Raw genomic sequence first — 230,686 nt, forward strand, 5'->3', positions numbered from 1 at the left:
AGAAGCACTAGAGCTGAAGGAAATCCCTAAGCATCTCATTATCATCGGCGGCGGCGTTATCGGTCTTGAACTTGGTTCTGTTTACAAAAGATTAGGATCAGAAGTTACGGTCGTTGAATATGCTGACCGCATTATCCCGGGAATGGATGGCACGCTGTCCAAGGAACTCCAAAAAGTCCTGAAGAAACAGGGGATGAAATTTAACCTTCAGACAGCGGTTTCTTCCGTGGAGAGAAGCGGCGAAACCGTAAAGGTAACAGCGAAGGATAAAAAAGGTGAGGAGCTTAGCTTCGAGGGCGATTATGTACTTGTTGCCGTGGGCAGGAAGCCTTACACGGAAGGGCTTGGGCTGGAAAATGCCGGGGTGGAGCTGGATGAGCGCGGCAGGGTAAAGGTAAATGACCATCTGCAGACCAATGTTCAGAATATCTATGCAATTGGCGATGTGGTGCGCGGAGCAATGCTGGCCCACAAAGCATCTGAGGAAGGCGTCCTCGTCGCGGAATACCTCGCAGGACAGAAGCCGCACATAGATTACAACCTGATCCCCGGAGTAGTATATACCTGGCCGGAAGTGGCAGGAGTAGGGAAAACTGAAGAGCAGCTGAAGGAGGAAGGCATAGCTTACAAAGTGGGCTCTTTCCCAATGCGCGCACTCGGCAGGAGCCGTGCTTCGGGCGATACGGACGGACTCGTAAAAATTCTCGCAGATGAAAAAACCGACGAAATTCTCGGCTTCCATATGATTGGCGCACGCGCTGCGGATATGGTGGCAGAGGCGGTGGTAGCTATGGAGTTCCGCGCCAGCGCAGAGGATCTGGCAAGAATTTCCCACGCACACCCAACCTACGCCGAGGCGGTGATGGAGGCGGCGCTAGACGCTACCGGCAAGCGCGCTCTGAATATGTAAAAAATGTCAAATAAATAAGCAACAGGCCTGATGAGCTTCGGCTCGTTAGGTCTTTTTTAATTTTAAAAAATGGAACCGGGAAAAACACAAACTCTTAAAGTTATAGAAAAAAATAATGGCGGTTTCCTCCTTCAGGACGCTGCCGGGCAGGCGGTTTTCCTCCCAAAATTTTTTGCCGAGGTTACTCTGGAAGCCGGTGACGAAACCGAGGTATTCATTTACCAGGATGATGGTGTGCTGAAGGCAACCAACGAGAAACCCTTTGCCGAGGTAGGTGAGTTTGCGGTGATGACCTGCGTGCAGACATTACCGAGCGGGGCATTCCTCGATTGGGGGATCATAAAAGACCTCTTCGTGCCGTACACCCAGCAAAAAATGAAAATGGTAGAGGGGAGAAAGTATCTCGTGTATGTTTACCTCGACGAAGATACCGGCCTGGTAACGGGCACCGCGAAATTCAAACGAAATGCCACATACAAAAACCCAAATCTAAGACGCGGGGAAAAAGTGGAGCTCATCATAATTGGACAGGGGGATCTGGGCTGGAATGTGGTCATCAACCAGAAATATCTGGGGCTGATCTATTTCTCTGATGTCTATAAAGATCTCAGGCCGTTGTCGGAGGAGGCAGGCTTCATAAAAGAGATCCGTGAGGACGGCAAGATTGATGTAACTCTGCAGCCGGCGGGTTTCGAAAATGTAGATGAATTTAAAACCAAAATCCTTAAAAAACTGGAAGAAAACTACGGCTTGCTATATCTTTCGGATAGATCCTCTCCCGAAGAAATAAAGGATGAATTACAGATGAGCAAAAAAAATTTTAAAAAAGCTGTTGGCAGTCTTTACAAAGAGAAGAAAATTGAACTATTGGAAGATAAAATCCGCCTTTTGTAAAATAAATCTTTAATGTTGTGTGATTGAAACTTTTATTTAAATTTGTATAAGAACATTTTAACGAAACTTTTAATTATTCAACAAAAATGAAGAGAAATTACAGAATTGCTGTGGCAGCCCTCTTCCTGAGTGCTACGCTTCAAGCTCAGGATTATTCAGAAATTATTCAGAATTATCTGGATAAAAATGAGGACTTTAGGTCTTCAAACCTTGAAAACAGGCAGTTTCAAATCGGTAACCAGGACAAATCTGAGAGCCTTGGCGGGACGGTGCTGTATGTGCAGCAGACATTTGGCGGAATTCCTGTGTATGGCGCCGGTGCCTCTGCCGTGGTAAAAGATGGGGAAGTGGCGCATTTTAGCGGGAATTTCAGCAAGGGCACGCCTACGGAGGCGCAGCGAAACAGGAAAATTTCCAAGGAGGCTGCCTACTCCTCCGTTTTGAATAAAATGCAGCTGCAGGAAGGAGATATTCTAAAAATTCATAATGGGAATCTTGCAGAAGAAGTGTATTTCCCCGTAAAAAACAGTCTTGTCCTTGCCTACAATTTTGAATTTGAGGAAAAAAGTGGGCAGGTGTGGAATGTTGTTGCCGATGCCTCTTCGGGGAAAATCCTCCTGAAAGACAGCCTTACTTATTCCTGCAGTTTTGCCGATGAAGATGCTCACCAGGAATTTCACAATTCTCAAAATCGCATCCTCCCGGAAAATAAGCCCTCCGGGAAATCTAATCTTTTCGCTGCTGAAAGTGCTTCCTATCGGGTATTTGCGCTACCTTTAGAGGCGCCCACCTTCGGCGGAAGAACGCTGGTGACTAATCCTTGGGATTTGGAAGCATCCCCTAAGGGCTGGCACGAGGACGGTGGGAGAAAATATACCACGGCACGCGGGAACAATGTTTTCGCTTATCTCGACCTGGATTCTGTAAATCCTACTTTGGGGCAGACTACCGCAGATGGCGGCGCAGAGCGCGTTTTTGATTTCCCTCTGGATCTTAATCAGCACCACAGCACCTATGCGGATGCAGCCATCACCAATGTGTTTTATATGACGAATATGATGCACGACATCACCTACCGCTTCGGCTTTACAGAAAGCGCGCGGAACTTCCAGTACACCAACTTCACAGGGGAAGGGAAGGGGCTGGATCATGTACTGGCGGAAGCCCGTGATGGAAACGGCGCATCTGACAAGTTAAACAATGCAAACTTTTCCTCGCCACGGGATGGCTTCAGTGGCAGAATGCAGATGTACCTCTGGTCGCCAACCAAGATAGACAGAGTGTTCTATAACAGCCCGGAGAATTTTAAAACAAGAAAGCCGGTAACCCAAACGGCAAGCTTCGGGCCTGCGCTTACTGCGGAGGGCGTTACCGCCGGCATCCTCCCTGCAGAACCGAAAAATGGTTGTGGAGAAATTACCAATGATCTATCAGGCAGCATTGCCCTAATAGAAAGGGGCTCGTGCAACTTTACGGAAAAAGTAAAAAACGCCCAAAATAAAGGAGCCGTGGCAGTGATGATCTATAACACAGCTACAGGATCCTGGGGTGGTATGGGCGGTTCTGATGATACCATAACCATCCCCGCGGTGATGGTGCAGGCCGGCGAGGGAGCGGCAATCCTGGAGCAGCTGAAAAAATCTCCGGTGAATGTAACCATTAAGGATGATAAAAGCACCTACATCTACCGCGACAGCGATTTTGACAATGGCATCATCGCCCACGAATATGCGCACGGCGTCTCCAACCGGCTTACCGGCAGCGGGGTGGGAGCGCTAAGCACCGCCTATGCCAATGAGCAGATGGGCGAGGGCTGGTCTGATTTCTTCACGCTGATGCTCACCAACCGCCCGGGCGCTACTGCTTCCGTAGCCCGCTCGGTTGGTACTTATGTCAACGGAGAAGGCGTGAACGGTGGCGGAATACGCCCCGCGAAATATTCCCCGGATTTTAGTGTTAATAATTTCACCTATGGCAAGACAAACGGTATGTATTACAAAAACGCGGCTGGAAAAACAGTGCCTGATGTGCACGCCATCGGTTTTGTATGGGGTACTATGCTTTGGGATTTACATTGGAAATATGCCGAAAAATACGGGTATCAGTCCAATGTTCTTGCCGATAAAAACTCCGGAAGCGCGCGCGTGTTTCAGCTGGTGATGGACGGTATGAAGATTCAGGGCAATTATCCGAACTTCGTATCCGGCAGGGATGCGCTTATTGCTGCGGATGAAATTGCCACAAAAGGTGAAAATAAATGTTTGATATGGGAGGTTTTTGCCAAAAGGGGCCTTGGAGTAAAAGCAGACCCGGGTGTTACCCAACCCAATTCTGATACCGCGGAGGATGTAATGGCAGCGCTGAACGATCAAAAGGAAGATTTCACGCTTCCTGAAAGCTGCATATTATCTGCTGCAGATACCGCCGCTACGGCATCGTTTTCAGTTTATCCGAACCCTGCGAAGGACAAGATTTCTATTCGCTTTACAGCGGGGTATGCAGGAAAAACAGATATAAAGATCTTCGACGCATCTGGAAAACTGGTACTTCAAGACCAAACAGATCACCTGAAAGATGGGATAGATGTGGCAAGACTACAGCCAGGTGTGTATATACTGAAAGCTGAGAATCTCGCCGGGAAATACACAAAAAAAATTGTAATCACCCAATAGGGATATGCTAAAAATAAAGAACCGCCTCAGTTTTGCGGCGGTTTTTTATTTTTTGGTAGCCCCGCCAAGAATCGAACTTGGATCTAAAGTTTAGGAAACTTCTATTCTATCCGTTGAACTACAGGGCCGGGAGAAGTTTTGCAAAATTAAGAAATTCTTTGCAAACTCAGTCATTATGATATGGTTTGCCCTGTAAAATCTGATCTGCACGATAGAGTTGCTCAATCAGGAAGAGGCGCACCATCTGGTGAGTAAATGTCATTTTAGAGAGTGAGATTTTTTCCTGCGCAAGTCTGTACATCTCTTCTGAGAAACCGTAAGCCCCGCCGATCAGAAAATTAATTTTTTTTATTGAAGCATTTTGCAGGTGCATCATTTTCTCCGAAAACTGCCGGCTGGTGTACTCTCTGCCATTCTCGTCCAGCAGAATGTTATAATCTCCGCTGTCTATTTGCTGCTGCAGGAGTTTTGCTTCCTGTTTTTTTGTCAAATCAGCGGACTGCTTTGCTTTGATATCCGGGATTTCTACGAGAACAAAATTCCAGTGGCGCGGCAGGCGGGCTGTGTAGTATGTTATCAATTCCCGGAGGCGTGGGTCATCAGTTTTGCCCACGCACAGAAGTTTGATGCGCATTTTAGTATCTTTGGCCGCAAAATTATACTTCAGGATTGAAAACTCCTCAATTTATTTCTAAAATAAAAGAATTCTTGGAAAGTACACCTGTGCCCGCCTTCGGTATTTCATTCGCAGAGTTTTTCAGAATTTATAGCGGCGGGATTTCAGATATTAAAATTGGCAAGATGGCAGCCGGGATTTCCTGGGCGTTTTTTATGAGCCTTTTTCCGCTGATTTTATTTCTTCTCTCTCTTTTGCCCTATCTTCCTCATTATGAGGAGCTTCAGGAATATATCCTCACGGTTTTGCTCAGCAATATTCTCCCAGAAAATGTGTATGGACAGGTGCGCAGCTACATTGTGGAAACTTTCATCCCGAATATAGAAAACCTAAGCCCGCTTACCGTTTTGTTCTCCCTTATCTTCGCGACGAACGGGACGCACCAGCTGGTTGACGGCTTTAATCATAACCAAGTAAGGCGTTCCTTCATAAAGGACTACTCTGTGTCCCTGCTCATTACCAGCTTATTCATTGCTGCATTAATTCTTTCGATTCTCGGGATTTATTATGCGGAGGTGGTTACAAAACTGCTAAATTCGGAAAAAAATCTTTCGTGGATTGCAGAAAACCTAACAGCGATCATAAGCTTTGTATCCTTCCCCCTGTTTTACTTCCTTCTGCTATCAGGTTTTTACTGGCTTGGGACGGAGAGGATCCATCGCTGGGTGCACGCACTGCCAGGGGCGCTTCTCACCACGGTTCTCTTTATGCTTGTAACTTATCTTTTCGCAATTTTTCTCAAAAATTTCGCACGCTATAATGTACTCTACGGCTCCATCGGGACTATGATAGCGCTGATGGTCTGGGTAAATTTAAACATCATTATCATTCTCCTCGGAAACGAGCTAAACCTTTCCGTACGGAAGATGAAGAACACTAAGGTAAAAATCGAGCATTCCGATCCTGCTACTCCCGAGCCCTAGCTCCCGTCCCGGAGCGCAGGATGAGGAAACCGATAATACCGGAAAGGATTGATGCCAGCAAAACGGTAAACTTCGCCTCTTCCTGATAAAGGGGCTCGCTGAAGGAGAGTAGAGCGATGAAGATCGACATCGTAAAGCCAATCCCGGCGAGCATCCCCGCGCCAATCATATCCTTCCAAGAACTATCCGCAGGCATATCGCTGATTTTCAGTTTAATAGCAAGCCAAGAGAATAGATTTATCCCTAAAACCTTACCCACGCACAGGCCGAGAAGTATCCCGAGACCAAAACGGGTGAAGAGCGCTTCCACCATCTCCGGCTGAAGAGTAATATTGGTATTAGCAAGGGCAAAAACCGGCATTATGAAGAAATTAACAGGTTTCCCCAGTGCGTGCTCCAGTTTTTCCAGAGGGGAGGTTACCGTATCAGATTCATTTGTTGGGATGGTAAATGCGAGCAGCACACCCGCAATGGTGGCGTGGATGCCGGAGTGGTGCATAAAATACCAAAGAAAGGCACCCGGTATAAGATACAGCGCCAGGTTTTTCACTTTAAAATAGTTCAGAACCGCAAGGAGAAGCACGATTCCGAAGGCTATAAGAAGATATGTCCATTCTAGGCTGTCGGAGTAGAAGAGCGCGATCACAAGTATAGCGCCCAAATCATCCACAATGGCGAGTGCGGCAAGGAAAATCTTCACCGCCGGCGGCACACGGCTGCCGAGCATGGAAATCACCGCAAGGGAGAAGGCTATGTCCGTAGCCATCGGTATTGCCCAGCCCGAGGCATATTCAGTGCCGTGGTTTAGTGCGAAATATATTAATCCCGGGACTATTATCCCGCCCACCGCAGCAAAAACTGGGAGCGAGGCACTTTTGAACGAGGAAAGCTCGCCTTCCAAAAATTCGCGCTTTATTTCCAGACCTACCAGCAGGAAGAATATCGCCATCAGCCCGTCATTGATCCAGACTGACAGAGGGTATCTCAAATGCAGCGCCTCGGACCCAATTTCTCTATCTATCAGGTTTTGGAACGGTTCAGCAAATTGTGAGTTTGCAATGAGCATCGAGACGGCCACGCAGATCATCAATAATATGCCGCCTGCCTGGGAGCTTTTAAGGAAATTAGTAAAATATCTGGTTAAATTCATGCTTCAAATTTAAGTTAAATCCTTCTAACTTTAGAAATACCCTTGATTTTTTTCAGCTGCTGCAGCGTGTTTTCCAGCTGATCTTTACTTTTTGCCTCAAGTATGATGGTGCCGAGAAAAATGCTGTCGTCCGAATTGATGGTCATCCCTTTCATATCCATATTCATACTTCTCGAAATGATTTCGGAAATATCACTAATGATGCCGATTCTGTCAATACCCTCCACCTCTATTTTCACGCGGTTTTTAAAGCTCTCCGCATTCACCCACCTGGCGGGAATCACGCGGTAATCGTACTGCGCGCGGAGATTAATCGCGTTCGGGCAGTTGTCATTATGCACCTTAATCCCTTCGGAAATGGTGATAAATCCAAAAATCTTATCACCGGGGAGCACATTGCAGCACTTCGCGAAGCTGTAATTCAGTTTTTCCTCATCCTTCCCGAACACTATGGTATCCAATGTGGTTTTTGGCGCCAGATGTTCCTCGTCGGTTTTTATTTCCTTTTTTCGGAATCTTGAAAGGAAACGGTTCAGCCCGCTCTTACTGTCGGCATAGCGTTTCAGATCACCACTGTCGAATGTATTATTTTCAAATTTTAAAAACAATTCCTGAGAATTTTTCAATCCTAAAAACCTCTGGAGCCCGTTGATTTCTTCTTCGTTAAAATTCAGCTTAGCAGAGCGCATCTTTCTCTGCAGAATATCCTTACCCTCCCTGGAAAGCCTGTTTTTTTCGTGATTCAGGTAGGCTTTTATCTTGGCTTTGGCTTTGGATGTGCCCACCACCTCCAGCCAGTCCTGCTTGGGTCTCTGATTGGCGGAGGAGATGATTTCCACCTGCTCACCGTTTTTCAGAACATAGGAAATGGGCATCAGCTTCCCGTTGATTTTCGCGCCTACACACTTCATTCCCAGGTCGGTATGAACGGAGAAGGCGAAATCTAGCGCGGTGGATCCTTTCGGTAAAATTTTGATTTCTCCCTTTGGGGTAAAAACGAAAACCTCCTTGGAGTAAAGGTTCATCTTAATGTTGTCCAGAAGCTCTGAAGTGGATGTAATAGATTGATTTTCAAGAACATCCCTTATTTCTGACAGCCATTTCTCAAAGTTTTTATCATCTATATCCTGGTTGGGATTTTTGTTGTAGCCCTCCTTATATTTGTAATGCGCCGCTACGCCTTTCTCCGCAATATCATCCATCCTTTCAGAGCGGATCTGCACCTCGATCCATTTTTTATCGGGCCCCAGCACCGTAAGGTGGAGGCTTTCGTATCCCGTAGAACGCGGCTGAGAGATCCAGTCTCGCATCCGCGCAGGATTGCTGTGGTAGATGTCTGTAATAATGGAGTAGATTTTCCAGGCTAAGAATTTTTCATTTTTTTGGTCGGATTTATAAATAATCCTTATCGCATAATTATCAAAAACTTCCTCGAAACTTACGCCCTGTTTCAGCATTTTTCGGTAGATTGAGGAGATAGCTTTTGCCCTTCCCTTTATCTTAAAATTCAGTCCTTCCTCCTCAAGCCTGTGGGATACTTCTGTCGTAAATTCCTGCACATACCGCTCCCGCTGCTCCTGCTCCAGTTCCAGCTTCTGGCAGATGTCATTGTAAACTTCGGGATTGTTGTACTTCAGTGAGAGATCCTCCAGTTCGGATTTTATATTGTAAAGACCAAAGCGGTGCGCCAGCGGAGCGTAGATGTACACCGTTTCCGAGGCGATTTTCTTCTGCTTGTCCGGGCGCATACTTTCCAGCGTCCGCATATTGTGTAGCCGGTCTGCGATTTTGATAAGGATTACCCTGAAATCTTCCGAAAGTGTAAAAAGTAATTTCCTATAGTTTTCTGATTGCGCGGAGACATTCTGCTGGTTAATCACGGAAATTTTGGTAAGCCCTTGCACTATATCCGCGATTTTTTTCCCAAAAATATTCTCGATGTCTTCGTAGGTGTACTCAGAATCTTCTATTACATCGTGCAGCAGGGCAGAGGCTATGGATGTAGCCCCGAGCCCGATCTCGTCCGCCACGATTTTCGCCACCGCGATAGGGTGGTAGATGTAGGGCTCCCCGCTCTTTCGCCGCTGTTCCTTGTGGGCGTCCAGCGCCACATCAAATGCCTTGCGGATCAGGCGGTTATGTTCCTCATTCAGCTCGCGGTAGGTATTGGTAATCAGGTCTTTATATCTGGCGGCTATCTCCTTGTTTTCCTTTTCTATGTCGATTTCTGTCATCTCTGATATTTTCCTTCGGGCTAAAATGAGTAGATGGCTCTGGCGAGTATTCTCAAGCTTCCTACGGACTTCCCGTTGCCGCCAGCCGCGCCGTTGCTGTCGGTATCTGCCCACTTTGCAGCAGTATATTCTACCTCCGGCGCTAAATTAAATTTATTTTGTTTAAATTCCACTCTGCCGGATGCCCGCCATACATTGTCCAGAACTCGCCTTGCATTCCCACCCCGCATATAAAGATTGCTGATGTCGCCGCCGGCGCCGTGGTTTTTCGTATATCCAAAAAATATTCCGGGAGTGATCTTGGCGTTGCCGGCTGAAAAATCTGTCCACAGGGAGGTCGTTCGTACCGGCTTGTAAGCTTCCGTACCGTCATCGGAAAGGTATCCTCCAAAGCCGCTGTTCATCACATAATGGTGAAGATTTCCGCCGTGCATTCCGTAAAATTTCCCTATAAATTTACTGTCGGAATACCGGAAGTAAGCATATCCCGCGCCCGCATTTACCTTGTTGCTGCTTTTCAGATTGTTGGATTCTGTTACGGGTTTTAGCGACTGATATTCACCGCCGATTCCTGTGATGATGTGCTCATTTTTGAATTGTATCTGAGCGTTAAAAATCGGAATGGAAGAATTTAAACTCGCTGAATTGGTATACGCGCCCCCAGCCGTAGCCGTGGGGAATTCCCGGTCCTTGTAGGCGGTGATGCTCGCGGTGAGGTTTGTGTTAAACTGATGATTTACGCGGATCTGCGTGCCCCATCCGAAGGGCGTAAACATCACGCCGGCATTAAAATCGGCGACGCTTGGCATCACTTCGGGAATCACCGCCGGGTACCACGACTGCCCAACATTCAGCGAAGTTTTTTGCCAGGCAAGCGTAAAATGTGCCTGGCGCAGCCGCAGCATCCCGATGGTGCCGGAGCCGCCCGAGGCGCGGTTGATCTCCGTATTCCCCACAAAATCCGCCTCCGCCAATGCATATGATTTCGCACCCCAGATTTCCGGACCGCTCACCCTTGCGCCGAGCCGGGTACCGATCGCGAGGAAATTGCTCCCGCCGCTGGCATTTATATCATCACCATTGGCATCCGGTTTTTCGTCCAGAGGGTAGAGGTTCATCAAGTATTCCCGCGTGTAGGCTACCTGCCGGCTGTCGTAGGAAAAATCCGTGCGGATGAAACCGTAAAAATCAACCACGGAAGTCTTCTTCGGATTCTGCTTGTTTTCAAGTTCCTCAATGCGTTTCAGCAATTCTTCGTTTACGAATTGGCGATTTTCAATGCTGTCTTTCTGCGCATAAATGACTGAACTACTGAGCGTTAGAAATCCAAGCAAAGTCTTGGTTTTATGGAGCCACATCATTACTTTAAATTTTATGTGAATTTAGACAAAAGCTCAGATAGGAGGCAATTTTAAATTAATGATTTTTATTATCTTTGCATCCCAATGGAAACACGCAAAAAATCATTGGATTTTTTTTGGTTAAACGGCAAGGCTGATGTTTTCGGTGATGAATTGTTTCCTTGTTACGAAGTTTCAGACTTCGTTTTTTTTTGCCTAAAAACTTAGAAAATGCTCACGATACAGGATTTTAGCAAAGAAGGGCTACTGCAGATTTTGGATGAAGCCATCGCGTTTTCCGAAGGAAAAACGGCGAAGGTTCAGGGTGAAGTTTTCGTGGCCAATCTGTTTTTTGAAAATTCAACGAGAACGAAGATCAGCTTTGAAGTTGCCGAAAGAAAATTGGGAATGCAGGTGGTGCCCTTTGATGTGGAGCATTCTTCAGTGAAAAAGGGCGAAACGCTGTACGATACCGTGAAAACTTTGGAAAGCATCGGGATTGATTTGGTGGTGATTCGGCACAGCGAGAATGAGTATTGGAAAAACCTGCAAGGCATTGATATTCCGATAATTAACGGTGGTGATGGCACGGGAAATCATCCGTCTCAAACGATGCTGGATCTGCTGACGATTTATCAGGAATTCGGCAAATTTGAAGGTCTGAAGGTCGGAATCTCTGGCGATGTAAAACATTCCAGAGTTGCCAATTCTGCGGCGGAAGCCTTGGGAAAATTGGGTGCGGAAGTTTACTTTTCCGGTCCGGAAGAATGGTTTGCCGGCGATTTGAAAAATTTCCGGACAATAGATGAGCTGCTACCTGAAGTGGATGTGCTGATGCTGCTGAGAATACAGCACGAAAGGCATTCCGAAGCATCGGGGTTTTCCGCGGAAGATTATCTGGAAAAATATGGCCTGACGAAAGCGCGCGAAAAAAGGATGAAACCAAATGCAATCATAATGCATCCTGCGCCAATAAACCGTGGCGTGGAAATCGACAGCGATTTGGTGGAATGCGAACGCTCGAGAATTTTTAAACAAATGAAAAATGGTGTGTTTGCAAGAATGGCGATTTTAAAAAAAGCGCTCGAGCAGAAAGGATATCATTTTGATTAACAACACTTTACATTGCATAGTACAATGAAGAAAAAATTAATTTTAGAATCCGGCGAAATCTTCCACGGTGAAGGTTTCGGTGCAGAAAATAATACGCTTGGCGAAGTGGTTTTCAATACGGGAATGACTGGTTATCAGGAAGTTGTGTCCGATCCTTCGTACTTCGGGCAAATCATTTGTATGACTTATCCGCTGATTGGAAATTACGGCGTCAACCGTGATGATTACGAATCCATCGAGCCTGCCATCAAAGGCTTGGTGGTGAAGGAGCTCTGCGATTTTCCGTCCAATTTCCGTAGCCAACTGAGCGTACAGGAATTTTTTGAAAAAAAAGGCCTGAGCGGAATTTCCGGGGTGGATACGAGAAGGCTGACGAAAGTTTTGCGGAAAAGCGGTACCGTGAAAGGGAAAATCGTGAATGCCGATGCCGATGAGCAGCAGGTTTTAGCGGAACTGAAATCTGCAGTTTTGCCAAATAATCAGGTGGCTACGGTTTCCACAAAAGGCACCTATGCAAGTCCTGGCCGCGGTTTCAAAGTGGTGTTGGTAGATTTCGGCTCGAAGAACGGCATCCTGCGCGAACTAAACCGCCGGGATTGCGATGTAACGGTAGTAGGCCACGAAGTTTCGGCGGAAGACATCCTGCTTTTGGCGCCGGATGGCGTGATGCTGACGAACGGTCCGGGAAATCCGGAAGATGTGGGAACGGCGCAGGAAATGATCCGCGGAATTTTGGGCAAGGTGCCAATTTTCGGCATTTGCCTTGGTCATCAGCTGATTTCATTGGCTTGCGGTGCGAAAACTTACAAGCTAAAGTTTGGTCATCGTGGCGGCAATCATCCTGTGCTGGATTTGAAGACGAACAAGGTGATCATCACATCACAAAACCACGGCTATGCGGTGGATCAGAATAGCCTGAAAACTACCGACTTGGAAGAAACGCACATCGCGCTGAATGACAGAACGAACGAAGGCGTGCGTCACAAGATTCACCCGTGCTTTTCCGTGCAATACCACCCTGAAGCAAGCCCAGGCCCTGAAGATGGGAATTATTTGTTTGATGAGTTTATTGAGATGATGGCGGAGTTTAGGAACCGAGAACCGAGATTCGAGAACCAAGATTATAGATATGCATAATTTCGAGAGGTTACTTTTTTGGCAGAAATCAATCAATTTGGCAAAAGAAATTTACCTGAACTGTGACAATATTTCTGCTGAAGAAAAGTATGGGCTAATTTCTCAGATGAAGAGAAACTCGGTTTCAATACCTTCAAACATTGCAGAAGGGAGCGGCAGAAACAACAACAAGGAATTCAATCACTTTCTTGGTATTGCGATGGGCTCTGCTTTTGAACTTCAAACACATTTAATTTTAGCAAAGGAATTACAATTATTGAACGAAGATTGCGTGGATAAATTGCTTTCAGATTTAATTGAAATTCAGAAAATGATTTACAAATTTAAAAACAACCTGCTGTAAAATCTTGGTTCTCAAATCTCAAATCTAAAAAAATGAAACGCACAGACATAAAAACCATTCTTGTAATAGGTTCCGGGCCGATAATCATCGGGCAGGCTGCCGAATTCGATTATGCGGGCACGCAGGCCTGCCTTTCCCTGAAGGAAGAAGGTTACCGCGTGATACTCATTAACAGCAATCCAGCAACGATAATGACTGATGTGGAAATCGCCGACAAAGTTTACATCGAGCCGATTTCGTTGCCGTTCGTAAGCCAGATTATCCGCAAAGAAAGGCCGGATGCCTTGCTGCCAACACTTGGCGGACAAACCGGACTGAATATGGCGGTGGAACTGCAGAATTCCGGCATCCTGGATGAATACGGCGTGGAAGTTCTCGGCACGAAACTATCGGCGATTAATCAGGCGGAAGACCGCGATTTGTTCCGTGCGCTGATGAACGAACTCGGCGAACCTGTGCCCGATTCTGACATCGTGAACACCGTGGAAGGTGCGCTGGAATTTGCCCAGAACATCGGCTATCCGGTGATTGTGCGCCCTGCGTTTACGATGGGGGGGACTGGCGGTGGCATAGCCTCGAACGAAGCGGAACTGCGCGAAATTGCAGAGCTTGGCCTGAAACATTCACCAGTGACACAGTGCCTTATCGAAAAATCCATCGCAGGCTACAAGGAAATAGAGTACGAAGTAATGCGGGATGCGAACGATAATGGCATCGTGGTTTGCAATATGGAAAACATCGATCCAGTGGGCATTCACACGGGAGATTCCATCGTGGTGGCGCCATCACAAACGCTTTCGGACAGGGAATATCAGATGCTGCGCAATGCTTCGCTGAAAATCATCCGCGCACTTGGAATTCAGGGCGGCTGCAATGTTCAGCTGGCTCTGGATCCGTACTCTTTCAAATATTATGTCATCGAAGTGAACCCAAGAGTTTCACGATCATCAGCTTTGGCGAGCAAGGCCACCGGCTACCCGATTGCGAAAATCGCGGCGAAAATCGCTGTGGGATTAACGCTCGACGAAATCCTGAATCCTGTAACCGGAAAAACCTACGCCTGCTTTGAACCGGCGCTCGATTATGTGGTGACGAAGTTCCCGCGCTTTCCTTTCGACAAATTTGAAACGGCAGACCGCAGGCTTTCCACACAAATGAAAGCAACGGGTGAGGTAATGGCGATTGGGAGAAATTTCGAGGAATCCCTACAGAAAGCTATTCGGTCGCTAGAAACTGGGCTAAGGCATTTAGGCTTGAAATCTAAACAGGCGGAAGCCCTTTTCCAAAATCCGGAAGAAGTGGAAAGGCGCATCAAAACAGCAGATGACGAAAGGCTGTTCATCATTGGTGATGCCTTGCGCCGCGGTTTCGATTGGCAGCAAATCGTCGAATGGAGCAAGATTAACAAGTTTTTCATCTGGAAAATCAAAAAGCTGGTAGATTTTGAGCGGAAGCTTTCCGAACTTAAAAATCTTGGCCAAATTGATCAGATTGAATTAATTCGCGAAGCCAAAAAATTGGGCTTTGCCGATTTGAATATTGCGCATTTCTGGGAAGTTTCGCAAAAAGAAGTTTTCGAGTTCAGGAAGCGGCACGGCATAATGCCGGTTTACAAAATGGTGGATACCTGCGCTGCGGAATTTGAGAGCGAAACGCCTTATTTCTATGGCACATACGAAGAGGAAAACGAGAGCATCGTTACCGATAAAGAGAAAATCATCGTGCTTGGTTCCGGGCCGATAAGAATTGGGCAGGGTGTGGAGTTTGATTATGCCACGGTGCATTGCGTTTGGGCTATCAAAGAGCTGGGCTACGAGGCAATTATCATCAATAATAATCCGGAAACTGTGTCCACCGATTTTTCGATTTCAGACAAACTTTACTTTGAACCTTTGACGGAGGAAGATGTGATGAACATCGTGGAGCTGGAGAAACCAAAGGGCGTCATCGTACAATTCGGCGGGCAGACTGCCATAAACCTTGCCGATAAACTGGCGGCACACGGTGTGCAAATCTTGGGCACATCGCTCGAAGATTTGGACAGGGCGGAAAACCGCGATAAATTCGAGAAATCCCTACAGGAACTGGGAATTCCGCAGCCAAAGGGCAAGACTTCCTTCTCGAAAGAAGAGGCGATAAAAATTGCAAACGAAATCGGCTATCCTGTGCTGGTTCGGCCGTCTTATGTTTTGGGAGGAAGGGCGATGGAGATTGTTTACAACGAGGACGAACTGGCGTACTATATGGAGCACGCCGTGGAAGTGGACCCGGAAAAACCGGTGCTGGTGGACAAATATATGGTGGGCAAGGAAGTGGAAGTGGATGCGATATGCGACGGAGAAACGGTGGTAATTCCTGGAATAATGGAGCACATCGAAAGAGCGGGTGTGCATTCCGGAGATTCCATCGCGGTTTATCCGCCGCAGAATATCAATGAAAAATGCCTGGCACAGCTTGTGGAATACACGGAAAAATTGGCACGCGGCCTGAATGTCATCGGGCTGATGAACATACAGTATGTGCTGCTTGAGAACCAGGTTTATGTAATTGAGGTGAATCCGCGAAGTTCCAGAACGGTGCCGTTTTTATCAAAAATCACGGATGTTCCGATGGCTAATTTGGCAACGAAGGCCATCCTTGGAAAAAAGCTGAATGAGCTTGGCTGGGAAAACGGACTGGTGCCGCAGAAAAGCGGCGTATTCGTGAAAGTGCCGGTGTTCTCGTTCTCGAAATTAACGAAGGTGGATACTTCGCTCGGTCCGGAAATGAAATCTACTGGTGAAGTGATGGGTAAAGATCAAACGCTGGAAAAAGCTTTGTACAAAGGCTTCATTGCTGCCGGAAGAAAGCTGCCGCTATTTGGCTCGATACTTTTCACCGTGGCTGATAAGCACAAGGAAGAAGCAGCGGAATTTGCGCAGAGGTTCCACGATGTAGGGTTTAAAATCTGGGCTACGGAAGGCACGGCGAAATTTTTCAGCGAGAAGGGCATTCCGGTGAAAATCGGCTATAAAATCACGGAAAATCCGGAGGAGAATTTGCTGAACCTCATTCAGAAGGGGAAGGTTCAATATGTGGTGAACACCACTACGAAAGGCAAACAGGCTGAAAGGGACGGCTTCCAGATTCGGCGGATGTCCGTGGAAAACGGCGTGCCGTGCCTTACATCGATGGATACGGTGGAAGCGATTCTGAAAGTGGTGGAAAGCATGAGCTTTGAAATGCGGGCGATGTAAATCAGTGTTTAAAGTTCAAAGTTTGAAATTGAAAGCGCACTTTTTGGTGCGTTTTTTTTTAAAATTAAATTCCGATCAATACTGTCCTAAATAAAAAAACAGATATATTTTATGCACATATAGATAGGCTTTAAGCGGAATTTTCTATAGATTTTCAAAAAGAACCCCTTGATAATATGTTTTTTGAGATTCAGGTGGTTGGTCAAAAGGTTTGTCGAGCCAATACTGGAGATTAATTTTCACAAAAATATTCAGTCGGATAAATGCTACTAGATTTGATAATTGCCAAGGATATTTTGCGATTGATTTTAGGTATTTTAGGATAAGAATGGTAATTAGAGCCGTCCAAATTTGTATTTTAACTGCATTTTCAGATGTTCCGATAAATGTTTTGATATGAAGCAATTGCTTGATGTCTCTGAAAAAAATCTCAATCTGCCACCTTTGTTTGTACAGTTCTGCAATGGTGGAAGCTGCCCAAGTGAAATTATTGGTGATAATTTCGATAGTTTGCTTGTTTTCATCGTCCCAAACCGCCACTCTTCTTAATTTTTTAGGGTATTTTTCTTTTGAAATAGGGTTTGAAAGGATTATGTCTTCGTCTTTCAAAATGTTTTGCGCTCCTTTTGGTGGAAGTTCTCGTTCCTGTAAAGTTTCAAATTTCAGATTTTCTTTATGTCTTATTACGAAGAAAACACCTTTGCTGTCCCAAATAGAGAGCATTGGAAAATCGTTATAGAATCGGTCTGCAACAATGACTGCTCCCTTTTCCAAAGGAATGTTTTCCGCTCCCTTGTTATCAGCAACACTTCCTTTGGTAATATTCACATAAACAGGAAGTTTCCCGTCATATTCAAGTAAGGTATGCATTTTCACGGCTCCTTTTTTAGTTCGATATGTTGCCCAATCGAACAAAGACAGGCATAGAGAAATAAGCGTAGAATCTAATAAATAGACAGGAACTTTTATTTTGAGTTTTATCCGTCTTTCTTTCGTGTGCTGTCCTAATTGTTCTAATAGTTTGAAATACACGTCTTTAAACAAATCTGCATCTCGTTTTCCATTCTGGAAGCTAATAGAAGATTTGGAAGGTGCTGTTTTTATCCCTAAATGATTGAGGTTGCCCGTTGCGCTACGAAGTCCATTGGAAATATCCCGTACCGAAGTGCTTTTGGCAAAATGACAGAAAAGCATAGAAACTAAATGGGTCCAACTATCGAATCCTTTATTTCGGTAATCGGTCTTTTTTTCTTTGACTATTTTTTTGAAAATTACTCGGTCTATTTTTGAAATGATTTGGGAAAATAATGTTAATTTTGAATCCATAAGAAGGTTTTTTTGTTGTGCAACCTCAAAGGTACTTTGAGTTACTCTAATTCCTTCTTATTTTTTTTATTTAGGACGCTATTGAATTCCGATTTTTTTATTGGTGGAATTAACAATTCGTTAACATTGAATAAAAAAAGGCTTCTTATATTTGGGCACTAAAATCTCGGCATGAAAGTAAGGAAGGTTTGGCTACTTTTTTCAGCTTCGGTAATGCTGTCCTGCGGGTACGGCGAGAAGCCTGTAAAGATAAAGGGCTCCGACACAGAAGTAAACCTCACTGTAGAGCTTGCCGAAAAATTCCGGGAGAAGAATCAGGATTATAGTCTTGCGGTTTCCGGCGGCGGTTCCGGGATGGGAATAGCTTCCCTAATCAACGGTCAGACTGATATTGCAAACTCTTCCCGGCCCCTATCCGATGATGAGGAACGGATGTTTAAGGAAAAGGGTATAGAAATCGTAACCAATGTATTCGCGGAAGATGCCACCGCATTTGTAGTGAACAGCAATATCCCGCTTGAAGACATCGATGTACACACGCTCGCGAAGATTTTTTCTGGTGAAATTACCAATTGGCAATCCATCACCGGCAGGGATATTCCGATTAATATCTATGGGCGTCAAAGCAGTTCGGGAACGCACTCTTTCGTACAGAAAAAACTAAAAATTAAGTTTACGCCGAAGGCAAAGGAAATGAACGGTAATGCGCAGATAATGGAAGGAATAAAAGTAGATCCTTCCGGGATCGGCTATGTAGGCGCGGGCTATCTGCTGAACCAGGGGGAGGCCTCGGATGCCGTGAGGCCTCTGAAAATAAAAGAGACTTCTGACGCGATGCCCGTATCGCCGTTGGATAAAGAAGCGATTTTAAAGAAAGAATATTTTTTTCAGAGACCGCTTTACCAGTTCATCCAGAAAAAATCCTGGGAAAAAGTAAAACCTTTTATAGATTTTGAAAAAACAGATGAGGGCAAAGAAATCATCAGTAAATCAGGCTATTACACTATAGAGGATTAGATATGAGTACGACCAAAACCCAAAGCCGCGAGCGGCAGAATACCGCATTCCGATGGTTGTTTAAAATTACAGGCTTCCTTGTAATTTCCATATTGGCGGGGATTTTTTTCATGCTGATATACAATACTTTCGCATTTTTCGCCCACACTTCCCCGCTGGATTTTGTAACAGGTATGCAGTGGAATCCTTCTTCGGATCTTTACGGCATCCTTCCGCTGCTGGTTTCCACACTCATAGTTACCCTGGGCTCTATGCTTATTGCCATCCCTTTGGGAATCGGGACTGCTACATTTCTCTCAGAATATTGCCCTCCAAAACTTAAAGCCTTTCTAAAGCCGGCTATCGAGATGCTCGCTGCAGTACCGTCTGTAGCCATAGGATTTCTAGGGATAGTACTGGCTGGGCCGGAGATTGCCGAACTGACAAACCAGCCCAACGGACTTAATGCAATTAACGGCTCTCTTTTGCTGGCCATAATGGCGCTGCCTACAATCATTACTGTAAGTGAAGATGCGATAAATGCCGTGCCAAAAACCTACCGGGAGGCTAGCCTCGGCATTGGCGCTGATAAATGGCAGACCGTACGCAAGATCGTAATACCTGCGGCTGCACCAGGGATCATAGCTGCAGTAATGCTTGGTGTGGGTAGGGCAATTGGCGAGACTATGACGGTACTGATGGCTACCGGGAATGCGGGCGCGTTTCCAACCAGCTTCCTGGATTCTGTGCGCACCATTACCGCTACCATCGCAATAGAAATGGGGGAGGTGCCATACAATACCACCCACTATTTTGCACTATTCGCTATTGCTGCAGTACTTTTTATTATGACTCTCGTAGTGAATGTGTTAGGAGAAAGATTTGTTCAAAAATTCAGAAAATATCAGGCAGTATAGATGAAGGCATTAAGTAAATTTTTTGAGTGGTTTCTGCTTCTTTTCTGCACCGGAACCGTACTTTTTTTCCTCGGTATTATAGTTTGGGATTTGGTAACCAAAGGTGCTCCTGCACTGTCTTGGGAATTTATAACTGATACTCCCAAACAGGCTATGACTGCCGGCGGAATATGGCCGGCAATAATGGGCACAGTATTCCTCACCTTACTTACAGCGGTTTTCTGTATTCCCTTCGGAATTTGCTGCGCCATTTACCTTAATGAATATGCAAACGATGGCTGGCTCACCAGAATCATCCGCGCATCGATAAGGAATCTGTCCGGCGTGCCATCCATCATCTACGGACTTTTTGGTCTGGCACTTTTCGTTCAAGGGCTAAGGTTCGGCACCTCTATGCTTTCCGCAGGGCTTACGCTGGGGCTGCTGTCGTTGCCATACATCATTACTACCACGGAAGAAGCCCTGAGAAGAATCCCCAACTCAATGCGAGAAGCAGCGCTCGGCATCGGCTCCACGCAGTTTGAAAGCATCCGCGATGTTGTACTTCCCTCAGCACTGCCGGGGATTTTAACCGGTGTGGTGCTTACTCTCTCCCGCGCAGCAGGGGAAACTGCGCCGATACTTTTTACAGGTGTTGCCTTCTACATCACAGGGCATTCAGGAAATATTAACCAGGAATTTATGGCTTTGCCATATCACCTTTATATGCTTTCTACCCAGCATCAGGCAATTGAGCAGGTGCGGCCACTGGCATACGGCACCGCGCTGGTTCTTATCATCGTAGTATTCCTGCTGAGCCTTACTGCCTTTTACATCCGTCACAAATACACGAAAAATGAGCGATAAAATAAAACTTTTTGGTCATAATGTCAATCTTTGGTTTGGCGAAAAACAAGTGCTGAAAAATGCAAGCGTAGATTTCAGAGAGAATGAAGTAACGGCGCTTATCGGCCCTTCAGGTTGCGGCAAATCTACACTTTTGCGCTGCTTCAACCGTATGCACGATCTTAATACAGAAGCCAGAGTGGAGGGAGATTTTAGACTTGACGGTACGAACATCTACGATCCGAAAGTTCCAGTTACAGAATTTCGCCGCAGAATCGGGATGGTTTTCCAAAAGGCAAACCCTTTCCCGAAAAGCATTTACGAAAACATCAATTACGGCCTGAAAATCAACGGCGTACCGGAAAAAGACCGCCCTGCAATCATCGAGCAATCTCTGAAGGAAAGCTACATTTGGGACGAGGTGAAGGACGACCTGAAAAAGCCGGCTACAAGAATGTCTGGCGGGCAGCAGCAAAGGCTCTGCATCGCAAGAACCGTGGCACTTCGCCCAGAAGTTATCCTTATGGATGAGCCGTGCTCCGCATTGGACCCGATTTCCACGATAAAGGTGGAAGACCTGATTAACGAGCTGAAAAAGGATTTCACCATCGTAATCGTAACGCACAATATGCAGCAGGCTCAGCGTGTGGCGGACAAAACGGCGTTTATGTATCTTGGCGAAGTCATCGAGTTTGGCGATACCAAACAGATTTTCGAAAATCCGCAACACGAGCTCACCAAAAATTATATCCGTGGAGCTTTTGGGTAGAGTCTAGATGCAAGAACCAGGAGCTATTTCAAGACGACGCGATTCACAATACTTGGCGTAATAAATACGCCCAAAACAACCTTTAAATAGTATTAAGTTTTCTTAAAGTTGGTTAAACAGTTCGGTTTCTACCGGACTTTTTTTATTTTGCATACTTGAAATTTTTCTGTTAATGAAAATTCAGATGAAGAAAAATCTTGCCGCGCTTTTAATTGCCGCAATTTCTTTAATTTCTTGCAAAAAAGAGCAACCAAGGATGGATGCGCCAAAACTGGTTTCCACGGTGGAAGTTCAGGTGCGCAATGTTACTGGGTACCAATCTTTCCCAGCGAGCATCCAAGGCAGAATAAATAATGATGTGCGCGCGAAAATTCAAGGCTACATCACGCAGGTTCTGGTGGATGAAGGTCAGTATGTGGTGAAAGGCCAGCCGCTTTTCCGCCTGGAAACTAATACTTTAAATGAAAATGCTGCTGCTGCACAGGCAGGCATAGGCTCAGCACAATCGATGGTTTCTGCGGCGGAAGCCAATGTAAGCGCCGCCAAATCTGCGGTGAATGCTGCCCAGGTAGAGGTGGATAAACTTCGGCCTTTGGTTGAGAAAAACATTATTTCCAATGTTCAGCTGCAAACTGCCCAGGCGAATTTATCCCGGGCAAAAGCACAGCTACAGCAGGCAGAAGCTGCACGGAAACAGGCTGTAGCAGGCGTTTCTCAGGCGAGAGCCAATTTGAAAGGTGTGCAGGCGAACATTGATTATTCCGTGATTCGTGCGCCGATTTCCGGAATCGTAGGGAAGTTGCCTTTGCGTGTCGGAAGTTTGGTAGGCCCTGCCGATCCTACGCCGCTTACCACGGTTTCGGACACGAATGGAATTTATGCCTACTTTTCGATGAATGAAAAGGAATATCTGGACTTTCTGAAAAATTCCTACGGTGCCACTTTGCCGGAAAAACTTCGGAACCTACCCAATGCAGAACTGGTTTTAGCAAACGGCGAAACCTACCCTGAAAAGGGTAGGATAGAAGCGGTAACAGGGCAGATTGATTCGCGCTCAGGAACGATTCAATTCCGTGTGTCCTTCATTAATCCGAACAAACTTTTGAGCAACGGAAACAGCGGCACGATCCGTATCCCGAAAACTTATGAAAGAGTAATGGTGGTGCCGGAAACTGCAACCTACGAACAGCAGGGCATCACCTATGTTTACACCGTGGATAAGGATACGGCGCGAAACATTTCCGTGCAGCTTACAGACCGGGTGAATAATATGGCGGTGCTGAGCGGCGGCGTAAAACCTGGGCAGAAAGTAATTGCCGAAGGCTTAGGGACGCTCCGTCCTGGAACGGCGGTGAAGGCTCAACCAAAAAATTTCGACTCAATAATTTCGGCGATAAAGCCCGTGTTTTAATCCCGAAAATTTCCATCTATGGTAAGAAAATTCATTAATCGGCCGGTGCTTTCCACGGTGGTTTCCATCATCATCGTTGTTCTCGGTTTGCTCGGCCTTCGCAGTTTGCCCGTTACGCAGTATCCCGATATTGCGCCGCCAACTGTAAGTATATCAGCCAATTACACCGGTGCCAATGCCAAAACGGTGATGAATTCCGTGGTGATCCCGATTGAAGAGCAGGTAAACGGCGTGGAAAATATGGACTACATTACATCTAGTGCCGGTAACGATGGCTCTGCGAGAATTCAGGTTTTCTTCAAGCAGGGAACCGACCCCGATATTGCGGCGGTGAATGTGCAGAACAAAGTTCAGCGGGCGATGCCGCTACTTCCTGCCGATGTTACAAGAGCAGGCGTGGTTGTTCAGAAGCAGCAGACCAGTGCGCTGATGTTCCTTTCGTTCTACTCCGAAGATCCGAATCTGAACGAGGTCTGGCTGCAGAACTATATGAATATCAACATTGTTCCGGCGATGCAAAGGGTAAATGGTGTGGGCGAAGCCCTGGTTTTCGGAGGGAAATCTTACTCGATGAGAATCTGGCTGGATCCTGTGAAAATGGCAGCCTACGGCCTTCAGCCTTCCGATGTGAATGCCGCAATCAACGAGCAATCCCGTGAAGCTGCTGCCGGACAGCTCGGCCAAAACAGCGGCTCATCCTTCCAGTACATCATCAATTATAAAGGTAAGCTGCACGAGGAGGAGGATTTTGAAAACATCATCCTGAAAGCTCTTGGCAACGGGCAATTCCTTCGCCTGAAAGATGTGGCAAAAGTGGAACTGGCTGCGCTGAGCTACAACGGTGTAGGCGAAAATAACGGAAGGCGTGCAATCAGTATGGGGGTGTTTCAAACGCCGGGCTCCAACGCTCAGGTTATCATTAATGACATCAAGCAGCTGCTGAAAGATACCGAGAAAACGCTGCCGAAAGGTGTGGGCTACACCATTAATTTCGATACCAATGATTTCTTGGAAGCGTCCATTAACAAAGTAACGAGCACACTTCTGGAAGCCTTTATCCTAGTTTTCGTGGTGGTGTACATTTTCCTGCAGGATTTCCGTTCCACCCTCATTCCAGCCATAGCTGTTCCGGTTTCCATCATCGGTTCATTTTTCTTCCTGAATTTAATGGGCTACTCGCTTAATCTGCTTACACTGTTTGCATTAGTGCTTGCTATTGGCATTGTGGTGGATGATGCCATAGTTGTGGTGGAAGCCGTTCACGCAAAAATGGAAAATGGCATTACGGATGCGAAAAAAGCCACGGTGGAAGCGATGGACGAAATTACCGGTGCCATCATCTCGATTACTTTGGTAATGGCAGCCGTTTTCATTCCGGTGACATTTCTCAGCGGGCCTGCCGGAATTTTCTATCAGCAGTTTGGCATTACCCTGATTTTTGCGATATTAATTTCCGCGGTTAATGCATTGACGCTCAGCCCAGTACTCTGCGCACTTTTACTGAAACCGAACGCTGCGCATCATAAAGAATACGCCGAAATGAACTGGCGGGAAAGGTTTTTCTTTAAATTCAATACGGCGTTCAACAAGGCTACGCAGCGCTATGGCAGGGCGTTCACCTATCTTCTTCGGCATAAGTGGATTACGCTGGTCATCTTCATCTTGGGCGCCATCACATTCTGGTGGGCAAGCGGCACTATGAAGACTGGCTTTGTTCCGAAGGAAGACCGCGGCATAATTTTTACCGATGTTCAGCTTCCGCCCGGAGCTTCGATGGAGCGTACCTATGCCGTGCTGAAAGGCCTTCAGGAAGAGGCGCGGAAAATTCCCGGTGTGCAGAATGTGACCTTCACGGCAAGCCGCGGTTTTATGTCTGGTAACGGACCGAATGTTGGGCAGGCGTTTGTTAGGCTAAGGCCTTTCAAAGAGCGTGGCAAGGCGGAATCTGTGGATGAAATCACGAAAAAACTTTTTGCGCTTTCGGCCAAATTTCCAGATGCAAAGCTCGTGTTTTTCGCGCCGCCAAGCATCCCTGGTTTTGGTGCGAGTGATGGTTTCTCCGCCGTACTTCTGGACAGGTCTGGTGGTGAGCTTTCCAATCTCAACACAGTTTCTCAGCAGTTCATCGGTGCGCTGATGCAGCGGCCGGAAATTCAGTTTGCAAGCACATCGTTCAACACGAATTATCCACAGTATCTGCTCAGCATCAATGTGCCTTTGGCAAAGGAAAGCGGTGTTTCTGTGAACGATATTCTTTCCGCGATGCAGGGCTACATCGGCGGAATTTACTCATCCGATTTTACGAAGTATGGCAAGCAATTCCGCGTGATGATCCAGGCTCTGCCGGAAAGCCGTGCAAATACGGAAAGCCTGAATTCTATTTTTGTGCGGACAAATTCCGGACAGATGGCGCCGGTTTCCCAGTTTGTGACGATGGAAAGAACCTACGGGCCGCAGTCTATCGAGCGTTACAACCTCTTTACTTCGGTGAGTATTTCCGGTGCGAACAATCCCGGTTTTTCCACAGGTGATGCGCTTCGTGCCATTCAGGAAACGGCGGAAACTTCCCTGCCAGCCGATTACACCGTGGAATTTACGGGTCTTTCCAAAGAAGAACAAAAGGCCGGATCGCAAACTTTCGTGGTATTTCTGCTAAGCTTCCTGTTCGTATATTTCATCCTGGCAGCGCAGTACGAAAGCTACATCATTCCGTTTGCCGTCATCCTATCATTGCCATTAGGTGTCATCGGTGCATTTTTCGGGCAGAGAGTTTTCGGTCTGGAAAACAACATCTACTTCCAAATCGCGATGATAATGCTCATCGGGCTACTTGCGAAAAACGCCATCCTCATCGTGGAATTTGCGGTGCAGAGAAGAAGGCATGGCGAAACCCTGGCAATGTCTGCCATCAATGCTGCGAAGGCAAGGCTTCGCCCGATTTTGATGACTTCGTTTGCCTTTATTTTCGGAATGCTTCCGCTCATTTTTGCAACGGGTACAGGTTCTGTAGGAAACCGCTCGATTGGTACCGGTGCAGCAGCCGGACTTTTAATCGGAACTTTTTTCGGCTTGGTGGTAATTCCCGTGCTGTATGTGATTTTCCAATGGATTCAGGAAAAAATTTCTCCGCCGAAAAAGCAGGAAATAAACCTGACCGAATGATTTTTAAATTAAAGAAAAGCAATGCTCAATAATCAATATTTCAGAATATTCGCCGCCGTTTTTTTGGCTTTGGTAATGAATTCCTGCGCCATTCGGGAAAATTACGAAAGGCCGTCAAACAGCGCGGAAGCCAACCTGTACCGAACAGATCAGCTGCCGAAAGACAGCCTTGGTGCGGCGCAGCTTTCCTGGCGGGAATTTTTCACCGATGATATTTTGCGCAATCACATAGCCCAAGCTTTGCAGAACAATCAGGATATCCGAATTGCAGAGCAGAACATCGTTCAGGCGGAAGCCTATCTCAACCAAAGCAAAGCTGCCTACGCACCCACGATTTCTGCAGGCGCAGATTATACGCTGAGCACGGCATCGCTAAACTCACAGCTTTCGCGGCAAATGGGCCTTGGCAGGAAGTACAACGATATATTCGGACTTGCAGCCAATTTAGGATGGGAAGCGGATATTTTCGGCAGAATTCGTTCGATGGAAAAAGCTCAGCAGGCGCAGTATTTTGCCGTGGTTTCGGCGCACAGCAGGGTGAAGAGTACTTTAGTTGCAAGCCTGGCTTCTGCCTATTACCATCTTTTGTCCTTAGATGAGCAAAAACGCGTCATCAACGAAACCATCGCCATCCGCAGAAAAAATCTGGCAACAACCAGGGCGCTGAAAGAAGCAGGGATTTTAACGGAAGTAGCCGTGCAGCAGAGCGAAGCGCTGGTTTTCAGTGCAGAATCACTTTTGATAAATGTGGATTTGCAGATTTTTCAGCTGGAAAATACTTTCAATCTGCTGAAAGGTGAGCCCGGAAAAAGGGTAGACCGCGGAACGCTGGATGCGCAGAACCCACCGGTGCAGATTTCGGCGGGCTATCCTGCAGCTATGCTTAGCCACAGGCCTGATGTGATGCAGGCCGAATTTAACCTGATAAATGCCTACGAACTTCGGAATGCTGCAAAGACGGCGTTTTACCCTACGCTTCGCCTTACAGGCTCTGGCGGAATTCAAAGCTCGCAGTTTGATGATTTCTTCAGCGTAAATTCTCTTTTCGGAAACTTAACTGCAGGATTAACCGCACCGATATTTCAACGAAGACAAATAAGAACGCAGTACGAAGTAGCTGTGGCTGAGCGTGAAAAAGCAATGCTGAATTTCCGGAAAACAGTGCTGCAAGCCGGCAAGGAAGTTTCGGATGCGATTAAAACCTATGAGATGCAAGACCCGATAATTGCGCTGAAGCAGAAGGAAGCGGAGAACTACCGCCGTTCTGTGGAATATTCCCAGGAACTCGTTAATTACGGTATGGCGAATTATTTGGAAGTGCTGAACGCCACGGTAAATTCTCTAAATGCCGAGCTGAGCATTGCTAATGCGAAATTCAGCAAGCTGAACGCAAGCGTTGAACTTTACCGTGCTTTAGGCGGTGGCTGGAAGTGATTTGCGATTTGCAAAAATTTTTTAATTTAGCGGTCTGCAAATAGGGGGAATTGGCGCAGCTGGCTAGCGCGTTTGACTGGCAGTCAAAAGGTCACGGGTTCGAATCCCGTATTCTCCACGAGACACCCTATAAAATGGAGTAAAGAAGTTGGCGGGACTAAATCAGGGACTAATTTGATTGTTCCTGATTTTTTTAATTAAAAATTTAGTTTTTTCATTTTTCTAGTTTTAAATAAAAAAGTAAGAGTCTGCAATCCAAAAAGGCGCGAATTATGACTAAAGGTAAAATGCTCTACGAAGGAAAGGCGAAGCAGGTTTTTGAAACTGAGAATCCTGAAGAAGTGATTGTCCGTTTTAAGGATGACGCCACTGCCTTCAATGCGCAGAAAAAGGGGCAGTTCGACAGGAAGGGCGAGCTGAACAACGCTATTTCAACACTGATTTTCAACTACTTATCAGCCAATGGCATCCCCACACATTTTATAAAAAAACTGGACGAGAGGGAACAGCTGGTGAAAAGGGTGGAAATAATCCCGCTGGAGATGGTAGTAAGAAACTATGCCGCAGGCAGTATGGCGCAGCGCCTTGGGGTGGAGGAAGGCATAAAAGCTCCGGTGACCATTTTCGACCTTTGCTATAAAAAAGATGAGCTTGGCGACCCGCTTATCAACGATCATCACGCTGTATTTCTCGGCGCGGCAACCTACGATGAGCTGAAAGAAATGTATACGATGACTGCTAGAATCAATGACCTGCTGACGGGACTTTTTGATAAAATGAACATCATCCTTGTGGATTTTAAAATTGAATTGGGAAAAACTTCTGATGGTAAAATTGTGCTAGCCGATGAAATCTCCCCAGATACCTGCAGGCTTTGGGACAAGGATACAATGAAAAAACTCGACAAAGACCGCTTCCGCAGGGACCTGGGAGAGGTGACCGAAGCCTATGAGGAAATTTACAGCCGCCTGCAAACCGCACTGAATGCTTAAAACGAAATGAAGAATTCAGAAGATTTAAAGAAAACCTATAAATCCGTTTTTGCCGGGAGGCCATATGGAAGAAATTTATTTCGCACAAAAAGCGAGGAATTTCTCGACGCGCCTAGGGAAGAATGCGGCATTTTCGGACTCTATTCACCTGATAACATTGATACATTTTCTCTTTCGCAGTTCGGGCTGTTTGCGCTTCAGCACAGGGGGCAGGAGGCGTGCGGGATTTCCGCACTAAGGGAAGGGAAAATTTCCAACATAAAAGAAGAGGGCCTGGTGCTGGATGTCTACCGCACGATAGAAAACCCGGAGCGCTTTATGGGCAACGCTGTAATTGGCCACACGCGTTACACCACTGCAGGTGACAAGAAAAAGTATAACTTCCAGCCGTTTTTTGCTAAAAATGAGTATGATCAGATAATCCTTTCCATTGCCCACAACGGTAATCTTACCAACGCGGCTCCGCTGAGGAAGGAGATGGAGGCAGAGGGGGTAGAATTTCAGGCGACTTCGGATTCAGAAGTAATCTTAAGGCTGATTCAGAAAAATCTGGATCTTGGGCTTAGGGGAGCCATAAAGGCTACGATGGAAAAGATAACTGGGGCCTATTCTGTGGTTGGGATTACCAGAAATAAATTCTTTGCATTCCGAGACCCACACGGTATTAGGCCGCTGGTTTTGGGAAAAATAGGTGAGCAGACTTTCGTAGCCGCATCCGAAACCGCCGCGCTTGACGCAGTGGGGGCAAAGTACATCCGCGATATAAAGCCCGGAGAAATTGTTTTCACCTCTGAGAATGATGAGGGCCTGCAATCGTATCTCGTAAAAGCGGATTGCCAATTGCACATTTGCGCCTTTGAATACATCTATTTTGCAAGACCGGACAGCGATCTGGAGGGCATCAATGTACACGAAATCCGCGAAAAATCCGGTGAGAAGATCTGGGAGCAGGCACCCGTGGATGCGGATATCGTCATCGGCGTGCCAGACTCCGGTGTACCAGCTGCGGTGGGGTTTTCCAGAGCTTCCGGTATTCCGTTCCGTCCGGTACTTATTAAAAACCGCTACATCGGAAGAAGTTTTATCATCCCCACTCAGGAAATGAGGGAGCGGATAGTAAACCTCAAACTTAACCCTATTATTTCGGAAATTAGGGGCAAAAGGGTGGTAATCATCGATGATTCCATCGTGCGCGGCACCACCTCCAAACGGCTGGTGAAAATCCTGAAAGATGCAGGCGTGAAAGAAATTCATTTCCGAAGCGTTTCGCCACCCATTATCGCGCCCTGCTATCTCGGCATAGATACGCCCACCAAGGATGATTTGATCTCAGCGAATATGTCTCAGGATGAGCTTCGAAAATACCTTGATGTTGACAGCCTCGAGTTTTTAAGCGTAGAAAATTTGATAGAAATTTTAGGAAGCACCAACCATTGTTTCGGCTGTTTTACAGAAAAATATCCGGTCCCAAAAGGTCCGGATATAAAGTACACTGATGAGTAATTTTGGCAATAAGTGATTTCAACAAATTAATAGTTGAAAATTATTCCCCCACCAAAACCGCTATGGTTATCGTAGCCAGCGGAAAGTGAGATATATTTGCTGAGGATGTACGAAATTCCGGCGCTAAATTCTCTGTCAGTATTGACCATAAAATTCCCGCGGAATCTTGGCGAGAGCGGAATGTCTTCTCTGCTTAGCGACAGCAAGAATTTCCCGTTCATATCCACGCTTGCATCGCCCATAATCAGGAAGGGCAGCACATATTCCAGACCGATAGCTGCGGTGTTCCTGTACTTGCCGACTTTTTGCTGGCCAAACATCGTTTTCTTCTCAACCGCCATTTCGTAGCTCATCGGGTTTTGGTAGCGGTAGCTAATGTACGGCATCGCCCATTGAAACTTGCCGAGATAGCGCCCGGCCTTTACTTCCGCTTCCAAATCTTTGTGATGGTAGCCGTAGTGCACATCGGCAAAGGCCGCATATCTTGCGCCCAGCATTGCCATCGCATCGGCGTGCAGCATATTGGTTTGTACGCCCAGCATACCCATCGTGCTGAACATTCTGTTGTCATTTTTAAATTTTCGCCACGCTTCTTTTTGGTTCGGAAGCTGCGGATTTGCCGCCGAGTTTTCGTAGCTGAAAACACGCCCCATACCTCCCATCATATGGTACAGAATGTGGCAGTGGAAGAACCAGTCGCCATCTTGATTTGCCGGGAATTCAATCGTGTTGGTTTCCATTGGCATTATATCCACCACATTTTTCAGCGGTGCATAATCGCCTTTGGCATTTAGTAGCCTGAAATCGTGACCGTGTAAGTGCATCGGGTGCCTCATCATCGAATTGTTGTACATTTCGATGCGCAGAACTTCACCTTTTTTAATGAGAATTTTGTCTGATTCCAGCACGGTTTTATTGTCGAGCGACCAGAGGTAATGCAGCATATTGCCTTCCAGCGTGAATTTCAAAGTGCGCACATTCTCCGTCGGCAAAATATTTTTCTCAGGTGCTGCCAGCATATCGTAATTCAGCGTTACGATGCTGCTTTCGTGATTGCTGTGTTCACTGTGGTTTGCGGAATGTGAATGGCTGCTGTGCCCGTTTTCGTGCGAATGATTTTTCCCGGCATTTTTCATCGGCACTAAATCCATCTTGCATTTCGGACATTTTCCCTTTTCGTTAGAAATAATTTCTGGATGCATCGGGCAGGTGAATTTCCCAGCATCAGAATGTTCGCAGTTGTGCCCGTTTTCGTGAGAATGATTTTTATCCGAGCAGCAACTTTTCCCTTCGTGATTTTTCCCGGCATTTTTCATTGGCACTAAATCCATCTTGCATTTCGGGCATTTTCCCTTTTCGTTAGAAATAATTTCCGGATGCATCGGGCAGGTGAATTTCTCAGCATCAGAATGTTCGCAGTTGTGCCCGTTTTCGTGAGAATGATTTTTATCCGAGCAGCAACTTTTCCCTTCGTGATTTTCTGAGTGTTGAGAATGATGATGCATCGAATGATTCGAATGATTTTCGTGCGAAGAATGATGGTGAGAATGTCCATCCACATTGCTCATATCCATCATCTCATCCATATGCTTCATCATCATTTCGCGCTCATGTTTCGGCAGTTCAGGGTACATCACCGAATTCATATCCATCGTCTGATTGCTCATCGTCATATTCATCGGCTTCATATCGCCGCTCATCTTCATCATCGAGTTCATCATCTTCATCCCTTCGAAAAGCTCCAGCCTTGGCAGGGTAGGCGCTTCCACTTTTTCGCCGCTGCCCAGCCACAGCGATGCGTAGCCCGATCGGTCTTCCGCCGTTGCACGGAATTCGTAGGATTTATTTTGCGGAATTTCTATCTCGATGTCGTAAGTTTCGGAATTGCCCACAATCAGCCTGTCCACTTCCACAGGCTCTACATCGTTACCATCATTGGCGATGACCTTAAATTTTCCGCCACCGAAATTCAGCCAAAAATAGCTCGATGAACCGCCGTTTACCACGCGCAGTCTCACTTTATCGCCCGCCGAAAGATTGCGGTATTCATCGGCAACTTTTCCGTTGATGAGAAATTTTTCGTAATAGACATCCGATATGTCCATCGCTTCCATCCGCAGCCATTCGTTCTTGAGCTTGGTGAAGAAATGCCCTTTCTGTATCGCTTCGGAATAGCTCTGCACCGCCTTCTTTTTTATGGCGTACCATTCGGTATTGTTCATATGCAGCCGGCGCATTATTTCTTCCGGCTTCTCGTCTGACCATTCGCCGAGAAGCACCGGTATATCAGCCTTGTAGTAATTTTTCTTCGGGTCGTTTCTTTTGTGGAAAACCAGCACGCCATTCATCCCGATTTGTTCTTGAAGTCTGCTGTGCGAATGATACCAGTAAGTTCCGTTCTGCGAAACTTTGAAGGTGTAAAGGTGCGAATCGCCGGGCTTGATGAGCTTGGTGGTAAGGAAGGGAACGCCGTCCTGAGGATTGGGCAGAATCACGCCGTGCCAATGGAAGCTCGCGCTTTCCTTCAGCTGATTGTGCAGGTAAATTTCCGCCGTATCGCCTTCGGTGAAGTGAAGCGTTGGCGCTGCAAGGCTGCCGTTCACAGCGATGGCTCTGCGCTTTTTCCCGGTAAAATTCACGATGGTATCCCTGGCGTAAAGGTCGTAGCGCACCTTTTTTCCGCCGAAGGAAACTTTTTCATCATTGGCTTTTGCATCATCCGATTTGTGATGGTTGTGCGATTTTCCGCTGACTAAATTCATTCCGCATTTCGGGCATTTTCCCGGCGCTTCCGCTACAATTTCCGGATGCATAGGGCAGGAGAACGACGCCTTGTCCTGCGCAAAAACCGCTACGGAAAATATCACTGAAAATAAAAGTGTGATAAGTTTTTTCATTTTTGAATAAAAGATTATTTCGTCCAAACCTTTCGATTTCGATAGGCTTAGATAAAATTATTTCACAGCCACAAAAATTTCAACTTCGGCATTTTCTTTCTGGAAAGATTTTTCGGTATAGCGTTCGTAATCGTAGGTGTAGGCCCGGTTCAGAGCGCTGTCGTTGTTCCAGATTTTTTGCCAGGTTTCCATTACAGCATTGGGCATTTCGCCTTTTGCTACAAATTTCTTAAACTTCTGTTCAGGAAATTCTCTTCCCAACAAACTATCAGGAATATTTTCAAAATCCGAAACTTCCGGACCGATGAGCACGGTATAATCTTCGGTATAATCACTTTTGTAATCGGTATAAACGCAGTAAATATCGCTGCTCGTTTTGTTCTCGATTTTATCGACGATATTTTCTGCTGTGAATTTCTGCCAAAGTTTTTCCAAATCTGCTGCAGCCTGCCCATCCTTATTTGTAGTGCGTGCTGAGATGCCTATGATTTTCATTGCTAAATTATCGTAATTACTATGATTACTTCCCAATCGTTTTGGAAACTTCGCCGCAGTTCAGCATTTGGCTGCCGTAATACGGGTTTTCAATCACTTCACTTTTGCTCAGCCACGATGCTTTTGCCATCGGACAATGCTGCACGAAGATTTTGCTTTGCGATACCGCAAATTTCTCAGCAATCGTCTGCATATTTTCCGAAAGATGTTTGAAGGATTTGCGCTGTTTGTCGATGCTTTTGCTCTCAGAAATTTCCGAAGCCTGCTTTTTCAGGATGTTGATATTGCCTTCGGAAAGCAGCTTGTAGTCCACTGCTGAAACGCTTTTAATGAAGCCGTCCGCTTTTTTCGCGGCAAGCTCAGCATTGTCCTTCACCAAGACATTTTTCAGCTCGATGTATGCATCATAAACTTTCGAAAGCGCCGGCTCAGCTTTCTGCGCAGAAACATTTACAAACGAAGCCATCAGGATGATTGCGGTGAAAAGTAGGTTTTTCATAGGAATATTTTTTATAAAAAATGAATTGAGTTGTGGTAAAAGGAAATGAATATTTTGGCCGCTAAAGATAGCAGTTTTTATTTAGATTTACTTGTTTTAAAAGTTGAAAATAAAAAAAACCGGATGATTGCTCACCCGGTCCACAGTTTATTCGCTAAAAATTAGAATCTGTAGTTCAGACCAACTTGGAAGGTTCCGTTCTTAGATTTCGCATCAGAGCCCCATTTGTCATTATCCTGGTCAAGCGGGTTGTTTAGGCCAGCCACATATCGTGCGCTGATGCCAAGCTCAGGGATGAAGTAGTATCCAAGACCGATGCCAATACCGAAGTTGAACTTGTTAAAGTCATCAGTTTTCAATTCCACTCTTTCGCCGTTTGGAATGTTGTCGTTGCTATTTTTTACTTTGGAATTAGCATTCACCATGAAGCCGAATTCAGGGCCAGCCTCGATGAAGAATTCATCCACGAAATTGTACTGGAACATTACTGGAACAGCGATGTAGCCTAGGTTCAGGTTGTATTCAGTAGTGTTGTTCAGCAGATTGCTGGTGAATTTCGATCTCGTACCGTACTGAGTGTAAATCAATTCCGGCTGAACGGAGAAGCCTTCAGCAATTGGGGCTTTGTAGAACACACCAGCATAAAAACCAGGCTTCGCTTTTTTATCAGTCCACGTATCACCAGACATTGAAGATACGTTAAGACCAGCCTTCACACCGAAACCTGTGTCCGCTCTTGCACCGTCTTTAATCGGTTGGTTTCCGTAAGTCTGTGCGAAAGCAATTGAGCTTGCAGCAACTGCTGCACCTAAAAATAACTTTTTCATTGCGTTTGTTTTAAACAGTTGTTTACTTATTTTCATTAATCAAATTCTTTGCCAAAATTTTCTTTTGCAAAATTCAGCGAAAGTTACTCGCTATCTGCAAAAGCTTTGCCAAAGCATTCAAATACATTTTTAAAACATTAAATGAACGCTTCTTACCATTAAATATTGCGGAGATGCCTTAAATTCAATACATTTATCCTTTAAAATTGGTGAAAATGACATTTCAGGAAGAAATCAAGCAGGGGATTCCACAAGAATTGCCTGCACAAAAAAAATACGACGAAGCCATAAACCACGCACCAAAGCGCAAGGAAATCCTGAACGATGAGGAGAAAAAGCTGGCACTGAAAAATGCGCTGCGATATTTCGAGCCGAAATTTCACGCGGAACTTCTGCCGGAATTTCGCCAGGAACTGGAAGAGTACGGCAGGATTTATATGTACAGATTCCGCCCGGATTATGAGATGAAAGCCCGCCCAATCGATGAATATCCCGGGAAATCTCTTCAGGCAAAAGCCATCATGCTGATGATTCAGAACAACCTGAGCTATGCCGTAGCGCAACATCCGCACGAACTCATCACTTACGGTGGAAACGGCGCGGTGTTTCAAAACTGGGCGCAATACCTGCTCACGATGCGGTATCTTTCGGAAATGACGGATGAGCAAACTTTGGTAATGTATTCTGGCCATCCGCTCGGGCTTTTCCCAAGCCACAGGGATGCACCGAGAGTTGTGGTGACGAACGGTATGGTAATCCCAAATTATTCCAAGCCGGATGATTGGGAAAAATTCAATGCGCTGGGCGTTTCGCAATACGGGCAAATGACGGCGGGCAGCTATATGTACATCGGGCCGCAGGGCATCGTGCACGGCACCACGATTACGGTTTTGAATGCATTCAGAAAAATCAGCAGAAATCCGAAAGGTGGGCTTTTCGTAACGAGTGGCCTTGGCGGAATGTCGGGCGCTCAGCCAAAAGCAGGGAACATTGCTGGCTGCATCACGGTTTGTGCGGAGGTCAATCCGAAAATTACCAAAATCCGCCACGAACAGAAATGGGTGGATGAAATTCACGAAAACCTCGATGAATTGGTGAACCGTGTGAAAACCGCGCAGCAAAATTCTGAAACGGTATCGCTGGCTTACCTTGGAAATGTGGTGGATGTCTGGGAAAAATTCTACGAAGCCGGACTGAAAATCGACATCGGTTCCGATCAGACTTCGCTGCACAATCCTTGGGCTGGCGGATATTATCCTGCCGGACAAAGCTTCGAGGAATCCAACAGAATGATGGCCGAAGAGCCGGAGCTTTTCAAAGAAAAAGTTCAGCAAAGCCTGAGAAGGCACGCTGCAGCCATCAATAAGCATACGGAAAACGGCACTTATTTTTTCGATTACGGTAATGCATTTCTGCTGGAAGCAGGCAGGGCAGGTGCTGATGTTTTTGCCGAAAATCCGCAGCTTGGCAGGGAGTTCAGGTACCCGTCGTATGTTCAGGACATTATGGGGCCAATGTGTTTCGATTATGGCTTCGGGCCGTTCAGATGGGTCTGCACAAGCGGAAAACCGGAAGATTTGGCCAAAACAGATGAGCTTGCCTTGAAAGTTTTGGAGGAAATGATGCAGAATTCTCCGGCGGAAATTCAGAAACAAATGGCAGACAATATCCAGTGGATCAAGGGTGCGCAGGAAAATAATCTAGTGGTGGGAAGCCAGGCAAGGATTCTCTATGCCGATGCTGAAGGCAGGATGAAAATTGCACAGGCGTTCAACGAAGCTATTGAGAACGGCGAAATCGGGCCGGTAGTTTTGGGCAGGGATCACCACGATGTTTCCGGTACGGATTCGCCATATCGCGAAACTTCCAATATTTACGACGGCTCAAGGTTCACGGCAGATATGGCGATTCAGAATGTCATTGGCGATAGCTTCCGCGGTGCCACATGGGTAAGCATTCACAATGGCGGTGGCGTTGGTTGGGGCGAAGTGATTAATGGTGGCTTCGGTATGCTGCTGGACGGCTCTAAAGATTCTGAGCGCCGCCTGAAATCAATGCTGTTCTGGGATGTAAACAACGGTATTTCGCGCAGAAGCTGGGCGCGGAATGAAGGCGCAATTTTCGCGATAAAGCGGGCGATGGAAACCGAGCCCAACCTGAAAGTTACGCTGCCAAATTTTGTGGATGATGATTTATTTTAAACTTTAGAATTATAAAAAAGGCTGTCACAATCGGACAGCCTTTTTGTTTTGAAGAAATCTTACAGTCTCGCAATGATTGAGTTCAGCGTTTCGCTCGGTCTCATCGCAGCATCAGTTTTGGAAAAGTCAGGGTGGTAATACCCGCCTATTTCCTGCGCCTTGCCTTGCGCACCAATCAGCTCATCATTAATCTTTTGCTCGTTCTGCTGCATCGCTTCGGCAATCGGTTGAAATTGCTCTGCAATAGCTGCATCTTCCGTTTGCTTTGCCAAAGCTTCCGCCCAAAACATCGCCAGGTAAAAATGCGAACCGCGGTTATCAATGCCACCTACTTTTCTTGCCGGAGATTTATCTTCCGCCAAAAATTTTGCATTCGCTTCGTCAAGCGCTTTTGCTAAAATCATCGCTTTGCCGTTGTCTTGCGTTTGCGCCAAATGTTCCAGCGAAGCCTGCAGTGCCAGGAATTCGCCTAAAGAATCCCAGCGCAGATAGCCTTCCTGCAAAAACTGCTCTATGTGTTTCGGCGCAGAACCGCCGGCACCTGTTTCGAACAAACCGCCGCCATTCATTAATGGTACGATGGAAAGCATTTTCGCAGAAGTGCCGAGTTCCAGAATTGGGAACAGGTCGGTAAGATAATCACGCAGCACATTGCCGGAAACAGAAATCGTATCCTTGCCTTCTCTGCCGCGTTTCAGCGTTTCGCGCATTGCATCTTTCACATCCATTATGCGGATGTCAAGTCCGGAAGTATCGTGCTCCTTCAGGTATTCGTTTACTTTTTTGATGATTTGTGCATCGTGCGCTCTGTCGTGATCCAGCCAGAAAATCGCCGGTGTATCGGAAAGCCTTGCACGGTTCACCGCCAGTTTCACCCAATCACGAATTGGCTCATCCTTGGTTTGCGACATACGGAAAATATCGCCCTCGTGCACTTCCTGCTGCAGCAGCACATCGCCGTTTTCATTTTCAACCTTAATCGTTCCCTCTGCCGATGCCTGAAAAGTTTTGTCGTGAGAGCCGTATTCTTCCGCTTTCTGAGCCATCAAGCCAACATTCGGTACGGAGCCAAAAGTTTTAGGATCGATGGCACCGTGCTGCTTCATATCTTCCACCACGGCATCGTAAAATCCGGCATAAGTTCTGTCCGGAATAATCGCCACGGTATCTTCTTCCTTGCCGTCCTTGTTCCACATTTTTCCGCCGCCACGGATCATCGCTGCCATCGATGCATCCACAATCACATCGCTCGATACATGGAAATTCGTGATGCCGTTGTCGGAATTTACCATCGCAATTCTCGGCCCGTTTTCAATGGCTTTTGCAATGTCCGCCTTTATTTCTTCGGCTTTTTCGCTGCCGCTGATTTTCTCGAAAAGCGTTGCAAGCCCGAAGTTTGGGTTAATGTCCAGCGCTTTGAAATCATCCTTATATTTTTCAAAAACATCTTTGAAATAAGTTTCCACGATGGCGCCGAAAATTATCGGGTCAGATACCTTCATCATCGTAGCTTTCAGGTGTGCGGAAAGCAGCACATCTTTTTCTTTGGCTAAATCTATCGCCTGCTGCACGAATTTTTTCAGCTCTGCCAAGTTCATTACCGATGAATCAATGACTTCGCCTTTTTTCAGCGGTGCAAAATCTTTCAGCACTTTTTCCTCGCCATTTTTTCCGTAAAAAACGATGCGGAATTTCCCGTCGTTTTCTACTGTGGTGGAAGTTTCCGTGCCGTAGAAATCGCCCTGATTCATATGCACCACCTGCGTTTTGGAATCCTGCTTCCATTCACCCATTCTGTGCGGATTGGCTTTGGCATAATCCTTCACCGATTTCGGTGCACGGCGATCGCTGTTGCCTTCGCGAAGCACCGGATTCACGGCACTTCCCAAGACTTTCGCATATTTTTTATTGATTTCCTTTTCTTCGTCGGTTTTCGGTTCAGCGGGGTAGTTCGGCACATTGTAGCCTTGCTTCTGCAGCTCTGCAATGGCATCTTCCAGCTGAGGAACGGAAGCGGAAATGTTCGGCAGTTTGATGATGTTGGCTTCCGGTTTTGTAGCCAGTTCGCCAAGTTCTGCCAGATAATCCGGGATTCTTTGTTCTTCGGTTAATGCTTCGGGAAAATTAGCGAGAATTCTTCCGGCAAGGGAAATATCCGGCACTGCGATTTCGATATCGGCAGCCTTTGTAAAAGCCTTGATAATCGGCAGAAAAGAGTGCGTGGCCAGCATTGGCGCTTCGTCCGTCAGCGTGTAATAAATCTTTGATACAGCCATAAAATAAATTTTGCTCAAATTTACAAAAATAATGCAGCACATCACATTTTTGCCGACCGCAAGCAGGATTTTAAACATTTTTTCTATATTTGATTTAATTTTAAAACTCCACGATATGTCCACAAACAGTAAACCTTCAAAGGGCGTCATTATCGCAATTGCAGTAATCGCATTAATGATCATTGCCTACCTCATTTGGGCTTTTGCGCTGGGCGACTTAATGAACGGGCTGAATACCGGAGAAACCGAAGCCGTTCCGATGAAATAATCTGATTTAATCTGTATTCAAAATCTGCTAGTAGAGCAGATTTTTTATTCAATGACGCTGCTGAAATTTACAAGCAAAGGAATTTACTGCCCGCAGGGAAAATTTTACATCGATCCTTGGCGGCCTGTGGATTTAGCGGTCATCACGCACGGTCACGGTGATCACGCAAGATGGGGGATGAGGAAATACCTGTGCCACCATTTCACGAAACCTATCCTGAAATCGAGGATTGGCGATGATATTGAAGTGCAAGGCCTGGATTATGCGGAGTCTGTCAATATTAATGGTGTGAAAGTTTCGCTGCATCCTGCTGGGCACATCATCGGTTCGGCGCAAATCAGGATGGAGTACAAGGGCTTTGTGAGCGTGGTTTCCGGTGATTACAAAATTCAGGATGACGGCATTTCCACGCCATTTGAAGTGGTGGGTTGTCACGAATTCGTTACCGAAAGCACATTCGGTCTGCCGATTTATAATTGGCTTCCGAAAGAAAAAATGGACAATCTCATGCAAAACTGGATTTCCGCCAATCAGAATGCAGGGAAAACTTCCGTGCTCATCGGCTATTCTCTGGGCAAAGCGCAGCGCATTATGAAGGCTGCAGAAGGTTTGGGCCAAATTTTTGTGCATCATTCCATCGGGAAACTGAACGAAGCTTTCGAAAGCGTCGGCATCGAACTTCCGGAATATCAAACGGCGAATTTTCTCGAGGATAAAAAACCGATGAAAGGCGAAATCGTAATCGTACCGCCTGCTTTGTTGGACAGCAATATCATCCGAAAAATTCCGGATGCTGCCACCGCCATTTGCTCAGGCTGGATGCAGGTTCGTGGTTCAAGGCGGTGGAGAAGTGCGGATGCCGGTTTTGCAGTGAGCGACCACGCTGATTGGAACGAGCTTCTGCAAGCCGTGAAGGCAACAGGTGCTGAAAAAGTTTTCGTAACGCACGGGCAAACCGCCGTGTTTTCCAAATATTTAAACGAAATCGGAATTGCGGCTGATATCGTAAGCACGCAGTTTGGCGACGATGCGGAGCTTGCAGACAAAGAAATCGAAGAGAAATGAAACTTTTCGCCGAACTTATTAGCGCGCTGGAAAGCACGAACAAAACCAACGCAAAGCTGGAAGCGTTGGTCAATTATTTCGCGAAAGCGCCAGAAAAAGATAAGCTGTGGGTTATTGCGCTGTTCACGGGCAAAAGGCCGAAACGCAGCGTGAACACCAATTTCCTGAAAGAATGGGCGCTGGAAATCACCGGGTTGCCGTACTGGCTTTTCGTGGAAAGCTATAGTGCGGTAGGTGATTTGGGCGAAACCATTTCGCTGATTTTACCGCCGTCAGAAACGAACATCGAGCTCACGCTTTCGGAATGGATGGCGGAAATCATCAGCCTGAAAGAAAAAACCGAGCAGGAGAAAAAAAACTTCGTCATCAATGCCTGGAAAAACCTGGACTACACCGAGCGTTTCATTTTCAATAAATTAATCGGCGGCAGTTTCCGCATCGGTGTTTCGGCGAAAATGCTGGTGAATGCCCTGGCCAAATTTTCTGAAAAAGAACCGAGCGCGCTCACGCACAGCATTATGGGTAGCTGGCATCCGGAAACCATTTCCTTCGAAGAATTAATCAGCGGAAATCCCGATGTGCAGGACAATTCCAAGCCGTATCCGTTTTGCCTGGCCCACGCTTTGGATAAAAATCTGGAAGAGCTGGGCGAAGCGCAAGACTGGCTCGTGGAATATAAATGGGATGGAATTCGAGGACAATTCATCCGCAGAAATGGCGAGGTTTTCATTTGGTCCAGAGGTGAAGAATTGGTGACGGCACAATTTCCGGAAATCGAAAATGCGCTGAAAAACTTGAAGGGAAATTTCGTAATTGACGGAGAAATTTTAGTGATGAAAAACGGTGAAGTATTGAATTTTAATGAATTACAAAAAAGACTGAACCGAAAGAACATCACCAAGAAAATGCTTGAAGAATTGCCGGTGCATATTTTCTGCTATGATTTGCTGGAACTGGAAGGCGAAGATTTGCGCACAAGACCGATGGCAGAACGGCGCGAACTTTTAGAAAAATTAATTTCTGAAAATAATCCGCAGAATTTTACGATTTCTGAAAAAATTGATTTTGAGAATTGGGAAGATTTACCAAAAATCAGGGAAAATGCCCGCGATATCAACAGCGAAGGCCTGATGCTGAAACAGAAAAATTCCGTATACCACAGCGGAAGAAAGCGTGGTGACTGGTGGAAATGGAAGGTGGAGCCACTGACAATAGATGCCGTGCTGATTTATGCGCAGAAAGGCAGCGGCAGAAGGAGCTCGTACTACACGGATTATACTTTTGCCGTGAAAGACGGCGAAAACCTGGTGACGATTGCTAAGGCTTATTCCGGTCTCACCGACAAGGAAATAATGGAGGTGAGCCGCTTCGTTACTAAAAATTCTCTCGAAAAATTCGGGCCGGTTCGCACCGTGAAACCGGAACTGGTTTTTGAAATAGCCTTCGAAGGCATAGGCTTCAGCAAGCGGCATAAAAGCGGCGTGGCACTGCGCTTCCCGAGAATTTTGCGCTGGCGCAAAGATAAAACTGTGGCAGAAATTGATGAGCTGGAGCAAGTGAAGAGGATGATAAAATGATTTGGAAATTCGGAAATTCGGAAATTCGTTTATCATTAAATCTAAATTAAATACTTAACATTTTGGCAAAATTCCGCGATAGCGAAGGTTATAAGATCATCCAAAACTGGATGGCGGAGAATGGCCGCACGCCTTTTTCGTTTCAGGCGGAAACCTGGGAGAAATTCGGCAAAGGCTTCAGCGGAATGGTGGTAGCACCCACAGGCTTCGGCAAAACTTTTTCCGTTTTCCTTGCCGTGATTACGGATTTTATGAACCATCCCGAAAATTACGGTAGCGGCCTAAAACTCATCTGGATAACGCCGCTTCGCTCGCTGGCAAAAGACATCGCCAAGGCTATGCAGGAAGCCATCGCAAGCATCGGGCTGGATTGGGAAGTTGGCGTGCGAAACGGAGATACCGACCCGAAAATCAGGCAGCAACAAACGCGCTCAATGCCGGAAATCCTGCTTGTAACGCCGGAAAGTTTGCACCTGCTTTTAGCGCAGAAAAAAAATCGGCGGTTTTTCAAAAACCTGAAATGCATAGCGGCCGACGAATGGCACGAGATGCTGGGCAGCAAAAGGGGAGTGATGGTGGAGCTTGCCATAGCGAAAATCCGCAGCTATGTTCCGACGCTGAGAATCTGGGGAATCACCGCAACCATCGGTAATCTGGACGAAGCGCTGGAAGTTCTCATACCGTACGAAATTCCAAAAACGAAGATCATTTCCAAAGAAAAAAAGAAGGTGGACATTATCCCGGTTTTTCCGGATGAGGTGGAAGTTTTGCCTTGGGCAGGGCATCTCGGCGCAAAACTGGCCGACAAAGTAGTGCCGATAATCCTCAACTCAAAATCCACCATCGTTTTCACGAACACGCGAAGCCAAAGCGAAATGTGGTACCAGCTGCTGCTGGATGCGCACCCTGATTTTGCAGGGCAAATCGCCATCCACCACAGCTCGATAGATGCACACCTGAGAATTTGGATTGAAGAAAATCTCAGCAGTGGCAATCTGAAAGTCGTGGTTTCAACATCGTCGCTGGATTTGGGCGTAGATTTCAAACCTGTGGATACGGTGATTCAGGTGGGCTCGGTAAAAGGCGTGGCGCGCTTTATGCAAAGGGCTGGCAGAAGCGGACACTCGCCTTTTGAAACATCCAAAATCTACTGCGTGCCCACGCATTCGCTGGAGCTCATCGAAGTTGCCGCGCTAAAGGAAGCCGTGAAGCAGAAGGTCATTGAGCCGAGAGAACCGATGGTTTTGAGCTTCGATGTGCTGGTGCAGTTCCTGATGACTTTGGCCGTTGGTGACGGATTTTTTCCAGAAGAAACCTTCAGCATCGTTCGTAACACGCACGCTTTCAGCGAGATGACGGAAGATGAATGGCGGTGGATGATGCAGTTTCTCACAATAGGCGGCGCACTGAAAAATTACGAGGAATTCCACAAAATGGTAATTGACGATGAGGGGAAATACCGCGTGACTTCCCGCAAAATCGCGATGCTGCACCGAATGAACATCGGCGTAATTGTGAGCGACGCAATGCTGAAGGTGAAATTCATTTCTGGAGGATACATCGGGATGATTGAAGAATATTTCATCTCAAGATTGAAGAAAGATGACAAATTTATCCTTGCTGGCAGAGTTCTGGAAGTGGTGAAAATCAAGGAAATGACGGTTTTCGTGCGCGCTGCAAAAGGCAAAGCCTTGGCACCGAGTTATTTAGGCGGAAGGCTGCCGCTGAGTTCCAACCTTGGGCACTTCCTTCGGCAAAAACTTTCCGAGGCGCTGAAACCTGGTTCTGGCGAGAAGGAGCTGCGTTTCCTGCACCCGCTGCTTTCTGGGCAGGAAGCCGTGTCGCACATTCCGAGCGAAGATGAATTTTTGGTGGAAATCATCCAGAACCGCGAAGGCTGGCACCTTTTTATGTACCCGTTCGAAGGCAGGCTGGTACACGAAGTAATGGCAGCGCTCATCGCTTTTCGCATTTCGAAAATCTCACCGATTTCTTTTTCGATGGCGATGAATGACTACGGTTTCGAACTTTTCAGCGACCGTGAAATTCCAGTGACGGAAGAGAATTTGTCACAAATTCTTTCTGCCGAACACCTGATGAACGATGTGATTTCGAGCATAAATGCTGCCGAAATGGCGCGGCGAAAATTCCGCGATATTGCCGTAATTTCCGGAATGGTGGTGCAGACTTTTCCTGGGCAGCAGCGCAGCAATAAATCTCTTCAGACTTCTGCCGCACTGATTTTCAATGTGTTAGAAGAATATGAGCCGGGCAACCTGCTGATTCGCCAAGCGTACACCGAAGTTTTCAATCAGCAGCTGGAAGAAGCGAGATTGACGGCTGCTTTTCAGCGCATCGCCAAATCCAAAATTATCCTCAAATTTGCCAATTCTTTCACGCCGCTGAGTTTTCCTATTAAGGTAGATTCTTTGCGCGCCACGCTTTCAAGCGAGGATTTGGACGCACGGATTGAAAGAATGACGAAAGATTTTGAGAAGAAAGCCGGCAAATGACGATTGCTACCCGAGAAATTTTTATTGAAAATTCACCGTTAATCCTTACAAATCAGCGGGTTGCGTTTTTGCCATCGGAAAAAGCACTGCTGCTTTCAGATTTGCATATCGGGAAAACGGCGCATTTTCGGAAGCACGGCATAGCATTGCCGAAGGATATTTTTCGGAGTGATTTGCAGCGGCTGGAAACGGTGTTGAAATATTTTCAGGCGGAGAAAATTTTTATCGTGGGAGATTTGCTTCACGCGGGAAATAATTCGGATGTGGAAGATTTTTGCCGATGGAAATCGAGCTTTCAATCCGTTGAGTTTCATTTAGTTATAGGAAATCACGACAAAGTTTCAGCGGATTTGGAAGAGCAATTATGTTTGACTTCCCACAAGAAAATTATCGAATTAGAAAATTTTCAATTAATTCACGAATTTTCTGAGGATTCCAAAAAATTCCAAATCACTGGGCACATTCATCCTGGCATATTGATTCGGAATCGTGTAAAACGGCTTCGCTTGCCCTGTTTCGTAAAAACTGACCGCCAACTTTTGCTGCCTGCTTTCAGCGAATTCACTGGGCTTGATACAAAAAATACCCCGAAAAACGGAGTATTTTATGCCTTCACGAAGGACAAGTTCTTCGAATTCTGATTACTGCCTGTTTCCGCCGCCTAACCCTCTGATAACGAATAAGATAGCAGCAATTACAACCACTGCAACGATGATGCCCCACCATTTTCCGGCTTCAAAAATCGTGTTAATCGCTTCGCAGCTTGTCAGCAAAGTCAGCGCAAAAATAGAGAGCGCCAAAAGTGAAAATTTTTTCATAACTACAAATTTTGTAGGTGCAATTTAAGGAAAAATTTCATTGCAGATTTTCAATAGCCATAAGCATATCGATGCCTTTGCCTAAAGTCGGCAAAAAATTATCACCCTTCGTTTTCAGGCGTTCCAGCGCATTATCAATGTTGAAATCCGTCGGCTTCAAACCAAATTTCAGTTCATCCCAATCCAGCGGCATTGAAACCGGCGCACCTTCTTTCGGCCGAACGCTGTAGGCGCTGGCAAGCGTTTGTCCGCGGCGATTTTGAAGATAATCCAGGTAAATTTTCTTCTTGTCGCGCTTTTGCAAACTGCGTTCCAGCGTTGTAATTTCTGGCAAAGATTTCTGAACGAATTGCATCAGTAAATGCCCGAAATTTTTCACTTGTTCAAAAGTGTAAACCTGTTGCATTGGCAGATAAATATGGATACCACTTTTTCCCGAAGTCTTTGGAAATCCTTTAATTTTCCCCCTATCCAGCACGCTTTTTACGGCTTGTGCCGTTTCGATAACCTCGTCAAATGAATTGTTTTCCGATGGATCCAAATCAAGCACTAAATAATTTGGGCGATCTAAATTAAAAATCTGGCTCGTCCAAACATTCATTTCGATGCAGCCTAAATTTGCGAGATAAAGGAGCGTTTCCTCATCATCACAAATGATATAGTTGATGTCCTTCTGATTGCTATCAGAAAATATTTTTTCCGTTTGTACCCAGGTTGGTACATCCTGCGCATCCTTTTGATAGAAGCTCATCCCGTTGATTCCATTCGGAAAACGGTTCATAGATTGAGGCCTTCCTTTCAAATGTGGTAAGATAAATTTGGAAATTTTTTGGTAATAATCAATCAAATCACCCTTACTGATTTCGCTTTCAGGAAAATATATTTTTTCGAGGTTAGTGAGTTTTACTTTTTTATTTTCTGATTGAAGATTTTCTCCTGATTTCTCCTTTTTATCGATAATATTTTGTTTGGTAGTGCTAACTTTATGGTTTTCTTTTGGATTGATTTGCTTATCAAAATTTTCCCGTAATCTCAAAAAAACCGGGTGGCGATAGATGCTGTCTCTTGTGATTTCCGTAAACTTAATTTCGGCAACAAGTTCCGGCTGAATCCAGGTTGCAGGGCTGTTCGTTGCAGGAATTTCTTCAAATGCCGAATGCTGAATTTTCAGCGGTTGCATTCTCTCGAAAAGTTCTTTTAAAGTTTTATCAGAAAATCCTGTTCCGGCGTGACCGCAATAAGCAAGTTTTCCCTGTTCATCATACTTTCCGAGAATCAACGAACCGAAATATTTTCGTGAACCCTGCGGTTCAGTATATCCACAAATTAAAACATCATCCGTTTCTAACGTCTTGATTTTCAGCCAGAAATCAGTCCTTGCGCCTTCAGTGTAGGTGCTGTCGGTTTTCTTAGCAATGATGCCTTCCAAACTTGCTTTTTGTGCGGCTTCAAAGAATGCTTTGCCGTTGTGCAAAATATGGTCGTGATACTTGATGACTTCCGTTTCTTTCAGCGCATCTTTCAGCAATTCTTTACGCTGCAAATATTCCAAATCCCTTGTGGAATGCCCATTTAGCCAAAGCAAATCAAACACCTGATATTGCAATCTTACATTCGGATTCTCACCAATTTGTTGTAGTAATTGAAAGTTAGGTTTGCCTAAATCATTTAAAGCGATTATTTCGCCATCCAAAATCATCGAATGTTCTTGTAGTTTCAGCTGGTTAAAAACCTTTTTAAATTTTTGTGAAAAATCCAGCCCATTTCTTGAATATAATTGAAAATCATTTCGCAAATCTGCAATCGCTCTGTAGCCATCCCATTTGATTTCAAATGCCCAGTTTTCGTCATCGAAAGTTTCTTTTGCAGCCTTGCAAAGCATCGGTTTGATGAATTTCTGCAACTTTTTTTCTCCGGAAAGATTTGGCGTATAATTTTTAAACCGCCCGCTTTTCTTTGCTGGCTTTTTTGAATTAAGGTAAGCCGTCACTTTTGAATTTTCGTCTGTAAAGTCTTCAGCATCAAAGTGTTGCGAGGTCGAAAACTCATCCTTGTGCTTGATGAGCAGCCAGGAATTTTCATCTTTGGAATTTTTAATTTTCACTAATGCAAATTCGCCGCGAAGTTTTTTTCCGTGCATCACAAACTTCATCGACTGTTTGTGAAGTTCCGCCCGCATTATCACATCATCGCTTTTCCCAGCGGCTTTTTCCAGCGGCTCATAAAAGCCTTCGTCCCAAATTTCCACTTCGCCAGCACCATAATTTCCCTTCGGTATCGTGCCTTCAAAAGTTCGGTAAGATAGCGGATGATCTTCCACCATCATTGCCAGGCGTTTGTCATCTGGGTTCAAAGATGGCCCTTTTGGAATTGCCCAACTTTTCAAAACGCCATCCATTTCCAAACGGAAATCATAGTGCAGGTGCGATGCGGCGTGTCTTTGCACCACGAATCTTAATCGTTCCGAAGTCTCTTCCGGAAAGCCTTCAGGTTCAGCCGTTTTATTAAAATTCCGCTTTTCGTTATAAAGTTTCAGGGAGTCTTCCGCCATCGAAATTTTTTCTAAAGTTAAGATTTTAGCAGAAAAGTTCACTTTTACGATATGGCAATGAAATACGGATTTTTTTGAGTGAATTAAATTTGTATTTTTACGCTTTAAACCGAAAATTATGAAACCGTCATTAGCGAAAGGCACAAGAGATTTTGGTGCGGAAGAAGTTGCAAAGCGGCGATATATCATAAATATTCTGCAGAAAAATTTCGAGCTTTTCGGCTTTCAGCCTTTGGAAACGCCGAGTTTTGAAAATCTTTCAACACTTACCGGAAAGTACGGTGAAGAGGGCGATAGGCTCATTTTTAAAATCTTAAATTCCGGGAATTTTCTTGAAAAAATTTCGGATGAAGAATTGGGTTTGAAAAATATCTCGTCGCTGACGCCACAAATTTCCGATAAGGCTTTGCGCTATGATTTGACGGTGCCTTTTGCCCGATTTGTCGCGATGAACAGCGGACAGCTGGTGATGCCTTTTAAGCGCTACCAAATTCAGCCAGTTTGGCGAGCCGATCGTCCGCAGAAAGGGAGGTTCCGTGAGTTTTATCAGTGCGATGCCGATGCTGTGGGCAGCACAAGTCTTTGGCAGGAAATTGACTTCATTCAGCTTTATTTGAAATCTTTTCAGGATTTGCAGATTCCGGTGAAAATCCACATCAACAACCGAAAAATCCTTAGCGGCTTGGCTGAATTTGCAGGAATTTCAGAACAGCTCATCGAGTTTACCGTGGCGCTTGACAAGCTTGATAAAATTGGGAAAGATGGCGTGAAAAAGGAAATGGCTGACAAGGGAATTTCCGCTGATGCCTTGCAAAAAGTGGATTTCCTTTTCGATGAAAAGTTGACGCAAAATGAAGTTTTAGAAATTCTCAAGCAAAAATTTGAACATACTGAAATTGGAAAACAGGGCGTAGAAGAATTGACTTTCGTTCTTGAACAATGCGAAAAATTAGGAATTGCGGAAGACCTGATTTTTGACATCACGCTTGCACGCGGTCTCGATTATTACACTGGTGCAATTTTCGAGGTGAAGGCTCAGAATGTGGAAATCGGTTCGATTGGTGGTGGTGGCAGATACGACAATTTGACGGAGGTTTTCGGCGTGAAAAACATGCCGGGAATTGGGATTTCTTTTGGTTTAGACCGTATTTATCTCGTTTTAGAAGAATTGCAAAAATTCCCTGAAAACTCTGAGAATTCAGTAAAATATCTTTTTGCAAATTATGGCGATGTAGAAGCCGTAGAAGCGCTAAAAATTATCGCAGAACTTCGTTCAAAAGATATTTCCGCAGAGCTTTATCCAGAGCCTTCCAAACTGAAAAAGCAGTTTACCTATGCTGAGAAAAAGGGTATCTCGGAAATAGTTTTTCTTGGAAATGACGAAATCCAAAACGAAACAGTGACCATTAAAAACCTGCAGAGCGGTGAGCAGCGAAATTTATCGCAGAAGGAATTTCTAGCCGGCAAGTTTTAAAATGGATATCCGAAGGCAAAATTAAGCATCGGCTTCAGCGGCTGCCACTTGCTGATGACCCACCGCTCGCCCTGCGGCCGGTTGGGATCGTGCACTTTGTACGCCGCGTCCAGCCGGAGAGTTACGAATGCCACATTCAGGCGTAGCCCGAAGCCTGCACCCACGCCCATCTGACCTATAAATTTTCCAAATTTAAACTGGTCGCTGAATCCAGAATCTTTAGTAGACCAAATGTTTCCGGCATCTGCAAACGCTGCACCTTCAAATAGCGATGAAAATGGTACCCGGTATTCTATACTGGTGGTAAGCTTCACATTATCAAAAACATAGGAGCGTACCCGCTCGTCTAGCTGGGAATCTGCAGGACCAAGACCCCCGAACACCCTCCAGGCTCGGATGTCATTAGACCCGCCATTGAAATATGAACGGATAATGGGCATCTGCGAGGAATTTCCGTACGGTACGCCCACCCCTATGAACTGCCGAAGAGCTAGTGTTTGCCTGCCTTCTGCGAACTGGAAATATTTCCTCACATCTACATCAAACTTTACAAACTGGGAGTATGGCGTATCAAAAATTAGTTTTTTAGAACCGGTAGTAATGGCTGAATTCTCATTTTCATTTTTCGCAAAAATTCCCAGCAAATTTCCAGAAGTTTCAAATTTTGCGCTTAGATAAAATGGGTTGCTGATATTCTTTCTGCCAATTTCATTGTACAGAAAATTGTAGATAAAAGATGAGATTAGTACATCCTGCGTCTGTCGGTCTTTGTTTGCAAGCGACTGACGGAAGTTATTAAAAAGATCGGTTTGCCCTGCGTCCAGTTGAGACTGCCAAGCCTTGTCATCCCAAATTATTTTCGAACCTTCGTCGGAAGTGATGATACCCTCAGAGAACTTTCTGTACAAATCCTGAGAGTATAGCTGGAAAATCTGGTCACGGATCTCTCCGTCTCTTGGAAAATAATCATAATAGCGGTCTTTATTTCTGGTAATATTGTACTGCCAGTTGAACAGTGTGAGCTTGTGCGTGGTGATGTCGTTCACATTGGCAAAATAATTCAGCCCGAAGTTAAAAATCGTGCGGCCAAGCCCGATATTATTTTGCTGAGAGGCTCCAATGTTAATGGTGGAGGTGGGGGAGTACCGTTTCGGAAGTACCCGCCAGTACTTGAAAGGTAGCAGCAGCCTCGGAATGGCAAGATTCACCTGCGCGGAAGCCTCATAGGCCAGCGAGCGCTTGTCATTCTTAGGATTTTTTACACTCCCGACAATTCCGGAAACGCTCGTCACAAGGTTCTCAGCTCCGCCGAAAAGATTGCGGCTGGTGAGATCTACCGAAGGCGACACACCGAAATTCAGAATCTCTGAATAGTTGACATCCCCCGCCACGCGGAGCTCATACTTTGGCAGTGGCGCCAAATAGTAGCGGACATCCAGGATGCTATCGTTCTCTGCGCGCAGCTCTTCTTCATAATTTATTATGCTGAAGTTATTCATCGCAGCGATATTCCGCTTTGTAAGATCAAGATTCCTCTGGCTGTAAAGTTCGCCTGGCTTCAGGATTATTGGTCGCCAAAGCGGCGGCGTACGGTACTGATTATCAAGTTTGTAAAAATTAATTCCGCGCAGAGAATCCTTTGCTGTTTCTGGAACATCCTGCATTTTTTCAAGGAGATAAACGCTCACATTCCCGATTGTGGTTTTGCGGTAGGGCGTATCCAGCGAATCTTTGTGAATATCCATCGTCAGCGGCACCTCCTTGCGGCTCCTGAGCGTGTCGGCCGTGAAATAAATTTCCGTGCCAGAAGCATTAAACCTGTAGTATCCCTCCTTACGCATCAGCTCGTTGATGCGTTTTATTTCCTTCTCCAGATCAGTCTGATCCAGCCGCCCCCCCGGTTTAACAAGACTTTTGCTGAATTGCCCTTCATAATAATTGCGAATTTCTGGATCGGGTATGTTGTAATAAAAGTCCTTGATTTTTGTAGGATCATTTTGAGTAATGATATAATTGGCCTGCGCTTTCTTCGCCACGGAATCCCGCTGAATCTTGTACTCCGTTTCGGCATCCCAAAAGCCGCGATACACCATCCTCTTACGGATATTCTCTGCCCCTGCCTCAGTTTTGCTCTCCTCAAGGATCACCGGCCCCTGCCCAAGATTACGGAAAACCCTGTCCCAGAAAAGACTTTTGCCCTGATCTTCCGGCCTGCCATATTTTACGAAAAGAGAATCCCGAAGCTTCTGGTTACGGATGTCGGCAGGATAGGTAAAATATTCGGTGAGCAGCGTGTCATTCCTAGAATCCGACATATTATAAAACCAAAGCCCAAATGGGAAAACCCACAGCGCGCGCCGGTTAGGCTTCTGCAGCACATAGTCCGGCAGCTCATTGCGGAGGCTATTTTTATCCTCGTACTGAAACCGGTTTTTCGTGAGCAGGTACTCTCCGTCAGGCACTTTTCGCGTCGTGCTGCACGACCAAATCAGCAGCAGCAAAATTGCAGATGAGAGAAAATATTGATACTTTTGAAGATATTTCGGCAAATGCTTACTGCGCATAAAATCAAGGTTTTACAATCGCTCGACAAAAAGAAGTTCCGGCAAAAATACAATTTGTTTTTGGTTGAAGGTTTCAAAACTATTCGTGAGCTCATCGGTTCCAGATTTAAAATCGTGGAAATTTTTACTGCAACAGAGCCTGACGATTTTTTTTTAGGCATTGATGTTGAGCGAATTTCTGAGCGGGAATTGAAGAAAATCAGCTTTCTGCAAAATCCGAAAGACGCAGTGGCAGTTTGCGAACTTTCTGAAAATCAGCTGATTACCGATGCAAATTTCAATTTGGTTTTGGATGGTATTCAAGATCCAGGAAATTTGGGCACCATCATTCGCCTTGCCGATTGGTTCGGCATTCCGCAAATTATCTGCAGCGATGATACCGCGGATTTTTACAATCCTAAAGTCATTCAGGCAAGTATGGGTTCGTTTTCCCGTGTTAATATTTTTTACACAGGTTTGCCTGATTTTTTGCGAAATTCGCAAAACGAAAATGTAGGCACCGATATGCTTGGCGAAAATATCTACACCGCTGATTTTCCGAAAAATATCAACCTAATTTTAGGCAACGAAGGCAACGGCATCCGAAAAATTACCGAAGAATTTTTGGACAGAAAAATTTCGATTCCGCGTTTTGGCAATCCTACAGAAAGCCTGAATGTTTCCATTGCTGCAGGAATTATCCTTGGCGAAATTTTTTCCAGAAAGTTTTGAAAATCAATAAGATAGGGAAGTTATTTCACAACCTCCATCCAGATTTCGTCGCCGATTTTCTCCACTTTCACCAGATTGTTTTTGGTAAGGTTTTTCGTAGCCTTGTCCCATTTTTTTCCAGAAAGCTGAGATTTCTCTTTTACCGAATTTAAAAGCTGCCGCTCTTCATTTTTCAGAATGTCCAGGATTCCCTGTTCATCGGCATTCAGCTCAATTTTCGGTGTAGATTTTTCTGGCCTCATTTGCGGAAAAAACAGCACTTCCTGAATGCTCTGGCTGTTCGTCAAAAACATAATCAGCCTGTCCATCCCCACACCAAGCCCAGCAGTTGGCGGCATTCCGTATTCCAGCGCCCGAAGGAAATCCTGGTCGATGAACATGGCTTCGTCATCGCCTTTTTCTGAGAGCCTCAGCTGCTCTTCAAACCTTTCCCGTTGGTCAATCGGGTCGTTCAGCTCGGAATATGCGTTGGCAATTTCCTTTCCGCAAACCATCAGCTCGAAGCGCTCTGTCAGGCCTTCCTTGCTGCGGTGTTTTTTCGTAAGCGGCGACATTTCTATCGGATAATCCGTGATGAAAGTTGGCTGAATGAAATTTGGCTCGCACTTTTCACCAAAAATTTCATCGATGATTTTTCCTTTGCCCATCGATGCATCTACTTCAATACCAATGCTTTGCGCGAAATTCCTTAGCTCGTCTTCCGATTTTCCGGTAATATCAAATCCGGTGAATTTCAAGATGGCGTCCGTCATCGAAATCCTTTCGTACGGCGCTTTCCAATTGATGGTGTGCCCGCCAAACTGAGATTCCGGCTTGCCATTTACTTCCGTGGCCACAAATTCCAGCAGCCTTTCCGTGAAATCCATCATCCAATGGTAATCTTTGTACGCCACATAAATTTCCATCGCCGTAAATTCCGGGTTGTGCGTTCGGTCCATCCCTTCGTTTCGGAAATTTTTGGAAAATTCATAAACGCCGTCAAAACCTCCTACGATCAGCCTTTTCAGGTAAAGTTCGTTTGCAATCCTAAGGTACAGCGGAATATCGAGCGCGTTGTGATGCGTGATGAAAGGCCGTGCCGCAGCGCCACCAGGAATGGCCTGCAGGATTGGTGTTTCCACTTCAAAATAACCGGCATCGTTGAAAAATTGTCGCATCGCATTGAACATTTTGGTGCGCTTCACGAAGATTTCCTTCACCTGAGGATTCACCGTCAAATCCACATAGCGCTGCCTGTACCGCAGTTCCGGGTCGTTGAAGGCATCGTGTACCACGCCGTTTTCATCGGTTTTTGCCTGTGGTAATGGGCGCAAAGTTTTGGTGAGAAGCGTAAAATTTTTCACCATCACGGTTTGCTCACCAACCTGGGTTTTGAAGAGTTCGCCTTCAACCCCAATGATATCGCCAATGTCAAGCAAATGCTTGTAAACATCGTTGTACAGGGACTTATCGTCAGTCGGGCAAATTTCATCCCGATTAAAATAAACCTGAATTCTGCCTTCTGAATCCTGCAGTTCCGCAAAGCTTGCCTTTCCCTGAATCCTTCTGCTCATCAGCCTTCCGGCGATTTTTACCTGCTTTCCTTCGGCAAAATTTTCGCGGATGCTTTTCGTGGTATCGCTCACCGAAAATTCTGCGGCAGGGAAGGGCTCAATGCCCAGCTCAATCAGTTTTTCTAATTTTTCGCGGCGGATAAGTTCTTGTTCGGATAGCGACATTTCTTCAGATTTTTAGCCTGCAAAATTAATTTTTTTGAATGGAATTTTCATTGGGAATGTATTTTTTCCACCATTTTTCGTGAAGATTCCCATCATTTTCCCATTCTATTTTTTTCCCTATTTCGGGAAAAAGGATATTCAGGCGGCCATTATTTACTGAATCCATTTTTTCCAGCGGCTCGTACCACGGGTGCCTCGCCAGCGCAAATTTTGAGTTGTGCACCGGGATCATCCGCGCGGCATTCAGGTCTATCATTGCCTGTAGCTGCTGGCCCGGGAGCATATGGATGTACCGCCAGTCCTCGTTGTACTGCCCGTTCTCCAGGATGGCGAGATCAATACTTCCAAATCTTTCACCGGTTTTTTTGAAATGCCTTCCGTAGCCAGAATCTCCACCGATGTAGATTTTCTTTTTATCGATTTCCAGCACGAAGCTCGCCCAAACGGCGCCGTTTCTCTTCATTCCTCTACCAGAAAAGTGCCTCGCCGGCTGGGCAGTGATTATGAAGTCGGGAGAAATTTCCCTGCTCTCCTGCCAGTTTAGCTCGATAAGATTCTCTGCGGGATAGCCCCAGTACTCCAGGTGTTCGCCGGTACCGAGTCCGGTGGCGATCTTTTTAGTTTTCGGGAAAAGTTTCAGCACGGTTTTGTAATCCAGATGGTCCCAATGGTCGTGAGTAATGATGAGCAAATCCAGCTCGGGGATGTCTTCCGCCGTGTACAGATCGCTGCCGCTAAAGGATTTTATCATAAAAGGAAAGGGTGATGCGTAGCCTGAGAATACGGGATCCACGAGGATTTTTTTGCCTCCCACTTGCAGGAAGTAAGAGGAATGCCCCATCCAGACGAAGATATTTTCTTCTGGCTGTAGTGTTTTTAATTCCGTTTTGGTAAAATGGAAGTCAGAGGTTGGCGTGCGCTCCGGGATTTTCTCGAGTAGCATTTTGGAGAAAATTTCGAGGGACGAGGATTTTTTCGCTAGCTGGGGCGTATTTTCTTCGTTCTGGAACTGCCCGCCGCGGTAGTTTGGGCTACTGAGGATGCGGTTCAGCCGCTCTCCGGAGGGGGATTTTCCGAATTTTTTTTGGTTTAAAATGATGGCTGCGGTAAGGGTGACGCCCGCGGCTGCCGCAAGAATGCCTACGCCTGTTTTCTGCCAGATGTTCATAGGGTTGAATTTTTCGGGGCGAAATTTACGAAAATGGCGCGATCCAAAAGGAGGCAAGGCGATGCCGACTGTCGTGGCGCGCGCAAAATAAAATCAGCGGAATTTTGTTTAAATTTGGCATTGATTTTTAGCTATGAAAAAAACTTTGGTAATGGCGATCGCAGCCTCAATTTTTGCGACTTCCTGCAGCAAGGACAAAGAAATCCTGAATACTCTGGCGGACTATAATTTGGAGATGGAATCGGAAGGTTATCATTTTGGAGATAAGATAAAATTGCCAGAATCTGTGCTGAAAAATGTTGAAAATGTGTCGCTTAGCTTTGGGAATCACGATACTGCCGACCTGAGGATAGACCCGAAGAAGTTTACCCTCGGGGATAATGCTGTGACTTTTGTGATAAGAACGAAGGACGGGAAGGAGCTGGTGCAGGATGCCACGATTAATGTTTTTGCGAGGAATCCTGAAAAACAGCTCAGCTATACGCTGGTAAGGGAGTACCCGCACGATGTAAATAATTTTGTGCAGGGTTTTCAGCTGGAGGGCAATATGATTTATGAGTCGGACGGGCAAAATGGCAGCTCTCAAATTCTGAAATATGCGCTGGGCAGCACTACCGCCACAGCTATGGCGAAGCAGCCGGCGGAGGTTTTTTCTGAAGGCTGTACGATTGTGGGGGATAAAGTTTATCAGCTTACCTGGCAGAATAAGAAGGGTTTTATCTATAATAAATATGACCTGAAGCTTATCGGCGAATTTCCTTACCCAAATGTAATGGGAGAGGGCTGGGGGCTAACCTACGACGGGGAGCACCTGATAGCTTCGGACGGTACGAAAAATCTGTATTTCCTGAGCCCGGAAGACCCGTCGAAGCTGGTGCGCTACATTTCGGTGGCGGGGAACTCCCAGGCTTACAACCGGCTGAACGAGCTGGAGTACCACGATGGGCACATCTATGCGAATGTGTGGCAGCAGGCTATCGTGCTGAAAATCAACCCGGAAAATGGGGAAGTGCTTGCCATTATTGATTTTTCTCAGCTTGCTAAGGAGAATACCAAGGGGCAGGATGATGTGCTTAACGGAATTACCTTTAAAGGTGAAAATATGCTGGTGACCGGGAAAAACTGGTCGAAAATTTACGAAGTTTCAATTCAGTAAGTGCGAGTTTTCTGGCTCATAGCGTTTTTATTTTTCTGCAAAATTTCGGGGCAGGTTTCCGGAATTTCAGATTTCCTGGCTGATGATTATGGCAATTTTTATTTTACCGATAGGGAACAGTTTAAAATTATAAAAACAGATGCATCCGGTACAGAAATAGCGAGAACGGCAGTCCGCGCTCCATTCCGAATATTAAGTGTGCGCAATCCTCTAAGTATCGCGCTGTTTTCTGAAAATACGCAGAGCATCATTATATTAGATCAAAACCTAACCGAGATAGAGAGGATTCGTTTGAATGACCTTGGCTGGGTGAAAGCCGTCTATGCGCCTGATACACAGGAGGTTTGGCTGCTGAATTCGGACAGACGGATGCTTTCCCGGTACCACCTCCGTGAACGGAGGGAGATTTCTGCAATACCGTTGGCTATTAATTTTATGGAAATCAAGGATATTATCATTTTCAAGGATAAAATATATATTTTATCAGAAAATTCTCTGAATGTTTTCAATCTTAGCGGTGAAATGATAAAAACTTTTGATGTTTCAGGTGGTAAGAGGTTGCAAATTAATAACTCAGAATTATTTATAACCAGCCCCGGCAGAGTGGAGAGTATTACGGATGATAAACTTGTGGCTGTCTATCAGCTGGCGCCTGATGAGGAGATTACTCTCAATTCTGAGAATGCTTACATTTTGAAGAATTGTAAGATTATTGCACAAAATTTTAAGAAAAACACAAAATAAAAAATGCACATTGCTGTCACCGGAAATATCGGGGCTGGGAAAACCACGCTGACTACAATGCTCGCGAAGCATTATGGGTGGAAACCGCATTTCGAGGATGTGGAGCACAATCCGTATCTGGAGGATTTTTACGCAGATATGTCTAAGTGGAGTTTCGCGCTGCAGATTTATTTTTTAGGCAGCAGGTTCCGGCAGGTGAAGGAGATACGCGAGAGCGGGGAGAGCGTAGTGCAGGATAGGACAATCTATGAGGACGCGTATATTTTTGCTGAAAATCTGTATGATATGCAGCTTCTTTCTCAGCGGGATTTTAATAATTACCTCTCGCTTTTCGAGTTGATGAAAAGCTTTATCCTCGCTCCGGATTTGCTGATTTACCTAAAATCTGATGTACCGAATCTTGTAAAAAAAATTTACAAAAGAGGGCGGGATTATGAAGCGTCCATTAGTATCGATTATTTAACAAAACTCAACCAAAAATACGAAAAATGGATTTCGGAATATAAAGAGGGCAAGTTGCTAATAATTGAAGTGGACGATTTGGATTTTGTAGAAAAGCCGGAAGATTTCGGGTTTATACTGGAAAAAATAGAGGGCGAGCTGCACGGTTTGTTTTAAATTTGCAAAATGATCAAAATCCTTCACAATAACTCCTGTTCGAAATCTAGGGCAGCGTTGGAATATCTGGATGAAAACGGTATTCAGTTTGAGATAATTGACATCATTAAGAATCCACTTAGTGAGCTGGAAATCAGGACATTACTGCGTAAACTGAATTTAGAGGTTACAGAAATAATTCGCAAAAACGATCCGCTCTATCCTCAGTATAGCCGGGAAGCGAAAACAGAAGAAGATTGGGTGAAAATTCTCAGCAAAAACCCTGAACTCCTGCAAAGACCGATATTAATCAAAGGTCCGGTAGCAATGATCGGCAGGCCGCTTGAAAATATCCGGTTCTTTATTGAAGGATAATCCTCAGCTTAAAGCATCATTATTCCCGAGATTTCCCCGGCGGATTTATACCTACGGATGACATCATCAGCATCCAGTACAAAGGCGTCCAGCGTAATGGATATGTATTTGGCGTTCTTGCTTTCGCGGCTAGACATCGTATATTTCAACCCGTCGAACACACGCAGCAGCTCGATGAGTTTCAGCTGATCATTCGGCAGGACAAATTTGAAAATATAATTTTCCGGAAAGTTATGATTTTCTTCCAGGCGCAATTTTAAATTTGCATAAAATTCATCCGGATTAGGATTTGAGGAATTCTGAAATATTTCCATTTTTTTTGACAAAAAAATAATTTAAGGGTGGCGATTTTATTACCAAATTCTGCGCCAAATTACTTATAATTTCCTATTTTTGATGTTTTAATCCACTACAGATTTATGGATACTTACAAGAACCCACTCAAGGAGCGATATGCCAGCGGGGAAATGCTTTTTAATTTCTCCAACGATAAAAAATTTAGAACCTGGCGGCAGCTGTGGATTGCGCTGGCAGAGATCCAGAAAGAGCTGGGGTTGGAGATATCCGATACGCAAATTGCTGATCTAAAGGCAACTGCAGAAAATATTGATTATGAAAAAGCCAGAGCATACGAGCAGGAATTTCGGCACGATGTGATGGCGCATGTACACACATACGGCGATGCCGCACCATCTGCGAGGGCAATTATCCACCTTGGGGCGACATCGGCTTTCGTTGGCGATAATACGGATCTGATACAAATCCGTGACGGACTGCTGATTCTCAGAAAAAAACTTGTCAGTATTATCAACTCCCTTGCAGAGTTTGCATTGAAATACAAGGACTTACCAACGCTCGGTTTCACGCATTTTCAGCCGGCACAGCTCACAACGGTTGGGAAAAGGGCGACGCTCTGGCTGCAATCCTTGATCCTGGATTTTGAAGAGCTGGAATTTTTCCTGGAAACGCTGAGATTTCGCGGCGTGAAGGGCACTACAGGAACTGCCGCAAGCTTTCTGGAGCTTTTCGCCGGAGATTATTCCAAGGTGAAATATCTGGACAGGGAACTTTCCAAAAGATTCGGTTTTGAGAATGTTTTCGGAGTTTCCGGGCAAACTTATGACAGGAAAATTGATGCGAAAGTGTTGTCGCTTTTGTCGAACATTGCACAATCTGCCCATAAGTTCAGCAATGATTTAAGGCTTTTGCAAAATCTTAAAGAAATAGAGGAACCTTTTGAGAAAAATCAAATCGGCTCTTCAGCGATGGCATACAAAAGAAATCCGATGCGCTCGGAAAGAATAGGAGCTTTGGCAAAATTTGTAATTTCTCTGCAAAACTCTTCTGCAATGGTGGCTGCAACGCAGTGGTTTGAAAGAACGCTGGATGATTCTGCCAACAAAAGGCTGACAATTCCGCAGGCTTTTCTGGCGGTAGATGCTATTTTGCTGATTTGGAATAATATAATGAATGGCCTAATTGTTTACGAAAACCGCATTCGGAAACATATCGATGAAGAGCTGCCATTTATGGCGACGGAATACATTATTATGGAGGAGGTGAAGGCTGGTGGAGACAGGCAGGAAATTCACGAAACCATCCGTAAACATTCGATGGAAGCGAGCAGAATGGTGAAAATGGAGGGCAAGGAAAACGACCTGATTGAACGCCTGATGAATGATGATTCGCTGAAAATGGATAAGTCGAAAATTTCCGAAGTGCTTGAGCCTAAGAACTTTATAGGTTTCGCACCAGTGCAAACGGAGGAATTTATCCGGACTGAGGTGCTGCCAATTCTCGAAAAATATAGGAATGAAATCACGGAAGCCGCGGAGCTGAAGGTATAATTTTAAGCAAACGCTTTTAAATGAACACAAGAATTTTTGTAGAGCGCAGAGCCGATTTTGATGTGGAGAGCGCCAAACTTTATAAAGATCTGAAGACGGCTGCGCCTGCGCTCCAGTCCGCAAAGGTTTACCAAATTTATGACATTTTCGGAATTTCCTCAGAGGAACTGGAGGCAGTAAAATTTACCACCTTTGCGGACCCCGTTACGGACATCCTTCACACAGAAAATCCGCTGAAAAATCCATTCATTGCGATGGAATTTTTGCCCGGGCAATACGATCAGCGCGCGGATGCCGCGGAGCAGTGTATCGCCCTGCTTACCGGTAATACCGGCGCCACGGTACGAAGCGGCAAGGCAGTAGAACTGCAGGGAGCTACTGAAGCAGAATTGAAGGAAATCAGGCATTATCTCATCAATGCGGTGGAGCGGCAGGAAAAGAATCTTGCAGAACTGCAAATACCTCAGGAGGGAGAGCCTGCGCCCGTAAAAGCCCACGAGGGTTTTATTAATTTCAATGAGGAACAACTGCAAAATTTCTACAAAAAAAACGGCTTTTCCTTTGGTTTGGACGATATGCAGCATATTCAGCAGTATTTCATCAGCGAACAAAGAAACCCGACAGAAACAGAGCTAAAAGTTCTGGACACCTACTGGAGCGACCACTGCCGACACACCACTTTTGAAACTGCACTTACTGATATAAAATTTACAGGGCAATATAAAGAAACATTAGAGCGCATTTTCGCTGATTATCAGGAGAAGAGAAGGTTTCTCGGCAGAGAGAACCGCGCAGTTTCCCTGATGGATTTGGGGACCATCGCGGCAAAGTATTTCCACAAAAAAGGACAGCTGGATGACCTGGTAATTTCTGATGAAATCAATGCCTGCACCATCGAAGTTGAAGCGAAATACGATGGCAAAACCGAGCCCTGGTACCTTCTGTTTAAAAACGAAACCCACAACCACCCTACGGAAATTGAGCCTTACGGCGGTGCTTCCACCTGCCTTGGCGGTGCCATCCGCGATCCGCTCTCCGGTCGGGCGTATGTGTACCAGGCGATGAGAGTTTCCGGCGCTGCCAATGTCCTAGAGCCCGTTTCTGAGACCATCCCAGGAAAGCTTCCGCAAAAGGTGATCACAAAAGGGGCTGCGGATGGGTTTTCATCCTACGGAAACCAAATAGGCGTTGCAAGTACCATCATCAGCGAGTTTTACCACGAAGGTTATAAAGCCAAGCGTCTGGAAACGGGCTTCGTGGTGGGTGCCGTGCCAAAGGATTGGGTAAAACGCGAAAAGCCTTTGGCAGGCGACATTGTAATGGTTTTTGGCGGATATACCGGCCGGGATGGCGTGGGAGGCGCTACCGGAAGTTCCAAGGAGCAGAATGAAGATTCCATACTTACGCTATCTACCGAGGTACAGAAGGGGAACCCCGTTACGGAGCGGAAGATGCAGCGCCTAATGCGCAACCCGGAATTTACGAAACTGATAAAAAAATCCAACGATTTCGGGGCGGGCGGCGTATCAGTAGCCATCGGAGAAATTGCAGAGAGCATTGATATTAATCTTGACAGTATGCCCTTGAAATACGGCGGACTGAACGGCACAGAGCTCGCTATTTCCGAATCTCAGGAGCGTATGGCAGCGGTGATTTCTGCGAAAGATAAGGAGAAATTTCTTCACCTTTGTGAATCAGAAAACCTTCACGCCTTCGAAATCGGGAAAGTCACCGATAGTGGCAGGATGCGGATGCACTGGCAGGGCAGGACTATAGTAGACATCAGCAGGGAATTTCTGAGCACAAATGGCTGCGCCAAAGTGCAGACTGCTGAAGTCTCACACCTTGAAGAAATCACTGAAAACCATATTGAGTTTAACGAAAAAAACTTCATCGCTGAACTATCCGCTATGAATAACGCTTCTCAGAAAGGTCTGGTAGAAATGTTCGACTCCAGCGTAGGCGGTACCACCGTAGCAATGCCTTTTGGCGGACGGTACCAGGAGACGATGATGGAGGGAAGTGTGCATTCACTGCCGGTGCTGAATGCTGAGGATGTGGAAACAGTATCGATGGCAGCCTGGGGATTCGATCCTGACCTTTCCGCGAGAAATTCCCTCATCGGAGCTGCAAATGCAGTAGTGGAAAGCGTTGCGAAAATAGTGGCCATGGGCGGAGATTATCAAAAAATCCGGCTCAGCTTTCAGGAGTATTTTGAAAAGCTAGGAACAGAGCCTGCGAAGTGGGGCAAGCCCTTGGCATCCCTGCTTGGCGCTTATGACGCTCAGATGAATTTGGAACTAGCAGCAATCGGAGGTAAGGACAGTATGTCTGGTACATTTCAGGATTTAAATGTTCCGCCAACTTTGATTTCGTTCGCCTGCGCACCAGGAGAAAAATCAAGCATAATTTCGCCGGAATTTAAAGAACCCGGGAATAAAATTTATTTATTTGAGCATACTCCGCAGCCCAACGGACTCCCTGATTATGACGCACTGAAACAGGTTTTCAGGCTGATAAACGGAAATATTAAAAGTGGGAAAATCGTTTCAGCCAAAACTGTGAAGGGAGGCGGAGTAGCGGTGGCACTCGCAAAAATGAGTTTCGGAAACAAAAACGGAGCGAGCATACAATATGACGATTCAAAACTCCTTAAAAAAAATATAGGGTCCATCATCTTTGAATCGAGAGAAAATATTGATTCCAACCTGATTGAACCAATAGGTGAAGTCATTAACGGTAACTACCTAAAAATAAATGACTTAGATTTTGATATCTCTAAATTGCTTCAAGCTTACAAATCCACTTTTGCAGATCTTTTCCCTTTTAAAGAAACCGATCCAAAAATTGTGGAAGTGGAAAGCTCCTTTGCCTTAAAAAATGAAATTCCACAAAGAAAATCTATTAAAATTTCAAAACCATCCGTTTTTTTGCCAATTTTCCCCGGGACTAATTGTGAATATGAAACTATTAATGCATTCAGAAAAGAAGGCGCTTTAGTTTCCAATTCTGTATTTAAATCACTGAATAACAGCCAAATAAAAGAAAGTATTGATGAATGGGCACGACAGATTTCAAAATCTCAGATAATTGTTTTTTCTGGTGGTTTTTCTAATGGCGATGAACCGGACGGTTCCGCTAAATTTATGGTAAATGTGCTGAAAAACGAACGCATAAAAAATGCGGTGCACGAACTGCTGGAAAGAGACGGCCTGATCCTGGGAATCTGCAACGGTTTCCAGGCGCTGATAAAATCCGGGCTGGTGACTTTCGGCGAAATTAGTGATTTGGATGAAAACGCACCGACTTTGACGAACAATAAAATCGGCAGGCATATTTCACAAATGGTGAATGTGAAAGTTGTGAGCGAGCAATCACCGTGGCTGAATGGGATGAAAGACCAGATTTTCACCATCCCGATTTCGCACGGTGAAGGCCGTTTTGTAGCGAGCGAACCTGTGATTGAGCAGCTGTACCGAAAAGGCCAAATCGCTACGCAATATGTTGATTTTGAAGGGAATATAGCGCACGGAATGCCGCACAATCCGAACGCTTCGCTTTTCGGAATCGAGGGAATTACATCAGAATGTGGAAAAATTTACGGCAGAATGGGGCACGGTGAAAGATTTTCCGAAGGCCTGATGAAAAACATTCCTGATGCCAATTACCATAATATTTTCCGCAACGGTGTGGAATATTTCCGTAGCTAACTGAAGAGAACGGAAAGGTATTTAGGGTAAATCAGAATTGCGGCGGCAATTGCTGCGAAAGCCAGCAGCAGAACGGCACCTGCAGAAATATCCTTGATGAATTTTATTCGGACATCTTGGCTGGGCTGGATGAAATCGCAGATTTTTTCAACTGCTGTGTTGAAAATTTCCGCGGAAAGAACGGCAGCGCAAATCAGCAAAATCATTGCAGAATCCTGCGGGCTAAGTTCCAGCAGGAAAATCAGCGCAAGATTAATCAGCAATGCCGCGAATTCAATCTGGAAATTCCGCTCACGAAACATAGAGCGAAGACCGCTGAAAGCGAAGCGGAAACTTTGGAAAATGCTGTGGCGTTTCATCCCCGCAAAATTAAAAAATCGCAATTTTGGGCGGTGAAATTTTTGCCATAGAAATTTCCAGGCGGCGTTTATATTTTTATATTTGTAAAAAATTTCGGATTTATGAAATTTATGGTTTCAAGCGGCGAGCTGCAAAAGGCGCTGCAAACGGTAAGCGGCGTGATTTCAAGCTCGCAGAGCAGACCGATACTGGAAAATTATCTTTTCGAACTGAACGGCGAAACGCTGAAAATTACGGCTTCGGACGGCGAAACCACGCTGATTACAGAGCTGGAAGTGCGTTCCGATGATTCGGGCAAAATCGCTGTGCCTGCAAAAACTTTTCAGGATTTCGTGAAAACTTATGGCGAGCAGCCTTTGACGCTTTCTGTGCGTGAAAATGCGGAAGGCACCGGCCAGCAACTGGAAATCTTGGACGAAAAGGATAATTTTTCCGTGGCCTTGGACAACGCTAATGACTATCCGGAAATTCCGGAATTTGATGCGTCGCAAAGTGTGAAGCTTCCTGCCGGCGTTCTGGCCGAAGCTTTGTCCAACACGCTTTTTGCAACTTCTAATGATTCGCTGAGACCTGTGATGACGGGCGTTCTGTTCCAGTTCAAGGAAGATGAGGCCAACTTCGTTTCCACGGATTCTCATCGTTTGGTGGTGTACAAGCGCACCGATTTGAAAGGTGAGCCTATGGAATTCATTATGCCGAAAAAACCGCTGAACATTTTCAAAAATGTGCTGGCGAATTCCAACGATGATGTGACGATTGAGTTCAACGAAAATATGGCGAAATTCAGCTTTGGTAACAATACCTGGATTTGCCGTTTGATTGATGGAAAGTATCCGAATTATTCTGCAGTTATCCCGAAAGAAAATCCTAACTTGCTGACAATCAATCGTTCGCTGCTTCTGAACGCCATCAGAAGGGCATCTATTATGTCGAACAAATCGACGAACCAAGTGAGGTTTAAACTGTCCGGAAACCTCCTGCACCTTCACGCTGAAGACACCGAATTTGCAAACAAGGCAGATATGCAGATTCCGTGCGATTACAGCGGCGAAGATATCAACATCGGCTTCAGCTCGAAATTTTTGACGGAAATGCTTTCGGTGCTTGGCTCGGAAGACATCACGATGAAAATGTCTCAGCCCAACCGCCCTGGAATTGTAGAGCCGGTGGATGGTTTGGAAGACGAGGAGCATATCCTGATGCTTTCAATGCCGGTGATTGGGATGTAATTTTAGTATAAGTTTTAGGCTAAGGCTTAGAGGCGCAGAAATTTTTCTGTGTCTCTTTTTTTTGTATAAAACGGACAAAAATAATCGAAGGCTATCCGCTCAAAAATTTCGGAAAATTAGCTTTAAATCACGATATTTGCCGGGTTACTTTTAGCAAAATGAAAATCTCGCATAATTGGCTGTCGGAATTTATTTCCACGGATTTAAAAGTTGAAAAAATCGCGGAATATCTTACCGATATTGGTCTGGAAGTAGAAGGCATCGAATCTTACGAAAATTTTCGCGGCGGTTTGGAAGGAATAGTTGTCGGAAAAGTTTTGACCTGCGAAAAGCATCCAAATGCCGATAAACTCAGCAAAACTACTGTGGATGTAGGCGGCGAAATTCTGGAAATAGTTTGCGGCGCACCCAATGTTGCTGCCGGGCAAATTGTTCCTGTGGCAACCATCGGCACGAAGATTTACGATAAATCCGGGAATTTTTTTGAGATAAAGGAGGCGAAAATCCGTGGCGAAAAATCGCAGGGTATGATATGCGCAGAAGATGAGCTCGGCATTTCTGAAAACCACGATGGCATAATGGTTTTGGACGAAAATCAGTATGAAATCGGCAGGAAATTTTCGGATTATTTCGATGTGGTGAAGGACAGCGTTTTTGAAATAGGCCTTACGCCAAACCGTGCCGATGCGATGTCTCATTACGGCGTTGCACGGGATTTAAACGCCTACCTTAGCGCGAACAATTTGCCGTCAGAATTTGAGAAAATTTCTTCGCAAAAAATTGATAGTGAGGGAATTAGCGGATTTGAACTGGAGGTGGAAGACGCGAAATTTTCGCCAAGATACATCGGTGCGGTGATTGAAAATGTGGAAATCACGGATTCGCCGGAATGGCTTCAGCAAAGGCTAAAAGCCATCGGGCTTTCGCCGATAAACAATGTGGTGGACATCACGAATTACATTCTGCACGGTGTCGGTCAGCCGATGCACGCTTTCGATGCGGATAAAATTCAGGGCAAAAAGGTTCGTGTGGGAACGGTGCCAGCCGGAACGAAATTTACGACTTTGGACGGCACAGAGCGCACGCTGAACGGTGCGGAAATTATGATAAAGGACGGCGAAAATCAACCGATGTGCATTGCCGGTGTTTTTGGAGGGCAGCATTCCGGCGTGAATTCTGAGACGAAAAATATTTTCCTGGAAAGTGCGTATTTCGATCCGGTAAGTGTGCGCAAAGCCGCTAAGCATCACGCTTTGAACACGGATGCTTCCTTCCGTTTTGAGCGGGGAACCGATCCGAATATTGTGAAAACAGCGATGACCCTGGCCATCAATCTTATCGAAGAAATTGCCGGCGGAAAGCTGAAAGGCGAGCTGCTGGAATTTTATCCCGAAAAAATAAAGGAGCATTATGTGGTGCTGCGCTATTCTGCGCTGGACGAAATTCTTGGCGTGAAAATTCATCGGGAAAAGGTGAAGGAAATTCTGCGCCTGCTGGAAATTCAGATTCTGAACGAAATTCCGAACGGACTGGAACTGGCTGTGCCACCGTTTAAAACCGATGTGACAAGGGAAATAGATGTGATTGAGGAAGTACTTCGGATTTACGGTTACAATAAAATTGATGCGCCGCAAAAAATCTCGTTCACGCCGGTTTCGCTGAATTTGCAGGATCAGGATGAGCTGGAAAATTCCTGGGCGAGAACTCTGCAGAGCAGCGGTTTTAACGAGGTGATGAACAATTCGCTAACTGCGCTGAAAGAAGAAACCGATGCCGTGAAACTGCTAAATCCTTTAAGTGGCGACTTAGAATTTATGCGGCAATCTCTTCTGGAAGGCCTGCTGGAAAACGCGGCGTTCAACATCAACCGGAAAAATCCGGACATTAAATTTTTCGAGTTCGGGAAAATTTATTTCAAAAAAGAAAATTACGAAGAGCGGAAGCAACTTGGGATTTTGCTTTCGGGGAGGCAGTTTGCGGAAAATTGGCTTGTGCCGAAATCTGCCACTGATTTCTATTATCTCAAGTCTTATGTGAATTTGCTGCTCTCAAAACTTGGCGTGGAAATTCACGAGAAAGCCTTGCAGGACGGGCGTTTCAGCGATGCGCTGGAATTTTATTCCGGAGAGAAAACCTTGGCAAGATTAGGGAAAGTTTCGCCAAAACTTTTGAAGGAAGCCGATGTAGAACAGGAAGCATTTTATGCGGAAATTGAACTGGAAACGGCGCACAGTCTTCGCAAAACGGAAAATTTCAAACTGAAGGAAATTCCGAAATTTAACAAAATCAGAAGGGATTTGGCGCTGCTTGTAGATGCAAGTGTTTCATACTCAGAGCTTTATAAATCTGCCATAAGTAGGAATATTGAGATTTTGCAGTCGGTGAATTTGTTTGATGTTTATGAGGGCAAGAATTTACCGGAAGGCAAAAAATCTTACGCCCTGAGCTTTGAGCTGCTGAACCCAGAAAAAACTTTGGAAGAAAAGGAAATTGCCGAGACGATGAACAGCCTGATTAAAACTTTTGAGAAAGATTTCGGCGCGGAACTTCGTGCTTAGGAATTTTGTAAATTTGGCAAAAATTAGCTTATGAAAAAACTGGCAATAGTAGCGGTATCGTTTTTTCTCGTTTCCTGCGGTACAGCTACTACGGCAAGCAGCAGTAAAACTTCGGCACAACCTTCGCTGGCAAACTCTAGCTGGTATCTTGCTGAAAAGGTGAAGGGTAAAACACCTACGATTGCTTTTCAGGATGGGAAGATTTCCGGAAACGCCCAGTGCAACAATTATTTTGCGGATGTGAATCTGGATGATTCTACGGGTGCATTCAAATCCGGCGTGATTGGTGCTACGAAAATGTCGTGCGACCAAATTGCGGCGGAAAATACTTTCTTGAGTATGCTTCAGGAAGCCGACAGATACGCTGTTCACGGCAATACGCTGGAACTTTACAAAGGCAACCTTCTGCTGCTGAAATTTACCAAGCAGTAATTTTTTTGGAAAAAATAAAGGGAACCAAAGTGGTTCCCTTTTTCGTTATTCATCATCTAAATCGTCATCTTCATCGTCGTACTTTGCAAGTTCGGCATCGCAGAATTCGAAGGCCTGCTCTACAACTTTCGTGAAATCATCGGCAGCCGCTTCATCTTCACCTTCCAAATCATCAAGCCATTCCACTTCTTCCTCTTCCACATTTAGGATGAAGCGCGGATATTCCGTGTGCACCACGAACAGATCTTCAGGCATTTCAGTGTTGTCCGCCAGTAAAAACTTTGGTAGTTTCATAATATAAAGTTTTGGTTTGGTAAATATAGAAATTTCGTCGCAAATTATTTCCTAAACATCGCCGAAACTTTCTCAGCCTTCTTGCTTTCTGCGTAATCGTAGAATCCTTCACCCGATTTCACGCCAAGTTTGCCGGCACGCACCATATTTACAAGCAACGGATTTGGCGCGTATTTCGGATTCTTGAAGCCGTCGTACATCACATTGAGAATTGCCAGGCAAACATCTAGCCCAATGAAATCTGCCAGCTGAAGAGGCCCCATAGGATGCGCCATTCCGAGCTTCATCACAGTATCAATCTCTTCCACACCAGCTACATTATTGTACAGCGTTTCAATGGCTTCGTTGATCATCGGCATCAGGATTCTGTTCGCCACAAATCCTGGATAATCGTTCACTTCCACCGGCGTTTTCCCAAGTTTTTGGCTCATTTCAAAAACCGCGTCAAAAGTTTCCTGCGAAGTGGAGTAGCCCTTGATGATTTCCACGAGCTTCATAATCGGCACTGGATTCATAAAGTGCATCCCGATTACTTTTTCCGGGCGTTTTGTGGCAGCCGCAATTTGCGTGATGGAAATCGACGAGGTATTGGTGGCAAGGATGCAATTTTCCGGCGCATTTTCATCAATTTGTGAAAAGATGTTCAGCTTCAGGTCAAGGTTTTCCGTAGCTGCTTCCACTACCAAGTCAGCATTTTTCACAGCTTCCGCAGTATCGGTAAAGGTTGTGATTTTGCCAAGGGTTTCCGCTTTTTGCTCTTCGGTCAGGTTGCCTTTTGCGATGATTCTGTCCAGATTTGTGGTGATGGTTTTCAGGCCTCTGTCCAGCGCTTCCTGCGAAACATCTGCCAAATTCACAGGGAAGCCTGCCTGCGCAAAAGTGTGCGCAATTCCGTTGCCCATAGTTCCTGCACCGATAACTGTAATATTCATTAGTTTAGAGTTTTAAGGTTTAAAGTTTAAAGTTGATGATTGTTACACTGTTACATTGCTTCACTGTTACATTGCTTCACTGTTACATTGCTTCACTGTTACATTGTTTCACTGTTACATTAGCAAATTATTACACTGCTGCTCGATTTCCAGCGCCACTTTCAGTGCATCCATACCGTCTTCCAGCGAAACTTCGATATTGTGCTTCCCCTCGATTGCTTCCGCAAAAGAATTCAATTCGTCCAAGATGGCATTATTTGGCGTGATTTCGGGATATTCAAACAGAATTTGATTTTTCTCGCCGTCTGCATTTTCGATTATCATATCGAAATCACTCGGGTTTTCGGGCGCTCTTTGCATTCGGATAACCTCCGCTTTTTTCTCAAGAAAATCCACTGAAATGTAGGCATCCCGCTGGAAAAACCGCGATTTCCGCATTTGCTTCATTGCAATTCGGGAAGTCGTCAGGTTGGCAACGCAGCCGTTTTCAAACTCGATCCGTGCATTCGTAATGTCCGCCGTTTTGGAAACCACCGCCACTCCTGCAGCGTGAATCGTTTTAATTTCCGATTTCACCAGCGAAAGCAGGATGTCGATATCGTGTATCATCAGATCTAGCACCACGGAAACATCCGTGCCTCTCGGATTAAATTCTGCCAGCCTGTGTATCTCGATGAACATCGGGTTTTTGATGAAATCCTTCGTGGCAATGAACGCTGGGTTGTATCTTTCCACATGGCCTACCTGCGCTTTTACGCCACTTTCCTTGCATTTTGCCAGTAGAATTTCCGCCTGATCCAGCGTTTGCGTTACCGGTTTTTCGATGAAGAAATGCTTGCCGTTTTGCGCCGCCTTCATCGCATAATCGAAATGGAAGAGGGTAGGCGTCACGATATCCAGCATCTCGATTTGCGAAAGTAGCTCCTCGAAATTCTCGAAAAATTTATAACCGAATTCTGCCTCCAGTTTTCGGCCGTTTTCCGCATCGGCATCGTGGAAGCCCACCAGCTCATATTTCTCTGACTGCTGCAGCAGCTTCAGATGAATTTTACCCAAATGTCCCGCACCAACTAGCCCGGCTTTTAGCATAATTACTTTTGCTCAAATTTAAGGTTTTCCTGTCAACAAATTTTTCACCGCACGAAAACAAAATTATTTTCCGTGGATTTTTCGTCGGCGAAGAGGTAGCCCTCCAGGTTGAAGGCCTTTATTTCTTCTAGATTTTCAACCTGATTTTCGGCGCAGAAACGCACCATCAAGCCGCGCGCATTTTTCGTGTAAACCACGATCGTTTTTGGCTTGCCGCTTTTCATTTCGTAAAAATCAAAATTGATAATTCTGCCCTTAAGTTGCTGCTTATCAATGGATTTGAAATATTCATTGCTCGCCAGATTGAGAATCGGCTCATCTTTTTTCAGTTCGGAATTCAGCTGAGCGGTAATTTTTCCGCGCCAAAATTCATACAGATTTTTATAACTGGTAAACTCAAAATTCCTGCCCATTTCTAAACGGTATGGCATTATTTTGTCCGATGGTTTCAGCACTCCGTACAGCCCGGAAAGCATCCTGTAATTTTTCTGCAAATACTTCACGGCATCTTCCGAAAGCGTTTCTGCATCGAGGCCTCGGTAAACTTCGCCAGTGAAGGCCATAAGTGCAGGCGCACTTTCCAAAGGCTTCGGCTTAGCGTTCCAGTTCTGGTTGCGCTGCCAGTTTTCATCGGCAAGTTTTGGTGAAATCTCCATCAATTCCTGCAAAAACTTCGGCGATTTGGTTTTCAAATGAGACTGGATGAATGCCGCTTCTTCTATAAATTTCGGCGTGGTAGTTTTCAGGAATTCGCTACTTCGCGAAATATCCATCAGCTTTGCCGGTGAAGTAATGAGTTTCATAAAGTATTGATAATCAATTATCCAGCCTGTTTTTTGCTGCCTTCCAAGCTTGCTTTCAGCATTGCCATCAGGTCTGTTGTGGAAGTTTTTTCTTCCTTCTCTTCGGTTGGTTTATAGGTTTGGCCCTTGGCTTTTTTCTCGATAATTGCCAGCAAATCAGCGGAGTAGCTGTTCTCGTATTTCTTCGGGTCAAATTCCGTAGCCAGCTGACTGATGAGCATTTCTGCCATTTGCAGTTCTTCGTCTTTAGCCTTTTTCTTCGGAGGCAGCTTCAGTTCTTCGTAGCTTCGCACTTCTTCTGGAAAACGCATCCGGTTCACCATCAGGATTTTCCCGTCGTAAGGCCGTACCAAACCGAGAATTTCCCTGTCCCGCAAAATGAAGGTGCCGATGCCTGCCATTTCCGTTTTCAGCAATGCCTGCAAAAGTAAGCGGTATGCATCCTCACCATTTTTCTGCGGTTCCAGGAAGTAGGGCGTTTCGTAATACGCAGGGTCCACATCTTCCAGCTTCACGAATTGCTTGATTGTCAGCAACTTGGATTTTTCCGGTGCCACCGCTGCGAAATCTGCATCTTCCAGCACAATGTACTCGTCTTCCAGCTTGTAGCCCTTCACGATGTTGGCATAGGGCACTTCCTTTCCGGTTTTCTCGTTCACCCTTTTGAAGCGTATGTTGCTCAGGTCGTTCTTATCCAGCATATCCAGATCCAGGTTGCTGGATTCTGAAGCGGCGTAAAGTTTCACGGGGATATTCACCAGGCCAAAGCCAATGGCACCCGTCCAGATTGCTCTCATATTTTATCTTCCGAATTTAAACCATTGGGACAGCGGATGCTCTTTGCCACGCAGATAATCTGAAACCATATCTGCACCGGCTACGGAGAAAGTAATCCCGTTGCCGCCAAAGCCCAGCACAAAATAGCCGTTCGGGAAGTCTTTATGCTCCCCGATGTACGGCAATCCGTCCTTAGTAGAGCCGAAAGTCCCCGCCCAAGCAAAGTCCGTGCGGAACTGGTAGTCGGGGAGGTTTTTATGAATGTATTTCTCCAGCCGCCGAGCTTTTTTTTCAAGTTTCGAATCGCGGCGCTTGGCATTGCTGAAATCATCATCCAGCCCGCCTATGAGGATCCTGCCGTCGTCCGTAGTGCGGAAGTACTCGTAGGGGTCGCCGGTGTTCCAGAAGAGCGCATCTTTCAGCCCGTCGCAGTTTTCTGGTTGCTGCTCGCCCACGATGGCGTAGGTGGAGAGCAGGTCTACAAAATTTTCTTTCAGGATTTCCACCGTCTCGAAACCTGTGCAGTATATTATTTTTTTTGCCTTAATCTCAAAACCCTCGGTGCTAATCGCGGTAATAGCGTCTTCATTATGAGAAATATTTTGGAATTCAGTTTTGTCAAAAATTCTAAGACCGCGCTCCACAGCTGCAGAGAGCAGGTCGTGGGCGAATCTGAATCCGTCAATACTTGCGCCCTGGTGGCTCAGGATGCCTCCGAAGCTGTTCTGCAGTCCGTATCTCTCCGAGATTTCTTCAGCATCCAGCCACTCCACAGGGAAGCCGTGCGCAGCCCTTGCTTCATACTCTTCCCTAAGGTGTTTCAGATGCCTACGCCGAGAGGCAAAATACAGCGAATCTTTCTTTCGGAAGCCTGCTTCGGAATTGATTTCAGCGTGCAAATGCCCTACCTTATCAATAGCTTCGGAGCACGCCCTGTAGCTCGCCACTGCACCTTCTTCACCAATTTTCGGGATAAGGTCGCAAAGCATTAAATCAATTTCATACTGGAGCATGGCCGTAGTGGCGCTCGTGCTGCCGGTGGCGGTCTCCCGGCGGTCGGCAACTATGGTGGAGTAGCCATCCTTCGCGCAGCGGTTCGCCACCAGCGCGCCCGTAATACCGCTCCCGATGATCAGCACATCGCACTCGGCGTTTTCTTGTAGGGATGGATAGGAGTTCAGGAGGCCGTTTTTCACTAGCCAGAAGGGTTCGGAGGATCGCAGTTTCATGCTGTAAATATGCGAAATATTTCAATAAAAATCCTTGCCTGAAATATTTTGAACAGCTATTATTTTAAATTTGTCCAAGCTTGATACCAACTAAATATTTGAAAGAAATTGAACTTATTCCAAGTGAATATTTGTTTCTTTTTAAGTAAAAATTAATGCCTTTTTGACGGATAAGGCACAGTATTAGCTGGCAAAAAGTTGAATAGTAAAAATAAAATAATGGCAACAATCAAACTAAAAGGAAACGACATCCAAACGGTAGGTTCTCTGCCGCAAAATGGCACCACACTGCAGGATTTTAACCTTGTAAATGCTCAGCTGGAGGAAAAAACTTTAAAGGATTTTGATGGAAAGAAAAAGATTTTTAACATCTTCCCAAGCATAGACACGGGGGTTTGCGCTGCAGCCGCGAGGAAATTTAATGAGGAAGCCAACACGCTGGAAAATACCGTGGTTATCAATGTATCCAAAGATCTTCCGTTTGCCTTGGGCCGGTTCTGCGCTGCTGAGGGCCTGGGTAATGTGGAAACGCTATCGGATTTCCGCGGCAGCTTCGGAGATGATCTCGGCGTAAAAATCTCCAGCGGACCGATGCAGGGGCTGCTCTCCCGCGCGGTAGTGGTGGCAGATGAAAATAACAAGGTAATCTATACGGAGCAGGTGCCTGAAATTACTAACGAGCCTGACTATGAAAGTGCATTAAAGTCATTAAACCAATAAAAAATGGGAGAAATTTTAGACGCAGCCTACAGCAGGCTAAAGCATTGGTACACCCCGCTAATTATCGGCATTCTCTTCATAGCGTTCGGGGTATTTTTGTTTTCGCAACCCGTGGGCGCCTACCTCGGGCTTGCTATATTTTTTGCGTGGACTTTCCTGCTTTCCGGGATTTTTGAAATCTTCTTTTCCTTCTCCAACCGGGAGTCTATAAACGGCTGGGGCTGGTATTTGGTAAGCGGTATATTCTCCACGGTGATAGGTATTTATCTGCTGATATATCCAGGTATTTCTGCCGCCGTGCTCCCTTATGTGGTGGGCTTCACGCTTATGTTCCGCTCTGTTTTTGCGCTGGGGCTCGCCTTCCAGCACAGCAGTATGGGCCTGGGTACCTCCTGGGGGCTTATCCTCACCGCGGTTCTCGGGCTGATACTTTCATTTATGATAATCTCCGATCCGCTCTTTGGGGCGTATTCCATCGTGGTGATGACTGCGGTTACCTTCATAATGGTAGGTATAAATGCTGCGATCCTCGCCTTTGATCTGAAAAAGTTGAAGAACAGGGTAGATGGCGTGCGGGATTCCGTGAAAAATTTCCGCGAAGGAAGCGGCAACCTTTAGACAGGTAATATTGGTCTTTAAAATCCGCCACATTTTTTGGGCGGATTTTTTTTATTGTAAAAAATTTAAATTTATTTCTTACCTTGCTGCGATATAAATCAACCCGATGGAGCCAATTGTATTAAATATCAGAATATTAAAGCCGGTAGAAAAAGTTTGGGATCTGTACACCAAGCCGGAACATATTACCAAATGGAATGTGCAATCCGGGGAGTGGAGCTGCCCGAAAGTGGATGTAGATTTCCGCGAGGGCGGACATTTCCGCTTCACTATGCTTTTGAAGAAATTTAAATTCTCCTACGACCTCGCCGGCACCTACAGCAGGATAGATATGCACCGGCACATAACTATGGCGATGGAGGATGGCAGAGAGGTGAATGTGGATTTTCAACCATTGGATGCGGCCACTACGGACATCACCTACTCCTTTATGCCGAGAAAAGGCCTGTCTTGGCGTACCCAGCGGGAAAACTGGTATAATATTCTGGATAATTTCCATAAATACGCGGAACGGCAGAAATAAACCACAGAAGATAAGATTTAGATAACTCAGGAATTTTTTTCACTCAGGTTTTTGAAATTTCGGGGATTTTACTAAATTTATCAAAAAATAAAGACAATGAAGAAGCCCCTAAAATTCGTGCTTGGCGCAGCCGCAGCAGTTGCAGCCTCTGCAGTTATTCAGAAAATTTACGCTAAAAGAAGCCTTTTCGAAGAAGTGATGGACGATTTTAACATCGATGCGAGCACGCCTGGCGATCTGCTAGACGGCATCCGAAGCCTGAGCGAGGAAGAGTATGAGGACTTCCGCCAGAATGCCAGCCCTATTTTCAGGACGATGCTGCAGGGCATTTGCAAGTTTTAAAGACCAAACAGTGATAAAATCCGGCATACCCTGTCGGATTTTATTCTTATATAAAATTCTGTTTTTTTGAAGGATTACTACTATTTTCTCGGCGTAGAAAAGGGCGCTTCGCAGGATGAAATCCGTAAGGCCTACCGTGCGCTTTCGCTGAAATATCACCCTGATGTGAACGAAGGCAGCGAGTTTTTTGCCAAGAGATTCCGCGAAGTTCAGGAAGCGTACGAAGTTCTCAGCAATGATGAAAAGCGCCGTAAATACGATGCTTCCACGGGAAATGCCGTGAAGACAGAGCGCAGCGATTTGCCGCCTTACATCAAAACTTTCACGGCGGATAAAACTTTCGTGAGAAAGGGCGAAAGCATCACGATTTCCTGGCAAACCGTAAATGCAGATTTGGTAAAAATTCTGCCGTTTGGTTTAGAAAAATCTTATGGCGAAAGAACCTTTAAAATCAATGAATTTCAGGGCGGAAAATTCAGCGTGGTGTTGCAGGCTACCAATACACTCACCAATAAGTCTGTAGCGAAAGGCATTACCTTCACCGAAATAACCGACAGTTTATCTGGAACTTTCAGGCATCCTGCCGAAGAAATTTTCCGAAGGCCTACGCCAAGAACCGTGGTTTACAGAACCGGCGGATTTGGATTTTCTGGCTGCCTTACCATAATTCTCTTGATTTTGTTTTTCATAATGTTTTTCCTTTTTAGTTATTAATTTCGCAATATCGTTTGATGAAAATTTTTGGGAAATTTTCGTATTTTTACACCAATAAAGTTTCCCTTAAATGAATACGACGAAATTTCAAAACCGCCACATTGCTTTGAACGAAACTGACAAGCAGGCAATGCTGGCGAGAATTGGCGTGCCTTCTGTAGATGAGCTCATCAACCAAACCATACCCGAAAAAATCCGTTCGGAAAAAGACCTAGATATTTCCGAACCGCTTTCCGAATCGGAACTTTTGGCGCATTCCAAAGCGCTGGCATCGAAAAATCAGATTTTCGATACATACATCGGTTTCGGTTATCACGAAGCCATTTTGCCTGCTGCCATTCAGCGGAACATTTTTGAAAATCCATCGTGGTACACCGCATACACGCCATACCAGGCGGAAATTGCGCAGGGCAGGATGGAAGCGCTGCTAAATTTCCAGACCGTGGTTTCGGATTTGACAGGCTTCCCTATCGCCAATGCTTCGCTGCTTGATGAATCAACGGCTGCTGCAGAGGCGATGAATATGTTTTTCCAAAATAGGACGAGAGAACAGAAAAAGGCGGATGCCAATAGATTTTTCGTGAGCGAACTGGTGCTGCCGCAAACTTTAGCCGTACTGAAAACTAAGGCCTACGGACTTGGAATTGAAATCGTGGAAGGCTGCCACAAATCTGAGAATCTGGATGAGAGTTTCTTCGGCGTGCTGCTGCAGTATCCCGGGAAAAACGGAGTGGTGGAAGATTATACCGATGCCATTGCAGAATTCAAAAATAAAAATCTTCAGGTGGCCGTAGCCTGCGATCCTATGGCTCTGGTGAAGCTGAAATCGCCGGCTGATATGGGTGCAGATTGTGCGGTGGGCACTACGCAGCGCTTCGGCATCCCATTAGGTTACGGCGGCCCGCACGCTGCATTTTTCGCCTGCAAAGAAAATTACAAGCGCGATATTCCGGGAAGAATCATCGGCGTTTCGCAGGATATGTACGGTGGCAGAGCGCTCAGGATGGCGCTTCAAACGAGAGAGCAGCACATCAAGCGCGAAAAGGCAACTTCCAACATCTGCACGGCGCAGGTTTTACTGGCTGTAATGGCTGGGATGTACGCCGTTTATCACGGGCCGAAAGGCTTGGAATTCATCGCCAATCAGATTCATTTCAAAACAAATACGATTGCCAATGCGCTGAAGATTTTGGGCTATGATGTGGTGGAAGATAGCGTTTTCGATACCGTGAAAATCCGGATGAACGAAGACGAGAAAAAGGCGCTGCAGCGCAAAATGGAAGAGCAGAGAATCAACCTGAACTATTTTTCAGAAGGCATTGTGAGCCTTTCCGTTAATGAAGCTACCACGCTTGCCAAGCTGCAGAAATTAGCGGATACTTTTGCTTCGTTCAAGAGTAAGCAAAGTTTCCGGCTGGAAATTCGGGAGGAATTTTCCCTTCCGGAAAATCTTTTGAGAAAGGATGAAATTCTTCACGAAGAAGTTTTCCAAAAATATCATACGGAAACCGAGCTGATGCGCTACATCAAGCGGTTGGAACGGAAGGATATTTCTTTGACGCAATCTATGATTTCCCTCGGTTCCTGCACGATGAAGCTAAACGCCGCTGCGGAAATGCTTCCGCTGAGCTGGGATGAATGGGGCGGTGTGCACCCGTTCGTTCCGCAAAATCAGGCGAAGGGCTATCAATTGATGCTGAAGGAACTGGAAAAAGATTTGGCGGAAATCACAGGTTTTGCAGGAACTTCGCTCCAGCCAAATTCCGGAGCGCAGGGTGAATATGCGGGGCTGATGGTCATCAGAGAATATCACAAATACAACGGGGAAGAGCATAGGAACATCGTGCTGATTCCGCAGTCTGCGCACGGCACGAACCCAGCTTCCGCTGTGATTGCCGGCCTGAAAGTGGTGGTGGTGAAAAATCTGGAAAACGGCGAAATTGACCTGGATGATTTCAGGGCAAAAGCCGAAGAACACCGCGAAAATCTTGCGGCGGCAATGATTACATACCCTTCAACCTATGGCTTTTTCGATGCTAATATTAAGGACATCATCGCCACGGTTCACGAAAACGGCGGGCAGGTGTATATGGATGGCGCCAATATGAATGCTCAGGTGGCTTTCACGAGCCCCGGTTTCATCGGTGCGGATGTTTGCCATTTGAATTTGCACAAAACTTTCGCAATTCCGCACGGTGGCGGTGGCCCTGGTGTAGGCCCGATTTGCGTGGCGGAACACCTTGTGAAATTCCTGCCTTCCAATCCAAACATCAAGGTGGGCACAGCGGATTCCATAGATGCGATTTCCGGTGCGCCGTACGGCTCTGCGCTGGTTTGCAACATTTCTTACGCTTACATCAAAATGCTTGGGTCGGAAGGTTTGAAGCTCGCGACTTCGCACGCCATTTTGAATGCCAATTACCTGAAAGAACTTCTGGCAGAGCATTTCCCGATTCTTTATGCCAACGAAAAGGGCAGGGTAGCGCACGAATGCATTGTGGATTTCCGCCAGTACAAACCGCTGGGGATTGAAGTTGCCGATGTTGCAAAACGCCTTATGGACTACGGTTTCCACGCACCTACGGTGTCTTTCCCTGTTGCCGGAACGCTAATGATTGAGCCTACGGAATCCGAAAGCAAGGAAGAGCTGGACCGTTTTGCCGAAGCGCTGATCAACATTAAAAAGGAAATTGATGAGATTGCAAGCGGCGAAGCCGATGCGAAAAATAATGTGGTGAAAAATGCGCCGCACACTGAGCAAATCGTAATTTCCGACAGCTGGGACAAGCCGTACACTAGGGAAAAGGCAGCCTATCCGCTGGAATGGGTACGCGAAAGAAAATTCTTCCCTTCCGTTTCAAGGGTGGATGAGGCTTTCGGCGACAGAAACCTAATCTGCACCTGTGCGCCGATCGAAGCGTATCAATAATTTATTGATTATCAATTATTTCCCGATGATTATATTTCGTCGGGAATTTTTTTGCCTAAATTTGAAGCGTGAACCTCAACCAAATTTACACCAACCGAAGAACCGGGAACAGCCTGCCAACGCCTGCCAATAGAACGGATTTTCAGCGGGATTATGACAGGATAATTTTCTCGTCGGCTTTCCGAAGGCTGCAGAACAAAACGCAGGTTTTCCCTTTGCCAGGCAGCGTTTTCGTGCACAACAGGCTTACGCATTCGCTGGAAGTTTCTTCCGTGGGAAGAAGTTTGGGAATGCTTGCAGGAGATTTCATCAACGAAAAATTTTCCGCGGATTTGTCAGCGGAATCGGCGGAATTTTACAGGCATCATTTGCCCACCGTAATTGCCGCTGCCTGCCTTTGTCACGACATCGGAAATCCGGCTTTCGGGCATTCCGGTGAAGATGCGATTGCAAGCTATTTCGAAAGAAATGAATCTTCGCTGAAGAAATTTTTTCACGAAAATGAATGGGCAGATTTAATCAATTTTGAAGGAAACGCCAATGCTTTCCGCGTGCTCACACAGCAGCAAATTGGCAAGGATTCTGGCGGAATGCAACTGACTTTCAGCACTTTATCGGCGATTGCAAAATATCCGTGCGAAGCCATCGCTAAAAAGAAAGGCGCCATACACAGAAAAAAGTTTGGATTTTTCCAAAATGAAAAGGCGCTGTTTGAAGAAGTGGCGCTTGAAGTTTCAATGCAAATGGAATGCGATAACCCATTGATTTTCAGGAGGCATCCGTTCGCTTGGCTGGTGGAAGCTGCAGATGATATTTGCTATAACATCATTGATATGGAGGATGCCCACAGGCTTGGCATTATTTCCACGGCAGATTGTGAGAATTTATTTTTTGATTTAATTCAGTCGGAAAACCCTGATACTGAAAGAGTTAGGACCAAACTTGGCTTGATAACCAATGCGAATGACCGAATTTCTTATTTGAGGGCAAAGGTCATCAATGCGCTGATAAACAAGGCTTTTGAGCTTTACCAAATTAATTTTGAACAGATTTTAAGCGGAACTCTGGACAAAGCCTTGCTCGATATTTACAAAAACGAGAACCGAACTCTGGCGGAAATTGAGCGGTTTTCTGTGGAAAAAATTTACAATCATAAAGCGGTGGTGGAGATTGAAAACGCCGGCTACAATGTGATGTACGAGCTGCTGAATCATTTTATTCCTTCGCTGATTAAGCCGGAAGATTCGCTGAAATCTTACGACAAAATGGCATTGAAACTTCTACCGGAACAGTTCCGCTATGAAAGCGGCAGCATTTACCAAAAAGTTCTCGGCGTCATTGATTTTGTTTCCGGGATGACGGACAATTTTGCCACTGACCTTTACCGCAAGATCAAGGGAATTGAAATCGGGATGACAGTTTGAAATTAATGATGACAGAGCTGAAGCACTACAACTACACGCATTTTCCTTTTCTGAATTATAGTCTAGATGATTTTCAGATTCAGTTTACGGCTACGGTTCCTACGGCAATTCGAAGGATTGAAACGAGAAAAATTAACGGAGATTTTTCTGCACACGCTGTCACGGTTATGAATAATCAGGTGCCCTGCGGTTTTTTCATTCTGGATTTTGGTTCTGATAAGTATGAATTGACAACCGAAAAAAATTCCGTGCTGCTACGGTCATTTTCGATAAATCCGAAATTTCAGGGCAATGGTATCGGGAAAAATACCATCAATCTCTTGAGTGATTTCATTAGAAAATATTTTCCGGAAACGAAGCTGGTTGTTCTCGCAGTAAACGAGCGCAATGTCGCCGCGATTTCTCTGTATGAAAAAACTGGCTTCAAATTTGACGAAAAAACGCGTGAAGGTGCCAGCGGCATGCAGAGAATTATGTTCAAAAATGTTTAAAATATTTGTATTTTTAGGGAAAATTTAAAAACAGAAATTATGGAAGCATTGTTTAGCGGGTTTTTCAGCCTGTTTTTCTTCATTCTGGTGGTGCTGGTTTTGTCGTCGTTCTTCACGGTGAAGCAGCAAACCGCGGCAATTGTGGAACGCTTAGGGAAATTTCAGTCTGTTCGTCACGCTGGTTTGCAATGGAAAATTCCGCTGATTGACCGCGTTGCGAAAAGGCTTAACCTAAAAATTCAGCAGCTGGATGTACTGATTGATACGAAAACTTTGGACAATGTTTTCGTGCGGATGAAGGTCTCCGTGCAGTATATGGTGATAAAGGAGCAGGCTGCAGATGCCTTCTACAAGCTGGAATTCCCGGAATCTCAGATTACTTCGTATGTGTTTGATGTTGTTCGGGCGGAAGTTCCGAAAATGAAACTGGACGATGTTTTCGTAAGGAAGGACGACATTGCGAATGCCGTGAAAAACGAGCTGCAGGATGCGATGAGAAGCTATGGCTACGACATTATAAAGGCATTGGTAACGGACATTGATCCAGATGAGCAGGTGAAGCACGCGATGAACCGCATTAATGCTGCAGAACGGGAAAAAACAGCGGCAGAATATGAATCTGAAGCGCAGAGAATCCGCATTGTAGCGGTGGCAAAAGCGGAAGCAGAATCGAAGAAGCTGCAAGGGCAGGGTATTGCAGATCAAAGGCGTGAAATTGCGCGAGGCCTGGAAGAATCCGTGAGAATGCTGAACAATGTGGACATCGATGCGCACGAAGCATCAGCGCTGATTATCGTAACCCAGCATTACGACACGCTGAACGCTGTGGGTGCGAACAACCGCAGCAATATGATACTTCTGCCAAACTCACCAACTGCAGCAACCGGAATGCTAAGCGAACTTGTAACAGCACTGACTGCCGCAGAACAGATGAAGAATGTGCCGCGGAAAGATGAGCGTGAAAATTTGCGCTCTTAAATTGGGAAAAATATCATTATAAACAAAAATAACCTGCTGAAAATCAGCGGGTTATTTTATATTTTGTAGGCCCATGAGGAATCGAACCTCAACCTAAGGAACCGGAATCCTTAATTCTATCCATTAAACTATAGGCCCAATCTTGGCGTTAAAAAGTTAACTTTATTCCGCCAGTAATTTGCGCGCCAAGCACACGATAACCGTAATAATCCTGATACTTTTTGCCAGTCAGATTATTTCCAAGCGCAAAAATACTGAAATTCTTGTGAACTTTATACTCCGCCGAAAGATTAATGTCGAAATAGGCATCGGTTTTTGCATCCTTTGGTAAGGAATAAATTCTGTCCGGTAAAAGGTTGTCCAACAGGACTTCGTAAATTCTAACATCATATCCTGAGCGGTAAAATGCTTGGAATCCCAGCAACATCCTATCCTGAAGGAATTTATAGTCCGCCGAAAATTGCGCTTTCAGATAATTGTTATTGTAAAATTTATCAATATTATCTGCGTCGTATTGGCTGTAAGCCAGGCAGATCCCTGTAACTAAATTCTGCACAGGAAACCACTGAAGGCTGGCTTGTACCTCTGTGCGGGTAGCATTTGCATAGACAATATTGAAAGCGTTTGCAAAATCGTAAGCCGGCCGGGTGGCAGATACCTGCAAATCAAAGAGGGGGCTGTGTGCGAAAAAAGCAGCATTGTCCACCTTGGAATATCCGCCGGAAATGTCGTACTTAAGCTGAGCATTCATATCTCCTTTTATCCCGGCATAGATTTTATATTTCTCATTCCGGGCGCGTAGTGCCTGATCTGGCACCAGCCAGGGATTTCTCTCAAGCATATCGGAATAAGTATTTAAAGCCGTCTCGCCGGTTGCTCCTGCATAAAGTTTGATCCGGTCATTTCCGCTGAAAAGCAGTTCTACATCAGGATAAAATCTGGAATGGCTGTCTGAAATTTTATCTTCATACATTCTTCTGGCGGATTCGTCAAGAAATGCATACTTAAAACCGAGCTTCAGATAGGAGCCGTTTTTCTCAAGCATTATGTGCGGCGCAATACTGAAATAGAAATTATCACTCTGGTTTCTTGCTAGCGTTTTAAACTTTGCCGACTGCCCACCGAGAGCCGTGTTCAGCCCGGCGTCCAAACGAATTCCCGAAGTGTTTTTAAAAAAATCTGCGTACTTCAGCTTTATTTCCAAATCTCCATACTGCTCCTCGGAATCAAAATGATCGGTGAGGTAAGAGGTTTTAAAACGCACATCGTCCAGGATTTTATTGGAATAAAAATCATAATGACCGTTCAGCTTTACGGTATTGGTTTTCTGATGCAAATCGGGAACCTGACCCGGCGCCATTGCATAGATTCCGTAAAAATGATAGTCGTTCAGAAGGTAGCGCGCCTCTACGCCTGCCTTCCCGCTACCACCGTAATAATTCAGGAAAGCTCCAAAATCGCCCTTCGCAGCATCGGAATCCCACGGATATTCATTCTTCAGCCCGGAGGTGGAGAGGTAATGCACATCGGCGCCGGCTTCCCACCGGTCATTCAGCTGCGCAGAAATATTCCCGTCCCCCAGCACTTTACCGTAGTTTCCCATACCCAGCCGCACGAAATTCCGCTGGTGATTTGTTTTAAATTCCGGGGAGAGGTCGGCTCCTTCGATTTCAGAAGTTTTAAATTCCGAAACAGGCTGTACATCCACAATTTCGTAACGGAGGTTCAGGGAATCCTGAATGCGTTTCTCCCTCGGAGGGTAGTTTTTTTCAATCTTCGCGGCGCTCTGCTTTTTCTCAATCCTTCGGATTTCCGGTTCCCTTTTGCGGTCGAGGATGAGAACCTCTTCCCGAATCTGCGCTGCCACTAGCTGGGACAAACCGAAAAATGCAATCGCCGTAATTTTTTGCTGAATTTTCATAAGCTTTTCAGTTTCTCGCTTATTTTTTTATAGATTTTTTAATTTCTTTTGCTTCCGAGATGATTTCAGGGAAATCTTGGTAATTGGCAATCACCTGGTCCACCGTATAGCTCGCCTGATACTGATCCTGCAGGCCGAGGTAGTTCCGCGCCATCACGAGCAATGCCTTCGCGCCCCAGTATTCTTCCGATGCAAAGTTATTGGCAAGTTTAAAAATCGTCTCGTTGGAGTTTTTGTACGCCTTAGCCTTATTCTGATAAAAGGCTTTCGCATACAGTGCTTCTGCCGCAACCTCCGGGTTGGTTGATTTTTCCAGGGCAGCATACGCATTCTGTGCGTCGCGATCCTTGCCGTTCTGCATCAAGCTGCGCGCGCGTATCACCCTTGCTTTTTCCAAAACTGGGGGCGGGCTGGAGGCATCCTTCAGTACTTCCTCAGCGCGCTGGCTTGCCTTTGAAATTTCGTTATTCTCTGCATAGAGGCTCATCAGCTCTACATTAGCAAAGTTTCTTATTTTTTTATCTGGTGCTTTCAGGAGTTTTTCCAACTGTCTTATCGCCTCGGCGGAATTATTCTGCGCAAGATAAATTTGCGCAATCCTTGTCTGCGCTTCGGTTTGATAGTCATTGGGCTCATTGGCGACCTCCTGAAGCACCGCCAATGCTTTGGCAGCATTTTTAGTCTGGTAATAGCTTTCGCCCAGTTCATACTGTGCCAGATAGCGCCCTTGCCCGGTAGGGTTTTTGATTAAAAATTTCTCATACATCGGGATGGCGCGCGCATACTCTTTTTTCTGGTAAAAATTCCTTGCGCCCGTGAGGTTGATTTCATCCAGCTCAGCAGAAGATACATCTACCCCCAGGGATTTCGCAAACGCCTGGTAGCCACTGATGTCATTATTTTTCAAAAATGCTGCTCGGGAAGCCGGCAGGATTTTCTTCGCCCACTCAGTATTCCTATACTCGCTGCCCAGCAGCCGGAATTCTTGTAGGGCTCTCTCCGACTGCCCCAGGTCCGCCAGGTTCTGCGCCCTTGCGATTCGCGCGTTGATGGTAAGGTCACGGTCTTTTCCGGATTTTATTACCTTCTCGAGATAAGCGTTAGAATTGCTATAATCCTCCTGGGAGGCGTATGCGGCGGCGATTTCAAAATTGGCTTGCTCGGCAAATTCCGAGTTTGGATATTTTCCTGTAAATTTCTTTAACTCAGAGATTTTCGCCTGAGAGTCGCCCCTGTATCCCTGCGCCATTGCCTTCTGAAACATTGTGTGCTCATCCGCGCCCTCCGCCTTGTCATAAAGGGCAATGGCATCGGTAAGTTTGTTTTCGGCAAAATAGGTATCTGCAAGCCGCAGCTCTGCATCTGCCTTATATTCCTCTTGTGGATTTTTCAAATACTGGGAAAAATTCTGCTGTGCCTTCGGGAAATTTTTTGATTTAAAATAAGCATAGCCCAGATCATACGGCACCTGCTGATTTTCAGGGAAATTTTTGCCTGCCAATTTTTCGAATCCGGAGATGGCGGCGGGGTATCTGCCTTTCTGGTAATCGATCTGTGCCAGCCAGTATCTGGCGCGGTAGCCCGCTTCCTCACTGATATTTTTTTTCAGGCTGCGGCTTAGATATTTTTCGGCTTCGTCGTAGTTTCCCTTGTTAAATTCCTCCATACCGAGCAGCAGCGAGACCTCCTGGTTGATTTTTTCAGTTTCTCCGCTAGCATTTCCCATTTTATCTATCGCTTCCAGCGTGGCGCGGTAGTCTCCGGAGTAGAGGTAAGAATTTACGAGCAGTTTCTGCATTTCTGCGCGTTTCGCCGATTTCGGATAGGCAGAAATATATGCCTGCAGTACCTTGCCCGGGGTCTCAAACGGGTTTCCAAGTTCGTAGCCAAGTTTGGCATACTGCTCGTGGGCAAGCTGCTTCACTTTAGCATCATAGCTCATCTGATACGCAGAGCGGAAGGCGGATAGCGCTTCCTGCTTTCTGCCGGTTTGCAGGTAGGCATTCCCCAGCTGATAGTAGGCATTCTGCGCCGATGCAGACTGCTCATTCAGCAGGCGGTTATAGTAATGTACCGCCTCTTCGTAGTTTTGCATTTTTGCTGCCAGGAAGCCCATTTCGTAAAGGTCGGACGAGGTAGGGTTCTGCTGCTGCTCCAGATAGTTTTTCAGGTAAGGGTAGGCATCAGAATATTTTCCCTGCCGGAAATAACTTTCACCTATAATTTTCTGAACTTCAGATTTGTAAGTGGGAGAGAGATCGCCGTCCAAAAGGTTCTTCCCTTCGGAAATTGCCCTGCTATAATCGCCCGTGTTGTAATGCATCTGCACATAGTACGGCTTTACCATCCCGGCAAATTTCTCATCATCCTTTATTTCATCGAAATATTTGAAAGCCGCCTCGCTGTCTCCTCCCGAGTAGCTCAGGTGCCCCAGCATATAGGAAATCTCCTTTCTGGACTCGCCCTCCGCAGAGTTGTACGCCTCCTGCAATGCTTCCACAGCTCCCGCCTTATCTCCAGTCATAAATTTTGCATAGCCCAATTTCAAGACATATTGTGAATTCTCCTCACGAGAAAGCTGCAACTGGTTTACCTTCATGAGCATTTCCAGAGCCCTTTCATAGTCCTTTTTATTCAGATAATAATCTGCAAGGGGGAGGCTCGCTGCAGACAAAAATGCCGAATTGGGATTTTCTTCCAAGAAAGCCTGCAGACCGAGCTCTGCGCCGTCCTTCTGCAAAAGTGTGCCAATCAGATTATCGAAAAACCGTGCTGCCTCTTTTTGTGAATTGTTCAGGTCTCCGTAAAAATATTCACTTGCAAACTCGTACTGGGATGCATTGTAAACTTTACCCTGAAACAGATTTTCTGCCAGGCCAAAGTGATAATCTGAGGCTTGCGTAAAGTATTTCGTCTGCTGTGCGCCGCTCAGGCTGAAAAAAAGGACCGCGGCACCTATTGATAGCGTGCGATTTCGCATTTTAATAGCAAAAAAAGTTAGTAACAAATTATCAACGAAAATAGTCAAAACTTATTGCCCGAGCAAGTTTTCTGTTAATGTCAATTTGTGGATAATTTTAATATAAAACATTTTTTAGCTCCCACCGACCAATCATCATTTTTCAAACTAATGTTTACTTTTGCCGGATGAATCAAATTTTCAGAAAGAAAACTTATAGCGGCACCCCAGGCGGGCACGGCCTGCAGCGCGTGCTGGGCGTCTGGGACATTGTTTTTTTCGGCATAGCGGCGATCATCGGGGCAGGCAGTTTCAGCAGCCTCGGGGAGGCGGTGTACAAGGGCGGCCCGGGCGTTATACTTCTTTATCTGATTTGCGGCGTGGCTTGTACCTTCACCGCGCTTTGCTATGCAGAATTCGCCAGCCGTATTCCCGTAGCGGGCTCCGCTTACACCTATGCCTACGCCAGTTTTGGAGAGCTGGCAGCCTGGGTGATAGGCTGGGCGCTCATTATGGAATATTCTTTCGGGAATATTTATGTGGCATTTTCCTGGAGCGATTATTTCACAAGTATGCTGGATAGGATTGGAATTCACATCCCGGATTATTTCACCTGCAGCTACCCCGAAGCTAAAAAGGCTTTTTTGGGACATTCCAAAAACCAGCAGCTCATCCGCGCGTGGGACACCGCGCCAGAGATCGGAGGGCTAAAGATTATTGCCGATCTGCCCGCACTCCTTATCAATGGCCTCATCACCGCGCTGTGCTACATCGGCGTGCGGGAGAGTAAAAATTTCAACAACCTTCTGGTCATCCTCAAGCTCGCCGTGATTTTGCTGATCATCATCGTCGGCAGCAGATTTATAGACACCTCTAACTGGACGCCTGTGAGCAAAATTACCGGTGAGCCGTCCTTCCTGCCCAACGGCATAGCCGGGGTAATGAGCGCGGTCTCGGGCGTGTTTTTCGCCTATATGGGCTTCGATGCGCTCAGCACGCTGTCGGAAGAAACAAAAGATCCCCAGCGCACACTCCCGAAGGGTATGCTGATCTCGCTGGCGCTGTGCACGCTCATCTACATCATCCTCACCCTGGTAGTCACCGGTATGGTAGATTACCGCAAGTTCGATGGCGTGGGAGATCCCCTGTCGTTCATTTTTCAGCCTGAAAATGTAGACCTTCCGTGGATGGAGTTCACGGTTTCCGCCATCGCTATCGTGGCGATTACCACGGTGCTCCTCGTTTTCCAGATGGGGCAGCCCAGAATCTGGTATGCGATGAGCCGAGACGGCCTGATGCCGCGCAGATTTCAGGAGGTGCACCCGAAATTCAAAACTCCCTCCTTCGCTACGATAATAACGGGGATTATCGTTGGAATTCCTATACTTTTTACAGACAAAACTTTCATCCTTGATTTTACCAGCATCGGGACTATTTTCGCCTTCGTGCTCGTGTGCGGCGGCGTGCTGATGCTGCCACCACGGGATAAAGCGGACGGCTTCCGCCTGCCGTACATCAGCGGCCAATGGATTTTCCCCCTATTGTTCCTCACAGGTCTTGGGCTCTTCTGCCTTTTCGATGCAGATTTTTTCCGGAATTTTTTTCAATTCGAAAGCACAGTGGAACGGGAATTTAAAATCTCGGTAATGATCTACCTCATCATCCTGGCGGTGCTCAGCGTTTTCGCCTTCACCAGAAAACTTTCCCTTATCCCCCTGCTCGGGCTAGCCTCCTGCCTCTACCTACTCACAGGTATGAGCCACGAAAACTGGCTCTGGTTCGGGCTTTGGTTTGGCATAGGTCTCGTGGTTTATTTTTGGTACGGAAGGAAGCACTCAGCGCTGGCAGGCGGGGAGTAAATATTTTGGTTAAATTTTTGATGCAAATTAATTTAAATAAATTTTGCAAAGATGGAAAAGAAGGAAATTCAAGAAACCACAGTGGGGCAAGATACCACTACCAACAACCTTACCAACACCAGCACCACACAGCCGGAACGCAGGAATATAACCACCGGCGACATCCCCGGTGAGCAGGAAAAAGATGCCTCCGACGCCATTACGGAAGCGGCAAAAGAGGGGGACAGCAATTTCCGTAGCGGGAATTAATAATTTTAGGGCGGGCAAGTTCCCGCTTTTTTTATTTCAGAAAACTATGACAGAAAAGCTACTTCACGCTGCGGGATTTTATGAAATAAAAAATCTCCGAAGAATCTCAGGAGGCGATATCAATGAGGCTTTTGCGTTTTTCTCCAAAGAGCAAGAATATTTTGTTAAAATAAATCAGCTTCAGGATTTTCCCGATTTATTTGAAAAAGAGGCATCCGGGCTGCAGCATCTTTCGGAATGGAAGAAAATTTCAGTTTTATAAAAGGGGGGTAATTTAGTTTTGATGTAATGTAACTTTTACTACTTAAATGCGGTGTTAATTCTGTACTGCAAACCGAAGTAAAAAACTCTTTGTTGATAGAAATTATAAAATCTTGAAGCATAGTTAGTATTATAGTATTGAGACATTTCATTTTTGTTGTTTAGAATGTTATTTATCGACAAAAAAGTTATAAGCGAATTAGAATTTCCAGTTCTGAAAACCTTGTTTACTGAAAAATCAATTTTATTATAATTATTAAGTTCAAATCCATTTATATTGTCAAATTCAGGTTGGAATACCTGCAGTGTGGGTACCCATATCGCATTACTTACAGAGGTAATAAAATTCCCAGGTCTTTTTATAAGGGAGGTACATGGCTGCTTTTTTCAGACAGGTTAAAATTGGAGTATTAACTTTAACTTTGGAAAAAAAGCAATGAAAAAATCAAGATTTACGGAGCCTCAGATTATCAGGATGCTCCAGAGCCAGCAGGAAGGCAAGAAAGTGGCGGAGATCTGCCGGGAATACGGTATCTCCGAACAAACATTTTACAACTGGAAGAGCAAGTATGGAGGAATGAGTCTTTCGGAACTCCAGCGTGTCAAGGAACTTGAAGCGGAGAATGCCCGTCTCAAGCGCATTGTGGCGGACCAGCAGATTTCCATCGATATTTTAAAGGAGGTCAACTCAAAAAAGTGGTAACACCTTATCAGAAGGAGCGTTGTATTGCTTATATTCGGGAGAAAAGACCGGAGATAAGTTATGCTAAGGTGTGCCGCGTAATGGGACGCTCAAGAACCTCAAAATATTATAAAAAACGGATGCCCGAAAAAGATGAAAAACTTCGAGAAGCCATCACCTCGATATTGGGAACCAGCAGGCTGGGACGCAAGAAAGTCATCGTGAAGGTTCGTAAAAAGTACCCGGGGTACGGTTCTTCGCAAATCCGAAGGGTCTATCAGAAGTATGGTTTTTCGCTTTACAAAAGAATGAAAAGGAAACGGTTTGACAATCCTGCCAATCCCATCGCTGTACCTTTGGAGCGTAATGAGGAATGGGCAATGGACTTTATGAGTGACGCACTGGCGAGGGGATCCCGATTTCGAACGCTGAATATTGTTGATCAGTACAACAGAAAATGTCTGGGGATTGATGCGCGTACATCCATGCCGTCCAGAGCGGTCATCCATTTTTTGGAGCGCATGATTGAGAAGCACGGCAAGCCCAAGGGAATACGCACGGACAACGGCCCGGAGTTTACCTCGGGCCTTTTCCAGGATTGGCTGGATAAAAACAACATTGAATGGGTTAAAATCCAAAAAGGAAAGCCACAGCAGAATGCCATTATCGAGCGTTTCAACAAAACCTACAGAGAAGATGTGCTGGACGCCAACCTGTTTTTCTCCCTTCAGGATGTAAAAGACCTTACGGAACGCTGGATAGAAGACTACAATTATGAACGTCCGCACGAAGCACTGGACTTTAAAACCCCATCGGAATATGAGGCAGCATAAGGTTTTTTTAAGGCATGAACTTCTGAAATATAATTCAGAAAAAAGCACCGCAAAAAGCAGTGCCCTTGAAAACTATATTTCGTCGGCCAACCTATCCCTCTCAGGTTGCTCCTCAGCAGAGCCTAATTCCGTTTCGGTTGGCAGGTGCAAATTTCGATTGAAAAAACTATATTTACAAACTGTCAAAAAAGTAGACCACTTACCCCTTGTCATTATTGATGGTTTTAGTTTCAACTTTATTATTTTGACATGAAGCGAAGCCGTTTAAAACAGCAAATAAGATTATTGTTTTCATAATGTTTTCCATTGATTTAAATTTTTAGAATTAGTGAGATGTTAAAAATATTGATAGACATATGTGATTTGATTACATCAACATGACAAATATAATAATATCAGCCATTCAAAGATTAATATTAGCAAAAATTAATATTACTTGGAATAATTATAATGTTATATGCTTTATAGTAGTTTTTCTTCATTTTGCCAAATTTTTGGAATATTAGGATATATTCTAACTATAGGGAATTTGCGAGATGATAGAGTTTTTAATAGGTCGTAGACGATTATTAATATTTTAAGGTTTATTTTAGTGTGGAAGTCTTTTTTTATCGCATTCGTTTATAGTATTGTTATTTTTTTAATTGCCTGTTTTCTTATTATGATTAAAACATTAGAGTTTATTTTCTTACCTTTTAAAGAAATAGTTATTGTAAATTGTCAATGCGGATTAGGATGTTTTGCTTTGGTTTTATAGATACGAATGTACCATAATTAGATAATATCTCCATTACCCGATGGAAAGCGGGCTAGAGGAGCGCCTGCCGGTCTCGCAGCTGTACCACCTGATATTCCACGCGCTGCATTTCGGCGGCGGATACATTCGCAGGGTGAAGGAAATTTTGACAAAGTTCTAAAAAACCCCCGCCTCGCGAAGGACCAGCTCTATGTTTCGGAAGGTCTTTCCAACTACCACATCTTGTATTTCCCCGCGCGTCATCCAGCGCACCTCAGTAATGCCCTCTTCGGTTTGCGGTTGCGGCAGATCCATTCCGCTGTATTTCATTTTAAACCAATGAGTTATTTTCAGTATCAACTTTCCATCACGCTCGCGGTAGGTATGATATGTGGTAGAGATAAATTTCTCCAGCCCTACGCCGGAGAGCGCCGTCTCCTCCGAAACTTCCCGAACGGCTGCGTCCGGCACGGTCTCGTTTTTTTCCAGCTTGCCTTTCGGCAGATCCCACTTGCCGAGCCGGTGGATGAAGAGAAATTTTCCCTCAGAATTTTCCACAAGCCCACCCGCAGCTTCTATATTTTTATAATGTTTTCGGAAATCGCTCCACATCCCTTCCACATCGTGGGACACTACGGCTAGGCTGCTGCGGGAAGTATTTTCTAGCTGGTCCACAGCGATATCAAAGGTGTGGGCGTCCTCAAAATGCAGAAACTTTTCATCAATATCCGCATTTTCTGCGAATGACATCTGCTTCTCATTGACAAAAACTTTATACATTTGTAGGAATTTTATATCACAAATTTAGGAAAAATGAATTTACAGGGACGAAAAATCATCGTAAATAAATCCGCCGGAGAACTCGCTAGTATGCTTCGCGATCCGGAAAACTACCGCGCACTGATGCCGGATGACCTTCAGAAATTTGAGACTACGGCCGATGGATTCAGGTTTTCAATCAAAGGTATGCCGGAAGTTGCCCTTAAAATTGATGAAGTGACCGATCAGGACATTAAGCTTGTATCAGCTATGTCCGGATTGGATTTTAAACTGGACGGTAAGATGACGCCTGCCGGGGAAAACCAGACAGAAGCGCAGCTTTTGTTCGAAGGAAAATTTAACCCATTCATCAGGATGATGGCAGAAAAACCGCTGAAAAATTTCCTCGACAGCCTTACTGATAAGATTGAAAAACTTTGATGCCCAAAATTCCGCACCCTGCGGAATTTTTATTTCCCGGCACTGGGGATTTCCTTCGAGCTGAAGGTGCCAGAATTGTTGAAGAAAGTAAATTCAGAGAAATCATCCCGGGCGGTAAGGCCGTTGGCGCCCACGAGCGTGGAGCCGTCTTTATCCGTCACGAATACCGTATCCCGTGTGAACATTTTGTGATTTTTCTGATCCCAAAATATCCTCTGTGTCTCGAAGGTCTGGCCATCGTTTGTTATAATTTTAACATCGCCGGTGGCTGTGTAAAACTGCGCCAGCTCATTCATCCGGGCATATTTTGCCCAGATTCTGCCGGGGATTTCCGGCTTTTTTTTATCAAAATATTCCAGGTAGATACCTTTCTTGGCTTCTACATAGGGAGAATCTACCAATGAGTATTTCTCCAGAATCGGTGCCCGGAACCTCAAGTTTACATAGCCCGAATCATTCCGTATTATGTTGGCATTTAGTATGGTCTCGGTTGGGAAATTTTTATTATTTCTCCTGTCTTTTTTTTTCAATTCTTCCTCGCAGGAAACCAAAAAGGCGACAGAAACCATCGCCTGAAAAATATATTTAGCACAGCGGGGCATCAGTCGTACTGCCTTTTTTGGAACCATCTGTCTGCAAAATTAATTGCCACCCTGAAGTTGATGAAGGTTTCCTGGATCAGGCCGTTGCTGGTAGTTCCGCGCTTCCCAGCTTCCAGCGCAATATCCATACTGCTCTGGCGGTTGATGTTGGTATTGGCAAAGGGCAGCGTCATCCCGAGGGAAGCTCCAAAACTGTCCACACCTTTTGCAGGGGCATTATCCACCTGGAGTTTCAGGTTGCCTTTCTCATAGAAGCCCCCGAAGCGATAAGTAACGCGCGAGAAGTAATTTCTGAAATTATTATAATTGGGCAAATACCAGCCTCCAAGGGAAAATCTGTAACCATCTCGGTGCTGATAATTTAGCCCCGAAACCTCGATGTCCGGCATCTGGCGGAAATTTGCCTGCGTGGAGGCAAACCAGCGGCCATCTCTGCCGTATCCTATGCCCACGGAAAATTCGCTGGGGATTGCGGTTTTGCCTTTTACAGTTTTTTGCGAGATAAGCTGCTCGCCCGCTACATCGTTGCCTACATAATAATAGGTGCTGTTGAGGATGGTGGTTTTAGAATCGCCCGATGGCTCCGTGGTGTAGCTCGCGCCCACTGTAAGCTTGTAATCCTCTGCCACAGTTTGCTGCCAAGTGGCACCGCCTGTGACGCTAAACGCAGAAACCTTATTCTTAGTCCTGTATCCGTTGATTAATTCCGCCCCTGTGAAGGTAACTTCCTGCAGATCGTTCACGGTGCCGAAGTAATAGTTGCTACGGATACCCAGAGAAACCCCCTTCCCAATGGAGTATCCCAGCGCAGCCTGAGCGGTGTTTACCGATCCATCACCGCTGAATCGGTTTGCCTGAACCACATCATCGGCTAGCTTCCCTGTTTGCACAAGGCTATAATTCTTTGTGCTGTACGGCTGGAAACCGGCACCAAATTTTAATTTTGGGCTTAAGGGAAATGCCAGTGAAATGTTGGAAAGATAGGTGGAATGCTTTGTGACATCCTCAGCGCTTTCCGATTTGTACATAGTATTTTCATTGGCGACACCCATTGAAAAAGTAGCAAGCTCGAGGTTCTGGTTGGCGGCAGGATTTTGAAAGTTGAATTTATTATTAAAATCATTTACGAAAGCTGTAGAGATACCTCCCATCGCGTGATGGTCCAGCGTATTGTCGTACTTTACATCTCCTAGCCCGAATGCGGCATAGGGCGAATTCCCGATAGTCTGCGCCTCCGCAAAATACCCTCCTGCCAGCAGTACCGCAAAACAGAATTTTTTCATCCTGAATTTTGTAAAATTAATTGGCAAATATCTTAAAATATTGTCAATTGGAAAAGTTAAAATAGGTTAAGATTAATAGGTTGAGAATGCACGCCTTGCCAAACCTCAACCTTGACCTTAACAACCTCAATTCTAAAACCGCAAATCCTTATCTTTGGAAAATGGTTTGGGAAAACATCGTGGGACAGGATGCCGTGAAGAATGCCTTGCTGGAAAGCATTGCGCAGGATAGGGTAGGCCACGCACACTTGTTCATCGGGAAGGATGGCTACGGCAGCCTGCCTTTAGCGCTGGCTTTTGCGCGCGAAATTTTATCGCGGGAAAATCCCGACGCTGCAGAACGGGTGGATTCGCTGAACCATATCGATCTGCACTTAAGCTTCCCGACTTTCAACTCGGCGAAAACCGATGCCCTGAGCAAAAATTATCTGGAAACTTTTCGTGAGGCATTGATCGAAAACCCATACCTCTCGCTGAACGACTGGATGAGTTTTCTGGATGCCGAAAACAAGCAGCTGTTCCTTTCTGTTGACGAAATTTCTTCCTGGGTGGAAAATTTTGCGCTGAAGAGCTATGAAGGCGGCTCGAAAATTCTCATCGTGTGGAATGCCGATAAAATGCAGGCGAAATCTTCCAACAAACTTCTGAAATTTCTGGAAGAACCGCCGGAAAAAACGCTCATCATCTTGACGGCTGAAACGGAAGATAACTTCCTGCCGACGATTCTTTCACGAACGCAAATCACGAAAATCCCGAGAATTGAAGATGCTGCCATCGAGAATTATCTGGCGGAAAATTTTGATTTGCCCGATGAACAGCTGAAATCCATAGTTTTTCAATCTCAGGGCGATTTAAATTCGGCGCTGAAACTTGCAAATTCCGGAACGCAAACTTCCGAGTTTGAAACGCTTTTCGTGCAGTGGGTGCGCGAAGCTTTTATGGTAAAAACCAAGCCGGAACTTTTGCGGAACATCATCAGCTGGGCAAGGGACATCGCATCCTGGAACCGCGAAAAGCAGAAACAATTTCTAGAATATTGCGCCGAAATGTTTCGGCTGGCATTGATGCAAAATTACGGACTTAACAATTTGGTTTACAGTAAGATAACGATGAGTAAATTCAATTGGGAAGCCTTCTCGAAGTTTGTTCACGGTGCCAATATCAGCAATATTCTCGAAGAACTTTCCGATGCCGATTTCCATTTGCAGCGCAATGCCAATCCGAAAATTGTGTGGACGGATGTTGGCATCAAACTTTCCCGATACATCCACACCAAGGCATAAAAAAAGTCGGCAAAATTGCCGACTTTCTCACAAACCTTAAAACCTTATTATTATGACTTATTCTGCCGTTGTTTCTGCGGTTTCTTCCGCAGTTTCGGTTTTAGCCGGCGCCTCTTTTTTCGGCGCAGCTTCCACCGGTGCGTCAGAAATCACATCGAATTCATAGTTGTATTCCACATTTCTGTGAAGACGCACCAAAGCGCTGTACCTCCCGGTTCTCTTAATTGTGTTACCAGGGATTTTGATGTACTTTCTGTCAATGTCAATGCCTTTCGCCGCCAAGGCTTCGGAAAGGTCCGCATTGTTGATAGACCCGAAAAGTTTATCGCCTGCACCCACTTTCGCTTCGATGATTATTGGCGTATTCTTCAGCTGTTCCACCTTAGTTTGCGCGGAAGCTATCAGCTTTTCCTCTTCTTCTTTTCTCGCTTCCAGCGTTTCTTCCAGCTGCTTTCTGTTTTTCGGCGTTGCCAAAACAGCCAAGCCTTTCGGGATCAAGAAATTCCTTGCATAGCCCGGTTTTACGCTTACCGTATCGTATTCCAGGCCAAGGTTTTCCACATCTTGTTTTAGGATGATGTCCATTGTTGTTGTCCTTTTTTAGTTAGAATTATTGTTAATTCAGCAACAAAATATTGCCTTTTTTTAAATTTATTTCAAAAGGTCAGTCACATAAGGCATCAAGGCCAAATGTCTTGCTCTTTTGATGGCTGTAGATACTTTTCTTTGGTATTTCAGGGAAGTTCCGGTGTATCTTCTCGGAAGAATCTTGCCCTGCTCGTTTACGAACTGAAGAAGGAAATCCGGATCTTTGTAATCCACATACTTGATGCCGTATTTCTTAAAGCGGTCGTATTTTTTCTCAGTCTTAGTATTGATGTCCAGCGGCGTTAGGAATTTCACTTCGGATTCTCCACCTGCTGAAGCCTGTTTTGCCATTTCGTCAATTGCCATTGTCTTTCGTTTTTCGGGTTAGTTGGATTTTGCTTGTTTCAGTTTCGCTCTGCGTGTTTCAGCGTATTCCACCGCATACTTGTCAAGTTTCGTCGTCAGGTAGCGGATTACTCTTTCATCGCGCTTGAAGGCGGTTTCAAGGTCTGCTACTACATCGCCTGCACCTTTGAATTCGATGAGCGTGTAGAAGCCGTTCTTCTTCAGCTGAATAGGGTAGGCAAGCTTTTTCAGTCCCCAATTTTCTTTGGCAACAATTTCACAGTCTCTGGACTTCAGGAAGTCCACGAATTTCTGCACTGCTTCCTCCACCTGAGATTCAGACAGAACGGGAGTTAAAATGAAAACAGTTTCGTAGTTGTTCATAAAATTAAACTTTTGGTTAAAAATTCAAGGCGCAAAGATACACCATTTTTTCAAACCTGCAATGGTTATCAGTGATTTATTTTGAAAAAAGTGACAAGCAACTCCCTGCTGCAGGTGCAACGCTGAAAAAGCGGAATTTTACGAACACTCAACAATAACTTTTTATTACAATGGTCTGCTGAAAAACCAAGTTGCGGAAGTTCTGAATATTTAAGGTATCCAGGGAACAATTTCTTCTCAGCGATACTTATTAATAAAGCGCCCTTTTCTCAGAACAGGTATGCATTAAATATTAATTATTGCAAAATGCTATGCGTGCATAACAATTTTTTTATCTATCTTTAGCGCAAATTTTAAGATAAGTATGAAAATTTTAGTGTGTATCAGTAGCGTTCCAGACACTACTTCGAAAATTAACTTTACAGCAGACAAGTCTGCGTTTGATAAAAACGGCATACAGTGGGTGATCAACCCTCACGATGAATTCGCCCTTACCAGAGCCGTTCAGCTGCAGGCATCCGGCGCATCGGTTACGGTGCTAAATGTGGGAGATGCAGGTACTGAGCCGGTTATCCGAAAGGCGCTGGCCATCGGTGCTAACGACGCCGTGCGTGTGAATATCGAGCCTAAAGATAGCTACCAGACCGCTCAGGAAATCGTTAATGTAGCTAAGGATGGGGGATACGACATCATCCTGATGGGTAAGGAATCCATTGACTATAATGGCGGTGCAGTGCCGGGTATGGTGGCGCAGCTTTTAGACATCCCTTTTGTAAATGCGGCTATCGGCCTGGAAGTAAACGGTGGAGAAGCTACCGCGCTCCGCGAAATAGAGGGAGGTAAAGAAAAAATCAGCGTGAAGTTGCCGGCAGTATTTGCTGGGCAGAAAGGTCTTGTGGACGAAAAGGAACTCATCATCCCAAATATGCGGGGCATTATGTCTGCTAGAACAAAACCTCTTCAGGTGGTGGAGCCGGCGTCGGGAGATGTGCGGGTAGAGCCGGCAGGATTTGAGAGCGTACCACCAAGAGCCGCAGTAAAGCTTGTGGAGCCAAGCAACCTAGACGAACTGGTAAGGCTGCTCCACGAAGAGGCAAAAGTAATTTAATCCAAACTTTAACAAAAAAATTCAATAAGAATATGGCAATCTTTGTATATGCAGAAAATATAAACGGCGTTTATAAAAAAGCAGCATTTGAAGCAGTGTCCTACGCGAAAGCCATCGCCGATCAGGCTGGCGACAGCGTGACAGCCGTTACCGTAAACCCGACGGATTCATCTGAGCAACTTTATAAATTTGGAGCTGAAAAGGTAGTGGTGATTAAAGATGAGGGACTTAAGAATTTCAGCGCACACGCTTATGCGAAAGCCGTGAACGAAGTTTTCGACGGGAAGATCATCGTTTTCCCACACACTGCCGATGCTTCTGCTGTGGCACCAATGCTGGCTGTGCTTAAAAATTATTCAATCATTACCAACGCACTGAAGGCTCCGGAAAGCGTGGCGCCGTTCCAGGTTACCCGCCGTTCATTTTCGGGGAAAGGCTACATGCACGCAAAATCTGACGCGGAGGGCGTAGTGGTAACAGTGCTGCAAAACGCTTTTGGCACTAAGGAAAACCCGGTGAGCGGAACGGAAGAAGTGAGGGAAGTTTCTGTAGCGAGTGACGATATTAAAGTAATTTCTCACGAACAAAGCTCTGGAAAGCTCGACCTGAAGGAAGCGGAAGTCGTGGTATCCGCTGGCCGCGGTATGAAGGGGCCTGAAAACTGGGGCATGATAGAAGAGCTCGCAGACTTGCTTGGCGCTGCTACTGCCTGCTCCAAACCGGTTTCCGATATCGGCTGGAGAACGCATAACGAGCATGTGGGGCAGACTGGTAAAGCCATCGCCCCTAACCTTTACATCGCGGTAGGTATCTCCGGCGCTATACAGCACCTCGCAGGCGTGAACGGTTCTAAAACCATCGTTGTAATCAACAATGATCCGGAGGCGCCGTTCTTCAAATCTGCAGACTATGGTGTGGTAGGTGATGCCTTCGAAGTAGTGCCTGCGCTTACTGAAAAAATCCGCGCTCTGAAAGGCTGATTTTAAAGCATTTAACATCTAAACTTAATTCCCGGGAATTTTTCCGGGAATTTTTTTAGGATAAAGCTGTACGCATAAATCTCATTAATAATTATCACCGTAAATTTGCAGCATATGAGAAGAGATCAAAACTCACGAAGAGACAACAGGCAGAATCCCTCGTCGAAGAGAAGGGAACAAGGGGGCCGCAAAAACATAGGCGGTTCTGCATTTGATTCCAGAAATAAATATGAAAAAGGTGACCGCCAATTTTCCCGCGGAAATTCAGGAAATTTTGAGGACAGAGAGCGGCAGCAGAGAAATGAGCGTACTAAAAATTTCGTGCAAAAGCGCCGCCTGGAAAAAATAGAGAAAGATATTCATAAAGATACCATCCGCCTGAACAGGTACATAGCCAATTCGGGAATCTGCAGCCGCCGAGAAGCTGATGAACTTATAAAGCAAGGACTGGTGGAGGTGAACGGAAAAGTAATAACCGAAATGGGCTACCAGGTACAGAAAACCGACAGGGTGGTCTTCGATGGGCAAAGCATCACACCAGAAAAACCGGTCTACATCCTGCTGAATAAACCAAAAGGCTACATTTCCACCACCAAGGACGAAAAGATGAGGAAGACTGTGCTGGATCTGGTAGCAAATGCCTCGCCGTACCGCGTGTTTCCAGTGGGGCGCCTCGACCGGAGCACTACGGGTGTTCTTCTTTTGACCAACGATGGGCATCTAACGAAAAAGCTGACGCACCCTTCTTTTAATGTGAAGAAAATTTACCATGTAACCCTCGACAGAAAAATTTCCCGCGAAGATCTGCAGCAGATTGCGGACGGGGTTCGTCTGGAAGAGGGCGTTGCAGAGGTTGATGCGATTTCCTACATCGAAGGAAAGCCGAAAAACGAGATAGGAATAGAGCTGCACATCGGGTGGAATAGGGTGGTGCGCCGCATCTTCCAAAAGCTGGGCTACGAGGTGGAGGCTTTGGACAGGGTGATGTTCGCAGGCCTTACCAAGAAAAATGTAAAACGCGGCTATTGGAGAATCCTGAACGAACTCGAGGTGCAGAACCTGAAGAAACTGTGAGAATTATTAATGATTATTGATATGTCATTGATTAAAGCCTTAATCTCATCAATTAACTATCCCAGCACCGTCACGCTGTTCTCCAATAACTGATAAATGGTATCGCGGGCATTTTCTGGCTTTACATTTACCGCCCTGGTGCCGTTAAAATGGAGGCAGGTGATATAACCGTTTCTCACCGCATCTAGGCAGGTGAATTTTACGCAATAGTCGAGTGCCAGGCCGGCAATTTCCACCAGCTGAATGTCGTGGTATTTCAGGAAGTCGTTCAGCCCCGTCTGCATAAAGTGATTATTGTCCTGGAAGGCGCTGTAGCTGTCAATCTCTGAATTTTTCCCTTTTTGGATGATGTGCGTAGCGCGGCTGGTGTTGAGAGTTGGATGAAATTCCGCCCCGGCGGTATCTTGTACGCAATGGTCCGGCCACATAAACTGCGGTATGCCGTTTAGTGAAATAGTTTCCCCAACCTTTCTGCCGTTGTTGCTTGCGAAACTTTTGTGATTTGCCGGGTGCCAGTCTTGCGTCAGCACTATTTGATCATAGGTTTCATCTTCCATCAGAAGATTGATGTATGGGATGATTTCATTGGCACCAGGCACAGCCAGCACACCGCCATCACAAAAATCATTTTGAACATCCACCACAATCAGCGCCTTTTTCATCGGTTTAAATTTGAAATTAAAAGCGTAAATTTACGACATTTATCAAAAATTAGCTATGGGTTTTTTCTCAAAATTATTAAGCGGCAGCGAAGAAAGTTCTGCAAATATCTGGCATTCAATAAATTCAGATGAGGATTTGACGCAGGCAATAGAAGCTTCCCGCGAAAATCCGGTGGCGATTTTCAAGCATTCCACGCGGTGCTTCATCAGTAAAACGGTGTTGCAGAATTTCGAAGCCGAAATAAAATCTTATCAGGGCGATGCCAAATTTTATTTTTTAGACTTGCTGAAATACCGCCAGATTTCCAATAAAATCGCGGAAGATTTCGGCGTTACGCACCAAAGTCCGCAGCTAATCGTGATTAAGGATGGCAAGGTTGTGAATCACGCTTCGCACAACAACATCAGCATCAGTTTGGTGCCATAAAAAAGGCTGCCAAATTGGCAGCCGAAAATTATTTCCCGAGATAAGATTTCAGAATCTTGCTTCTCGTGTTGTGTTTCAGGCGCTTTATCGCCTTTTCCTTGATTTGCCGAACGCGTTCTCTCGTCAGGTCGAAAGTCTCGCCGATTTCTTCCAAAGTCATCGGATGCTTGCCGTTCAGCCCGAAATAAAGCCGCACCAAATCGGCTTCTCTCGGCGTAAGCGTTTGCAGCGCTCTCTCGATTTCAATCTGCAGAGATTCCAGCATCAGTTCCTTATCAGGGCTTGGCGATTCGCCGGAACGAAGCACATCGTAAAGGTTGGAATCTTCGCCTTCCACCAAAGGTGCATCCATCGAAAGGTGCCGCCCGGAATTCTTCATCGATTCCTTGATGTCGTCCTCACTCATATCAAGAACCTCCGCCAGCTCTTCCGGTGAAGGTGGCCGCTCGTTTTCCTGCTCAAGGTGTGCGTACGCCTTGTTGATTTTATTGATGGAGCCAATCTTGTTCAGCGGCAGCCGCACAATTCTGGACTGCTCTGCCAACGCCTGCAAAATGGACTGGCGAATCCACCAAACGGCGTAGGAAATGAATTTAAAACCACGCGTTTCATCGTATCTTTTCGCCGCCTTCATCAGGCCAAGGTTGCCCTCGTTAATCAAATCAGGTAGGGAAAGCCCCTGATTCTGATACTGCTTCGCCACGGAAACCACGAAGCGTAGGTTCGCCTTTATCAGCTTTTCCAGCGCTGCACGGTCACCGGCACGGATTTTCTGCGCCAGCTCCACCTCTTCATCCGCAGTAATCAAATCCACCTTGCCGATTTCCTGCAAATACTTGTCGAGCGACGCTGTTTCACGGTTGGTAACCTGTTTCGTAATCTTTAACTGTCTCATTCTTTTTCACCAAATTTTTACGGCTACAATTTAATATACGAAGAAAGTTCGGGAAAGGTTACAAACTTTTATAATTTGATAAGCGATAAGCGATGATTGATTAAATTTGTTTCAGAAAAAATTGAGCAATGAAAGATTTCAACTTTACCGAAAGGCATTATGAAAAGATGGTGGAGCTTGATGAGAAATTCAGAGAAATTCCGCAGGAAAAGCTGAAGGCGATGATTGCTGAAGGCGGAGAACTTGTCGCTAAAAACGGTGGCTTTGCCAATATTGATCCTTGCTCCACTTTTGATGAGATGCTGAACATCGGCGCATTTATCGAATTCAGAACTGCCAAAAAACTTCTCGGCGAATTCGTGAAGGAAATTGATCATTAAATGAAGGGGATAAAAAAGTTTCGCAAATCCCCAATTTCTTAATTTCCCAATTTCTAAATCCCCAAATCTCTAAATCTCCAAATCTCCAAAGTCTCCAAAGTCTCCAAATAAACCGTAAATTTGAAAGTTTTTATTTCAAGTATGAGCCAAAAGGCAGAACAGGAATTTATCGAAATCTACGGTGCAAGGGAGCACAATTTGAAAAACATCGATGTGAAAATCCCGCGGAATCAGCTGGTGGTGATTACCGGGCTTTCCGGCTCTGGAAAATCTTCCCTGGCTTTCGATACCATTTTTGCGGAAGGGCAACGCCGCTACATCGAGACATTTTCCGCCTATGCTAGGCAGTTCCTCGGCGGTTTGGAAAGGCCGGATGTTGATAAAATCGAAGGGCTTTCACCGGTGATAGCCATCGAGCAGAAAACCACCAACAAAAATCCGCGTTCTACGGTAGGCACCGTCACGGAACTTTACGACTTTCTGCGGCTGCTTTTTGCGCGCGCATCCGATGCCTACTCGCTTTCAAGCGGAAAAAAACTCGTGAGCTACAGTCCGGAGCAAATTCTGGAAACCATCAAGAACAATTACAAAGGCGAAAAAATCTACCTGCTTTCGCCGGTTGTCCGTTCGAGAAAAGGGCATTACCGTGAACTTTTCGTGCAGATGTCGCGCAAAGGTTTCTCTCAGGCAAGAATCGATGGTGAACTGCGCGAAATAACGCCCGATATGAAACTCGACCGCTACAAAACGCACGATATCGATATTGTGATAGACCGCCTGATAATCGGCGAAGCGGCATCCGAAACAAGGATGGAGAAATCGCTGAAAACGGCGATGGATATGGGCGAAGGCATCATCGGAATTCAGAAGATGAATGGCGATGAAGTGGAATATTTTTCCAAAAACCTGATGGATACGGAGAGCGGACAATCGATGGCTTTGCCGGAGCCCAACACCTTTTCCTTCAATTCGCCGAAAGGCAGCTGCCCGAACTGCAAAGGCCTTGGCACGATAAAGAAAGTGAACACCGATTACTTCGTGGAAAACGAAAAACTTTCGGTGGAGCAGGGCGCACTTTTACCATTGGACGACATTAAATCCAACCGATGGATTTTATCACAAATTAAAAATATCCTTGAAATTTTTGATAAAAATTTAAAAACACCTTTTAGCGAAATTCCGCAAGAAGCATTGGATTTAATTTATTACGGCGCGCAGAAAGAAGTGGGCAAAGAGCTGAAACACGCCGGAATTACGAAGAAAATCAAGGTAAATTTCGAAGGCCTTGTGCCGCTGATTGAAGAGCTGATAGAGAACAGGGATAATTACGATGCGGTGCTTCTGGAAAGGCATTTCACCACGGAAGAAACCTGCCCGGAATGTTCGGGAACACGCCTGCAAAAATCAAGTCTCGCCTTTAAAATCGACAATAAAAATATAGCGGAAGTCAGCAGTATGAGCCTTCTGGATTTTCAGGACTGGCTAAAAAATCTTCGCCCAAAATTCCCGAAAAACAAGCTCATCATAGCCGATGAAATTTTAAAGGAAATAGAAACAAGGCTGCAGTTTCTGCTGGATGTAGGCCTGGAATATCTAAGCTTAAACCGAAGTTCGCGCACGCTTTCCGGCGGAGAATCTCAGCGGATAAGGCTTGCCACCCAGATTGGTTCTCAGCTGGTAAATGTGCTGTACATCCTGGATGAGCCTTCCATCGGGCTTCACCAAAGAGACAACGAGCGATTGATAAATTCGCTAAAAAACCTTCGGGATATTGGGAATTCCGTAATCGTGGTGGAGCACGATAAGGATATGATACTGGAAGCCGATGAACTGCTGGACATCGGGCCAAGAGCCGGAAGATTCGGCGGAGAAGTGCTCTGGCAGGGAAAACCTTCCCAACTGAAAAAGGCGAAAACGATAACGGCGGACTACATCAGCGGAAAAAGAAAAATAGAAATCCCGGAAAATAGGAGGGAAGGCAGCGGCAAAAGCATCGTGCTGAAGGGTGCCACGGGAAATAACCTGAAAAATGTGACGCTGAAAATTCCGCTGGGAAAGCTGGTGGTGGTAACCGGTGTTTCCGGCAGCGGAAAATCTTCGCTAATCAACGGCACGCTTTACCCGATTCTCAACCGCCATTTTTATAGGGCAGTGCAGGAACCCTTGCCTTACAAAAAAATCGAAGGGCTGGAAAACATCGACAAAATTGTGGATGTGGATCAGACGCCGATTGGCAGAACGCCGCGCTCAAACCCTGCAACCTACACAGGAATGTTTACGGACATTCGCAATCTTTTCGCCGAACTTCCGGAATCGAAAATCCGCGGCTACAAACCGGGAAGGTTTTCCTTCAATGTGAAGGGCGGTAGGTGCGAAACCTGTCAGGGTGCAGGTTTGCGCGTCATCGAGATGAATTTCCTGCCGGATGTTTATGTGCATTGCGAAACCTGCAACGGTAAGCGCTTCAACCGTGAAACGCTGGAGGTGCGCTACAAGGGCAAATCAATTTCTGATGTGCTGGAAATGACGGTGGACGATGCGGTGGAATTCTTCCAGCCCATCCCGAAAATTTTTAACAAAGTAAAAACCCTGCAGGATGTGGGCTTAGGCTACATCACGCTCGGACAGCAGAGCACAACCTTGAGTGGCGGTGAAGCGCAGCGGATAAAATTAGCGACAGAACTCAGCAAGCGGCAAACCGGAAACACGCTGTACATACTGGATGAACCAACTACCGGACTGCATTTTGAAGATGTGAAAATCCTGATGGATGCCATTAATCAGCTGGTGGATCTGGGCAATTCGTTCATCATCATCGAACATAATATGGATGTGATAAAGCTGGCCGACCACATCATAGACATCGGGCCGGAAGGCGGAAAGAATGGCGGAACCATCGTGGCGGAAGGCACGCCGGAAGACATCATTAAATCCAGAAAATCCTTAACTGGAAAATTCCTGAAAAGGGAGATGGAGGAAAACGAACTTAGGCATTTTGATCATATATAGTTTTTCGCAACTGTATTATAAATCAATACTTTACATATATTTGCATAAGTAGACATAAGCCGATTTTATGTTTAAATATTAAAGTATTGGCACCTATGAATTTCAGCTTTAAACTTAAGGAGCCTAATTCTGACCACGAGACCCTGATATACTTACGGTCATATTTTGACAACGATAAAAAGTACTTCATCTATTCAACAAGGCGAGAAGATTCACCCCAAGGAGTGGGATTTTAAGAATCGTGCCCCGAATGATCTTAACGGAAGGACGAAGAGGGCAGAAAACCACAGAAGCATCAAAAAGCAACTCGACCGCTGCAGCGGCCTGTTCACCGAAATAGTAAATCGCTATAAGAACATCAATGAAGAACTTACCACTAAAACTGTAAAGCAAAAATTAGACGCGGAATTCAAGAAATCAAAAGCCGCTTCCGATTTCTTCCGTATTTATGACGAATTTATATTGGATAAAGAGAGTGATTTTAGTGGCAAGGTACATGGCTGCTTTTTTCAGACAGGTTAAAATTGGAGTATTAACTTTAACTTTGGAAAAAAAGCAATGAAAAAATCAAGATTTACGGAGCCTCAGATTATCAGGATGCTCCAGAGCCAGCAGGAAGGCAAGAAAGTGGCGGAGATCTGCCGGGAATACGGTATCTCCGAACAAACATTTTACAACTGGAAGAGCAAGTATGGAGGAATGAGTCTTTCGGAACTCCAGCGTGTCAAGGAACTTGAAGCGGAGAATGCCCGTCTCAAGCGCATTGTGGCGGACCAGCAGATTTCCATCGATATTTTAAAGGAGGTCAACTCAAAAAAGTGGTAACACCTTATCAGAAGGAGCGTTGTATTGCTTATATTCGGGAGAAAAGACCGGAGATAAGTTATGCTAAGGTGTGCCGCGTAATGGGACGCTCAAGAACCTCAAAATATTATAAAAAACGGATGCCCGAAAAAGATGAAAAACTTCGAGAAGCCATCACCTCGATATTGGGAACCAGCAGGCTGGGACGCAAGAAAGTCATCGTGAAGGTTCGTAAAAAGTACCCGGGGTACGGTTCTTCGCAAATCCGAAGGGTCTATCAGAAGTATGGTTTTTCGCTTTACAAAAGAATGAAAAGGAAACGGTTTGACAATCCTGCCAATCCCATCGCTGTACCTTTGGAGCGTAATGAGGAATGGGCAATGGACTTTATGAGTGACGCACTGGCGAGGGGATCCCGATTTCGAACGCTGAATATTGTTGATCAGTACAACAGAAAATGTCTGGGGATTGATGCGCGTACATCCATGCCGTCCAGAGCGGTCATCCATTTTTTGGAGCGCATGATTGAGAAGCACGGCAAGCCCAAGGGAATACGCACGGACAACGGCCCGGAGTTTACCTCGGGCCTTTTCCAGGATTGGCTGGATAAAAACAACATTGAATGGGTTAAAATCCAAAAAGGAAAGCCACAGCAGAATGCCATTATCGAGCGTTTCAACAAAACCTACAGAGAAGATGTGCTGGACGCCAACCTGTTTTTCTCCCTTCAGGATGTAAAAGACCTTACGGAACGCTGGATAGAAGACTACAATTATGAACGTCCGCACGAAGCACTGGACTTTAAAACCCCATCGGAATATGAGGCAGCATAAGGTTTTTTAAGGCATGAACTTCTGAAATATAATTCAGAAAAAAGCACCGCAAAAAGCAGTGCCCTTGAAAACTATATTTCGTCGGCCAACCTATCCCTCTCAGGTTGCTCCTCAGCAGAGCCTAATTCCGTTTCGGTTGGCAGGTGCAAATTTCGATTGAAAAAACTATATTTACTATAATGTACCCCTAAACTCAGACCACGAGTTAAGTTTAAAAAAAAGAATTAATTTTAACTCGTAAAAAGATGAAAAAACAAAGACGAAAATTTACTCCAAGCTTCAAGGCACAGGTTGCCCTCGAAGCACTGAAAGAAAGGCAAACGTTGGCAGAATTAGCCTCCCGGTTCGAAGTCCATCCCCAGCAAATCCAAAACTGGAAGAAGGAATTTTTAAGCAAGTCCGAGCAGGTTTTTGCTTTAGAAAAGAAAAAAGAACACTCCGCCGGGAAAGAGGAAAAGCTCTATCAGAAAATCGGGCAGCTGCAGATAGAAATCGATTTTCTAAAAAAAACTTAGGGATGCTCGAGGAATAAAGGAAAGACAGGAAATGATAGACAGGAAGCACCGGCTGAGCATCCGCAAACAGTGCGATTTACTATGCATCAACAGGAGTAATTTGTATTATAGTCCGCAAAGAGAACGCGATGCAAATTTAATATTGATGACGGAAATCGATAAAATCCACCTGAAATATCCCAGTTTTGGCATCCGAAGGATCACCCGGGAACTCAAGGAAATGGGCTTTAGCGTGAACCGGAAGAGGGTTCGCCGCCTGATGCAGGTGATGGGCATCGCCACCATTTACCCTAAAAGAAATTTGAGTAAATTGGGCAAGACAAGCTATATTCGACCGTATCTTTTGAGGGGTTTAAAAATAGAAAGACCCAACCAGGTTTGGCAGATAGACATCAGCTACATCCCGATGAAAAGGGGCTTTATGTACCTTACGGCGATTATCGATGTGTATAGCCGCTATATTGTGGGCTGGCAACTTTCCAACACTTTGGAGATGGAAACCCAGACTTCGGCGATGAATGAGGCGATAAAGAAATATGGCAAGCCTGAAATCGTTAACTCCGACCAAGGGAGCCAGTATACTTCATCAAACTGGCTAGATTGCATGGAAGGACATGGCATAAAAATCAGCATGGACGGAAAAGGTAGAGCTACGGACAATATTTATATTGAACGCTTTTTTAGAACGATAAAATATGATTACATTTACTTGTATGCAATAGAATCAGCATGGGAATTGAGAGATGGTATTAGAGATTTTATTGATGAATATAACCAAAGAAGACACCAAGGAATTAATCATCAAAAACCAAAAGATTTGTTTATTTTTGAACCAACCAACAAACTTAAATCTGCTTAACCGTGGTCGAAATTTGGGGGACAGGATATTACAAACTGTCAAAAAAGTAGACCACTTACCTTTTTATTACAGCGAAAATCGCACTTTAATTAGCATTTGTCTTGGTCTTAATCTAAGGTTTGTTTCCACATAACTAAACTCACTTATGTTTATAGTTTGGTAATTTTTTGTGTTAAAAATGTTATTAAATTGCAATTCCAAGTCTATGTTTTTCTTTTTCCAATTATAACAATAGATTAGGTCTGAAAATAAATTTTCGTTATTTTCTGTGAACAAGTTGTTATTGATATATTCTGTCTTAATTGCAAAAAGATGATTTTTTTTGGATAAAAGTTTAAGTTTAACAAATGATTTTGTTGTGTAATCGTGTTATTTGATAAACCTTGAATTTGATTTTTAGAGAACATCCATTTTGCTTGGTATTCAGTATTGAACCATTCTGAAAAGTCGGTTTCTAACTTTGTCCCAAATCCCCAATTTTGGTTTTGAATATCTGTGACTTCAGTATTGAGAATTTGCTGAAAATCCTGTATTCCATAATTAGCGTTTAAAGTTGCGTTAGAGTTAAACTTACTAAAATATTTGCTAAATCGGGTAGAAAAATTGTGATTGATTCTATCATTGTCTTGATTTATAGCATTTAATTCTGTTGCTCCATTTTCTAAAATTTGGGTTTGGTAAAGTATATTATTTTCACTTCTGATTTGCGTATAAACAATATTCCAAAATAAGGATTTTATTGGGTTTCGATAAGAAATCCCACCTGAAAATGTCTGGTTAAATGTTAGTGGCAGTGGTGTATTGATACGTTTTATATTTCTATAATTTTGTAAAATGTAAGCATAATGCAATTGATTAATCGTCCCAAATTGGTTGCTTACATTTGCTGACGTATTAAATTTCCAAAATGCATTAGCATCATAAATTATGGCTAATCTAGGCTCAAAAGTTAATCTATTCAAATTTTGATTTTCAATCAATGTTTTATCTTCTATTTGATATGAATGAAAGTTAATTGGTAAATTTAATTCTAACCTCCATTTGTTTTTCTTGTACTGGGTTTGTAAATCAGTATAGAATTTTGTTCTTGTCCAGTTTAAATCATTCCTAAACTCATTGCCTAAGTTTTGATTTTCGGAAGTTGCGATTTCACTTTCCAAGTTTTGCTTTTCAAACTGAAAACCCAATTTCGGATTAAAACTAAACTCTTTCCAACCTTTTGTAAAACCAATGGAATTATTGGTGTAAAAGGTTTTTAAATCAATATCTTGCCATACTTTTTCATATTCATTTCCATCGTTCAGTAATTCTTGAAATTGTCCTGGATTTACGACCAACGTTTGAGGTGTTTGGTTGTAGCCAATGTATGAATTTAGATTCATTAATTGTTTCCCGATTGGAAATATGGTTTTCAGTTTATTAGAGAGTTTAAAATAATGGTTATTTAAATTTTGAGTTAATAGCTCTTGATTGGTTGCAATATCTCCAGTTTGACTATCCCAAAACCCTTGAAATTGCAAACTGTTATTCAAATAATTCTTATCTATGTTTCTTTGTAGTGTAAGATTAGATTCAAGGGAATTAAAATAGAGTTGGTTGTACTTTTGTTCTAATAAAGTAATTGTATCAGTTGGTGTAAAAAACTGTGTGTTGGTAAACCCATTTTGTTGTTGATAATCATTCAAATATGACACATTCAATCTTAATTCATAATCTTTTTTAAGTTTATGTAGATAGTTTCCTGTCAGCATATGAACATTGTTGTCTAACCATCTTTTTTCTGAAAAATTTGGATTTTTCAGTTTCTGAATTTCTAACCAATCTTGCTTTCCGTTTCCATTTTCAAATTGCTCCAAAAGGTCTTCTATGGTTAAAGTTTTGAGTTGAGAACCCACATTGTCTCCAATATTATTGGTTTGATAAGAAACCAACATTTGCTGTTTTTTAGTAAATAAAAGAGGGGTTACATTGGCATCCCAAAGCATTGGTGAAAAACCTGAACCTAATTCAGCTTGACCTGTGAAAGTGTAAGCGTTTTTTAGTTTGATATTGAGTGCAGCTTTGTCAGAAAATTGCAAACTATCCAAAATTTTTATAGGTTGGTGGTTTTCAAGAATTTGTATTTTACTCACTTCTTTGTGTGGTAGATTTTCATTGGCAAGATTGTACTTTCCTTCTAATAAATCTAGTCCTTCTATATAATATTTATTGATAGGTTTTCCTTCATAAAGGATTTTACCATCGCTCAAAACTTCTATTCCGGGTAATCGTTTTAGTACATCAGAAATAGTTCGGTCTTGCTCTTTAGCAAAAGAGTTTACAGAGTAATTAATTGTGTCTCCTTTTCGTGTAATGGGCGAACCTTTTATAATAATCTCTTTTAGCTCGACTACCTTTTCATTAAGCTGAAAGTTTTGCGTTTGTGTTTTACTTGTTATAGTTTTTGTAATGGTGGCAAATCCCATATTTCGCACTTCTATGTCAACTTCCTTATCATCAGATGAAAATGTAATGCTGAACAACCCTTTCTTGTCAGAAATGTCATAGGCGATAATGTTGTCTGTCCCAACTTGGTTAATAACCACACTTGCTCTTGAAACAGGATTGCCTGTTTCGGTGTGTAAAGTTCCGCTTATAGTAACTTGAGAAAAGCAAACATTACTGATTAAGAAAAAAAGCCATAAAACGAGTTGTTTCATTCATTAATGAGTTCTATGGGGTTGTTTTTATATTTATTTCTCTCTCTATGGGTTTTGTCATATTTGTCTAATCCTTCTTTAGGAATTTGAATATTTGGATTGTACAAAATCAAGGATGGTTTTTCCTTTATTTTATTCTGAAACTCATTAAATTGTTTTTTTGTAACTTCTGTATAATCAGATTTATTCATATAGACACTGTAATCACTCATTTTTTGAATTGCAATAGCTTTGAAATGATAATGATTTTTATTATCATATAATTCCAAAATTAATCCTGGCAGATTTTTAAATTTATACGGACCATCACTAATTAAGATTTCTGTAGAAAACCAAGCTGTATATTTTCTTCCTCTAAAGTTAGTTTCTGCTTTCTTACATTTTTGGTTAAGAATTGTTTTAACTGAATCATTTTGAATCTTCCAATCCAATTTCACATCATCTTGAATAAAATATTTATATGCCGTATAATCATAAAATACCAAATCAGATTCGAGATTATTATCTTTTAATATATTGAATTTAAATTCTGGCTTTTTAATTTGAAATAGGCTATGCGGATTTTTTGAAGTTAAGATTGAATCTTTTAAAAAATTTGCTTCTGACTGAAAATAGGATTTTTTATTTTCGTTTAAAATATCAAGTAAAAAAACTCAGTATCTACAATATTTAAGTTAGTTGAATCTATCTTGTATTCCAACAAATATTTTACTCTAATTGCATCTTGTGCATAAGTTTTTGAAATAAAAATAAGTGAAATGATAATTAAAATGTTTTTCATATTCTAAATTTTATTAAAGGGCAAGTTGATTGAAACTTGCCCTTTTATGTTAAATTAAAAATTAACAACCACCATCCCAAGCCCAAAGAAATGACATTAATTCTGCGGTTGAAATACAACATCCTGAAACTTCCCAAACACCTCCGCAAGAATCATAAAATGTAAAACTAAATTCATCTCTTTCTAATACTTGACTAACAACAATATCTCCTGATTTTACCTTGTTGACAAAGGTTTGGTAATCAATTGTTGTAACATTCACTACAGTTACATTTTCATTAACTGTTTCTACTTCGTTTGTGTTTGCAAAAGCAAACGTTCCTACTAGCATAAAAGCTAGTGCAAAAAATACATTTTTCATATTATTTGTATTTAATGGTTAAAAGTCTAAACATTATAAGTTTATGGTCATTATAGTTTAGTTCGTGGACTATCCACTTTAGACCTGTCGGCTTTCATTCTTCACTTTCAGAGAGTCAATTTACGTTTTTCTTTCAAATTCCGTAAGTCGGATGGTCATTTAATTGCTCCTGTTTTGTTTCAAAATGGCTACCAACGGAAAGGGGCTTTGCGAGGTGCGGGCTACTGCAACAGAAATTCCAATATATAACCGAACGCTAGCAAAAACTTTTTCCATTTTTTAAAATTACAAAAAAACTAAAAAATGGAAAAAGTTTTTGTGGGTATTTTTACAAATCTCTCTGAGGATTCCTTCATCCCCGCCTTTTGCAAAACCCATGTTGTATGACGTTTTTATTTTTTAATAACTATTTTATTTCTAATGGTAATATTTTCACTCAAGAAGAGTTGAAATTTAGTTGGTTTTTTCAAGCCGATTAGTAAGTTTTTATTTATTAACAATCCAACATTTCCACCTGTATTATAGGCTTTTATATTTTTACTTGGGTTATATCTAAATCCCCAACCTCCAAATTCTCTAATAGGATTATATTCAATCAATTCAATAGTATTAATTTTATCCCAACTTAAATGTTTTTCTTTAATTATTGGAAAAAAAGAATATGTTATCCCATCTTCAGATATTACTACTCTCAATTTGAGAATAATAAAAAAAAGTATGATTAAGAAAGTCATACATAATCCTATAATTGCTGATGTTGATGGATAATTTGTAAAATGTTGAGTTCCATCATAAAGCATGCCTGAAAAAATTATAATTAGTATAAGCCAAAGCCAGTATTGACTAAATCTTTGATTTTCTATCAATAGCGTCCTAAATAAAAAAAATAAGAAGGAATTAGAGTAACTCAAAGTACCTTTGAGGTTGCACAACAAAAAAACCTTCTTATGGATTCAAAATTAACATTATTTTCCCAAATCATTTCAAAAATAGACCGAGTAATTTTCAAAAAAATAGTCAAAGAAAAAAGACCGATTACCGAAATAAAGGATTCGATAGTTGGACCCATTTAGTTTCTATGCTTTTCTGTCATTTTGCCAAAAGCACTTCGGTACGGGATATTTCCAATGGACTTCGTAGCGCAACGGGCAACCTCAATCATTTAGGGATAAAAACAGCACCTTCCAAATCTTCTATTAGCTTCCAGAATGGAAAACGAGATGCAGATTTGTTTAAAGACGTGTATTTCAAACTATTAGAACAATTAGGACAGCACACGAAAGAAAGACGGATAAAACTCAAAATAAAAGTTCCTGTCTATTTATTAGATTCTACGCTTATTTCTCTATGCCTGTCTTTGTTCGATTGGGCAACATATCGAACTAAAAAAGGAGCCGTGAAAATGCATACCTTACTTGAATATGACGGGAAACTTCCTGTTTATGTGAATATTACCAAAGGAAGTGTTGCTGATAACAAGGGAGCGGAAAACATTCCTTTGGAAAAGGGAGCAGTCATTGTTGCAGACCGATTCTATAACGATTTTCCAATGCTCTCTATTTGGGACAGCAAAGGTGTTTTCTTCGTAATAAGACATAAAGAAAATCTGAAATTTGAAACTTTACAGGAACGAGAACTTCCACCAAAAGGAGCTCAAAGCATCCTAAAAGACGAAGAAATAATACTCTCAAATCCTTTATCCAAAGAAAAATACCCTAAAAAATTAAGAAGAGTGGCGGTTTGGGACGATGAAAACAAGCAAACTATCGAAATTATCACCAATAATTTCACTTGGGCAGCTTCCACCATTGCAGAACTGTACAAACAAAGGTGGCAGATTGAGATTTTTTTCAGAGACATCAAGCAATTGCTTCATATCAAAACATTTATCGGAACATCTGAAAATGCAGTTAAAATACAAATTTGGACGGCTCTAATTACCATTCTTATCCTAAAATACCTAAAATCAATCGCAAAATATCCTTGGCAATTATCAAATCTGGTAGCATTTATCCGACTGAATATTTTTGTGAAAATTAATCTCCAGTATTGGCTCGACAAACCTTTTGACCAACCACCTGAATCTCAAAAAACATATTATCAAGGGGTTCTTTTTTGAAATTAAATGTAAAGCTAAATGTAAAATAGGTATTTAGGCTGTTTCTATTTTTAATAATTTTTATTTAGGACAGTATTGATTTTCTATATATATATTCATTTTTAAAAATTTTTAATGTTGTTGGTAACAAATAGAGAGCTAAACCAGCGGTCATAACCAAAAAGAAACTAAACAATCCTAAAAAAAAGAATATTAAAAAATGGAAAAGAACACCTAAAATGAAAAGGTAGGCTTAAATCCAAGCTATGGAAGCAACAAAAAAAGTAGTCCTTCCGAAAAAACTGCTTTGTATCACTAAATTCTAAAAACGATATCCCCATAAGAGGACCATCATACTGCTGAAAAGCCACTGGAGCTTCCGTTCAACGGGCTTTCATCTTCCGTCCTGCGGACAAGACGAAAGCTTAGTTATTAGCGGTTCGGGCTTTGCTTTTCGTTTAGTAATTTCAACTCATTTTCTTTTTTCCATCTTCCGAGAATAATTATCCATATAAAAATTGAAACGCCTAAAATAATTAGTTTTTGTGTTCCATCTAGTCCATCTTTGATTAATGAATTAAACATCATTATTTGGATTATTAAATGAAAACAGGAACTTGCCAAAATAGATTTAGTCGATTCTGCAACTTGTCCAATTCCCCAACTTCCAAATAACAACATACCGAGAAAAAATAGATTTTCAGATAAAGTCGCTTTTGTCAGAAAAGACAAATGCCAAAAATACCAAATGAAGCCTATTAGCAAGTATCGTTTTATAGGCTTAATGTCTTTAAGTTCTTCTTGTAAATATCCACGCCAGCCAAACTCTTCCATAATGCAATAAATCAAACTTCCCAAAACAACAATTAAGCCGTACAAATTTACATTTATACCGTATTCATTCTTTACTCCGATAATTGCCAATAATATTATTGGAATAAAGGACATTAACAGACCTTTTCTTTTTGATGTTCCAAAAAATGAAATTTCAGTTTTCTGTTTTTTACGAAGTAAGTAAATGGCAATTAAAGCTCCTATAAAAACCCCACTTCCTTCAAGCAATATAACAGAAAGTAAATAAATCCAAGTTGGTAATATTTCCAAAATTTCTTTTGCTCCAAAAATGTCAAATCTAAATATATTGGAAAGGGAAATAGCTATTACTAAAAAAATAAATATTCGTTTAAAATTAATTGTATTCTCTTTCATAGATTTATTTTCATTACCTTCAATAGCCTGACCGCTAACGGCCCGGCGGCTTGGTGTAGTGGGGGCTTTTCACCACAAAACTTCATACGAAGCCGAAAGTTCAAATTTACGAAAAACTGTCATACGAAGAACGTCCGCCCCCATTACGCCAAACCGCTGTTAGCTGCTGGCGTTCTGTCCACCGTCTTAGTAAACCATTTGTCTGTATGTCGTCCAAGTGTCGCTGTCGGGTTGTGCGTTCGGGTATTTTTTCTTTTCAGAAGGGCAGGAAATTTTTTATTCAATTTTTTTAGGGAACAAGCACACTCTTTTTGCAGCTTTGGTTTGCGTGTCGGCTTGTAGCGGCTGCAAAATGTGTGTGCTTGTGTGCGTTGGCTTTTTACTTCGCCAATTTCAATATTCTATATGCCCCTCTTGCCACTACTACAAATACAATAGCTCCGATAATCAAATCGGGATAGCTCGAGTTTAACCAATTGACCAAAATTCCTGCAACGATAACCCCCGAATTGATTATAACATCGTTTGACGTGAAAATCATCGAAGCCTGCATATGGGCTTCTTTACTCTTGTTCTTTTGCAATAGGTAAAGACAAAATACGTTTGCTATCAATGCCAAAACAGAAACAATAATCATTGTTTTGAAATCGGGCATCGCTTCTATTCCGATAAAACGTCTGATAACTTCAACAAAACCGATAACGGCTAACAGGATTTGAAAGTAACCTGCAAATTTGGCGATATTGTTTTTTCTTGCAATCGTACCCCCAACAGCAAACAAAGCCAATGCGTAAACGATGCTATCGGCAAGCATATCCAAGCTATCCGCTACCAATCCCATTGAGTTGGAAAAAATACCGAACAACATTTCTAATCCAAAGAAAACGAAATTGATAATCAATACCGTCCATAGTAGTTTCCGTTGGCTATTGCTTGTATTTGTTTCAACAACTGCGTTAGTTTCTTCGGTTGAAATCAGCGTTGTATTTAGGTTCAAGGTTTCCAAAGCTGAAAAAATCGGCTCTGGGTTTCCACTATGGTAAACATTTAGTTTTCTATTGGGAATATCAAATTCCAATGACTTTACCGTATCAAAGTTTTGCAGTTTCATACGGATTAATTGCTCCTCACTTGGGCAATCCATTTTTGTAATATTGAATATTGTTTTGTTCATCTTTTAAAGTTTAAATTTTATTCCTCCGTTAATTACAAATCCGTCCAACGGTGCATAAATATCTTTAAAAACAGGGTTGGTTATAGTACCTGTATAAATGTTATCAAAACGTGTCTGTCTTGTATCAAGGAAGTTTTCAAAGTTGATATATAAAGAAAATCTTTCCCAAATCTTTTCAGCCATAAAGCCACATGTCCAATAATCGTTTCCTATTGTTCCGTCATTGAGCTTTTGCGGACTGAAATAATAGGCTTCTAAACCAATCTTCCATTTATCCTCTATTTCGTACATCAGTACAGAGTTAATACGGTGTTTTGGGGTTAATGGATTTTCGGTAGTTGTTCCGTTTTCAATCAATCGGGTATCGGTAAAGGTGTAGCCCAGAAACAGTTTCAAATCATCATATCCTATTTTTACGTTGGTTTCTGTTCCTTTAGTATGAATGTAGCCCGATGAATTGATGAACTGATAAAGATTAGCAGATGGATTTTGAAGCAACAAAGGATTATCCAGATAAGTATAAAAAAACAATTGGTTTATGCTGAATGTCCAATCATCGCCTATATTAGTACGGTAGTTGATGTCTGCATTTGCTCCGTAGCTCCTTTCTAATTTATTGGTTTTATCGTTAATAGGCATTACGTTTTGATATTGTATGCGTTCGCTTTCTTCGGTAAAAATGGTTGGTGTTTTGTAGCCAAATCCGCCCCCGACACGTGAAGTCAATCCATTTGCAATCTTAAACAATGCCGATACTCTTGGCAAAAAAACAGCTCCATAATCAATCACATAATCCGTCCTTAAACCTGCTTCCAATTGAAGCCAATCGGTAGCCTTAAAAGAATTTTGAACGAAAGCCCCGAATGTGGTATGAGTATAATCCCTCAACGGAAATGCGGTCATCTGCTTTTCTTTAAAATTGTCCGTCCAAACATTAACGCCTGTTACCCATTCTGACTTTTCTTTGCTGTGGGTATAGCTTGCTTCCGTAAAAGTGGCTGTTTGCGTTCCCTCAAACTCGTAATTGGGAATAGCTGTATTGCGGTTAAAATAACTTACGCTGTTCTTTATCTGTACAAAACTGTTTTCGTTTACCGTATGGTCAAAAACAAATTGGGTAGAATAACGCTGTGTTTTGTTTTCTTCAAAATATTGGTGTTTGTTATCGCCTTTGCCTTTGATGTAAAGCATATCGCCACCCAAACGGTTTTCAATGGTGGTGTTAATGCCGAAGTTCATTTTTGTTTTATCATTGAAGTAAACAAATAATTTAGGGTTCAGTACATACCTTTCAAATTGGGGAATGGCAGAAAGCTCGATTTGTGCAGGGTCGTAAGCTCCGTTGCGATTATGCGAAGCAAATATTGTCGTTCCGATTTTCTTAAACTTCTGTCCGTAAAAACCATTGATGTCTAAACCCCTGCCCGATGTTCCGTTTAAATGAAAACGCAAATCCCTTTCTTCCGTTGGTGTCTTGGAAATCAGATTTACCAAACCTGCTATTGCTCCACCACCGTACAGCGTAGATGTTGAACCTTTAATAACTTCCACCTGCTTTAAGTCAAGCGGTGGAATTTGCAACAAACCCAATCCGCTCGAAGCACCCGAATAAATAGGAAAACCGTCTTTTAAAATTTGCGTATATCGTCCGTCAAGCCCTTGAATACGAATACTTGCGTTGGCACTTGTGGGCGATGTGGTTTGTACGTGGATGCCTGTACTCTCACTCAAAAGCATACGAATATCCCCTGCTTTCATATTTCCTTTTTCGTCTAATTCTTCACTTCCTATAAACTCAATACGTGTGGGGATATTTTGGATAGTTCTTGTACTTCTTGTTGATGTGATTACAATACCGTCTAACTCCGTTGAACTTTCATAAAGTAAAATCTCAATCAGGGTTGTATCTTCTAAAGGAAAATTAAAGCTGTCGGTACGTTGAGTAAAACCAATATAACTAAATTGAATTTCCTGCAAACCGTTTGGAATACCTGTTAATATAATTTGTCCATTTTCATCGGAAGTTGTTGCGATTGTTGTGCCTGTAACCTGTGCGGTTACGCCCATTAAAGGCTCTTTTTTTTCGCTGTCTTTAATTACTGCTTTGAACGTGTTTTGTGCATATACACAAAGATTGAGTGCCATAAAAAATGACACAATGAATATTTTTTTCATTGTAAAAATGATACTTAATGTGAATAAATGAATGATAGCGGTGCGATACACCACTTACAATTAGCTTATGCTGATAGCACTACACATTAAGCAAGCTGTGGGGGATGCCAAACTGAAAAGGGAAAATCAGAAACAGGCGTTACTGTTATTATACCTAACTTTTTTTTAGGTTGTTTTATAGTATGTATAATTGAAAAATGGAATGTGGTTATTACAAAGCCTGTACAGGTATTGCAACTGAAAAAAGGCGAACAGCAACTGCAATCTTCGTCTTGTTCGTTTTGTCCTTGCTCGGTGGTATGTTCCTGCATACATTTATCCTCAATAAAAGACGGTACGGCTGATAACAGCAATACATAAACGGCTAATATTAAAGATATAAATTTCATTTTACAAAGTTAGGTAAAAATTGTTTCGTTATTTTTTGATTTTCCCGAAATGTCGTTTTTTAGCACGAACGTTGTTTTACGCTTGCAGGTAACGTTTCGGGTATTGGCGTAGTGGCGGAAATGGAAGCAAAAATGTTCAGTTTAGCACAAAAGTTTATTAAAGGCAAAGACCTTCGATTTACCACTTCACCCGCTATTGCTTATACACAATGTTGTGCGTTCGCCCTTTATTTTTAGTCGGTTTAGTCAATTTTCAAAGGTAGGATTTTTTAGGGTAGGGAAGGCACTCTCTCTTGCAAGTTTTGGTCAAGAGTAGGCTGGTGCGACTTGCAAGAGTGTGTGCCTTTGTGTCGGATTAACTTGCACAGCAACTTAATTTCGATACGTCTTTTCCGAAAGTTATTGCTGCTAATTTGATGCCTTCTCCCAAAGTCAAATAAGGGTAAAAACTGTCTGCCAAGTCTTTTACAGTTATTCCGTATTTGATTGCCATACTTAATTGTTGGATAAGCTCTCCACCTTCGGGTGCGACTACTCTTGCACCTATCAATTTATCCGTTTCGGTGTTGCGAATAAGTTTGATAAATCCCCTTGTGTCATTTGCTGCAATGGCTCTCGGTACGTCTTTCAATTCCAATTTTGAAACTTCAAACGGAATGCCTTTGGATTCTGCCTGTGCTTCGTCCAAACCTGCACCTGCAATTTGTGGGTCAGTAAAAACCACCCAAGGTAAAGAAGAATAATCGGCTTTGTTTTCTGTTCCTGAGAAAGCATTTTCAACGGCAATTTTACCTTCAAAGGCTGCTGTATAAACAAATGCGGGGGTGTTAGCTACGTCTCCTGCTGCGTAAATGTTGGATAGATTGGTCTCCATCTTCTCATTTACTGCAATATGACCACTTTGGGTGAGTTTCAAACCAATGTTATCTAATCCCAATTGACTTGTATGGGGTTTTGTTCCTGTGGCAATTACTACCTTTCCTTTCTCTACAATTTGCGTAAATGAACCATCAGGGCATTTGCAATGAATTATCGTTTCGTTTCCGTTCTTCTCGAATTTCACGGCTCTGAAATTGGGTAATATTTCAATGCCTTCTTTTCGCATTTGGATTTCCAATGCTTCGCTGATGTCAGGTGTTTGTGTTCGCAATACACGGTCTGTAAATTCAATAATGCGGACTTTTACGCCTAAACGATTGTACGCCATTGCAATTTCCAAACCTATATAACCTGCTCCCATAATGGTCAGGCTTTTGGGTTTTTCTTCCAAGTCGAAAAGAGAAACATTGGTCAAGTAGTCAATTTTGTCCAATCCTTCAATAGTCGGAATATTGGTAGTAGCTCCCGTTACGATTAAAAATTTGATTGCTTTGTATTCCTTGCCGTCAACTTCAATGATTTTATTGTCTTTGAAAGTTGCCCAACCTTTTAGCATAGTCAAGTTTTCAAAATCGCTTACAACATCCATATATTTTTTTTCTTGAAGTGTGGCTACCAATTTTTTCTTATCCTTAATGATTTGCGCAAAATCAATGTCAGCGCCTTTTGGTTTGATGCCTTCAAAGTTGGAATGTGTAGCGTGATAAGCCGTTTCACCCGCACGAATAAGATTTTTAGAAGGTACACAACCCACATTGACGCAAGTCCCGCCAAAGTCCAACCCACCGTTTACCATTAAAGTCGATAGACCTAAACTTTCCGCTTTGATAGCTGCCGAAAATGCAGCCGAACCGCCACCGATAATAATTAAATCAAATTGATTATTTCCACTGTTTCCATTATCAGGGATTTCACCTTTTACACGATAATTTTTCGTACCGTTGATGGTGCTGATGATTTCTTCTTTGCTTGTTTTGGCAGGGTCAAAAGAACATTCACAAGTGGCTTTTGAATAGCTCACATTGGCTTCTTTTACGCCTTCTTTTTTGGTAAGCAGTTTTTCAATTCCTGTGGCACAATGGTCGCAGGTCATACCTGTGATGTCAAATTTTACGGTTTCTTTATTCATTTTGTAATTATTTAATTAAATACTTAAATACAAAAGGCAAAAAAATACTATTTCTTGCCAACCACTTTGTAACCTGTGCCGTTGATTGCTTCTTCAATTTGAGCTAAACTCACTTTGGTTTGGTCAAATTCTACTTTGGTAGTCGCTTCTTCATAAATCGCATCTACCTTAATAATACCTGGCAATTTGTTCACGTCATTTTCTACGTGTGAAGCACATCCATTGCAAGTCATTCCTTTTACATCAAAAGTTACCGCTTGAATGTCAGAGGCATTGACGATTACCACTTCCTTATTGTCGTTTGAAGGATAGAAAATGTGTGAGTATTTTGGAAATGCAAGCATCAAGGCTGCAAAAACGGTTACAATTCCCAAAAATGTTTTTGTCTGCATAAAAGGTTTCTTTTCGTCTTCTTCGCAATCACATTGGATTTCTTCGGCTGTTTGTGGTTTGAGTTTCTGATACCAAGCAAAGCCCAATACCAAAACGGTGATACCGATAAGATAAGGTCTTGCTGGTTCCATCCACGAAAAGGTAGATGCAAGACCGCTTGTCCCTGCAACAAGAGCCAATACAGGTGTGATGCAACAAAGTGAAGCAGCAATTGCTGTTAAAAGTCCTGCACCGATTAATTTTTTGTCTGTTTTCATATTGTTTCCAAAATTTTGTTTTCGTCAAGTAATTTGAAAAACGGTTTGAGCATTTTTTCATACTCTTTTGTCAATGAGTAGAAAATGGTTTGTGCTTGCCTTTCCGTTTCAATGAGTTTTCTGTCTTTGAGTTTTCTGAGATGTTGTGAAATTGCCGAGATGGTCATTCCGAGAATGTCGCTCAGGTCGCAAACGCAAAGTTGTTTCTCTTCGTAAAGTAGGAACAGGATTTTCAGTCTAACATTGTTACCTGCCAATTCAAGTCCGTTCGATAAATAGTCAAACGAACCGTTCAGTTCTGAAACTCGGTCTTTGCAACGGTTGATTTGCTTAATGTCCGCCTGTTGTCTTATGCAAGAAATGTTGTCCATAGCACAAAGATAGTCAATTTGTTTATTTAAGCAACTACTTAAATACAAAATGTCAAAAAGAACCCGATTTTGTCTGTCGGGTTGTGTTGTCATAGCCTTGCCACTAACGTTTTGGGTATAAATTTCAGTGGCGTATACAATTCATCTATCATTAAAATTAGTTTTTAGTTTGAAAAAAACAATGACCACAAAAATATGCTTTTTGTAGCCATTGAATTTGTACCATGTTGTACAACGTTTAAACTTTATTGCGTCTATTTAATTGTAAAACTCCTATTATCAACACAATAAATAAAATTGAAACTTGAACATAACTTGTCCATTTATTTTCAAATACTATTAATTTATATATTAATATGATTAACAATAAAGTTCCTATGAAATATTGAAAAAACTTATTTTTAAATATTTCTGCTACATAAGGATTAACATTTTTTAAATAAATTAATGCTAAAACTAGAATTGTTGAAATGATAGTTAAATACATTTATAATAAATTTAGCAATCACGCGCACATGCGTAAGTATATGCGGCAGCGGCAATATCCATTAATGGTGCAGGACCATCCCACAATGAAATTAAAAATCCTTGACCTACACAACTAGCGCCACACAGCCATCTAGGAGTTCTATCACTTAAACCATTTTTTGCAGTATAACCACTTAAAGATAAAGTGCTATTTTCATTTTCTATTAAATCAAATTCAATAGAACCAGCTTCATTTTCATTTGTGAAAGTCGCTTTCATAGCATCTAAATCTACGCTTACAATTAAACCTTCTAACATGCCACTTAGATTTTCATCGGATGAAGTCATATCTGAAAAAACAATAACTTCACTAATATCACTATTTTTAGAGGTAGTAGATGATTTATTAAAAGATGTAATTAAGTTTTCATTGATAGGACTTTGATCTAAACTTTCATCTTCGTTACAAGAGAAGAAAAATTGATAATAATAATACAAGTGTGATTTTTAAAATTTTATTCATTTGTATAAATTTATTTGTTAATATTTAATTTTCAATGTTTTACTCTTAACGATTTTCAAACTGATGCTCATAACATCTCTCGCATTCATTCTTGTTTGATGTCGAGTCAGAATTATTTCGACTTTGGAAGGTTAGTCCTTTTTTAACCGTTTTTAAATTAAATGTTGTACAACGGTTTCGTGTATAAGCTGTAGCGGAGTAGAGAAGCCAAAACTTTCAATTTCACACTGATGTAAGCAAAACCATTTTTTATTGGCTAATTTACTCTTTTTAAGCAAATAAAAAATGGTTTTTGCGGAAAAAAGCACAGATGTTGAAGTTTAAACTTAACCCGCTCTTTTGCAAAACCGCTGTTGAACTAAACCTCCGGTAGTTTTTCCCATTCGCCGTTTTAGTAACTTTGTTTTTATTAAACCCTTAAAAAACATATAAAATGGCTACAAAAAAAATCTCCGGAGGATTTAAGTACCAACAAATTCCTGAACCGTGCCTCGGGCGAAGTTAACGGTTTTGCCGAACTTCTGCAACGCTTCGAAAGAAATATCTCCATCCTGGGCAGAAGCAGGCGTACCTTCGACAGTTATTCCCGTCACATTGCAGCCTTGGCGCTCTAAAAACGACATCCCCATAAGAGGCTCATCATACTGCTGAAAAGCCACCGGAGCTTCCCTTCAACGGGCTTTCATCTTCTGTCCTGCGGACAAGACGAAAGCTTAGTTATTGTCTGCCGTAACGATTTAATCGTAGTGGAATCTGCATTTTGCAATCTGAATTTCTCCTTCTTCATAACGATAAATCAACCTGTGCTCATCGTCAATTCTTCGTGACCAAAATCCGGAATATTTATGTTTCAATGGTTCCGGTTTTCCAATTCCTTCAAACGGATTTCGTGAAATATCTTTCAGCAGATCATTGATACGCTTCAGTTTCTTTTTGTCAGTTTTTTGCCAATACAAATAATCTTCCCAAGACTCATCTACAAAAACATATCTCATTATTCCTCGATTAGCGTTTTCTCAAACGAATTTTTGGATTTTAATTTGTCAATGGCGGAGTCCAAACGCAATTCGTTAGCACGAGTAGAAAGTTCGTGGTTTGTCGCCATTAAAGAATTGTATTCATTTAATGACATCACTACAATTCCTGAATCTTTTCCGCGGCTGATAATTAAAGTCTCGAAGTTTTTCGCAACCTTGTCTAAATAAGTTTTGATATCTTTTCTGAAATCTGAAACGCTGGCAATTAACATTTTTATACATTTTATTGTACAAATATATGTACAAATATTGTTCCGTCAAATTCTTGACGCCATTTTCTTGTGTTATCATACTGCTGAAAAGCCACCGGAGCTTCCGTTCAACGGGCTTTCATTTCTTGTCTTGCAGACAAGACGAAAGCTTAGTTATTAGCGGCTGTTCTGTTCTGTCTGTTTAATTAATTTTGTTAAAATTTCAGTTGTTGAGTCTCCACTAAACTCTTTGATAGATTGTCCGACCCAAATATTTACAAAGTCCGCATTTTGATTGATTTTTGCTATTCGTCGTAATTCGCCTGTTAATTTGTTTTGATAAGGAAAAGGCAAAATAAAGCCTGCCTGTTCGACTTCACTGATAAATACATTCCTTATGCCTCTTGCAAAACGTCCTGAAAAACTTTTTGTCAAAACTATTTCATTCTCGTCCGCTTTTCGTAATCGCTCTTTTTCGAAATTTTGCAATGCACTTTCTTTTGAACCTAATAATAAACTTCCGATTTGAAAACCGCTTGCACCCATCTTTTTTGCGGCCAGCAAAGTTTTTGCGCTGTAAATTCCACCTGCATATATGATTGGAATATTAACTGCTTCACGTACTTTCTCCAACAATGTTAAACCTCCAATTTTTGGGATATCTTCTGAAACAAAACTGCCCCTGTGTCCTCCTGCTTCAAAACCTTGAACGCAAATAATATCAATTCCTGAGTTTTCTAAAATTTTCGCTTCATTCACAGAAGTGCAGGTTCCAATCAAAATAGCACCTTTACTTCTTAATTTGTTAATGCTTTGGTTGTCAAGATTACCAAAAGTAAAACTTACAATTCTGCAATTTTCGGAAATGATAGCATCAATTTGTTCGTGGTAACTATTAATTTTTAGTTCGTCAATGTTTGGAATAGTTATGTCTAAATTGTTTTGTTTCGCTAATTGCTCAACGTATGTTTTTGCTTCCGCGTAGTCCGCTTTTAGCGTGTCTGTAATGTCGGGAATGTTGTGAACGAAAATGTTTACTGCAAAAGGTTTATTTGTTAGTTTTTTTGTCTTGTTAATTTCTTCAACACATTTTTCAGCGTTAACGTCTGCTAACGCTAATGACCCTAAACAATTTATGTTTGAAGTTGCTGCAACCATTTCGGGCGTTGTAACGCCAAACATTGGTGCTTGAATAATGGGAAAGTCAATTTTTAATAGTTCTGTTATGTCGTTCGTCCATTTCATATTTGAGGATCGTTATAATAATAGCCGCTAACGGAAAAAGTATTTGCGAAGGGCGGGCTAATTTTAACTGAAAGTTCAATTTTGACCAACCGGAGCAGATGCTTTTTCAGATTGTCTAAATTAAGCAAAAAAACAATATGAAAAGCAGCTGCGGCTAAAGGAATCAAGTGGTGGTTTTACAGATTCAACCTCGCCTTTTGCCAATACAATGTTGAACTAAACCTCCGGTAGCTTTTCCCATTCGCCGTTTTAGTAACTTTGTTTTTATTAACCTTTTAAAAACTCATGAAATGGCTACAAAAAAAATCTCCGGAGGATTTATGGACCAACAAATTCCTGAACCGTGCCTCGGGCGAAGTTAACGGTTTTGCCGAACTTCTGCAACGCTTCGAAAGAAATATCTCCATCCTGGGCAGAAGCAGGCGTACCTTCGACAGTTATTCCCGTCACGATGCAGCCTTGGCGCTCTAAAAACGACAACTCCATAAAAGGACCATCATACTGCTGAAAAGCCACGGGAGCTTCCGTTCAACGGGATTTCATCTTCTGTCCTGCGGACAAGACGAAAGCTTAGTTATTATCTGTAGTTTCTTTATTTTTCATATTCAAAAATGTTCTCACTTATGAATTTTATGTCTCTTTTAGGTGCATCATTTGAAATTAGTAGCACAAAATTATTGTTGTTAATAATTGTATCCTTTATATAATATTTTTCAGCATCAAATTTCTTTTCTTTAGGGTTTAATAATATAAAATACTCATATGCAGGGTCTGTTGTGCGAGCGTAATATAATGTACCCCTAAACTCAGACCACGAGTTAAGTTTAAAAAAAAGAATTAATTTTAACTCGTAAAAAGATGAAAAAACAAAGACGAAAATTTACTCCAAGCTTCAAGGCACAGGTTGCCCTCGAAGCACTGAAAGAAAGGCAAACGTTGGCAGAATTAGCCTCCCGGTTCGAAGTCCATCCCCAGCAAATCCAAAACTGGAAGAAGGAATTTTTAAGCAAGTCCGAGCAGGTTTTTGCTTTAGAAAAGAAAAAAGAACACTCCGCCGGGAAAGAGGAAAAGCTCTATCAGAAAATCGGGCAGCTGCAGATAGAAATCGATTTTCTAAAAAAAACTTAGGGATGCTCGAGGAATAAAGGAAAGACAGGAAATGATAGACAGGAAGCACCGGCTGAGCATCCGCAAACAGTGCGATTTACTATGCATCAACAGGAGTAATTTGTATTATAGTCCGCAAAGAGAACGCGATGCAAATTTAATATTGATGACGGAAATCGATAAAATCCACCTGAAATATCCCAGTTTTGGCATCCGAAGGATCACCCGGGAACTCAAGGAAATGGGCTTTAGCGTGAACCGGAAGAGGGTTCGCCGCCTGATGCAGGTGATGGGCATCGCCACCATTTACCCTAAAAGAAATTTGAGTAAATTGGGCAAGACAAGCTATATTCGACCGTATCTTTTGAGGGGTTTAAAAATAGAAAGACCCAACCAGGTTTGGCAGATAGACATCAGCTACATCCCGATGAAAAGGGGCTTTATGTACCTTACGGCGATTATCGATGTGTATAGCCGCTATATTGTGGGCTGGCAACTTTCCAACACTTTGGAGATGGAAACCCAGACTTCGGCGATGAATGAGGCGATAAAGAAATATGGCAAGCCTGAAATCGTTAACTCCGACCAAGGGAGCCAGTATACTTCATCAAACTGGCTAGATTGCATGGAAGGACATGGCATAAAAATCAGCATGGACGGAAAAGGTAGAGCTACGGACAATATTTATATTGAACGCTTTTTTAGAACGATAAAATATGATTACATTTACTTGTATGCAATAGAATCAGCATGGGAATTGAGAGATGGTATTAGAGATTTTATTGATGAATATAACCAAAGAAGACACCAAGGAATTAATCATCAAAAACCAAAAGATTTGTTTATTTTTGAACCAACCAACAAACTTAAATCTGCTTAACCGTGGTCGAAATTTGGGGGACAGGATATAAAACAGTATATCCTTTATTTTAGTGTTTTGTTTTTTCAGTTTTTTATATTCTTTATTATTAAAAGCAAATTTAAAATCTCCGAATGTTAATGAATTAAATTTTGCGTCAGAATTATAAACACTTTGATAGCCTCTTTCGTTGCCTAAATTTGTTTTCTTTGATAAATTTGAAAAAGGTGAGCAACTCAGTACGAAAAATAGAAAACTTATTAAAATCAATTTATATTTCATTTTATACGGTTTTGTTTGTGAAATTACAGCTAACGGAAAAAGTATTTGCGAAGGGCGGGCTAAATTTAACTGCAAGTTCAATTTCGACCGAACGAAGCAAAATGCTTTTTCAGATTTCTAAATTACTGAAAAAAGAAATATGAAAAGTATTTTTGCGAATATTGCTGACTGAATTCTCAAAGACAATATTCACCCCGTCTTTTGCCAATACACTGTTAGCAGAAGTATTATTTAATAACAGTTTCCATTACAGTCTATGGCATTTTGATAATCTTCTATATTAATTGTATATGTTTCTTTTTCCTCGTCATTGTTTGCAGTATTGAAAATGTTTCTTGGATTTTCATAACAGTTAGATGAAGCAGAACATTGTTGATAAATAATTTTTTTTTGATTTTCAAAAACTATTTCAATATGTGAAAGATTACTAATACTTTTATTAAATATAACATCTGTCATTGAAAGACCACTATTAAAAGAAACTTCTTTAGCACCTATATTAGCACCTGAAAATAAAAATCCCTGTAAATCAATGACTTACAGGGGTTATTGTGGAGATGGAGGCTTAGCTGCGCATATTTGTTTTAGCCTTGAGGTCCCTTCTCCTCAGATAAATGAACCTCAGCTGCAGCAGGAAGGCATAAAACACCCACAGGATCAGGATATGCACCACCTGCTCCGTATGGTCGGAAAGCCGCGCACCTGTCTGCACAATGGAGCCATAAGCCTTGAGGAAAGGGGTAGTCGGCAGGCAGGCGGCAAGATCTTGTATGCCCTGTGGCAGTGCTTGCAGCGGAAGTGAATAGCCGGAAATCAGGAAGATAGGGTAGGAGCTGAAGCCCATCACCTGGTAGGTCATCAGCGGATTTGGGAAAAAGGTTCCCAGCAGCATGCCGAGCGTAATCACGGAGCAGAGGAACAGCAGCGTGATAATATACCCGTCACGGTAGCTGCCACGGAAACTTGCATCCAGTATGGTAAAATTCACCGCGACGATGAAGAAGGCAAGCACCGAGGAAGATATCAGATAAAAAATACTCTTGCCCGTCAGTATATCGGAAAAAGAATACTTCCTGAGCATCGCAGCAAGACTGCCCGATTGCTTCTCGAAACTCATCGCTGCGCATACAGCAATCAGCAGGGTTTGCTGCAGGATAATGGCGAGCAGCCCGGGGATGATAAAGCTGCCGTAGTTCCTGTCCGTATTATAGAGCGGGCGGTAGTCAAACTTAATAGGGTTGGTAAGCTGCATCGCAGCTTCGGAGCCCTCGCCCTGCTTTTCAAAATAAGCCTTGCGCACACCTCCGCCCACCGTCATCGCGATTTCGTTCAGGGAAGACATCAGGGCCCCGGTAGGCAGGAACTGCGAAGTATTGATGTACATAGAAACATTGGCCTGGCGCTGGCTCAGCAGGTTTTCCTCCATGCCCGGCGCGATCTCGATGTAGCCCTGTACATCGCCGCGGTACATAGCTTCCCTTGCGACCGCAACAGTGGGGTAGATGTGGGATTCCACCTTGGTGCTACTGTGCACCTCGTTTACAAACTGGCGGCTGATGTTGGTATGGTCCTCATCCACCACGGCGATCTTCACCGGCGGCTGATCTTTATTAATGTAAATACTTCCGTACAGAAACGCATACAGTATCGGCGCCACGAGTAGCGTGAGGAATAGACTCCTCTGCGACGATACCAGCCGGATCTCATTAAGAAATATCTCAACTATGTGCCGCATTCCTTAAAGTTTTGTTAATACGCATCTGGTATACCACGATGGCTATCGGGAAGCCCACCCCACCGAAAATCAGCAGCGAGACAAGATGCTTCGTCACATAATCCACTGGCAGATGCATATAATACAGCTTAATGAAAGCATCCAAGAAATGAGAATACGGCATCGCCAGGGCATAATACTGGTCGTACCAAGGCATCGCACTTCTCGGGAAGGTGTAGCCGCTGAATACGAAGGCAGGCGCAGCATAGAATAGCGCCACCTCCACCGCGGTGAGCAGGTTTTTTACAATGGCGGAGACCGCAAAACTTAATCCCAAGCTGGCAAGCACCAGCAGGTTGTAGGCAATAAAAATCGAGAGATTCCCAGGATGTGCCAGCCCGAACAGCGGGAAGATTACATAGAAAATCAGCCCAAAATTAATCCAGGACACTGTAATATGCGCCAGCGTTTTCCCCACGATAATCTCGGATGAAGAGCTGGATATGCTCAGCAACTCGCCGAGGGTTTTCCGATTTTCCTCCATATTCAGGGCAAGCACCCCTGCCACCAGCAGTGCCATCTGAAGCCCCACCGTTACCAGCCCGGGTACCAGGTATTCTTTATAATTCAGCTCCGGGTTATACAGGTTGGATATGTTCAGCTTAATAGGCTGTACCAGCGCCTTAGCCTGTGAGGCGGGCAGCCCCCCCTTCTCCGCCCGCTGCAGCACAGCCGCCAGGGATCCCTGGATGATGATGGGCGCCGCGTCCTTGTACACCATATTGGAGGGCACGATCAGCGAGCTGTTGGTAAAGAGCGTGATGGTAGCCGGCTTGTTTTTCTTGGCATCCGCCTCCAGGTACTTCGGGAAATGTATCGCACCGAAGATATCGCTGCGGCGCATCAGCTCAGAAATCTCTTCCTCGCTGGATGCCGTATAGGCTATATTGATATTGTCGCTAGCGGCGAGCATATCGGTAAGCGTCCTCGTGATGCTGGAGTGGTCTTCATCCCACACAGCAATCGGCAGGTTCCTTACAAATTCATTTTTATATATAAGTCCGTAGAAAACGAATACGATGGGCGGGATCACCAGCAGCACCATATAGAAATACGGTATTGAGAAAATCCTTTTCCACTCGCGGATTATTATGGCATTTACTCTCTGCATTCTCTGCCTCTCTTATTCCGTTATCAGCTCTGCCGTCATCCCGGCACGGATGCCGCTGTTCTTGCCTGTCTTTACGGGTTTTACCTTGATCTGGAAGGTACGCATCTCTATCTGCCCGGCCTGGTTTCTTGGGATATAGTTGGCATAGCCCAGCGCGGGCGAGAGCTCCGTAACTATGCCCTCGGTTCTCTCCGGGTTGGCTCCCGGGATGTACAGTTTTACCTTCTTCCCAAGCTGGAAGTTCTGCATCATATCCTGCCGGATGTTGAAATTTATGAAGTAAGAATCGTTGATGAGCACCGTCATCATCGGGTATCCGGCGTTTACCATCTCGCCTTGTTTGGATACCAGCGTGTTTATGGTACCGCTTACCGGGGACTTTATCTCCGCGTCTTCCTCCAGCTGGCGGATGAGCTTCTCGCTGTTGCGTGCCTGGTCGGCAAGCGCGTCGGACATTTCTCTTCTTTCCGCCGTGCTGCCCCTCTCCAGTCTTTCCCGGTTCAGCTTCGCGGTTTCGTATTCCTTCTGAGCGGCTTTGTAGCGGAAGTATACCAGGTCTCTTTCCTGCCCGGAGATCGCGCCTTCCTCATAAAGTTTTTGGAAGCGCTCGTAAGTTTTGTTCATCAGCTCCACCTGGTCCGCCGCTATGGACTGTAGATTTCTCGCCGCCGCTATGGCTTCCGGCTCCGCGCCGCGGTCCACCTTGCTTTGCCTGCTTTGCGCTATTACTACTGCGCTCTGCGCCTGCGCCCGCATGGTAGCCAGCTTGTCCGTCTCCATCTGCGCCACTATCTGCCCCGCCTTTACAGAATCGCCCACATTTACTGTGAGATGCTCAATTCTGCCCGGCAGGGAGGAGGAGATGTCTACAAACTCGCCTTCCACCATACCGGTGATTTTTATTACGCTGGCTTCCGCGGTCTCGCGCTTGTTCCGGATTAAAAATATCACAGCTACCGCGAGTATGATCAGCGGGATGAACACCGCCCAGTAATTTCTTAGGAATTTCTTCATAGTTTATGGAATATATTGGGTGATCTGCTCAGGATTTCCCTGAAGATAGAAATAAGTGGCAAGTGCCGTGTGGTAGGCTGCTACGCTGAGGTTATAAAGCTTCTCCGACTCCAGCTGAAGCCTCAGCGCATCATCCACATCCTTTACGGAGGAGAGGCCGTTCTCCATCCTCAGCCGTACCATCCCGGTGGTGGTTTCCGCCTGCTTGCGTGCCGCATCCAGTGTCTGCGTCTGCGTCCTTAGGGACTGCAGCGTATTTACGGCGTTGCGCAGGGCGGTATCCACCGTCTCCTGTTTCTGGCGCACCAGCAGGTCGGTCTCTTCGGTTAAAGATTTGGCGGCTAAGTTTCTGGATTTTTTTTCATTGTCGAAAACCGTCCACTCTACCGCAATGCCTACCGACCACGGCGGCAGGATGATCGGCAGTCCCTCGCGGATGAACTGAACATTGCCCAAGGCAAACACATTGGGTTTGGATATTGCCCCCGTTACGCGCTCCAGCGTTCTTGCCTCCTCGCGCTTGCTTTCCAGCAGGCGCACATCGGCGCTGGACTGCCCGCTATCTGCTGCCGGCCGAAAGTCCGGGAGCGTTTCGGGAAGCTCAGCTTCTACCGGTGCCCGCGCTTCTGCAGTATCGTTTATTAAAGTGCCGAGGCTGTTTTCCAAATTCTCTTTCTCCAGCTGATATCCCTGCAGCGAGGTTTCTGCTTGCTTCTCCACTATCTGCGCCCAGTCGGTCAGGTAGGGGGGGATCACTTCCGCGCGGGAGAGCCCGTTGGCATACTCCACATTCTTCCTGTGGGATTCCAGCAGCCTTTGCTGCACGGCAATCATGGAGTTGAAATACATTATCTGGATGTACTGCAGCGTGGCAGTGTAGGCGGCGAGGTCTTCGCTGTTTTCCAAGTTGATTCTCCCGGATTCCAGCTGCTGGCGGGAGAGCTCCTGGGAGGCGCGCAGCTTTCCGCCGAGGTAAATCGGCTGGCGTACGAGCACGCCTGCGAAGAAATAATCCTTCTTCCCGACCTCGGGGTTATTGTCCGGGTAGATGTCTCCAAGGATCTTCTGCGATATGCCGTAAATATGATTCTGGATGCCCTGCGGCAGCGGGTGGCCGAAGAGCGCGGTATTCAGCTCATTGGCGTGGGTGGTGATGTTTTGTGGCACCTTGGTGAGCACATCGTTCCGGTACTCCTCCAGGTTCAGCCTTGCCTTTTCTCCGAAATGGTTATAAGTGCCTGCCAGGCTCACCTTCGGCAGATAGTTATTTTTTGAGGAATTGTAGAGCTGCTGGCGCGTCTCCAGCGACTGGCGCGCGATGGCTACGGTGGTGCTGTTTTCCTTTGCCCTGCTGATGACCTGCGCCAGCGTGAAATCCTGCGCGAAGAAAACCTGCGCGGAAAGGATGAGCGGTAAGGAAATAAGTGTACGCTTAAACATTGAGCAAAACTGCTTAAAAAAAATTGTCCGCTAAATTACGGAATTCCTGATTCTTCGTAATTGCCCGCGGAAAATGCTGTAGCTGATTACAAGTGCCCCACTGTAAATCCCAAGCGGAATATAGGTTTCGAAAATAGCATTGCGGTAGTAATCGGTAAGCAGCGAGCTGCCAACACTGTACAGCCAAACCAGCGCAGGGAGCAGAAAGAAACTGAGAACGCTCAGCAGCGGATTGCCCCGAACTTTTTCATTAAAATTAAAAAATATGGTGGTAGATAAAATGCTGAGACACACGAAATACAGAAAATAGACTGCGGCGTAATAGAGGCTTCCGATCATTCCCCAGCCTTGCGTCCCTGCATCATCGATTGTAAGGGAATAAATAAATCCCCCAACAAAACCGAGAAACAGCAACGCCACCGCAAGCAGCGGCACACGAAGCCAAGCCCAGATTACAGCGCTGCGGATTTGCTGGTTTTGCTCGTTCATCAGGGAATAGGTAATGTGCTGAAATTAATTTTTGAATATATATAAAGGCTTAAAAAAAACTTTCCCTAAGCGACTTTAGCCTGATCTTTTTGGCTAAATGCCTTCGGTGTATACCACTCTGCCAAGCTGCAGCGCCAGGTATTCGTCGCCGTTCTCGTAGCCTTCAATCTCGGCTTCTCTAAATATGTTCGGGTAGTTGGCTTCGCCTTCTTCGGGGCTCATTACCTCTTTAGCATTCGCAGAGTAGATTGTTAGATTAGCCGGCAAACCGTGCTCGGCGTTAAATTTCGCCCCGGTATACTTCAGCTCAGCCAGCACCCTCGGGGAATCCGGGTTGTAGCCGCCTTGGAAGAGAATGTGCGTGATAGGCTTGGTTGAGTCGTATTTAAGATTTTTGTAATTGTTGATTTTCTTGAGGTAATAGTCCGTGAGGTCACGGAATTCTACCGTCTTGCTGCCGCTCACTATGCGACGCAGGTGCACCTGTGCGATTGGCAGGTAGAGAATGTTCTCTTTGCTTAGGCTTAATTCTTCGATTTTCTTTTTTAAGTTTTCTGAATAATTCATAAAAGTTTTTTGTAAAGTTGACTTAAAATAATCTGCACTACCCATCGGTAAGGAATGTTCACCTGTATATGCTTGAAGACATATTCTTTCCTAATCTCTTAATCATAACCTCCTAAGCGTAATACTTAGACTGATACTGATTGATCATTCGGGAATTAGGTTTTCTTCCTCAAAAAAATTATTCCTCAAATATAAGCCTAACCCCGCAAATTTTAAAATTTCTTTGTAAAAGAGAAGACACGAGAGCCAAGAACCAAGACACGAGAGCCAAGTGCAAACAGCCAGCCGCTTACTGCCTAAAGCCTATAGCTGAGTGTCACCCTGAGCCTGTCGAAGGGCAAGCAGCCATCAGCCAGCCGCTTACTGCCTAAAGCCTATAGCTGAGTGTCACCCTGAGCCTGTCGAAGGGCAAGCAAAAATCGGCGGGGAAATTTCCGCATCCTCACCCGCACAGCCCTTGGAATGGCACCTACCCATACTAGAAGAAGGCGCCTGGCTTCTCATCGCCGCCAGCCTGCAATACCACCGCCCGCAGAAGACCACCGCGGAAAACTTCACGGGATGCTACCTAGGGTGCCATTAGCCACGCCGGAAGCTGCGAGATGCCGCCTGATGCAAAGGCCGCTTGCAATCCTAATGAGCGGCTAAAAATATTAACGGTAAATTTGCCGCTGTGAATTTCAATCTTGAGGCAGGCTGCCGCCTCCTGCAATGGTATGCGGAAAATGCCCGCGATTTGCCCTGGCGCAGCACGGACGATCCTTATAAAATCTGGATATCGGAGATTATCCTGCAGCAGACCCGAGTGGAGCAGGGCAGGCAGCACTACCTTAATTTCATAGAAAAATTCCCGACCGCGGAGTCTTTAGCAAATGCCGATACAGACGAGGTATTGCTTTGCTGGAAGGGGCTCGGCTACTACTCCCGCGCGATGAATCTGCACACTGCGGCGAAGCAGCTTGTGAATGATTTCGGAGGGAATTTCCCCGATAATTTTAATGAGATCCTGAAGCTGAAAGGGGTGGGGAGATACACCGCAGCGGCAATTGCCAGCATCGCCTTCGGTGAAGATATCCCCGCGGTGGATGGGAATTTCTACCGGGTGCTTTCAAGGTTTTTTGCTGATGATTTCGATGTTTCCAGGAGTGCCGCTCACGGCTACTTCTCGGAGCTTGCCAAAATGCTGATGCCGCCGGGGCGGGCGGGGGATTTTAATCAGGCGGTGATGGATCTGGGCTCGGGGATATGCCGCCCACGCAAGCCGCTGTGCAGGGAGTGCCCGCTGGAGGAGGGCTGCGCCGCGGCAGGTACCGGCACTGCGGAGCTTTACCCAAAAAAGACAAAAAAAGTGAGGAAGACAGAGCTCGCGCTCGGCTATGCCTTCGTGGAGTGGCGGGGATCGTTCCTCATCAGGCGGCGCGGCACGGACTTTATCTGGAAAAATCTTTATGAATTTCCGGCGGAGGTACCGGAGAGTTTCCAGAAATATTCAGAATCTTCTTTCCTTATCAATCATCAGCTTACCCACCGCAGCCTCCGCATTACGATTAATCATTACAAAATCCCTGATGAGCATCTTTTCCGGCGCTACGCAGCGCAGGGCGGCTTCCTCATCACAGATTTAGAAGGTTCCGCAAGGAAATCCTTCCCGCAGCCGCTGCAGAGATTCATCGGTGAAATTTTCAGTGGCTGACTTGGGTGCTTTTGCTTATTTTTGCCGAATGTTTAGGCAGATGTTGCTCACCGGCTTTCTGGTTTCTTTGTTTTCGTGCGGCAAGGCGCCCTTGCCAAAGCCCTCGGGGGAGCTCCGCCTGGAGTATCCGGCGGCGGCGTATCAGGAGTTCCGCTCTCCCTGCGGTTTCAGTTTTCAGTATTCGGACTACGCGCGAGTGGTGCCCGGCAAGCAGCCCTGCTGGTATTACATACAGTATCCTACGATGAAGGCCAGGGTGTTCGTGACCTACTTCCCGGTGCGGGATGATCTGCAGCTGCACATAGCCGAGGCAGAGAAGATGGTGTACGGCCATACGGTGAAGGCCTCCGCGATAGAGACCAAATCCTTCGCCTATCCGGAAAAAAAAGTCTTCGGGAATTTCTATGAGCTGAAGGGGCAGACCGCCTCGAACATCCAGCTATATGCCACGGACAGCGCACGGCATTTCGTAACGGCGAGCCTCTATTTCAATACCCGGCCGAAACCGGATTCCCTCGCGCCGGCGGTGGAGTACATCAGGAAAGATTTAAAACATATGCTCGATACTTTTGAGTGGAAATAATAAACAAAAAGTAAAAAAATGAAACTTTTGGTAGTAGGCTCGGTAGCCTTCGATGCGATAGAAACTCCCTTCGGGAAAACGGACAGGATCCTCGGCGGGGCGGCAAGCTACATTGCCCTTGCGGTATCAGTTTTAAAAGTGGATGCTGCGGTGGTGTCCGTGGTGGGCGGGGATTTCCCGCAGGAATATCTGGATCTGTTTAAAAACCGCGGCATCAATACCGACGGTATTGAGGTAAAACCAGAGGGGAAGTCCTTCTTCTGGAGCGGGAAGTATTACGATGACCTCAACTCCCGGGATACGCTGGCTACCGAGGTGAATGTTCTGGCGGATTTCCAGCCGAAAGTACCCGATGCCTACCGCGATGCCGAGATCCTTCTCCTCGGAAACCTCGACCCCGCTGTGCAGCTTTCCGTCCTCGACCAGATGAGCACCCGCCCGAGGCTGGTAATCCTGGATACTATGAATTTCTGGATGGATACGGCGATGGACACCCTGCAGCAGATGATCGCGCGCACGGATGTCATCAGCATTAACGATGAGGAGGCCCGCCAGCTGACCGGAGAGTACTCCCTGGTAAATGCCGCCAAGAAAATCCACGCGATGGGGCCGCACTTCGTGATCATCAAAAAAGGCGAGCACGGCGCGCTGCTCTTCAGCGAGGATAAAATATTCGCGGTGCCGGCACTGCCGATAGCCGATGTATACGACCCTACGGGCGCCGGCGATACCTTCGCGGCAGGCTTTGCAGCCCACCTGGCGAGCACCGGGGATCTTAGTTTCGCAAATATGAAAACGGCACTCATCGCCGCATCTGCGATGGCGTCCTTCACGGTGGAGAAATTCGGGACGGAGCGCATCGCGGAAATCTCCGCCGAAGACCTGAAGGCGAGGATAGCCCAGTTTAAGGAACTTACGGGCTTCGAATCAGATTTTTACCTTTAAAAAAACTAAAAACGCTCAGGCTTAGCTTAGCCTTAGCGAGGATTGTATTATTTTTGCAAAACTGAACATTAATGATGAGTAGCAGACTTTACATAAAAACCATCTTTATCTGCCTCCTGGCGGCAGTATTTTCCCCACTGAATGCACAGTTGCAGCCCGGTATGCTGGTAGACGGCATTGCTGCGGTAATCGGCGACGAGATTGTGCTGGAATCCGACATACAGGAGCAGATGCACTATGCCAGGCAGCAGGGCGGGCAGGTGCCGGGGCAGTGCGAGTTCCTGGAAAATATGATTAACAACAAACTGCTGATCTACGAGGCGAAGCGCGATACGCTGATTGAGAAGCGGACGGAGACCCTCCAGCAGATGGCGGAGCAGAAGTACCAGCAGATACTTGCCCAGTTCCCGGATGAGAAAACGATGCTGAACGCCTACAAATTCCGCACGGCGTATGAGATGAAAAATACCATCGAAAAAATAGATACGGACAACTACTACGGCCAGAGAAAAATAGAAAGGATTACAGAAAAAACCGATGTAACGCCCAACGAGGTTCAGGATTTTTACAATACCTATGCCCTGAATCTCCCTATGGCGAAGGATGAAATAGGCGTCTCCCACATCTTTATGTACCCGGAGCTTACCGATGCTCACAAGCAGGAACTCATTGACAGGCTAAACAAAATAAAGGATGAGATAAACGGCGGTGCCAGCTTTGAATCTATGGCGAGGATTTATTCCGAGGATCCGGGCTCGGCATCGGGCGGCGGGCTCTATACCAGGGTGCCGAGAGGGAGGATGGTAAAGCCTTTTGAAGCTGCCGCGCTGAACCTTCAGGAGGGCGAAATTTCCGAACCTGTAGAGACGGAATACGGCTACCACCTGATACAGCTGGTGAAAAAGAGCGGCAAACTGTACGACGCCCGCCATATCCTGCTGAAAGCCGAGCCGAACGCAGCGGAGCTGGCGGCGGCTACGAAGAAGCTGGACAGCATCCGCACCCTGATTAAGGAAGGGAAAATGACCTTCAAGGAAGCTGCCTTCAAGTTTTCCGATGATAAGGGCACGAAGTTTAACGGAGGGGTGGTAACGGGCCACGACGGCAGCGATAAAATAGAGCGCGACACCCTGCCGTCCCTGGTGTCCTATCAGTTGGCAGGCCTTAAGCCGGGGGATATGACCGAGGTTTTCGAGGATACAGAGAACGACCGCAAAACAGTAAACATAATGATGCTGAATGCTGAAATCCCCGCGCACCGACTAGACCTGAAGACCGACTATGAGCGCATTAAAAATATGGCTCTGAATAAGAAGAAAAACGAAATCGTGGAGAGGTGGGTGAACGGCCGCCTGCCTGATGTCTTCATCTCCATAGACAAGCGCTACAGCGATTGCGGATTCCGCAGCGATCTTCGTACACATTCATTATCAAATTAACTGCAAATTCCGGGTAAAGCTATGTCAACATATGTGGTGGTAGGCCTTCAGTACGGGGATGAGGGGAAAGGAAAAATAACAGATGTGCTCTCAGCAAAGTCTGACTATGTAGTGAGGTTTCAGGGTGGCGATAATGCGGGCCATACGGTGTATGTGGGGGACGAGAAATTTGTGCTACACCTGCTGCCCTCCGGAGTGCTGCAGTGCAGGGGCAAGTGCATCATCGCCAACGGGGTGGTGGTAAACCCGCTGTCTTTCCTCAACGAAATAGAGCAGCTGGAAAGCCGCGGCATTAGTACGGACCACATTTTCATATCCAAACGCGCGCATGTCATTATGCCATACCATATTCTACTGGACAGATACCGCGAGGAGGAAAAGGGAGGCACAGAGATAGGTACCACGAAAAAAGGCATAGGCCCTTGCTATGAGGATAAGATTGCGAGGGTGGGCATCCGTATGGTGGATCTTTTGAATCCTGAAATCCTGAGAGAAAAAATTGAGAAAAACCTGAGGGTAAAAAACTCGGTATTCGAGAAATATTTCGAGCGGGATACCCTGGATACTGAAGAAATTTACACCCAGTTTGTCAAGATCGGTGAAAAACTGAAGCACCGGATTGTAGATACCGAGGTGGAGCTGAACGAGGCAATCCGCAGTGGCAAGAATGTCCTCTTCGAAGGCGCTCAGGCTCTGATGCTGGATATTGATTTCGGGACTTACCCGTTCGTCACTTCTTCCTCTCCTTCCACAGGGGGAGTTTGCGCGGGAGCCGGAGTTCCGCCGACTGCCTTACAGAATCTTATCGGCGTTTCTAAAGCCTATACCACCAGGGTGGGCAATGGCCCATTCCCCTCCGAACTGCACGATGAACTGGGCGAGAAAATCCGTAAGACAGGCAACGAGTTCGGGGCTACTACCGGGAGGCCGCGCAGAACCGGCTGGCTGGATCTGGTGGCGCTGAAGCACGCCTGTATGATTAACGGCATTAACCATCTTGTGATTACCAAAATAGATGTGCTCACGGGTATTTCGCCGATCAAGGCAGTGACCCACTACAAGACGGAAGATGGTAAGATGATAGACTACTTCACATCCTCTACAACAAAACTTTATAACTATACCCCTGTCTATCAGGAGCTTGAGGGCTGGACGGAAGATATCAGCAAAGCACGGAGCTACGAGGAACTTCCCGAAAATGCCAAGCAGTACATTGAGTTCATCGAAGATTATCTTGGGATCAGCGTATACCTGGTTTCCGTAGGGCCGGAGCGCAGCCAGAATATCATCAGGAAGGATCTTTTCTGAGGCAGGATATTTTAAGCAGAAGGCTTTAGGCAGCGTATAGCCTGATGGATTTTGCCTGCTGCATAAGGTTTTTTTTAACAAATATTTATATTTTAAAAAGCCTTTGCGGAACGATTTGTGCATCTCTGTTATCAAAAAAAGTTTATTATGATTAAGGTAATCAGATGTGCGCCGAAAAATGTGGCAGCATTCGAAGCTAAGGGCAAAGTAACCGCTAAGGATTTTGACAGAGTTTTTGACCATGTAGAAAAAGTGGTGAACAGAACTCACGAACTGAACTATCTCCTGAAACTGGATACGCATGTCCTAAATTTTTCCAAAGGTGCGTGGGTTCAGGATCTGCTGCTTGGCATCAGTAATCTTTCCCGTTGGAACCGCTGCGCCATTGTGACGGACGATATCTTTGTGGATAAGGCAACCCAGATGTTCAATATGCTCCCAATCGGGGAATTCCGCGTTTTTGAGAAAAAAGATTTTAAAGCCGCGAAAAAATGGGCATCCACCGGAATTGATGAAACCAAACCGGCGCGCGTCGCGGCTATTGCTGCCGGGCTTGGCGGTGCGCTTGCGCTGAACATCCTCCACGAGAGCCTCCGCAAAAATGCCGATAATGCACCTGCCATTAACGAAGTAGCGGAAGAAGGTCTTGATAGAATCCTCGACGGGGCTGGAATAAACCTGAACGAGAACGAACTCTATACAGCTGCACTTGTGGGCGATGTGGTTTCCAACTCATTGTACTACGCGGCTACCGCTACGGGCAAGCTTGGGATTTTCTCCGGCATCCTCGGGGGCCTTGCAGCAGTATCGCTCCCAAAATATATCGGGCTGGATGACGAGCCGGTAGCTTCCACAAGGAAGAAAAGACTAATGACTGTAGCCTATTACACACTGGGCGCGGTGATTACAAAAGCTCTTTTCGACAGATTCAGGCACAAAGATTAAGGTTTTAAATTATTGATGAAAACCGGATGGCTGCGGCTGTCCGGTTTTTTTGTGGATAAGTTTTTTATCCTGTAAAAGACTGGGAAACATCTGATTATTTTAAAGAGCGGTACTTTGGGAGCTCATCATCATTAAAAAAATCTTATTTTTGAAGTTTAAAAATTTCTATGGCGAAGATCATCGGTGTGGCAAACCAAAAGGGCGGCGTGGGTAAAACAACCACGGCGGTAAACCTTGCTGCGGCGCTGGGCGTGCTGGAGAAGAGCATCCTGCTCATAGATGCCGACCCGCAGGCGAATGCAACCTCCGGACTTGGCGTGGAGGAAGTGAGCCACTCTACCTACAACCTGCTGGAGCACAGCGTACCCGCTAAGGAATGCATCCTGAAAACCACCTCCCCGAATGTGGACATCATCCCGTCTCACATCGACTTGGTGGCGGCGGAAATAGAGCTGGTGGACAGGGAAAACCGCGAGTATATGATGCGGGAAGCCCTGGACAAGGTGCGCGACGAATATGATTTTATCATTATAGACTGCGCTCCAAGTTTAGGCTTGATCACGGTAAATGCACTCACTGCCGCGGACTCCGTCATTATCCCGATCCAATGCGAATATTTTGCGCTGGAAGGTCTCGGCAAACTTCTTAACACCATTAAAAATGTCCAGAAAATCCACAACCCGGAGCTAGACATCGAGGGGCTGCTGCTCACAATGTTCGACAGCCGCCTGCGCCTCTCCAATCAGGTGGTAGAGGAGGTGAATTCCCATTTTCCGGAGATGGTTTTCGAGACTATTATCAGCCGGAATGTGCGCCTGAGCGAGGCTCCGAGTTTTGGGGAAAGCATCCTGATGTACGATGCTGAGAGCAAGGGCGCCGTACAGTACATACAGCTGGCAGAGGAAGTACTGCTGAAAAATCAGGATAAAAATTTTAAACCGAAAAGACAGACCGTTTGAAAGATAAGAAAAGAGCAATGGGCCGGGGGCTGGGTGCCATCCTCAGCTCGGAATCCAAATTTTCCATAAACGCTGCCACAGATGAGGGCGCGGATGAGCTAGTGGGGAATATTATGGAGGTGGCGCTGGAAGATATTTACCCAAATGCTTCGCAGCCAAGGAGTTACTTCGATGAGAAGGCGCTGAACGATTTGGCTCAGTCCATCAGAAGCCTGGGCGTGATTCAGCCCATCACCCTTCGGAAAGATGGCGACCGTTTTGAAATTATTTCCGGCGAGCGGAGGTTCCGCGCATCGAAAATTGCTGGGCTGAAAACGATACCTGCCTACATCCGTCTGGTGAACGACCGCGAGTTGCTGGAAATGGCACTTGTGGAAAACATCCAGCGTGAGGACCTGGATCCGATAGAAATCGCGCTTACCTACCAGCGGCTGCTGGATGAAATCGGGATGACGCAGGATAGCCTTAGCGGCAGAGTGGGGAAGGAGCGCTCCACAATTACCAACTCCATCCGCCTGCTGAAGCTGAGCCCGGAGATCCAGAATGCGATCCGCAGCGGCGAGATTTCTGCCGGCCACGGCAGAGCAATCCTCAGTCTGGAAGGCGAGGCGAGGCAGCGGCAGCTGTTCCAGAAAATCATTAGCGAAAAACTCAATGTACGCCAGGCAGAGAGGGCGGCATCGCAGATGAAGAACCCGGCAGGCTACAGCCCGAAAAAACAGTTGGAACTGCCGCACAGCTTCCGCAGGGCAGAAAAAAACCTTGGAGATATTTTGGAAGTGAAGGCAGAAATCCGAAGCAAAAACGGGAAGAAGGGTACCATCGTCCTTGAGTTTAAAGATGAGGATGAACTTCAAAAAATACTATCACACATCCAGTGAGGCTTCTGATTTTTTTGATATTTTTTTCGGGTTTCGCTTACTCGCAGGTGCGCCCGAATGACAGCATCCGGGTGGACTACCGCCCGGCAGACTCGCTGCAAGCATTAAAAAAAACGGAGCAGGCTGAAGAGGAAATTCTGAGGGCGAATGCGAACACCGGGCCGCTGCGGCTGAATCCCACCCGCGCGGGGCTTTACTCGGCGGTACTCCCGGGGCTGGGACAGTTTTACAACAAAAAATACTGGAAAATACCGGTAGTGTGGGGCGCAGTGGGCGCCGGAGTGGGCATCGCGCTCTGGAACGATCACCAATATCACCGCTACCGCAACGCTTTTATTGCAGAGCTGAACGGGCAGAAGCACGAGTTCTCGGATATAAAAGGCGTGACGGCGGACACCCTCGGCAGAACCCAGGACCGGCAGAAGCGCAACCGCGATTATGCCATCGGGATCAGCGGCATCATTTACATTCTGAACATCGTGGATGCCGTGGTGGATGCCCACCTCTACGAGCAGCGGCACGACCCGGACCTTGCTCTGAAACCGGCATTTTTTTTCAACGAGACATCAATAAAAACTACAGCTGCCGGGCTTAGTTTAAACTATAAATTTTAAATTTAGCCGATGAAAATAGCACTGGTAGGCTACGGAAAAATGGGCAGGGCAATAGAGGAAATTGCCGTGGAAAGAGGGCACAGCATCGTGGCAAAGCTGAACGAAACGCCTACTGCAGAAAGCCTGGGCACTGCGGATGTTGCGATAGAATTTTCGCATCCGGAAGCTGCGCCGGAAAATATTTCCGTTTGCCTGAAATCGAAAATACCCACGGTTTCCGGAACGACGGGCTGGCTTTTCCGCAAAAAGGAAATGGATGATTTGGCGGTTGAAAACGGCACTGGCTTTTTTTATGCCTCGAACTTCAGTCTGGGCGTAAACATTTTTTTCGAAGTCAATAAAAAGCTTGCCGCACTGATGCGCAATTTCGACGAATACAGGCCGCAGCTTGAGGAAATCCATCACATCCATAAAAAGGATGCTCCTTCTGGCACGGCGATTACGATTGCGGAAGGCATTATTGAAAATAATCCAAAATTTGACGGCTGGCAATTAGGCCAGACCAAGGATAATGCGCTGGGCATTTTTGCTTTGCGCGAAGACGAAGTGCCGGGAACGCATTCCGTTTTCTACCGCTCTGATGTGGATGAAATCGAGCTGAAGCACACAGCCTACGACAGAAAAGGTTTTGCGCTCGGTGCCGTAATCGCAGCGGAATGGCTGCTCGGCAAGAGCGGTGTTTTTGGGATGAGGGATGTGCTGGGAATTGTTTAAGAAATTGTGGTATTAATAGATTGAGAAATAAATATTAAAAAATTAAAAACCATTTGCAATAAGCCAAAAGCAAGCAGCCAACAGCTTAAAGCTTATCGCCTAAAGCCAACGCAATGAATTACTTCCTTACCTATACCGTTTATGTCCTGATTTTATCGTTATTGATGGGCATTTCCACTTGGAAACTTTTCAAAAAAATGGGCTACAATCCGCTGGTTGCTTTCGTCCCGTTTTACAATTATTTCATCATCCTGAAGGAAACCAAAAATCCGAAATGGTGGGTGGCTTTAGCCTACCTTCCCATCGTAGGGCCTATTATGATGACGGTGTTCCACATTTTGCTGATGAAGAAATTCGGCAAGCAACTCATTCAGCATCAGGTACTTACAGCCTTGCTGCCGTTCATTTATATGGCAGTTGTAAACTATGGAAAAGATACCGAGCTGGAAGACGAAACGGAATATTTCTACGCCAATACAACCGACGAACCGAAGGAAAAAAAGAAAGACACGCTGGTTGGCAGCCTTACTTTTGCCATCGTTTTTGCCACCATTATCCATCATTTCATAGCGCAGCCTTTCGGCATCCCCACAGGTTCTATGGAGCGCACAATGCTGGTGGGGGATTTTCTTTTCGTGAATAAAATGAACTACGGTTTGCGCTTACCGATGCGTCCGCTATCCATCCCGTTTTTGCAGGGAACGATAATGGATACAGGGCAGAAGGGCAACCCGAAAGACGACCCGAAATCTTATGTGGAAGCGGTGAAGCTGCCGTACTTCCGCCTTCCAGGCTGGGAAAAAGTGAAGCGGAACGACATCGTGGTTTTCAATTATCCCGAAGATTCCGTGCATACGGCTATTGACCGGAAGGACCCTTATGTAAAGCGTTGCGTGGCAGTAGGCGGCGATATTTTTGAAATGCGTGCCGGCAGAATGTACATCAACGGAAAACCTGAACGAAGGCTGGCGGATGCACAGGTGCAGCACGCTTATTTCGTGGAAACTTCCGAGCAGCTGGATATTGCGGCGCTTTACCAAGCCTATGGTTTTTTGCCTTTGCAGGAAGGGCAGACTGAGAAGGGCTTCATCTACAGATTTCAGGGCTTGACGGATGAGATTGCCAAGGACATCAAGGCTTTGCCAGAAGTGCTTTCAATGCAGGAAGAGCTGGCGCCACAAGGTGAAGGCATAATATCCTACTATCCGATAAAGCGCCACGGCGAACTTGTGGGCGATGAATTTGGAAGGGCAATGTTTTCTAAAAAAATTGACAGCACGAACAGTATCTTCCCTTTCGGAAAGCCGTGGAACCCTGATTGGTATGGCCCGCTGAAAGTTCCGAAAAAAGGCGAGACAATTACTTTAACGCCGGAAAACATCGAGACTTACAGGCGCATCATCACGCAGTTTGAAGGCAATAAACTTGAAACGAAAAACGGGCAGTTATACATCAACGGAAAGCCTACGAACCAGTACAAAATTCAGCAGGAATATTATATGATGATTGGCGATAACCGCGATGCTTCGCTGGATGCACGCTTTTTCGGCTTCGTTCCGGAAACGCACATCGTAGGCAAGCCAATGTTCACCTGGATGAGCGTGGAAGGCCTTTTCGCCGATGCCAATTCCACCTATCAGCCTGCCGGAAAACGCATTCGGTGGGATAGGATGTTCAAGGCAACCAACACCGGCGAAGCGCAGAAAACTTCGTACTGGTGGATTGCGGCGATTATTCTTATCCTTTTCTTTGGCTGGGAATATTTTGTAAAACTGTTTAAGAGAAAAGAGAAAGAAGATTAATAACGGAATTTTTTTCATTAGTAAACTATTGAGTTTATGCGTATATTTGCGAAAGTTTTAAACACAAATTATCCGTTATGAAAAAATTGATCTTTGCAATCGCCTTAGTATCGGTAGCTGCTTCTTGCAACAAACCGGCTGAAAACCAGAGCGCTTCAGAAATCAGCGAAACTGCGCCGCTGCCAAATGAAGCTACGGATGTAAATTCAAACCTGGATGCTAGCGGGAATGACCGCCAGACTGAAGGCGTGGATGTGAATGCTACCAATTCCGGCGGTATACCTAATGACTCTACAGTAGCCGCGCCTGCGCAGCCGGTAGACAATACGGGGGTATCAAGGTAATTAGCCCATCTTTAAAATGCAGGAAGCTCCATCAGGAGCTTCTCTTTTTCAATCTATATCAATATTTTTCCGTAAGGTATCGGTAGGCTTTCAGGTATTTGTTCATACGCTTCAGGTCTTTTTCTGCTAAAGCCCGGTTTACCCGCCGCAAATCCATATTATCCTGAAGGTCACACAGTTTTACCCGTACAGCAAGTTCTGACTGTAGAGTTCGGGAAAGAAAAGTATCATAATCTTCACCCTCTCGCTTGGTGAGGCAATCCAGTTCGTAAACATAGGCGCCGAAGCCTTCGGCAGTCAGTCGTTCAAAAGTCCAGTCAGGAGCGTCTTCCACTACATCGTGCAGCGCTCCGATGATTTTCTCATCCAGCGTCCGGCAATAGTTTACCACTCGCATCACATGGCCAATATATGGCGCGCCGTACTTATCCGTTTGCCCGCGGTGTGCCTCGGTGGCAATGTTTATGGCTTTGAACAACAGTTCCTCTTTAGTCATCAGGGAAAAAATAGGGGACAAATTTAGCCTTTCAAGATTTTACTAATGTTAACAGGAAATTAATTTTCGCTAAAATGGATATCCAATTGCAATATTGAGTATCAGATTATCCTTTCTCCAGTCGGAGTTACCGAAATCAATTCTGCTGAAAGCCCAGCGCTCCCCCTCAGGATAGTAGGGCACGCGCAGCGGCATGGCGAGATCGAGCCGCAGGACGAGGATATTAAAATCCAATCGGAGACCGAAACCTGCTCCCACTGCGATTTCCTTTGCCCAATCTTTGCTGAATTTTGCCCCAGGCCTATTAACATCTTCATTCACCAGCCAGATATTCCCCGCATCTGCAAAGATGGCCGCATTCAGGAATTTGTAGAGATTTGCGCGGTATTCAAGGTTGGCCTCTAGTTTTATGTCCCCAGCCTGGTCTGCATAGAAACTTGACTGCAAAAGATTCGGATCGTAGCTGCCCGGGCCTAAAGTTCTGGCACGAAAAGCCCGTATGCTGTTGCTGCCCCCCACGAAGAACTGCCTTGAAAAAGGGATGAACTCTGAGTTGCCGTACGGATAGGCGATGCCCGCATCCAACCTGGCGGCGATCTGGCTTTTCTCCCCCACGCGGTGGTATAGCCGTACATCGTGCTCCATCTTGGCATACTGGCTGAACGGTGTACCGAATATTTTTTTCTGCTTTCCTTCCTCAGCATTGGCACCGGAAATTAAACCGGATAAATTCCCCGCCAGGTCTGCCATACCTTTGTAATAGATGGTGGTTTTCTTCGGCAGCATCGTGTTGGTGTAGGTGTAGCTGTAAGTCGGTCCGTAAATGAGCTGCCGCTCCACCACGCGCCGCATATAAGGATTGCCCGCCGCTATGGAATCGAATTTTGCCGTCACTTTCTGCGGTGCCACCACGGTTACATCCAGCAGCTTCAGCTCGTGTTCTTTTCTGGCATTTTCCTTCCATAGGTAGCCGAAACTTCCGCTGAAGTTATGAAGCGTGTAAAGCTGCGTGCGGTTCTGAAATTCATAGCCGATGCTGGTGAAGGTTTTTGGCACATAGGCGCTGCTGCTCTTCACGCGGAACGGCACCAGAAGGCGCGGCACCGCCAGAGATACATTGCCACCGACACGATAGATATTGTTGGCCTCCCTGTCCCGTTTGCCTCCAACCTGCACATCGAAAGCGCCATACACGGCGGCTTTCAGGAGCTCGGCACCGCGGAAAGCATTTCTGTGAGTCCAGTTCACATTTATCTCGCTTCCCACATAGCTTGCGGAGTTGGTCTTCCCCGTAGCCTCTACGCGCAGCGACTGGAAAGCGCGCGGGGTAAGCAAGTAGTAGGCATCGAACTTACTGTTAGCTGAATCCGAAACTACAAACTGGTTTTTCACGAACTGGAATGTCCCCAGGCTGATGAGCCGGTTGAGACTCAGGTTATGATCGGCGCGGTTATAAATCTCGCCAGGTTCCACCATTAGGGCTCGTTCAAAGATTTTTGGCTTAAATTTATGATCCGGATCTACGATGTAAAATTTTTTGTAAAACTGCGTGGAGTCCGTAGTCATCGGTACACTAAGGTTATTCCTGGTGCGCCCCTGCAGGCTGTAGTCCGCAAAGACGATTACTTTATCAATGGTAAATTGCTGCCTGGAGATTTCCGGCGTATTTTCTTTTAGTTTCAGGTTCATATCCACCCGCGGCCTGCCGGTCACGGTACTGTCTGCCTGTATCACGAGATTGTCAGGATGGAAGTAGTAGAAACCGTTTTCTTTCATATGTCCGTCAATGCGGTTGCGCTCCGCCTTTACCACATCCAGATCAAATGCATCGCCCTTTTTCAGCAGGCTTGTGTTTTCCATCTTTTTTATTTCGGTAGAAACCAGGCTGGAATCCTGCTGATAGGTTACTTCGTTGATGAGGTACTGAACGCCTGGCTTCACTTCATAAGTGACCTTCGCCATTCGGTTTTTCTCCTCGGTGTCATACTTTGCCCTCGCGTTGAAGTAGCCTTTGTTTTCGGAATAATTCCTGGCAATATCCCGGTTGAAATCCCTATCCACATCGCCCATAGTGATGGGCACTTCCCCCAGGCGGTACTTCAGCCAGTATTTAAAGCCTTTATCCTTCTTCGGCTCGGATACCATTCCGTAAATGGAAAGCCTTGGGTGCATCCCCAGAAAGGAGGAATTCGGTTTCGGGCGGAGTTTTTCCTGAATTCCGTCCCGAAGTTTATTCTTCTGGCGCTTGCTCATCGTGTCATTTATTATTTCCACCTTCGCGCCGGTGTAGAGTGTTTCGCCTTCTTTCAGGTAAGTTTGGGGTCCGCACGCGGTGGCAGCGGATAGAATTGCTGCAGCACCTGCAACCTGAAATATATATGTTTTGTTATTTACTTTCATTGAAATGGATTTCCCGGCTTAGTTCCCGGTTTTCTCTGTTTTTCTTTGATTTTTGAAATATATCCTTAAACTCATTATAATCCAGGGTAATGATGAAGCTCAGGCCAGTCTCTACGATCTGCCCCTGCAGTGCCACCTGATATTCGTTTTTGCGGAAAGCGCGCAGCATATATCGTCCGTCGCGGGAGAGCTGATAATCGAGCGAAACATCCCCGGCGATGTTCGTAGTCTGCTCGTTTTGCCGTGCCTGTCCTTCCAGCGCAAAGTTGCTGCCTACCGTTACTTTCAGCCTGTCGTTCAGCAGTCGCTTGCTTACCCCAACATTCAGGTCTGTACGGGTATTTTTTTCTCCCGTGGAGTAGTCTTCAGAAGATTCCAGGTCGAAGTTTAAATCTACACCTTGAATCAGGTCGCCCGCGAGATTGTTCAGCTGCTGGCTGAGGATTTTACTTACAGACTGCCTTGCCATCATCTCGGCGGACACTCCCGACTCACTGTCGAAAGGATTTTCACCGATAAATCTGTTCAGAAGGAGAAGGGCAAAAACCTGCTTGTTCATCTCCGATTCATCCGTGCGGAGTTCTTCCAGCCTTGCCTTCGTATTATCCACCACAGAGGAGGAAACGCTGTTATTCTCCTCATCCATCGTTATGTCAAATTTTATGACAGGCTCCATCAGCTCCCCAGTGAGCTTCAGTTCGGTGTTGAATGGTATTCTTTGTTTATACTGGTTCATCTCACTTCGGGACATTCCAGAAATTTGCTGCTCCACCAGATCATACGGAGGCGCCTCCGTTCTGTAGATGGCCGTGATGTCCAGTTGCGCGAGCATAGGGTCGCCCGTCCAGATGATGGTAGACCCTTTTTGAATATCAAATTTCCTCCGGATGAGGCTTACGGACATCTCGTAGGCACCTTCTTCCACATCGTAAGTTCCCACCAGCGTGGTTTTTCCGGATGGATCCACGCCCGCGGTGAGGTCGCCCTGCCCCTGCAGTTTCACGAAATCGCCGTTCGCCTTGTCAATAAGTAGGGATATTTTTGCCTCTCTTTTTATTTCGATATTTACATTTACATCCAGCCCGCGCAGCCTGCTTTCCTTCTCCGCCAGATCTTCACTTTGCCCAGTATCGGTAGCTGCCCAAAGCTCTTTTGGGATAAATTCCACGATGCCTTCTCTATCCTGCAGTTCCGGGCTGCTCTGCGGCAGCACGAAGGTATAGTCTGTTTTATCGGTGATGCTCAGCTTACCGTCCACTTTTGGCAAATCCAGATTGCCGCCTATCGTCAAATCTGCATTAATGATGAGCAGGCCGTACATCATTTTGTCATTATCCTTTTCTGAATCTACCGCACGGAATTCATCCGCACGGACTTTCAGATCAAAGGCAAAACTTTTGTAATCCGGAGTCAGTACATCACCGTTGATAACCAGTGCGTTGCCATCTTTATCATTAATTCTGAACCGGTTAAAATTAATGCCGGTATTTGTAAACCTCAGCCCATCGTTCAGGTTGCGAAGATTGCTGCCGGTTTGCGCAATTTCCATCCCAACATCATTGAATTTGATGCTTCCCAAGATGCTCGGCTTTTCAGCGCTGCCCGTAATATCCAGCCTTCCGGAAAGGTAGCCTTCCGCATTTTTGATTTGGTTCTGCGTTAAGCCCTGCAGGCTCTTCATTTGCAGCGCCTTCATATCCATCAGCAGATTGAATTGCGCAGCCGCCGTGTTGTAAGTTCCTGTGATGGATACATCATTGTCATAGCCTGTCAGTCGGATGTCCGCATTCAGGATTTCTGCGCTGCTGTTCGAGATTTTCGCCTGTACATTGCCCACCGGATTTTCGTAAGCCGCCAAGTCTGTGATGTTCAGGTCGGCATTCAGGTTCAGGTTTTTGCCCATCAAATCACGAATCTGTGCCGTTCCGTTGATTGTTCCGGAAGCCGGAAGTTCATCCTTGCGAAGAAGTTCCGCAATGTCGTCAATTTTAAAGTTCACGATTTCCACATTCATCGGGCTCGTAAAACTTTGAGTTTCAGATTGTAAGGCAATTCTGCTGTCGTTTTTCGTTAAGACAAATTGGTCTGCAATGATGCCGTTTTTCCCGATGCTGATTTTGTTGCCTTCAGCCACTTGCCATTTTGAGTAATTCAGCACTAAATTGCCATCCAGCGAAACTTCCGTGATTTCGCCTAAACTTCTCAAGTTTCCGGCCGCCAAAAATCTCGTTTCATCCTTCTCATCCTTCGCCGAAAGATTGTAGGTAATGGTGTTGTTCTGCACATCACCATCGATGCTCACCTTGTTCAGCGCCAAATTTTCGTTATGCAGTTCCTCGGCATTCAGGCTGTAGAGTAGGGCAGGGCCTTCGTTGCGAACGCTGAGTGCCGCATTTTCAATATGGTTTTCGCCGTACTGCAACTGTGGAATTTTAGCATTGATCGCTAATGATTTCCTGTCTGCTGCAAAATTTCCGTCCAGCGCAATGGTTTCAAAGGATTTAAGCTCTGGCACGAATTTCCGGATTAAATCATCATCCTTGATTTTTGCCGAGAAATCGAAATATTGTCCCGGCGAAATCTTCTTCTTCGGCGCAGAAATCTGGTAATATTCATTCACGGTCTGCATCAGTGCATCGCCAATTTCCGTGAGTTTATACCTTCCTTCCAGATCCACATCGGCAATTTGCGAAGTGAGTTGCAGGCTGTTTTTTTCATTGTTGGAAACCGCCGTCAAACGAATTTCTTGCAAAGGATACACGCCGTTTTTATCCGTAATCTGCAGCTGATCAATGAGCAGGCCACCATTCAGAAAATCAGGGTTAATGTTCGTGAAATCCGCTGAAAGTGAGCCTTTTAGCGCCAGGGCTTCCTTGTAAAAACCAAGTTTGTAAAGGTCCACATTTTTCAGGTCGCCCTGCATTTTTATCGTAGGATTATTGTCGCGCAGCATTCCGCTTGCCACAAGTTTCAGGTTGGCATTCGCATCTTTGGAATCGAGGTTGAGGCGGTAGCTGCCGTGGTTCAGTTTCCCATCCAGCCGAACATTTTGATAGCGGTAGCCGTTGAAATCAAACGCCGAAAGATTGCCGGAAATTTGCGCTGTGCCCTTCATCACATCAAAGTTTTGGCCTTTGGCAATCACTTTTCCGCTCACCAATCCCAGCTGATTATTTTGGGTGATTTTCCCGATGTTCAGCCTGTCAAGCTCTGCGGCTACATCATAAAGTTCCGCACCTTTTCTGCGCAAATCTGCCCGCGCATTTATTTTCGCATTTCCAGCGGTAGAATTAAGGTTGAGATTTGCCGCCAGATTATTGGCAAAACCTTTCGCCGTTCCGCGAATTGTAAACGCCGCCGGAAGGCTGATGTTCTGCGGAATCGTGCCCTTCGGAACCAGATTGTAAATCGTTTTCGCTTCGCTCGAAAGCTCCCGGATGTTCAGGTCGAAAAACAGGTTGTCCGGGTTGCTCACCGCATTCTGAATTTTTCCAGAAGCCAGCACCACGGTTTTGTCAATCCCTGTCAATTTAAAACGGTTAATCTGCAAATCATCCAGCCTGCCGAAAATCCCGGTATCCAAATTCATCACAGCATTTGGGTAGGTGCTGAACGGCGCGGTTTTCTGCAAACTTGGCACCAGATTCAAAATGTCCGAAAATGCAATTTTTGAATTGCGGATGTTCGCCGCAACCTTCACATTTCCAGGATTTTGGCTGAGTTCTTGGATGGAATTGTAATCTAAAATAATTTCATCGCGCAGCAAGGTTTTCGGCGTTTGCAGCAGCAGAGATTTTAGGTACGCCTGCTTTTCGGCATACAGAAAATCAGTATGCAGCTTTTGAATGTTCAACCCGCTTTTTTCCTGAATTTCCGCAGAATTTATCGTGCCTGCAAACTGACCTTCGTTCATTTTGAAATTCCATAATTCCAGGTTTAACTTGCTGACATCCAAATGATTAGGGTCTAAACCTGCCTGCCTACCAACCGCAGTATTGTTGTAGCGCAGCTTCACATCTTGCAACTTTCCTTTGCCCAAAACTAAGGTCATCGGGTTACCGCGGTCGTTTTTCGCTTCAGGGTCGGCGTTTCCGTTGGTTGGCGGTGTGTACAGGTTCAAATCGATATTGGCACCGGAAAGCAAAAGGTGCGGAATTTCATAATCATTACGCTCAATATCGATTTTCTTAACCTTTGTATTCAGCTCTCTGAACAGGATTTTGGAATTCATCCGTGAATTTTCATCCTGAAAATCAATATCGAAATTCGTGAACTTTATCCCGGCCAAATCCAGCCTCATCGGTTTTTTCTCACGAAGGGAATCCACCTTTTCATCGGCTTTTTCCGCCACTTCTTCCAGCAAATCCTGCTTCAGCCGAAATTTCAGCCCATCCATCACAATATCGCCGATCGCATAGGTATTCTGGTCAATGTCGAACTTCTTCACCCTTGTATCGAAGTAGCGGAAGCGCACATTCATATCGTTTCTCGCCTGTTCATCGCGGAAACTTACGCCTATATCCTGCAGCTTAATTTTGTCGAGCGAGAGGATGAACGGCTTGCTTTCGGAACTTTTCTCTTCCTTGTTGGTAAAGGCATCCACGAAATAATCGAAGTTGAAACTACCATCTTCTCGGCGCACAACATTGGCACGGATTTTTTCCAGATCAATGGAGGTAAGCTTCGCTTCGTTCCGCAGCAGCGCAGGAATATCCAGCCCTACATCGAATTTTTTGGCGAATAGCAGCGTGTCCACATCCTGGCCCTGCAGGTACAGGTTTTCCATCACCAGGCTGTTCGGGAATTTTATGGCGAGCCTTTCCAGCTCCACATTCGTTTTTACCTTTTCTTCCAGGTAGCTTACGAGTTTGTTTTTCAGCGCATTCTGGACGCCAGGCATCTGCACCGCACCAATCAGGATGAAGACCAGCGCCAGAACGCTGAGCAGGATGATGGCCAAAACGCGAAGTATCTTTAAAAGGCGTGCCTTCAAAATTGTGAATTTCCGCAAAGATAGAAATTCAGGGAAGATTTTGGAAGCCCTGCGAAAAATACGGATTGTATCCTTTAAAAATTTCGAGGAAAATTTTCTAAAGTTGCATCGGGATGATTAGGTTAGGAATGGATGAATTTCCTAAAAAATAAAAAAAATCAGTTACCGGCTTTCCAATAACTGATTTTTCCGCTTTGTAGCGGGGACACGACTAAAACGCCAATCCATATCCGCCTGTAAATCATTTATTTAACAACTTCTGGCTACTGGTTTTCGTGACTATTTCAGGACTGTTTCTTTATTGTTTTCATTAAAATCTTCAAGTTTTCCGCCTGCAAATCCATCAGATTAAGCGTCATCTTCAGGCTTTGGCGTATGTTGTTGTGGCTCGTCATCACATTGCTGAATATTATTTCCCAATCGTCTTTTCCAGCTCCATAGTTTTCCGAATGCTCGGTAACCACCGGCACGCTTTCAGCTGCTTCGCGGATGATGAAGGTTTCCGGATCGAAACCGTACAGCTCGGAAAACTTAAGAACCATTTCCAAATTCAATTTTGTACGGCCTTGCAGCACCATCGAAAAAGTGTTGCTGTTTTTTCCAATAGATTCAGCAACCTGCGTTTTGGTAATTTTCTGTTTTTTCAAATTTTCAACAGCATTTCTAAACGCAGGAAGATTAAATTTTAATTCACTCATTATCAAATAGATAAATAATTATTTAAAATTTTTACTAAAAATATTTTGATAATCAGTAATTTTCTGTAATTTTGTAATAACATTTCTGTAATTACACAAATGTAACTAAAAATGATACTTACGGACGAACTTTTAACAAGAATTATTACCGACGGTGATTTCTCGAAGAATCTTTCCACGGCTCTCGGCACAAAACATTGTTAAGATAAATTATTTCCATAAGATCACCTTTGTTCAGATTTTTAGTCACGGAAAAAACTTCTTCGTGACCGGTTTCGTGACCAGGAAAAAAAGATGCCTACCAAATCAATCGAGCGCAAGGCTCTGTTTGCCGATAACTCGCACAATGATTTGACAGGCAATCGAAATTTTGTAGCGGGGACACGACTCGAACGTGCGACCTCCGGGTTATGAGCCCGACGAGCTACCTACTGCTCTACCCCGCGGTTTTGAATTGCAAAGATACAACTTATTTTTAAATATCCAATTTTTTTAAAAAAATTCATCACAAAAAAGAATTGTTAAAAAAAGTTAAAATGCAACGCAAAGGGAATCTCGGCACCACTATTGCATCTTTTTTAGAAGTTTAATCAAATTAAAGATATAAATTATGGCTACAGATTACAGACCGGAATACAGAGAAGATTATGTATCCCGAGTATTCAACACAAGAGAAGAAGCGGATGCTGCTTATGACCGCCTGAGACAAAAAGGATACACAGAGGATGAGGTGAATGTAATGATGTCCGATGCTACCAGGGATAAATATTATACAAATTCTGATATAGACTCGCAACTTGGTGATAAAGTAGCGGAGAATGCGGGCAAAGGTTCCCTTATTGGTGGCTCTATCGGCGCCTTGGTAGGTGCGATTGCAGCTATCGGCACTAATGTACTTCTTCCGGGTGTAGGCCTCATCGTAGCGGGACCCCTTGCAGCAGGTCTTGCAGGTGCAGGAACAGGCGCTGCCGCTGGTGGCCTTATCGGCGCGCTTACGGGTATGGGCGTTCCGGAAGAGGAAGCGCAGCGCTACGAAAGCGACATCAAAGATGGCGGTATTTACCTTGGCTACAGGCCGAAGAATGCCGATGATGCTAGAGAAACCTATGATGAGTGGTACTCTGCAAGATAAACCACCTACAAAAATTAGGATGAAATTCCCGGCGGATTGCCCGGGAATTTTTATTTTTAATTACTTTTGCGCCGTTAAAAAATTTTTATGCAGAACATCAGGAACATCGCCATCATTGCCCATGTGGACCACGGGAAAACAACTTTGGTGGATAAGATAATTCACGCTACGAGTGTTTTTCGCGAAAATCAGGAGAGCGGTGAACTCATTATGGATAATAACGATTTGGAGCGTGAGCGCGGCATTACCATTCTTTCAAAAAATATTGCGGTAACCTATAAAGGTGTGAAAATCAATGTGATAGATACACCTGGCCACGCCGATTTTGGCGGAGAAGTAGAGCGCGTTCTGAAAATGGCAGACGGCGTAATTCTGCTGGTGGATGCCTTCGAAGGGCCGATGCCGCAAACAAGATTCGTGCTGCACAAAGCCTTGCAGCTTGGCCTGAAACCAATAGTAGTCATCAACAAAGTGGATAAGCCGAACTGCAGGCCGGAAGAAGTGCACGATCAGGTTTTTGACCTTTTCTTCAACCTGGATGCCACGGAAGAACAGCTGGATTTCCCGACTTTCTACGGCTCATCAAAGCAGGGTTGGTTCAATACAAGCCTGGAGCCTGCAAACGATATCACGCCGCTTCTTGACGGCATTCTGCAATATGTTCCCGCGCCAAAAGTGGAAGAAGGCAGCCTACAAATGCAAATCACTTCGCTAGATTATTCATCGTTTTTAGGGAGAATTGCCATCGGCAAAATTACAAGGGGCTCGCTGAAAGAAGGGGAGTGGATTGGCCTTGCACAGGAAGAGAAAACCGTGAAGGGCAAGGTGAAGGAGCTTTATGAATTTGAAGGCCTTGGCAAGAAAAAAGTACAGGAAGTGCAGGCAGGAGACATTTGTGCGGTGGTAGGCTTCGATGCGTTCCAAATTGGCGATTCCTTTGTGGATTTGGAAAATCCGGAGCCTTTGCCAAGAACTGAAATCGACGAGCCTACGCTGAATATGACTTTCTCCATCAATAATTCGCCTTTCTTTGGGAAAGATGGTAAGTATGTGACTTCCAACCATTTAAAAGACAGGCTGGAGAAAGAGCTGGAGAAAAACCTGGCACTGAGAGTTCAACCAACCGATGATGCTAATACCTTCTTGGTTTTCGGCAGAGGAATTCTGCACCTTTCCGTGCTTATCGAGACGATGAGGAGGGAAGGCTACGAGATGACGATTGGGCAGCCACAGGTAATCTTGCGCGAAATTGACGGCGAGAAAATGGAGCCGTACGAAATGATGGTGGTAGATGTGCCGGAAGAATTTGCATCCCGCGTTATCGACCTTGCCACGCAGCGCAAAGGCGATTTGCTCATAATGGAAACCAAGGGCGAAATGCAGCATATGGAGTTTGAAATTCCGTCCCGCGGATTAATCGGGCTGCGCTCACAAATGCTCACAGCAACAGCCGGCGAAGCCATTATGGCGCACCGCTTCTCTGAGTACAAGCCTTTCAAGGGCAATATTCCGGGGAGAAACAACGGCGTTTTGGTTGCAAAAAATCAGGGACAATCTACCGCTTATTCCATTGAAAAACTCCAGGACAGAGGTCGATTTTTCGTAGATCCTGGCGAGGAAGTTTACGCAGGAATGATTGTGGGCGAGCAAAATAAGCCGGGCGATTTGGTGGTGAACATTGTGGAAGGCAAGCAGCTGAACAATATGCGAGCTGCAGGGAAGGATAAGGACGGCAGCATAGCGCCAAAAGTGGAGTTTTCGCTGGAGGAATGTATGGAATATATTCAGGCGGATGAAGCGATAGAAGTAACGCCGAATTTCATTAGAATGCGAAAGAAAATCCTTTCCGAAGAGGAGAGAAAGAGGGTGGAGCGCAGTGCGAAATCTTAAGAAATAAAATGGTCTTTTAAACGATTTTAAGAGACCATTTTTAAATATCCAAATTCTGATCCCAGGCCTCCAGGTAATCGTGAACTTTCTTCAGGAACATCCCGCCCAAAGAGCCGTCCACTACGCGATGATCGTAAGAGTGCGACATAAACATCAGATGGCGGATGCCTATCATATCGCCGTCCGGCGTCTCTACCACGGCAGGCTTTTTCACGATGGCGCCAATTGCCAATATCGCAACCTGTGGCTGCGGAATAATGGGCGTGCCCATCAGGTTTCCGAAGGTTCCCACATTGGAAATCGTGTAGGTGGCACCCTGCGTATCTTCCGGCTTCAGCTTTTTGCTGCGCGCTCTTTCCGCCAAATCGTTGATGGCTTTTGCAAGCCCTGAAAGCGAAAGCTGATCGGCATTTTTGATGACCGGTACAATCAGGTTGCCGTCCGGCAGAGCCGTTGCCATACCGATGTTGATGTTTTTCCGCTTGATGATTTTATCGCCGTCCACAGATACATTTATCATCGGATAATCCTGAATGGCCTTTACCACGGCCTTCACGAAAATCGGCATAAAGGTGAGCTTTTCGCCTTCGCGCTTTTCGAACGGTGCCTTATTTTTATTGCGCCATTTCACCACATTCGTTACATCCGTTTCGATGAAGGATGTTACATGAGGCGATGTGCGCTTGGAATTCACCATAGCATCGGCGATGATTTTCCGCACCCTGTCCATCTGGATGATTTCGTCGCCATCGTAGGTTGGGATTGTTGCGGCAGGTATTTCCGCAGGCTTAGCAGCGGCAGGCTGTGCGGTTTGCGGTTGCTCAGTTTGCGGCTGAGATTTCCCGCGGTTTTCAAGGAAGTTCAAAATATCTTCCTTCGTGATTCTGCCTTCAAGGCCGGAACCTTTGATGGACTGCAGTTCCGCTTCGGAAATATTTTCTTCCTGCACGATGGATTTTACCAAAGGAGAAAGGTATCTCTCGCCGGAAATTTGGGCTGATGAATTTTGTGCGGAAACTTGTTCGGCATCTTTCAGGGGCTTTTCCAATTCGCGGATTTCTTCCTGAGAAATCTGCGGAATATCGGTACGCACATCTTCCGCGGACTTCGGTTCCTGCTGCTGTTCCTGCACATCTGCAGAGCCTTCGCCTGCAATTTCCAGAATGGCGATAGCCTCGCCAACTTTTGCCACCTCATCCTTCTGTTTCAGGATTTTCACGATTTTTCCGGAAACCGGCGTAGGCACATCGCTATCCACTTTATCGGTAGCGATTTCCACTACGGAATCATCCTCATTCACGGTATCGCCCTCATTAAAATGCCAGGAAATAATGGTAGCTTCCATCACACCTTCGCCCATCGAAGGCAGCAGCAGTTTATATTCAGCCATAAATTTGTTTTGATTTTGACAAAGATAGGATATAATTGATAATTAAGTAAGAAGCCGGCCTATCAATCATCTATTACACATTCAAACACTTCCGCGAAATTTGATACGATTAAATTTTTCACCCTCTGCACTTCTTCCGGCGAAAGTTCGCGCTCCAGTTCACGCTGAAGCGAAGTCACCTGTTTATCCCTGATTCCACACGGAATGATGTACTCAAAATAGCGCATGTCCGTATTTACATTCAGCGCGAAACCGTGCATCGTAACCCACCGAGAAGCCTTCACACCCATCGCACAAATCTTCCGTGCAAAGGGCTTCCCAACATCCAGCCAAACACCCGTTTCACCAGGGCTTCGCTCGCCTTTCAGCCCGAATTCTGCAATGCTGCGGATGATGACTTCTTCCAGATTCCGCATATACAGATGGATATCCGTACGGAAATTTTCCAAATCCAAAACAGGGTAGCCCACGATTTGCCCAAAACCGTGATAGGTAATATCGCCGCCACGGTTCGTCCTGGTATAAACGGCGTTTATCTCGCGCAATTTTTCCGGATTGGCAAGCATATTTTCTTCGTGGCCGCTCTTTCCCAAGGTGTAAGTGTGCGGGTGCTCTACAAAAAGCAGGTGGTTTTCCGTAGGCTGGAAATCGCCGGGATTTTCACGGTTCGCAATTTTTTGGGCGATGATTTGCTGCATCAGCTTTTCCTGATGGGCAAAGGCTTCATCGTAGTTCATCAGCCCTAAATCTTCAAACCGGATACGCTTGTTCTGCTGAATTTTCATCATAAAATTTAAACAAAAATAAGGAATGCTAAAAACTTCATTATTTTTGCCGAATGAGAAGTCTTAAATCCCAAATTTTCCGCGCCGTTCTCGCTGGAATTTTCGCGGCATCTTGTGCAACGCAGAAGCCTGCACCGCCGCAGAAACAGGAGAAACCGAAAACCGAACAGGGCACGAAAAACACAAGCCATCAGCAGCCGAAAAAATCCGCAAAGGAAGAGGCGCCAAAACCTGTGGCAGTGGCTTTGCCGCCTGTTAATCGGGAATTCCGTGCAGCGTGGGTGGCCACGGTTGCTAATATCAACTGGCCTTCGAAAGGAAATTTCAATACCGAGGCGCAGAAAAGGGAAGCGATACAAATCCTGGATGCGCTGAAGGAAGCGAATTTCAATGCCGTGGTTTTCCAGGTGAGGCCTTCTGCAGATGCATTTTTCAAAACTAACCTGGAGCCGTGGTCTTATTTCCTGACCGGGGAAATTGGCAAAGCGCCATCATCAATGTACGACCCGCTGGAATTCTGGATCGAGGAAGCGCACAAGCGCGGAATGGAGCTTCACGCCTGGGTAAACCCTTACAGGGCGCACCATTCTGCCGGCGGAAGGGTAACTTCCGGAAGTATGGTGAACAAGATGCCAGAATCCATCTACCGCCTGAAAAACGGGATGTACTGGATGGATCCATCGGACCAAAAGGTGCAGGATCATTCCGCGGCGGTCATCCGTGATTTGGTGAAGCGGTATGATCTGGATGCGATACACATCGACGATTATTTCTACCCCTACAAAGAATACAACGGCGGTGCAGACTTCCCGGACAACCGTACCTGGAATGCCTACCGAAACGGCGGCGGAAAACTGTCCAGAGCGGATTGGAGGAGGGGGAATGTGAACGGTTTCATCAAAAGAATTCACGATGAAATCAAGGCGGAAAAACCATATGTAAAATTCGGTATCTCGCCGTTTGGAATCTGGAAACCTGGCTATCCTGCCGGAATCAAGGGCTCCTCTCAGTACGATGAACTTTTTGCCGATGCTAAACTTTGGCTGAACGAAGGGTGGTGCGATTATTTTGCGCCGCAGCTTTACTGGAAGGAAGGCGGTCCGCAAAGCTATTCCGCGCTTTTGAAATGGTGGAACGATGAAAACTACCGCAACATTCACCTTTGGCCTGGTTTGAACACGGTGGGAATTCGCGGCGTGGATAAGCCTTCGGAAATTGCAGGGCAAATCCGCACAACCCGTGCGCTTTTGCAGAATAACGCCGGCGAAATCCATTATAATGTGGATGGCGTTATAAAGGATGCTGCGATGCTTTCTGCCGTGAAAAACCTTTACAAAGAAAGAGCCTTGGTGCCGGTAAGCCATTGGATAAAGGTAGAAAAATTAGCCAAGCCCAATCTTAATGTCAGCAAAAACGGCGCAGATTTTCAGGTGAAGTGGAATTCCAGGGATTCGGGTAAAATTTACAGCTGGGTGCTTTACACAAAATACGGTGGCACCTGGACTTACGAAATTACGGACAGGCAAATTTCAAGCAAAACCCTGCCTGCCGTGAAAAACGGAAAACCGTTGGAAATAGTGGCGATAACTGCTGTGGACAGGCTTGGCAACGAAACTGAAAATGCTGCCGTGCAGTTGAAAAATTAATTATTAAAACTTTGAAAATTTAAGGAATGGGTATGCTCGAAAATTTCAGTATCTGAGGCTATACCTTAAACTTTGAACCTAAAACTTGAACTATAAATAATGAAGTGCGGAATTGTAGGCCTGCCTAATGTAGGGAAATCAACGCTGTTTAACTGCCTTAGCAATGCGAAAGCGCAAAGCGCGAATTATCCGTTTTGCACCATTGAACCAAATCTGGGAACGGTTTCCGTGCCGGATAGAAGGCTGAATGTGCTGGAAGACCTGGTAAAACCGGAAAGGGTAGTGCCGGCAGTTGTAGAAATTGTGGACATTGCTGGCCTTGTGAAAGGCGCCTCGAAAGGTGAAGGGCTGGGCAATCAGTTTCTGGCGAACATCAGGGAATGCGACGCGATTATCCACGTATTGAGATGTTTCGACAATGGAAATATCGTTCATGTGGAGGGCTCGGTAAATCCCATTCGTGACAAGGAAATCATCGATACCGAGCTTCAGCTGAAAGACCTGGAAACTTTGACCAAAGCTACTGACAAGGCGAAGAAATTCATAAAATCCGGAAAGAAGGAAGACATCCTGACCTATGAAACATTGCAGGTGCTACAAAAATTCGTGGAAGACGGCAGAAACGCTCGGGAATTTGAAACCAATGACCTTACCAAACCAATTGTGGATGAGGTGCATCTGCTCACGAACAAGCCGATTTTGTATGTATGCAATGTGGACGAAACATCAATAAAAAACGGCAACGAATGGGTGGAAAAAGTGCGAGAAATGGCAGCGCAGGAAGGCGCAGAAGTTGTGGTTTTGGCTGCACAAATTGAGGCGGATATTAATGAACTGGAAACCTACGACGAAAGGCAGATGTTCCTGGAGGAGCTTGGGCTGGAAGAACCCGGCGTAAACCGGCTGATACGAAGCGCATACGATTTGCTGCAGCTGCAAACCTATTTCACGGCCGGTGTAAAAGAAGTAAGGGCATGGACGATTGGCAAAGGCTGGACGGCACCACAGGCTGCAGGCGTTATCCACACGGATTTTGAGAAAGGATTCATCCGTGCGGAAGTTATCAAGTTTGATGACTTCGTGAATTACGGTTCGGAAGCGAAGGTGAAGGAGGCCGGCAAAATGGGCGTGGAAGGAAAGGAATACATAGTGCAGGACGGCGATATAATGCATTTCCGGTTTAATGTTTAACTCAAAAATTTTATTATAATGAAAAAGAAAATTGCAATAATCATCGGAAGTCTCCGACAGGCATCGAACTGCAGAAAGGTCGCCAACGAACTTATCAGACTAGCACCGGAGGAATTTTCGCTGCATCTCATTGAAAGCGGGGACTTGCCGCTATACAATGAGGATCTTGAAGGGGAAAATATACCAGAATCTTGGAAACGCTTTAGGAGTGAACTCTCGGAGGTAGAAGGTGTAATATTTGTAACGCCGGAGTACAATCGCGGGACTTCCGCAGCGATGGCAAATGCAATCGAAGTAGGCTCTCGTCCTCCGAAAATGGGAGTTTTAAATGGTAAACCCGCAGGCGTAATTGCGGTGACCCCTGGCGCCATGGGTGCTGCGGGAGGTGCCAGGGAGGTTCGTAGTAGGCTTGTCCCCCTGAATATGCCGACCCTTCAGCAGCCGGAAGTCTATATCTCTAAGGTTAAGGAACTCTATTTGGATGACGGCAGTACTTTGAAAGAAGAAACCCAGGAATTACTGAAAAAGTTTCTAGGAAAATTTGCCGAGCATATACAGCTCTACCAGTAAAAATTCAGGCGCACTTCTGGTGCGTTTTTTTAATCTTGATCACCACAAAAATTATAGAGACCTGCCAAAGCTTTGAATCTAAAATTTTAAACCTTATTTTTGCAGAATTACGGATTTTCTCAACCTGATTGATGATTGAAAATACTGCTGCAAACTACAGCGAAGATAATATTAAAACGCTTGAGCCGCGCGAGCATGTGCGTTTGCGTCCCGGGATGTATATCGGGAAATTGGGCGACGGTTCTGCGAGTGATGACGGCATCTACATCCTGGTGAAGGAAGTGCTGGATAATTCCATCGATGAATTCCGAATGAAATTCGGCAAGCGCATCGATGTGAAAATTTCTGACGGGAAAGTGGTGGTACGGGATTATGGCCGCGGAATTCCGCTTGGGAAAATCGTGGATGTGGTTTCCAAAATGAATACCGGCGGAAAATACGATGAAGGCGCCTTCAAAAAATCCATCGGGCTGAATGGCGTGGGAACGAAGGCGGTGAATTTCCTTTCCACCTATTTTCAGGTAAAATCCGTAAGAGAAGGGAAAATGCGCCGCGCAGAATTTAGCGAGGGAATTCTGCAAGAGGCTCATAATGAGGAAGATACAACCGAAAAAAACGGCACGGAAATTACCTTCATCCCAGATAATTCCATCTTCATCAATTACAAATTCCGCAACGAATATGTGGAGCGGATGCTGCGGAATTATGCGTACCTGAATCTCGGGTTGAAGATTTATTACAACGGCCAGGTCTTTGAATCTCAGAACGGCCTGAAGGATTTGCTGGAGGAAGAACTCGACGGTGAAATCGTTTACCCAATCATCCACATCAAGGATGAGGATATGGAAATTGCCGTGACACATTCTGACAAATCTCAGTCGGAAACCTATTTTTCCTTTGTAAATGGGCAATATACTTCGCAAGGCGGAACGCATCTGAGCGCATTCAAGGAAGCCTTCGTGAAAACCATCCGGGAATTTTACAACAAGAATTTTGAAGCGGCGGACATCCGCAAAGCCATTATTGGTGCGGTTTACATCAATGTGGGCAACCCGGTTTTTGAATCTCAGACGAAAACGAAACTGGGCTCTACAACGATGGGGCAAGACAAGGCTGGGAATGAGCTGGAAACGATTAAGACATTCACAACCAATTTCTTAAAGAGCAAACTGGACAATTTCCTGCACCAAAATCCTGAAACTGCGGAGGCTATTCAGAAGAAAATTCTGATTTCCGAGAGAGAACGCAAGGAACTTTCCGGCATACAAAAACTGGCGAGAGAGCGTGCGAAAAAGGTGTCGCTGCACAACAAGAAATTACGGGATTGCCGGCAGCATTACAGCGATCAGAAAGCGCCACGGAAATCGGAATCGCAGATTTTCATCACGGAAGGTGATTCGGCCTCCGGATCGATTACGAAATCGCGAGATGTAGAGACGCAGGCTGTGTTTTCGCTTCGTGGGAAGCCGCTAAATTCGTTTGGTTTAACCAAAAGAATAGTATACGAAAACGAAGAATTCAATCTGCTGCAGGCTGCGCTGAACATCGAAGATTCGCTGGAAGATTTGCGCTACAATCAGGTCATCATCGCTACGGATGCTGATGTGGATGGGATGCACATCCGCTTACTGCTCATCACTTTTTTCCTGCAGTTTTTCCCGGATTTAATTAAAAACGGACACCTTTATATTCTGCAAACGCCGTTGTTCAGGGTGCGGAACAAGAAGGAAACCAGATATTGCTATACGGATGAAGAGCGAATCCGTGCGCTGAATGAGCTGGGCAAAAATCCGGAAATTACAAGATTTAAAGGTTTGGGCGAAATTTCGCCAGATGAGTTTAAACACTTCATTGGGAAAGATATTCGGTTGGAACCTGTGGTGATTGGTAAGGAGCAGACAATCAATCAGTTACTAGAATTTTATATGGGCAAGAATACACCAGACAGACAGCAGTTTATCCTGGAAAATCTGGTGGTGGAAGATATGAATATCGATAAGCAAGAGCTCGTGGAAAACCCATTATAGCGGATTATTGAATTGATAAAAAATTAGCAAAATATTTGTGTAAAATATAAATGGCGGAGGAAGAAAATACAGGCGGTGAACAGCTGAAAAAAGTTTCCGGACTTTACAAGGACTGGTTTCTGGATTACGCTTCGTATGTAATTCTGGACAGGGCAATTCCGTCTGTTTATGATGGTTTCAAGCCGGTTCAGCGCCGAATAATGCATTCGATGCGAGAGCTGGAAGACGGCCGCTACAACAAGGTTGCCAACATTGTGGGCAACACGATGAAGTACCATCCGCACGGCGATTCTTCCATCACGGATGCGATGGTTCAGATGGGGCAGAAGGAGCTTCTCATCGATACCCAAGGAAACTGGGGGAACATTTACACCGGAGATTCTGCGGCGGCATCGCGCTACATCGAGGCAAGGCTCACGCCTTTTGCGATGGAGGTGGTTTTCAACCCGAAAACTACAAAATGGGTGAAGTCTTACGACGGCAGAAACAACGAGCCCATCGATCTTCCCGTAAAGTTTCCGCTGCTTTTGGCGCAGGGTGCCGAAGGCATTGGTGTAGGGCTTTCCACGAAAATTCTTCCGCATAATTTCAATGAACTGATTGATGCCACGGTCAATTATTTGAAAGGAAAAAAGTTTCAGATTTTCCCGGATTTTCTGACGGGCGGCTTGCTAGATGTCTCGGAATATAACGATGGTGAAAGAGGCGGGAAGCTGAGAGCGCGTGCGAAAATTACGCAGCTTGATAAAAATACACTGGTAATTTCGGAATTGCCATATTCGAAAAATACAGGCGAATTAATTGACAGTATCGTAAAAGCGACGGAGCGCGGAAAAATCAAGATTAAAAAAATTGAGGACAATACTTCGGACAAAGTTGAAATCCTGATACACCTCTACAGCGATACATCGCCGGATAAGACGATTGATGCGCTGTATGCCTTCACGGATTGCCAGGTTTCTATTTCGCCGAATGCCTGCGTAATCATCGATGATAAGCCTGCCTTCCTTTCCGTTTCGGAAATTTTGAAAATTAACGCAGATAACACAGTTGCACTTCTAAAGCGAGAACTGGAAATAGAGCTGCACGAATTGCAGGAAAGCTGGCACTTCGCATCGCTGGAAAGAATCTTCATTGAAAACCGTATCTACCGTGATATTGAGGAAGTTACGACCTGGGAAGAAGTGCTTTCCACCATTGAAGAAGGCCTGAAACCACACATTTCTCACTTGCTTCGCGAAGTGACACAGGATGATATCGTGCGCTTGACGGAAATCCGAATCAAGCGGATATCACGGTTTGATTTGGATAAATTCAAGGAGAATATTCTCTCATTGGAAGGGAAGATTGAGCAGGTGAAATATCATCTCGAAAATTTAATTCAATTTGCTGTTGATTATTTCCAAAATATCAAGAAAAAATACGGAAAAGATAAAGAACGGCGTACAGAATTGCGGATATTTGATACGATCGATGCGTCAAAAGTTGCCGTTGCCAATGTTCGTTTCTATGTGAACAGACAGGAAGGCTTCGTCGGAACTTCGCTTCGCAGGGATGAGTTCCTCTTCGAATGTTCGGATATTGATGACATCATTACCTTCCGGAAAGATGGTGCCATGAAGGTGGTAAAAGTGGAGCAGAAAACCTTTATTGGTAAGGATATTCTGTATGTTGGCATCTGGAAGAAGGGCGATGCAAGAACGGTTTACAATATGATCTACCGCGAAGGAAAGGATGGGCCGTACTATATGAAACGCTTTCCGGTGACTGCCGTTACAAGAAATACGGAGTATGCCTTGGCTTCTGATAAAAAATCATCAGAAGTGCTGTATTTTTCAGCAAATGCTAACGGAGAAGCAGAAACCGTAACGGTTTTACTGAAAAACAATCCGAGAATTAGGAAAAATAAAATTGAAGTAGATTTTTCGGAATTGGGAATAAAAGGCAGAAATTCCCGCGGAAATCTCGTGACGAAATATGCCGTGAAAAAAATCGACCTGAAGGAAGAGGGCGTTTCAACTTTGGCGCCGCGGAAAATCTGGTTCGATGAAACGGTGCGAAGGCTGAATGTGGATGCCCGCGGAACTTTTCTGGGCAACTTCAAAGGCGATGATAAAATCCTGACAATCAACAACAAAGGCGAAGCAAAACTGGTGTCTTTCGACCTTGCCAACCGGTTTGACGACGAATATCCTGTGCTAGAAAAATGGCAGCCCGAGCAGCCGATTACTGTGATTTATTTCGACGGGGAAAAGCAGCTTTATTACATCAAACGCTTCTTGCTGGATGCCACGCCGAATGTTCAGGCCGTGATGCCTTCCGAACATCCGAAGTCTTTCATAGAGCAGATCATCACGAGAAATGCTGCCACGGCAGAACTAATTTTTGCTAAGGAAAACGGAAAACAGCGTGACGCGGAAACTGTTGATATCGACAGCTTTATCGCTGTGAAAGGCATTAAAGCCATCGGAAATCAGCTCACTAAGTTTAAGGTAAAAAATATTAATGTCACAATTCCTGAACCAGAAGAAAATCCAGGTTTTGACGAGGTGGAGCAGGCTGAGGACCACATTTCCTTCATCGACCATGATGAAAAGGGCAGTGGTGCAATGCCTGAGGAAGGTGTGATTGGAAATCTTTTTGACGAATAAAATATGGAAATTTCACCGATAACTGCGGTAATTGCTGTGACTGCAATCATTTCATTCATTGGCTTTCAGAACCGCGCACTTTTCGAGAGATATATGTTCAATGTGGGCGCAGTAAAGCGGGGCGATTTCATCCGCCTGATTTCATCCGGATTCCTTCACGCCGATTGGATGCACCTGATTTTCAATATGTTAACGCTGTATTTCTTTGCGCCCATCGTCTTGGAAGTTTTCGGCAGCATCACATTTTTGCTCATATATTTCGGTTCCGTTCTGGCGGGAAATCTCTTCTCACTTTTGGTGTACAAAGATCAGGGCCATTATTCGGCAATCGGTGCAAGCGGCGGCGTTTCAGGCATTCTCTTCGCCAGCATCGCGCTTTATCCGCACATCGGCATCTACATTATGTTCATCCCGATTCCTGTGCCAGGCTACATTTTCGGGCTGCTTTACTTCGCGTACTCAGCATATATGATGCTCAATCCACGGCAGTACGACAATATAGGACATTCAGCGCACTTAGGCGGCGCAGCGGTCGGACTTTTGTGCGCAATCATATTGGCGCCACAGCTCGCAATGCAGAACATCCTGCAGCTTTTGGTAATGGCCTTACCGCTGTTTTACATCGCCTATATGATTTTCGTGAAGCGCCGAAAATAAAGGGGAATTCACTTTTGGGCAATGATAAATCTGTGGTTTCCAGAAAGGTCTTTCAGCAATTCTTTCCTACGGAAATTTTGAAATAATGCCAAGGTTTCATTACCGAACTTCTGATTGATTTCTAACAAGACTAAACCATTGGAAATCAAATATTTACAGGCAAAATCAGCGATTTTTCTGTAGAAAATGAGCGCATCTGAAACAGGTGAAAACAGCGCGATATTTGGTTCGAAATTTTTTACGGATTCTGAAATTTCCGACCATTCGTTTTGACCGATGTACGGCGGATTTGAAATAATGATGCCAAACTTTTGGCTGAATTTTTCGCTGAAATTCATCGTGAGAAAATCATCGTGAATAAAATGAATTCCTGTTTGATGATATTCAGCATTTTTCTGCGCAATTTCCAGGGCTTTTGCAGAAATATCAACGCTGAAAACTTCAGCTTCCGGGAAATTCTTTTTCAGGATGACTGGAATAATTCCGCTGCCTGTGCCAATATCCAATATTTTTAAATCTCGCGAATTTTGGCGAACTGTCCGAATTCTTTGAATAGCAATTTCCATTAATTCTTCGGTTTCAGGCCGTGGAATCAGGACATTTTCATTGACGAAAAAATTCAAACCAAAAAATTCCGTTTCGCCGAGAATCTGCTGATAAGGTTTGCCGGATTTTAGTTGCTGAGTTTTATCCAGAAAAATTTTCAGAAGCTCATCATCAGGAACAAAATTATCATTCCGAATTTCCGTAAGATCCATCGCCAAAAACTTTTCCGCAAAAATTTTAAACAGAAAAGAAATTTCTGTATCCGAATAGATCTCGGAAATTTCGTCGCGAAAAAGAGTTTTGATTTGGGAAACGGTCAATTAAAAATTCCTATAATTTATATTATGTTAAATAGAGTGAATCTGAGCAAAAGATTAAACTATTTCCGAAGTAAGCCCCCGAGAAATCAGTTTTTCATGCATAGGAATAAGTATATCGGTTGGACCAGTCTTTACTGTACATTTGCCTTTAAAATGTACAAGCAAAGTGCACTGTTGTGCTTGCTCTTCTGTATGGCCGCAAATTTCGATGAGGCATTCGATTACGAAATCGAAAGTATTAAAATCATCATTATGGAGCACTAGTCTATGAGAGTCAGTAAGGATCTCTTCCACGAGAATATCTTCTTCATATTCACGGGACGGAATTTCGTTATATTTTTCTAAAATTTTCATTAATTTTTAAAGCTTGATGAAACCTTCTGAGCCTTCTTCCAATTCTGTAACTGGTTTGTAAATAAGCTCCACAAGTTCTACGCTTTTGTTATTCATTTTCAGAATTTTAAAATCGTAATTTTGCAGAGAGAACTCTTGATTTTCTTCCGGCAAATCAGCGAGCTCATGCATAATGAATCCGGAGAGCGTCTGATAATCTCCCTCTTCAGAAAGCGGGAATGCCTTCGGCAGCTGGTCATTGATCTCTTCCAGATTTCCTGTAGACTGCACCCAGTAAACATTTTCTCCCATTTTGCTCACTATGCTGTCTTCCTCGTCTTCCTCGTCCTGAATTTCTCCCACCAATTCCTCCAGGATATCTTCGAGAGTGATAAGGCCTTCCGTACCGCCAAATTCATCAATCACAATAGCAAGGTGCTGCTTCTTCTGCTGGAAAACTTTAAGCAAATCTGAGATTTTTTTACTGCCAACCACAAAAAACGCCTCCCGCATTAAGGCCCGTAAATCCTCATGGGATAATTTTCCCTTGCATTTTATGAATTCCCGAATTATTTCTTTTGTATAAAGCACGCCTATCACATTATCGATAGAGTCCTCGTACACAGGTATGCGTGAGTAGCCGCTTTCCATCATCACCTCCATTATTGCCTCAACAGTATCTTCAATATCGATGGAAATGATATTCTGTCTCGGTACCATAATTTGCTTAGCGGTATGGTCTGTGAAATCAAATGCATTTTTAATGATTTCGTAATTTTCTTCTTCAATTTGTCCTGAATCCGCACTTTGTTTTACCAAAAGTTGTAATTCTTCTGTGGAGTGTATATCCTGTTCGCTTGCCGGATCTATTTTAATAAGCCTAAGGAAGGCATTGGAAATTCCGTTCATAGACCAGATAAACGGACGGAAAATATTATAGAAAAGCATCAAAGGCGTAGAAATAAGCATTACCGTATTTTCTGCCTTGCGTATGGCTATGGATTTTGGTACCAGTTCTCCAAATACAATATGCATTACCGTGATAATCAGGAAACTAAGGACTACAGAAATGGTGGTGATCGTTGCTCCATCGGTTTCAACACCAAAGTTTGCAAAAATTCCTTCAATAATATGGTGGAGGGCGCTCTCTCCCACCCAGCCGAGCGCGAGGGAAGCAAGGGTAATCCCCAATTGGGTTGCAGAAAGGTACGAGTCAAGATTTTTTATGATTTCTATTGCTCTTTTTGCCACCGCATCGCCTTCATCAGCCTTTAGCTGAATTTGCGAATAGCGCACTTTTACGATGGAAAATTCTGCAGCAACGAAAAACCCGTTCAGGCAAACTAAAAAGATGGCAATCAGGATTTTAAATAAATCGGAATCCATTTAAGATTTGGAATATTGGGCAAAGATAAGATAATTTCTAATCTTCCTACTCACAAAAAAAGCTGCTCTATTAGCAGCTTTTTTTCAGCAAATAAATATCTTAGGAATTTTTTAGTGCTTCCGCGCCGGAAACAATCTCGAGAATTTCATTAGTAATCGCAGCCTGGCGCGCCTTGTTATAATAAATTACCAGTTCGCTGCGTAATGCCTTGGCGTTATCCGTAGCCTTGTGCATAGCGGTCATCCGCGCACCGTGTTCGGAAGCAAGCGAATCCAGTACGGCCCTAAAAACCTGAGTTTTTATAGACTTAGGTATCAGTGTTTCAAGTAATTCATCGCGGTCTGGCTCGAAAATATAATCTGATTCAGAATTTTCATCCATTTTTTCCGGCATACGGATTGGCAGAAGCTGCTCTGTAACTACCTCCTGCGTCGCAGCGTTGATAAATTTATTATAAACCAGGTAAACTTCATCATACTTACCCTCTCTAAAATCACGCATCACTGAGGATGTCAGTTTCGAAACCTTCGAAAAGGACAGATTATCGTAAAGGTCACTCGCATTTTGAGGTACCCCTCTGCTTCTCCGCACGGCATCATAAACTTTTTTTCCAATGGTGATGATATCAGCAGCGTCTCCTCCTACTTTATTAAGATTCTGGTTAAGTTCCTTCACCACCGCAGAGTTGAAGACGCCTGCCAGTCCACGATTGGAGGTGATAGCAATATACAGTACCTTCTGAACATCGCGCTGTCTTGCATAAACAGGCGTGTTTTCTTCGGGAAGAGAAGCGCTTGCTCTCTCTATCAATTCCTGTAGTTTCTCTGAATAAGGCCGGAGCATCGTCACTGCATCCTGCGCTTTCTTCAGTTTTGCTGCAGATACCATCTTCATGGCACTCGTAATCTGCATTGTAGAAGCTATGGAAGCAATTCTGCCGCGGATTTCCTTTAAATTAGCCATTTACTCTTTGGTTAAAAATAAAGTTTGCTAAACCTGTGATTAATTATATTTTGAAGCCACATCATTGGCAGCGCTTTTAAGTACGGCTGTAATGCTGTCATCAATCTTGCCGGATTTTATGGCACTCATAGTTTCCGGATGCTGCGCTTTCAATAGTTCAACATAATCTTTTTGAAACTCCTTAACTTTATTTACAGGTACATTTTTCAGAAGGTTTTCTGTACCTGCATAAATCATCGCCACCTGATTCTCCACCGGCAGCGGCGAGTTCACCGGTTGTTTCAGCAGCTCAACATTTTTTTCACCCTTGGTAATAACGGCAAGTGTGGATGCGTCCAAATCTGAACCGAATTTCGCAAAAGCTTCAAGCTCTTTGTACTGCGCCTGATCCAGCTTCAGCGTACCAGAAACTTTCTTCATAGATTTAATCTGAGCATTACCGCCTACGCGGGAAACGGAAATACCCACATTAATTGCCGGACGAACACCAGAGTTGAACAAGTCAGATTCAAGGAAAATCTGCCCATCAGTAATGGAAATCACATTCGTCGGAATATATGCAGAAACATCGCCCGCCTGTGTCTCGATAATTGGCAGTGCAGTAAGTGATCCCCCGCCTTTTACCACAGGTTTCAGAGACTCGGGTAGATCGTTCATCTGTTTTGCGATATCATCATCTGCAATGATTTTCGCTGCACGCTCCAGAAGCCGGGAATGTAGGTAGAAAACATCACCAGGATACGCCTCACGGCCCGGAGGTCTCCTCAAAAGCAGTGACAGTTCCCTGTAGGCTACCGCCTGCTTAGATAGGTCATCGTAAACGATAAGTGCTGGCCGGCCGGTGTCGCGGAAATATTCCCCGATCGAAGCTCCCGCCATAGGCGCATATACCTGCATTGGCGTAGGGTCGGAAGCATTTGCAGCTACCACCACGGTGTATGCCAGCGCGCCTTTATCAGCAAGTGTTTGTACGATCTGTGCCACGGTAGACCCCTTCTGCCCTACTGCAACATAGATACAAAACACAGGCTGGCCGGCATCGTAAAATTCTTTTTGGTTAAGTATGGTATCAATGGCAACGGTTGTCTTACCAGTCTGGCGGTCACCGATGATAAGCTCTCTCTGGCCGCGGCCAACGGGAATCATGGAGTCAATAGCAACAATTCCGGTCTGCAATGGCTCATTCACAGGCTGCCTGAAAATTACACCAGGGGCCTTTCTTTCAAGCGGCATATCATAAAGTTCCCCCGTGATTGGGCCTTTACCGTCGATCGGGTTCCCAAGGGTATCTACTACTCTGCCGAGCAATCCTTCCCCTACTTTGATGGAGGAGATAGAGCGTGTTCTGCGCACTGTATCTCCTTCTTTTACCATTTTCGATTCGCCAAGAAGCGCAACGCCAACATTGTCTTCTTCAAGGTTTAGTACGATACCTTCCACACCAGACTCGAACCTCACCAGCTCACCATACTGCACATGTGTGAGTCCGTATACCCTTGCGATACCGTCGCCGATCATTAGTACGGTGCCAACTTCTTCTACATCAGACTGCGTATCAAAATTTGCTAATTGCTGCTTCAGTATCGCTGATACTTCTGCCGGATTTATTTCTGCCATTATAATGGTATATTTTTATTGTGAAAATTCTTTTTTTATCTTGTTCAATTTTGATTTTACTGAGGCATCCACCTGCAAATCCCCAGCTCGAAGAATATAACCCCCGATGATATCTTTATCAACATTCAGTGTTACTTCCGCATTCTCTGGATTATTGACGAGTGCTGAAGTGTTGAGAATCTTTTTAATATTTTCTTGGGATAAAGGTACCGCGCTGGTAAGCGTAATGCGCTGGACTCCTTGCATTTCCTCCACTTTTTCTATATAGGTTTCCGCAATATTTTTAATTTGGGATTCCCTGCCCTGCCGGATTACCAAATCTATAAACCGTTGCACAACAGGTGAAAACCTTGCAAATATCTGCGAAGCGGCAGCCGATTTCTTTTTGGCATCTATAAATGGAGTCTGCATAAACACAGCTAAGTCCGGGGATTTTTTAAAAATATTAACGACTTCCTTCATCTCCCCAAGCACAGCCGCAGTGGTATTCTCCTGTTCAGTAAATTCCAGCAAGCCCTGCGCGTACCTTCTTGATACCTTTGTAGAACGCATTTTTAATTAAGGTTATTTTGTGCAAGATAATTTTCAACGAGGGCATTCTGAGCCTCGCTGGCATCCAGTTTCTGTTTAAGAATCTGCTCCGCAATACTTACGGATAAGGCTCCGATCTGTGATTTCACCTCCTTCATAGCTGCAGCCTTTTCATTCTGAATGCTTATTCTCGCAGATTCAATCATTTTATCTCCTTCTTGTTTTGCAGTATCTCTCGCTTCGGCAATCATATTTTCACGAATCTTTCTGGCATCATTTAGGATAGCGTCTCGCTCCAGTTTCGCCTCGCGAAGTATTCTTTCGTTATCAGCTTTCAAGTCTTCAATTTCTTTTCTTGCAAGCTGCGCCTGATTCAGTGCGTCCTGGATGTCCTTTTCTCTCTGCCCCACTGCCGAAAGTATTGGCCTCCAGGCATATTTACCTAGAATGAAAAGCAGCATAAGGAAGACTACGGAAGTCCAGAAAATATTACCGATCGATGGTGTTAATAAGTCCATATATACGAATTAATTCTTTGTTTTAGGATTAAAAGGGATTCCGCAAACCAACCGTCTGCAGAATCCCTTAGGGTTGTTAGCCGTTACCCAGAAGAGCAACTACGATTCCGAAAAGCCCGGCACCTTCAATAAGGGCAGCCGAAATAATCATCGCAGTTTGGATTTTACCTGATTGCTCCGGTTGTCTTGCGATGCCATCCATCGCAGCGCCACCGATTCTTCCGATTCCGAGACCAACGCCAAGAACTGCAAGACCAGCTCCCAAAGCGGCAATACTACCTGCTACTACCATAACAAAAAATTTAAAATATTAGTTCTTATAAATTTGTTTTTTAATGATCATGATGAGGCTCTTCTACCGCTGATCCTATGAAAAGCGCGGTAAGCATTGTAAATATGTATGCCTGCAGCGCAGCCACCAGCACCTCTAGTATGTAGATAAAAAGCGCAAGACCTAGAGACACCGGCGTTACATAATAAGTTTGCATTATGAAAATCAGGGAAATGAGCGCCATGATGATGATATGCCCCGCCGTCATATTAGCAAAAAGACGGATCATAAGAGCAAAAGGCCGCGTAATGATGCTGAGAAGCTCGACCGGAACGAGAATCAGATAAATCAGAATTTTTCCGCCAAACGGCATATTGTTACCAAGCGGGTCAAACATATGCTGCCAGTAGGTTTTCTTCCCGCTGAAATTCACCACGAGCATCGTGAAAAGCGCCAGTGTAAAAGTGAATGCTATATTCCCCGTGGTATTTGCCGCACCAGGTATAAGACCCAGGATGTTGAGAATCCATATAAAGAGGAATAATGTAACAAGGTACGGAGTGTATTTTTTATAATAAAGTGATCCTATGTTCTGGAAAGCAATATCATCACGGACGAAAACGATTATCGGCTCTAAAAATTTAGCAACACCGCTAGGCACAGCAGATTTTTTGTAAGAAGCTGCAGCGGCAAAACCTAGTAGTAAGAGTATCAGCGCCCCTATAAGCATTTGTGCCACCACTTTTGTTATAGAAAAATCCAGCGGTATATTATCCTTTTTGATATTTCCCTGGGCATCAGACTCATATATCTTCCCATGGTCGATTTTGAAATATTTGCCGTTGCTCTCCGCCACCTGGTCTTCGTGATGGCCAAATTTAGAAGAGCTGAAAACATGAAGCCCGTCATCAAGAAGGATTACCGGAAGGCTGAAGCCTACACTGTTTTCGCCCTCGCCCCAAAGATGCCACTGATGCGAATCAGAAATATGGTGCATAATGAACGGCACAGGGTCATACCTCTCCTCACCAGCATCTGCAGCATGGGCAGCATCTTGCTGAGAAAAACATAGGACGAAGATAAAAGACAGCGCCAGCGTAAACAGTTTCTTGAAATTCATCAGAACACTCTTAATTCTTAGTGTTTGCAAAAATATAAAAATTATCTGTTCAGTAGTATATTTTCCAGCCACTTTTGTATGATAAAAATCTTATTCTCTCAACAATTTTACCGTAAAAAGCAAATCAGCGGCAATGTAAAGCCATATCAGCACGAAATATGCGATTACATTTTCCCTAAACTCTGAGTAATATACGGTGATAAAGCCCAGCGCAAACATTTTTACAATAATAAAAGCAAGATAGATGAAACCTATTTCCTTTACTTTCAGGAGGTATGCCGCGCCGCAGGTGGCGCAGAGGAGCAGCGATAAAAAGAAAATCAGGATGTGCACACGATAGCCCAGGCACAGCCAGCCAAATGCGCAGACCAGCCACTGCAAGGCAAACATCCCGCCTGCCACGGCTAAAAAACCCAGCGAGGCAGAAAGCAGTGTTTTTTTGCGGTAGACCATTCCGCAAAAGTATTTCATTTTTTCACATTTTGAAAGCTTGGCGGCTATTTGTATTTTTGCAATTATTTTAATTTTCTATGTTCGATAGCTTACAGGATAAACTCGATAAGGCGCTGCACAATATTTCTGGCCGCGGAAAAATTACCGAAATCAATGTGGCAGAAACCGTGAAGGAAATCCGCCGTGCCTTGGTGGATGCCGATGTGAATTACAAAGTGGCGAAAGACCTTACCAAAAGAGTTCAGGATAAGGCCATTGGCCAAAATGTGTTGACATCTTTGACGCCGGGACAACTGATGACGAAAATCGTCCACGATGAACTGGTGGATTTGATGGGCGGTACCCAGGAAGGTATCAACCTTTCCGGAAAACCTACGGTAATCCTGATTGCCGGACTTCAAGGTTCGGGAAAGACTACTTTTTCAGGAAAATTAGCCAATTACCTAAAACAAAAAAGAAATAAAAAACCGCTGCTGGTAGCCTGCGATGTTTACCGGCCTGCAGCTGTGGATCAGCTCAAAGTGCTTGGCAATCAGATTAATATCCCGGTTTATACGGAAGAAGGCGCCACAAATCCATCGATGATTGCAGCCAACGCCATTGAGTACGCCAGGAAAAACGGCCACGATACCGTGATTGTGGATACGGCAGGGCGGCTTGCCGTGGACGAGCAGATGATGAACGAAATCAAGTCGATTCATTATTTCATCAAACCGCAGGAAACGCTTTTCGTGGTAGATTCAATGACTGGGCAGGATGCCGTGAACACCGCTAAAGCCTTTAACGATGCGCTGAACTTCGACGGCGTGGTACTTACGAAGTTGGATGGCGATACAAGGGGCGGTGCTGCGCTCACCATTCGTTCCGTGGTGGAAAAGCCTATAAAGTTTATCTCCACCGGTGAAAAAATGGAAGCGCTCGACTTGTTCTATCCCGATAGAATGGCGGACAGGATTTTGGGAATGGGCGATGTGGTTTCCCTTGTGGAAAGGGCTCAGGAACAATTCGACGAGGAAGAAGCGCGGAAGCTCAACAAGAAAATCGCGAAGAATGAATTTGGTTTTGACGATTTCCTGAAGCAGATTCATCAAATCAAAAAAATGGGAAATATGAAGGATTTGATGGGAATGATTCCGGGCGTTGGCAAGGCCATCAAGGATGTGGATATTTCGGATGATGCGTTCAAGCACATCGAGGCCATCATCTATTCAATGACGCCGGAAGAGCGCCGAAAGCCTTCCATCATCAACACCCAGCGGAAAGCCAGAATTGCGAAAGGTTCCGGCAGAAAGCTGGAAGAGGTGAACCAACTGATGAAGCAATTTGACCAGATGGGAAAAGTGATGAAGATGATGCAGGGACCGCAGGGCAAGCAGATGATGCAGATGATGAGCAAAATGGGCAATATGCCGGGCGGAATGCCAGGAATGGGCAATCTGTTCGGACGATAAAATTTAACTTTATGGCAAAAAATAATCCCGATAAAAATATCGGGATTTTTGTTTTTTAAGAGTAAAAATTACTGTCTGTCGTTTGCAACCTGGCGAACCTTAGCAGAAGGCAGGTAGATGCTGAAACCTACACCAAGGAAAACATCATTGTTGTCAGAATCATTACCTCCACCTGTGATTCCTCTAAATTTTAGAAGACCTTCTACACTCACATTCTCAGTGATGAAATAAGAATAACCAGCACCAATACCGTATACGAAACCATTTGTAGTGTCGCCGCCGGAGCTGTTTACACCGCCCACACCTATTAGCGCTTCACCGAAGAAAGCTCCGTTTCTCAACATAGAGTCAATCTGGCTGCTAGTAAAGTAATAACGGGTGAATGGCGCAATTTCCCAGTTGGTCTGAGTGTCGCTTTCACCATTTACTTTTTGTACATCCACACCTACATGAGCACCAACTGCCCATCTGTCCTGAATGAAATAAGCAGCTCTCGGCTGAAGACTTAATGCGAAACCATTAGTAAATCTCATGTTTACCAAGTCAGAACCTACAGTCCAGTTACCTTGCTGAAGCTGCGCATTAGCTGCAGTTCCCATAAGTGCCAGAGCACCAGCTACTAATAATTTTTTCATAGTTTAAATATTTTTACAGCGCAAATCTACAAACAAATATTCTTTCTGCAAATATTCTGTTTAAAAAAAATTAAAAAAATCATAAAAAATTGCATACTACTACTCTTCTCTCAGCCTCTTCTCTTCTATATTGTAGGCAGAAATAATCTTCTTCACCACCGGGTGGCGCACTACATCGCCTTCCGTAAGGTGAACGAAGCCAATCTCTTCCACATCTTTCAGGATGCGCATCGCTTCCTTCAGCCCGGAGCTCTGTTTTGGCGGAAGGTCTATCTGGCTCGGGTCCCCGGTGATGATGAACTTCGCATTCATCCCCATCCTCGTGAGGAACATCTTCATCTGGGAATGCGTGGTATTCTGCGCCTCGTCCAGTATTACGAAAGCCTCATCCAGCGTGCGACCGCGCATAAAGGCAAGCGGCGCCACTTCTATCACCTTTTTCTCGATGTAGCCCTCCAGCTTCTCGTGGGGTATCATATCGCGGAGCGCATCATAAAGGGGCTGCAGGTACGGGTCCAGCTTCTCTTTTAGGTCGCCGGGCAGAAAGCCTAGGCTCTCCCCCGCCTCCACCGCCGGCCGGGTAAGGATGATGCGCTTCACCTCCTTTTCCTTCAGCGCGCGCACGGCAAGTGCCACGCTGGTGTAGGTTTTTCCCGTTCCCGCAGGCCCTATTGCGAAAACCATATCGCGCCTTTCGCTCTCGCGAACGAGTTTTTTCAGGTTGGTGGTTTTTGCTTTGATGACTTTGCCGTTGACGCCCTTTACGATGATATCCTGATCGAACACCAGCTGCTTTTCGAATTCATCTTTTATGCTAAGAATATTTTCTATGTCTTTTAAGCTGATGCTGTTGTTTTTTGAGATGAAGTTCACGATATCGTTCAGCTTTTTCTCAAGGATATCAAGCGTTTCACGGTTGCCCATCGCGAAAATGTAATGATCTCTTCCTGTAATTTTCAGCGTGGGGAAGGCAGATTTTATCTTGTTAAAATTCTGGTTCTGAACGCCGTAGAATATTTTAGTGTCTATGCCGGAGAGTTCATAATTCAGTTCAAACATTAAAAGATTTTAGAAATTTCAGCTCCTAAAATTAGAAATTTTTCTAAAAACGGCAATTTTAAATTTTCTGTAAATTTTATCCTATCTTTCTTATTTTTGCAAAATGCCTGTGATTACCCTTACCTCAGATTTCGGCCTTACAGACTACCGCACGGCTGCCGTGAAGGGGGCGATACTTTCCCAAAGCCCGCAGGCAGTGATCGCCGATATCTCCCACGAGATCGAGGCATACAACCTCCGGCAGGCATCCTACATCATCCACAATGCCTACCGGTACTTCCCCAAGGGTACCGTACACCTGATTGCGGTGGACAGCTTCTACCGGAAGGAGGTGCGGAGCATTGTGTACAGCGCGGACGGGCATTATTTCGTAGCTGCGGACAACGGCCTGCTAAGCCTCATTTTTTTTGATATTAATCCCGAAAGCGTGCACGAAATCACCCTGAAGCGCTTCGATGAAGAGCTGAAATCCGTGGCTACGGACATACTTGCGCCTGCTGCGGTACACCTCTCGCACGGCGGTGTGCCGGAGGTGATAGGCCGCCAGATCGATGACCCGAAAATCCTCTCCTTCCAGCGTGCCGTATACACGGGTGCGGAAAAGATGATAGTGGGCGAGGTAATGTACATAGATAATTTCGGGAATCTGGTGAGCAATATCAGCAAGAAGTTTTTTATTAACAAACTTGCCGGCCACGCGCGGTATATCGTGAAATTCCGCAACCTCGCGCTTACCTCCATCTACAACCACCACACGGAGTTTGTAAAGGACTGGGCGAATGAATCCGACTATCACGGGAAGTCCGTAGCGGTTTTCAATGAAGAAAATCTTCTGGAGCTGGTAATTTACCGCGGGAATAAAAATAACGGCGCCAAAACACTCTTCGGGATGAATGTGGGCGAAAAGGTTTATATTGAATTCTTTGACGAGTAAATTTTTTGGTATAAATAATTACACAAATACACAATTATATATTAGCAGGAAAACAGATGGCCTACTCCGTTATCAAAGCCTTGCACATCATTTTTATGGTCAGCTATTTCGCAGGGATCTTCTATCTAGTGCGTCTTATTGTCTACTATAAGGATACCGATGATTTTGACGAAACCCGCCGGAAAATCCTCCGCGAACAATACAATTTCATGGCAGCACGCCTCTGGAACATCATCACGCTGCCAGCAGGAGTACTTATGCTCGCCTTCGGTATCGTAATGATTGTGATGAATCCAGGCTTGCTTTCCGTGCCGTGGTTTCATTTGAAACTTACATTCCTGCTTGCCCTCGCAGCCTACCACGCTTGGTGCTGGAAGATGGTACGGCTCATAAAAAATTTAAACGGAGAAAACCTGCCTAAAGACAACCTGAAACTGCGTATGGCAAACGAATTTGCAACCCTGATTCTCTTCGCTGTGGTTTTCACGGTGATTCTCAAGAATCTGGCACTTGAGCACTGGTGGCAGCTCCTCCTGGGTTTTGCGGGCTTTGTGGTTCTTATAATGGCAACCGTGCGGCTTGTAAACCGAAGAAAAAATAAATCCAATAGCTGATGAAGCCAATTTTTAAAAAAGAATTGTGGAACTATCTGGGCAGCTACACGGCGTGGACGGCCTTTGCTGCGTTCAGCCTCGTGAGTGCCGCGTTCCTTTTTTTCTTCAGTAATGATTTCAACCTTCTGGATATCGGGGCAGCCTCTCTGCAAAGCTATTTCGTGCTTGCCCCCTGGATTTTGATGTTTGTAATTCCCGCACTTACTATGCGCAGCATCGCGGAGGAGCAGCAAACCGGCACGCTTCAGTTCCTTTTCACTTTGCCCGTGAAACTGTCGGACATTGTTCTGGGTAAATTTCTCGCCGTTTGGCTCATAGGGCTTCTGTGCCTCCTACCCTCCCTAATGCACCTTTGCACTATCCATTTTTTGGGCATCCCCAATGGCAACTGGGATTTTGGCGCTACATTTGGCAGCTATTTAGGGCTCACGCTCCTTACCGGCGCCTTTTCTGCGCTTGGCATCCTTTGCTCCGCGCTCTCCTCCAGCCAGGTCTTAGCCTACCTCCTCGGGCTTCTGCTATGCTTTACGATGTATTTCGGGATCGAGCAGCTCGCCAATTTTTCGCTGCTAGGAAGTGCGGATTTTTTCCTGCGGAACCTGGGTTTTTATTATCATTTTCAAGGATTTACCAGGGGGCTGATCGACAGCAGAGACCTCTTCTACTTTGTACTGATGATTTTGCTGAACCTCCTTCTGGCAGGCTGGATTTTGAAAAGAAAAAAATGAAGAAAACTACCCTACCTTATATTTTTTTAATCCTGATCTCCCTGCTGGGAGCGGCTGGGGTTTTTAAATTCCGTCTGGACCTCACGGCAGACCGGCGGTACACGCTCTCCGATACATCCGAAAATATTTTAACACAGATTAAACATCCTCTTCGGTTCGAAGTTTATCTCGAAGGCGATTTCCCTGCCAACTTCAAGCAACTGCAGTCGGAGACAAAATTTATGCTGGAAGAATTCCGAAGAATTAATCCCAATATCAGTTTTAAATTTACTGATCCTGTAAAAAATAAAATGTCCAAAGACACGCTGATGGCGATGGGGATGCAGCCATCGGTGCTCCCAGATGTGCGGGACGGCAGGATTTCGCAGATTGTACTCTTCCCCTATGCCGTTGTCAAGTACGAAGGCAGAGGAATTTCCGTGCCGCTGATTTCTCAGCAGCAGAATGTAAACGCCGATGAACAGCTGAACCGCTCGATCGAGAATTTGGAATACAGCCTGATTTCCGCGATAAAAAATGTGGCGCGAACTGAACGGAAAAACATCGGCATCCTCGTAAACCACGATGAACTTCGGCCGGATGAATTCCAGGGTTTTATGGAAATGGCAACGGAAAATTACAACGCCTTTCCCATCATCCCGAAAAACCTTCAGGAACTGACTTTGGATGATTTCCCGAACCTTGCAAGAACGCAGGCACTGGTAATTGCAAAACCGCGGAAAGCCTTTAGCGATGACGAAAAACTGCTGCTGGACCAATACATAATGAAGGGCGGAAAAACGCTGTGGATGCTGGATGCGGTGAATGCTGAGATGGATACGCTGATGCGCTCGAAGAAAATGGTGGCGATGCCGATAGACCTGAATCTTGGCGATTTTTTCTTCAATTATGGATTGCGAATAAATCCGTCTTTGGTAAAAGATTTTAAAAAATTCGCATTACTACGCTTGGTAACCGGCGAAATCAGCGGCAATCCGCAATATATGAGTTTGCCGTGGCCTTATTTTACGCTGGGCATCGACGAAGCCAACCACCCAATCACGCGAAACATCAACCCTGTGAAATTTGAGTTCCCAACTTCCATCGATACGCTTGGAAGACCGGGGATAAAAACGCGGGTGCTGTATGAATCGTCCGACAGAACGACGCTGAAACAGGTGCCGAATTTTGTGGATCTGAAGGAAATTGCCAGCGTGGATTCTTTGGGAATGAATGAAAAACCGAGCACGCCGAAAATCTATGCTGTGGCATTGGAAGGCCAATTTCCTTCTGCCTATGCTACGAGAATGCAGCGCAATACTTTCCCGAACTTTTCTGCGAAAAGCCCTGAAAACAGGATGATTGTAATTGCGGACGGTGATGTGGGCAGGAACAAAATGGTGCGCGGCGAAGCTTTGCCTTTGGGAATGGATGTGTTAACAAATGAGCAGTTCGGGAACGAGCAGTTTTTGCGCAATGCTTTGGATTGGCTTTTGGACGATGCCAACTTGATTGATTTGCGGAACCGCAATATTGAGGCACGGCTCTTGGACCGCAGAAGAATCAGCGAGGAAAGGGCGTTTTGGCAATGGCTGAATTTGTTGCTGCCGCTGTTTGTGATAGGAATCTTCGGCGCAAGTTTGTTTTATTTCCGAAGAAAATTTTCCCGGTAATTTTACACATCAACATCCTTAATAAAATCTTCAAATTCGTAGAAAAATCTTTCGAAACCGTCCATTTTCTCAACGAAAAATTCGAAGATTTCTCGCCAGCTATCTTTATTGTAGATGGATACGCCGTGCTTTTCCACCCAAAATCTGGAAATCGTTTTGCCGTTTTCCAAAGTGTAAAATTCATTCTTCTGAAAATCGCCAACATAATCGGCAAGCATATTTTCCAGCGACCAAATTTTATCGTAATAGGCTTTGCGTAAGGCTTCGTCCTTCATTTCAATTTCCAAGGAAACTTCCGCCTTTTTGTTATCGGCAAAAAATTTAAATGAAAAATCCTTAATCTTCGTGTCGTACAGCAGCCATTTTCTCGGAAAAGCCTTTCCGAAAATCGTCCAGAATTCCGTTTTCAGCTGCTGCGCTTCCTGTCTTGAAAACATTTCTGAAATAGCAAAATCCTTCATCTCTGAAGGATTTTGCTAAAATTTATGTTAAAATTAAATTACGCCCAATTCCTTCCCTACTTTTTCGAAGCCTGCAATAGCCCTGTCCAGCTGCTCTTTGGTGTGCGCCGCCGAAAGCTGCACCCTGATTCTTGCCTTGCCTTTCGGAACAACCGGGTAGAAAAACCCGATGACATAGATGCCTTCGTCCATCAGCATTTCAGCCATTTTTTGCGCTAAAGGTGCGTCGTAAAGCATCACGGGAACAATTGCCGCATCGCCATCCGGAATGTCGAAACCCTTGACTTTCATCTCATTACGGAAATATTCCGCATTTTCCATCACGCTGTCTCTCAGCGAAGTATCCGCAGAAACCAGGTCGAGAACTTTCATCGCCGCACCCACAATTCCTGGCGCCAAAGAATTCGAAAAAAGATAAGGCCGAGACCTTTGCCGAAGCATATCGATAATTTCCTTTTTGCCGGAAGTAAAACCGCCCAATGCACCGCCCAAAGCTTTGCCCAGCGTAGAAGTGATGATATCCACCCTGCCCATTACATCATTTGCCTCGTGCGTTCCGCGACCAGTTTTCCCGATAAATCCTGTGGCGTGAGAATCATCCACCATTACCAGAGCATCGTATTTTTCTGCCAAATCACAAATGCCTTTCAGATTGGCAACGATGCCATCCATTGAAAAAACGCCGTCAGTCACGATAATTTTAAAGCGGTGGTTCTGATTGGAAGCAGCCTTCAGTTGCGCTTCCAAATCCTCCATATCATTGTTTTTGTATCTGTAACGCGCTGCTTTACAGAGCCTTACGCCATCGATGATGGAGGCGTGATTGAGCTCGTCGGAAATAATAGCATCTTCCGCCGTGAAAAGCGGCTCGAAAACGCCACCGTTTGCATCGAAGCACGCCGCGTAAAGAATCGTGTCTTCCATTCCCAAAAAGTCGGAAATTTTTTCCTCCAATTCTTTGTGGATGTCCTGAGTTCCGCAGATAAAGCGGACGGAGGACATCCCGTAGCCACGCTTCTGAATCATATCTTGCGACGCCTTCATCACTTCAGGATGATTCGCCAAGCCAAGATAATTATTGGCGCAGAAATTTAGCAGCGTTTTTCCGTTGGCTTCAATTTCCGCCGATTGTTGCGAAGTAATGATGCGCTCTCTTTTGTACAGTCCGTCGTTATCAATGCTCTGCAATTCGTTTTGCAGATTTTTCAAAAATTTTTCAGAAATCATAAAATTTTTTTCCCGCTAATTTAGCCTAAAAAATCGGAATCGGCTAAAAGCAGTTTCTCAAATGCTAGGCGCTCCCCGCTTCTCTGCATCACTTTCCCGCAAAATTTGTATCCAAGTTTTTCTGCGGTTTTCAGCATTGCCAGATTATCAAAATTTGTATCCAATCTTATGCTTTTAAACTGATTTTCAAGTGCATAACCTTCAGCCATATTAAGGAAAATACCGGCTAGGCCGCGTCCCTGCTGCCCCTCTGCCACCGCTAGCCTGTGCACCGCGATGTAGTTTCCATCAGAAAACCATTCTCCGAAAATATATTCGTAATTAGGGTCCGGCGCGGGAACTAATGCAGCATAAGCGACAGCAACTCCATTCTCTAAAAGCAAAAAGGCTTGGTTTTTAGCAATATCATCGGCTACCACCTCAGGGTTTGGATAGCCGTCCTGCCATTGGTCACTTCCCGATTCGGCACGCAGACGGATTCCGTGCTGAAGGATTTTCCAGATTAAATCTGCTTGCTCATTTTTTGCACAGACAAGCGCGTGGGTTTTAGTCTGAAAATTATCGTTTAAAAATTTATCAATAATTTCAAAAGCGCGGAACTCCTCCAGTAAGGAAACTTTTAGTTTATATAACCCGGAAGCTTCGTACTCGTTTACAATTTCCGGGCTCATTCCTTCGGCAGATAGATGGCCTGCTATCTCCTCCACGAGCCGCAGATTTTCATCTTCAAATACGGTGGCGGTCATATCTTTTTATTATGTTTGCAAAAATAATGATGAATACTAAAAATAACGACAAAGGCAAAACCTGGCTAAAACGAGTGGGCATCGGTGGTCTGGTATTTTTCACAGTAAAAGGGCTTGCCTGGCTGGCGGTCTTTTATTTGGGAGCAGAGGGCCTGAGGAGCTGCGGGGGTTAAATCAATACATCCATTAGTTTTTCCAGCGCGACTCCCCGGGAGCCTTTCAGCAGAATGTTCTCCCACTGTGGCGGGTTTTCTCTGAGATGCTCCGCGAGTTGCTCGGTGTTTCGGTAAGCATTCTCGCTGTTTTCTTCAAGGAAATTTTCACCTACCGTGATTATCTCATTGAATTTCAGTGTTTTAGCTAAGTATAAAATAGCTTGGTGCTCTCTCCTACTTTCCGCGCCCAGCTCCAGCATATCTCCCAGAATCACAGCTTTTGTGCCTTTGAAGTCAGCAAAATTCCGAAGGGAAGCCTCCATACTGCTGGGGTTGGCGTTGTAGGTATCCAGCAGCAGTTTTCTGCCTTCTTTTTCTACAACCTGCGAGCGCATATTGGTAGGTTTATAGTTTTCAACTGCATTTTTTATTTTGTGAAAGGGAATGCCGAAATGCAATCCTAAAGCTGCAGCGGCGCAAAGGTTCGTAAAATTGTAAGAACCTGTGAGGTGGGAAATAGCGCAAACATCGCGATAGCAGATCCCGACGAAATTATCCTTTTCAGCGGGAGAAAATTCATAATCTGAATTGGCTGTGCCGAAAGTAATAGTTTTCGGATATTTTTCAGTTTTTTCTGCCTGCAATGGGTCCGCAGCATTCACCAAAACTGTTTTGCTGTTTTTTAGCAGGAAATCATAAAGCTCAGATTTTCCTTTTATTACGCCCTCAAATCCGCCAAATCCCTCCAGGTGCGCCTTACCGAAATTGGTGATATATCCGTAATCTGGTCTGGCGATACTGCAGAGAAATTCTATTTCCTTCTGATGATTAGCACCCATTTCCACCACGGCAATTTCGTGAAAGGCTTTTACGGAAAGCAGCGTAAGAGGCACACCGATATGATTGTTTAAATTTCCCTGCGTGAACTGCACTTTGTACTTTTCTGCCAAAACTGCGCTGATGAGCTCTTTGGTAGTGGTCTTGCCGTTGCTTCCGGTAAGCCCGATTATTGGGATGTTTAATTTTTCTCTATGATGCACTGCGAGTTCCTGAAGAAACTTTAATGTGGAAGGAGTGTAAAAAATATTTTTGTCGGGATTCTCATAATTTTTATCTTCAACAATCGCTGCCATCGCGCCGGACTCGATGGCCTGCTCTGCTGCCAGCGCAGCGTTGAAATTTTCTCCGGAAAAAGCAAAGAAAATGTCGCCTGGCTGTACCTTCCTGCTGTCTATAACGGTGTTGCTTGATTTTAGAAAAATCTGGTAAAAATCCGAAATGTTCATCTTTCAAAAATAAAAAACCTTCCCAATACGGGAAGGCTTTACTGAAAAAAATTCATATTATCTCCTCGACCTGCCTCCTTTTGCATTGGCAGCATCCTGCGCAACGCGGAAGCCAATCCAACCATAGGCTTTATTTTCATTTTTGAATCTGCGCTGCCCCGGATCCAGCCAGTAAGCAGTATCCTGCCAGGAGCCGCCTTTTACAACGCGGGACTCGTTAGAGACTGCGGAAGTCCTTTGCCTTTCATCTTTTTCCAGAATCACGCGGCCTTTTTCATCCACACGGAATCTCGTGCGTGGTGAATTGTACATGCTGTAGGACCCTGAACTGTCCGGTTCGCGTCCGTAGCCCGCATCCAGTGATGACATAAAGTCACCATCCCGGAAGTCACTGTTATCTGCAATTACTTCGCGCTCAAACTGCCCCGGCATATTCCGGTAAACAAGCCTCCCGTCCGCTAGGGTATCAAATTTAACAGAGCCGGCTTCTACTTTTTTCAATGAGCCGTCGCCATTTCTTACTATTTCAGTGGTCTTCGCCCCTCTGTAGTAGTTAAAATCACTTGCTTCTTCATCTATTATCGGGCGATACACATCGGCAGTCCATTCTGCTACATTTCCATACATACCGTAGATTCCAAGGTCGTTGGAAGGATATTGGCGTACATCGGAGGTAATGGGCGAGCCATCATTCTTCCAGCCTGCGACACCGGAATAGTCACCTCGGCCGTATTTAAAGTTTTCCAGGAACATTCCTCTGGTTCTCCCTTTTTTACCGCGCAGATCCTGAATTTTTGGATCCTTGCCAAGGTAGTTGTTATAGTCGCGGTTTTTCTGCAAGCCGAGCGCAGCGAATTCCCACTCTACCTCTGTAGGCAGTCGGAATTTTGTAACGGCGCCGGAAGTGGAATTCATGTTCGCAGCCCGGATCCGCTCGTTATTGGTACGGATTCCGGTACTTTTCTGCATCCTCTGCGTATTGAGGTATTGCTGCATTTCCGGATCGTTGGATTTATATTTATCCAAAGTAAAAGAAGCATACCCGGAGTTGTTGGCAGCATCAGAATAGAGATTTTTAGATATAAGGCCTTTGTCCATAAGGGCTTTCTCGTTTGCCCTATCGGTCAGCCAGTCGCAATAGCGGTTTGCCTGCGTCCAGGATACGCCCACTACGGGATAAAAATCAAACTCCGGACCCCGGAAATAAGATTCTGCAAAATCATTCCTCGAGAGCTTATTGTTCCATACGAGGGTATCCGGCAGCGCCCCGGTGTAGATGTCCCTAAATTGCGGATCGCTTGGTGGAAATACATACTTCAGCCAGGTTACATATTCACGGTATTCGTAGTTGGTGATTTCCGCCTCTCCTATAAAAAATGAGCTCACCTGCATTCTGCGCGGGGTATTATTCCAGTCGTGCATTACATCATCCTGAACCAGCCCCATGGTGAATGTCCCACCTTCTACATATACCATCCCCGGCCAGCCTTTTACCTTTTGCTGCCTACCGGTGAAAAACCAGCCTTTCTGATCGTTTGGCTTCCAGCCTGTCGTGCTGGTAAAGCGCTTAGTACCACCGCCTCTTTTTACATTTCCGCAGCCGGTAAGCAGCATCGCGGAGGTCATCAGTAAGGCGGCTAAGAACCTTGGTCGTTTCATGATCGGTTTTGAAAAATTCGCGTACAAAGAAAAAGCATTTTCTCCAATCTACAAAAAGTATTTGGATGTTTTTCCAGGTAAGATTAAAGAAACAAATATTTTTGAGCCCAGTATAAACTATTTTGCATTAAATTTGAAACCTTAAAATTATCTCTGATGCGGAAGCGCCCTATTAGTATTTTACTCCTTGCTCTTGGCAGCAGCCTGGCGGCACAAAAAGTTGAAATTCAGTGGGGGGAACCACGGATTGCCGATTTTGGCAGCACTAAAAGAACTTATCCCGAGTTTAAAAACGAAGGCTACGACAGCGACGGCATCAATGTTTATCTTAATTATAAGACTGCAGTAGAAAATCCTGTGGTGCAAAACCCGGTCTGGGAAAAAACCGAAGAGGTGTACGACCTGCGGATAGAAGAATCCGGGGATGCGCCCGCCGGCATCTATCCATACACTACTTTTGCAGCGGCGGGCAGCGCGGAGACCATTATCAGGATACCCACCTACAAATTTGAAAACGGGCAGGCATTCCGCCTGAAGTCATTTGTAATAAACAAAGATGAGAGCAAATCGGCAAATTCTGAAACTGCAAAGCGGCTCGGGACCGGGCGCGCCAAGGTAGACTACGGCAACCCTTTTGCATCCCAAAATACTTTCTACAAAATAAAGGTTGACAAAAGCGGGGTTTTTAAAATCACGAAAAAATTCCTTCAGGAAATGGGGATAAATGCCAACAGCGTAAACCCTAAAAACCTGCATATCTACGGCAATGGCGGAGCGATGCTGCCGGAGTACAATGCGGACTTCCAGTACCCCGCCCTGCAGGAGGCGGCGATACAGGTGGTGGGGGAAGATGACGGGAAGTGGGACGATGGGGATTATGCGCTCTTCTACGCCCAGGGGCCGGATGCCTTCAACCTTTACAGAAACAGCAGCAACCAGAGCCCCGCTGCGCGCACCGAGACCAGGTTCGACGCCTCCCGCCATATAAAAAACATCTACGAGGACGCAGCCTATTATTTTATCAGTTTTGATGGCATCCCGGGAAAAAGAATTCCGGAAGTACAATCTCCCGCAGGCGGGGAGAACATTACACGCTATGATGATTATCAGTTTATAAACAATGATAAACTAAACCTGATGCGCCTCGGCCGCGTGTGGGTGGAGGAAGCGGTGCGGAATGAGAAAAAAATAAGTTTCAAGCTGAGAACCCCCCTCAGGCAGGAGGATGCCGTATATTACAGGACATCTTATGTGGGCTATAAATCGCAGGGAAATTCCATCACCACCACAATTAATAATTCAGCAAAATACACGCAGAGCGTAGCAAACCAGTCCGGCAGCGATTTTTCCAAAATGCTAAAGACCGGCACACTAAGCTCCCCCGGTAGCAGCACGCTGGAGTTCAGCGCCGTGCCGAATATTTCCGGTAACCCGAATGGCGTCTTTTATTTCGACTATGCCGAGGTGATGTATCCGCAGGATCTCAACTTCAACGGCAGCCAGATGAACTTCAGGAAATACAGCATTGATCAGTATCCCGGGAGCACATATACATTCAGCTTCACAGAAAATAGCGGGCTGGAGCAGGTGTGGGATGTATCCGACAATGTAAACCCTGTGCGCAAGCTGAATGCCGCCGGCAGCGGGAATTTCCGCTTCGGCCATACCGTACGGGATGATTTTCAGAACGAGTTTGTAGCCTTCAAGGCAGGCGCTGCCTACCTCCCGAAATTCGTGGGCAAGGTTCAGTACGGCGGCGGCAAGGACCTGATGAGCCTTACTAACATCGAGTACCTCATTATCACCGGGAAAAATTTTCTATCCGAAGCCAACCGCCTGAAAAGCTATCACGAAAACAGCAGCAAATTTAATGTAGCCGTGGCAGATGTGGAGCAAATTTACAATGAATTCGGCAGCGGCAGCAGGGACATTACGGCAATACGGAACTTCGTGACCCGCCTGCACCGGCAGACCGGCAACCTGAAATATGTTCTGATTTTAGGGGATACCAGCTATGATTTTAAAAACCGCGTACAGGGGAATGACAACATTGTTTCCAGCTACCAGAGCGAATACAGCGGGGATTTCATCTCAAGCTATGTGACGGATGATTATTTCGTGATGACAAGGGAAAATTCCTCTATGGGCAGCAATGTGCCGGACCTGCCCATCGGCAGATTGCCCGCTGCCAGCCTTTCGGAAGCCAAGGTTTTGGTGGATAAAACGCTGGCTTACTACAACGCACTGCCCGGGCAAAGCTCCCCTTTCGGGGACTGGCGCATGAAGCTGGACTTCGTGGTGGATGATGATAATGACGACCGCATAGGCAACACGGGCGGGCAGCCTTTCAACCCTATTCTGAACGGGAACTTCCACGATGTGATGGATTTTGTCATCAAAAACAATTTTGAAAAAGACAGGCGTACAGAGTACAACATCCGCAAGCTATACCTGGATGCTTTCCCGGCAGAATCCAGCGCGGGCGGCCAGAGATACCCGCTGGTAAACCAGGCGATCAGCAGTGACATAAACAACAGCCTCTACCTCTTCTACTTCGGGCACGGCGGCATCAACGGGTGGGCGCAGGAGCGCGTACTGACCCTGGATGAAATCAAAGCCTTTAACAACTTTAACCCGGCATTTACCCACCTGCCGCTGGTTTCTACCATTACCTGCGAATTTACTCTCTGGGATGATCCGGATATGAAAAGCGCCGGCGAGCAGCTGATGAAGCTTCGCACCGGCGGCGCAGCCACCATGATCACCTCCAGCCGGGCGGTAGGCGTAAGCTACGGAAGGAGGTTTACGAACACCTTTACCAACCACATTTTTGAACAGAATTCCCAGAACGAATTCCGTACGCTGGGCGAAGCGCACCTCGCCGCGAAGAAAGAGCACGGCTACGACTCTAACCACCTGAAGGTAAACTTCCTCGGCGATCCTGCGATGAGGCTCAGCAGGCCGAAGGAAAACATCGTAATAGAGGAAATCAATACGCCTACGGGGGTGCTCCGCGCTTTGGATAAAGTTGTGGTAAAGGGGTTCATTAAAAATGATGACGGCACACTCAACCAGGGTTTTAACGGCAGAGTAGTGGTAAATATTTATGATAAAAAAACTGAAAAAACAACCAGAAACAACGATGGCGACCTTACGCCGGTGCTGAAATACAGCGAAGAATCCTCAGCCCTGGTAAAGGCATCCGGGAAGGTGGAAAGCGGCAGATTCGAGGTGGATTTTTATATCCCGAAAGATATTGATTACAATATCGGCGACGGCAGAATTCTGGTTTATGCTGATAACTTCGAGACGGCAAAATCACAGGCATTCGATGTCTTTGCCTCGAAACCGGTAAAAGTGGGCCAAATTAATGAAAATTCGGAAATCATCAACGATACCGAGGCACCGAAAATACAGCTCTATTTGAACAACACTAATTTTGTTGACGGCGGTATTGCAAACGAAAATCCGGTAGTGCTCGCCTGCCTTTCCGACAATTCCGGCATCAACTCCACCGGAGCCGGCATTGGGCATGACATTACGCTGATACTGGACGGCGAGGTGGTAAATACCCAGGTGCTGAATGACTTCTACGCGCCGGGGGACGGCAATGGCTGTACTAACCCCGGCAATCTTGCAGACTTTCAGAGGGGCAGTGTCTCCTATCCGCTGCGAAACCTTCGCCCGGGAGATCACCAGCTTACGATGAAAGTTTGGGATATTAACAATAATTCCTCCACGGCATCGTTAAACTTTGTAGTGCGGGACTCAAAAGATGAGGGACTGGCAATCAACCGGCTGCTGAACTGGCCAAATCCTTTTACGGATAAAACTTATTTCCAGTTTGAACACAATTGCGACAGTGTTCTGGAAGCCAGCGTGCAGATCTATACCATCACTGGGAAGCTTGTGCGCAGCATCCGCCAGCATGTATCCTCGGAGAGGTTCCTTCAGGGCTACCGCACGCCGCGCCAGGCAATTATGTGGGATGGCAGGGACGATCACGGTAGTGCGGTGGGCAGAGGCACTTACATCTACAAGGTGAATGTAAAAAGCCCCGACCAGGAAAAATGCCGCGGAAGCGCTACCGCAGTGGAAAAATTGGTAATTTTGAAATAATTTAAAATATATAAAGAAAAGAGTGATGAAGATTACAAAAAAACTGATTGCCAGCCTTAGCTTAGGCGTAGGTGTACTTGCTTTTGCGCAGGAAGATCCAGGTCCCGGGCCGGTACTTACCGGGGCACCTTTCTTAAGAATCGCGCCCGATGCCCGCTCCGGCGGTATGGGGGACCAGGGCGTGGCTACCTCCCCGGATGCGTTTTCGCAATTCTGGAACGCTGCTAAGTTTCCTTTCAGCAATACCTCGGCGGCAGTGGGCGTGAATTATACCCCATACATGAGCAAGCTTACGAACGATGTATTCCTTCTGTATGCCAACTATCATCAGTTTCTGGGGCAGGATGAGCGCTCTACCATTTCTGCCAGCCTATACTACTTTAATATGGGCGAGGTAGAGCTCAACGAGCTTGTGGGCAGCGAGATTGCTTCCCTAGGAAAATCAAAACCTAATGAATTCTCCCTGGATGTAGCCTATGGCTTGAAACTTTCCGATACCTACGCAATGGCGGTTACCGGCCGCTACATCCGCTCCGATCTTGGCGGGAATTTCGGAACCAACAGTACGCTAAAGGCGGCAAACACCTTTGGTATTGATGTTTCAGGTTTCTACAAATCCAACAGGCACGACAGCTTCGGCGATTACGAAGGGCAGGTGCGCGGGGGGTTCGCATTCCAGAACCTTGGGCCTAAGCTCGATTATTCCGGAGATGAGGAGTCAAAATCCTACCTGCCGACTACTATGAGGCTCGGCGCAGGCTATGATCTTTTCATTGATGATCAAAATAAAGTAGGAATCACGCTGGAAGCTTCTAAACTTTTGGTGCCTGGCGCAGAGGTCGTGGACTACAACGAGGAAGAAATCGATGGGGAAATTATAAAAACGCCGATATACCAAATTCCCAACTATGGGGTGATGGAAGGCATCGGGAAGTCCTTCAACAGCAGCAGCAATCCAAAATCCATAATGTTCAGCGGCGCGCTGGAATATGCCTATGCCGATGCATTTGCCATCCGCACCGGCTACTTCCACGAGAGCAAGGAGCAGGGCGGCAGGCAGTTTGCTACTGTGGGTCTTGGTTTAAAATACCAAAATTTTGGTCTTGATATTTCCTACCTGATTAATACGGCGAAGGAAAATTCCGCATTGGATAATACTCTTCGCTTCGGCCTTACCTGGAACTTCGGGCAGCCGACTTCTAACGCAGATTATTAATTTCGTATTATACAGAAATAAGAAAGACAGCCTGAAATCGGCTGTCTTTTTTATTAAATGGGAAAGCAAGTGTTTTTCAATCTTTCATTTAGAGGTTCTCGCCGGCCTTACCTCAATTTTGCTCGGCAGGGTTCTCGGGTTCATTTTTATCAGATCCACTACCAGCTGGCCGATGTCTTCTGGCTGAATTTTCCAGGCATCTTCCTCAGAGGGCGTGTGCCCGTTGAAGTAGCTTGCCACTGAGCCCGGCATAATGGTGGTTGCCTTTATATTGTGCTTCCGCAGGTCCAGCATCGCAGCCTGCGTGAAGCCTACCACGCCAAATTTTGAAGCATTGTAGCCTGCTCCGTTTTCAAAAAAATTGGTGCCAGCAAGGCTCGCAATTGTGATGAAATAACCTTCGGATTTTTTCAGTTGCTCCACTGTGGCTTTTAATGTAAAAAAGCAGCCCGTGAGGTTGGTATCAATCATATCGTTCCACTCTTCCTCGCTTAGCTCATCCACAGGCTTGAAAATCCCCAGGCCCGCGTTGGCGATGGTGTAATCGATTCTGCCGAACTTCTGTACGGCGAGGTTTGCGGCATTTTGTTCGTCAGAAAGATTTCTAGCATTTGAGACAATACCGAAAACTTCCCCGTATTGAGAGAGCTCCTGCTCTGCCCTTTTCACATCATCTTCCTTCCTGCCGGAAAAAGCCACGGCGATTCCTTCTGCCAAAAGTTTTTTTGCAATGCCAAAACCTATTCCCTTTGTACCGCCAGTAATGTAGGCTGATTTTTTTTCCATTGTTTAAAATTTTCTTTAAAAGTAAGAAATCTTCTGAAACAAAAAAGGCTGCAGCAACTGCAGCCTGAATTTCCATTTTTTTTCTTACTTCTTAATAAACTTGTGCGTAGATAGCCCGCCGGAAGTCTCAACCTTCAGAATGTAGGCACCTTTCGGTAGCTTGCTGACATTCAGAGTTTTGGAAGCGGCAGCGGTCTGTACAGCCTTACCGGAAGCATCAAATACTTTAGCTGAAAGCACCTTATCTGCTGTGCGGATATTCAGCACATCGGTTACAGGATTCGGGAATACGGACACCTCTGCTACTGCACTTTCTATAGTTGCGGTAGCTGTGCTCAGGAAGGTTTCCAGCTTATCCACCGCCTGCAGCTTCAGGTTATCCACAGCGCCGGTGTATTTTGCATTATTTCCGGTACTGTATGGCAGGAAGAAATCGAATTCTGCTGGATCAATATCCTTTGCTACGGAGTATCCGTCTATCTGAAGAAGCGTTTGCTTATCCCCTACGCGGTATGCAATCTCACCATCAGTCTTATTATATGAAAAACCTACTTTTATCCAAGTATCTTCCGGAAACTGGTCACTCCAAAGGCCAATATTATATGCAGTGGCCTGCGTGTCACCATCTTTTACCAATGATGCCAGGCCGCGCACAGTTTTAGCCTTGGTATCGTAAGTGATTCCTGCAATAGTACTCCCCTTCGAGTCATAAAGTACTGCACCCAGGCGGTGGCTGCCAGTAGGCTTACCTGTGTAGATTTCAAACTGGCCTACGAGAATGTTTTTATCATTGTCTCTAGCAGCCCAAGATGCTTCAATATCCTTGAATGCCCAGCGGATGTCAGCAATTGTAGTACCGGCACCCCCTGTAAGGAAAAGCGTTTTCCCGTGATCATCCCCGGTATCCATAATCTGATAATCTGCAACGGAGCCGCTGTAAACATTCCAACCATTTTGCCCGGCGAGAGTCATCCCTTCAGTAAGGTTGCCAGGTTTCATATCATCGAAGGTTTCGGTAATGAGAACCTGCGCTGACGCGATTGTTGCGGTAAGCAACGCAGCAGAAAATAATAGTTTTTTCATTGTAAAAAAAATTTAATGTTTGCAAGACAAATATATTAACTTTTCTTAACAATGCAAATATTTCTGAAAAAAAAATGATTCCCGAAGGAATCAATTTTCTGCAATATCCTATTTTGAAAAATTTTCAAAGAAACGGGGAATACTTTCAATACCTTTTAAAAAATTATAAAGCCCGAAATGTTCATCCGGGGAATGTATAGCGTCGCTATCCAGCCCAAAGCCCATCAGCACAGATTTAGCTCCTAAGACCTCCTCAAAAAGCGCGGTGATAGGGATGCTGCCCCCGCTCCTATATGGCAGTACCTCCTTGCCGAATGCCTGGGACATCGCATCCTTAGCCGCCAGAAACTCTTTGGAATCTGCGGGGAGCAGGTACGGCATTCCGCCGTGGTGCGGGGTTACTTTCACCTTCACATTCTCTGGTGCGATTTTCTCAAAATAAGCCGAGAATTTTTCGGTAATTTCATCCGGGGTTTGGTAAGGTACCAGCCTCATGGAAATTTTTGCATAGGCTTTGCTCGGGATTACAGTTTTTGCGCCCTCCCCGGTGTAGCCTCCCCAAATGCCGTTCACATCGAGGGTCGGGCGGATGGAGGTACGCTCCAGCGTGGTGTATCCCTCCTCGCCTTCCACACCGCGCAGGCCTATGGATTTTTTAAACTCCTCTGGGTTGTCCTTCAGCCTGTTCATCTCGGCTCGCTCGTCGCCGGAGACATTTTCCACATTATCATAAAATCCGTCGATGGTGATGTGGCCTTTATCATCAATCAGCTGCGCAATCATACGGCTAAGGATATGGATGGGATTCGGCACCGCGCCACCATACAGCCCGGAATGCAGGTCGCGGTTCGGGCCTTCCACCTCCACCTCTACATAGCTGAGGCCGCGCAGCCCGGTGGTCACGGTAGGCTGCTCACTGGAGTAGATGTGTGTATCAGAAATCAGGATGCAGTCGCATTGGAGTTTTTTCTTGTTTTCCTTCACGAATCCGCCAAGGCTTACGGAGCCTACCTCTTCCTCGCCTTCAATAATAAATTTCACATTGCACGGCAGGGAATCTGTTTTCATCATTGCCTCAAAGGCTTTGATGTGCATAAAAAACTGGCCCTTATCATCTGCGGAACCTCTGGCGAAAATGGCACCATCCGGGTGAAGGTCTGTCTTTTTTATATACGGCTCGAAGGGTGGCTCGCTCCATAGCTCCAGCGGATCGGCAGGCTGAACATCGTAATGCCCGTACACCAAAACGGTAGGCAGCGTATCGCTGATGATTTTCTCGCCGTACACTATGGGGTTGCCCGAAGTACTGCAGAGCTCCACTGCATCCGCGCCCGCAGAACGCAGAAAATCCGCGACTTTTTCTGCGCAAGCGATCACATCATTTCTGTAAGCCGGATCGGCTGAAACGGATGGTATCCTAAGCAATTCAAACAATTCTTCTACAAATCTTTCGCGATTTTGCTGAATAAATTCCAATGTTTTTTCCATGTTGTTAAAAAAAATGCCTCACCCTCCGGCGAGACATATTGTGAATATCTGACTTATTTATTTTTCCGGAGTGGTGGCATTGTTCACCGGTGCGCTCGTGCTTGGCTTGGTCTCCACCGCTGCGGGGCTGGCGGCTGCTGCACTGTCTGCTACCACCGGGGCAGCGGCTACTGCGCCGGCGGAATCTCGCACCGGCTGAAGCTTCACCTGCTCCTTATCGTCGTTATAGCGTTCCACGCCTTCTTCCATTTTTATAGCGTTTTTATTGCCTCCGGCAGCCACTTTTTTGCAGGAAACCGCCAGGCTGGCGATCGCCATTGCGAATATCAGTTTTTTCATTGTTTATCTGTTTACGGCAAATTTAAAAAATATTTTCTCAGATTCTTCAAACCGACTGTAAAATAATTTTCCCGGAAAGGGTTTTCGTAAAAATCAGGTACTCATCGCCGCCGTCTTTTATTTTATATTTTTTTCGTATTTCGTCCGGAGTGAGCGGGTAATTTTTTGAAATAATGTTAAATTTTCCGCCTTTAGGGATTTCTTTTGGGCTAATGGTTTTCATTTCCAAAATACGCCCCGGGAATTCCTCAAGCAGCTCTTCAGAAGTAAAAATCTGAGTGTTCGGATGCAGTTTTTTCAGGGTAAATTTTTTACAGATGGCTCCCCAGGCGCCGGTTTTCAGCAGTGCATTGTTCGGGAGGTAAATGTATTTCTGCGGTGACGAATACTCCGGCTGGCTTGCTGCCTCTTCATTCATTAAAAAACTGAAAACCGTATCATCGGCAAGGTCTGCAGCAAAGACGGATACATCGCTGCAGGCAGCATTTTTTCTGCAGAGGGCTAAAACTTCCTTCACATCATTTTTCAAGGCAACGATGTGGATTTCAGCGAGATTTATGATTTTTTCTTTCAGCAATGCAAGGTCGGTCAGTGGTGATAGCTTGATTAAAATTCTTTCCGAAATTTCAGACAGCCGCCCTTGGATCTCCAGGATGTTTGGGTACATATCCTCCAGGTGGAATACCTTTTTTTTATTCTTATCCCGGCGCGCAGGATCGAGGTAAATTAAATCAAAATCTTCCTGCGTCTCATCTATAAAATCCTCAAGTTTTGTGTTAACGAACCGTGCCTCCCTTCCCAATATCTGCCAGTTGTGTGCCACCGTGCAGAGCAATTCCCCGTCCTGCTCCACCAGAATTGCCTTCCTGAATTTTTGTGAAATAAACCAGGCATCGATGCCAAATCCTGTAGTAAGGTCTGCGAAAAGTTCCCCGCTGCCCGCGATTTTTGATTTATACATTGCTGCCGCCTCGGAGCTAGCCTGCTCCGTGCTGAGCCACGCGGGATGCAGGATACCACTGCGGCTGAGGAAGGGATATTTTTTCTGCGCCGTGCGCCTGCCGTGTATCTGCGCGGCAAGTTCCTGCATCGTGATGCCCGGGAATACGGGTTTTTTCAGGATCAGTTTGTGTAGGTCGGCATTGAGATTTTCTTCGATGAATGCCTGGACATCCTCTGCAAGAATATTTTTATTTGGCATAAGAATTCATAGGCGGAGCAGAAAATCTTTAGCACTCAGCACCGGCTTTCGGCTTTGCTGATCTGCGAAGCGCCCCGTGATGTATGCGGTGATGCTGTAGCAGCGCTCCGCCAGGGTGCAGTTTACCGAGGTCTCGAAATCAGGATATTCCGAATTTAAGGCAATTACCATATCCTCCCTGCTGCACTCCATAGTTTCCAGAAATACCAGGAGCTGGCTGATCTTTTCTGCTGCCTCCGGAAACGGCACCGCTGCGGAAACTTCGCTGCAGACCGCCGCGAGCGCTACCGACGATATGCAGCCCTGCAGCCTTCGGTTTTCGCAGTGGCTAAGCAGTTTTGCTGCATCTTCCACGCCCTCTCTGCTAAAGAGCAAATCCAGAATTACATCACTCCCTATCAGTACCTTCTCCATTTTTCTTTTTGTTTTTGGTTCCGGGCTTTCTGCCGCGTCTTTTTGGGCTATCCTGTCTTTTCTCCGCAGCTTTTGGCGCAAAAAGACCCTTCAGGGAGCTTACGATTTCGCCTTCTTCTGCGGGAGGATGGGGCTGTTGTTTCTGGTCGATTTCTTCTAAATATTTCCCGACAATTTCCGAAAGGTTCTGTTTGTTTTCCCTTGCAAAAACTTTTGCTTTTTCTATCAAATCCTTTTCTAATGTCAGGGTAAGTTTTCCTTTCATCAATTATAATTTCTCTTCGTCTTCATAAATCATCTGTACTCATCTGTCCACGCTGGTGCTGTCCGCAACAAGGATGAAGATTTCTTCATTCGGTTTTTTCATGAAATAATTTTCGCGGGCAAATTTTTCTTTTTCCTCCTTATTATTCATAAGTTTTTTGTAGAAGCTGTCGTTTTTGTGGTACTCCTCCTTATAATACTCCAGCTGTTTTTCGTAGCGGGCGATTTCCTTGTTTATTTCGTTTATCACCAGAAACGAGGTACTGTCGAAAAAGGTCATCCATACCAGAAACAGCAGCACGGTGATAATATACTTATTCAGGAAATACCGCCTCAGCAGGCGCCAGGCGCGGGATTTTGGCTTTATGTCTTTTATCAAATTATCTTGCTGCATTGTTTTCTTTTTTTAATGAATGGTAAATAACTGTGGTGAGAATTTCTATCGCCATCAGATTCTGCCGCATATTGGGGATGATGAGATCCGCCTCATTTTTAGATGGTTCGATAAACTCCTGATGCATAGGCTTCAGGGTAGTCTGGTACCTTTGCAAAACCTCCTCCAGATCCCTGCCCCGCTCCTGCGTATCCCTTCGGATCCTGCGGATCAGCCTCTCGTCGGAATCGGTCTGCACATACACTTTCAGGTCAAACTCCTTCAGCAGTTCCTTGGAGGTAAGCACCAGGATGCCCTCCACAATCAAAACTTCCTTCGGCTGCACCACGGTATAGTCCCCCGTCCTGGAATGCGTTACAAAGCTGTACACAGGCTGCTGGATGCTCTCCCCCCTCTTCAGCGCCTGCACATGCTGCGTTAAAAGCTCGAAATCTATGGATTTCGGGTGATCATAATTTAGCAGCTCCCGGTCTGCAAGCGGAAGATGCTGATTATCCCGATAATAATTGTCCTGCGAAAGGACATTCACCCCATCCACATTCAATTTCCGGAGCACATTATTTACCACCGTGGTTTTGCCGCTTCCCGTACCGCCTGCGATGCCTATCGTAAGCATTCTTAAGTTTTTACAAAGATAAAATTTTATAAAAAAAATACAATCAGCGGCCAAAACTCTTTTCAATGCCGAAAAGATAGTAGATCACCGCCTGCACACGGGCGAAAATCTCCCGCGTCTGGTTTCTGTAATAGCTTTCCGGCCGGGTAATTTCCTGCGCATCAAAGCCCAGCGCGTTCATCCCTGCATTCCTCGCATAGAAAAGCGCGCGCAGATTGTGGTAGCCCTGGGATACGATGATCACCTCATCTTCGCCGTAGATCTCCTTGCACCGCCGCACGCTTATCTGCGTCTGGAATCCGCCGGGGTCTTCCGTAATTGCTTCCTCCGGCAGCCCGTCATGATTCACGAGGAAATTTTTCATCGCAGCCGGCTCGTTGTAGCCGGTAGACCGCTCGCCGCTCACGATTATTTTTTTAATCTTTCCGTGATGATAAAGCAGGCTTGCCGCTTGCATCCTCGAGATAAAATACGGATTGTATGCCCCGGACTTGGTCTTGGGAGATGTACCGAGCACCAGGGCAGTATCCCTCGGCGGGATTCTTGATACCCTGGAGTAGGTACGCCCGTTGGTAAGCGCATACACCCAGATATTGGCGGCCAGCACGAACAGCAGCACAAATTCCGTGAGCAACACCAGGGTTTTCAATATGCTTTTCAGGCGCTTCAAACGAGGTCAAAATCAAGTTCCAGATCGGAGGAAAGAGGCAAAGCCATACAGGCCAGTATTTTACCGGCTTTCTCTTCGCTCTCGGTAAGGTATTCATTCTCAAGGAGTTCTACATTCCCACGGTTTAGCAGGCAAATGCAGCTGCCGCAGATGCCCGCCCTGCAGGAATATGGGACATTATAACCCATCGCAGCCAGCTGGCTGAAAATATTCGTACGGTTGTCCGGCAGCACGGCGCGGTGCCACTTACCGTTTAGCCTGAAGTTTACCTCAATATCCTGAATCAGCGGCAGGGATTTTTCCAGGGGATAAATATTTTCTGCAAATTCTCCGAATAGCTCAAAATGTATGTTTTTCTTCGGTATTCCGTTGCTGTGGCAGGCGTTTGCCAGGGACTTTACCATCTCCCCAGGACCGCAGATCAGCACCTGGTCCACAGAATCCCAGATGGTGCTTTCCTCGTCCGTTTCGTCCAGGTGGAGCAGCTGATTGATGATCAGCTCAAGCTTTTGCCCATCCAGCCTTCCACTAAAAAAACTGTTGGGCGTAGGTTTTTGCGTCAGAAAATTGAAAACCTGCAACCTCCCTCCCGAGGCTTCCGAAAGAGCATTCAGCTCGCTACGGAATGCGATACTTTCCAAATTTTTATTGCTGTAGAAAAGGAAAAGCCTGGTTCGCGGTTCAGTTTTTAGGATATTTTTAAAATGACTAAAAATCGGTGAAATGCCGATCCCGGCAGCAAAGCCGAGAATAGTGCGAAATTCGTGCGGCTTGGACTTCAAGGTGAAACGCCCCTGCGGGACGGAAACTTCAATCTCATCTCCTACATTATAATTATCGCAAAAAAAATCGGAAGGCGAATTTTTCTCTGTTTTCTTCACGGCTATCGCCAGCGAATTTTCATAGGGCGCGGATGTAATAGAAAAATCTCTGAAAAAATATTCACCGTTTTTCTCTATCTTCAAAGTGATGTACTGCCCAGCAAGAAAGCTGAATTGCGAGGATAAATCTTCCGGTACATCAAATTGTGCCGCTACTACGCTGGGTGTGATCCATTCTTTTTTTGCTAATTTTAGCGGATAAAATTCGGGCAAATGTTTGGGGCTGCTGAGATGATCCATCATTCACCCAAAATTACAGAATTTTTATTAAATCAAGTCAGAAAGAATACAATAATTATATAAATATATAAATATGAGAAAATTAATTTATATATATTTCCTCGGAGCAGCACTCTATTCCTGCAAAAAAACAAGTGAGAATGTGGCAATGCATACACCGGCACAGGACACTGCAGCGCTACCAGAGCCGGAGCCAACGCCAACTGCCTTAGCTGAAATCCAAGAGCTGCCTCCGCAAAAAATCAGTGAGCTTATTAATACCAAAAATGACACCTTATATATTACCAACTTCTTCGCTACCTGGTGCGGCCCTTGCGTGAGGGAGATGCCACTCTTCGCAAAGAAAATGGAGAGCCTGAAGGGTAGCCAGGTAAAATTCACCTTTGTTTCACTGGATGCCCGCGAAGACTGGGATTCCCAAGTAAAACCTTTTGCGGAAGAAATGGGCGTAAACGGCAATGTGGTACTGCTGGACGGCGAAAAACTTCCGGAGGACTTTTTCGAAAAAAATTTTTCAGGATGGGATGGAACGGCGATACCCTTTACCCACTTCCGCAAAGGCAATGAAACGAAAGAGTTTCTGGGCGGTATCTCCGAAGGAGAGCTCAACACATTTATCCAAAGCTTTAAATAATTGATTTTCAGAAGATTTCGTGGCCTAGTGCGTCTCCTCTCGGTTGGCATAATAATTTCTGTCCTCTGCAATCTTGCTACGGGATACATCGGCCTATCTTTTGCGGATTTTTTTTATGATACTCCCCAATCTCCCATTGCCGGGATGCGCCTCCGCCGAGTAGCAGCCATGGTACTGGCAGGGATTTCTGTGCCAGCATCGGGCTTCCTGCTTCAGGAATTCTTCCGGAATCCGCTAGCAGGCCCCTCTGTGATGGGAATAAGTTCCGCAGCCGGGCTTGGGGTAGCTCTGTACATGGCTTTTTCCTCTGGGTTGCAGCTGCCCGCGTTTCTGGACGGCAGCCTTACAGCGACTGCTGCCCTGGCAGGCAGCCTGATTTCCGTACTGGTTCTCCTCACATTTGCGGCGCGGCTACAGGATTCAAATTTTCTCATCATATTCGGGTTCCTGATTTCTGCATTCTGCGGCGCCGCGATATCAATATTCCAATATTATACTGACAACCAGAGCCTTAGGAATTTCATTCTATGGTCATTTGGCAGTACTACGGCTCTGACGGGATCTCAGCTATTAATTTTTGCATTATTCACCATTGGCGGGATTATTTTTTCATTAAAAAGTATCAATCCACTGATTGGCAATATTTTAGGGGAAGAATACGCCGCTACCCTGGGGGTTGATTCCGCGCGGCTAAAGACGCACATCATCATCGCATCTTCGCTGCTATGTGCCTCTGCTACGGCTTTTCTCGGGCCGGTGGTGTTCATCGGGATCGTGGTGCCGCATTTCTGCAGGCTCATTTTCAGCCCTGCAAAACTCTGGCATCAGGGGGTATTAAATGTTCTGATGGGCATCCTCGTGATGGAATCTCTCTCTATTTTATCAGAAATCAGCCTCCTGCCCATCAATATCTGGAGCTCGCTGCTGGGGATTCCTGTAATTTTTGCTATGATGCTTCGCGGGAGAGCAACTAAAATCGGCTACTGATGTTTTTAAAATTCAACAATGCTGAAATAGGCTACCAACAGCCACTCATCCGCAATGTAAATTGCGGGCTGGAGCGCGGCGAGGTGGTCCTTCTCATCGGCGATAACGGCTCCGGGAAGACCACACTTTTTAAATCGATCCTCAATTCCGTGCCGCTACGGGGGGGCGGGATTTTTTTGGATAATGCCAATATTTCCCGTCTTTCCCGCAAGGAGATCGCCAAGAAAGCTGCAGCGGTACTATCCCGCGGAGCCATCCCCGCACACTTGGCGGCGCGGGATCTGGTGGCTTTCGGCAGGTTCATCCATTACCCGTATTATTTCAAAATTTCGGAAGATGACAACGAAATGGTGGAGAGAATTTTAATTGACTTGGGTTTAAAAAAATATTCCTACACCCCCCTGAGGCAGCTATCCGACGGGAACCTGCAGAAGGCATTCATCGGCAGAGCACTGGCGCAAAACTCACCCGCCATAATCCTGGATGAGCCCACCGCACACCTGGATGAAAAAAACAAACTGATGATCCTGAAACTGCTGCGGAGGCTCGCGCAGGAAAATTCTAAAGCCATCCTCCTATCCTCCCACGACTGGCGGCTGGCCATGCACTTCGCGGACAGAATCTGGCTCATATCCAACCGGGAGATCTCAGAGAGCCGCCCTGATGATTTTTTTAATAAATTCCCGGAGCTAAAACTGGATATATCCCAGCTATAAAATACTATGCGTGCATAACATTATGCATCTCATACAATTTAATGCGCTGATTTTCAACCTATTGCAAATTATTGTACTTTTAAATGCTATGCGTGCATAGTAAATCTTTATATTTGATTCCTGATGGATGAAGCAAAAAGGCCTAAAGCCGAAAATGTAGACCTGATCGTAAAATCGACCTGGCTGGCGCTGAACAGGATGTTCTCCGAGCAGGCACAGAATATGGATGCCACCGTGGTGCAGGGGCTCGCACTCCTGAAGATTGATCCTAAAAACGGTACCCGCAGCACCAACCTTGGCCCGAAGATGGCGATAGAGCCAACCTCGCTTACGAGGATCGTAAAACTCCTGGCAGACGAGGGCTACATCTACAAAGATAAATCCGGGGCGGACAAGCGGGAGGTGATACTTAAACTTACGCCGAAAGGCCTGCACCATAGGGATTTATCCAAAAAATTTGTAATGGATTTCAACCGGATGGTGGCAGAGCGGATCCCTCAGAACAAACTTGAAATTTTCAAGGAGGTAATGACTGAAATTCAGAAAGTTGCAACAGAAATTAACAGAAATAACAAATAGTTTTAATATGAAAAGAAGAATCAAGCATGTGACCGTCCTCGGCTCGGGAATCATGGGCAGCGGTATCGCGGCGCACTTCGCCAACATAGGCGTGGAAGTGCTTTTGCTGGATATTGTGCCCTTTGAGCTGAACGAGGCGGAGCAGAAAAAAGGCCTTACAAAAGAGGACAAGGCTGTGCGCAACCGCATCGCTGCGGAAAATTTCGAGAAACTGAAGAAGGCAAGCCCGGCGCTGCTTTACTCACCGAAATTTGCAGACAGAATTACCATCGGAAACTTTGATGACGATCTCCCGAAAATAAAAAATACGGACTGGATCATTGAAGTAGTGGTGGAGAGAATCGACATCAAAAAACAGGTGTACGAGAAAATTGAGCAGTTCCGCAAGCCGGGCACGCTAATATCCTCCAACACCTCCGGCATCCCGATCAATCAGCTGGCGGAAGGCCGCAGCGAGGATTTTAAAAAGCACTTCGCAGGCACGCACTTCTTCAACCCTGTGCGCTACCTGCCGCTTCTAGAAATCATCCCGACAAAGGATACCGATCCGGAAATCGTGAAATTCTACATGGATTACGGCGCGAAATATCTCGGCAAAACCACGGTTCTTGCAAAGGATACGCCGGCGTTTATAGCCAACAGAATCGGGACTTTCGGCATTATGGATCTCTTCCACAATGTGCAGAAGCTGGGACTTAATGTAACGGATGTAGATAAGCTGACCGGCCCGGTAATCGGCAGGCCGAAATCCGCTACCTTCCGCACCGCCGATGTGGTGGGGCTTGACACCCTCATCCACGTGGCAAACGGCGTGTACAGCAGCAATGCGGAGGCGAATGATTTTAATGATGTCTTCAAATTGCCGGAATATGTTCAGAAGATGCTTGACAATAAATGGCTCGGCAGCAAAACCGAAAGCGGCTTCTTCAAAAAAATCAAAGGTGAGGGCGGTAAATCTGAAATCCACGGGCTGAACTTGGAAACTATGGAATACGAGCCGCAAGGCAAAACCAACTTCCCGGTTCTGGAAAAAACAAAGTCCATAGAAAAACCGATCGACAGATTTAAGGTTCTGGTGGAAGCGGATGACAAGGCGGGCGAGCTTTATAGAAAAATGTTCGGCTCCCTTTTCGCCTACGCCTCCAGCAAAGTGCCGGAAATCTCTGATGAAATCTACAGAATCGATGATGCTATGCGCGCCGGTTTTGGCTGGGAAAACGGTCCTTTCCAGATCTGGGATGCCATCGGCATACAGAAAGGTATCGAGCTGGCTAGGGAGGCCGGCTACGAAGCGGCAGACTGGGCAAAACAGATGGCTGAGAAAGGCGAAACCTTCTACAAGGTAGATGATGATGGCAAATCAACCTTCTACGACCAGCTGGATACTTCCTACAAAAACATCCCGGGGCAGGAGAACTTCATCATCCTTGACAATATCCGGAAAAACAAAACGCTCTGGAGCAACTCCGGCTCGGCAATCCAGGATTTGGGAGATGGTATCATCAACTTTGAAATCCGCTCAAAAATGAACTCGCTGGGTGGCGAGGTGCTGGATGGGCTGAACCGCGCCATTGACCTTGCCGAAAAAGAATATGACGGTCTCGTGATTGCCAACCAGGGAGCCAATTTCTCCGCGGGAGCCAACCTTGCCATGATCCTTATGATGGCAATAGAGCAGGATTGGGATGATCTCAATATGGCTATCGCAACCTTCCAAAACACGATGATGCGCGTACGCTACTCCGCAGTGCCTGTAGTGGCAGCACCTTTTGCAATGACTCTTGGCGGCGGCTGCGAGATGACGATGCACGCCGACAGGGCCGTGGCAGCGGCTGAGACTTATATCGGCCTGGTGGAAGTGGGCGTGGGCGTGATCCCGGGCGGTGGCGGTACCAAGGAAATGACGCTGCGTACCTCCAGAGAGTTCCAGAAAGATGATGTGAAGAACAACAGGCTCCGCGATGCATTTATGAATATCGCTATGGGCAAAGTTTCCACCTCTGCATACGAAGCCTTTGATATGAACATCCTGCAGGAGCACAAAGACATCGTGGTGGTGAATAAGGCCGAGCAAATCCAAACTGCGAAAATGCTTGCAAAAAGTATGGCAGAGCACGGATATACGCAGCCAATAGAGCAGAAAGTTACAGTACTCGGCAGGGAAGCACTCGGCATGTTCTATGTAGGCACTGACCAGATGCTGGCAGGGAACTATATCTCCGAGCACGATAAGAAGATTGCAGATAAGCTCGCCTATGTAATGGTGGGCGGAAACCTTTCCGAGCCAACCTTGGTTACAGAACGCTACCTGCTGAATCTTGAAAGAGAAGCATTCCTTTCCCTCTGCGGCGAACGCAAAACGCTAGAGAGAATTCAGTATATGCTTCAAAATGGCAAGCCGCTGAGGAATTAATCAATAATAATCATACAATTAGACAAAATGAAACAGGCATATATCGTAAAAGGATACAGAACTGCAGTCGGCAAAGCCCCGAAAGGCAGTCTCCGGTTCACAAGGCCGGATGTGATGGCGGCTACCGTCATCCAAAAACTTGTGGCGGATGTTCCGCAGCTGGACATCAACAGAATAGATGATCTCATCGTGGGCAACGCGATGCCGGAAGCCGAGCAGGGGCTGAATGTCGCAAGGCTCATCTCCCTGATGGGTCTCGATACGAATAAAGTACCCGGCGTAACGGTAAACCGCTACTGCGCATCCGGCTCGGAAGCCATCGCCATAGCGGCGGCAAAAATCCAGTCCGGAATGGCGGACTGCATCATCGCAGGCGGAACGGAGTCCATGAGCTACATCCCGATGGGCGGCTACAAGGCGGTTCCGGAAACAGACCTTGCCAAGGACAACCCGGACTACTACTGGGGTATGGGCTATACTGCGGAAGCGGTGGCTAAGGAGTACGGCATCACCCGGGAAGAGCAGGATCAGTTTGCCTTCGAATCCCACCAAAAGGCGCTGAAAGCCAATGCGGAAGGGAAATTCAAGAATCAGATTGTCCCGATAAATGTCGAATACAATTTCCTGGACGAAAACCAGAAATCCCAAACCAAAACTTATGAGTTTTCAGTGGATGAAGGTCCAAGGAAAGACACTTCGCTAGAAGGTCTGGCGAAATTGAAGCCCGTTTTCGCTAACGGTGGTACAGTGACAGCAGGAAATTCTTCACAAATGTCCGACGGGGCTGCCTTTGTGATCGTGATGAGTGAAGAAATGATAAAGGAGCTCGGGCTACAGCCAGAGGCGCGCCTCGTTTCCTACGCGGCGGCAGGCCTTGAGCCGCGCGTGATGGGCATGGGGCCGGTATACGCAATCCCGAAAGCGCTGAAGCAGGCAGGCTTAGAACTGAAGGACATCGAACTCATCGAGCTGAATGAGGCATTCGCATCGCAATCCGTGGCCATTAAAAAAGAGCTGGATCTGAACCCTGAAATCATCAATGTAAACGGCGGAGCCATAGCGCTCGGGCACCCACTGGGATGTACCGGTACAAAACTTACCGTGCAGCTTTTGGATGAAATGCGCCAGCGCGGGAATAAGTACGGGATGGTAACGATGTGCGTGGGTACCGGCCAGGGTGCGGCAAGCATTTTTGAGCTTCTTTAATTCAACTATCAAAATTTAAACAAAATAAAATGAGCAAACAACTAATCGGCGGGGCGTTTCTTGTAAATGAAACACCTGCCACGGAAATCTTCACCATTGAAGACCTTAATGAGGAGCAGCGCATGCTCCGCGACAGCGTGAAAGAATTCATCGACCGCGAGGTAATGCCTGTGAATGAGCGTTTTGAGAAGAAAGATTACGCCCTTACCGAAGAGGTTATGCGTAAACTTGGCGAGATGGGCGCCCTTGGGATCTCCGTGCCTGCCGAGTACGGCGGTATGGGTATGGGCTTTGTAGAAACCGTTCTCGTTTGCGACGCAGTTTCCGGGGCGAATGGTTCCATCGGTACAGCCTACGGCGCGCACACGGGCATCGGCACGCTGCCAATAGTTCTTTACGGAAACGAGGAGCAAAAGCAAAAATACCTGCCTGCGCTGGCAAGCGGAGAAAAGTTTGGCGCATACTGCCTCACCGAGCCCGATGCTGGCTCCGATGCCAATTCCGGGAAAACGAAGGCGAGACTGTCTGAGGATGGGCAGCATTACATCATCAATGGGCAGAAAATGTGGATTTCCAATGCAGGTTTTGCGGATACATTCACACTTTTTGCAAGGATTGAGGATGATAAAAACATCACCGGTTTCGTAGTGAACCGTTCTGAGATTGAAGACCCACAGAGCCTTACGCTCGGCGAAGAGGAGCACAAACTCGGCATCCACTCCTCCTCTACCCGCCAGGTATTTTTCAACGATCTGAAATTGCCGGTGGGCAATCTTCTGGGCGAGAGGAACAACGGCTTTAAAATCGCGCTGAACGCGCTGAATGTAGGCCGCATCAAGCTTGCAGCTGCCGGGCTGGATGGTATGAGGAAAATCCTGAAATATTCCATCTCTTATGCTAATGAGAGAAAGCAATTCCAGGTGCCGATCTCCACATTTGGCGCTATCCGCAAGAAAATCGGTGAGATGGCTACGCTTGCCTATGTTTCCGAGTCCGGAGTTTATCGCGCGTCCAGCGACATCCAGTCTAAAATTGATGAACTCGTAGCAGGAGGAGCTGACCACCAGGAGGCTGAGCTGAAAGGTGTGGAGGAATACGCAGTGGAGTGCTCTATTCTGAAAGTTTTCGGCTCAGAAGCTGTTCAGCATGTGGCGGACGAAGGCATCCAGATCTACGGTGGTATGGGCTTCTCTGCAGATGCGCCGATGGAATCTGCGTGGAGAGATGCGCGCATCGCGAGAATCTACGAAGGTACTAACGAAATCAACAGGCTCCTTGCGGTGGGTATGCTCATCAAGCGTGCAATGAAGGGGCAGATAGACCTGCTTACTCCTGCGAAAGGAATTGCTAAGGAACTTACAGGCATCCCATCCTTCGATACTCCGGATTACTCCGAATTTATGAGTGAGGAAAAGGCAATGATTGCCAACCTGAAAAAAGTATTCCTGATGGTTTCGGGAGCGGCACTACAGAAATATACCTCCAAAATTGAGCAGCAACAGCACCTTCTTCTGAATGCTTCAGAAATTCTTAACCAGATTTATATGGCAGAATCCGCAGTTCTTCGCGTTGAGAAGCATTTCGGGGCAGATTCTGTTCAGGCGAAAATGGCTCAGCTGAATCTTTATCAAGCTGTGGAGAAGACCATCGCAGCGGCGAAAGAGGCAATTATCTCCTTCGCGGAGGGCGATGAGCAGCGCATGATGCTTTCCGGGCTGAGAAGATTCACAAAATATGTGAACACTCCGAACCCGATAAAACTCACCGAAGAGATCGCCGCCCACTACCTTGAAAAAGGTTCTTACTAAGACAAAAATCCGGTTTAATACCGGATTTTTTATTGCAAAACTATCCGATAAATTGGAGGAATCCGGATTTTTCCAAATGTAGTAGTGAAATCAAATAAAAAAAGCTGTCTCAACTTCGGGACAGCTTTTTTTAAGAAGAAATTATTCAAAAATCATTTCACTATTTCCGTGATCGGCTTACCTATGTTACCGCTCGGGAACTGGATTTTTAGCAATGCGGAAATAGTTGGTGCAATATCCGTCATATCATACGGCGCATTACTCTCGCCACGCGGTATCCCCCATCCCATAAATATCAGCGGGATGTGGGCATCGTAGGGATTCCAGACGCTGTGGGTGGTGCCCTTCTTCAGCCCGGAGGGCAGCATAGAATCGTGCGAAACAAGCTGGATATCGCCGCTGCGCTGCCAGTTATATCCGTTTATCATTCTGGTTTTTATTGGTTCCGGTATGGGCGCGGTAGCTATTTTTTTCATATTCACGGCATATAGGATGCTTTGGTCTTTATTGAGCTGATCCACCAGATAATCCACCGTATTGTTCATATCCATTTTGTTTTTCTCCACCAGCTCGTCGCTCAGGTAAATTTGGTAATTGGTGATGGATGTCAGCAGGTTATCCACTCCGTATTTGGATTTCATCCTGGTATTGTACTCTCTTTGCGCACCCTCGCCGAAATAGCCGGTTTTTATCTTGTGCTGCTGCAAGAAGCCTACGGAATGTGCTGCACCGTGGTCGGCAGTAAGGAAAACCGTGTACTGACCTTTGCCTACATTTTTATCAAGATAATTGAAAAATTCCTCCAGATCTCTATCAAGCCTGAGGTAAGTATCCTGAATTTCTACGGAATTTGGACCAAATTTGTGACCTACATAATCCGTGGATGCAAGGTTAATGGCTAGCATATCCGTTACAGCATCTTTGCCAAGATTTTCTCCTTCTATGGCCGCCTCTGCTATTTTCAGGGAAAGCGTGTTCCCATACGGCGTGCTTCGGATCACATCCGGATTTTTCCTATAATCCTCCGCCAGGTTGCTGTAAGGAAATACGGGTGCCTTTGCGCTGCCGAGCAAGCCTTCCCACTCTACATTATCAGCGGAGCTCTGTGTATATTCGGAAATGGGATACAGAGTATTCCACCCGCCTGCCAAAAGCTGCTCACCCAGTTTTAGGCTGTTAAAATTGCTCACCCACTGCGGCAGCTGGTGGGTGTAATAGGAACTCGTCACGAAGTTTCCGGTATTCCCGTCAAACCAGTAGGCGCCGGTAGGGTTATGCCCTGCCGGGAGGATGGATGCGCGGTCTTTCAGAGACACGCCTACGACCTTTGCCTGGAAATTTGTGGCAAGGCGAAGCTCATCGGAAATGGTAGTACTCCAAAGATTTTTTGGTGAATGGCTGCCTATTTTGCGGTCATCCGTCCCTACAGGATTCACGCCTTCATCGGTAGTGCAGTATACGCCTTTTCCCGTGGTTCTGTCGAACCAATCGTTGCCCGCAATGCCGTGGATGGATGGCACAGAGCCGGTATACACACAGGTGTGGCCCAGGGCAGTAACCGTTGGAACATAGTTGATATGGGTGTTGTGAAGCGCAAAGCCATCGTTCAGCAGCCGCTTAAAACCGCCGCTACCATACTGGTTATAATACCGGTAAAGGAAATCCCACCGCATCTGATCCACCACAAGGCCCACTACCAGCTTTGGTCTTTCTAGCTGGGTATTTTGCTGCGGCTGCCTTTTTTGCCGCTGAGCCATTGCAGGCACTGCAAAAAGTGCGGAGAGGCCAAAAATTGCAAGTTTCTTCATAAAACAAAAAAAATATCCGCCAAATTTATTGAAAAATCCGGCGGACTGAGTTTAAGTAATTGTTAAATCGAAAGATCGTTGTTTACGCTTCTCACCGCATCAGCAGATGCTTTGAACTGAGCTCTCTCCTCTTCCGTTAGCTGTATTTCCAAAATTTTCTCAACGCCATTTCTGCCAATAACTGCCGGCACACCAATGCAGATGTCGCTTTCGCCGTACTCACCATTCAGCATTACAGAGCTCGGGATAAGTTTTTTTTGATCGCAGGCTATTGCCTGAACCACGGCAGATACCGCAGCGCCCGGACCATACCACGCCGAGGTACCGAGCAGTTTAGTGAGCGTAGCGCCGCCTACTTTGGTTTCTTCTACGGCATTTTTAAGTTTTTCATCAGAAATCAAATCTGCTACAGGCACGCCCCGAAGCGATGCCTTGGTCGCCAAAGGGATCATCCCCGTATCGCTATGGGCACCGATGACCATTGCATCCACATCTGCCACCGGGGAATCGAGCGCTTCCGCAAGCCGGTATTTGAATCTTGCAGAATCCAGCGCGCCACCCATCCCGATGATTTTATGCGTTGGCAGCCCGGAAACCTTGTGCACAAGAAAAGTCATAGTGTCCATCGGGTTAGAAACCACGATGATGATAACTTCCGGTGAATACTTCACCAGATTTTCTGCAACAGTGCGTACAATTCCGGCATTTACTCCGATTAGCTCTTCCCGCGTCATGCCCGGTTTGCGAGGCACCCCCGAGGTTATTACCGCAATCTCGGAGCCTGCAGTTTTGCTATAGTCGTTTGAGCTTGAGGTGATTTTCGTATCAAAGCCGTTCAGAGATGCGCACTGCATCAGATCCATCGCCTTACCTTCCGCGATGCCTTCTTTAATGTCGAGCAGCACCACCTCCGAACAGAAATTTTTCAGAGCAATGTATTCCGCTGCGCTCGCGCCTACTGCACCGGCGCCTACTACTGTGACTTTCATTTGTTTGGTGATTTTAAATTCTCTCAAATTTACGAAAGTCTTCCTGGCTTAGGCTATGAGGAATGTCAGTATAATTGTTAATTTTTCTTTAATTTTCCTCTTCGAAATACAGCCTGTAGAATTTTCCCTTCTCATCCTGCCCGGTTTCTATCAGCTTTCGGTCGCCGTGCACATAGATGTGGAAGTTCTTGTCCAGCTTTATCACGCTTTTGAAATACCGCTGATTTTTCTTCACTGCGGCATTATTTATCGGGAAATCTTCCTCTATCGAAAGCTGCATTTCCTGCTCATAGTCACTTTTGTAATTCTCAAAACTCTCGATAACCTGCTCATCCTGAAGGATTTGCTTCGTGAATTCGTCAAAGGAAAACTGCTCCTTCTCTTTAAAAAATTCCAGCGAGCGACTTAGGAAATCCGCCTGATCCATTTTTGTAACCTCAAATTCCTGCGGCAGTTGCTTCGTGATGTAATCCTTGTAAACCTGTAGCGTTTCCTGCGTTTGAAAATAATCGTCATTTCTTTGCCGAACTTTTAAAAAATCTTCAAACCAGTAATACTCATCGCCGTTTTTATTGTTATCAATTACGGAAACCGCAAAACCATCTTCCTTGGAAACATTGTAAATCAGCGCACCTTTATCCAGTTTTGCCAAAGATATCCCAAAATCTTTTTCCAACTGAAAATCCACATCATCCTCATCCTCATTTTTGCGGAATATTTTAAGAAACGGCAATTTATTTTCAGTTTTGAAAATTCCTATTTTGGTTAATGCATCGCCTTTTTCATTAGCATCATCAAACAACACAACGAACAATTCACCGTTCTGAACCCTCGGATTTTCGGTAATATCATAAAGATGCTGCGCTATCTCTTTTGAAGAATCCACAAAATTTTCCGGATTTTCAAAAATTTTCGCAACCGAAGAATAAACCGGATTATTTGCTAAATAATCCTCGCTGTAAAACTGAAACTGCTCCTCCGATTTGAAAGATTTGTAGAAAAATTCTGTAAGCAATTCCTTCATATCTTCCTCTAAATCAACAACTTCCGAACCAAAAACCAGCGGTTCCTGATTGATTTTATTCCCAACTTTATGAATGATGATTTTCTGCAGCATAATGAAATTTCCCCTGCAAAGATATTTGATTTCGGCGAGTTTTTTGGTGATGGCTTATCTTTGGTGAAACAATTTCCGATGAATATTTCAGTAGAAAAGCAGTCCGGGATTTACATTTTGCGGTCGGTGCAAGTTCTGCCGGTGGGCTTGGACGAAGCTTGGGATTTCTTTTCGAATCCGAAAAATCTCGACCGGATTACGCCGCCTGATATGGCTTTCCGAATCACGAACAATCCGCCGGATTTTACTTATGCCGGGCAGATTATCACCTACAAAATCGGGATTTTTCCACTGGTAAAAAGCTGTTGGGTTACGGAAATCACCCAGCTTGATGAGCGCAGATTTTTCGTGGACGAGCAGCGTTTCGGACCCTATGCAATGTGGCACCACGAACATCATTTCCGCGAAATCTCGAGCGGCGAAATTGAAATGCAGGACATCGTTTCGTTCAAATTGCCGCTCGGCTTTCTCGGCGATTTAATTGCAGGGAAAGCCGTGGTCCATCGTGTAAGATACATCTTCGAAAACCGCTACAGAGTCCTCCGCCAAATCTTCCCGGATTAAACATCAGTAAACTCTTACACCTGCAAAATCATTGCTTCTCCGTCAAATATTTCCAGTAGCGTTTCGGCAGGTGTTGCAGGTGCAGCTTTGGATTTTTGCGCTCTCTAATGTTCGTGCTGCGGAAATAATTCCGCCACAAATTCTCAAACGCAAACTCTTCTTCGTGCAGAAATTCCGACGGTTTTAGAAGTCTTTCACGCATTTCTGATGTTGGGAAGAAAAATTCTACATTATTTAAATCGTAATAAATACCGTAGTTTCTTCTCAAATCATAAATCATCCATCTCTGATCGGAATAGCGATTTTTGAAATGATTGATAATTAAAGGCAGCACATTAAAATCTGGCTCAATATGCGCAAAGTAACTATCATCAGCCAGCTTTCTAAATCTTACAAAAGCCTTCATCCTGTGGGTTTCCCTGCCTACAGATTTTACGATATTGGAAATTTCCACAATTTGTTCATTTGCGTAATTGCTAAAAATATCCACCTTTTCTTGAATTAAATAATTTACGGAAAAGAAGATTAAACGCTCCCTATTTTCATTTTCGGAAAGAAAAACACGCAGCAAATTCCGCACACCTTCACTGCCTGAATATTTTTCCACAAATGCTTCAATGCGCTTTGCTTTGGCTACATCGGTAAAAACCTGATGCTTTTCCGCGAAAAGATTCTCATCGGGAAAGGCTTCCGCCACAATTTCCAAATCACGAAATTTATATTCGTGGACTTCGAAAATTGCCGTGAGCAAGCCTTCAAAACTGCCGTCGTAAATCAGCCTTGTCATCAGAAAAGCGATAGTTGCTGCGAAAAGTTCGGCTTATATTTCGAACTTGAACCGCTGAGAATAATTTGCCGTAAATTCATCGTATCCAGATGCTTCAAAAACGCATTACCACTCTGAAAATCAATAAAATACTTGGCGCGGTTTACAGCGGCACCCATCTTTTTCAGATGGTCTATGGTTAAAGTTTGAAACTTTCTCGACTTCACAATTTTCATTGCGGAAGTCCTACCGATTCCTGGTATCCGTAAAATCATCTCGTACGGTGCCGTTTGCAAATTCACTGGAAATTTATCCGGGTTTCTCAATGCCCAGGCTAATTTTGGGTCGATTTCCAAATCGAGAAACGGGCTTCTCGGGTCAAGAATTTCCGTGGCATCAAAGCCGTAAAACCGCATCAGCCAATCAGCCTGATAGAGTCTGTTTTCGCGAATCATCGGAACAGGTGTGGAAATTGCTGGCAGCCGTGCATCTTCGGTCACAGGCACATATCCCGAATAATACACCCTTTTCAGATTAAAATTTTTGTAGAAGAAATCTGCACTGCGGATGATTTGGATGTCGTTCTCACCGGCAGCACCGATGATGAATTGCGAACTTTGACCAGCCGGCGCAAATTTCGGCGTAGATTTAATGATTTTCCTTTCAGCCTTGTACTGCACGATGCCGTTTTTCACGAATTCCATCGGCCGTTTCATTTGCTCGTGGCTCTTGTCCGGTGCCAGAAGCTTCAGTCCGGAAGCTGTAGGAATTTCCAGATTAATGCTCAGCCTATCGGCGTAAAGCCCGGCTTCCTGCAGCAATTCGTCCGATGCACCGGGAATGGTTTTCAGGTGGATGTAGCCGTTGAACTTGTGCTTCGTGCGAAGTTCGCGCGCTATTCTCACCAGCCTTTCCATCGTATAATCCGGGCTTTTGAAAATCCCTGAGCTCAGGAAAAGCCCTTCGATGTAATTTCTCCGGTAAAAATTCATCGTAAGCTCCACCACCTCTTCCACCGTGAAGGCGGCGCGCTTCACATCGTTCGATTTTCGGGAAACGCAGTAGATGCAATCGTAAATGCAATGGTTCGTCAGCAGGATTTTTAGCAGCGAAACGCACCTGCCGTCTTCCGTATAGCTGTGGCAAATGCCGCTTCTTGCGGAATTTCCAAGTCCGCCGTTTGAATTTTTCCGGTTGCCTCCGCTCGAAGAGCAGGAGACATCATACTTCGCCGCATCAGCCAGGATGCTCAGCTTTTCATTAATCCGGTCGAAATTCATCGTCAAAAATAATAAAATAAAGAGCAAAGACCAGCAAAATCTTAGCCCTAAATTCTATCAATCTAAATTGATTCAATCCTTATTCTTTCTCCGAAATGCGCAAATACCTGCCGCCAAAATCAATCCCGACAAAACGATTTTCTTCGTCTTTTTAGATGGAACGGGCAGCATGGTTTCGCCATAAATCCTATGCGGTTCCTCACTCGGTTTCAGGATATTTCCACCGTCATCAGGTGTGTTTTTCACCCTCATTCCCAGTCTCATCACAGCGGAAGCACCGTTCATTACAAGACTTGGAAAGCTTTGGTAAGTGTTCTTGATGAATTTCGACATAAAATCTGGGAATAAATCCTTTCGCGGATTTTTCGCCAGGCTTACCATCGCTTTCGCCGTATCTCTGGGGTCTGCAGCAAACGGCGGAATTTTAAACTCCAGCCCGGAATATTTCGCGGAATGCATATTGCCGGTACTGCGTTGAATCTGCGGGTAAATGTTGCAGATGTGGATGTTCGGCTCGTTGGAAACTTCGCCCTGAAGCCCGCTCATCATCATCTTGATGCCGCCCTTCGTAGCGGAATATACCGCGCTGTACGGTGCCGGCATGAAGCCGCCGATGGAGACATTGTTGATGAGGATGCCTTCGCCCTGCGCTTTAAAAATCGGCAGTGCCACATAAGTGCCGTGGATGTAGCCCAACAGATTGGTGCCCACCGTCTGGTGATGCACTTCCATGGGGATTTCCTCGAATTTCCCGCTTGCCATTACGCCGGCATTATTCACCCAGATGTCGATTCTTCCGTTAAGTGCCTTCGCTTCTTCCGCCAGTCTTCTAACCTGCTCAAAATCTGAAACATCCGTCTTAATTCCGAGAGCCATCACCCCAGATCGTGACAAAGTTTCACGGTTTCCGCAATGCCCTCCTCACCTCTTGCCGCAATCACGATGTTGCAACCTTCCAGCGCAAAAGCCTCTGCCGCAGCACGGCCTACGCCGCTGGAACTGCCCGTTATCACCACGGTTTTTCCGGCAAGCCCTTTTTTATTTTCGGTAATATTTTTCATTTTGCTAAATTAAATCGTCAGCTGCCCTTCCACACCATCAGAATTATCGGTCTTCCCGCCGGAAATTGCAGCGGCAGCGTAAGAAACCAGCGATACTAGCCTGCCGGCCTTAGTATCCCAATAGTAGGTTTCTGCGGGTTGCACACGGATGATGGTCACATTCTCGTCATCCTTCCCGTCCTCAAACCAGGCAGAAGCCATAGGGCTCCATTGGTCTTCAATCGTGGCCTTATCATTGTAAATGAATGCGTTGCCAAAAACGGAAAGGTATTCCTGATGGCCGCTGTTCATAAAGAAAAGCTGCACCCTATTGTCCTCCGCAATGTCGAAATTCTTATTGCTTTCTTTGCTGCTGATGAACCACAGATTGCCCTCCTCATCACACTCCTGCAAAGTCATCGGCCGGGCACTGATGGGCAGTTTCTCAAGTTCGGTGGCGAACATACAGAAGCGCGCTTTTTCGGAAAGTTCTTTGAGTTTTTTAATGGCATCGTTGTGATGCAGGTTTTGCGTGGACATAATAAAGTATTTGGTTTAATTTAAGCAAAAACGAAGCCGAAAAATCACAGAATTTAGTTAAAATTATCAAGCTGACAAATGGTTTATTTCCAAATTTTCGCCGTGTGTGCCTTATAATCTTCCAGCACACTCTGCTGCTCTCTGGCGCCGATTGCGATCTGGGTTGCGCGGTCTATAGGTACTGCATTCCTGATTTTCAGCGCATTTGGAATTACATTTTTAAACCTCACGGGAGGGACTTGCAAGTTTTGGCGGATATTATCATCAATGAGATAATTGGCTACGCTACTATGGATGTAGCCCATATTGCGTTTTACGATGTCCAGCTTCAGCAGGCTGATGGGCGTGTTTTCGTGCAGCAATGCATCGGTAAGCTTCAGGGCATCAGCATCCGGAGGGGCTTGGTATTGAGTCCAAAACCGGAAAAATGCGAGAGCTTCTACCCTATTTTCGGGAATGAGATTCTGGGGCACGCCAAGCAGCCAGGTCACATATTTCCAAAGGTGAAAAGTACCTTCTTCCTCCTGCTCCGAAAACCGGAAATGGATCCTGCTGAGGCCAAAGAGGTAATACACCGTGAAGGCGATATTGGTGGCAATCATATCTGCAAAATTGATGGGTGTGCCAAATTTTTCCTCGTCCCAGTCGGGGTATTTTTTCAGTATGCTTAGGCGGGATACGCTGTGCACGATCCGCGTCCGGATGCAGGCGCGCAGACGCCTCTCCTGAGATCCTGCTCCGTTGCGGGAGACATCTACCCAAAAGCCCAGCGTGTTATAAAGCCTGTGCACGGCACCCTTCTCCAGCGCCCCGGTTGCAACTAGGGGCTTGGTGAGGTTCCCAAAATTGTAACCGCCAAGCAGAGCAAAATTTCTCAAAACAAGCAATCCTGAAAGCCCGCTTCGTTCCGAGAGACTGCAGCCAGCTTCCATCAGTTCCCAATCTACCCAGCCAGGCACAGCGCGGTTTTCATCAAGGAAATCTTTATAATCCTGCGGAAGATTTTTTTCTTCGCCGCTGTGCAGGGATTTCATAATGAATTTCAGTTCACCGTTCTTCATCCACCCCTCTACCAATGCGTCCATCTCCTCATCTACTTTATAGAAAATCGCCGTGCTGAAGTCCGTCTCTGGAACCTCCACCCCTGCCCAATGGATAAATTCTCTCCCGTTGCCTCGCTGCCAGAAGAGATTATTATGGCCATATTTAATCATCTCAAAAAATTTTAAAACATCTGCAAACAAAAAGGCTGCCTAAAAATATGCCTCCTCTATGGCAGAGTTGATGAGGTCTTTCAGTGTCCTGCCCTGCTCGGCTGCCATTATTTTCAGTTTTTTCATATTTTCCGCCGGGATGTGGAGGGAAAAGAGTATTTCCTCCTTTTTCTCCTTCAGTGGTACTACCTTCTGCGCCGGCGATTTCGTCTGCGCCTCCTTAGCCTTCCCGATTAAGGCCGAAAAATCTTCCTTCGCCATAATTATACATTTTAATAAAAATAAGATTATATATTTATATTATTATACATTTATTTAATTGAAAGAGTAAGTATTTCCTTCGTAAGATTATCAATCTGTTTTTGGGCTTTATTGTGAGTTTCCACACCATTCACCAATACAGATCTGGAAAAAGCAACCAGATCAGAAAGCATGTTTTTAGACACCTTTACTTCATACTCTGCTAGCTGGTCGGCAATTTCTTTCGTTAGCGTAGTGTTTGGTTTAACCATATTAAAAACGATAACTGCTTTTTCTTTATTCCCAGAATCTTTGATAATGTCTATCGTGGACTTTATCGCCAGCAGATCCAGCACCCCCGCTTTGGTAGGAACTATGATGACATCGGAGAGATTGCAAAGCTCCGGCAGCTGGTCCGTGAGATAGGGCGGAGTGTCAATAAAAACAAAATCATAACCATCTGTAAGAACTTTTTTTAAATCAACAGCACCAAAAATTTCTACTTCGGACAATCCTTTTACATTCATCAAAGAACCTTGCAGGTCCATATCCACTATGCAGGTTTTGGCATTTTCGCGAAGGTTGGCCGCGAGATTAAAAGTCAGGGTGGACTTCCCGACTCCCCCCTTTTGGTGTGTAATAAGAATTATTTTTGCCATATATAAATATTAATTTATTTAAATAATACATATATTATACTGATACTCAACACATTAAAATTTAATTAATTATATTTTTATATAAAACTTTAATTCATTAATTGTGCAAAAATAAAAATATGATTTTATATATTATGTCGTGGACAGAGAATTTTGTATTTTTAAGTTTTTAATTGAAAATGGAAATACAGGAAAAAATATCCTTACTGCGGGATAAAATGGCAGAAAGTGGCGTAGATGCTTTCATAATATACTCAGCAGATCCGCACCTAAGCGAATACCTACCAACCGAATGGCAGGAAAGAAAATGGATAACGGGATTTACCGGCTCTGCAGGCTTTGCGGTTTTTACCAGGGACAAAGCCGCACTCTGGACGGACGGGCGCTACTTTGTACAGGCAAAAACGGAGCTGGCAGGTAGCGGCATAGAACTGATGAAAGACGGCGTGAGCGGCACTCCCGACTACCGGGACTGGATCCTCTCCGAAATTCCTGCTGGCGGCACGGTAGCCGTGAACGCGCTTGCGACTTCGCACGCCAGCTGGAAAGCTTTAGAGGATAAATTTAACAATAAAAATATTGGCCTGAAAAACCTGCCCCTCCTGAAAGATATCTGGACAGGGAGGAATCCGGGCGAAGTAATAAAACCAGTTTTCATTCATCCGGAGGATAGAGCGGGGCAAAGCGTGTCAGCAAAAATCTCGGCTATACGGAAGAAGATGGCAGAGCAGGACGCCACGGCGCACATCATCGGCAGCCTGGATGATGTAGCCTGGACGCTGAACCTCCGCGGCAGCGATGTGGAGGCGAACCCGGTATTCCTCGGCTACATCCTGCTCACGGAAAATTCTGCAAAATTGTTTGTGGATTTGGAAAAAATCTCCGAGGATGTAAGCAGGCATCTTTCAGAATCTTCTGTGCAAATATCTGATTATCAGGATTTTTTCAATGAAATAGAACGACTAGAGGGGGAAAGGATTTTGATTTCTCCAAATTCCAATCAGTCAATTTTTGAAAGCATTAAAAATAAAAACGAAATTATAGAAGCACCTGCACCGGGCAATCTGCTCAAAGCCATAAAAAACGAAACGGAACTCGAGGGTTTCCGAAAAGTGATGGTACGGGATGGCGTAGCTATGGTGAAATTCCTTTACTGGCTGACGCACAATGCCGGCAGGGAGGCGATGACTGAGCACAGCATTGGCGAGAAACTACGGGAGATGCGCGCTGAGGGAGAAAATTTCGTTGGCGAAAGTTTTTCGAGCATTATAGGATACCAGGGTAATGGCGCGATTGTACACTACTCTGCCCCTGAAAATGGCAGCGCAGAAGTGGAGGCCGAGGGTAGCATTCTGATCGATTCGGGTGGGCAATATCTCGAGGGCACCACTGATATCACGCGGACGATGGCTCTGGGCGAGGTTTCAGAGGAATTTAAACGGGATTCCACGCTGGTGCTGAAGGGGATGATCCGCCTCTCAATGGTGAAATTTCCGAAAGGAACGCGCGGCACACACCTGGATGCCATTGCCAGGCTGCCGCTCTGGATGGATGCAAAAGACTACGCCCACGGCACCGGCCACGGCATCGGCAGCTTCCTGAATGTGCATGAAGGACCGCAGAACATTCGTAAGGATTTGAATCCTCAGGAGCTGCTGCCCGGAATGGTATGCTCCAATGAGCCGGGCTTCTATGCTGAGGGGAAATACGGGATAAGGCACGAGAACCTGATCGCCGTGAGAGAATGGCAAAATTCTGAGAGCGGGGATTTTTATGAATTTGAAACGCTTACCATCTGCCCATTTTTTAAGGATATCATTGTAAAAGAACTGCTTGCCGAGGAGGAACTGAGCTGGCTGAACGATTATCATCGCTGGTGCGGGGAAAAACTCCTGCCACTGCTTTCCGGTGAGGTGAAAGAATGGTTTGTCGAGCTGATAAAGCCTTTATAAAAAATTGAATGGCAGTCCAAAACAGGCTGCCTTTTTATTCTATTTTAAAATTTACCTCAGCATCCAGTTTGGGAAATTTTGATTCTGAGGTAAATTTTTTCCCCGTACAGTTTATTTCCTGCCAGCCTTTTTTATCGCTGCAGTCGCCTGCGCGCACCACGATTGGCACGAAGGAAATTTCGCTTTCCCCCTCGCGGATGATTTCGCGGTACTGCACTGCAATATCCATTTTGCAGGGGAAATCTGTTTCTAGCGTCACATTTCGGTAAATAATATCGAAATGAGACTCTTTATTTTCCGGGATTTTGAAATAATCCTCCCAGCCTTCCTCGGAGCCGTTCAGTTTAGCAATTGCCGCAAGGCATTCGTAGAGGGCAATAGTGTAGAATTTTCTTGAGTTTTTCCTTAAATAATCGTTCGGGAAATGCCCTCCCTCGAAAAGAACAGTCGGGATTCCCATGGCAGTGAAGTTATCCCCCACAGAGTTGGGATAGTACTCATCTGTGTACCTCCCGATGCCGTGTGGCAAAAGATTTTCCATATTTCTGTAAACTTCAGCGATCACTGCCATACATTTTCTCCTGGTATCGGTGATCTCTCTTTCCAAATTTTCCGAAGGTGCCAAAAAGGAAAGCGTTGCAGGATGAACGCCGTCGGTGGAAAAGATGCTGCGTTGCTCGTGAAGATTGAGGGCATAAGTGTACTTTTTATCTTCTACCGACTTCAGCAGCAATGGCAGCTCTACGCTTTCTCTCGAATGAAAATCGCGGTTCAGGTCGATGCCCTGCCCATTGTGGCGTGTCCACTTTGCGGAGCCATCAGGATTTAGCATAAAAATAAAATCCAGAGAAATTTTGTCAAATAATCTGCTAAAGTGTGCCGGGTTTTTGTTATAAGACTCCAGAAAATCAAGCATAGCCAGCGTTGCATTGCTTTCATTTCCGTGCATCTGTGACCAGGCCAAAATCTTAATTCTGCCCTTCCCCAACTTCAGCATATAGATAGGTTTACCCAGAAATGAATTTCCGAGCCGGAAAATTTTGTCTTTAAAATTTTTCTCTAAATAAATAGAAAGCATCTCGGGAAGAACAAAACGCTCTCTAAAATTATCATTACAAAAGTAAATAAAGTCTTTCATCGCTGGGGAGTTTACAATTTCAAATTTAATTTAAATAAAAATCATTCACAATATTTTACATTTGTAAACGAATTAAACATATAGGTGTGACTTTTTGTCGGTGGAAAGTTTTGTTGATTGTATTCATTTAAAAGTAAAATTATAATTAAATGATAATCAATAGTTTACATAGTTTTAATAAACCTTTGGTTTAGGATTACTTTAAGTGTATAAACTAAGATTTTTCGTTGAATGGCAATAAAATTATCAAGCACTCAGAATCTTAATAGTTTTGCCTTTCTTTCCTTGTATAACTTTTGTAAATCTTAATTATTTTGTGTATTTACTTTATATTTGAGCTTTAAATTTTTAAAATGTCACACGAATTAATTTTTATGATAGGATTTCTGCTTCTGATTGGCGCAATCCTATTTATTGACCTGAAACTTATGGGCAATAAGGACGGTACCGTTTCTCTTACTCAGGCGGGTATAATGAGTGCATTTGTTATACTTCTCTCGCTTGGTTTTGCTGCTCTGTTGCGGTTTTACGGGAATGAGATACACGATATTCACAGTATATCCCACCTGCAGGAAGTTGTGACAAAATACCGACACCCGATTAAAATTGATCCTTCAGATCTTGAGAAATCATTAGAAATTTACAATCGTAATCTCAGCTTGGAATTCCTTACCGGTTATATAGTGGAGTATGCGCTCTCAGTGGATAATATTTTTGTTATGGTGATGCTTTTCAGCTCTTTTGGAGTTGCCAGGGAGAATTATCACAAGGTGTTGGTGTGGGGCATTCTTGGGGCGATCGTAATGCGTTTGGCTTTCATTTTCGCTGGTGCAGCACTCATCGAGAAATTCAGCTGGATAATGTATGTCTTCGGCATCTTTCTGGTTCTTACGGGTATTAAGATGTTCTTTAACAGGAACAGGGAAGAAAATGTTGACATTAAAAAAAATCCTGTCGTTAGGTTTGCCTACAAGCATCTCCGAATGCACGATGGATATGTCGGGGACAGATTTTTTGTCAGGATTAATGGCGTACTCAAAATAACCCCCCTGTTCCTGGTGCTTCTGGTGATAGAATCTACCGATCTTCTATTCGCTGTAGACAGTATTCCGGCAATCTTTTCAGTGACGAAGGATCCTTACATCGTATTTTTCTCAAACATATTCGCCATCATAGGCCTCCGGTCAATGTTCTTCCTTCTGGCAGGAGTTATTAACAAATTCCGCTACCTTCAGGTGGGTCTTGCAGCCCTTCTTGTCTTCATCGGTACGAAAATGTTGCTCCACGACTATCTAAAAGATTTTGGCTTTACAACCGCTCATTCGCTCTTCGTAATTGTGGGGATACTGGCAGCGAGCATCATTGCATCGTTGGTAATACCAGAGAAAAAAGCTTAAAGTAAAGGACGGCGCCAATCTGAATTTTTCTAAAATTTACTTTTGTAAAATCCAATTCTTTACATTTGTAAATACAGATGTAAATTACTTTGGTTACTTTTGTAAACAAAAAAATGAATATCAACCAAAGGATTGAAAAAATAATGCAATATTCTGAGCTCTCTCCTACGGAATTTGCTGAAGCGGTGGATGTGCAGCGTTCTTCTATCTCCCATATTACCTCTGGCAGAAATAAACCCTCGCTAGAATTTATTACCAAAATAAAGGCGAGGTTCCCTGAAATAGAATGGGATTGGCTTATTAACGGCGAGGGCGATATGCTGAAGAAATCTGAAGAAGATAAGCCTCAAAAACCTGCTTCCCTGCCCGACTTGTTTTCTCTAATTGAAGATGATAACTTCGGGAAGGAATCTACTGGGGATGCCCCCACAACGAGTCCCCTCACCGAGACAGCTTCATACAAACGAACTCCGGAAGCGGGTCGGACCAATGAGCATATGCTATCAAGCGTCTCTGCGGAAAGTACACCTCACCACCCCGGCGGAGACGCGGATATTATTAAGATTGTCTGGTTTTATTCAAATGGGGAGTTCAAAAGTTTTGAGCCTCAGCGATTTTAGCAGAAAGCAAGGCTGTAAGCTTTAAGCGGATGCTGAAAAGTATTCAATAAAATTTGGTTGTTATGAGTAAATGTTTTAATTTTGCCGTCTGTTAATCAACCTCTGACGAGAGCCGTGTAAGTTGCTTAGCGTTAAATTTATTTTATTCAAAATCATGGATTTAGTGAGGTATGTACAGGACAAGTACATCACAAAGAAAGAGTTTCCTGAATTCAAAGCCGGCGATACTATCACGGTGTACTACGAAATTAAGGAAGGGCAGAAAACGAGAACGCAGTTCTTTAAGGGGACTGTGATTCAGCTTCGCGGAACAGGTCTTACGAAGACTTTTACCATCCGGAAAATGAGCGGGGAAATTGGTGTAGAAAGGGTATTCCCTATCAATATGCCGGCGCTACAGAAAATTGAGGTAGATAGAAGAGGTAAAGTTCGCAGAGCGAGAATCTTTTACTTCCGTAATCTCCGCGGTAAGAAAGCGAGAATTAAAGACGCTCCGTTTAAGAAGTAAACATTACTTAATAAATCCACATTCCACGCTTCGGCGTGGTTTTTTTTACAAAAAAAAACCGCCTCTTTCGAAGCGGTTTTATGTTTTGGGAAAGGCTTACTGCCCCTCTTCCATTCTTCTTTTTAGTTCTGCCAGAGCATCTATGTCTCCAAGAGTCGCTCTTTCGTCGCCGGTAGATACCACGGCCGCAGCGGTATTCGATTGACTTTGGTTTTTACTGCCGCCTCCGGAGTTTCCTCTGCGGTCATCCTCACGGAATGTTCCTGTGTGAGAGACCACCACACGCTTAAAGTCTTTGTTGAATTCAATTACTTTAAACTCAGCCTCCTCTCCCTTCTTAATCTTCGTGCCGTCCTCTTTCTCCAGCAATCTTGCCGGGCAGAATGCTTCAACCTCAGCATCCTCAAACTGCACCTGTGCACCTTTGTCGAACACATCGCTCGCTTTTCCGGTATGCACCGTGCCTTCGGCATATTTCTGCTCGAATTTATCCCACGGGTTTTCCTGAAGCTGCTTATGACCAAGCGACAATCTTCTTGCTGCTGTGTCAAGCTCAAGAACTACTACATCCAGTTTATCGCCCACATTGCAGAATTCGGATGGATGCTTGATTTTCTTCGTCCAGGAAAGGTCTGAAATGTAAATCAAACCATCGATGCCTTCTTCAAGCTCCACAAATACACCGAAGTTCGTGAAGTTCCGCACCGTACCTGTATGCTTGCTTCCCACAGGATATTTCTGCTCGATGTTTTCCCAAGGATCGCTGCTCAGCTGCTTCATGCCGAGGGAAATTTTGCGCTCCTCCCTGTCGATAGAAAGCACCACGGCTTCCACTTCATCGCCCACCTTCACGAAATCTCCTGCACTTCTCAAATGCGTTGACCAGGACATTTCCGATACATGGATAAGGCCTTCCACCCCAGGTGCCACCTCTACGAAAGCGCCGTAATCTGCTACCACTACCACTTTGCCTTTCACCTTATCGCCTTCCTTCAGCTCTTCGGAAAGTTTTTCCCAAGGGTGCGGTTCAAGCTGCTTCATACCCAGCTGGATGCGCGTTTTCTCGTCGTCGAAATCTAGGATTACCACCTTCACAGTTTGGCCGTCCTCCAGAATTTCGGAAGGGTGGTTCACTCTGCTCCAAGACAAATCCGTGATGTGAATCAAGCCATCCACACCGCCAAGGTCGATGAAGACGCCATAAGAGGTGATGTTTTTCACCGTGCCTTCCAAAACCTGACCTTTCTCCAGCTGAGCGATGATTTCTCTTTTCTGATCTTCGATATCCGCTTCGATAAGCGCTTTGTGAGACACTACCACATTCTTGAATTCCGGGTTGATTTTCACCACCTTGAATTCCATCGTCTTGCCCACATACTGGTCGTAATCTTTAATAGGCTTCACATCGATTTGAGAACCAGGCAGGAAGGCTTCAATTCCGAAGATATCCACAATCATACCGCCCTTAGTACGGGATTTTACGAAGCCGTTCACTACCTCACCGGTTTCGTTCAGCTCATTTACTTTATCCCAGGCCCTCAGCGTTCTCGCTTTCTTGTGCGAAAGTTGCAGCTGCCCGTTTTTGTCCTCCCTTCTGTCCACCATCACTTCCACTTCGTCGCCTACTTTCAGGTCATTGTTGTAGCGGAATTCGTTTAGGGAAATCACTCCTTCAGATTTGAAGTTGATGTCCACAATCGCTTCTTTGTCCGTGATTCTCACCACTTTACCAACAAGCACATCATTGTCCTCCAAATCGTTCAGAGAGTCGTTGTAGATTTCCTGAAGGTCCGTCTTCTCCTTTCTTGCATCGGCATCAAGGCCGCTTTCGAAGGAATCCCAGTCAAACTCCTCAGGTGAAACATTTTGGTTCATCAGAACCTCGTCTTGTAATTCAGACATAAAATAAATTTTGTATTCCCTCCTCTTCAGCGGTCTGCCTTGGCGAACTGAAAACTCAGGAAGTTGTTAATAGTGAATAACTTACACTTTCCCAGACCCTTCGCAAAAAGTTCTGCAAAGATAGAGATAATTTGTGAATGAGCGATGAGTGATAATAGGTATTTACTTTGACTTGTACATTGAGGTTAAATTTTTATCTTCGCCTGAAACTAAATAGTTATGAAATCCAAACTGGCTCGCACGATGTACCGGAGGCAGAGTTTTGCGCTG

208 protein-coding genes, 4 tRNA genes and 2 pseudogenes (2 of these 214 only partly in view) are annotated in these 230,686 nt (G+C 45.1%); 109 read left to right on the top strand and 105 right to left on the bottom strand.

The window, feature by feature from the left end:
* The 3 genes from lpdA to IMZ16_RS01325 form a co-directional block, all read left to right on the top strand.
* Positions 1-910 carry the 3' portion of a dihydrolipoyl dehydrogenase gene (lpdA, locus tag IMZ16_RS01315; protein ID WP_193440182.1) on the top strand. Its footprint begins 494 nt before the window's first position, so 910 of the gene's 1,404 nt are visible here — the last part of the coding sequence; its start codon lies off the left edge, out of view; the stop codon is at positions 908-910.
* 69 nt (positions 911-979) lie between these two features.
* Positions 980-1,804 carry a CvfB family protein gene (locus IMZ16_RS01320; protein WP_193440183.1) on the top strand — a complete coding sequence of 275 codons (825 nt, stop codon included), beginning with the start codon at positions 980-982 and terminating at the stop codon, positions 1,802-1,804.
* Positions 1,805-1,890: 86 nt separating this feature from the next.
* Complete coding sequence (locus IMZ16_RS01325) at positions 1,891-4,476, top strand: T9SS-dependent M36 family metallopeptidase (RefSeq protein ID WP_193440184.1); 2,586 nt, start codon at positions 1,891-1,893, stop codon at positions 4,474-4,476.
* Positions 4,477-4,529: 53 nt separating this feature from the next.
* On the opposite strand, the gene IMZ16_RS01330 is transcribed toward IMZ16_RS01325, so the two are convergent.
* Together IMZ16_RS01330 and IMZ16_RS01335 are read right to left on the bottom strand one after the other, a co-directional pair.
* A tRNA-Arg gene (locus tag IMZ16_RS01330) sits at positions 4,530-4,604 on the bottom strand.
* 38 nt (positions 4,605-4,642) lie between these two features.
* Positions 4,643-5,110 carry a 23S rRNA (pseudouridine(1915)-N(3))-methyltransferase RlmH gene (locus tag IMZ16_RS01335; RefSeq protein WP_193440185.1) on the bottom strand — a complete coding sequence of 156 codons (468 nt, stop codon included), beginning with the start codon at positions 5,108-5,110 and terminating at the stop codon, positions 4,643-4,645.
* Between the two features lie 167 nt (positions 5,111-5,277).
* Here IMZ16_RS01335 and IMZ16_RS01340 point away from each other — a divergent pair, with 167 nt between their 5' ends.
* Entirely contained in the window at positions 5,278-6,075 is a 798-nt protein-coding gene (locus tag IMZ16_RS01340) for a YihY/virulence factor BrkB family protein (protein WP_227411539.1), read from the top strand.
* Here IMZ16_RS01340 and nhaA read toward each other — a convergent pair.
* The 3 genes from nhaA to IMZ16_RS01355 are packed head-to-tail and all read right to left on the bottom strand — an operon-like array spanning position 6,059 to position 10,820.
* Positions 6,059-7,225 (bottom strand): Na+/H+ antiporter NhaA, encoded by a 1,167-nt coding sequence (gene nhaA / locus IMZ16_RS01345; RefSeq protein WP_193440187.1) that lies wholly within the window; start codon positions 7,223-7,225, stop codon positions 6,059-6,061. The genes IMZ16_RS01340 and nhaA overlap by 17 nt on opposite strands.
* A 14-nt stretch (positions 7,226-7,239) precedes the next feature.
* Entirely contained in the window at positions 7,240-9,459 is a 2,220-nt protein-coding gene (locus IMZ16_RS01350; RefSeq protein WP_193440188.1) for a RelA/SpoT family protein, read from the bottom strand.
* Between the two features lie 20 nt (positions 9,460-9,479).
* Positions 9,480-10,820, bottom strand: coding sequence for a DcaP family trimeric outer membrane transporter (locus IMZ16_RS01355; protein WP_193440189.1), 1,341 nt, complete (start codon positions 10,818-10,820; stop codon positions 9,480-9,482).
* A 210-nt stretch (positions 10,821-11,030) separates the two neighbouring features.
* Here IMZ16_RS01355 and IMZ16_RS01360 point away from each other — a divergent pair, with 210 nt between their 5' ends.
* Genes IMZ16_RS01360 through carB form a run of 4 tightly spaced genes read left to right on the top strand, consistent with a single transcriptional unit; the run spans position 11,031 to position 16,628 of the window.
* Positions 11,031-11,912, top strand: a complete 882-nt coding sequence (locus tag IMZ16_RS01360) for an aspartate carbamoyltransferase catalytic subunit (RefSeq protein ID WP_193440190.1) — start codon at positions 11,031-11,033, stop codon at positions 11,910-11,912.
* A gap of 24 nt (positions 11,913-11,936) precedes the next feature.
* Positions 11,937-13,049, top strand: a complete 1,113-nt coding sequence (locus IMZ16_RS01365; RefSeq protein WP_193440191.1) for a carbamoyl phosphate synthase small subunit — start codon at positions 11,937-11,939, stop codon at positions 13,047-13,049.
* Complete coding sequence (locus IMZ16_RS01370; protein WP_193440192.1) at positions 13,042-13,392, top strand: four helix bundle protein; 351 nt, start codon at positions 13,042-13,044, stop codon at positions 13,390-13,392. The genes IMZ16_RS01365 and IMZ16_RS01370 overlap by 8 nt, the downstream gene beginning before the upstream one ends.
* Before the next feature lie 32 nt (positions 13,393-13,424).
* A complete protein-coding gene (gene carB / locus IMZ16_RS01375; RefSeq protein WP_193440193.1) occupies positions 13,425-16,628 on the top strand; it encodes a carbamoyl-phosphate synthase large subunit in 3,204 nt (1,067 codons plus the stop codon).
* 144 nt (positions 16,629-16,772) lie between these two features.
* On the opposite strand, the gene IMZ16_RS01380 is transcribed toward carB, so the two are convergent.
* The gene (locus IMZ16_RS01380) at positions 16,773-17,954 is read right to left on the bottom strand and encodes an IS4 family transposase (RefSeq protein WP_193440194.1); all 1,182 of its coding nucleotides are present in this window, start codon (positions 17,952-17,954) and stop codon (positions 16,773-16,775) included.
* Between the two features lie 171 nt (positions 17,955-18,125).
* Here IMZ16_RS01380 and IMZ16_RS01385 point away from each other — a divergent pair, with 171 nt between their 5' ends.
* From IMZ16_RS01385 to purF, 10 genes are all read left to right on the top strand, one after another.
* Positions 18,126-18,971, top strand: coding sequence for a phosphate ABC transporter substrate-binding protein (locus IMZ16_RS01385; protein WP_193440195.1), 846 nt, complete (start codon positions 18,126-18,128; stop codon positions 18,969-18,971).
* Positions 18,972-18,973: 2 nt separating this feature from the next.
* On the top strand, positions 18,974-19,867 hold the full coding sequence (gene pstC / locus IMZ16_RS01390) for a phosphate ABC transporter permease subunit PstC (protein ID WP_193440196.1): 894 nt from the start codon (positions 18,974-18,976) through the stop codon (positions 19,865-19,867).
* Positions 19,868-20,713 carry a phosphate ABC transporter permease PstA gene (gene pstA, locus IMZ16_RS01395; protein WP_193440197.1) on the top strand — a complete coding sequence of 282 codons (846 nt, stop codon included), beginning with the start codon at positions 19,868-19,870 and terminating at the stop codon, positions 20,711-20,713.
* A complete protein-coding gene (pstB, locus tag IMZ16_RS01400) occupies positions 20,703-21,461 on the top strand; it encodes a phosphate ABC transporter ATP-binding protein PstB (protein WP_193440198.1) in 759 nt (252 codons plus the stop codon). Before pstA ends, pstB begins: the two co-directional genes overlap by 11 nt.
* 184 nt (positions 21,462-21,645) lie before the next feature.
* Positions 21,646-22,872, top strand: a complete 1,227-nt coding sequence (locus tag IMZ16_RS01405) for an efflux RND transporter periplasmic adaptor subunit (protein ID WP_193440765.1) — start codon at positions 21,646-21,648, stop codon at positions 22,870-22,872.
* 18 nt (positions 22,873-22,890) lie between these two features.
* Positions 22,891-26,034 (top strand): efflux RND transporter permease subunit, encoded by a 3,144-nt coding sequence (locus IMZ16_RS01410; RefSeq protein ID WP_193440199.1) that lies wholly within the window; start codon positions 22,891-22,893, stop codon positions 26,032-26,034.
* Positions 26,035-26,055: 21 nt separating this feature from the next.
* A complete protein-coding gene (locus IMZ16_RS01415) occupies positions 26,056-27,468 on the top strand; it encodes an efflux transporter outer membrane subunit (RefSeq protein ID WP_193440200.1) in 1,413 nt (470 codons plus the stop codon).
* A 44-nt stretch (positions 27,469-27,512) separates the two neighbouring features.
* Positions 27,513-27,586: transfer RNA gene (locus tag IMZ16_RS01420), tRNA-Ala, on the top strand.
* Positions 27,587-27,737: 151 nt separating this feature from the next.
* Positions 27,738-28,460, top strand: coding sequence for a phosphoribosylaminoimidazolesuccinocarboxamide synthase (gene purC, locus IMZ16_RS01425; protein ID WP_143154018.1), 723 nt, complete (start codon positions 27,738-27,740; stop codon positions 28,458-28,460).
* A gap of 6 nt (positions 28,461-28,466) precedes the next feature.
* On the top strand, positions 28,467-29,963 hold the full coding sequence (gene purF / locus IMZ16_RS01430) for an amidophosphoribosyltransferase (RefSeq protein WP_073178208.1): 1,497 nt from the start codon (positions 28,467-28,469) through the stop codon (positions 29,961-29,963).
* 26 nt (positions 29,964-29,989) lie between these two features.
* Here purF and IMZ16_RS10315 read toward each other — a convergent pair whose 3' ends face one another.
* The 4 genes from IMZ16_RS10315 to IMZ16_RS01450 form a co-directional block, all read right to left on the bottom strand.
* Positions 29,990-32,860, bottom strand: a complete 2,871-nt coding sequence (locus tag IMZ16_RS10315) for a multicopper oxidase domain-containing protein (RefSeq protein WP_227411540.1) — start codon at positions 32,858-32,860, stop codon at positions 29,990-29,992.
* Between the two features lie 57 nt (positions 32,861-32,917).
* A complete protein-coding gene (locus tag IMZ16_RS01440) occupies positions 32,918-33,355 on the bottom strand; it encodes a GyrI-like domain-containing protein (RefSeq protein ID WP_193440201.1) in 438 nt (145 codons plus the stop codon).
* Positions 33,356-33,380: 25 nt separating this feature from the next.
* On the bottom strand, positions 33,381-33,854 hold the full coding sequence (locus IMZ16_RS01445; protein WP_193440202.1) for a DUF3347 domain-containing protein: 474 nt from the start codon (positions 33,852-33,854) through the stop codon (positions 33,381-33,383).
* Between the two features lie 161 nt (positions 33,855-34,015).
* Positions 34,016-34,681 (bottom strand): porin family protein, encoded by a 666-nt coding sequence (locus IMZ16_RS01450; protein WP_193440203.1) that lies wholly within the window; start codon positions 34,679-34,681, stop codon positions 34,016-34,018.
* Positions 34,682-34,896: 215 nt separating this feature from the next.
* On the opposite strand from IMZ16_RS01450, the gene IMZ16_RS01455 reads away from it, so the two are divergent.
* The gene (locus IMZ16_RS01455) at positions 34,897-36,882 is read left to right on the top strand and encodes a urocanate hydratase (protein WP_193440204.1); all 1,986 of its coding nucleotides are present in this window, start codon (positions 34,897-34,899) and stop codon (positions 36,880-36,882) included.
* A 59-nt stretch (positions 36,883-36,941) separates the two neighbouring features.
* On the opposite strand, the gene IMZ16_RS01460 is transcribed toward IMZ16_RS01455, so the two are convergent.
* Positions 36,942-39,158, bottom strand: coding sequence for an NADP-dependent isocitrate dehydrogenase (locus IMZ16_RS01460; RefSeq protein ID WP_193440205.1), 2,217 nt, complete (start codon positions 39,156-39,158; stop codon positions 36,942-36,944).
* Positions 39,159-39,273: 115 nt separating this feature from the next.
* Between IMZ16_RS01460 and IMZ16_RS01465 the strand changes: the two genes are divergently transcribed.
* From IMZ16_RS01465 to pdeM, 5 genes are all read left to right on the top strand, one after another.
* Positions 39,274-39,426, top strand: coding sequence for a hypothetical protein (locus IMZ16_RS01465; protein WP_193440206.1), 153 nt, complete (start codon positions 39,274-39,276; stop codon positions 39,424-39,426).
* A gap of 51 nt (positions 39,427-39,477) precedes the next feature.
* Positions 39,478-40,491: a ligase-associated DNA damage response exonuclease gene (locus IMZ16_RS01470; RefSeq protein ID WP_193440207.1), complete on the top strand. Its 1,014-nt coding sequence runs from the start codon at positions 39,478-39,480 to the stop codon at positions 40,489-40,491.
* A complete protein-coding gene (locus IMZ16_RS01475) occupies positions 40,488-42,068 on the top strand; it encodes an ATP-dependent DNA ligase (protein WP_193440208.1) in 1,581 nt (526 codons plus the stop codon). The genes IMZ16_RS01470 and IMZ16_RS01475 overlap by 4 nt, the downstream gene beginning before the upstream one ends.
* A gap of 62 nt (positions 42,069-42,130) precedes the next feature.
* On the top strand, positions 42,131-44,581 hold the full coding sequence (locus IMZ16_RS01480; RefSeq protein ID WP_262891510.1) for a ligase-associated DNA damage response DEXH box helicase: 2,451 nt from the start codon (positions 42,131-42,133) through the stop codon (positions 44,579-44,581).
* Positions 44,578-45,222: a ligase-associated DNA damage response endonuclease PdeM gene (gene pdeM / locus IMZ16_RS01485; RefSeq protein WP_193440209.1), complete on the top strand. Its 645-nt coding sequence runs from the start codon at positions 44,578-44,580 to the stop codon at positions 45,220-45,222. The genes IMZ16_RS01480 and pdeM overlap by 4 nt, the downstream gene beginning before the upstream one ends.
* Here the strand turns inward: pdeM and IMZ16_RS01490 are convergent, their stop codons facing one another.
* Positions 45,223-45,399 (bottom strand): phosphatidate cytidylyltransferase, encoded by a 177-nt coding sequence (locus tag IMZ16_RS01490; RefSeq protein ID WP_193440210.1) that lies wholly within the window; start codon positions 45,397-45,399, stop codon positions 45,223-45,225.
* Between the two features lie 37 nt (positions 45,400-45,436).
* Entirely contained in the window at positions 45,437-47,950 is a 2,514-nt protein-coding gene (gene ligD, locus IMZ16_RS01495) for a DNA ligase D (RefSeq protein WP_193440211.1), read from the bottom strand.
* Positions 47,951-48,068: 118 nt separating this feature from the next.
* On the opposite strand from ligD, the gene hisS reads away from it, so the two are divergent.
* Positions 48,069-49,424 carry a histidine--tRNA ligase gene (gene hisS, locus IMZ16_RS01500; RefSeq protein ID WP_193440212.1) on the top strand — a complete coding sequence of 452 codons (1,356 nt, stop codon included), beginning with the start codon at positions 48,069-48,071 and terminating at the stop codon, positions 49,422-49,424.
* On the opposite strand, the gene tamL (IMZ16_RS01505) is transcribed toward hisS, so the two are convergent.
* Positions 49,421-51,988 carry a translocation and assembly module lipoprotein TamL gene (gene tamL, locus IMZ16_RS01505; protein WP_193440213.1) on the bottom strand — a complete coding sequence of 856 codons (2,568 nt, stop codon included), beginning with the start codon at positions 51,986-51,988 and terminating at the stop codon, positions 49,421-49,423. The two genes, hisS and tamL (IMZ16_RS01505), sit on opposite strands and share 4 nt — an antisense overlap.
* Here tamL (IMZ16_RS01505) and IMZ16_RS01510 point away from each other — a divergent pair.
* Positions 51,974-52,699 carry a TrmH family RNA methyltransferase gene (locus IMZ16_RS01510; protein WP_193440214.1) on the top strand — a complete coding sequence of 242 codons (726 nt, stop codon included), beginning with the start codon at positions 51,974-51,976 and terminating at the stop codon, positions 52,697-52,699. The genes tamL (IMZ16_RS01505) and IMZ16_RS01510 overlap by 15 nt on opposite strands.
* 20 nt (positions 52,700-52,719) lie before the next feature.
* Here the strand turns inward: IMZ16_RS01510 and lysS are convergent, their stop codons facing one another.
* Both lysS and IMZ16_RS01520 read right to left on the bottom strand, forming a co-directional pair.
* Complete coding sequence (gene lysS / locus IMZ16_RS01515) at positions 52,720-54,417, bottom strand: lysine--tRNA ligase (protein ID WP_193440215.1); 1,698 nt, start codon at positions 54,415-54,417, stop codon at positions 52,720-52,722.
* A gap of 25 nt (positions 54,418-54,442) precedes the next feature.
* A complete protein-coding gene (locus IMZ16_RS01520) occupies positions 54,443-55,585 on the bottom strand; it encodes an MBL fold metallo-hydrolase (RefSeq protein ID WP_193440216.1) in 1,143 nt (380 codons plus the stop codon).
* Positions 55,586-55,718: 133 nt separating this feature from the next.
* Between IMZ16_RS01520 and IMZ16_RS01525 the strand changes: the two genes are divergently transcribed.
* From IMZ16_RS01525 to IMZ16_RS01540, 4 genes are read left to right on the top strand one after another with little or no spacing between them, the layout of a single operon-like run.
* On the top strand, positions 55,719-56,741 hold the full coding sequence (locus tag IMZ16_RS01525) for a glutaminyl-peptide cyclotransferase (protein ID WP_193440217.1): 1,023 nt from the start codon (positions 55,719-55,721) through the stop codon (positions 56,739-56,741).
* Positions 56,742-57,485: a hypothetical protein gene (locus IMZ16_RS01530; RefSeq protein WP_193440218.1), complete on the top strand. Its 744-nt coding sequence runs from the start codon at positions 56,742-56,744 to the stop codon at positions 57,483-57,485.
* A gap of 3 nt (positions 57,486-57,488) precedes the next feature.
* On the top strand, positions 57,489-58,103 hold the full coding sequence (locus IMZ16_RS01535) for a deoxynucleoside kinase (protein ID WP_193440219.1): 615 nt from the start codon (positions 57,489-57,491) through the stop codon (positions 58,101-58,103).
* A 9-nt stretch (positions 58,104-58,112) separates the two neighbouring features.
* On the top strand, positions 58,113-58,457 hold the full coding sequence (locus IMZ16_RS01540; protein WP_193440220.1) for an ArsC/Spx/MgsR family protein: 345 nt from the start codon (positions 58,113-58,115) through the stop codon (positions 58,455-58,457).
* 8 nt (positions 58,458-58,465) lie between these two features.
* Here the strand turns inward: IMZ16_RS01540 and IMZ16_RS01545 are convergent, their stop codons facing one another.
* Entirely contained in the window at positions 58,466-58,771 is a 306-nt protein-coding gene (locus IMZ16_RS01545; protein ID WP_073178171.1) for a YbeD family protein, read from the bottom strand.
* Between the two features lie 105 nt (positions 58,772-58,876).
* Between IMZ16_RS01545 and purB the strand changes: the two genes are divergently transcribed.
* Together purB and IMZ16_RS01555 are read left to right on the top strand one after the other, a co-directional pair.
* The gene (gene purB / locus IMZ16_RS01550) at positions 58,877-60,304 is read left to right on the top strand and encodes an adenylosuccinate lyase (RefSeq protein ID WP_193440221.1); all 1,428 of its coding nucleotides are present in this window, start codon (positions 58,877-58,879) and stop codon (positions 60,302-60,304) included.
* Positions 60,305-60,324: 20 nt separating this feature from the next.
* A complete protein-coding gene (locus IMZ16_RS01555; RefSeq protein ID WP_193440222.1) occupies positions 60,325-64,014 on the top strand; it encodes a phosphoribosylformylglycinamidine synthase in 3,690 nt (1,229 codons plus the stop codon).
* Here the strand turns inward: IMZ16_RS01555 and IMZ16_RS01560 are convergent.
* Positions 64,011-64,373 carry a diacylglycerol kinase gene (locus IMZ16_RS01560; RefSeq protein WP_193440223.1) on the bottom strand — a complete coding sequence of 121 codons (363 nt, stop codon included), beginning with the start codon at positions 64,371-64,373 and terminating at the stop codon, positions 64,011-64,013. The two genes, IMZ16_RS01555 and IMZ16_RS01560, sit on opposite strands and share 4 nt — an antisense overlap.
* A gap of 102 nt (positions 64,374-64,475) precedes the next feature.
* Here IMZ16_RS01560 and dnaN point away from each other — a divergent pair, with 102 nt between their 5' ends.
* From dnaN to IMZ16_RS01575, 3 genes are all read left to right on the top strand, one after another.
* The gene (gene dnaN / locus IMZ16_RS01565) at positions 64,476-65,603 is read left to right on the top strand and encodes a DNA polymerase III subunit beta (protein WP_193440224.1); all 1,128 of its coding nucleotides are present in this window, start codon (positions 64,476-64,478) and stop codon (positions 65,601-65,603) included.
* 158 nt (positions 65,604-65,761) lie between these two features.
* Positions 65,762-68,161 carry a phenylalanine--tRNA ligase subunit beta gene (gene pheT / locus IMZ16_RS01570; RefSeq protein WP_193440225.1) on the top strand — a complete coding sequence of 800 codons (2,400 nt, stop codon included), beginning with the start codon at positions 65,762-65,764 and terminating at the stop codon, positions 68,159-68,161.
* Positions 68,162-68,191: 30 nt separating this feature from the next.
* Positions 68,192-68,593: an META domain-containing protein gene (locus IMZ16_RS01575; RefSeq protein WP_193440226.1), complete on the top strand. Its 402-nt coding sequence runs from the start codon at positions 68,192-68,194 to the stop codon at positions 68,591-68,593.
* A gap of 45 nt (positions 68,594-68,638) precedes the next feature.
* On the opposite strand, the gene IMZ16_RS01580 is transcribed toward IMZ16_RS01575, so the two are convergent.
* The 6 genes from IMZ16_RS01580 to IMZ16_RS01605 form a co-directional block, all read right to left on the bottom strand.
* A complete protein-coding gene (locus IMZ16_RS01580; protein ID WP_073178159.1) occupies positions 68,639-68,887 on the bottom strand; it encodes a hypothetical protein in 249 nt (82 codons plus the stop codon).
* A 44-nt stretch (positions 68,888-68,931) separates the two neighbouring features.
* Positions 68,932-69,819 (bottom strand): 3-hydroxyacyl-CoA dehydrogenase family protein, encoded by an 888-nt coding sequence (locus tag IMZ16_RS01585; protein ID WP_193440227.1) that lies wholly within the window; start codon positions 69,817-69,819, stop codon positions 68,932-68,934.
* 114 nt (positions 69,820-69,933) lie between these two features.
* Positions 69,934-70,908, bottom strand: coding sequence for a Gfo/Idh/MocA family protein (locus IMZ16_RS01590; protein ID WP_193440228.1), 975 nt, complete (start codon positions 70,906-70,908; stop codon positions 69,934-69,936).
* Between the two features lie 44 nt (positions 70,909-70,952).
* A complete protein-coding gene (gene yaaA / locus IMZ16_RS01595; protein ID WP_193440229.1) occupies positions 70,953-71,711 on the bottom strand; it encodes a peroxide stress protein YaaA in 759 nt (252 codons plus the stop codon).
* Between the two features lie 17 nt (positions 71,712-71,728).
* Positions 71,729-72,508 carry a non-homologous end joining protein Ku gene (gene ku, locus IMZ16_RS01600; RefSeq protein WP_193440230.1) on the bottom strand — a complete coding sequence of 260 codons (780 nt, stop codon included), beginning with the start codon at positions 72,506-72,508 and terminating at the stop codon, positions 71,729-71,731.
* Between the two features lie 3 nt (positions 72,509-72,511).
* On the bottom strand, positions 72,512-73,717 hold the full coding sequence (locus IMZ16_RS01605) for an NAD(P)/FAD-dependent oxidoreductase (RefSeq protein WP_193440231.1): 1,206 nt from the start codon (positions 73,715-73,717) through the stop codon (positions 72,512-72,514).
* Between the two features lie 219 nt (positions 73,718-73,936).
* On the opposite strand from IMZ16_RS01605, the gene tpx reads away from it, so the two are divergent.
* The 9 genes from tpx (at position 73,937) to IMZ16_RS01650 (ending at position 82,456) form a co-directional block, all read left to right on the top strand.
* On the top strand, positions 73,937-74,437 hold the full coding sequence (gene tpx, locus IMZ16_RS01610) for a thiol peroxidase (protein ID WP_073178148.1): 501 nt from the start codon (positions 73,937-73,939) through the stop codon (positions 74,435-74,437).
* A gap of 3 nt (positions 74,438-74,440) precedes the next feature.
* Positions 74,441-75,055, top strand: a complete 615-nt coding sequence (locus tag IMZ16_RS01615) for an HdeD family acid-resistance protein (RefSeq protein WP_193440232.1) — start codon at positions 74,441-74,443, stop codon at positions 75,053-75,055.
* Positions 75,056-75,161: 106 nt separating this feature from the next.
* Positions 75,162-75,578 (top strand): SRPBCC domain-containing protein, encoded by a 417-nt coding sequence (locus tag IMZ16_RS01620; RefSeq protein ID WP_193440233.1) that lies wholly within the window; start codon positions 75,162-75,164, stop codon positions 75,576-75,578.
* Positions 75,579-75,674: 96 nt separating this feature from the next.
* The gene (locus IMZ16_RS01625; protein ID WP_193440234.1) at positions 75,675-75,920 is read left to right on the top strand and encodes a hypothetical protein; all 246 of its coding nucleotides are present in this window, start codon (positions 75,675-75,677) and stop codon (positions 75,918-75,920) included.
* 66 nt (positions 75,921-75,986) lie between these two features.
* Positions 75,987-76,634 carry a J domain-containing protein gene (locus tag IMZ16_RS10515; protein ID WP_193440235.1) on the top strand — a complete coding sequence of 216 codons (648 nt, stop codon included), beginning with the start codon at positions 75,987-75,989 and terminating at the stop codon, positions 76,632-76,634.
* Between the two features lie 70 nt (positions 76,635-76,704).
* Entirely contained in the window at positions 76,705-79,563 is a 2,859-nt protein-coding gene (gcvP, locus tag IMZ16_RS01635) for an aminomethyl-transferring glycine dehydrogenase (protein ID WP_193440236.1), read from the top strand.
* A 68-nt stretch (positions 79,564-79,631) separates the two neighbouring features.
* Positions 79,632-80,987: a dGTP triphosphohydrolase gene (gene dgt, locus IMZ16_RS01640; RefSeq protein ID WP_193440237.1), complete on the top strand. Its 1,356-nt coding sequence runs from the start codon at positions 79,632-79,634 to the stop codon at positions 80,985-80,987.
* Positions 80,988-80,992: 5 nt separating this feature from the next.
* Entirely contained in the window at positions 80,993-81,478 is a 486-nt protein-coding gene (locus IMZ16_RS01645; protein WP_193440238.1) for a GNAT family N-acetyltransferase, read from the top strand.
* Between the two features lie 39 nt (positions 81,479-81,517).
* On the top strand, positions 81,518-82,456 hold the full coding sequence (locus IMZ16_RS01650) for an SPFH domain-containing protein (protein WP_193440239.1): 939 nt from the start codon (positions 81,518-81,520) through the stop codon (positions 82,454-82,456).
* Positions 82,457-82,522: 66 nt separating this feature from the next.
* Here the strand turns inward: IMZ16_RS01650 and IMZ16_RS01655 are convergent.
* The 3 genes from IMZ16_RS01655 to IMZ16_RS01665 form a co-directional block, all read right to left on the bottom strand.
* Positions 82,523-82,594, bottom strand: a tRNA-Arg gene (locus tag IMZ16_RS01655).
* A gap of 10 nt (positions 82,595-82,604) precedes the next feature.
* On the bottom strand, positions 82,605-84,377 hold the full coding sequence (locus tag IMZ16_RS01660) for a porin family protein (RefSeq protein ID WP_193440240.1): 1,773 nt from the start codon (positions 84,375-84,377) through the stop codon (positions 82,605-82,607).
* 19 nt (positions 84,378-84,396) lie between these two features.
* Entirely contained in the window at positions 84,397-87,357 is a 2,961-nt protein-coding gene (locus IMZ16_RS01665) for a tetratricopeptide repeat protein (protein ID WP_193440241.1), read from the bottom strand.
* Between the two features lie 167 nt (positions 87,358-87,524).
* On the opposite strand from IMZ16_RS01665, the gene IMZ16_RS01670 reads away from it, so the two are divergent.
* From IMZ16_RS01670 to IMZ16_RS01695, 6 genes are all read left to right on the top strand, one after another.
* Entirely contained in the window at positions 87,525-89,195 is a 1,671-nt protein-coding gene (locus IMZ16_RS01670; RefSeq protein WP_193440242.1) for an APC family permease, read from the top strand.
* 51 nt (positions 89,196-89,246) lie between these two features.
* A complete protein-coding gene (locus tag IMZ16_RS01675; RefSeq protein WP_073178127.1) occupies positions 89,247-89,444 on the top strand; it encodes a hypothetical protein in 198 nt (65 codons plus the stop codon).
* Between the two features lie 46 nt (positions 89,445-89,490).
* Positions 89,491-89,706 (top strand): fructosamine kinase family protein, encoded by a 216-nt coding sequence (locus IMZ16_RS01680; RefSeq protein WP_073178125.1) that lies wholly within the window; start codon positions 89,491-89,493, stop codon positions 89,704-89,706.
* Between the two features lie 435 nt (positions 89,707-90,141).
* Positions 90,142-90,408: a transposase gene (locus tag IMZ16_RS01685; RefSeq protein WP_123249589.1), complete on the top strand. Its 267-nt coding sequence runs from the start codon at positions 90,142-90,144 to the stop codon at positions 90,406-90,408.
* Positions 90,402-91,220 (top strand): IS3 family transposase, encoded by an 819-nt coding sequence (locus IMZ16_RS01690; RefSeq protein WP_124802870.1) that lies wholly within the window; start codon positions 90,402-90,404, stop codon positions 91,218-91,220. The genes IMZ16_RS01685 and IMZ16_RS01690 overlap by 7 nt, the downstream gene beginning before the upstream one ends.
* A gap of 797 nt (positions 91,221-92,017) precedes the next feature.
* A complete protein-coding gene (locus IMZ16_RS01695) occupies positions 92,018-92,137 on the top strand; it encodes a fructosamine kinase family protein (protein WP_193440243.1) in 120 nt (39 codons plus the stop codon).
* Here the strand turns inward: IMZ16_RS01695 and IMZ16_RS01700 are convergent.
* Positions 92,134-92,706 (bottom strand): NUDIX hydrolase, encoded by a 573-nt coding sequence (locus IMZ16_RS01700; protein WP_227411541.1) that lies wholly within the window; start codon positions 92,704-92,706, stop codon positions 92,134-92,136. The two genes, IMZ16_RS01695 and IMZ16_RS01700, sit on opposite strands and share 4 nt — an antisense overlap.
* A gap of 63 nt (positions 92,707-92,769) precedes the next feature.
* On the opposite strand from IMZ16_RS01700, the gene IMZ16_RS01705 reads away from it, so the two are divergent.
* Positions 92,770-93,156 (top strand): SRPBCC family protein, encoded by a 387-nt coding sequence (locus IMZ16_RS01705; RefSeq protein ID WP_193440244.1) that lies wholly within the window; start codon positions 92,770-92,772, stop codon positions 93,154-93,156.
* Positions 93,157-93,185: 29 nt separating this feature from the next.
* Here IMZ16_RS01705 and lptC read toward each other — a convergent pair whose 3' ends face one another.
* Entirely contained in the window at positions 93,186-93,785 is a 600-nt protein-coding gene (lptC, locus tag IMZ16_RS01710) for an LPS export ABC transporter periplasmic protein LptC (RefSeq protein ID WP_227411542.1), read from the bottom strand.
* Entirely contained in the window at positions 93,758-95,041 is a 1,284-nt protein-coding gene (locus IMZ16_RS01715; protein ID WP_193440245.1) for a hypothetical protein, read from the bottom strand. Before IMZ16_RS01715 ends, lptC begins: the two co-directional genes overlap by 28 nt.
* Before the next feature lie 161 nt (positions 95,042-95,202).
* Between IMZ16_RS01715 and IMZ16_RS01720 the strand changes: the two genes are divergently transcribed.
* Positions 95,203-96,324 (top strand): DNA polymerase III subunit, encoded by a 1,122-nt coding sequence (locus IMZ16_RS01720; protein ID WP_193440768.1) that lies wholly within the window; start codon positions 95,203-95,205, stop codon positions 96,322-96,324.
* A gap of 57 nt (positions 96,325-96,381) precedes the next feature.
* On the opposite strand, the gene rplI is transcribed toward IMZ16_RS01720, so the two are convergent.
* The 3 genes from rplI to rpsF form a co-directional block, all read right to left on the bottom strand.
* Complete coding sequence (gene rplI / locus IMZ16_RS01725; RefSeq protein WP_193440246.1) at positions 96,382-96,909, bottom strand: 50S ribosomal protein L9; 528 nt, start codon at positions 96,907-96,909, stop codon at positions 96,382-96,384.
* A gap of 66 nt (positions 96,910-96,975) precedes the next feature.
* Complete coding sequence (gene rpsR, locus IMZ16_RS01730; RefSeq protein WP_073178107.1) at positions 96,976-97,278, bottom strand: 30S ribosomal protein S18; 303 nt, start codon at positions 97,276-97,278, stop codon at positions 96,976-96,978.
* 18 nt (positions 97,279-97,296) lie between these two features.
* On the bottom strand, positions 97,297-97,641 hold the full coding sequence (rpsF, locus tag IMZ16_RS01735) for a 30S ribosomal protein S6 (protein WP_073178104.1): 345 nt from the start codon (positions 97,639-97,641) through the stop codon (positions 97,297-97,299).
* Between the two features lie 364 nt (positions 97,642-98,005).
* Here rpsF and IMZ16_RS01740 point away from each other — a divergent pair, with 364 nt between their 5' ends.
* From IMZ16_RS01740 to IMZ16_RS01750, 3 genes are all read left to right on the top strand, one after another.
* On the top strand, positions 98,006-98,749 hold the full coding sequence (locus IMZ16_RS01740) for an electron transfer flavoprotein subunit beta/FixA family protein (RefSeq protein ID WP_073178103.1): 744 nt from the start codon (positions 98,006-98,008) through the stop codon (positions 98,747-98,749).
* 32 nt (positions 98,750-98,781) lie between these two features.
* Complete coding sequence (locus tag IMZ16_RS01745; RefSeq protein ID WP_073178101.1) at positions 98,782-99,729, top strand: electron transfer flavoprotein subunit alpha/FixB family protein; 948 nt, start codon at positions 98,782-98,784, stop codon at positions 99,727-99,729.
* A gap of 114 nt (positions 99,730-99,843) precedes the next feature.
* Entirely contained in the window at positions 99,844-100,803 is a 960-nt protein-coding gene (locus IMZ16_RS01750) for a pseudouridine synthase (RefSeq protein WP_193440247.1), read from the top strand.
* A 56-nt stretch (positions 100,804-100,859) separates the two neighbouring features.
* On the opposite strand, the gene pncA is transcribed toward IMZ16_RS01750, so the two are convergent.
* Positions 100,860-101,465 (bottom strand): bifunctional nicotinamidase/pyrazinamidase, encoded by a 606-nt coding sequence (gene pncA, locus IMZ16_RS01755; RefSeq protein WP_193440248.1) that lies wholly within the window; start codon positions 101,463-101,465, stop codon positions 100,860-100,862.
* Between the two features lie 55 nt (positions 101,466-101,520).
* On the opposite strand from pncA, the gene ytxJ reads away from it, so the two are divergent.
* Positions 101,521-101,892, top strand: coding sequence for a bacillithiol system redox-active protein YtxJ (gene ytxJ / locus IMZ16_RS01760; protein WP_193440249.1), 372 nt, complete (start codon positions 101,521-101,523; stop codon positions 101,890-101,892).
* 28 nt (positions 101,893-101,920) lie between these two features.
* Here ytxJ and IMZ16_RS01765 read toward each other — a convergent pair whose 3' ends face one another.
* On the bottom strand, positions 101,921-102,787 hold the full coding sequence (locus IMZ16_RS01765; protein ID WP_073178093.1) for a sigma-70 family RNA polymerase sigma factor: 867 nt from the start codon (positions 102,785-102,787) through the stop codon (positions 101,921-101,923).
* A 128-nt stretch (positions 102,788-102,915) separates the two neighbouring features.
* Between IMZ16_RS01765 and IMZ16_RS01770 the strand changes: the two genes are divergently transcribed.
* The 7 genes from IMZ16_RS01770 to IMZ16_RS01800 all read left to right on the top strand — a co-directional run bounded on the left by IMZ16_RS01770 (position 102,916) and on the right by IMZ16_RS01800 (position 109,187).
* The gene (locus tag IMZ16_RS01770; RefSeq protein WP_073178091.1) at positions 102,916-103,167 is read left to right on the top strand and encodes a hypothetical protein; all 252 of its coding nucleotides are present in this window, start codon (positions 102,916-102,918) and stop codon (positions 103,165-103,167) included.
* A gap of 141 nt (positions 103,168-103,308) precedes the next feature.
* Entirely contained in the window at positions 103,309-106,176 is a 2,868-nt protein-coding gene (uvrA, locus tag IMZ16_RS01775; protein WP_193440250.1) for an excinuclease ABC subunit UvrA, read from the top strand.
* A 165-nt stretch (positions 106,177-106,341) separates the two neighbouring features.
* Positions 106,342-106,698, top strand: coding sequence for a hypothetical protein (locus tag IMZ16_RS01780; protein ID WP_193440251.1), 357 nt, complete (start codon positions 106,342-106,344; stop codon positions 106,696-106,698).
* 36 nt (positions 106,699-106,734) lie between these two features.
* A complete protein-coding gene (locus IMZ16_RS01785; protein WP_123249589.1) occupies positions 106,735-107,001 on the top strand; it encodes a transposase in 267 nt (88 codons plus the stop codon).
* Positions 106,995-107,813: an IS3 family transposase gene (locus IMZ16_RS01790; protein ID WP_124802870.1), complete on the top strand. Its 819-nt coding sequence runs from the start codon at positions 106,995-106,997 to the stop codon at positions 107,811-107,813. The genes IMZ16_RS01785 and IMZ16_RS01790 overlap by 7 nt, the downstream gene beginning before the upstream one ends.
* Positions 107,814-108,058: 245 nt before the next feature.
* Entirely contained in the window at positions 108,059-108,328 is a 270-nt protein-coding gene (locus IMZ16_RS01795; protein WP_193439832.1) for a transposase, read from the top strand.
* A gap of 13 nt (positions 108,329-108,341) precedes the next feature.
* Positions 108,342-109,187: an IS3 family transposase gene (locus IMZ16_RS01800; protein WP_262891542.1), complete on the top strand. Its 846-nt coding sequence runs from the start codon at positions 108,342-108,344 to the stop codon at positions 109,185-109,187.
* Positions 109,188-109,423: 236 nt separating this feature from the next.
* Here the strand turns inward: IMZ16_RS01800 and IMZ16_RS01805 are convergent, their stop codons facing one another.
* The 4 genes from IMZ16_RS01805 to IMZ16_RS01820 form a co-directional block, all read right to left on the bottom strand.
* Entirely contained in the window at positions 109,424-111,886 is a 2,463-nt protein-coding gene (locus tag IMZ16_RS01805) for a TonB-dependent receptor (protein ID WP_227411543.1), read from the bottom strand.
* Entirely contained in the window at positions 111,883-112,524 is a 642-nt protein-coding gene (locus IMZ16_RS01810) for a GLPGLI family protein (RefSeq protein WP_193440769.1), read from the bottom strand. Before IMZ16_RS01810 ends, IMZ16_RS01805 begins: the two co-directional genes overlap by 4 nt.
* 204 nt (positions 112,525-112,728) lie before the next feature.
* Positions 112,729-112,998 (bottom strand): hypothetical protein, encoded by a 270-nt coding sequence (locus IMZ16_RS01815; protein ID WP_193440855.1) that lies wholly within the window; start codon positions 112,996-112,998, stop codon positions 112,729-112,731.
* Positions 112,999-113,420: 422 nt separating this feature from the next.
* On the bottom strand, positions 113,421-113,894 hold the full coding sequence (locus tag IMZ16_RS01820) for a hypothetical protein (RefSeq protein WP_193440252.1): 474 nt from the start codon (positions 113,892-113,894) through the stop codon (positions 113,421-113,423).
* An 81-nt stretch (positions 113,895-113,975) separates the two neighbouring features.
* On the opposite strand from IMZ16_RS01820, the pseudogene IMZ16_RS01825 reads away from it, so the two are divergent.
* Positions 113,976-115,147: pseudogene (locus IMZ16_RS01825) on the top strand (IS4 family transposase).
* 411 nt (positions 115,148-115,558) lie between these two features.
* On the opposite strand, the gene IMZ16_RS01830 reads toward IMZ16_RS01825, so the two are convergent.
* The 12 genes from IMZ16_RS01830 to IMZ16_RS01885 form a co-directional block, all read right to left on the bottom strand.
* On the bottom strand, positions 115,559-116,335 hold the full coding sequence (locus IMZ16_RS01830; protein WP_193440253.1) for a CPBP family intramembrane glutamic endopeptidase: 777 nt from the start codon (positions 116,333-116,335) through the stop codon (positions 115,559-115,561).
* A gap of 379 nt (positions 116,336-116,714) precedes the next feature.
* On the bottom strand, positions 116,715-117,509 hold the full coding sequence (locus tag IMZ16_RS01835) for a cation transporter (RefSeq protein ID WP_193440254.1): 795 nt from the start codon (positions 117,507-117,509) through the stop codon (positions 116,715-116,717).
* A gap of 3 nt (positions 117,510-117,512) precedes the next feature.
* The gene (locus IMZ16_RS01840) at positions 117,513-119,684 is read right to left on the bottom strand and encodes a TonB-dependent receptor (protein ID WP_193440255.1); all 2,172 of its coding nucleotides are present in this window, start codon (positions 119,682-119,684) and stop codon (positions 117,513-117,515) included.
* Positions 119,685-119,770: 86 nt separating this feature from the next.
* Positions 119,771-120,073: a hypothetical protein gene (locus tag IMZ16_RS01845; protein WP_002688884.1), complete on the bottom strand. Its 303-nt coding sequence runs from the start codon at positions 120,071-120,073 to the stop codon at positions 119,771-119,773.
* Between the two features lie 355 nt (positions 120,074-120,428).
* Positions 120,429-122,081, bottom strand: a complete 1,653-nt coding sequence (merA, locus tag IMZ16_RS01850; RefSeq protein WP_073178051.1) for a mercury(II) reductase — start codon at positions 122,079-122,081, stop codon at positions 120,429-120,431.
* Positions 122,082-122,128: 47 nt separating this feature from the next.
* Positions 122,129-122,731, bottom strand: a complete 603-nt coding sequence (gene merTP, locus IMZ16_RS01855) for a mercuric transport protein MerTP (RefSeq protein ID WP_193440256.1) — start codon at positions 122,729-122,731, stop codon at positions 122,129-122,131.
* Positions 122,728-123,102: an ArsR/SmtB family transcription factor gene (locus IMZ16_RS01860; protein ID WP_193440257.1), complete on the bottom strand. Its 375-nt coding sequence runs from the start codon at positions 123,100-123,102 to the stop codon at positions 122,728-122,730. The genes merTP and IMZ16_RS01860 overlap by 4 nt, the downstream gene beginning before the upstream one ends.
* Before the next feature lie 498 nt (positions 123,103-123,600).
* On the bottom strand, positions 123,601-124,068 hold the full coding sequence (locus IMZ16_RS01865) for a hypothetical protein (RefSeq protein ID WP_193440258.1): 468 nt from the start codon (positions 124,066-124,068) through the stop codon (positions 123,601-123,603).
* A 486-nt stretch (positions 124,069-124,554) separates the two neighbouring features.
* Positions 124,555-124,752, bottom strand: coding sequence for a hypothetical protein (locus tag IMZ16_RS01870; RefSeq protein WP_193440259.1), 198 nt, complete (start codon positions 124,750-124,752; stop codon positions 124,555-124,557).
* Positions 124,753-124,830: 78 nt separating this feature from the next.
* Positions 124,831-125,088, bottom strand: a complete 258-nt coding sequence (locus IMZ16_RS01875) for a Txe/YoeB family addiction module toxin (RefSeq protein ID WP_073178066.1) — start codon at positions 125,086-125,088, stop codon at positions 124,831-124,833.
* Entirely contained in the window at positions 125,088-125,342 is a 255-nt protein-coding gene (locus tag IMZ16_RS01880) for a type II toxin-antitoxin system Phd/YefM family antitoxin (protein WP_073178064.1), read from the bottom strand. The genes IMZ16_RS01875 and IMZ16_RS01880 overlap by 1 nt, the downstream gene beginning before the upstream one ends.
* 156 nt (positions 125,343-125,498) lie before the next feature.
* On the bottom strand, positions 125,499-126,566 hold the full coding sequence (locus IMZ16_RS01885) for an NAD(P)H-dependent flavin oxidoreductase (RefSeq protein ID WP_193440260.1): 1,068 nt from the start codon (positions 126,564-126,566) through the stop codon (positions 125,499-125,501).
* Positions 126,567-126,851: 285 nt separating this feature from the next.
* Here IMZ16_RS01885 and IMZ16_RS01890 point away from each other — a divergent pair, with 285 nt between their 5' ends.
* The 3 genes from IMZ16_RS01890 (at position 126,852) to IMZ16_RS01900 (ending at position 128,553) form a co-directional block, all read left to right on the top strand.
* The gene (locus IMZ16_RS01890) at positions 126,852-127,037 is read left to right on the top strand and encodes a hypothetical protein (RefSeq protein ID WP_193440261.1); all 186 of its coding nucleotides are present in this window, start codon (positions 126,852-126,854) and stop codon (positions 127,035-127,037) included.
* Between the two features lie 387 nt (positions 127,038-127,424).
* Entirely contained in the window at positions 127,425-127,694 is a 270-nt protein-coding gene (locus IMZ16_RS01895; RefSeq protein ID WP_193439832.1) for a transposase, read from the top strand.
* A 13-nt stretch (positions 127,695-127,707) separates the two neighbouring features.
* Positions 127,708-128,553, top strand: a complete 846-nt coding sequence (locus IMZ16_RS01900) for an IS3 family transposase (RefSeq protein WP_262891542.1) — start codon at positions 127,708-127,710, stop codon at positions 128,551-128,553.
* A 492-nt stretch (positions 128,554-129,045) separates the two neighbouring features.
* Here IMZ16_RS01900 and IMZ16_RS01905 read toward each other — a convergent pair whose 3' ends face one another.
* From IMZ16_RS01905 to IMZ16_RS01935, 7 genes are all read right to left on the bottom strand, one after another.
* Positions 129,046-129,273, bottom strand: a complete 228-nt coding sequence (locus tag IMZ16_RS01905) for a hypothetical protein (protein WP_193440262.1) — start codon at positions 129,271-129,273, stop codon at positions 129,046-129,048.
* Between the two features lie 106 nt (positions 129,274-129,379).
* Positions 129,380-130,549 carry an ABC transporter permease gene (locus IMZ16_RS01910; protein ID WP_193440263.1) on the bottom strand — a complete coding sequence of 390 codons (1,170 nt, stop codon included), beginning with the start codon at positions 130,547-130,549 and terminating at the stop codon, positions 129,380-129,382.
* A complete protein-coding gene (locus tag IMZ16_RS01915; protein ID WP_193440264.1) occupies positions 130,533-131,699 on the bottom strand; it encodes an ABC transporter permease in 1,167 nt (388 codons plus the stop codon). The genes IMZ16_RS01910 and IMZ16_RS01915 overlap by 17 nt, the downstream gene beginning before the upstream one ends.
* A gap of 12 nt (positions 131,700-131,711) precedes the next feature.
* Positions 131,712-132,713, bottom strand: coding sequence for an HlyD family secretion protein (locus tag IMZ16_RS01920; protein WP_193440265.1), 1,002 nt, complete (start codon positions 132,711-132,713; stop codon positions 131,712-131,714).
* A 3-nt stretch (positions 132,714-132,716) separates the two neighbouring features.
* A complete protein-coding gene (locus IMZ16_RS01925; protein ID WP_193440266.1) occupies positions 132,717-134,153 on the bottom strand; it encodes a TolC family protein in 1,437 nt (478 codons plus the stop codon).
* Between the two features lie 30 nt (positions 134,154-134,183).
* A complete protein-coding gene (locus tag IMZ16_RS01930) occupies positions 134,184-134,642 on the bottom strand; it encodes a hypothetical protein (RefSeq protein ID WP_193440267.1) in 459 nt (152 codons plus the stop codon).
* Between the two features lie 93 nt (positions 134,643-134,735).
* Entirely contained in the window at positions 134,736-135,209 is a 474-nt protein-coding gene (locus tag IMZ16_RS01935) for a hypothetical protein (protein ID WP_193440268.1), read from the bottom strand.
* A gap of 462 nt (positions 135,210-135,671) precedes the next feature.
* Between IMZ16_RS01935 and IMZ16_RS01940 the strand changes: the two genes are divergently transcribed.
* The 13 genes from IMZ16_RS01940 to IMZ16_RS02000 all read left to right on the top strand — a co-directional run bounded on the left by IMZ16_RS01940 (position 135,672) and on the right by IMZ16_RS02000 (position 147,436).
* Entirely contained in the window at positions 135,672-135,857 is a 186-nt protein-coding gene (locus IMZ16_RS01940; protein WP_193440269.1) for a hypothetical protein, read from the top strand.
* A 25-nt stretch (positions 135,858-135,882) separates the two neighbouring features.
* Positions 135,883-136,902, top strand: a complete 1,020-nt coding sequence (mutY, locus tag IMZ16_RS01945) for an A/G-specific adenine glycosylase (protein WP_193440270.1) — start codon at positions 135,883-135,885, stop codon at positions 136,900-136,902.
* A gap of 28 nt (positions 136,903-136,930) precedes the next feature.
* Complete coding sequence (gene gldD, locus IMZ16_RS01950) at positions 136,931-137,485, top strand: gliding motility lipoprotein GldD (protein ID WP_073179519.1); 555 nt, start codon at positions 136,931-136,933, stop codon at positions 137,483-137,485.
* An 18-nt stretch (positions 137,486-137,503) separates the two neighbouring features.
* Positions 137,504-138,430, top strand: a complete 927-nt coding sequence (locus tag IMZ16_RS01955; protein WP_193440271.1) for a PfkB family carbohydrate kinase — start codon at positions 137,504-137,506, stop codon at positions 138,428-138,430.
* A 161-nt stretch (positions 138,431-138,591) separates the two neighbouring features.
* The gene (locus tag IMZ16_RS01960) at positions 138,592-139,869 is read left to right on the top strand and encodes a peptidylprolyl isomerase (protein ID WP_394368285.1); all 1,278 of its coding nucleotides are present in this window, start codon (positions 138,592-138,594) and stop codon (positions 139,867-139,869) included.
* A 21-nt stretch (positions 139,870-139,890) separates the two neighbouring features.
* Entirely contained in the window at positions 139,891-141,177 is a 1,287-nt protein-coding gene (locus IMZ16_RS01965; protein ID WP_193440272.1) for an adenylosuccinate synthase, read from the top strand.
* 147 nt (positions 141,178-141,324) lie between these two features.
* Positions 141,325-142,122 carry a SpoIIAA family protein gene (locus tag IMZ16_RS01970; RefSeq protein ID WP_193440273.1) on the top strand — a complete coding sequence of 266 codons (798 nt, stop codon included), beginning with the start codon at positions 141,325-141,327 and terminating at the stop codon, positions 142,120-142,122.
* Between the two features lie 167 nt (positions 142,123-142,289).
* Positions 142,290-143,081 (top strand): ParA family protein, encoded by a 792-nt coding sequence (locus IMZ16_RS01975; RefSeq protein WP_073179511.1) that lies wholly within the window; start codon positions 142,290-142,292, stop codon positions 143,079-143,081.
* On the top strand, positions 143,078-143,962 hold the full coding sequence (locus IMZ16_RS01980) for a ParB/RepB/Spo0J family partition protein (RefSeq protein ID WP_193440274.1): 885 nt from the start codon (positions 143,078-143,080) through the stop codon (positions 143,960-143,962). The genes IMZ16_RS01975 and IMZ16_RS01980 overlap by 4 nt, the downstream gene beginning before the upstream one ends.
* 47 nt (positions 143,963-144,009) lie before the next feature.
* Complete coding sequence (locus IMZ16_RS01985; protein WP_394368286.1) at positions 144,010-144,576, top strand: DUF5683 domain-containing protein; 567 nt, start codon at positions 144,010-144,012, stop codon at positions 144,574-144,576.
* 9 nt (positions 144,577-144,585) lie between these two features.
* Complete coding sequence (dapB, locus tag IMZ16_RS01990) at positions 144,586-145,290, top strand: 4-hydroxy-tetrahydrodipicolinate reductase (protein ID WP_193440276.1); 705 nt, start codon at positions 144,586-144,588, stop codon at positions 145,288-145,290.
* 113 nt (positions 145,291-145,403) lie between these two features.
* Positions 145,404-147,092: a signal peptidase I gene (lepB, locus tag IMZ16_RS01995; protein ID WP_193440277.1), complete on the top strand. Its 1,689-nt coding sequence runs from the start codon at positions 145,404-145,406 to the stop codon at positions 147,090-147,092.
* A gap of 77 nt (positions 147,093-147,169) precedes the next feature.
* The gene (locus tag IMZ16_RS02000; RefSeq protein WP_193440278.1) at positions 147,170-147,436 is read left to right on the top strand and encodes a hypothetical protein; all 267 of its coding nucleotides are present in this window, start codon (positions 147,170-147,172) and stop codon (positions 147,434-147,436) included.
* A gap of 58 nt (positions 147,437-147,494) precedes the next feature.
* On the opposite strand, the gene IMZ16_RS02005 is transcribed toward IMZ16_RS02000, so the two are convergent.
* From IMZ16_RS02005 to IMZ16_RS02025, 5 genes are all read right to left on the bottom strand, one after another.
* Positions 147,495-147,932 (bottom strand): HD domain-containing protein, encoded by a 438-nt coding sequence (locus tag IMZ16_RS02005; RefSeq protein ID WP_073179501.1) that lies wholly within the window; start codon positions 147,930-147,932, stop codon positions 147,495-147,497.
* 69 nt (positions 147,933-148,001) lie between these two features.
* Positions 148,002-150,332: a translocation and assembly module lipoprotein TamL gene (tamL, locus tag IMZ16_RS02010; RefSeq protein ID WP_193440279.1), complete on the bottom strand. Its 2,331-nt coding sequence runs from the start codon at positions 150,330-150,332 to the stop codon at positions 148,002-148,004.
* Positions 150,319-155,325, bottom strand: a complete 5,007-nt coding sequence (locus IMZ16_RS02015) for a translocation/assembly module TamB domain-containing protein (protein ID WP_317173233.1) — start codon at positions 155,323-155,325, stop codon at positions 150,319-150,321. Before IMZ16_RS02015 ends, tamL (IMZ16_RS02010) begins: the two co-directional genes overlap by 14 nt.
* Before the next feature lie 284 nt (positions 155,326-155,609).
* A complete protein-coding gene (locus tag IMZ16_RS02020; protein WP_193440280.1) occupies positions 155,610-155,972 on the bottom strand; it encodes a helix-turn-helix domain-containing protein in 363 nt (120 codons plus the stop codon).
* A gap of 424 nt (positions 155,973-156,396) precedes the next feature.
* Positions 156,397-156,469 (bottom strand) — tRNA-Met (locus IMZ16_RS02025).
* Positions 156,470-156,633: 164 nt separating this feature from the next.
* Here IMZ16_RS02025 and IMZ16_RS02030 point away from each other — a divergent pair.
* Positions 156,634-157,155 (top strand): hypothetical protein, encoded by a 522-nt coding sequence (locus tag IMZ16_RS02030; protein ID WP_193440281.1) that lies wholly within the window; start codon positions 156,634-156,636, stop codon positions 157,153-157,155.
* A gap of 87 nt (positions 157,156-157,242) precedes the next feature.
* On the top strand, positions 157,243-159,045 hold the full coding sequence (typA, locus tag IMZ16_RS02035; protein ID WP_073179495.1) for a translational GTPase TypA: 1,803 nt from the start codon (positions 157,243-157,245) through the stop codon (positions 159,043-159,045).
* 40 nt (positions 159,046-159,085) lie between these two features.
* Here typA and IMZ16_RS02040 read toward each other — a convergent pair whose 3' ends face one another.
* Both IMZ16_RS02040 and lipB read right to left on the bottom strand, forming a co-directional pair.
* Positions 159,086-160,435: a dihydrolipoamide acetyltransferase family protein gene (locus tag IMZ16_RS02040; protein WP_193440282.1), complete on the bottom strand. Its 1,350-nt coding sequence runs from the start codon at positions 160,433-160,435 to the stop codon at positions 159,086-159,088.
* A 62-nt stretch (positions 160,436-160,497) separates the two neighbouring features.
* The gene (gene lipB / locus IMZ16_RS02045; RefSeq protein WP_193440771.1) at positions 160,498-161,220 is read right to left on the bottom strand and encodes a lipoyl(octanoyl) transferase LipB; all 723 of its coding nucleotides are present in this window, start codon (positions 161,218-161,220) and stop codon (positions 160,498-160,500) included.
* A 53-nt stretch (positions 161,221-161,273) separates the two neighbouring features.
* On the opposite strand from lipB, the gene IMZ16_RS02050 reads away from it, so the two are divergent.
* The 6 genes from IMZ16_RS02050 to IMZ16_RS02075 all read left to right on the top strand — a co-directional run bounded on the left by IMZ16_RS02050 (position 161,274) and on the right by IMZ16_RS02075 (position 169,962).
* Positions 161,274-162,866: a glycoside hydrolase family 10 protein gene (locus IMZ16_RS02050; RefSeq protein WP_193440283.1), complete on the top strand. Its 1,593-nt coding sequence runs from the start codon at positions 161,274-161,276 to the stop codon at positions 162,864-162,866.
* Between the two features lie 99 nt (positions 162,867-162,965).
* Positions 162,966-164,057: a redox-regulated ATPase YchF gene (gene ychF / locus IMZ16_RS02055; RefSeq protein WP_193440284.1), complete on the top strand. Its 1,092-nt coding sequence runs from the start codon at positions 162,966-162,968 to the stop codon at positions 164,055-164,057.
* A gap of 18 nt (positions 164,058-164,075) precedes the next feature.
* Positions 164,076-164,627, top strand: coding sequence for an NADPH-dependent FMN reductase (locus IMZ16_RS02060; RefSeq protein ID WP_227411544.1), 552 nt, complete (start codon positions 164,076-164,078; stop codon positions 164,625-164,627).
* Positions 164,628-164,758: 131 nt separating this feature from the next.
* The gene (locus tag IMZ16_RS02065; protein WP_193440285.1) at positions 164,759-166,654 is read left to right on the top strand and encodes a DNA topoisomerase IV subunit B; all 1,896 of its coding nucleotides are present in this window, start codon (positions 164,759-164,761) and stop codon (positions 166,652-166,654) included.
* Positions 166,655-166,704: 50 nt separating this feature from the next.
* A complete protein-coding gene (locus IMZ16_RS02070) occupies positions 166,705-169,305 on the top strand; it encodes a DNA gyrase/topoisomerase IV subunit A (RefSeq protein WP_193440286.1) in 2,601 nt (866 codons plus the stop codon).
* 3 nt (positions 169,306-169,308) lie between these two features.
* Complete coding sequence (locus IMZ16_RS02075) at positions 169,309-169,962, top strand: rhomboid family intramembrane serine protease (protein WP_193440287.1); 654 nt, start codon at positions 169,309-169,311, stop codon at positions 169,960-169,962.
* An 8-nt stretch (positions 169,963-169,970) separates the two neighbouring features.
* Here IMZ16_RS02075 and prmC read toward each other — a convergent pair whose 3' ends face one another.
* The 10 genes from prmC to IMZ16_RS02125 all read right to left on the bottom strand — a co-directional run bounded on the left by prmC (position 169,971) and on the right by IMZ16_RS02125 (position 178,021).
* Positions 169,971-170,828: a peptide chain release factor N(5)-glutamine methyltransferase gene (gene prmC / locus IMZ16_RS02080; protein ID WP_193440288.1), complete on the bottom strand. Its 858-nt coding sequence runs from the start codon at positions 170,826-170,828 to the stop codon at positions 169,971-169,973.
* Between the two features lie 54 nt (positions 170,829-170,882).
* On the bottom strand, positions 170,883-171,182 hold the full coding sequence (locus IMZ16_RS02085; protein ID WP_193440289.1) for an ATP-dependent Clp protease adaptor ClpS: 300 nt from the start codon (positions 171,180-171,182) through the stop codon (positions 170,883-170,885).
* Positions 171,183-171,188: 6 nt separating this feature from the next.
* Positions 171,189-172,547 (bottom strand): hemolysin family protein, encoded by a 1,359-nt coding sequence (locus tag IMZ16_RS02090; protein WP_073179479.1) that lies wholly within the window; start codon positions 172,545-172,547, stop codon positions 171,189-171,191.
* Positions 172,548-172,647: 100 nt separating this feature from the next.
* Positions 172,648-173,511 (bottom strand): ATP synthase F1 subunit gamma, encoded by an 864-nt coding sequence (gene atpG, locus IMZ16_RS02095; protein WP_193440290.1) that lies wholly within the window; start codon positions 173,509-173,511, stop codon positions 172,648-172,650.
* 39 nt (positions 173,512-173,550) lie between these two features.
* Positions 173,551-175,128, bottom strand: a complete 1,578-nt coding sequence (gene atpA, locus IMZ16_RS02100; RefSeq protein WP_193440291.1) for a F0F1 ATP synthase subunit alpha — start codon at positions 175,126-175,128, stop codon at positions 173,551-173,553.
* Between the two features lie 15 nt (positions 175,129-175,143).
* A complete protein-coding gene (atpH, locus tag IMZ16_RS02105; protein WP_193440292.1) occupies positions 175,144-175,680 on the bottom strand; it encodes an ATP synthase F1 subunit delta in 537 nt (178 codons plus the stop codon).
* A gap of 2 nt (positions 175,681-175,682) precedes the next feature.
* Positions 175,683-176,177, bottom strand: a complete 495-nt coding sequence (locus IMZ16_RS02110; protein WP_073179471.1) for a F0F1 ATP synthase subunit B — start codon at positions 176,175-176,177, stop codon at positions 175,683-175,685.
* Between the two features lie 76 nt (positions 176,178-176,253).
* On the bottom strand, positions 176,254-176,469 hold the full coding sequence (gene atpE / locus IMZ16_RS02115; protein WP_073179469.1) for an ATP synthase F0 subunit C: 216 nt from the start codon (positions 176,467-176,469) through the stop codon (positions 176,254-176,256).
* A 40-nt stretch (positions 176,470-176,509) separates the two neighbouring features.
* Positions 176,510-177,568: a F0F1 ATP synthase subunit A gene (gene atpB, locus IMZ16_RS02120; protein WP_193440293.1), complete on the bottom strand. Its 1,059-nt coding sequence runs from the start codon at positions 177,566-177,568 to the stop codon at positions 176,510-176,512.
* A gap of 90 nt (positions 177,569-177,658) precedes the next feature.
* Positions 177,659-178,021: a hypothetical protein gene (locus tag IMZ16_RS02125; protein ID WP_193440294.1), complete on the bottom strand. Its 363-nt coding sequence runs from the start codon at positions 178,019-178,021 to the stop codon at positions 177,659-177,661.
* Between the two features lie 77 nt (positions 178,022-178,098).
* On the opposite strand from IMZ16_RS02125, the gene ffh reads away from it, so the two are divergent.
* Positions 178,099-179,472, top strand: coding sequence for a signal recognition particle protein (gene ffh, locus IMZ16_RS02130; RefSeq protein ID WP_193440295.1), 1,374 nt, complete (start codon positions 178,099-178,101; stop codon positions 179,470-179,472).
* 68 nt (positions 179,473-179,540) lie between these two features.
* On the opposite strand, the gene IMZ16_RS02135 is transcribed toward ffh, so the two are convergent.
* Together IMZ16_RS02135 and IMZ16_RS02140 are read right to left on the bottom strand one after the other, a co-directional pair.
* Complete coding sequence (locus tag IMZ16_RS02135) at positions 179,541-180,071, bottom strand: hypothetical protein (RefSeq protein WP_227411545.1); 531 nt, start codon at positions 180,069-180,071, stop codon at positions 179,541-179,543.
* Positions 180,072-180,206: 135 nt separating this feature from the next.
* On the bottom strand, positions 180,207-181,166 hold the full coding sequence (locus tag IMZ16_RS02140) for a PhoH family protein (RefSeq protein ID WP_073179460.1): 960 nt from the start codon (positions 181,164-181,166) through the stop codon (positions 180,207-180,209).
* Positions 181,167-181,269: 103 nt separating this feature from the next.
* Here IMZ16_RS02140 and IMZ16_RS02145 point away from each other — a divergent pair, with 103 nt between their 5' ends.
* The 4 genes from IMZ16_RS02145 to gldG are packed head-to-tail and all read left to right on the top strand — an operon-like array spanning position 181,270 to position 185,094.
* Entirely contained in the window at positions 181,270-182,100 is an 831-nt protein-coding gene (locus IMZ16_RS02145; RefSeq protein ID WP_073179458.1) for an SAM hydrolase/SAM-dependent halogenase family protein, read from the top strand.
* A 56-nt stretch (positions 182,101-182,156) separates the two neighbouring features.
* Complete coding sequence (locus tag IMZ16_RS02150; protein ID WP_193440296.1) at positions 182,157-182,714, top strand: CopD family protein; 558 nt, start codon at positions 182,157-182,159, stop codon at positions 182,712-182,714.
* Positions 182,714-183,442 carry an ABC transporter permease subunit gene (locus IMZ16_RS02155; protein WP_193440297.1) on the top strand — a complete coding sequence of 243 codons (729 nt, stop codon included), beginning with the start codon at positions 182,714-182,716 and terminating at the stop codon, positions 183,440-183,442. The genes IMZ16_RS02150 and IMZ16_RS02155 overlap by 1 nt, the downstream gene beginning before the upstream one ends.
* A complete protein-coding gene (gldG, locus tag IMZ16_RS02160) occupies positions 183,439-185,094 on the top strand; it encodes a gliding motility-associated ABC transporter substrate-binding protein GldG (RefSeq protein WP_193440298.1) in 1,656 nt (551 codons plus the stop codon). The genes IMZ16_RS02155 and gldG overlap by 4 nt, the downstream gene beginning before the upstream one ends.
* Positions 185,095-185,096: 2 nt before the next feature.
* Here the strand turns inward: gldG and IMZ16_RS02165 are convergent, their stop codons facing one another.
* The 3 genes from IMZ16_RS02165 to IMZ16_RS02175 are packed head-to-tail and all read right to left on the bottom strand — an operon-like array spanning position 185,097 to position 187,528.
* Positions 185,097-185,531 (bottom strand): DUF4268 domain-containing protein, encoded by a 435-nt coding sequence (locus IMZ16_RS02165; RefSeq protein WP_193440773.1) that lies wholly within the window; start codon positions 185,529-185,531, stop codon positions 185,097-185,099.
* Between the two features lie 57 nt (positions 185,532-185,588).
* Positions 185,589-186,782, bottom strand: coding sequence for a glycine C-acetyltransferase (gene kbl / locus IMZ16_RS02170; protein ID WP_193440299.1), 1,194 nt, complete (start codon positions 186,780-186,782; stop codon positions 185,589-185,591).
* 20 nt (positions 186,783-186,802) lie between these two features.
* Positions 186,803-187,528 (bottom strand): GNAT family N-acetyltransferase, encoded by a 726-nt coding sequence (locus IMZ16_RS02175; protein ID WP_193440300.1) that lies wholly within the window; start codon positions 187,526-187,528, stop codon positions 186,803-186,805.
* Positions 187,529-187,554: 26 nt separating this feature from the next.
* Here IMZ16_RS02175 and IMZ16_RS02180 point away from each other — a divergent pair, with 26 nt between their 5' ends.
* On the top strand, positions 187,555-187,701 hold the full coding sequence (locus IMZ16_RS02180; protein ID WP_159430232.1) for a hypothetical protein: 147 nt from the start codon (positions 187,555-187,557) through the stop codon (positions 187,699-187,701).
* Here IMZ16_RS02180 and IMZ16_RS02185 read toward each other — a convergent pair.
* The gene (locus IMZ16_RS02185; protein ID WP_193440301.1) at positions 187,698-188,969 is read right to left on the bottom strand and encodes a UDP-N-acetylmuramoyl-tripeptide--D-alanyl-D-alanine ligase; all 1,272 of its coding nucleotides are present in this window, start codon (positions 188,967-188,969) and stop codon (positions 187,698-187,700) included. The genes IMZ16_RS02180 and IMZ16_RS02185 overlap by 4 nt on opposite strands.
* 57 nt (positions 188,970-189,026) lie before the next feature.
* The gene (gene gldJ / locus IMZ16_RS02190) at positions 189,027-190,628 is read right to left on the bottom strand and encodes a gliding motility lipoprotein GldJ (protein ID WP_193440302.1); all 1,602 of its coding nucleotides are present in this window, start codon (positions 190,626-190,628) and stop codon (positions 189,027-189,029) included.
* Positions 190,629-190,784: 156 nt separating this feature from the next.
* Between gldJ and porU the strand changes: the two genes are divergently transcribed.
* Positions 190,785-194,747 carry a type IX secretion system sortase PorU gene (porU, locus tag IMZ16_RS02195; protein WP_193440303.1) on the top strand — a complete coding sequence of 1,321 codons (3,963 nt, stop codon included), beginning with the start codon at positions 190,785-190,787 and terminating at the stop codon, positions 194,745-194,747.
* A 25-nt stretch (positions 194,748-194,772) separates the two neighbouring features.
* Entirely contained in the window at positions 194,773-195,963 is a 1,191-nt protein-coding gene (porV, locus tag IMZ16_RS02200) for a type IX secretion system outer membrane channel protein PorV (protein ID WP_193440304.1), read from the top strand.
* A gap of 84 nt (positions 195,964-196,047) precedes the next feature.
* On the opposite strand, the gene IMZ16_RS02205 is transcribed toward porV, so the two are convergent.
* The 11 genes from IMZ16_RS02205 to IMZ16_RS02255 all read right to left on the bottom strand — a co-directional run bounded on the left by IMZ16_RS02205 (position 196,048) and on the right by IMZ16_RS02255 (position 204,342).
* Entirely contained in the window at positions 196,048-196,749 is a 702-nt protein-coding gene (locus IMZ16_RS02205; protein WP_193440305.1) for an SDR family oxidoreductase, read from the bottom strand.
* An 84-nt stretch (positions 196,750-196,833) separates the two neighbouring features.
* Positions 196,834-197,832, bottom strand: a complete 999-nt coding sequence (locus IMZ16_RS02210; protein WP_193440306.1) for a T9SS type A sorting domain-containing protein — start codon at positions 197,830-197,832, stop codon at positions 196,834-196,836.
* A gap of 108 nt (positions 197,833-197,940) precedes the next feature.
* On the bottom strand, positions 197,941-199,320 hold the full coding sequence (locus tag IMZ16_RS02215) for a dipeptidase (protein WP_193440307.1): 1,380 nt from the start codon (positions 199,318-199,320) through the stop codon (positions 197,941-197,943).
* 57 nt (positions 199,321-199,377) lie between these two features.
* Positions 199,378-199,659, bottom strand: coding sequence for a hypothetical protein (locus tag IMZ16_RS02220; RefSeq protein WP_073179436.1), 282 nt, complete (start codon positions 199,657-199,659; stop codon positions 199,378-199,380).
* Positions 199,660-199,705: 46 nt separating this feature from the next.
* Positions 199,706-200,860 carry a class I SAM-dependent methyltransferase gene (locus tag IMZ16_RS02225; RefSeq protein WP_193440308.1) on the bottom strand — a complete coding sequence of 385 codons (1,155 nt, stop codon included), beginning with the start codon at positions 200,858-200,860 and terminating at the stop codon, positions 199,706-199,708.
* Between the two features lie 6 nt (positions 200,861-200,866).
* Positions 200,867-201,274, bottom strand: a complete 408-nt coding sequence (locus tag IMZ16_RS02230; RefSeq protein ID WP_193440309.1) for a PIN domain-containing protein — start codon at positions 201,272-201,274, stop codon at positions 200,867-200,869.
* Positions 201,249-201,539, bottom strand: coding sequence for a DUF6364 family protein (locus IMZ16_RS02235; RefSeq protein WP_193440310.1), 291 nt, complete (start codon positions 201,537-201,539; stop codon positions 201,249-201,251). The genes IMZ16_RS02230 and IMZ16_RS02235 overlap by 26 nt, the downstream gene beginning before the upstream one ends.
* A 39-nt stretch (positions 201,540-201,578) precedes the next feature.
* Positions 201,579-201,932: an FtsB family cell division protein gene (locus tag IMZ16_RS02240; protein ID WP_073179428.1), complete on the bottom strand. Its 354-nt coding sequence runs from the start codon at positions 201,930-201,932 to the stop codon at positions 201,579-201,581.
* Positions 201,919-202,548: a uridine kinase gene (gene udk / locus IMZ16_RS02245; protein ID WP_193440311.1), complete on the bottom strand. Its 630-nt coding sequence runs from the start codon at positions 202,546-202,548 to the stop codon at positions 201,919-201,921. The genes IMZ16_RS02240 and udk overlap by 14 nt, the downstream gene beginning before the upstream one ends.
* A gap of 43 nt (positions 202,549-202,591) precedes the next feature.
* On the bottom strand, positions 202,592-203,218 hold the full coding sequence (locus IMZ16_RS02250; protein ID WP_193440312.1) for a SanA/YdcF family protein: 627 nt from the start codon (positions 203,216-203,218) through the stop codon (positions 202,592-202,594).
* Positions 203,215-204,342 carry a ferredoxin--NADP reductase gene (locus tag IMZ16_RS02255; RefSeq protein ID WP_193440313.1) on the bottom strand — a complete coding sequence of 376 codons (1,128 nt, stop codon included), beginning with the start codon at positions 204,340-204,342 and terminating at the stop codon, positions 203,215-203,217. Before IMZ16_RS02255 ends, IMZ16_RS02250 begins: the two co-directional genes overlap by 4 nt.
* Before the next feature lie 70 nt (positions 204,343-204,412).
* Between IMZ16_RS02255 and IMZ16_RS02260 the strand changes: the two genes are divergently transcribed.
* The 7 genes from IMZ16_RS02260 to IMZ16_RS02290 all read left to right on the top strand — a co-directional run bounded on the left by IMZ16_RS02260 (position 204,413) and on the right by IMZ16_RS02290 (position 212,682).
* On the top strand, positions 204,413-204,973 hold the full coding sequence (locus IMZ16_RS02260; protein ID WP_193440314.1) for a TlpA family protein disulfide reductase: 561 nt from the start codon (positions 204,413-204,415) through the stop codon (positions 204,971-204,973).
* Complete coding sequence (locus IMZ16_RS02265) at positions 204,974-205,960, top strand: iron ABC transporter permease (RefSeq protein ID WP_193440315.1); 987 nt, start codon at positions 204,974-204,976, stop codon at positions 205,958-205,960.
* Positions 205,960-206,676: an ABC transporter ATP-binding protein gene (locus IMZ16_RS02270; protein ID WP_073179419.1), complete on the top strand. Its 717-nt coding sequence runs from the start codon at positions 205,960-205,962 to the stop codon at positions 206,674-206,676. The genes IMZ16_RS02265 and IMZ16_RS02270 overlap by 1 nt, the downstream gene beginning before the upstream one ends.
* Positions 206,677-206,799: 123 nt before the next feature.
* Positions 206,800-207,255: a MarR family winged helix-turn-helix transcriptional regulator gene (locus IMZ16_RS02275; protein WP_073179418.1), complete on the top strand. Its 456-nt coding sequence runs from the start codon at positions 206,800-206,802 to the stop codon at positions 207,253-207,255.
* Between the two features lie 7 nt (positions 207,256-207,262).
* On the top strand, positions 207,263-209,668 hold the full coding sequence (locus IMZ16_RS02280; protein ID WP_073179416.1) for a 3-hydroxyacyl-CoA dehydrogenase/enoyl-CoA hydratase family protein: 2,406 nt from the start codon (positions 207,263-207,265) through the stop codon (positions 209,666-209,668).
* Positions 209,669-209,695: 27 nt separating this feature from the next.
* Positions 209,696-210,874: a thiolase family protein gene (locus IMZ16_RS02285; protein WP_073179414.1), complete on the top strand. Its 1,179-nt coding sequence runs from the start codon at positions 209,696-209,698 to the stop codon at positions 210,872-210,874.
* A 29-nt stretch (positions 210,875-210,903) separates the two neighbouring features.
* Positions 210,904-212,682: an acyl-CoA dehydrogenase family protein gene (locus IMZ16_RS02290; protein WP_073179412.1), complete on the top strand. Its 1,779-nt coding sequence runs from the start codon at positions 210,904-210,906 to the stop codon at positions 212,680-212,682.
* Between the two features lie 152 nt (positions 212,683-212,834).
* Here the strand turns inward: IMZ16_RS02290 and pafA are convergent, their stop codons facing one another.
* The 3 genes from pafA to IMZ16_RS02305 all read right to left on the bottom strand — a co-directional run bounded on the left by pafA (position 212,835) and on the right by IMZ16_RS02305 (position 216,596).
* A complete protein-coding gene (gene pafA, locus IMZ16_RS02295; protein WP_193440316.1) occupies positions 212,835-214,490 on the bottom strand; it encodes an alkaline phosphatase PafA in 1,656 nt (551 codons plus the stop codon).
* 62 nt (positions 214,491-214,552) lie between these two features.
* Positions 214,553-215,479 carry a malate dehydrogenase gene (locus IMZ16_RS02300; protein WP_193440317.1) on the bottom strand — a complete coding sequence of 309 codons (927 nt, stop codon included), beginning with the start codon at positions 215,477-215,479 and terminating at the stop codon, positions 214,553-214,555.
* Between the two features lie 88 nt (positions 215,480-215,567).
* Positions 215,568-216,596, bottom strand: coding sequence for a nucleoid-associated protein (locus IMZ16_RS02305; RefSeq protein ID WP_193440318.1), 1,029 nt, complete (start codon positions 216,594-216,596; stop codon positions 215,568-215,570).
* 78 nt (positions 216,597-216,674) lie between these two features.
* Here IMZ16_RS02305 and IMZ16_RS02310 point away from each other — a divergent pair, with 78 nt between their 5' ends.
* The gene (locus IMZ16_RS02310; protein ID WP_193440319.1) at positions 216,675-217,160 is read left to right on the top strand and encodes an SRPBCC family protein; all 486 of its coding nucleotides are present in this window, start codon (positions 216,675-216,677) and stop codon (positions 217,158-217,160) included.
* A gap of 28 nt (positions 217,161-217,188) precedes the next feature.
* Here IMZ16_RS02310 and IMZ16_RS02315 read toward each other — a convergent pair whose 3' ends face one another.
* The 7 genes and pseudogenes from IMZ16_RS02315 to IMZ16_RS02345 all read right to left on the bottom strand — a co-directional run bounded on the left by IMZ16_RS02315 (position 217,189) and on the right by IMZ16_RS02345 (position 222,899).
* Positions 217,189-217,947: a TIGR03915 family putative DNA repair protein gene (locus IMZ16_RS02315; protein WP_193440320.1), complete on the bottom strand. Its 759-nt coding sequence runs from the start codon at positions 217,945-217,947 to the stop codon at positions 217,189-217,191.
* Positions 217,947-219,206, bottom strand: coding sequence for a putative DNA modification/repair radical SAM protein (locus IMZ16_RS02320; protein ID WP_193440321.1), 1,260 nt, complete (start codon positions 219,204-219,206; stop codon positions 217,947-217,949). Before IMZ16_RS02320 ends, IMZ16_RS02315 begins: the two co-directional genes overlap by 1 nt.
* Positions 219,207-219,278: 72 nt before the next feature.
* Positions 219,279-220,267, bottom strand: a pseudogene (locus IMZ16_RS02325) (SDR family NAD(P)-dependent oxidoreductase).
* 9 nt (positions 220,268-220,276) lie between these two features.
* Positions 220,277-220,786, bottom strand: a complete 510-nt coding sequence (locus IMZ16_RS02330) for a pyridoxamine 5'-phosphate oxidase family protein (RefSeq protein ID WP_193440322.1) — start codon at positions 220,784-220,786, stop codon at positions 220,277-220,279.
* An 83-nt stretch (positions 220,787-220,869) separates the two neighbouring features.
* Complete coding sequence (locus tag IMZ16_RS02335; protein ID WP_193440323.1) at positions 220,870-222,000, bottom strand: oxygenase MpaB family protein; 1,131 nt, start codon at positions 221,998-222,000, stop codon at positions 220,870-220,872.
* Between the two features lie 39 nt (positions 222,001-222,039).
* Complete coding sequence (locus IMZ16_RS02340) at positions 222,040-222,261, bottom strand: hypothetical protein (protein ID WP_073179394.1); 222 nt, start codon at positions 222,259-222,261, stop codon at positions 222,040-222,042.
* Positions 222,262-222,311: 50 nt separating this feature from the next.
* Positions 222,312-222,899 carry a ParA family protein gene (locus tag IMZ16_RS02345; protein ID WP_193440324.1) on the bottom strand — a complete coding sequence of 196 codons (588 nt, stop codon included), beginning with the start codon at positions 222,897-222,899 and terminating at the stop codon, positions 222,312-222,314.
* A 179-nt stretch (positions 222,900-223,078) separates the two neighbouring features.
* Here IMZ16_RS02345 and IMZ16_RS02350 point away from each other — a divergent pair, with 179 nt between their 5' ends.
* On the top strand, positions 223,079-224,851 hold the full coding sequence (locus IMZ16_RS02350) for an aminopeptidase P family protein (protein ID WP_193440325.1): 1,773 nt from the start codon (positions 223,079-223,081) through the stop codon (positions 224,849-224,851).
* A gap of 34 nt (positions 224,852-224,885) precedes the next feature.
* On the opposite strand, the gene IMZ16_RS02355 is transcribed toward IMZ16_RS02350, so the two are convergent.
* Positions 224,886-225,989 carry a M14 family zinc carboxypeptidase gene (locus IMZ16_RS02355; RefSeq protein WP_193440326.1) on the bottom strand — a complete coding sequence of 368 codons (1,104 nt, stop codon included), beginning with the start codon at positions 225,987-225,989 and terminating at the stop codon, positions 224,886-224,888.
* 353 nt (positions 225,990-226,342) lie between these two features.
* Here IMZ16_RS02355 and IMZ16_RS02360 point away from each other — a divergent pair, with 353 nt between their 5' ends.
* From IMZ16_RS02360 to rplS, 3 genes are all read left to right on the top strand, one after another.
* Entirely contained in the window at positions 226,343-227,386 is a 1,044-nt protein-coding gene (locus IMZ16_RS02360) for a TerC/Alx family metal homeostasis membrane protein (RefSeq protein ID WP_193440327.1), read from the top strand.
* Between the two features lie 113 nt (positions 227,387-227,499).
* On the top strand, positions 227,500-228,006 hold the full coding sequence (locus IMZ16_RS02365; protein ID WP_193440328.1) for a helix-turn-helix domain-containing protein: 507 nt from the start codon (positions 227,500-227,502) through the stop codon (positions 228,004-228,006).
* 154 nt (positions 228,007-228,160) lie between these two features.
* Entirely contained in the window at positions 228,161-228,514 is a 354-nt protein-coding gene (rplS, locus tag IMZ16_RS02370) for a 50S ribosomal protein L19 (RefSeq protein ID WP_193440329.1), read from the top strand.
* A gap of 96 nt (positions 228,515-228,610) precedes the next feature.
* Here rplS and rpsA read toward each other — a convergent pair whose 3' ends face one another.
* Complete coding sequence (gene rpsA / locus IMZ16_RS02375) at positions 228,611-230,416, bottom strand: 30S ribosomal protein S1 (protein ID WP_193440330.1); 1,806 nt, start codon at positions 230,414-230,416, stop codon at positions 228,611-228,613.
* Positions 230,417-230,635: 219 nt separating this feature from the next.
* Between rpsA and IMZ16_RS02380 the strand changes: the two genes are divergently transcribed.
* Positions 230,636-230,686 carry the beginning of a helix-hairpin-helix domain-containing protein gene (locus IMZ16_RS02380; protein ID WP_227411546.1) on the top strand. The gene runs 1,566 nt beyond the window's last position, so the window shows 51 of its 1,617 coding nt (coding positions 1-51); its start codon is at positions 230,636-230,638; the stop codon falls past the right edge of the window.

It is taken from the genome of Cruoricaptor ignavus, from assembly GCF_014961145.1.
GTDB lineage: Bacteria > Bacteroidota > Bacteroidia > Flavobacteriales > Weeksellaceae > Cruoricaptor > Cruoricaptor ignavus.

Bases quoted from the DNA above. Each gene is read 5' to 3' on its own strand.
- IMZ16_RS01320 (WP_193440183.1), top strand. From the start codon at position 980: ATGGAACCGGGAAAAACACAAACTCTTAAAGTTATAGAAAAAAATAAT.
- IMZ16_RS01325 (WP_193440184.1), top strand. From the start codon at position 1,891: ATGAAGAGAAATTACAGAATTGCTGTGGCAGCCCTCTTCCTGAGTGCT.
- IMZ16_RS01335 (WP_193440185.1), bottom strand. From the start codon at position 5,110: ATGCGCATCAAACTTCTGTGCGTGGGCAAAACTGATGACCCACGCCTC.
- IMZ16_RS01340 (WP_227411539.1), top strand. From the start codon at position 5,278: ATGGCAGCCGGGATTTCCTGGGCGTTTTTTATGAGCCTTTTTCCGCTG.
- nhaA (WP_193440187.1), bottom strand. From the start codon at position 7,225: ATGAATTTAACCAGATATTTTACTAATTTCCTTAAAAGCTCCCAGGCA.
- IMZ16_RS01350 (WP_193440188.1), bottom strand. From the start codon at position 9,459: ATGACAGAAATCGACATAGAAAAGGAAAACAAGGAGATAGCCGCCAGA.
- IMZ16_RS01355 (WP_193440189.1), bottom strand. From the start codon at position 10,820: ATGATGTGGCTCCATAAAACCAAGACTTTGCTTGGATTTCTAACGCTC.
- IMZ16_RS01360 (WP_193440190.1), top strand. From the start codon at position 11,031: ATGCTCACGATACAGGATTTTAGCAAAGAAGGGCTACTGCAGATTTTG.
- IMZ16_RS01365 (WP_193440191.1), top strand. From the start codon at position 11,937: ATGAAGAAAAAATTAATTTTAGAATCCGGCGAAATCTTCCACGGTGAA.
- IMZ16_RS01370 (WP_193440192.1), top strand. From the start codon at position 13,042: ATGCATAATTTCGAGAGGTTACTTTTTTGGCAGAAATCAATCAATTTG.
- carB (WP_193440193.1), top strand. From the start codon at position 13,425: ATGAAACGCACAGACATAAAAACCATTCTTGTAATAGGTTCCGGGCCG.
- IMZ16_RS01380 (WP_193440194.1), bottom strand. From the start codon at position 17,954: ATGGATTCAAAATTAACATTATTTTCCCAAATCATTTCAAAAATAGAC.
- IMZ16_RS01385 (WP_193440195.1), top strand. From the start codon at position 18,126: ATGAAAGTAAGGAAGGTTTGGCTACTTTTTTCAGCTTCGGTAATGCTG.
- pstC (WP_193440196.1), top strand. From the start codon at position 18,974: ATGAGTACGACCAAAACCCAAAGCCGCGAGCGGCAGAATACCGCATTC.
- pstA (WP_193440197.1), top strand. From the start codon at position 19,868: ATGAAGGCATTAAGTAAATTTTTTGAGTGGTTTCTGCTTCTTTTCTGC.
- pstB (WP_193440198.1), top strand. From the start codon at position 20,703: ATGAGCGATAAAATAAAACTTTTTGGTCATAATGTCAATCTTTGGTTT.
- IMZ16_RS01405 (WP_193440765.1), top strand. From the start codon at position 21,646: ATGAAGAAAAATCTTGCCGCGCTTTTAATTGCCGCAATTTCTTTAATT.
- IMZ16_RS01410 (WP_193440199.1), top strand. From the start codon at position 22,891: ATGGTAAGAAAATTCATTAATCGGCCGGTGCTTTCCACGGTGGTTTCC.
- IMZ16_RS01415 (WP_193440200.1), top strand. From the start codon at position 26,056: ATGCTCAATAATCAATATTTCAGAATATTCGCCGCCGTTTTTTTGGCT.
- purF (WP_073178208.1), top strand. From the start codon at position 28,467: ATGAAGAATTCAGAAGATTTAAAGAAAACCTATAAATCCGTTTTTGCC.
- IMZ16_RS10315 (WP_227411540.1), bottom strand. From the start codon at position 32,860: ATGAAAAAACTTATCACACTTTTATTTTCAGTGATATTTTCCGTAGCG.
- IMZ16_RS01440 (WP_193440201.1), bottom strand. From the start codon at position 33,355: ATGAAAATCATAGGCATCTCAGCACGCACTACAAATAAGGATGGGCAG.
- IMZ16_RS01445 (WP_193440202.1), bottom strand. From the start codon at position 33,854: ATGAAAAACCTACTTTTCACCGCAATCATCCTGATGGCTTCGTTTGTA.
- IMZ16_RS01450 (WP_193440203.1), bottom strand. From the start codon at position 34,681: ATGAAAAAGTTATTTTTAGGTGCAGCAGTTGCTGCAAGCTCAATTGCT.
- IMZ16_RS01455 (WP_193440204.1), top strand. From the start codon at position 34,897: ATGACATTTCAGGAAGAAATCAAGCAGGGGATTCCACAAGAATTGCCT.
- IMZ16_RS01460 (WP_193440205.1), bottom strand. From the start codon at position 39,158: ATGGCTGTATCAAAGATTTATTACACGCTGACGGACGAAGCGCCAATG.
- IMZ16_RS01465 (WP_193440206.1), top strand. From the start codon at position 39,274: ATGTCCACAAACAGTAAACCTTCAAAGGGCGTCATTATCGCAATTGCA.
- IMZ16_RS01470 (WP_193440207.1), top strand. From the start codon at position 39,478: ATGACGCTGCTGAAATTTACAAGCAAAGGAATTTACTGCCCGCAGGGA.
- IMZ16_RS01475 (WP_193440208.1), top strand. From the start codon at position 40,488: ATGAAACTTTTCGCCGAACTTATTAGCGCGCTGGAAAGCACGAACAAA.
- pdeM (WP_193440209.1), top strand. From the start codon at position 44,578: ATGACGATTGCTACCCGAGAAATTTTTATTGAAAATTCACCGTTAATC.
- IMZ16_RS01490 (WP_193440210.1), bottom strand. From the start codon at position 45,399: ATGAAAAAATTTTCACTTTTGGCGCTCTCTATTTTTGCGCTGACTTTG.
- ligD (WP_193440211.1), bottom strand. From the start codon at position 47,950: ATGGCGGAAGACTCCCTGAAACTTTATAACGAAAAGCGGAATTTTAAT.
- hisS (WP_193440212.1), top strand. From the start codon at position 48,069: ATGAAACCGTCATTAGCGAAAGGCACAAGAGATTTTGGTGCGGAAGAA.
- IMZ16_RS01510 (WP_193440214.1), top strand. From the start codon at position 51,974: ATGCTTACTGCGCATAAAATCAAGGTTTTACAATCGCTCGACAAAAAG.
- tamL (WP_193440213.1), bottom strand. From the start codon at position 51,988: ATGCGCAGTAAGCATTTGCCGAAATATCTTCAAAAGTATCAATATTTT.
- lysS (WP_193440215.1), bottom strand. From the start codon at position 54,417: ATGTCGCTATCCGAACAAGAACTTATCCGCCGCGAAAAATTAGAAAAA.
- IMZ16_RS01520 (WP_193440216.1), bottom strand. From the start codon at position 55,585: ATGAACATCTGGCAGAAAACAGGCGTAGGCATTCTTGCGGCAGCCGCG.
- IMZ16_RS01525 (WP_193440217.1), top strand. From the start codon at position 55,719: ATGAAAAAAACTTTGGTAATGGCGATCGCAGCCTCAATTTTTGCGACT.
- IMZ16_RS01535 (WP_193440219.1), top strand. From the start codon at position 57,489: ATGCACATTGCTGTCACCGGAAATATCGGGGCTGGGAAAACCACGCTG.
- IMZ16_RS01540 (WP_193440220.1), top strand. From the start codon at position 58,113: ATGATCAAAATCCTTCACAATAACTCCTGTTCGAAATCTAGGGCAGCG.
- IMZ16_RS01545 (WP_073178171.1), bottom strand. From the start codon at position 58,771: ATGGAAATATTTCAGAATTCCTCAAATCCTAATCCGGATGAATTTTAT.
- purB (WP_193440221.1), top strand. From the start codon at position 58,877: ATGGATACTTACAAGAACCCACTCAAGGAGCGATATGCCAGCGGGGAA.
- IMZ16_RS01555 (WP_193440222.1), top strand. From the start codon at position 60,325: ATGAACACAAGAATTTTTGTAGAGCGCAGAGCCGATTTTGATGTGGAG.
- IMZ16_RS01560 (WP_193440223.1), bottom strand. From the start codon at position 64,373: ATGAAACGCCACAGCATTTTCCAAAGTTTCCGCTTCGCTTTCAGCGGT.
- dnaN (WP_193440224.1), top strand. From the start codon at position 64,476: ATGAAATTTATGGTTTCAAGCGGCGAGCTGCAAAAGGCGCTGCAAACG.
- pheT (WP_193440225.1), top strand. From the start codon at position 65,762: ATGAAAATCTCGCATAATTGGCTGTCGGAATTTATTTCCACGGATTTA.
- IMZ16_RS01575 (WP_193440226.1), top strand. From the start codon at position 68,192: ATGAAAAAACTGGCAATAGTAGCGGTATCGTTTTTTCTCGTTTCCTGC.
- IMZ16_RS01580 (WP_073178159.1), bottom strand. From the start codon at position 68,887: ATGAAACTACCAAAGTTTTTACTGGCGGACAACACTGAAATGCCTGAA.
- IMZ16_RS01585 (WP_193440227.1), bottom strand. From the start codon at position 69,819: ATGAATATTACAGTTATCGGTGCAGGAACTATGGGCAACGGAATTGCG.
- IMZ16_RS01590 (WP_193440228.1), bottom strand. From the start codon at position 70,908: ATGCTAAAAGCCGGGCTAGTTGGTGCGGGACATTTGGGTAAAATTCAT.
- yaaA (WP_193440229.1), bottom strand. From the start codon at position 71,711: ATGAAACTCATTACTTCACCGGCAAAGCTGATGGATATTTCGCGAAGT.
- ku (WP_193440230.1), bottom strand. From the start codon at position 72,508: ATGAGAGCAATCTGGACGGGTGCCATTGGCTTTGGCCTGGTGAATATC.
- IMZ16_RS01605 (WP_193440231.1), bottom strand. From the start codon at position 73,717: ATGAAACTGCGATCCTCCGAACCCTTCTGGCTAGTGAAAAACGGCCTC.
- tpx (WP_073178148.1), top strand. From the start codon at position 73,937: ATGGCAACAATCAAACTAAAAGGAAACGACATCCAAACGGTAGGTTCT.
- IMZ16_RS01615 (WP_193440232.1), top strand. From the start codon at position 74,441: ATGGGAGAAATTTTAGACGCAGCCTACAGCAGGCTAAAGCATTGGTAC.
- IMZ16_RS01620 (WP_193440233.1), top strand. From the start codon at position 75,162: ATGGAGCCAATTGTATTAAATATCAGAATATTAAAGCCGGTAGAAAAA.
- IMZ16_RS01625 (WP_193440234.1), top strand. From the start codon at position 75,675: ATGAAGAAGCCCCTAAAATTCGTGCTTGGCGCAGCCGCAGCAGTTGCA.
- gcvP (WP_193440236.1), top strand. From the start codon at position 76,705: ATGAATACGACGAAATTTCAAAACCGCCACATTGCTTTGAACGAAACT.
- IMZ16_RS01645 (WP_193440238.1), top strand. From the start codon at position 80,993: ATGATGACAGAGCTGAAGCACTACAACTACACGCATTTTCCTTTTCTG.
- IMZ16_RS01650 (WP_193440239.1), top strand. From the start codon at position 81,518: ATGGAAGCATTGTTTAGCGGGTTTTTCAGCCTGTTTTTCTTCATTCTG.
- IMZ16_RS01660 (WP_193440240.1), bottom strand. From the start codon at position 84,377: ATGAAAATTCAGCAAAAAATTACGGCGATTGCATTTTTCGGTTTGTCC.
- IMZ16_RS01665 (WP_193440241.1), bottom strand. From the start codon at position 87,357: ATGCGAAATCGCACGCTATCAATAGGTGCCGCGGTCCTTTTTTTCAGC.
- IMZ16_RS01670 (WP_193440242.1), top strand. From the start codon at position 87,525: ATGAATCAAATTTTCAGAAAGAAAACTTATAGCGGCACCCCAGGCGGG.
- IMZ16_RS01675 (WP_073178127.1), top strand. From the start codon at position 89,247: ATGGAAAAGAAGGAAATTCAAGAAACCACAGTGGGGCAAGATACCACT.
- IMZ16_RS01680 (WP_073178125.1), top strand. From the start codon at position 89,491: ATGACAGAAAAGCTACTTCACGCTGCGGGATTTTATGAAATAAAAAAT.
- IMZ16_RS01685 (WP_123249589.1), top strand. From the start codon at position 90,142: ATGAAAAAATCAAGATTTACGGAGCCTCAGATTATCAGGATGCTCCAG.
- IMZ16_RS01695 (WP_193440243.1), top strand. From the start codon at position 92,018: ATGGAAAGCGGGCTAGAGGAGCGCCTGCCGGTCTCGCAGCTGTACCAC.
- IMZ16_RS01700 (WP_227411541.1), bottom strand. From the start codon at position 92,706: ATGTCATTCGCAGAAAATGCGGATATTGATGAAAAGTTTCTGCATTTT.
- IMZ16_RS01705 (WP_193440244.1), top strand. From the start codon at position 92,770: ATGAATTTACAGGGACGAAAAATCATCGTAAATAAATCCGCCGGAGAA.
- lptC (WP_227411542.1), bottom strand. From the start codon at position 93,785: ATGGTTCCAAAAAAGGCAGTACGACTGATGCCCCGCTGTGCTAAATAT.
- IMZ16_RS01715 (WP_193440245.1), bottom strand. From the start codon at position 95,041: ATGAAAAAATTCTGTTTTGCGGTACTGCTGGCAGGAGGGTATTTTGCG.
- IMZ16_RS01720 (WP_193440768.1), top strand. From the start codon at position 95,203: ATGGTTTGGGAAAACATCGTGGGACAGGATGCCGTGAAGAATGCCTTG.
- rplI (WP_193440246.1), bottom strand. From the start codon at position 96,909: ATGGACATCATCCTAAAACAAGATGTGGAAAACCTTGGCCTGGAATAC.
- rpsR (WP_073178107.1), bottom strand. From the start codon at position 97,278: ATGGCAATTGACGAAATGGCAAAACAGGCTTCAGCAGGTGGAGAATCC.
- rpsF (WP_073178104.1), bottom strand. From the start codon at position 97,641: ATGAACAACTACGAAACTGTTTTCATTTTAACTCCCGTTCTGTCTGAA.
- IMZ16_RS01740 (WP_073178103.1), top strand. From the start codon at position 98,006: ATGAAAATTTTAGTGTGTATCAGTAGCGTTCCAGACACTACTTCGAAA.
- IMZ16_RS01745 (WP_073178101.1), top strand. From the start codon at position 98,782: ATGGCAATCTTTGTATATGCAGAAAATATAAACGGCGTTTATAAAAAA.
- IMZ16_RS01750 (WP_193440247.1), top strand. From the start codon at position 99,844: ATGAGAAGAGATCAAAACTCACGAAGAGACAACAGGCAGAATCCCTCG.
- pncA (WP_193440248.1), bottom strand. From the start codon at position 101,465: ATGAAAAAGGCGCTGATTGTGGTGGATGTTCAAAATGATTTTTGTGAT.
- ytxJ (WP_193440249.1), top strand. From the start codon at position 101,521: ATGGGTTTTTTCTCAAAATTATTAAGCGGCAGCGAAGAAAGTTCTGCA.
- IMZ16_RS01765 (WP_073178093.1), bottom strand. From the start codon at position 102,787: ATGAGACAGTTAAAGATTACGAAACAGGTTACCAACCGTGAAACAGCG.
- IMZ16_RS01770 (WP_073178091.1), top strand. From the start codon at position 102,916: ATGAAAGATTTCAACTTTACCGAAAGGCATTATGAAAAGATGGTGGAG.
- uvrA (WP_193440250.1), top strand. From the start codon at position 103,309: ATGAGCCAAAAGGCAGAACAGGAATTTATCGAAATCTACGGTGCAAGG.
- IMZ16_RS01785 (WP_123249589.1), top strand. From the start codon at position 106,735: ATGAAAAAATCAAGATTTACGGAGCCTCAGATTATCAGGATGCTCCAG.
- IMZ16_RS01795 (WP_193439832.1), top strand. From the start codon at position 108,059: ATGAAAAAACAAAGACGAAAATTTACTCCAAGCTTCAAGGCACAGGTT.
- IMZ16_RS01805 (WP_227411543.1), bottom strand. From the start codon at position 111,886: ATGAAACAACTCGTTTTATGGCTTTTTTTCTTAATCAGTAATGTTTGC.
- IMZ16_RS01815 (WP_193440855.1), bottom strand. From the start codon at position 112,998: ATGCTAGTAGGAACGTTTGCTTTTGCAAACACAAACGAAGTAGAAACA.
- IMZ16_RS01830 (WP_193440253.1), bottom strand. From the start codon at position 116,335: ATGAAAGAGAATACAATTAATTTTAAACGAATATTTATTTTTTTAGTA.
- IMZ16_RS01835 (WP_193440254.1), bottom strand. From the start codon at position 117,509: ATGAACAAAACAATATTCAATATTACAAAAATGGATTGCCCAAGTGAG.
- IMZ16_RS01840 (WP_193440255.1), bottom strand. From the start codon at position 119,684: ATGAAAAAAATATTCATTGTGTCATTTTTTATGGCACTCAATCTTTGT.
- IMZ16_RS01845 (WP_002688884.1), bottom strand. From the start codon at position 120,073: ATGAAATTTATATCTTTAATATTAGCCGTTTATGTATTGCTGTTATCA.
- merA (WP_073178051.1), bottom strand. From the start codon at position 122,081: ATGAATAAAGAAACCGTAAAATTTGACATCACAGGTATGACCTGCGAC.
- merTP (WP_193440256.1), bottom strand. From the start codon at position 122,731: ATGAAAACAGACAAAAAATTAATCGGTGCAGGACTTTTAACAGCAATT.
- IMZ16_RS01860 (WP_193440257.1), bottom strand. From the start codon at position 123,102: ATGGACAACATTTCTTGCATAAGACAACAGGCGGACATTAAGCAAATC.
- IMZ16_RS01875 (WP_073178066.1), bottom strand. From the start codon at position 125,088: ATGAGATATGTTTTTGTAGATGAGTCTTGGGAAGATTATTTGTATTGG.
- IMZ16_RS01880 (WP_073178064.1), bottom strand. From the start codon at position 125,342: ATGTTAATTGCCAGCGTTTCAGATTTCAGAAAAGATATCAAAACTTAT.
- IMZ16_RS01885 (WP_193440260.1), bottom strand. From the start codon at position 126,566: ATGAAATGGACGAACGACATAACAGAACTATTAAAAATTGACTTTCCC.
- IMZ16_RS01890 (WP_193440261.1), top strand. From the start codon at position 126,852: ATGAAATGGCTACAAAAAAAATCTCCGGAGGATTTATGGACCAACAAA.
- IMZ16_RS01895 (WP_193439832.1), top strand. From the start codon at position 127,425: ATGAAAAAACAAAGACGAAAATTTACTCCAAGCTTCAAGGCACAGGTT.
- IMZ16_RS01905 (WP_193440262.1), bottom strand. From the start codon at position 129,273: ATGACAGATGTTATATTTAATAAAAGTATTAGTAATCTTTCACATATT.
- IMZ16_RS01910 (WP_193440263.1), bottom strand. From the start codon at position 130,549: ATGCGGCACATAGTTGAGATATTTCTTAATGAGATCCGGCTGGTATCG.
- IMZ16_RS01915 (WP_193440264.1), bottom strand. From the start codon at position 131,699: ATGCAGAGAGTAAATGCCATAATAATCCGCGAGTGGAAAAGGATTTTC.
- IMZ16_RS01920 (WP_193440265.1), bottom strand. From the start codon at position 132,713: ATGAAGAAATTCCTAAGAAATTACTGGGCGGTGTTCATCCCGCTGATC.
- IMZ16_RS01925 (WP_193440266.1), bottom strand. From the start codon at position 134,153: ATGTTTAAGCGTACACTTATTTCCTTACCGCTCATCCTTTCCGCGCAG.
- IMZ16_RS01930 (WP_193440267.1), bottom strand. From the start codon at position 134,642: ATGAACGAGCAAAACCAGCAAATCCGCAGCGCTGTAATCTGGGCTTGG.
- IMZ16_RS01935 (WP_193440268.1), bottom strand. From the start codon at position 135,209: ATGAATTATTCAGAAAACTTAAAAAAGAAAATCGAAGAATTAAGCCTA.
- IMZ16_RS01940 (WP_193440269.1), top strand. From the start codon at position 135,672: ATGGCACCTACCCATACTAGAAGAAGGCGCCTGGCTTCTCATCGCCGC.
- gldD (WP_073179519.1), top strand. From the start codon at position 136,931: ATGTTTAGGCAGATGTTGCTCACCGGCTTTCTGGTTTCTTTGTTTTCG.
- IMZ16_RS01955 (WP_193440271.1), top strand. From the start codon at position 137,504: ATGAAACTTTTGGTAGTAGGCTCGGTAGCCTTCGATGCGATAGAAACT.
- IMZ16_RS01960 (WP_394368285.1), top strand. From the start codon at position 138,592: ATGCTGGTAGACGGCATTGCTGCGGTAATCGGCGACGAGATTGTGCTG.
- IMZ16_RS01965 (WP_193440272.1), top strand. From the start codon at position 139,891: ATGTCAACATATGTGGTGGTAGGCCTTCAGTACGGGGATGAGGGGAAA.
- IMZ16_RS01970 (WP_193440273.1), top strand. From the start codon at position 141,325: ATGATTAAGGTAATCAGATGTGCGCCGAAAAATGTGGCAGCATTCGAA.
- IMZ16_RS01975 (WP_073179511.1), top strand. From the start codon at position 142,290: ATGGCGAAGATCATCGGTGTGGCAAACCAAAAGGGCGGCGTGGGTAAA.
- dapB (WP_193440276.1), top strand. From the start codon at position 144,586: ATGAAAATAGCACTGGTAGGCTACGGAAAAATGGGCAGGGCAATAGAG.
- lepB (WP_193440277.1), top strand. From the start codon at position 145,404: ATGAATTACTTCCTTACCTATACCGTTTATGTCCTGATTTTATCGTTA.
- IMZ16_RS02000 (WP_193440278.1), top strand. From the start codon at position 147,170: ATGAAAAAATTGATCTTTGCAATCGCCTTAGTATCGGTAGCTGCTTCT.
- IMZ16_RS02005 (WP_073179501.1), bottom strand. From the start codon at position 147,932: ATGACTAAAGAGGAACTGTTGTTCAAAGCCATAAACATTGCCACCGAG.
- tamL (WP_193440279.1), bottom strand. From the start codon at position 150,332: ATGAAAGTAAATAACAAAACATATATATTTCAGGTTGCAGGTGCTGCA.
- IMZ16_RS02030 (WP_193440281.1), top strand. From the start codon at position 156,634: ATGGCTACAGATTACAGACCGGAATACAGAGAAGATTATGTATCCCGA.
- typA (WP_073179495.1), top strand. From the start codon at position 157,243: ATGCAGAACATCAGGAACATCGCCATCATTGCCCATGTGGACCACGGG.
- IMZ16_RS02040 (WP_193440282.1), bottom strand. From the start codon at position 160,435: ATGGCTGAATATAAACTGCTGCTGCCTTCGATGGGCGAAGGTGTGATG.
- lipB (WP_193440771.1), bottom strand. From the start codon at position 161,220: ATGAAAATTCAGCAGAACAAGCGTATCCGGTTTGAAGATTTAGGGCTG.
- IMZ16_RS02050 (WP_193440283.1), top strand. From the start codon at position 161,274: ATGAGAAGTCTTAAATCCCAAATTTTCCGCGCCGTTCTCGCTGGAATT.
- ychF (WP_193440284.1), top strand. From the start codon at position 162,966: ATGAAGTGCGGAATTGTAGGCCTGCCTAATGTAGGGAAATCAACGCTG.
- IMZ16_RS02060 (WP_227411544.1), top strand. From the start codon at position 164,076: ATGAAAAAGAAAATTGCAATAATCATCGGAAGTCTCCGACAGGCATCG.
- IMZ16_RS02065 (WP_193440285.1), top strand. From the start codon at position 164,759: ATGATTGAAAATACTGCTGCAAACTACAGCGAAGATAATATTAAAACG.
- IMZ16_RS02070 (WP_193440286.1), top strand. From the start codon at position 166,705: ATGGCGGAGGAAGAAAATACAGGCGGTGAACAGCTGAAAAAAGTTTCC.
- IMZ16_RS02075 (WP_193440287.1), top strand. From the start codon at position 169,309: ATGGAAATTTCACCGATAACTGCGGTAATTGCTGTGACTGCAATCATT.
- IMZ16_RS02085 (WP_193440289.1), bottom strand. From the start codon at position 171,182: ATGAAAATTTTAGAAAAATATAACGAAATTCCGTCCCGTGAATATGAA.
- IMZ16_RS02090 (WP_073179479.1), bottom strand. From the start codon at position 172,547: ATGGATTCCGATTTATTTAAAATCCTGATTGCCATCTTTTTAGTTTGC.
- atpG (WP_193440290.1), bottom strand. From the start codon at position 173,511: ATGGCTAATTTAAAGGAAATCCGCGGCAGAATTGCTTCCATAGCTTCT.
- atpA (WP_193440291.1), bottom strand. From the start codon at position 175,128: ATGGCAGAAATAAATCCGGCAGAAGTATCAGCGATACTGAAGCAGCAA.
- atpH (WP_193440292.1), bottom strand. From the start codon at position 175,680: ATGCGTTCTACAAAGGTATCAAGAAGGTACGCGCAGGGCTTGCTGGAA.
- IMZ16_RS02110 (WP_073179471.1), bottom strand. From the start codon at position 176,177: ATGGACTTATTAACACCATCGATCGGTAATATTTTCTGGACTTCCGTA.
- atpE (WP_073179469.1), bottom strand. From the start codon at position 176,469: ATGGTAGTAGCAGGTAGTATTGCCGCTTTGGGAGCTGGTCTTGCAGTT.
- atpB (WP_193440293.1), bottom strand. From the start codon at position 177,568: ATGAATTTCAAGAAACTGTTTACGCTGGCGCTGTCTTTTATCTTCGTC.
- IMZ16_RS02125 (WP_193440294.1), bottom strand. From the start codon at position 178,021: ATGGTCTACCGCAAAAAAACACTGCTTTCTGCCTCGCTGGGTTTTTTA.
- ffh (WP_193440295.1), top strand. From the start codon at position 178,099: ATGTTCGATAGCTTACAGGATAAACTCGATAAGGCGCTGCACAATATT.
- IMZ16_RS02135 (WP_227411545.1), bottom strand. From the start codon at position 180,071: ATGGGAACTGCAGCTAATGCGCAGCTTCAGCAAGGTAACTGGACTGTA.
- IMZ16_RS02140 (WP_073179460.1), bottom strand. From the start codon at position 181,166: ATGTTTGAACTGAATTATGAACTCTCCGGCATAGACACTAAAATATTC.
- IMZ16_RS02145 (WP_073179458.1), top strand. From the start codon at position 181,270: ATGCCTGTGATTACCCTTACCTCAGATTTCGGCCTTACAGACTACCGC.
- IMZ16_RS02150 (WP_193440296.1), top strand. From the start codon at position 182,157: ATGGCCTACTCCGTTATCAAAGCCTTGCACATCATTTTTATGGTCAGC.
- IMZ16_RS02155 (WP_193440297.1), top strand. From the start codon at position 182,714: ATGAAGCCAATTTTTAAAAAAGAATTGTGGAACTATCTGGGCAGCTAC.
- gldG (WP_193440298.1), top strand. From the start codon at position 183,439: ATGAAGAAAACTACCCTACCTTATATTTTTTTAATCCTGATCTCCCTG.
- IMZ16_RS02165 (WP_193440773.1), bottom strand. From the start codon at position 185,531: ATGTTTTCAAGACAGGAAGCGCAGCAGCTGAAAACGGAATTCTGGACG.
- kbl (WP_193440299.1), bottom strand. From the start codon at position 186,782: ATGATTTCTGAAAAATTTTTGAAAAATCTGCAAAACGAATTGCAGAGC.
- IMZ16_RS02175 (WP_193440300.1), bottom strand. From the start codon at position 187,528: ATGACCGCCACCGTATTTGAAGATGAAAATCTGCGGCTCGTGGAGGAG.
- IMZ16_RS02180 (WP_159430232.1), top strand. From the start codon at position 187,555: ATGATGAATACTAAAAATAACGACAAAGGCAAAACCTGGCTAAAACGA.
- IMZ16_RS02185 (WP_193440301.1), bottom strand. From the start codon at position 188,969: ATGAACATTTCGGATTTTTACCAGATTTTTCTAAAATCAAGCAACACC.
- gldJ (WP_193440302.1), bottom strand. From the start codon at position 190,628: ATGAAACGACCAAGGTTCTTAGCCGCCTTACTGATGACCTCCGCGATG.
- porU (WP_193440303.1), top strand. From the start codon at position 190,785: ATGCGGAAGCGCCCTATTAGTATTTTACTCCTTGCTCTTGGCAGCAGC.
- porV (WP_193440304.1), top strand. From the start codon at position 194,773: ATGAAGATTACAAAAAAACTGATTGCCAGCCTTAGCTTAGGCGTAGGT.
- IMZ16_RS02205 (WP_193440305.1), bottom strand. From the start codon at position 196,749: ATGGAAAAAAAATCAGCCTACATTACTGGCGGTACAAAGGGAATAGGT.
- IMZ16_RS02210 (WP_193440306.1), bottom strand. From the start codon at position 197,832: ATGAAAAAACTATTATTTTCTGCTGCGTTGCTTACCGCAACAATCGCG.
- IMZ16_RS02215 (WP_193440307.1), bottom strand. From the start codon at position 199,320: ATGGAAAAAACATTGGAATTTATTCAGCAAAATCGCGAAAGATTTGTA.
- IMZ16_RS02220 (WP_073179436.1), bottom strand. From the start codon at position 199,659: ATGAAAAAACTGATATTCGCAATGGCGATCGCCAGCCTGGCGGTTTCC.
- IMZ16_RS02225 (WP_193440308.1), bottom strand. From the start codon at position 200,860: ATGCCAAATAAAAATATTCTTGCAGAGGATGTCCAGGCATTCATCGAA.
- IMZ16_RS02230 (WP_193440309.1), bottom strand. From the start codon at position 201,274: ATGGAGAAGGTACTGATAGGGAGTGATGTAATTCTGGATTTGCTCTTT.
- IMZ16_RS02235 (WP_193440310.1), bottom strand. From the start codon at position 201,539: ATGAAAGGAAAACTTACCCTGACATTAGAAAAGGATTTGATAGAAAAA.
- IMZ16_RS02240 (WP_073179428.1), bottom strand. From the start codon at position 201,932: ATGCAGCAAGATAATTTGATAAAAGACATAAAGCCAAAATCCCGCGCC.
- udk (WP_193440311.1), bottom strand. From the start codon at position 202,548: ATGCTTACGATAGGCATCGCAGGCGGTACGGGAAGCGGCAAAACCACG.
- IMZ16_RS02255 (WP_193440313.1), bottom strand. From the start codon at position 204,342: ATGATGGATCATCTCAGCAGCCCCAAACATTTGCCCGAATTTTATCCG.
- IMZ16_RS02260 (WP_193440314.1), top strand. From the start codon at position 204,413: ATGAGAAAATTAATTTATATATATTTCCTCGGAGCAGCACTCTATTCC.
- IMZ16_RS02270 (WP_073179419.1), top strand. From the start codon at position 205,960: ATGTTTTTAAAATTCAACAATGCTGAAATAGGCTACCAACAGCCACTC.
- IMZ16_RS02275 (WP_073179418.1), top strand. From the start codon at position 206,800: ATGGATGAAGCAAAAAGGCCTAAAGCCGAAAATGTAGACCTGATCGTA.
- IMZ16_RS02280 (WP_073179416.1), top strand. From the start codon at position 207,263: ATGAAAAGAAGAATCAAGCATGTGACCGTCCTCGGCTCGGGAATCATG.
- IMZ16_RS02285 (WP_073179414.1), top strand. From the start codon at position 209,696: ATGAAACAGGCATATATCGTAAAAGGATACAGAACTGCAGTCGGCAAA.
- IMZ16_RS02290 (WP_073179412.1), top strand. From the start codon at position 210,904: ATGAGCAAACAACTAATCGGCGGGGCGTTTCTTGTAAATGAAACACCT.
- pafA (WP_193440316.1), bottom strand. From the start codon at position 214,490: ATGAAGAAACTTGCAATTTTTGGCCTCTCCGCACTTTTTGCAGTGCCT.
- IMZ16_RS02300 (WP_193440317.1), bottom strand. From the start codon at position 215,479: ATGAAAGTCACAGTAGTAGGCGCCGGTGCAGTAGGCGCGAGCGCAGCG.
- IMZ16_RS02305 (WP_193440318.1), bottom strand. From the start codon at position 216,596: ATGCTGCAGAAAATCATCATTCATAAAGTTGGGAATAAAATCAATCAG.
- IMZ16_RS02310 (WP_193440319.1), top strand. From the start codon at position 216,675: ATGAATATTTCAGTAGAAAAGCAGTCCGGGATTTACATTTTGCGGTCG.
- IMZ16_RS02315 (WP_193440320.1), bottom strand. From the start codon at position 217,947: ATGACAAGGCTGATTTACGACGGCAGTTTTGAAGGCTTGCTCACGGCA.
- IMZ16_RS02320 (WP_193440321.1), bottom strand. From the start codon at position 219,206: ATGAATTTCGACCGGATTAATGAAAAGCTGAGCATCCTGGCTGATGCG.
- IMZ16_RS02330 (WP_193440322.1), bottom strand. From the start codon at position 220,786: ATGTCCACGCAAAACCTGCATCACAACGATGCCATTAAAAAACTCAAA.
- IMZ16_RS02335 (WP_193440323.1), bottom strand. From the start codon at position 222,000: ATGATTAAATATGGCCATAATAATCTCTTCTGGCAGCGAGGCAACGGG.
- IMZ16_RS02340 (WP_073179394.1), bottom strand. From the start codon at position 222,261: ATGGCGAAGGAAGATTTTTCGGCCTTAATCGGGAAGGCTAAGGAGGCG.
- IMZ16_RS02345 (WP_193440324.1), bottom strand. From the start codon at position 222,899: ATGGCAAAAATAATTCTTATTACACACCAAAAGGGGGGAGTCGGGAAG.
- IMZ16_RS02350 (WP_193440325.1), top strand. From the start codon at position 223,079: ATGGAAATACAGGAAAAAATATCCTTACTGCGGGATAAAATGGCAGAA.
- IMZ16_RS02355 (WP_193440326.1), bottom strand. From the start codon at position 225,989: ATGAAAGACTTTATTTACTTTTGTAATGATAATTTTAGAGAGCGTTTT.
- IMZ16_RS02360 (WP_193440327.1), top strand. From the start codon at position 226,343: ATGTCACACGAATTAATTTTTATGATAGGATTTCTGCTTCTGATTGGC.
- IMZ16_RS02365 (WP_193440328.1), top strand. From the start codon at position 227,500: ATGAATATCAACCAAAGGATTGAAAAAATAATGCAATATTCTGAGCTC.
- rplS (WP_193440329.1), top strand. From the start codon at position 228,161: ATGGATTTAGTGAGGTATGTACAGGACAAGTACATCACAAAGAAAGAG.
- rpsA (WP_193440330.1), bottom strand. From the start codon at position 230,416: ATGTCTGAATTACAAGACGAGGTTCTGATGAACCAAAATGTTTCACCT.